The organism is Opitutaceae bacterium TAV5, assembly GCA_000242935.3.
Taxonomy (GTDB): domain Bacteria; phylum Verrucomicrobiota; class Verrucomicrobiia; order Opitutales; family Opitutaceae; genus Geminisphaera.
In genome coordinates this window covers 2,212,672-2,443,357 of record CP007053.1, presented here as the reverse complement: position 1 = coordinate 2,443,357, position 230,686 = coordinate 2,212,672, and the positions used below count along the sequence as shown (strand labels likewise).

Here is a 230,686-nt window from a genome sequence, read left to right as displayed (position 1 = left end):
CGACCAGCCATGAAAACCTTCAGCAACAGCATCCGGTTTGCGACATTCTTTTTGTTGTGGTGCGCCCTGGCCGGCAACGGGTGGGCGGCGGCGGCCCCGGCCTTCCTCAAGGCGCAGGAAGTATCGGGCACGGTGATCTGGACACGCGCCGACAGGAAGACCGTGACCCTCGCGAAAGGCATGTCGTTCCCGGCGGAAGGCTCGATCGTCACCGGCGCGCGGTCGCGGGTGCTGCTCGTGTTGCCCAACGACGCGCTCGTCTCGCTCGGCGAAAATTCCGAGGCCGAGCTTCTCACTTTCAGACAGGAGACCACCCCGGCGGACGAGGACGAGGCGCCGGTGGCCTCCGATACGGAAATCCGTATCCGCCGCGGCGCGCTCACCACGCATGTGCGCAAGCTCAGGACCGGCTCGAATTACAAGGTGGAAACGCCGCTCGGCATCGCCGGCGTGCGCGGCACGACGTTCCGTGTCCAGGTGAGGGAAACCCTGCAGGGCTCGGTTGCCGGCGTCTATGGCATCGTTGCGGAAAGCCGGGTGCAGGTCGTATCCGTGGCCGCGACCGAAGGCGCGGTGGGCTTTGCCGCCGGATCGGGCGAGGAGGCCACCGTCACCGCCGGTTCCCTGCTCGCAGTGGGCGAGCCCGCTCACCAGAGGGAGGATGGCAAGCCCGGCTTCCGCAGCCGCCTGCTGACCCGGCGCGAAATCGCGGAGATCAACCGCGAGGTGAACATCGTCCCGCCGAAACCGGTCCAGCGCGGCGGCGGCGGTCCGCGTTCGCCCTACCATCTGCCGCCGACCGACGAGCGGCGGTAAATGCGCAAGGAAAGCACCACAACTCTTTTGGATTTTACACAAAGATCGCAAAAAATTGTTTTTCAGGAACTTAGCGCTCTTTGCGATCTTTATGTAAAATCAGGATCAGCAGGGACACCGGTATTACTCCGACCTAATACCGGAACTCGATCTTGCCGGGTGGCGGAGGGGCGGGGGCATTTTCGTTATCCTGATCTTTCTCGTCGGCCCCTGACGTCACCGGCGCCGGCCGCAGGCCGGCCGGAGGCGGCGCGGTCGGGGCCGGCACAGGCGATGGCGAGAACGGGACGGGCGCCGTCACCGGCAGCACGCCCTCCCCTCCCCCGGTCGCCGCGAGATGCGCGAGGTCGGCCAGCACCGGCTCGAAGCTGCGAAGGCTGCGATAGGTCCGCGAAAATGCTTCGCGCCCGGGCTGCGTCGCCGTCGCCGGCATCGAGGCGACGACCAGCAAAAACTCGTCGATGCGCACCGGCGGGAGCGTGGCGGCGAACGCGGTGAAATTGTCGCGCCCGTCGGCATCGCGGGCGAATTCCGCCGTATCGAGCTCCAGCCGCATTTTCCGGAAAACCAGCGGGCCGCCGTCGTCCGTGCCTCCGCCCGGCAGCAGGCCGGCGGCCGAACCGCCGCTCGCCTCCAGGCTGCGTCCGCGCAGGAACACCCGCGACGAAAACCCGGCGGGGTTGCGGATCACAAATTCGCCGGCGCGCACCGTGCCGCCAAACGGGTTGGCCACCAGCGTGGTGACCTCGCAGCCGAAGCCCGTGCGCACCTGCAGGCGGCGCGCCAGCACGCCGGGAGCGAGCAGCATCCAGACGAGCACGGCGCCGGCCAGAGCCATGACGACGAGAAGCAGCAGGTAGATGGCGATGCCGCCGCGGACGGTGTCGCGGCAGCAGGGACGCCGCCACTCCGCTGCGGACCGGATGCCCGGCCCGTGGCACGGGCTTCCAGCCCGTGATTCCGGCTGCGTGGCACGGGCACCCTTGCCCGTGTCCGGGACGGCGTTTGCGACGCCTGGCGCTGTCCACGGGCCGGCCGCCCGTGCAACTTCCGGCATGCCGGCCGCCCGGCCTGCGCCGGGGTCAAAGACCGGTTCTGAAAATCCGGGGAACACCCGCCTCCTCACCCCTCGAATTTCTCCGTGAGCAACACGAGCGACGCGTCCTCGGCCCGGAAGGTGAAAGCGCCCGCCCACGGCAGCACGGCGTTCTCGCCGCGCTCCAGCGCTTCGGCGCCGGCGCTGCCGCCGCCGGATGTCGGCGCGAGCTTGCCCGTCACTACGCTGAGGATGCGCGCATGCTCCTTGGCCGGGATGGTCAGCGTCTCCCCGCGGTCGAGGACCACGCGGCGGATGCGGAACTCGTCGCACTCGGCGATCACCCCGGAAGTCGGGGCGGCGCGCACGGGCGCCGGTTCGAAGTCGTCCCACCGGATCGAGGCCAGCGATTCCTCGATGTGGAGCTGGCGCGGCTTGCCGTCGAGCCCGGTGCGCCCCCAGTCGTAAACGCGGTAGGTGGTGTCGGAGTTTTGCTGGATTTCGAGGATGAGGTTGCCCGCGTCGATGGCATGGACCTCGCCGCTGTGCACGAGGATCGAGTCGCCCTCGGCGACGCGGAAACGGTGGACGCAGGTTTCGAGGGTGTTGTCGGCGATGGCCTTCTCGAACTGCTCGCGGGTCACGCCCTTTTTCAGGCCCACGATCAGGCTGGCGCCGGGCTCGGTGTCGGCGATGAACCAGGTTTCCGTTTTCGGCTCGCCCTTGAGCGAGGCGGCGATCTCCGCGGGCGGATGGACCTGGAGGCTGAGGCGTTCGCGGCAATCCAGCCACTTGACGAGGATCGGGAAGGGTTTGTCCTTGTCCCAGCCGGGGCCCATCACGTCGGCGGCGTGTTTCGCGATCACGTCGCGCAGCTTCTGGCCCTTGAACTTGCCGGAGGCCACCACGGACTGCGCCTCGGGGCGGTCGACGATTTCCCAGCTCTCGCCGATGGGCTTGCCTCCGGCGGGAAGACGGCGCCCGAGCGAGGTTTCGAGGGCGCGGCCGCCCCAGACGCGTTCCTGGTAGAGAGGTTGGAATCGAAGGAGTTCATTCATGGCAGGAAAACAGGTTTGGAAAGGGTGGAGACGAGGATGACGGAAGGCAATCAGGAGGAAGACGAAACGGGCGGCGGCAGCGTCGCCCGGGAGAAATGCGTTTGACCGTGTGCGGTGGCGAAGCGTGTGGTATCAGCTCACATTGATTTTCAGCGCCGCCAAACCACATGCCCAAGCCCGCAAACTCAAACCCAAATAACAGACCCGTCTTCCCTGCCCAGGGACGCGGCCCTCGCTGGCTGCTCGCGGTGATCTGCTTGCTGGCGGGCGTGTTGATGGCGGTGGCGCTCGGGGATTATTCGCCCGCGCAGGTCAATTCCACCAGCCCGATCGGCAGCAATGTCGTCGGCCGCGTCGGGGCGAATTTCTCATTCGCCGCCCTGCGGGCCGCCGGCGCGCTGGCGTTTCTCGTGCCGGCGATGCTCTTCTGGGTGGCCTGGGTGGCGATGCGCAACCTGCACCGCTTCGGCTGGCCGCGCGTCGCGGCGATCTTCGTCTCCCTTGTCAGCGGCTGCGGGCTCGCCACCATGCTCGACGCCAACGGCAGCATCGACAGCGGCAGCCAGTACTTCTCGGCCGGCTGGGGCGGCATCACCGGCCAGCTCGTCTATAACCGCTTTTCCTTCATCTACCTGGGCACGTTCGGCTCGGCCGTCATCCTCGGCCTCATCTACTTCGTCGCCCTGATGACCGTCCTCACGCCCAATCCGCGGGCCGAGCTCGACAAACTTTTCGCCGCCCTGCACCGCTGGCGCGAGGAACGCGCCCGGCTCCGCGCCATCGCCGCCGAGGCCCGCCGCATCCGCAAGGAACAGGAGGCCAGGGCCCGCGCCGATGCCGCCGCAGAGGAAGCTCGCGCCGTGCTCGCCGCCGCGAAAAAAGCCCCGCGTGCCGCCAGCGTCACCGCCGGCACGGGGGACCGCAACGGCTCCGCCGCCGGCAGCGCCGACGCTGGCGACAATCCGCCGCCGGTCCCGCCTCCCGGCCCCGCGCGCATCGTCCGCAGCACCGCGCCCGTCGATCCGGCCTCCGCGACGGCCACGCCGGCCGGAGCCGGCGGCATCGCCATCGTCAAACCCGAGGAAACAAAAAAGGCCAAATCGCCCGTCGTCCCCGCCTCCGACGAAAATTACCAGTTCCCGCCCGTCACCCTGCTGAAGGAGCAGACCCGCCCCGAAGGTGCCGACGACGATGCCGAATACGCCCGCAACATGGACGACCTCGTGCGCATCCTCGGCGAGTTCAACGTCGCCGTGTCGCCCGGCGAGATCCACGTCGGCCCGGTCATCACCTGTTACGAAGTCGTGCCCGCGCCCGGCGTGCGCGTCGAGAAAATCGCCAGCCTCGACAAGAACATCGCCCTCGGCATGCGCGCCCAGTCCGTGCGCATTCTCGCCCCCATCCCCGGAAAAGCCGCCGTCGGCATCGAAATGCCCAACCGCACGCCCTCTCCCGTCGGCATGCGCGACATCCTCGAATCCGAAGACTGGGCCGCCGCCAAGGCCGAGATTCCCATCGCCCTCGGCAAGGACGTTTCCGGCAAACCCCTCATCAGCGACCTCTCCAAGATGCCCCACCTGCTCATCGCCGGCGCCACCGGCTCGGGCAAGTCCGTGTGCATCAACTCGATCATCGCCTCCATCGTTTACCGCAAGGCGCCCAAGGACCTGCGCCTCATCATGGTCGACCCCAAGGTCGTCGAGCTGAAGGTGTTCAACTCCCTGCCCCACATGCTCATCCCCGTCGTCACCGAGCCGAAGAAAGTGCCCTCCGCGCTCAAGTGGCTGCTCGGCGAGATGGAGCAGCGCTACCAGATCTTCGCCAAGGTCGGCGTCCGCAACATCAGCGGCTTCAACCACCGCAAGAAGAACGCCAAACCCGACTTCCCCGTCGCCGGCAGCGGCGCCACCACCGACCTCCACGCGCCCGGCGAACAGCAGACGCTCGAAGGTGTCGATCCCTTCGAGGACGACGACGGCATCGAGATCCCCGACCGCCTGCCCTACATCGTGGCGATCATCGACGAACTCGCCGACCTCATGATGGTGGCCCCCGCCGAGATCGAGACGAGCATCGCCCGCCTCGCGCAGCTTGCCCGTGCCGCCGGCATCCACCTGATCATCGCCACCCAGCGCCCGTCGGTGAACGTCATCACCGGCGTCATCAAGGCCAACCTGCCCTCCCGCATCGCCTTCCAGGTCGCCTCGCAGGTGGACTCCCGCACCATTCTCGACGGCAAGGGCGCCGACACGCTCATCGGCCGCGGCGACATGCTCTTTTCGCCTCCCGGCAGTTCGCGGCTCGTGCGCGCGCAGGGCGCCTTCGTTTCCGACGAGGAAGTGCAGGAGTTTGTCGAATTCCTCAAACGCAACGGCCCCCCGCAGTACGCCGCCGCCGTGCAACAACAGATCGACCGCGGCGCCGACGACGAGGACGGCGACGAGGACGAGGACCTCGGCGACGACAGCGAACTCTACGAGCAGGTGCTCGACGTGCTCCGCAGCACCAAACGCGCCTCCACCTCGATGATCCAGCGCCGCCTGAAAATCGGTTACAACCGCGCCGCCCGCGTCATGGACCTGCTCGAAAAGCGGGGTATCATCGGCCCCGAAAACGGCTCCAGCCCCCGCGAGATCCTCGTCGACCTCGATTCGCTGTAAAACCGGCCGCCGGGTGTAGTCCGAAGCGAGGTCAGGGACGGCGTGCTATGTGGCACGGCCATCCTGGCCGTGGACGGCGCGCAGCGCCGCCTCTGCACGGTGCGAAACATGGGCAGGAAACCGGTGTCACGTCGGCATCATGGGCAGGATGCCCATGCCACATTCCCCTCCCCTGCAAATGTTCTCACCGCCACCATCCGCGTTATCGGCTGGAACCTGCGGGAAAATGCTGTACCTATGGTCCCTCTCTCCGCCTGTTCCGGCACGGCGCGCATCCCGCGCCCCTGCAACCGGACCGGCCAGCCCTCCCTTAACCTCAATCATTGCAACAGACACCCATGAAAACAAAACTCGCCCTCCTCTCCCTTGTCACCGGCCTCGCCATGGCCCTTGTCGCGCCGCTCGCCCCGGCCCAGACGTCCGACGGTGCCAAGCCCAAAAAACCCGCCGCCTCTTCCACCAGGGCCGATCCCGTCCAGAAGCGTCTCGACCAGTTCGTCAGCACCTATCAACCCGACGCCGCCCAGCAGGCCAAGGTGAAAACCATCCTCACCGACGAGGCCGCCGCCATCAAGGCCCTCGACGCCGACCTCGACAAGGCCGAGCGGAAAAAACAGGTCGATGCCCTCCGCAAGGAGACCAACGCAAAGATCGTGGCGCTCCTTACCCCCGCCCAGCTCGAAATCCGCGAACAGCGGCGCGTGGCCGATGACAACAAAAAGCGTCTCGTACAATTCACCAAAGACTACCAGCTCGACACCGCCCAGCAGGCCAAGGTGAAAGCCATCCTCGACGAACAGGCCGCCGCCCGGAAAACCATCGACGCCGACGACTCGCTCGACAAGGCCGCCCGCACCAAAAAAGTCCGCGCCCTCAACAACGAGGCCAACAAGAAAATCACCGCCCTGCTCACCCCCGAACAGCTCGAAATCCAGAAAAAACTCCGCGAAGAGGCCGCTGCCCGGAACAAGAAATAAGCGTGGCGCGGGCGTCCCGCCCGCATTCAGCCAGCCCGTGCCCGGTAGCTGCGAACGCAAGTTCGCAGGCTCCGGAAGGGGGCAATTACCTGCAAAACAGGGCCCCGAGCTTGTCGAGGGGCCACAGGCCTTCGTGCCTGTGGTGACGCCGCCCCGCGCCGCCCTCCACCGCCGCCCGCCTCTCCCGAGGCGCTGGTGGTTTTTTGCGCCCCAATCTTTACTCCGGACATGGACGCACTACGTTTTTTTCTCGCACCATCATGAGCACATCCACGCAGGCCGCCGCCACGCCCCCCCCTCCCCCCTCCGCCAGCCCTGCGCAGCCTGATCTGGAAAAAGCCACGGCCGGGGAACGCGTGCAATGGGCGGCCAACACCTTTGGCGACGGCCTGGTGCTCACGACGAGCTTCGGTATCCAGGCCGCCGTCATGCTCCACCTGGTCACGCGCATCGTGCCCGACATCCCCGTCATCTTCATCGATACCGGCTACCTCTTTCCCGAAACCTACCGGTTTGCCGACCAGCTCGCGGAGCGGCTGAAACTCAACCTCAAGGTTTACCGGCCGCTGCAAACCGCCGCATACCAGGAAGCCCGCCACGGCAAACGCTGGGAACAGGGCCTGGAGGGACTGAAGGCCTACAACTTCGAAAACAAGGTCGAGCCGATGGACCGCGCCGTGCGCGAACTCGGCGCCACCGCCTGGCTGGCCGGCCTGCGCCGCTCGCAATCCGGCACGCGCGAGGCGCTCGGCGTGGTGCAACGCCAGAACACCCTCACCAAAATCCACCCGATCATCGATTGGGACAACCGCACCGTCCACCGTTACCTGACGGAAAACGACCTGCCCTACCACCCGCTCTGGGACGAAGGGTATGTTTCGGTCGGCGACTGGCACAGCACCTCGAAACTGGAGCCCGGCATGACCGAGGAACAGACCCGCTTCGGCGGCCTGAAACGCGAATGCGGCCTCCACGAACTCAGCGGCCGCGGCGATTTCCGGATATAGCCGGGGGCATGTCAGCCCGGGTGGCAGCAGCATCCCTGCGCAGGCAAGATTCCGTTTGCGCGCATTTGCCGGCTCGTCTGGCCTGATTTCATGCAGGACGACGAGGCCCGCCATTCTGACGAACGCTTCATCCGCATCCGGCGGGTCAAGCGCCTCCTGCGCTTCATGCCGCGGCGGGCGCGACTTCACAAATACCCCTTCATCGGCCGCTTTGCCGCCAGCGCCCGCAAGCGCGGCTACCTGTGGTCGTTCAAATCCGCGCAGGTGCGCCCCGCCCTCTACCTGGGCTGCGTCGTCAACTTTCTCCCCATTCTCGGCGCCCAGATCCCGATTGCCCTGATCCTCGCGATCGTGTTCCGGCTCAATTTCATGGTGATGGGCGGGCTGCAAATCATCACCAACCCCCTTACGGCCGTGCCTTCCTACTCGCTGACCTACCTGGTGGGGATGGCGGTGATCGATGCCACCGGTTCCGGCCACAACACGTCCGTCGTGGAGAACGTCGATCTGCCCGCCCCGATCCGGGTGGCGGACGAGATTGCGCTGGACAGGGAGCGGAAATCCGGACCGGAAGACACGACAAGGGGGAGGCCGACGCTCGGCACCCGCATCGCTGCGCTGGTCATCGGAGGCGTCCTTGTCGGCGCCGCCACCGGCGGCCTGCTCGACCTTGCCTGGCGCTTCGGCTCCCGCCAGGCCGCCCGCCACCGCCGCAGCAAACCCCGCCCGCAACCGCCAACGCCCGACACTCCTCCCTTGCCCTGACCCTTCCGGCTAGAGCATTTTCAATTTGATTAGCCGTATAATTGGCATGGGCGAAGAGGTTTTTGCACAGTTTGGCCGAGAAGCTGCGCACGAAGGAGGCCGCGGCATGGATCAACGGTTCGTATTGGCGGGCGCAAGCGCAGCGCACATCGCTTTTGAGTTTGGAAAAGGCCTGTTCGATGGGGTTGAGGTCAGGGCTGTAAGCGGGCAGGTGGCGTAGCTGGCAACGGTGTTCTTCGAGCAGTTTTCTGACAGCGGGGTTCTTGTGCGCCGAAAGGTTGTCGCAGATGACGATGTCACCGGGGGCCAGTTCGGGCAGGAGTTGTTTTTCGACGCAGGCGAGGAACATTTCGCCGGTCATCGCCCCATCGATGACGAAGGGCGCACACAACCGGTCGTGGCGCAAGGCGGCGATGGCCGTGCAGGTTTTGTAGTGGCGCGTGCGGCACGCGCCCCACACAGCGCCGGCCACGGGCACAACGTCCACGCAGGCGGGTCATCTTCGTGTTCAGCCCCGTCTCATCGATGAACACCAGCTTTTCGGTCGGCAAGGACGTCAGGCTTTCCCGCCAGCGTTGCCGGGAGTCGGCGATGGCACAGCACCTCGAAACTGGAGCCCGGCATGACCGAGGAACAAACCCGCTTCGGTGGCCTGAAACGCGAATGCGGCCTCCACGAACTCAGTGGCCGCAGCGATTTCCGGATATAGCTCCACTGTCTCCGGTTCCCGGCGGCGGGCAGGCAACTTCGTTTCGTATCCTTGGTTAGCCTCTTTCGGACCGACCCTGCCTATTGCCGGTGGAAACCAGGAAAGAGTGAACGCAGGACGATAATTTCAGGAGGAAACCGGCCGGCAATTGGGGTTGATCCAGCACCGAAACCGTTCCTTTATAAGTGCCCCATCAACGAACATGCGTGCACCCTCTCGTCTTTTGAAACCCGTGGGCATAATCGGCCTTTTCCTGTCATTAGCACTGCCCGTAAATGCTGCCCTGGAGTTTTCCGAGACCAAGGTCCGCTACGAAGCAAAGCCGACGGACGAGAAGATGGAAGCCACCTTCCGCTTTAAAAACACAGGGGATACTCCGGTACTGATTACCAAGCTTGGCAGCAGCTGCGGTTGCACGGTTCCACAATTGAAAAAGAATCGGTACATGCCTGGTGAATCCGGCGAGATTACCGCCGTCTTTACGTTTGGAGACAGAATCGGGGATCAAGTGAAGGAAGTCATGGTGACCACATCCGATTCGGCCACGCCAATCGTACTTGCGATGGAAACGACCATTCCGGAGCTACTTTCTGTCTCCCCTCGCTCGTTGTTCTTCCATCCGCAAGATGCGCAACCGGCAAAATCAATCCTCATCGAGTCGAAATCATCTCAGCAGCCCATTACTGCTGTAAGCCTCCAGTCGAACGATCCCGAATGCAAACCGTTCCTGAACAAGACTGAAGACGGACGCTGGCTGGTAACGGTTCTCAAACCTGAGGCGAGCCAGAACAAACGGTTCACCATAACGATAAAAACCTCATTCGGAGGCGAGCAAGCCCGGCAAACCAACGTGTGGGTAATAACGCCGACTTCTCCAAACCCCTCCGGGCAGGATAACTCGAAGACTGTTGGCAGATGATATTTGTCACGAGCCTGTCGGCATCTTCTTCGCTATAGCTCGTAGGTGAGTATGAATGGTTAACAGGGACAAGCGCCACGTGGCGGAAGGCGTTGAGGTGTTCAGTTTGATGTAGGCAATCTTTGATCCGGGAAACAGGAAAGGTTCGTAGCCGACGGAGTGCGCAGCACGGAGATGGCGTTGTGTAGCGGAGCGAAACAGCCCCGAGCGACAGCGAGCGGGTGAACGCAGTGAACAAAAGTTGTCCAAGTGCCATTTTCCCCAAATAGCATAAGGCCAACAAAATTGTTGGCATATCAACAGCTATTGGTTGGCTCGTAGGTTTATTTTTACAAGATTGTAGCATTATACCAATTGGGGGTGCTTTATTCGAGTCCCGAATATTTATATATTCCGGGATACCCAGTTCTCTCATGAGGAATCGTTTCCAATTCGTACGCTAACGCATCGGGAAGACCATTTATAATATAACCCCATCCAGGTCCAATTCCCCCGGTGGAAATTGTAACTGTGATGAACGAACGGAATTTCCAGACGAAAACGGGGTGCAATTTCTTGATTGATTCGGGCCATAATGTTTCGGGAATCATAGATTCATTTGGTGCTTGAAAATAAAGAAGCATACAGTCGTTGACAAGCTGTTCCTCATTATCAATAGTCGGCCAAGCATAACCAAATTCTGAACTTACGAATAAAACATAAAATAGCCACCCACCGGATAATATACCAAACAGCAAAATAACCAATAATATACGAGGGGCTATTATACGCAGGTATTTCCGTTTGTTTTTTTTCACGGCAAGGAAACTGCAGCTACATGTTTCAATAGGATTAGTAAAGAAGAGAGCCCAGAAGGAGTCAAACCTGAATGGCGCTAAGTTAAGGCGTTTTTCCGTCTACCTGATGGGGAATTCCCAATACATGAATTGACTCGATTATGGCTTGGGTTCCAGAGGAGTTCCTCCTCCCAAAAGGTCGGATAATCCCCACGTTTCTCATGCGACTGGAAGTTACTGGTTTTCAACGAAGAGGTGGCCTAACTTAGCGCCATTCAGGTCAAACCTTAATAATTGATATTTTAGGCTCGAAAAATGGGCGAAAAGCGAGGGAAAATGTAAAGAAAGCGAGCTTCGCCCCGTCACGTCCCCGCTCGGCAACAAAGATTTGACCCTTTATGGATTGGCTAATTGCTATTGATTGGCTCGGAGGTTCATTTGTTGGCCTGTAGGTTCATGTTTAGCTTAGCTTATCTATGGCTATTTGTCAAGTTGTACAGCTCATGGGGAGCATCCTTCAGTCCGACGGCCACCGGTACATTTTTTATGCTGTCGAATGGCTCACCGAGACCACTAAATAATATCAAGATACTACCTCGTCTGTTAAATACCTGAAAGGCACCAACAGGCGCTGCCTGTGTCGCGCGCATCAGAAAGTATCTATTCTCTGATAAAGCCCTACTTCCAGTCCATTGCGTATATTGCTCAGCAGTAATTTCCACAAAAGGTATATCCCGCAAAAGTCTCCTAGCTAGTTTGTCGTACTTGTCTCCAATATTGTAAGCAATCACCTTACTATCCGCTTCTCTGATGATTGAAAAAGTAGTGGCGACATCATCTGGAGGATGGAGCCAACTAATTTCATGTGGCATTTTATGCCCACATCCTGTGCTAAAAAGGACCAGTGTAATAAAAATCAAGAGCAACCAATTTCTTTTGATAAACATCAATACCTTCCTGTTTGTTATGATTTACCTCGGTGCGGGAAAGCGGACGGGGTCAGGCGGGAAAGCGGACGGGGTCAGGCCGAACATTGTGACATTTGGATGTGGACAGGGGAGGGATCGGCGGTTTCATGTGTCAATTCATGGCGCGAAAATTGCGAATCCAGTTTGGCGGTGCCCGGTACCATGTGATCAACCGGGGCAACTATCGCAAAGACCTGTTTGGGACGGCCGGAGCAGCGAAAGCGTTCGAGGAGTGCCTTGGTGAAGCATGCGAGCTCAACGGCTGGATCCTGCATGCGTGGACCATCATGCGCAATCACTTTCACCTGGCGCTTGAAACGCCCGGTCCGAATCTGGTCGAAGGCATGCACTGGCTCCAAAGCACCTTTGCTACCCGTTTCAACCGCTTCAGAAACGAGCGCGGTCATCTTTTCCAGGGCCGTTACCAGGCGCTCCTGATCGAGAACGATGATTCCCTGGGCCGCGTCGTTGACTACATCCATCTCAATCCCGTCAGGGCCGGTATCGTTGCCCTCGAGCATCTGGCCGGGTTTCGCTGGAGCAGCCTTCGCCGTTTCCTGCGTGGCACCGCCCCCGCTCATCTGGTGGCCGACAGCTTCATGGGCCGTCCCGGCTTGCCCCTGAATCAACAGGGCTGGTCAAACTATCTGCTTCACTTGCAGGAACTGGCGGCGAACCCGGCCGAGCAGGAGCGCTTGGGTTTTGCCACCTTTTCCCGGGGGTGGGCGATCGGCACCGAGGCATGGAAAAAAGCTCTCGCCCGCGAATTCTCCCGTACGACCCTTGCTCCCGGTCTCCAGCAGTCCGAAATAGCCGAATTCAGGGAACAGCATTACCGCCAGGCACTCTCCCTTGCCCTCGTCCGGATCGGAAAAACAGAAACGGAGCTTGCAACCGCTTCCCCCGATGCGCCGTGGACACTCGACCTTGCCCTCCTTCTCAGGAAAAACGGCGTTCCCCATCCGTATATCGCCTCAATCATCCATCTCCCATCGCCCGACGTCCTTCGTGCCCGTCTCTCCAGAAAAAAGCGTTCCCTTCCCCCTTCGTCACAACATTCGGCCTCACCCCGTCCGTCTTCCTAGCCTGACGTGCCGGGGCGCTCGATGCGCCCCGCTCCTACGCGCGATTCCTCGCGCGTGGGCCGCCGCCGACGGGGCGTACTCCACCGGACCGGAGCGAAGCGGAGGGAGGAAGCAGGGCTCGTGACAGGCCGGAGGCTCGGCGCAGGACTGGCGCGAGACGTGCCGCTTGGATCAGTTTCAGAACCCAAACAGCTTCACGACTTAGTATTCAAAATCCTATGCGCCTCATGCCTCAGCGATTGTGGTATTCGCTTATCCTTTGATGACGCTAAATCACTCAACGTATTTTTAATTTTCATCTGAACCGGGGTCGACCCACTCCAAGCCAAAGCTAGGCGTATCCAATGCTCAGACTCTGAGCGTAATCCTGTTATTATCAGATCCGCTTCTGGAAACGTTGTTATGAGCTCGACAGGCAAGCCCGCTGCCGTAAGGCCATCAGCAAGCCGCCTCATAAACTCCGAGCGGGGAAGTTCTAGGCTTGGGAGCAATGGCAGGAGATAATCACCCGGACGTAACAAACAAACATCCTCAGCTCCTGGCCGGACCCAAAAACCATTAGATGAGAGCCCAAGGACAAGCCGAAGATCTTTAAATTCAGCGGCCTTAATCCACCGAACGAGTAAGTCTCGATCACGGTGCTCAGGCGACGAAACGAAGTCGAGTGAGCCGCATTTACTGAGGACGCTAGAGATAATATCTTCGGACTTCATTTGATCACCACGTTGCGGAGTGTGCTGAACCAACTCCCATTTCATCCATGAAGGATTGGAACTGTGCGCGCGTTGAGTCCGTCCATTGATGGCCAAAATGCCCGCTGTGCTCATTTGTTATTAGCTTTCCGTCCTGCCGGAAGATTCGTCCCCCAACAATTCGAGCTTCTTGCGCCTCACCCACGCCCATGACGCGAGCAATGCCAGTGTGGCCTAATTCATTATTGCCCATAACAAATCGCTTGGTGGTTGGGTCAAAAACGAAGTCGGTGCCCTTGCCTTGGAAATTCTTCACCGCCTTAACAGAAGAATAGGATTCACTTACCTCGATAAATCCGCGGGCAGGTCCGCTGCCTACACTCTTTGCGGCTTGGCGTGTGGCTACAATCCCGATTCGCTTAACAACTTGCCCTATTATAGTTCCTGCCAGTTTTCCCCCATAATAGGCAGCCACGTTTTCAGCGACAATACCAGACATGATAAGCGTACGGCTGTCTGCATACAATGCGCTATCGTCATCCAAAAACTGCTCAACTTTAGATACATCAATCCTACTGACTAATGATATCACCTTAGCGGATTCTTCTATTCTCCTGATTTCTTCCTGTGCTTCTTTTATTTGAGCACTTGCCTCAGTCCATGCCTCGCTTACTTTCCCGAATAGATCATACTGTTTGCTTTCCTTTTCGGAAAGCGTTTTATGTTCTTTAATATAATTGGATTGTTTTAATTCAGCAGTCCTGTATGCACGCCTAATATCTGCTTCGTAGTCTTTCTTCTTTTTGAGTCCTTCTGGATCAAATTTCGTCCACGGATTCTGGACGACGTAAGCATACAGGTTCGGTCCATCCACAAACCCGAGCGGGTCGCGGGAAAGGAAGCTGCCGGTTTCCAGATCGCGGAAGCGGAAGCCCTCGTTCACGTAGCCGGGGACATCCCAATCCTTGGTGTTGGACCGCTGGCGATCCGGGTTGCTGCCCACTTGCGCCCTGATGTCGCCGAAGGCCTCGTATTGCGCCGCAAAGGTGAACGTGCTGCTGTCGTTCGTCTTCGCGATCACGTCGCCCCGGCTGTTGTAGTGGTTGTAGCCAGGGGTGCTGTTGCGCAGCGTGTACAGCAGGCCCCCTACGCCGCCCCCCCAGTCGCTCCCCCGGATGTTTTCCACCACGAGAACCCCGCTGGGCAGACTGGAATCGCGTTCCTGCACACCGGTTCCTCCCGAAAACACAAACCGCGTAAATCCCCCGCTCGTCCCCGGCGCTCCCGCCTGCACCCGCCGCGTCCGGTAGTCGTACACAAACGTGTACTCTCCGGCTCCCTCTCCTGTCTCCTTCGTGAATGATACCAGCCGGTTCTCGTAGTCCCAAGTCAGCGTATCCGAGCCTGTCCCGTCGCTCCGGCTTACCCGGTTCCCGTCCAGATCGTAGGCGTAGCTGATGACCGCCGCTCCCGTCGTGGCCGTCAGCACCTGATTCAGCGTGTTGTACGTGCAGGTCGTCACCGTGGTGGTCGTCGTCCCCCCAACCGTCACCGCGACTGTCTTCTCCAGCCGGTTGTGCGCGTCGTCGTAATCGTACGTCGTCACCGTTACCTTCCCGGTGCTTTCCTCCACCGTCTCGCCCGTCAGCCGGTTGGCATCATCGTAGCTGTTGGTCACCGTCCGCGTGCTCAGCCCCGTGCCTGGCATCGTCTCCGTCAGCACGCACAGATTGCCCACTGCGTCATAGGCCTGCGTCAGGTCCACCAGCACCGTCGATCCTCCCCACCGCGTCGTCTGCGACGCCACCTGCCGGTTCAAGGCATCAAACTGCGTTACCGTCGTGTCCCCGTTGGGCAGCACCAGTCTTGCCCGGTTCCCGTTCAGGTCGTATCCGTAGGCTGTCAGCCGTCCTCCCTCCGTCAGCGTCGCCAGCCGGTTCAGTGTATCGTAGGTCGAATTCAGCACCGTGCCCGTGCCCCCGTAGATCACCTTCGTCCGGTTCCCCGCAAGGTCGTACGTGTACAGGTGCGTCAACCCGTGCGATTTCTCCGAAAGGATCCGCCCGAGCGTATCATAGGTATAAACCACGTCGGCGATACCGCCCTTGCCCGGCTCGGTCACCGTCAGGATGCGGCTCATCTTGTCGTACGTGTAGCTCCGGTTGTCCTGCGTGCGGCCTACATAATTGACCCCGGTCAGCCGGTGCCGGGTATCGTAGGTGTATTCGGTCCGGCGTCCCTGGGCATCCACCCGGGCGGTCTTGTTCATTGCGTCGTAGGACAACGTGACGACATGGCCGGCCGGATCCTTCGTCGTGGTGTTGCGGCTCAGCCCGTCGTAACCGAACTCCGTGCGCTGGCTCTTGCCGTCGATCACCGCCGTGCGGTTGCCCGCCGCGTCGTATTCGTTGGTCACCGTGATGCCTTCCGCGTCGGTGGTGGTCAGCAGCCGGTTGAGCGCGTCGTACGTATTGGTCGTGGTATGACCGTTCGGGTCGGTCAGCGTCAGGATGTTGCCGTTTTTGTCGTACGTGGTGACGGTGGTCGGGGTCACCGTGCCACCGCCCGGGGCGGTCACGGCGGGTGCAATCACCCGGGTCGGTCGCCGGGCAGCGTCGTAGTCGGTCGTGGTGGTGGCGCCCCGCGCATCCTTCACCGCAACAACGTTGCCGACCGGATCGTAGGTCGTGATCCGGGTGGGCCTCGAGGCGGTCCCGGTCGTCGTATCGGTGACCGATGGCAGGATCTCGTGTGTGCGGCGGTTGCGGACATCCCAGGTGTAGTCGGTGGTGTGGCCGAGCGGATCGGTGACGGTGGACACATTGCTCGCCGCGTCGTAGGCCGTCAGCGTCACCGGGCGTCCTCCGGTCACTGCCGGGCCGGTTACCTTGACCGGCCGGCCGGCGGCGTCGTAGTCGGTGAGGGTTTCACCGTCCAGCGGATCGACTGTCCGGTAGTCCAGGCCGGTGCTGGTGTAGCTCTTCGTGGTGGTGGCGGCCAGCGCGGGGACGTTGGCGGCTTCCGTAACGGTCAGCGGCCGGCGGAGCGCGTCGTACGTGGTGGTGGCGACCATGCCGAGCGGGTCGGTCACGGAAGTGAGGTTGCCCACGGCATCGTAGGTTTTGGTGGTGGTGGCAAAGACGCCGGTCTGGTACTCGGCCTTTTCCTGCACCGGCCGGTAGAGCTTGTCGTAGGCGACTTCGGTGCGGAAGCCGCGGGGATCGGTCGCGAGGGTGGGTTTCCAGCCCGAGGTGTCGAACACGGTGCCCCCGGCATTGGCGCCATATGCGTAAGCCGTGACGCCGCCCAGCGGATCGGTCTTCGTGATCAGGCGCTGGAGCGCGTCGTAGGCCAAGGCGGTGGTATGGCCCTCCGGGTCGGTCTCGGACGTGCGGGAGTTGAGGGCGTTGTAGGTGAAGGTGCGGACGAGGTTGGGGGTGGTCCCTCCCATGACCAGCGTCTGTGTCGTCACGCGGTTGAGCGCATCATAGGCATACAGGGTGGTCACGCCGTTCTCGTCGGTCTCCGAGGTCTTGTTGCCGCGGGCGTCGTAGGTGAGGGTTTTTGTCGGGCCGCCCGGATAGGTGACCTTTTTCAGGCGGTTGCGGTCATCGTACTCGAAAGCGGTCGTGTTGCCGCGGGGATCGGTCGCGGTCAGCTTGTTGCCGTTGGCATCGTAGGTGTAGAGGGTCGTGAGCGCCAGGTTGGCCGGATCGACAATCTCCTTCCAGAGGCGTCCGGTGGCATCGGGAACATACTGCACCACCAGATCGGTAACCCAGGAGGCGGTGTCGGACAGTTTTTTGACGGTTTTCCGGGTGACAAATCCCCGGAAGGTCGCGGATTCGTAGGCAAAAGCGGTTTCCTGGACAGGAGTGGTATTGCCGACAGGAATGACCTGCTCCTTCAGGCGGCGTCCCATCGCATCCACCTCGTAGAGAGTCCTGACGCCGTTCTCGTCGGTTATGCCCGTCATGATACGGTGCGGGCCGTAGGTGAATCGCTTCACACCCCCGAACGCGTCGGTCTGGGTGGTGGGGTCGGCATAGTACCCCGAAGTCATTACAGTTCCCGATACATTATAACTGCCGCCTGCATAATATATAAAAGGGTCATCGTAAGTGAATGCCGTCCGGTTGCCGCTAAAGTCGGTCGCTTCCGCCAGCGCCATGCCTGCGGACGGGGCAAAACGATAGGTTTCCTCCCCAATCAGGCTGCTTCCGGAATAACTCCTGATTTGTGACTGACGGTAAAAAATCATGCGAGGCGCTTCAAAACCGGGATCGGAAATCCATTCGCGAACGGCTTCGCTTTGCGGATCGGAGAATTCATAAACCCGTTTATTCCCGTCCGCATCAATGACCGTCGTGGTTCGGGTGGCAGCGATATCATTCCAGTCTTGCTGAAATGACCGGTTCGCCACGGTAGAAAACCGGGTGGTGTTGCCGTCGGGCAGGGTGATTCCGGTTACAAGGAGTGGCAAACCGGTCACCGTGACGTATCCGTCGTCGGAATGCCACCAGGTATTGGTATGATTCTGGGTATATGCGAAGGTAAAGGCCTGCCCGAGAGGATCGGAGATGGACCCCAGCTCCAGCTGAAGACCGGCCCGGGAAAGATCCCATGGATGCTGGGCATCCCTGTCTCCGAAGAAGCTGTAGGTATAATGGCTCATGCCGCCATCGGCAGCAGTGACGGAAACAAGTTGATGATGGGTATAGACGGCGGGTTCAAACGGATTGGTATAGTTAAAAGTCTCGTAACCGTAGGTCACTGTCTTGCCCCGCGGGTCGGTGACCGACTCCACATACCCATGGCTGTTCATGGAGATCAGGATCGCCGGACCCCTGTTGATGGGGATTGGCAACGAGCCGCCGATAACATGTGTCGGCCAGCTCTCATCCACTTGAACAAACTGGATTTTGGAGGGGATCAGATCAGTAGCTGCAGCATAAGTATATTCGAGGGCATTTCCGTATCTGTCCACCACCGACTCGAGTCGTGCATAGGCATAGGTTTTCCCGGCTTCCTCACGTCCCGAAGGGACCGACTGACTGACGGCCTGTTTGTAAACAAGCAATGAACCGAATTTTCTCTTGAAGTGGTAAACCCCGTCCGGTTGCTGGATCAGCGAATACAAGGCCGTCTGCCGATCGTCCGTTGTCGCCATCAGAGGAATAAACATGCGGGTAACGGTTTTTCCCTGCACCTCTGTCGGCGCAGGTTCGGTATGTGTCGCCTTGCGGTCCGTAGAGCCCGGTTCACCGGTTTCCCATACATAGGCCTGCAAAAAAGTAAATTCACGTCCGTTGTCGTCGGTTACATACACATACTCGTGATCGCCGTCCCGGTTGAAGCGAATGGATGCCGACAGGTTGGATGCCCAGTTGGGGCCGAACGGTTTGCCGAGAAACTCGGATGGGCGGAGATCTTTCGACGGACGCCACGTTTCGGGACGAACGCTGCGTTTTACCCCCAAGTAGAGTTCCGTGGCCGGGAGCGGGATATAAATATCGGTCGTGTCATGGTGAAGGCTCAGGTTGATCGGATCGATAAAGGTTTCTTCGTCCGCCTCGTCCGATTCTTCTTTGTATTGGGGCTTTTTATCCGGCAGCGGAAGTCCGTTCAATGCAATTTTCCGATATTCAGGCCCCCCGGATTCCCGGAAAGATATTGCCGAAGGAATCGTGCAATCCGATCCCGGAACCCGTTCAAATTCTTCCTCTGTGGTGTATGGCTCCGGTTCGAATTGCGGCTCTCCCTCCGGGATTTCCTTATATACCGGGCATGTCTGAATCCTTATTTTCTGTTCCCCTCTTGTCACAGCGTAAACAACGCGGTCCAGACACGTTCCATCCCAAGCAACAGATACACTGGGGAAACGATTGATTTCCTCCCTCTTGGTAACCTTGTCAAAGCGGATATCGAAATCCTTGATAGTAAAGGTAACCTCTGTTTTCCCTTCAGGAAGCTGAAGGCCCACATTGCCATTGCAACCCGTGTAAGTCCCGAGAGCAGTCGGTGATTTCACTGTAAAGGTTCCTCCCGGCTCACAAGGGACAAATCCGCCTGCGTCTTTGGCGGGCGGGCTCAACAAGGTTCCGTCTATGGTGACAGGTTCTTCTTCGGTTTCACAATTTCCGTCTCTGGTGATTTTCTCTCCAGGCTCTATATAATAATTGAATGTCCGGGTGACTGTCGTACCGGGAACAACTTCCCCTCCTTCCGGGGTTGAGACCTTCAGCACCGGAGCCTTGGTGACCTCGCAGCCCTCTTTTTCTTCCGTGCAGGGGTTCTGGTCGTTGGCGGCAAACGACAGGTGCCAGAAGAGGGAGACCAGCAGGAAATGGCGAAGATGGCGTTTCATGATGAGGGATTTCCGGAAGAGGATGCAGAGAGAGAGGAGATGAAGGCCCCGGCCGCGCGGCGGGCGACCTCGGGGACAGAGGGATCGGCAATCCACTGGCGGGCCATGTCGGCAAGGCGCGGATCGACGACGCCGGTCTGGCGACAGAGAGCCAGGGCCGTGAGGCGCGAGCGGATATCGCAGCGTTCGTCCAGCGCCATGCGCCGGGCTTCGGAGGCGGTGTCGAAGGAGCCTGCGAGCAGGCCCGCGCCGGACAGATCGTGAAGCCCGAGCAGGGCGGTGCCGGCGTGGGCGGCTTCTTTTGTCGCGAGGGTTTTTCTGAGGGTTTGTTCCGCCACCTGGCGCTCGTCGGCGGGCAGGTCCGGCACCCAGGAGGCCAGATGCTGGACGGCGTAGGTGCGCAGCCCCTCGTCCTGGGCAGGGTCGCCCGCCTGGGCGGCAAGAACGGGCACCAGGATTCCCGCCGTTTCGGCCGTACGGCTGCGCAGGGCGTTGAGCAGGTCGTTGCGCAGCGCGCGTTCACGGTCCTCCGGACCGGCTCCGGGAGGCACCGGCGAGCACAGGAATGCAGCGCACAGGACGACCTCTTCCGGGGTGACCGGCGATTGCAGCCATTGCGCGACCGTTTCCAGACGCCGGGGAAGCCGCTGCGACGGGTCGACGATCACAGCCAGGGCGGGGTGCGCGGCCGCTTTCACGCGCCAGTCCGCCGGCAGTGACACCGCTTCCTGCACGGCCAGGACCGGCCGCGTCGTTCCCGCCTCGCGGGCAGACGAGGCTGCCGCCGGTGCGGGAGCGGTCGTGCCCCCTGCCGGGACCTGTTTTCCAAAATGCCACCAGGCCAGCATGCCCGCACCGCCTGCCACGATGAGGCCCAGAAGGAGAGCCGTTCTTTTCATCCTCATGGCTATTTTGCGCTGATGACTGCTCCCTGCCAGGTGAGCTGGGTGCGGTGACAGACGGACGTGGTGGCGGTCGGGGGCTTGAGCAGGCGAACTTTGGCCTGGCCCAGTTCATCGAAGTCATCCGCGTTGAGGAGCAGCGTCCGGCTGCCGTCGCCAAACACCACGCCGGCCACGGTGACATCCAGGCGGACGCCGTGATCGGGACGGACCGGGCTGAGGATGACCAGAACCTCGACCTCCCGGGTGCCGTCCTCGTATTTTTCCACCAGCCGGGTGTAGGTGTCGATCGTGGTATAAATCGCGCTTCCGGGAGCGTCGGTGGCGGCGAGAACCGGTCCGTCCTCGCTGCCGCGAGCCACGATCCGGTGGATGATGTTGTCCTCTGCCTGCCAGGCGATCTGCTTGCTGTCCGTCGGCAGGGTGACCAGGCCCAGGCGGGGATCGGCTTCCAGCACCACTCCGGAAGCCAGGGTGGGCCGGGTCATGACCCGCTCGCGGAGAACGAGCCCGGGCATGACCGGCAATCCGGCGTCATAAACCCTGACCGTGGTGGTCGCCTCTGCGGCCTGGCCGGAGACCGGGAGCACCCGGCCTGCGAGCACGAAGGTGCCGGCGGAGGAAAATTCCAGTTCGGCGGTTCCGGCCGCATCCAGGGCAACGGGAGCACCGTCGCGGGTCAGGGAGGGCACATCACCTGCCTGCGGATCGGCCGGAGTGACGGCCACAAGCAGCCTGGACCCGGCGCGCAGGTGCACCGTGCCGCCGGCCAGCACATTGCGGGGCGTCCAGCGCACGACCAGCTGTCCGGCAACGCCTCCGTTTTCTCCGGAATAGTCGAGGACGGTAGCGATGTTGCGGTCCAGAGGCGCTTCCGAGAACCAGCGGTAGCCGGCGCCGGCAGAGACGGCGAGGTTTTCCCCGCCAGCGGTCAGGGTGACCGCCTCCGGCCAGCGGGCGCGGCCCTCGAGCGGCGCGGGTGAGACGGGGGATTCGATCACGGTCGCGTCGTCCGCTCCGGCATCGATGCCGTTGTAAATCCGCAGGCGGCGGTCGATCCAGTCGGCAACGCCGTTGCCATCCTCGTCCGCTCCGCCGATGGCGTGCAGGGCAAGGCCATTGACGCGGAGGCGAGGTCCCGTGCGGGAACCGTCCCAGACCAGGCGCACCGTGTGCGTGCCCGACCCGAGCCAGGGAGTGAACCAGAGAGCCGACGCGGTAACGCCTCCGGTGGCACCGGTGACGGTCCGGGTTCCGATGTACCGGCCATCGACAAAGAGTTTCAGCGGGAAGATCGAGGAGGTGGCCTTTTCTGCCCGGGCCTCCCGGACGGAAAGATCGAGCAGGAGCAGCCCGCTGCCGGCAAGATCGACTTGCCAGGAAAGTTCGCCACGACGGTCTTCCGCCTCGATCGCTCCACTTCCGTCCGTTGACGCATGCCAGGGGCCGACTTTCCCGGATACAGATGCACCCGAAACCTGCGCGGCCACCGCATGCGGCACTCCGGTCGCCAGCAACTCCGCCAGCGTCGGAACGTGGGTCGATGTCCCGGATGTGGCCGGATCGGCCAGACCGTCCCATTCGTGCATCCACCGGACCGAATCGAAGGTGGTCAGTCCGGCATCGGCAGGCATGCCGTCCGACGAGGTCTCCTGCTCCACGGTTCCGGGCGTGAATCCGAGGATGCCGGGCGATGCCGTCGAGGATCCCCAGGCGACGTAACCCACCAGCGCCTGCTCGCTGTCGAAGCTGACCGGGCAATCGGCGACCCGGCGCATTTCTCCGCCGCGTGTCCGGGCATAGAGAGAAACAACCGTTCCCAGCCGGCGAACCGCGAAGTGCGTGTAGTCGAGCGAAGTGCCGCCGCCGGTTACGGCGCTGGTCACCCGGCCGGCTTTGGCGACACGGTAGCGGATGAGCCATCCGGAGGAGCGGTTGCGGGTGAGAGCCACGTAGGGCGCATCCTTGTCCAGCGAGGCGCGGACCATGATGCCGCCTTCCAGATCGGTGCGGGTGGTGTCGGCAAAATGCACCGCCCCGTCACACGAAAAGTTGCCCGTGACGGTTTGGTAAAGGATGCCGCCGGCGTCCGACTTGCCGCTGAAGGTGCCCGCATTGGTCCACAGGAACACGCGCCCCTCCGACTGCGCGACATGCTGGAACGCCTTGCCGCCGATGCTGCCCTCCAGCCAAGGCGCCGGCGCACCGAGCGTCACCGCCGAGTCCGCATCGAGCGGATCGGTGCCAAACTCCAGTTCGGCGTAATCGGAAACACCGTCGCCATCCGTATCCACTTTTCCGGGGTGCAGTCCGAGCCGGTATTCTCCAAAATTGGACAGGCCGTCCTTGTCCTTGTCGCCATAGGCCCCGTTGATCCCGCTGCCACTGGTGGTGCTCAGCCCGTGCGCGCTCTCCCAGGTGTCGGACAGGCCGTCCTCGTCCTGGTCATCCGCAAAACGCGGGAAGGCCTCAAGGTATTCGCCGGTAATGACCGCTTTCGTCGTTGTACCCGGAATCTGCCAGGCCACCGAGACGTGATCCGAGCCGGTTCCCTGTTTTTGCAGGATTTCGACAAAATAGCGCTGACCGGCCTGAAGCGGAATCGCGACCGACTGCTGCGAGGCCCGCGTGGTCCAGGAACGGTAACCGGTGCTGCCCTGGTTGAACGCGATGCGGCGACGGGCGAAGGGCGTTTCGTCCGTGGACAATAACAATTCGCACTCGTCGTCACCGGCGATCCAGAACGTGTAGTCGCCCGTCGCCGGCGGCAGCAGCCAGGCGCGGATACGCGTGCCGTAGTTGGTGCCCCGGGTCGGGGTGTTGGGGAGCTCCAGCCTGTCGATCAGCGTGCGCAGGTCGGGTGAATCGACAAACCGGCTGTCGGCGGTCAGCAGATTGACGGTGCTGCCGGTGATGCCGTTCCACTGTGCCAGGTGCGCGTAACCGGGAAGCGCGCCGTCCGCCACCTGCGGATCGAGCCCGAACCGGTACTCGACAAGGTTATAAAAACCGTCGCCGTCGGTATCCAGTTGAGCGTCTTTCGGGTCGAGCGGGTTGAGGCCGTGAATCACTTCCCAGCCGTCGGGCATGCCGTCGCCGTCGGTATCGGCGTTGAAGGGATCGGTGCCGAGCAGGCGTTCTTCCTCGTTGGTCAGGTCGTCGCCGTCGAAGTCGAGGCCGGCCGGTTCGGTGTTGCTGACAACAATGTCGTCGAAGCGGGCCTCGTGTGGCGTCTCGCGGTCGCTGCCTTCCTGCATCATCCGGATGCGCGCGATCGTCGTCAGGCCGATGTCGCGGAATCCGATGTCGCGCGCCACGAGGCGGCCGTTGACTGCCAGCAGCCAGCGGTGTTCGCGATAGTCGAGGTACAGTGTGTAGTCGTTCCACTCCCCGGCGGCGGTCACGAGATTTTTTACATCGTGCTCCACCCACTTGCCGGTGGCCGCATCATAGATCGACATAAAACCCTCGCGGGAGTAGCCGAAGAGGCTGGAGACTTTTCCGGTGATCGACGCCGGATCCGGCAGGCGACCCGCTTCGAGTTTTGCCCGGAAGGAGAGCCAGACGCGGTCGATGCCGCCGGCCCCGATCACGTGTTCGAGCGTGGCGGGTGTGTCCGCATCGGGCGCGTGCAGGACGGCTTCCTCGCCGGTGACGGTAGCCGCTCCGGTCGCCTGCCAGCCAAGCTGGCCGTCGAGCGGGCCCGTTTCGTAACCTTCGGCAGTGGAGAACTGCGTGCGCCAGGCCCAGGTGCCGTTGCCTTCATCCACGAGTTTGGCGATCATGCCTTCCGGCGAGAGTGGATCGAGGCCGAGGGCGATTTCCATGTTGTCACGGATGCCGTCGCCATCGGTGTCGGGATTGTCCGGATCGGTACCGAGGGCGCGTTCCTGCGCGTTGGTCAGGCCGTCGCCGTCGTTGTCCAGGTCGGCCGGTTCATCGGCTACGGTTGCGCCAATCGTCACCCGGAAGTCATCGAGCGCGGCGGGATTCGCAGGGCGTTCGCTGTGTTGCACGGCAAAGCCGGAGAAGAACGGAACGGAACGGGCAAAGCCGAGGTTTTGTCCGTAGCGGACGCCGTCGAGCCAGAGTGACCAGCGTTGCGAGGTGTAGTCGAGCCGCAACGTGATCCGGTGCCAGTTACCCGCAGTGACGGGGACCAGGCCGTGCCAGACGCCGCCGCCAGCTCCGTCGCCGTCGAGCGCCATCAGGTAACCTTCCTCGGAGACATAAAAGACTGCGGCCACATCGGCGGGGATGGCGGGGGCCTCGCGGCGCGGAGCGGCCTGGAGCCGGAAGTCGAGCCACACGGATTGGTCGTTGTTTCCGGAAGCGGGGTCGGGAGCGAAGCTGCGTTCCACGCGGATGCCGCTGCCGGCAAGGTTGAGGTAGCGGCTGCCGCCGTCGGCCAGCGGGGTCGGCGAGGAGAGAACCTCGACCGCGGCGTTTTCTCCGGTGGCGGTCACCTGCCAGAGCCGGGTGCCGTCGGCAAAGGCGTCGGGCGCGTCAGCTTCAAAACTGTCGGCAAACGGGACCGCGCCGAGCGGATGCGTTTCGACGGTCTTCGGATCGGTGCCGCGGGCCACCTCACGGCCATCGTACACGCCGTCGTTGTCGGTGTCGGCTTTCGTCGGATCGGTGCCGAGCAGGTATTCCTGCAGGTTGCTCAGGCCATCGCGGTCCGGATCGAGGTCGCGCTGGTTGATCGCGGTACTCAGTCCGTGGGCGATCAGCCAGGAGTCGGGAATGCCGTCGCCCGAGGTATCGGCATAGAGCGGGTTGTCGCCGCCCACATAAAAATAGTCGAGAAACGCGGCGGTTTCCTCGTCACCGCGCAGGGAGAACTGCGAAAAGCCGGTCTGCGTGTTGTCGGGGAAGGCGAGGTTCGGCAGCACAAGCTGCCCGTCGACGAACAGGTCCCAGCGTTTTAACGGGTAGTCGAGACGGTATGACACGCGCAGCCAGTTGGCCGAACGGTTGCTGTCGTCGGTCGCCAGCGACACGCGGTGGCCGGTGGCGATCCATTCCCCACCACCCTCGCCGTCGCCGTTGACGACGTAGATTTCTCCGGAGGTTTCCACCGTCACGAAGCCGGTCGCCGCGGCGCGTTTGAGGTTTTTCAGCTTCGGCAGCGCCTCGACCGGCGAAAACACCGGACGGGTGTAGAAGTCGATCCAGGTGACCGGGTACTGCCCGGGGTTTTCCGGCGTAAAATCAAGCCAGCCCTTGCCGAGCAGCGACAGCGCCTGCTCGCCGGAAAATCCGCCCGTGACAATCTCCGCCGACAGCGGCGCGGCAAACGTCCAGGGATGCTCACCTCCCTCGCCGGACAGTGGCCCGGCCGTGTAGCCGCCCGCCGTCTCGAAATCGTCGATGAACGGCACCGTGGCTGCTGTTGCCGAAACGGCGAGGCCGAGTGCGGCCAGAATGGACGTGACAAGTCCGGTTGCCCGGGGCAACCTGCTGCGAATTCCCGTCCTGTTCATCGTCAGGTCCCCTTCGCAGTTCAGGATTTCTTATCGGGCTTGGCGGTATCCGTTGCGCTTGCGGCTTCCCGGTGGCGTTTCCGGATCATGAAAACCGAAGAAAACACAACCCATATTCCGATCGAGCTTACCATAACTACCGTGCCGCGGGACGGTTCGTCGGCCAGAAGGGTGGAGGGAAGCAGGCACGCCGACAGCACGGCGTAGAGGGACAAATTTCGCATGGGAGTGGCAGTTGAGGCTGAAGGTTGTAAGAGAAAACCAGCTACGGAGGATTCGCAGATGGCTGGCAGAACGAGACTATATCTATCCGGATGGCTCATGAGCCGTCAATTGAAATTGCAGATCTCGCAGAAAGTTCCATTGATTTGCATTATTTCACCACCGCCGGATTTCACCACGAGCGATCCGACCCGGCTTCGCTGCTACCTGAGAAAATTGCCGCGAAAGGGCGCAAAAGAACAAGCCGCGCATCAAACCCTCCATCGCATCTATAGATGCGCGGGAGACTCCCGGCGGGCAGGAGGATTTCTGCGCCCCTTCGCGGCCAGCCGGTTCGGAAGCGGGGATCGGGCAACAGCGCGAAGGCGCTTGCCTCCGGAATCCCTTTCCGAAAAAAGCGCTTCATGGGCAGATCGGGCATCGTTACTCTCTGTGTCGTCAACGCCGTGGCCAGCGGCGTAGCTCTTTTTTTCGTTTTCAGGCCGTATTTCATGGCAAGGGAACAGCCCGCCCAGCCGGTGGCCGAGGAGGTGCTGACGCCGCCGGCCTCTGCTCCCGAAAACCATCCTCCTCCCGAAGAGGTCTGGCAGAAATTCCTCAAAAGCCGGACCGCCAACGAAGCGGCGTCCTGCCTTGCCCTGCTCCCGCAAGCACCGGAGACCGGAGCGCGGCTCGGGCAGTACGTGCGGGGCCGGCTGGCCCCGTTTCCGCAAGTGACGTGGGGACGCAGCTACATCGACCGGATCGCGGCCGCGATTGGCGCATGGGAACCGTGGCTCGATTACGGGAGCGACGACACCGGCTTCCTCGAACAGGCCGTGGCGAACCATGCCATGCCGGTGCTGATCCGTGACAGCGCGCTGCGCGTCGTCGTCGGCGCCGCCCATCGCAAGAAAGGGCAGGCTGCAGACGCGGACGCCGCCGCCGCCCTGTCGGCGGACTGGCAGACGCATCTGGAAAAATTCCTGACGGAAACCGCATTCGGAGACGAAACGAGCATCGGCGGGCTGGCCCTGCAGGCGGCCCTGTTCGCCAGCAACGAAAAGATCGCCCCGATCGACCCGGCCTTTTTCGACCGGCGCATCCGTGCCGTCATCGATGACCGGGAAAACGTCAACGAATTCACCCTCGCCGCCTCCCTCGATGTGGCCGCGCAACGGGATATGCCGCCGGATGTGGCCGGCGCGATCCGGGAGATTGTCGGGAAACCGCAGTCGGAAGCCGTGCAACTGGCCGGTTTGCGAGCGCTCGCCCGGAACGGCAGCCGTGAGGATGTCGCCTGGCTGGAAACCGTCCCGGCCCGCACGCCGGTGGCGCACCGGGCGCTGCTGGATGCGCAGAGAGTGTTGCAGGAAAAACCGGAGAATTGAGGCCGGGATCACCGGCGGGATGCCACCGCTCCGGTGTTCCGGCTTCCGTCCGGCGGGATTTTCGCCCTTGATGGGAGGTTCCATGCCATTCGATTACGCAGCTTTTGCCCAGGCGTTCCCCTGGTTTTTCCCGGTCTGCGCCGCGGTGTTCGGGGCCGTGGTCGGCAGTTTTCTCAACGTCGTCATCTACCGCGTGCCGGCCGGCAAGTCGGTCGTCACGCCGGGATCGCATTGTTCCTGCGGCAAACCCATCGCGTGGTACGACAACATCCCGGTGTTGAGCTGGTTCATCCTGCGCGGGCGGGCGCGGTGCTGCGGGGCGAGGTTTTCGTTTCGCTACCCGTTTGTCGAACTGCTGACGGCGGGGCTGTTTGCCGTGTGCTGGCTGAAATTCCCTCCGGCGGTGGCCGCCTGCGGGATGCTGCTGATGGCGTGCATCGTCTGCGCAACGTTCATCGACCTCGATCACATGATCATCCCCGACGTTTTCACGATCGGGCTGGGCGTGGCGGGCGTGGCGCTCTCGGCGCTGGTGCCGGCGCTGCACGGCGTGCACGACGAGTTTTTCCTCACGGCCGGCATCCGGTCGGTGGTGAGTTCGTTGCAGGGGCTGTTCATCGGCTCCGGCCTCGTGCTCTGGATCGCGCTGGTGGCGGAAACCCTGCTGCGCAAGGAGGCGATGGGGTTTGGTGACGTGAAGTTTGTGGGCGCGCTGGGCGCGTTTGCCGGCTGGCAGGGCGCGGTGTTCAGCGTGTTTGGCGGGGCCATCGTCGGCATGGTCTGGATCGGGCTGGCGCTCGCATGGCGACTGGTTTCGGGGAAAAAATCGCCCATCGCCCCGAAGGCGGAGACCGCGGAAGGCGAGGCCACGGAAAAACTCTCGTTCGGGGTGGCGATCCCTTTCGGCCCGATGCTGGCGGTGGCCGGCGCGATCTATTTTCTCGCCGCCAAACCGTGGTTCGACGGCTACCTCGCGCAGTTCGCAGCGCTGTTCTGAAAGCCGGGAAATAATTTTGCCGTCCCGGAATTTTTGCCGAAGGTTCGCCGTCCATGCCCAACCGCTTCGGCAAACTTTTCACCATCACCACCTGGGGCGAAAGCCACGGCCCCGCCATCGGGGTCGTCGTTGACGGTTGCCCGCCGCTCCTGCCGATCACCGCCGCCGAGGTGCAGGCCGAGCTCGACCGCCGCCGCCCCGGCCAGAGCGACATCACCACCCCGCGCAAGGAAGCCGACACGGTCGAAATCCTCTCCGGCATCTACGAGGGCAAGACCACCGGCACCCCGATCTCGATGCTGGTGCGCAACACCGACCAGCGCCCGGCCGCCTACTCCGAAATGAAGGCCGCCTTTCGCCCCTCCCACGCCGATTTCACTTACCAGTCCAAGTACGGCATCCGTGATCCGCATGGCGGCGGCCGCTCCTCGGCCCGCGAAACCATCGCGCGCGTCGCCGGCGGCGCGCTCGCCCGCAAGATTCTTGCCTTGGCGGGCGGCGTCGAAATCCGCGCCTTCGTCCGGCAGATCCACGACATCGCCATGCCGGCCGACGTCTTCCCCTCCGACGCGGCCGCCGGCAGCCCGCTGCCCACGCTGGCCGAGGTCGAGGCGACCGCCGTGCGGTGCCCGCATCCCGCCACGGCCGCCGCCATGATCGGGCGGATCAAGGCCGTGCGCAGCGAGGGCGACTCGGTCGGCGGCGTCATCGAGTGCCGTGTGCGCGGCCTGCCCGTCGGGCTGGGCGCACCCGTGTTCGACCGCCTCGAGGCCGACCTCGCCAAGGCCATGCTTTCACTGCCTGCGACCAAGGGGTTCGAAGTCGGCAGCGGTTTCGCCGGCGCCGCGCGGCGCGGTTCGGAGCACAACGACCTGTTCGAAAACCGCGGCGGCGCCATCCGCACCGCCACGAACCGCTCCGGCGGCGTGCAGGGCGGCATCAGCAACGGCGAGGACCTCGTGTTCCGCGTCGCCTTCAAGCCCACCGCCACGATCCTGCGGACGCAGGCCACCGTCGACCTCGCCGGACAACCGGCCGAACTCATGGGCAAAGGCCGGCACGATCCGTGTGTGGTGCCGCGCGCCGTGGTCATCGTCGAGGCGATGGCCGCGCTCGTCCTGGTCGATCACTGGATGCGGCAAAGCGCGCAAAACCGGACCTTCCGGTTCGGGCAGGAATAGCCCCGAACCGGCGGGAACCGCTAAAGAACGCTGAAGACCGCTAAAAGAAAGACGCATCCGGCTATCCGGTTCTTTAGCGTTCTTTAGCGGTTTCACCCATGCTTTTTCGGGTGTCGGCGTGGAGGACTCCCGCCCGGTGAAAGATTCCGGGTTTTGCGGCCATTTTTCGAAAATTTCGGGTTTTTCTGGCGATTTTCGGGCGAGAAACCCTGTTTTTGGCCCAAAAACCGCACTCCATCTGGCCTGCGGTTTCGCCTTCGCAGCTCATCCTGACAAATCATTTTTTCGCGGTTTCGGCCCGCTTTCAGGTGAATTTCCGGCAAAAAATCAGGGATTGCGTTCAAAATGGCATTACTTTTGAACGCATCGCCTCAAACGCCGACCAACACATCCGTTCTCCTGTTTCTCCGTTTCGGCTCAATTCAACCAGGACCTGCCTTGGACCTTAAACAAATCAAACAACTCATTGACCTGATGAAACGCTCCGACCTCACCGAATTCTCGGTCGAGGAAGAAGATTTCAAGATCAAGATCTGCCGCGCCGCCGGCACAGCCGCTTCCGGCAACACCGCAAACCCCTTCCCTGTCTTTTCCGCGCCTGCCCCGCAGGCCGCCCCCGCAGCGCCTGTGGCCGCCCCGGAGACCTCCGCCACGTCCGCCGCCGCAGCCGGCGGTGGCGAGGAGGCCGGCGTCACCTGGATCAAGTCCCCCATGGTTGGCACCTTTTACCGGGCTTCCTCCCCGGAAAGCAAACCGTTCGCCGAACCGGGCACCAAAGTCGTCGAAAATTCCGTGGTCTGCATCATCGAGGCCATGAAGATCATGAACGAGATTCAGGCCGAACTCAAGGGCACCATCGTCGAGGCGCTCGTCGAAAATGGCCAGCCCGTCGAGTACGGCCAGCGCCTGTTCAAGGTGAAGCAGGGCTGATTTCTGGCCCGGAACCGGAATCACCGCGGATTTCTGACCACGAATGGACACGGATGGACACTAATATCAGGCATCGGGCAGATCGTTGATCTGCGCTGATTTTTCCGACAATCGGCAGCGAAACCGGCGATGCCTTTCCTGGATTTTATTAGTGTCCATCCGTGTCCATTAGTGGTCAGAAAACGTGTTTTTGCCCGATTTTCCCTCATTTTTCGCCATTTTTTCCCATTTTTGACCGATTTCCGGTCCTGCAGCCATGATTCAAAAAATCCTGATCGCCAACCGCGGTGAAATTGCCCTGCGCATCGTGCGCGCCTGCCGCGAACTCGGCATCAAGACGCTGGCCGTGTACTCCGAGGCCGATGTCCAGTCGCTCCATGTCCAGCTCGCCGACGAGGCCATCTGCATCGGCGGCCCGCGCAGCGCCGACAGCTACCTGCGTGCCGACCGCATCATCGCCGCCGCCGAAATCGCCAACGTGGACGCCATCCACCCCGGCTACGGGTTTCTGTCCGAAAACCCCAAGTTCGCCGAACAGTGCGAATCGTGTAACATCAAGTTCATCGGCCCGAAGTCCAAAACCATCCAGATGATGGGGGACAAGGCCGTGGCCAAGGAAACCGTGCGCAAGGCCAAGGTGCCGATCGTCATGGGGTCCGACGGTCCCATCGACAGCGAGGCCGAGGCGATCAAGATCGCGCGCAAGATCGGCTACCCCGTCATCATCAAGGCGGTGGCCGGCGGCGGCGGGCGCGGCATGCGCGTCGCCCACAACGACGTCTCGCTCGGCAAGGAGTACAACGTGGCGCGCGGCGAGGCCGAAAAGGCGTTCGGCAACGGCTCGGTCTACATCGAAAAGTACATCGAGAAACCCCGTCACATCGAGTTCCAGATTCTCGCCGACAGCCACGGCAAGGTGATCCACCTCGGCGAGCGCGACTGCTCCGTGCAGCGCCGCCACCAGAAGCTGATCGAGGAGTCGCCGTCGCCCTTCCTCACGCCCTCGCTGCGCAAGGAAATGGGCCGCCACGCCGTGCGCGCCGCCGAGGCCGCCGGCTACGAGAACGCCGGCACGATCGAGTTTCTGGTCGATGCGAAGGGCAAATATTACTTCATCGAGATGAACACCCGCATCCAGGTGGAGCATCCGGTGACGGAAGAGGTCACGGGCATCGACCTGATCAAGGAACAGATCAAGGTGGCGATGGGTGAAAAACTGTCGTTCGACCAGAGCGACGTGACGTTCACCAAACACGCCATCGAGTGCCGCATCAACGCCGAGGACCCGGCGCGCAACTTCGCGCCCTCGCCCGGTACGATCGGCCTGTATTATGCGCCGGGCGGCCACGGCGTGCGCGTGGACAGCCATGTTTACAGCGGCTACGTGATCCCACCCTACTACGATTCGATGATCGGCAAGCTCATCGGCTACGGCTCGAGCCGCAAGATCGCCATCGAGCGCACCTATCGCGCGCTCAGCGAGTACCTGATCCGCGGCATCCGCACGACCATCCCGCTGCACAAGGCGATCATGAGCGACCCGACCTTCATCGAGGGCAAGGCCACGACCGCGTACATGGAAGAGTTCTTCGCCCGCACGCCGACGGATCTGTTCATGTAAAAAGCACGCCAGGGCAAAATCGTGTTGTACCCGGGAGGGACACGTTCGCGCCGGAGCGGCGGCATGGCAAGCTGTCGGCCTTCGGCCTCGGTACCTGCCGCTGCATTTGCCGACGAATGATCCGGTTTACGAAAAACCCATGCGCGGGGCGGTGACGCTGCGATCTGGCGAGGTTTTCCCGGCATACGGGGCGAGGCGCGTTGCGCCTCGTCGCAGCGGCAGGAATGCCGCCGCTCCGGCAGGCCATTCAGCCGTGGTCGATCCGTTCGCGGATCGCGCGCAGCAGGTCGGCGTACTCGTCGAAGGCCGGGAATTGCGGGAACTGCTCGCGGACGTTGGCCGGGGCGTGGAAGAGGAAACCAGCGTCGGCGGCGGCGAGCATGGTGGTGTCGTTGAACGAATCACCGCCCGCGATCACCCGGTAGTTCATGGCGCGGAAGGCTTCCACGGCCTTGCGCTTCTGGTCGGGAATGCGGAGCCGGTAGCCGGTGATGCGGTCGTCGTCCCCGATCACGAGATGGTGACAGAACAGCGTGGGCCAGTTGAGCTGGCGCATGAGCGGCTGCGCAAACTGCTCGAAGGTGTCGGAAAGGATGATGAGCTGCGTGAACGAGCGCAGTTCATCGAGAAACGCCCGTGCGCCGGGCAGCGGGCAAAGCGTGCCGATGACGGCCTGGATGTCGGCGAGCTTGAGGCCGTGGCGGTCGAGTATGGCGAGCCGGCCCTGCATGAGCTTGTCGTAATCGGGCTCGTCGCGCGTGGTGCGCCGCAGTTCGTCGATGCCGGTTTTTTCGGCCACGGCGATCCATATCTCGGGGACGAGCACGCCTTCCATGTCGAGGGTGACTATCGCTTGTTTCACGCGGCGGGAGTGTTCGGAGTTTTTTCCCGCTGTCGAGCGCGGCGGGAGGAACCGCTAAAGAACGCTAACGGACGCTAAAACCGAACCCATGCCATCCGGCCTCCCTCCCCCTCTCAAACCATGAATTCTGCCCACGAAACACACGAGAAAACACGAAAAGAAGAAACCTGTTTCATTGTTTTCTTTTCGTATGTTTCGTGGGCAATTCTTCGGTTCTGGCACAGCCAATCCGTGCCTCTCCCTGTTACAAACTGATGTTACGCAGACGGCCTTGAAGTGGCGCGGGCGTCTCGCGCGAAGTGCCGCCCGGAAATGCGGGCGAGACGCCCGCGCCACGACGCTTCGCGTAACATCCGTTACAAAACTGAAAACAGCGCTCTGCTAGCCCCCGATCTGCGTGCGCGCGGCGCTGCCGCCGAAAAGTTCGCGCAGCGAAGACCAGGCGCGGAGCAGCCCGGCCTCCTGCACGCCGCCCTCGAAGGCGTAAATCTCCGCAATCGCCTCCTCGTGTCCGCGGTAACGCGGAGGAAGGATGAGCGCGGTGTCGCGGCCGTTGCTGATCGTCGAGAAAAACAGGCCGCGCGCCACCGCCGGGTTGTCCACGCGCACCTCCACCCGGCGCAACGGCATCACCAGCCAGGGACGCCACGCGAAGACGATGCGGCCGTTTTCGGGTTCGTTAAAAAGCCGTCCGTAACTGCGCATCGGCACGCCGACACGTTTCAGCAGCGCACTCGAAAACATCCGGTTAGCCAGCGGCTGCGGATAGAAACGGAGCCGGCGCAACGTGAAAAAATCCCACGAAAACAGCGTGCCGAACACCGTGAGCCGGAACGACCAGCCCGCGACCAGCCACGCGACAAAAATCACCCCCAGCGACAGAATGAGGCCGGCCCACGGATTGATCGCCGGCACCAGCACGACCGCGCCGAGCAGCGTCGTCCGCGCCGTCTTGAGTCCGGCGTCGATCGCTCCCCAGGGGCTGAGCAGGATGAGCACGTTGATCGCGTGCGAGGCCATCCACACCACGACAAACGCCGCAATGCCGAGCGGCAGGACGGCCATGTGCAGCAGCCAGGAACCGTCGAAGGCTGCGGTCACGCCCGGCAGCGTCGCCAGTCCGTGCGCGGCCAGCGTGGCGTGGCTCGCCACGGCCGAAGTCGCCGCCGCAGCGGTTCCGGCCGCATCCGGCGCGGAGGTGGCCAGCAGGGCGGAGAGGCCGCTGACGAGCATCGGGATGACCGCGCCGGCGGCGACGAGTCCGCTGATCTTGTTTTCGATGGTCTCGAGAACGTCGGCCGGTTTCTTGAGCCCCGGCGGCAACGCGGCGCCGGCGGCATCCTTGGCCGCGCAGGCCGCCGCGACAAGAAGCGCCGGCAGCCAGAACCACGGGCTGGCGTACCAGGGAAGCGCGGCTTTTTGCGCGGGTGTTTTCGCCTGCCACCAGTGATACGCGCCGTACGCGCCGGTGCCGAGGAGCGGCGAGATGGCGATGCCGGTGATGGCCGCGATTTGCGTGGCCACGGGACCGATCAGCGCCTGCGGATTGGATGGCGCGACGGCATTGCCGGATAAAGGAGGGGATGCGGACGGGGCCGGACCGGCCGCCGATGTCGTTGCCTGCGCAACGAACGGCGCGGCGAGCAGGGCCGCCAGAACGAGACACGCGACGAACGGCAGAAGGCGTTGCATGTTGCGGAGCTAACGCCCTGCCGGAGACGCCGGCAAGCCCGGCGTTTCGACGCGGGCGTGCCGCCCGCTAATGAAGAATGAAGAATGAAGAATGCAGAGGATGCTTCATTCGCCGGGTCCGGACATTTCACCGGGTCCGGACATTCTCCATTCTACATTCTTCATTAGCCCGCGCCAGGGCGTGGGCGTCAAAACCCCGCCGACGCGAGTTGCTTGCCGAGCACCTCGTATGCGGCCGCGGCCTCGGTTCGCAGGTCGCCGACCCAGTGGCACTCCAGCGACAACGCGCCGGTGTAACCGGCCCGCCGCAGCGCGCGCAGGAACGGGCCGAAATCATCACCCTTGACGCCGGGCGCGCTGCGCACCTCGGCCTCCGCCACGTGCGCATGCGCGATCCAGGGGCCGGCCTTCACGATGTCATCCGGTGATTCGCCGTTGCGCAGCATGTGAAAAATATCGACCAGCAGGCGAACACCCGGACGATCCACGCGGGCCACGGCCACCGCGCCTTCGAGGACGGTGTTGACGAGGTTGCACTCGCCGCGATTGAGCGGCTCCACGACCAGCACCACGCCATGCCGCTCCGCCAGCGGAGCGCAGATGCGCAGCGCTTCGACATACTGTTCAAAACCTTCGGCCGGCGACCAGCCCTCCGGCACCTGACGGGCGCCGCCGGAACCGAAAACGATGTGACGGATTCCCGTCGACGCCGCCCGCCGGAACGCCGTTTCCGCGTAGCGCGCCAGCCGCTCGTGATCGACCGCCGGTCCCGTGACTTTCAGGTTGCCCGGCAGGAAACAGTTCGCCGCCGTCGCCGGCCGCGGCAATGCGCGCAGGGTTTCGGCCTCGGCGGCGAACGCCGCGTCATCCGCCTCGGGTTTCAACTGCGCCTGCACATTGACTTCCACGTAGCCGAACGGGAGATCCGGCCACGAGGCGACCTGGCCGGGAGAGGCGCATAAACCGAGTTTCATGGTGTCCGCAGGATACCGCCTCCCCGCCCGCTCCGCCATGACCCGCCCGGGCCACTCCATGACACTTTCGCTCATTCCCGTGCCTCGACGAGAAACACCGCCCAGCCATGCGGCGGCAGTTCGAGCCGGTCATTGCCCACGTCGGTCCAGGGCAACTCCGCCCCCGTCGCCGGATCGAGGCGGCGCCCGGCGATGGGCACTTTCCGGGAAACAGGCGCTTCGCCCTCGTTGAACAACACGACCACCTCCACCCCCGCCGCGTTGCGCAACCGCCGGGCTCGCACGCCGGATGCGGGTGGATCAAAATCGACCACAGAGCGGGCCAGGCGACGCAACTCCCCCGCCCCGCCCGGTCCGCGTCCGCGCGCGTGTTCGCGTTCGCACTCGTCCCACCACAACACCCGCGCGCCATCCGGCACCGCGCGCGCCTCCCTCTCGTAACCGGCCTCCGCCACAACGACGGAATAACGGCCCGGCTCCATATGCAGAAACCCGCCATCGCCCACCCGCGCATCCGCCAAGTCCCGCGGTTCCACGTAGTGAAAATCGATCCGGTTTTCAAAACAGGCCTTCGCCGCCCGCCATGGCAACTCCGTTGCCCGTCCCAAAATCGCCACTTCGCACACCGGCTCGAACGTCGCGTTGAGCCAGCACAACCGGCGCGTCAACGCCTCCCATTCTGCGTATCCGTTGTTCCACCACGCGCTGTTCGGTCCCACGTCCGGCGGACGCTCGCCGCAACGCGGCCCGCGCATCGAATAATAAAACGCGTGCGGCACCAGCAAGTCGCAGCCGCGGATCAGCAACCACGACGCCAGCCAGCGCAGTTCGCGAAACGTCAGCGATTCGCCATACGCGCCCGCGAATTCGTTGAGGTTTCGTTCGCGGCGGAGGTGATATTTTACGGATGCGGCCGCCTTCGCCATCGTGGACGGCGCGCCCTCCAGCGCGCTCGCCGTGCCCGGCAAAATCTGACGCCACACGATGTCCTGCCCGGGGATGTGCAGATGCCGCAGATGACCGATCTCGTCCGGCTCCGCCGGGTGCCCGGTCAAGGCAATGCCGTGCGCCTCGCACCAGCGCGACAGCGGTGCGTAGTAGGTTTCGTCCATCCGCGCGGCGATAGCCCTGCGGTAGTCGCGCCGCCAGCATTCCGCCTCCGGCTCGTCGTCAAACCACAACGCCGGCAAACGCGGCGTGAAATCGTAGCCCAGCCACGCGCTCACCCACGACACGATCCCGCGCGTCCCCGGCATGACGCCGGTCTCGCGCAGACGCGAAAGCGGATTCGGTTCGTCGGTAAAAATCCCCTTCACTGTGCTGCCAAAAAAGGTTCCCAGCTCGCGATAAAACCGCTCGTAAACCAGTTCGATGAAACACTGCACGGCATCCGGATTGAGCAGGTCGGCGGCAACCGGTTCTTCTTCGCCCGGATGGTTGTTTTCGTCGCCGACATAATGCAGCCCGCGCACCACGGCATCGACGGGTCTGTCATGGATGACGACCTCGCGTCCGTCGATCCGCCGCACACGCACGCCCGGCGTGGCACAGGCATCCCGCCCGTGATGTGGCGTGGGCGTCCCGCCCGCTTCCTCGCACACCAGTCCCCGCACCTGCAACTCCGGATTACGCTCCACGACCAGCCCGCTCGCCGACCCGCTCGGATACATCCCCTCGTCGTAGAGCAACACCCACATCCCGCGTCGCCGCGCCTCGGACAGCGCCACGCGCATGAACCGGAACAACTTCGCGCTCAACCACCCGATTGTCTTTGGAAGTCCGATACGCGGGTGGATGACAAACGCCTCCACCCCGCGCTTCTGAAACTCCCCGATCTGCCGCACGATCTCCGCTTCATCCAACGCATCATTCCAAAACCAGAACGGACACTGCGAATACGCCGCCGCCGGACGCCGCCACACCCGCCAGTCGAATGAAGGCCGGCGCTTGTGCTTGATGGAGCGGGCGCCGGCAGTACGGGATTTTGCAACAGAAGTTAACAATTCGGTTGGCATAACACAGGGGGAAAAAGTGCGGCCAGAGCGTCGCCCACCAAACGGGCGATGGCACGGGCGCCTTCAGCCGTGAAATGAGTGCGGTCCGTCCGTCCGGGCTTGTCAGGATTTTCGGATACATTGACGGTGAAGTCGCCTGTCTGCGATTCGCCGAGTCGGGAAAACAAGGCGCCGCTTGACGCATGCAGGTCGACAAGGGGCGCGGACAGTTTGCGTGCGACTTCACGCATCGCATCGGCATACGGAGCGAGTTCGTTGGTGGGCCGTCCGTCCGCATCGAAAAGACGCCGGCGCACAGGCGTCACCAGGACAGGTTGCACACCGGCGTCACGTGCCTCGCGCACGAAGCGGCGCAAGTTGTCCCTGTAGTCCGTGGCGGCGTCGGTCGATTCTGGATTTCCCTGCGCGTGGGAATCATTGTGCCCAAACTGGATCAGCACGAGATCGGGGCGGGCTTCGAGCACCGAAGCCCACAGCTCGCCCGGATAAATCCGTGTGCTCATCCCGCAGCGGGCGGCGTTGTGAATCACCACCCGCGAATCAAACAGCTCCGGCAACATCTGGCCCCAGCCGCGCAGTCGCGATGCTTGCGGGTAATCGCAAACCGTCGAGTCGCCCACCAGAGCAATTTTTGTGATTTTTCCCATACTCGCATTCGATGGCCGCGCGGTGTGACGGATACAGTACGAAACATCAGAGGCGCCTGCCGACGATACGGCGCGCGCTCCAGACTCCCGCCAGCACCAGTCCGCTGACGAACAGCGCATACGTCGCAGGCTCCGGAACAGACGCCAGCGTAGCGTCGAGCGTGATGCTGGAAATGCTGATGTAGGGATCAGCGAGCGCATCCCCTTGGGCCGACGTGATGACCATGCCCTTCGCCGCTGCCAGAGGCGCTCGTGTGTTGATTGTTCCCGAATTGAACACAACGCCATCGCCGGCCGTGGCATCGAGATCGATCAGCTTGAACGACCATGTGTTTTGCGTCGCGTTCGTGTATTCTGCCGCGAATTCGAATTTGTAGTTCACGCCTGTCAGCAACGGGGCGACGGCGATCTTGAGAGTGCCGCCATCCAGATAGCAAAACTGATTGTCATTAGTAATGCGCACTTGCACAGATGCAGTGGTGCCGGATGCCCCGAATGTGGAGCCATCGGTAATTGCAAAGTTGAGCGAATCGTGTCGCACGGAGGTGAGCACCTTGAACGAAACCGAGCCGCTCAGTTGCGTGACGGCCGGTCCGTTCCCGAAATACTTTTCCACGCCGCCGGGGCTTGGGTTGGCCGCCACGGTCTGGGTGAACTGCATCGTGCCTCCTGTCGTTTTCACGCTGAAACCGCTGGCCGGCACCTTGACGGTGAGTTGCGTGGTGGCGCTTCCGCCCGCGCCGATCACCTCGTTGTTGGCATAGGTGGCATCGACGACCGAACCGAAGTCGGTGTTGAGCACGACAACGGCGCGGGTCGGCGTGGCGGCAACGGCAAGCAGGGAGCCGAGAAACGCGATGGCACGGGCGGCCATGACGCTGGATGTTTTTATTTGTATCCGATTTTTCATGATATTGGTGTGTCTTGATGTGTGTTTGCTGGTGGATTTGCGGGCAAAAAGCTCGCATTCGCGGCAACCGGGGAGAGCGCCTGCCGCCGCGGTCTATTTCCCGATCAGATACAGGTCGCTGATCTCGACGCTGATCTCGTCCACCTGCGAATTGAGGCCGATGGAGAGTTTGTCGATTTGCTGCCCGGGCGAACCGCCCGCGCCGAAACCGAGATAACCGGAAAAGGGGATATAGGCGACGTGCCACTCGCCGTCGGCGGGCAGGATCGGGAACTTGGTAAAACTCATGTCGCCCGACGCGCCCCACGACATGAGGCGCACGGTGGCGGATTTGCTCACGCGGGCGCGGACGAGCACGCCGGTGATCCTGTCGCGGTCCGCCTCCTGCGGCACCGAAAAGCGCGGGAAGGCCCAGCGGTCCACGTTGGGCGGGAAACGCACGTCGATGCGAAAAGGCTCCGTCGAGCTGCGCGTGAACGTCACGCCTCCCGATGCGTTTTTATCCCAGCGGTGGGTTTCATTGATCGGCAACGCGAAGTGATATGCGCTTGCCTTCAGGTGTTCTTCAACGCCTTTGCCGTCCGAAACCATCAGCGAAAGCGCGGCGGGAGCGATGCGGGCAATGCCCGTCGCGCTGGCCGTGATCGCGAGTTGCGAGATGCCGCCCGCGCTGACCGGCAGGACGCGGGCATCGATGTCGAGCGTGACGGCCTGACGCGAGTTTTTCGCGACCGTGACGGTCTGCGCCGGAGCGGCGCCATTGTTTTCCAGAGTGATGGTATGAGTGGCGTCCGAAAGGTTGTTGATCCATATCGTGACGGGAAGGCGGGTCAGGCCGGCGGGGAGCAGATAACCACGCGAAATCGCCGTCACCTTTGCGATGTCGATCTGCGGCTGAAGTACGATGGGCGACACCGGGGCGACGGAGTCCGTCGTCGCCGGGCGGGCGAGGCGGAGCAGGCGCGCCGCCTCGGTGTCCGTTTTCAGAAACGCAGAGAGCCTTGACCGCGGAGCCCGCAACCAGGCGATGCCGTCGGTTACAGAAACGACGCGGCCGTTTTCGGCGATTGCCAGCGCGCGTCCGTCGATCCCGAACGCGGCGCGCGCGGCAAACGGCAGCCGCACCGTCGCAGCGGCGGCGGCCGTGGCGTCACTCGCGACCTCGCCTGTATAAATCGCGATAATCGCATCGCCCGGATCGGCCGGTGTCTCGAAAACCCGGATACGCCTGGCGCCGGGAACGCCGTTGATGACGATGTCGCCGATGCAGGTCGCGCCTGTCAGCAGACGGGCGGTTTGCGCGTAGGCGGCGAACGGACGCAACGGCGAACCGGTCCGGTCGAGCATCCCGTAGTTGCGCACAGGGTAGTTGCGGTTGCCCTCGTTGTAATCGACGTAAACGAACGGATAGTGCGCCGCGACGCCGCAGGCGCGCGATTCTACGGCCTGCATGGCAAATGCCAAGGCCGTCACTGCCTGCGTTTTCACATCCGCGCGCAAGACAGGCTTGCCGTGCCACGGTTGGCCAACCTCCGTCAGCCAGAGCGGTTTCGATTCGTGCCCGCAGGCGCGTAACCAAGCGCGGTATTCGGAGACGTGACGCTCCAGTCCGAGCGGATCGCCGTAGTAGTGGAAGGAAATGAAATCGCACTCGTCGAGCAGTCCGTTGCGCGACGAGAGGTCGAGATAGTCGGGATTGAGCGAGGCATACGCGCCGCCGCCGATTGGCGTGTTGATGCCGGCTGCGCGCATCGTGTGGCGAATGGTTTTGACGAGCGGCAGATACTGGTCGGCGGGCTGGTAGGCGCCAAAGCCGATGTCGGGTTCGTTCCATACCTCAAGTGCCGCCCAGTAACCGTGCCAGCGGGTGGCGACCTCGCACCACGAACGCGCGGCGGCGATCAGGTCGTCGGGGAAATTTCCGTTTTGCGAACGTCCCATCCAGCGTGGCGCATCGTGAAACATTTCGAGTATCCTGACACCCGCCTCCGCGTAGAGGCGGCGGGTGTTGTCATAATCCTTGTCCGCCGCCCAATTCCAGCGACCCTCCGCGGGGGTGATCGCAGCCCACGAAAAACGTTCGCGCGCGAGACCGCGCGGTTCGATGACATGGCGCAGGTTGCCGATCAGCGCCGGGCGTTTTTCGGGCGGCGTCAGCCAGGACAGGGCGGTGTCGATGGAAAAAAAACCCTCACCGGCGCCTGGGTCTTTTCCTTCGGCAGGCTGTCCCATGCTCATTACGCCCACCGGCGCGGCGCCCTCGCCCGCTGCCGGAAACGAAACTTCATAAAAACCGGCGGGCAAGACAACCGGGACAGCCACACGTCCCGAACCGTCCACGGCGGTCTCGCCCGTTGCAACCGTTCGTCCGGTGTAATCGTTCACGACAAAGGAGAGCGGCTTCCCGTGCAGGTTTGCCGCGTCCGTGCGCAACCGGAGCGAGGCGGGAATGCCGGGGGATGTAAAAACCGTCTCCGGATTCTCCGGAACAAACGCCGGAAACAACGGTGTCGCCACAAAACCGGATACGATGAGCGACCGGATGTATTTGGAAATGTTATACAATGTGAGGTGGAGAGACATGGGCCGGGTTGAGTCAGATTGAACTAGCGTTTGCGGGATCGGGCAGGAGAAGCGGACTCGAGGCCCCGTCAGAGCGATATCTTGCCGGGAACGTCGTTCTTGATGTCATCCCGTTTCAGTTTGCCGACGTGGCCGTCGGCCCAGAGCACGTTGGCCTTGCCGCCGTGAGGCTCGCCGATGCGCTCGTACCCGGCCGTGGCATGAAACCCGGGCCCGCCCCAGCCGGCGGCGCTGTTATTGCTGTCCGTCATAAGAACCTTGGAAGAGGGGCTGGTGACGGCGGAGAGGTTTGTCGGTGTCACCCCGTTTGGCATCAGGATGTAATTCACCACATACGGATAACCGTAGGCCTGGGCCCCGCTCGATGTGGTATTCAGCGTGTCGCTTGCATTGAGCGGACACGTGGTGATGCGGTTCAGCGTCCGGATGTCTTTTGTGCTGATGTATCCGGCCAGCGGAGATAATCCCGTGGCCTCGCTGTTGTAAAAGGAACCATACCACCACCACGTGTAGCTGGCGTCGATCGAGCCGCCATATGAGGGGATGATCATGCCCTTGTGGTCCTCCGCATAGAGGTTCATTGCCATGAACGTCTGCCGCAGGTTGTTGATGCACGTCGCACCCTTCGCGCTCTCGCGCACCCTCCCCACCGTAGGAATGATGATGGCGGCGAGAATACCGATGATGGCGATGACCGTGAGCAGCTCGATCAGCGTAAACCCGCCCGTGGAAGACTGGCGGAGGCGGGTGTTGCGGTCACAAGCACGGCGGGGGCGAGAGGTAAATGGCAAGTGCATGGACGGGGTGTAGCAGAAGACGACCGTTGACCAAGCCATGCGCCGCGCATACCGATGCGTAACCATCATGCACGCCGCCCCCAGAGTCACCATGCAGGACATCGCCCGCGCGGCGGGCGTCCACCAGACGACGATTTCCCGAGCGCTCCGCCACGATCGCAGCATTCCGGAGGAAACGCGCAGGGAAATCGAACGCGTCGCCACCGGACTCGGCTATCGCCCCCACCCGTTGCTCTCGGCTCTCGGTGCGGCCCGCCGGGCCCGTCAGGCCCCGGCCGCCGCCAACGGCACCACGCTCGGGTACATCCTCCGGGCGGACCGGAAATCCGACATTCGCGCCGAACATGTCCGCGGCGCCCGGCAGGCCGCCGAAACACACGGATACCGGCTCGAAACCTTTGTTGTCGGGCTGTCCGGGCTGAGCCCGGCGCGGCTCAACACCGTGCTGCTCACGCGCAACATCCATGGCCTGATCATCGGCCCGCTGCCCGAAGCGCATGGGCACTTCGAACTCGACTGGCCGCGTTTCTGCACCGTCGTCATCGAATACACGTTTACGCAACCGGCCTTCGATCGCGTGGTGCACGACAGTTATGGAGGCATGCGCCTCGCCATCGCGAAATGCCGCGAACGCGGCTTGCGTCGCATCGGCCTGATGCTGACCACCACCGGACACGAACGCACCGAGCAGATCATCGGCGCCGCCTACTGGATCGAACAAAAAACCCCGCCTGTCCGCTCCGGCGGCGCCGCACATCCGGCGGATCTCGCCGCCATCCCGCCGCTCTATCTGGACCCGTGGGACGAGGATGCATTTGCCCGCTGGTTCGAGCGGCAGCGCCCCGAGGCGATCATCACTTCGACGCCCGGCCTGCACGGCGTCACCCGCTGGGCGCGCGAACACCGGCTCGCGATGCCGGCCGATTTTTCCCTTCTGAACATCAACACCCAGCACGACGAGCACACCGGAGGCATCGACCAGGACAACGTCTCCCTCGGCGCCACCGCCGCGCGCATGGTGATCGACAAGCTCAACCGCAACGACCGCGGCGTGCCTGCCGTGCGGCAGACGGTGCTCATCCCGGGCAAGTGGGTCGAAGGCCACACGCTGCGTTCCCCGGCGGCGGCATGAGCGATCAGCGGGCCGGCGCGACCGCTTCCCTCAATGACGCGCCGTCGCGCCAGCGGCCGCCGACAAGGATGGTCTGCGGCAGGTCCGGAACCCCCTCCTGTCCGCGCTCGACCCGGCCGGCGAGCAGCTCCACCACGGCGCGCGCCTCGACATCGGTGTCGCGCACCATCCCGCCCTCCCTGCTGTTGTCGTGGCAATCGAGGCATGCCAGCGACACATCCGCCGGCATCCGGAACCGGGCTTTCTCCAGCGCGGTGCGGAGCGCAACGCACTCCGCCTGCGTGGGCGTGATCACCACGTCGGGCCGTTTTCCCCGCACCCAGGCCGCCAACGCTCCGGGCCTCCATGCCGGAGCCACCAGCGGCGCCGGAAACCGGCGCGGCTCCAGGCAACGTTCGGCGAGAAACGCTCCCAGCGAGAGGTGCGCGACGCGGTCGCTGGTATTCCGCGTCGTGACAAAGCCGATACGCCGGAAACCCCGCTCGCGCAGGCGGCGTATGGCCTCCTTGAGCACCGCGCAATAATCGTACGAAACGTGATCCAGCGCCGGTTCGCGCAACGTGTAGCCCAGAGACACCGCCGCGAATCCCGAAAAGTCGAACGCCAGCGTGTGCAGCCCGGCCGGCAACGGGCATACGACGATCCCGCGAATGCCGCGCGCGGTCAGGATCCGGCGGAGCCGGGCCGGGGTCATCCCCGGCTCTCCCAACCAGAATTCCTCCAGCGCGTAGCCGCGCCTCCGCGCATGGCGCTGCATCGCATCGAAAACCGCGGCATACAGACGCGAACCCCGCCATTGCCCCCGCGTTTTCCAGGCCGTGAGGAAGGCGAGCACACAGCCGGGCTCCCCGTCGCCGCCCTGATCGCCGTCGGACACGCCTGTCCGACTGCGCCGGCGCCGGCCGGCGACGAGAGCCGCGACCAGCGGATTCGGCCGGTAGTCGAGCGCCTCCGCCGCCTGCCGGATGCGCCGGCGCGTGGCCTCGGGAATCCGCCGGTCGTTGCGCAGCGCGCGCGAGACGGTGGAGGGATGCACGCCCGCGCTCCGGGCAACATCGCCCATGGTGGCGGGAAGGCCGGAAGGGTTTCGGGTCATTTGCGCAATGATGTGCGCAATGCCGTCGTTTCCAACCTTTCTCTTCGTCCTCAGGGTGGCGTTTCATGAAAACCGACCCTGCCAGATCCGGCTCCGCCGCGTCACCGTTTCCCGTGCATGAACCTGCGCGCGATCTCCCCGTCGAGGCGGAGCGCCTCGCCGATGTCATCGTCTGCGGCGGAGGGCCGGCGGGCGTGGCCGCGGCGCTGGCGGCCGCCCGCACCGGCGCGCGAACCGTCCTGCTCGAAGCGCACGGCTGCCTCGGCGGCATCTGGACCTCGGGTCTGCTGGGCTGGGTGATCGACGGGGCGGACAAGCCGGGCATCATGCGCGAGATCATCGCGGAGCTGGACCGGCGCGGCGCCCGCAGGCTGCGCGTCGCAGGCGGGCGCAGCTTCGCCTGCGACGTCGAGCAGATGAAGCTCCTGCTGGAAGAAATGGTCCTCGCCGCCGGCATCCGCGTGCAGTTGCACACGCGCGTCGCGGCCGCCCTTCGCGACCCGCAGGCGCCGGGACGCGTGGCGGCCCTCCTCACGGAATCGAAGAGCGGACGCCAGGCGTGGGCTGCGCGGTGTTTTGTCGATGCCACCGGCGACGGCGACCTCGCCGCGCAGGCCGGGTGCGGTTTCGATTTCGGGCGCCCCGGCTCCCCGGGCGAAACCCAGCCGATGAGCCTGATCGCGCTCGTCACGGGCGTGCGCATGCAGGAGATCGAGCCGTTCGTCGGCGGCGGCCTGAACGAGCCGAAGAAGCGCCTGCTGGCCGAGCTCCGGCGCGCCAGCCTCACTCCGTCCTATGCGGCCCCGACGCTTTTCCCGATGCGCGACGATCTTTTCGCCTTCATGGCGAATCACGAATACGGCGCGTCCGGCCTCGACGCCGCGCAGGTGACGCTGGCGACGCTCCGCGCCCGCGCCGAGGTCCACCGGCTGGTCGCCGGGCTGCGTTCTCTCGGCAGCCCGTGGAGCGGCCTGCGCATCGTGGCCACCGCGGAGCAGATCGGCGTGCGCGAGGGCCGGCGTATCCGTGCACTTTATACCGTCAACCGCGACGATCTCGTCAACGGCGTGCGCCACGAGGACGCCGTGTGCCGGTCGACCTTCGGCATCGACGTGCATTCGACCACCGCGGCCGCGCGCGAACGGCCCTGCGACCCCGCCAACACCACCCGCACGCAGCCCTACGATATCCCGCTGCGGGCGCTCATCGCGGCGGATGCGGACAACCTGCTCCTCGCCGGCCGTTGCATCGGCGGCGATTTCGAGGCGCATTCGAGTTATCGCGTGACGGGCAACGCCGTCGCGCTCGGGCAGGGCGCCGGCGTGGCCGCCGCGCTCGCCGCCCGCTCCGGCCAGTCGCCACGCGCACTCGCCTGGCCTGCGGTGCGCGCGGCGCTCGAGGCCCTCGACCGGCCCGCTCCGGTTTCCTGACCGGAGGGGAGGCGGGGCAGAAAACGTATGCGATGCGGAACGTCGTCCACGGGCAAGGAAGCGCGTGCTACGTTACCCCGCCTGTACATTTTCAGTTACCAGTTGTCGCTGCGGAAGGGGACGGCGGGGAGGCCCTCGCGGTTGAAGAGGCCGGCGGCGGGCGCGTTGCGCCAGGCGTAACGCACCGCGACGGGCTCGGCGACCCGGGCGGAGGTGACGACCACCGTGTCGCCCTCGATCCGCGCCTCGGCCGGATAAAAGACCTGGTCTGCGCCCGCGAGTTCGAAGCCGGGAGGTTGCACACCGAGCGGACTGATGAGCGGGCTCTTGAGGGACTCGAAGGTCACCACCATCGACGCGCCATTGCGGGTGGCGGCGGCGAAAACCGGGCCGCTGTCGATCAGGTCGGCTTTGCCGTAATCGCGGGCGAGGGCAACGAGGGCGAGGCGGCGGCCCACATCCAGTTTGTTGCGCGGATGGATATCGGTGACGTTGCCGATATCAATGATGACCGCCTGGCCGGTGTTCGGAAGCGAGAGGGTTTCGGTCTGCGCGCCGCGGAGGAAGGCGTATTCGGTGTTGTCCGGCCCCGAGGCGCGGTAGTTGGCGAGCTGCACCCAATAAAAAGGAAAATCACCCTGCGCGAACAACGAACGCCAGCCGGTGATCATGGCGGAGAAGAGTTCGCGGTATTCGTTGGCGCGGCCGGCATTGCTCTCGCCCTGATACCAGATGGTGCCACGCAGGGCGTAAGGGACGAGCGGGGCGATCATGCCGTTGTAGAGACCGCTCGGGGTGGCGGGATGACCGGGACCCCAAGGCGCGCCGGGAGGACGTTTGGTAAACGGCTGGCCGGCTTCTTTGGCGGCATCGCGTTCGGCAGTCCAGGTCTTGTAGCTGGCGTCGTACTTTTCTTTCGCCGCGGGGTAGTCCGCCAGCGCTTTGGCCCAACGCTCGTGAATCGCAGCGAAAACCGGGCCTTTTTTCACATCGGCGGCGGCAGGGTCCATCCACGCTTCGACCCGCGTGCCGCCCCAGGAGCTGTTGATGATACCGACAGGCACGCCGAGTGCACGGTACAGATCGACGGCAAAATAATAGCCGACCGCCGTGAATTCCCCGACGGCCGCAGGTGTAGCTGCGGCCCATGCGCCTTCAACGGCGGCCGCTGGCGTATCGGAGACCGTGCGCTTTGCCTTGTAGTGGCGGATGAGGGGCCAGTTGGCTGCAATTGCCTCGTATCCGCCGCTGTTGGTGTTTTTCACCACCCATTCCATGTTGGACTGGCCGGAGGCGAGCCAGACTTCGCCGACGACCACGTCGTTGACGGTGAGCACATCTTTCTGGCCGGTGACCGTGAGCGTACGCGCCTCGCCGGAAGCGGCGAGAGCGGGCAGGTCCACGCGCCACTTGCCATCCGTGCCGGCGGCGGCGGATGCGGATTTGTCGGCAAAAGTCACGGTGACTTTCTCACCGGGATCGGCGACTCCCCAGACGGGGACCGGTTTTTCGCGCTGGAGCACGGCTCCGTCGCGGAACAGGGGCGCCAGCACGACTTCGGCATGCAGGGCGCAACTCAGGAGAAGTGAGGAAACACAGAAGAGGGGTGTTCTCATGATGAAGGGTGCAAGCAAGAAGGCATCGGATGCTCCGGCGCAAGCCCGCGTATCGGGTAGAAGGGGGTGGGGAATCGCCGCCGCGCTGTCCCGCTTGCATCGCGCGGTCCGGACAGCTAAGCCCTGCACAATCATGTTTCAGGTGACGTTTTCCGAACAGGCGCTGGGCGAGCTCAAGAAGCTCGATCCTTTCGTGCAGCTCGAAGCCATCGAGCCGCTGGCCAATCTCAAGACCGAGGAACTGGCCCACCCGCGTGAACCGCTGGGCCGCTTCGTGCGCGGCGGCAAGACACTTTACCGGCTGCGTTCCGGCGGACATCGCCTGTATTTCGAGATCCGCGACGAAACCTTTCTCCACGTCAGCTACATCCTCCACAAAAACTCGCTCGAGGATTTCCTTCTCCGCAACAAGCTGCCCGTCTCCGAAGAACAACTGGTGGAACAACACTCCAAATTCTGGAAATATCTCGAAACGCTGACGAAGTGACGCCACCTTCGACCGCCCCCGCCTCTTTCCAGCTTTTCCCTTTTCCCTTTCATGACTCCCCCGGACAACCTTCCCCAATTCGACGAAGATTCCCCTTACCACGTCTCGCATGCCAGCCGGATCTATTTCCTGCCCAACCTGATGACGGCGGGTAACATCTTTTGCGGTTTCGGCGCCGTCATCCGCTGCATCCAGGCCAACTTCGCCGCCCGGATCAGCGAAGTGTCCCCGCTCCCGCCGGAAGCGATCGACTACTACAAACAGGCCGTGTGGCTGATTTTCGGAGCGATGGCCTTCGATGCGCTCGATGGCCGCCTCGCACGCATGGGCGGCCGGGAATCGCTCTTCGGCGCGGAGTTCGACTCGCTGGCGGACGTCGTCTCCTTCGGTCTCGCGCCGTGCCTGATGATGTTTTTCCTCATCATGTCGCCCTCCCAGGGTTATCCGATTTTCCAGGATATCGGCTGGCTGCTCGGCTTCGTTTACCTGCTCTGCGCGGCGATCCGGCTGGCGCGGTTCAACGTGATTACCCACCCGCTCCTCCAGCGCAACGAAGCCTACAGCAACAAGGATTTCGTCGGCCTGCCCGTGCCGGCTGCCGCCGGCACCGTGGGCGCGCTCGTGCTCTTCCTGCTCCACCTCGCCTCGCAGGACAAGACCCTCCACCGCTGGGCCGCACTCAGCCTGCCGTTTCTCCTGCTCCTGATCGCCATCCTCATGGTCAGCACCGTGCGTTATCCGAGCGGCAAGCAGATCGACCTGCAAACGCGCACGCCGCTCGTCACCTTCCTGCTCCTCGGCATCGTGCTGGCTACTGTCATCATGTTCAAGGAGTTCGGCATGCTCGCCTGCTGCCTCGGCTACATTTTCTTCGGACTCGGCCGCCACTTCCACCGCGCACGCAAAGTCCGCCGCCTGCGACGCAAGACGGCATAGCCGGCGCACTTGTTTCGGAACGGCAAGGCGCCTATATTCATCACAAATGACCACCACCGAACTTTCCCGATCCGCCATGGAGCTGACTGCAGAGGAACGCCTTCAGCTCGCACGTGAACTGATCGAAAGCGTTGCTGCGCCTGCCGCCCTTTCGGAAGCGGTTCGCGAAGGCGTCCGCCGTCTCGAAGACATCGCAACAGGCAAGGTTGCAGCCCTTGACGAGGAACAGTTTCGCGCCGCGCTGCTGTAATGCGAATCCTCTATCACCCCGAATTCCCCGGCGACATCCGGCGCGAGGCCGCCCGGTACGCGGAAATCTCACCCGGTCTGGAAACCAGATTTCGAACCGAAATCGATGAAGCCATCGAAACAATAAAACAAATCCCCGGTGCCGCCGGCCATTTCCTGAACACGGGTTCGCTCATTATCCCTGAAATCCGGCGTCGCAACCTGAAAGCTTTCCCCTTCTTCATCCTCTATGGGTTGCAAAACGAAACCCTGATCTTTTCCGCTCTCATTGCCAGTCGCTCCGATCCGCTCCACTGGCTGATCCGCTGGCCCGATGTTTCCCCGCGCATCCGAAACTGAAGCCGTCACATCCTCTCCCCGCCCTTCCCTCCCGGCGACCACCTGCGAAAAACCCTGCGAACAACTGACCAATAACCGACCCACAACTTTGACCCTGCGAACAACCCGCCACTTTCCCCTCCCCTTCCCGACAGTTGCTCACCGTCTTCGGGGTCCCCTTCCGCGAGTGAAAACGGGCCGGTTATTCCGGTTCTTCGCAGCCCATAATAAGACGATGTATTTTCTTTTATTGAAAGAAGTCTCTATTCTCCTTTGTTGGCATCTTCCTTTTCTCGACTCTCGACAGAGCCCCCGCTCTTCCCTCTCCTAGTCGTTTTTCCAAAACAGGCCTCATGAAATTCAAGATCAACCGCGATCACTTCAGCAACGGACTCGCCCAGGTCCTCAACGTTGTCGGCTCCAAGGCCACCATGCCCATCCTCAGCAACGTGCTGATCGAGGCCGAGAAAGATCACATCTCTCTCACCACCACCAACCTCGATCTCGGCATCCGCTGCCGGATCAAGGCGGAGATCAAGGAGCCCGGCGCCGTCACCCTGCCCGTCAAACGCCTCGCCACCATCGTCCGCGAGCTCCCTTCCGTGGAGGTCTCGTTCGACGGATCCGCCAACCACCAGGTGAAACTCGCCTCGGGCGGCTCCACCTTCAAGATCATGGGCATCGGCAAGGACGAGTTCCCGCCACTGCCGGAATTCGGCGACGACAAGAGCTTTACCCTCAGCCAGGAGGAGCTTACGGGCATGCTCAAGAGCGTCGCCTATGCGCAGTCCACCGACGAGACGCGCTACATCCTCAACGGCGTGTACTTCAATTTCCGCGACGCCAAGCTCGCTCTCGTCGCCACCGACGGCCGCCGCCTCGCGCTGATCTCGAAAGAGATGGAAATCCCCGAGGAATCCGCCGGCTCCATCATCCTCCCCGCCAAAACCGTGGGCGAACTCCTCCGCATGCTCGGCAAGGGTGAGAAAATCAAGATCGCCTTCAACGACCGCCGCGCCTCTTTCGAAATCAGCACCGAGGGGGAAGACACCGGACTGGTCGATTCCATCTACCTGTACTCGAAGGTGGTGGAGGGAAATTATCCCAATTACCAACAGGTTATTCCCAAGGAGACGCACCAGCGCATCAAACTGGAGCGCGAACTCCTCGCCGAGTGCGTGCACCGCGCCGCGCTTGTCTGTTCCGACAAGTCCAACCAAGTCAAAATCAAGATCAGCACCAACCTCCTCGAGATCACGGCGCAGAGTCCCGATTTCGGCGAGGCGCACGAGTCGATGGCGATCGCCTACAGCGGCCCCGATCTGCAGGTGGCCTTCAACCCGGCGTTCGTGATGGACCCGCTCCGCGCCCTGACCAAGGACGAGGTGTTTTTCGAGCTGAAAGACGAGGTGAGCCCCGGTGTGTTCAAGACGCTGGAAAACTTCATCTGCGTGATCATGCCCGTCCGCCTGAGCTGAAGGTAAAGACGGCTGCTTCCCGGGAGCGGCGGCATTCCTGCCGCTGCCTTGCCGGGCAGAGAGCCGGAATACAGGAATCCCGTCGAGGCACGAAGCGACTTCAACCGGACTACGGCAGGTACCGAAGCCAAAGGCCGGCCGCTGGCCATGTCGTCGCTCCATCCTGAATCCATGGACCCGCTCTACTACGTTTACGCTGCGATGATCGCCTCGCTGGTTGTGATGCAGATCAACCAGCGCCGTGCCTCGCCGGTGCTGGCGATTGCCAATCGCTGGCTGAGGCTGGTGATTTTTTCGCTCGGCGGCGCGCTGGTGGTCCGGGGTCTGGAATGGAGTGACCGTCCGCTGCCGGCGCTGACGCTGGCCTTTTTTCTCGTCTGGTTTCTCGGAGATACGGTTTACAACTGGCTGGCAATCAAGGCGCTCAGCGTGAGTCCGTTGCCGCTTTTTCCGCGGTTTTCAGTCAATGCCGGCGGCGAGGAATGGCCGACGGATATCCGCTTTCTGCGCGTGCGCGACTGGCTGCGGCGGGAGGGTTTCAAGCAGGTGCAGTCGCTGCATTCCGACATTGCGCCCGGCATCCGGTTGCGGATGTCGGTCTATCACGATGCCGAGGCGAAGATCCGGCTTCAGGTGACGTTCTTCCCGCAACCTGCCGGAGCAGTGGCCATGTGCCTGCATCTGGCAACCAATACGACCGGCGGGCACCGGATCGTCACGGACAATATCTTCATGCCCTTCGCCGGTTTTTATCCGGAGAACTGGCTGGTGCGGAGGTATCCGCTTTGTCGTTCACCGCGCAAGCTGCTCGCCCGCCACCGCCGGCGCTTGGCGGAAGCGGGCGAAACACCGTGTCCCTGGACGAGCGAACCGCTCAACGACATCAACGGCCAGCAGGTGGAGCTCGAGCAGATCAACACCGAGCTCGGTTTCCTTTTCCCGCACCGCGAGCGCGAGGAGCACGGCAAGATCACCTACGAAGGCCGCTACCGCGTGTGGAAAGAATGCTGGCTGCTCAACTACTTCGGCCGCGCCGGGCGGTACGAGTGACGAGCGGCAAGGAGAAGGGCAAAACGGCAGCAGGCTTCGCGGAACGGCTCCCTCCCGCCAGACAGTTCGCGCGTTATTCCCGCGTCTTCTCTCCTGCCTCCGTCACTGCGCTCTCCGGTCGTGCTTTCGGCAGCACCAGGTTGAGCACGATGCCGAGGATGCCGGCCAGACCGATGCCCTCCAGCGCGAAAGATTGTTTGTCACCGATGACCATGCCGCCGATGCCGCAGACGAGGACCAGCGCCACGATCGTCATGTTGCGCGGCTCCAGCAGGTCCTCGCGCGAACGCGCCAGCGTTTGCATGCCCACGACCGCGATGGCTCCGAACAGCAGCGTCATGATGCCGCCCATCACCGGACCCGGAATCGTGGCCAGCACCGCGCCGACCTTGCCGACAAATGCCAGCAGGATCGCGGTGATCGCCGCCCAGGTCATGATCGCCGGGTTGAACGCCCGCGTCAGCGCCACCGCGCCGATCACCTCGCTGTAAGTCGTGCACGGGGGACCACCGAGCATGCCCGCCACCGAAGTCGCCACGCCGTCGCCGAACAGGCAGCGGTCGATGCCGGGGTTTTTGACGTAGTCGCGTCCGGTGATCTGGCCGATCGCCTGGATCGCCCCATAATGCTCGATGATCGGCGCCAGCGCGACGGGCGCGATGAAGAGGATCGCCGAGAGATTCCACGTCGGCGTCACAAACGCCGGCATCGCAATCCAGGGTGCGGCGATGACTTTCTCGAAATTGACAAACCCCATCGCCAGCGAAGCGACATAGCCGGCCGCGATGCCGCACAGGATCGGCAGCAACCGCAGCATCCCGCGCCCGAGCAGCGACACCAGCACCATGGCCAGCAGGGAAATGCCGGCGATGACCAGCGCCTGCCATTGCGGGATCGCCCCGCCGCTCGTCCTGCCCATCGCCATGTCCGCCGCCACCGGCGCCAGCAGCAGCCCGATCACCATCACCACAGGCCCGACAACCACGGCCGGGATGATTTTCCGGATGAACCCGATGCCGCGCCAGCGTATCAGCATGCTCACGACAAAATAAATGAACCCGGCGCCCACCAGCCCGCACAGCGTGGCCGGCAGTCCCCATCCGTCCTTGCCCAGACCGTACTGGATCGGCGCGATGAACGCGAAACTCGACGCGACGAACACCGGCACCTTGCCTTTCGTGATGAGCTGGTAAATGAGAGTGCCGAGGCCGGCGGTGAACAGGGCGACGTTGGGATTGAGGCCGGTAAGAATCGGCACGAGCACGAGCGCGCCGAAGGCGACGAAGAGCATTTGCGCCCCGACGAGCGCATCGCCGAAGCGAAACGTGTAGTCGGTCGCGGAGGGAGCAGGAGAGGAGGAAGCGGCGGCACGAGGTTTCATGATGAAGCGGGAGAACCGGTATCGGAAAACGCAACACGGCCCGCGCCTCCGCGTCACGTGCGGAACCCGGCCTGTTTTTGCCAAAAGCTCCGCTTCTCTGGGATGGCGGCCGTAAAAATACCGACATCAGTGAATGAAAGTATCTGATTTTTAATAGATTACGTTTCCGGTTCGGGTTCGTATGGATTGTTCCGGGTTTTGTCAGCGGGCTCCGGCGTCTCCGGTCGCCAGGGGTGGCACGCGGGTCAGGTGGAGGGCGACGAACAGGGCTGCCAGCAGGAGACCGGCGATAAAAAGGCCCACGCCCGTCCAGCCGGCGCGATGCCAGAAAAACCCGCCGCAGGTGCCGGCGACGCTCGAACCCAGATAGTAACTCAGCAGGTAGAGCGACGATGCCTGGCCGCGCGCCCGTCGCGCCCGGCGGCCGATCCAGCTGCTCGCCACCGAATGCGCGCCGAAAAAGCCGAAAGTGAAAATCAGCATGCCGGCCAGCACCAGCCAGAGCGGGTCGAGGAGTGTCACGAGCACGCCGGCGAGCATCACGCCGATCACCGCCCAGAGCACGCGCCGCCGCCCGAGCCTGTCGGCGAGCGCGCCGACGCGGGCCGAGCTGTAGATGCCGGTCAGGTAGACGGCGGAGACAAACCCCACGATCGCCTGACTCAGGTTATAAGGCGCGGCGAGCAGCCGGTAAGTGATGTAGTTGAAAAGCGTGACAAATCCGCCCATCAGCAAAAATCCCTCGACGAACAGCCACGGAAGCGCGGCGTCGGCGAGGTGGAGCCGGAACCCGTCCACCAGCGAGCGCATCCGCAGCGGCGCAGGGCGGAAATGCCGCGACTCCGGGACGAGCCGCCGGAAAACCATCGCCGCCGCCAGCGCCAGCCCGCCCATCAGGGCCACGGCCACACGCCACGAGACGAAATCGACGACCACACCGGTGATCAGCCGCCCGCCCATGCCGCCGATGGCGTTCCCCGCGATATAGAGCCCCATGGCGAAACCGAGCACCTGCGGCTGGATCTCCTCGCTCAGGTAGGTCATGGCCACCGCCACCAGGCCGCTCAGGAAAACGCCGACCAGCACGCGCATCGCCAGCACGCCGTGCCAGCCCGGCATGACCGAGGCGGCGAGTGTGCAGAGCGCGGCGCCGAAGAGAGCGGCCACCATGATCGGCTTGCGTCCGATCGCATCGGAGAGCGGGCCGGTCAATACCAGCCCGAACGCAAGCGTGGCGGTGGAGACGGAGAGAACGAGGCTGCTGGCGGCGGCGGTGAGCCCGAACTCCCGGGCGAGCACCGGCATGAGCGGCTGTACGCAGTAAAGCAGCGCGAAGGTGGCGAAGCCTGCGGCAAACAGCGCCGCGACGGTGCGCCGGAATGCCGGGGTGCCTTTTTCGATAAAGGTCGCTGCTTGCACAGGCAGGACCGGCGGGGTGGGCGTGCCGCCGCCGCTTTCCGCTGCCGCGAGGGCTGCAGCCGGGTTGAGAATTTGTCCTTCGGCGGTCGGGCTTTCCTTGTCGCCGGCCGGAGGGTGGAAATGACTCCCGCCATCGTCGCCTGTGCTCATGTCAAAGGGAGCCAGCCTGCCGGTAGCATCCTGGCCGGGCAATGCTTCCTTTCCGGGAGCGCCCGAGGAGGAGGTGTTCCCCGGGATTTGCCCCCGGTCGGTGTCCCCGGAATCTCCGACTTTTACACAAAGATCGCAAAGAACGCGAAGTGTCGGAACACCAATTCCTTGCGTCCTTTGCGATCTTTGTGTAAAAAATCCGAAGGCTTTGGGACGCCGGGATTATCCCTGCCTTCTGCCGGTCGGCAGGCCGGCAATCCGGCCGATGACCAGAACCGCAATCCCCGCCAGCACGAAAAAGACGGTTGCCGGCTCGGGGACCGACGCCTGCCAGGCCAGCGCATACTCGATGTCGCCTTCGGAAAGCAGGCTCACCTGGATGAGATATTCGCCGGCAGCCAGACCGTTGACGCGGATGAATTCGAGGTTCTCTTCCGTGGAAAGACTTTGCTGGACCAGGCTCAGCGAACCGTCCACGCCGACCTCGTAAAGCCAGAGGTCGAGATTGGCGAGCGACAGCGTGAGGTCGTCGTAATTGCTGCCGGACCAGATCGCGTTCCACGTCAGCGCCACGGTCATGTTTTTTTGGGCGTCGAGGTTGAACCGGTAGGAGATCGTCTCGCCGGACGAGATACCGGCGTAATCCCAGCCGGTGGACGCAACCGCTGCTCCTTCGGGAAGGGTTGCTCCCGACTGTTGGCCGGCGGCCAGGATGTGGTAGCTGTTGAAGATATTGAGCTGGCCGGCGCCCTGGACCGGATCGAGCGGTGAGGTTTCCGACTGCCGGCTCCAGCCGGGGAGCGTGGTGGCGCCGGCGAGGAGCAGGGCCTTGACGGTTTCGGATTTGTCGCCATCGGCAAAACCCGCGCCCGCATCGCGCGCCGCCCCGATGAGGAGCGCCGCGGCGGCACTGACGACAGCCGTGGCATCGCTGGTGGTTCCCACCGGCACCACGATGTGCGGCCGCTGCACCCCGTCGGCGGTGGGCGTGGAGCTGTGAGCGCCATCGCTTCGTCCGACGCTGATGACGTTGTAGGCTGCGGAGAGGAGAGGCCTGTCGTTGTTTTTGCCATTGTTGACGCCGACAACGGCCACGAAGTCGTCGCGCTGGATGGCGTAGTCGAGCCGGCTGAGGACGGCGCGAGCCTCTTCTGCTGTGGTTTCAGGGCCGGAGACCCAGCTGTGATTTTGCACGTCCCGCGTTTCGATTGCCGGGGCGGTGGTGATGCCATCGGTATTCAGAAAACCGTTACCGATCCAGTGATCGGCCAGATAGGTATCCACTTCCGTGATACCGAAGCCCATGCCGTTGTTTCCGTAAATAAGGCCGCCGGTGGTGGTGGCGTGGCCGGAGGTTCCAGTCGGCGGATTGGCGCTGGCGCTTTTGTTGGTAAAGGTGACGCCGGAAAACCGGGCGTCCGCGGTGTTGGGGGTGTAGGTATAAACGTCTTCCCTTCCGCTCGTGCTTGCCTCCACATGGGCGATGGTGACGCCGGAGCCGTCGGGTGTCGCTGCACCGAGCTCGGCTGCCAGGGCGGTGTAGCCGATATCATCCTTGTAGTCGGCGGCGAGGTTTTGTGCGAGCAGCGGAACCGCGAGGCAGAACGCGGCGTGGCGAATCAGAGGTGGTAGTGTCATCGGAGTATTCTCTGGCGGATCATGAACTGATTTTCCGGAAAGGTCGCGTGAAAAAACCGTTCGCGGAAACGGATACGGGTCTGCTTCGGGATTTTGAATGATTCGGGACCGTTGGCTTCAGTCGGCAGCCGGAGCGCTGGCCGGATGTGATTCTCCCCTCCCCTGCCCTGCGGCGATCACGACCATGAGGATGCTGATGTCGGCCGGATTGACGCCGCTGATCCGGCTGGCCTGGCCGAGCGTCCAGGGTCGGGCGGCGGCGAGTTTCTGGGCGCTTTCATGGCGCAGCCCGCGGATCCGGGCATAATCGAGGGCCGGCGGGATTTTGATCTTTTCGATTTGCGAGAGTTTTTCGATCTGCCGCTGCTCGCGTTCCAGATAGCCCTTGTAGGCGACGCGATAGAAAATTTCCTGCCGCAGGGATGCAGGGAGGTCGGTAAAGCCGGACGGCGTGAGGGCCTGGACGGCGGCCGTGTCACCGGAGTGGTTGCTGCGGCGGATGCAGTCGGCCCAGGTCCCCTGCCCTGCCCCGTCGCTGCCGGCGGGAGGACGGGTGGTTTCGAGACGGACGATCCACTCCTCGATTTGGCGTTTCTTTTCTTCGATCCGGGAGAGACGCGCCGGGGAAACCAGATGATGGGCGCGAGCGTGGTGCAGGAGGCGGAGCTCGGCGCTGCCGTGGTTGAAGAGCAGGCGGTACTCGGCGCGGCTGGTAAACATCCGGTAAGGTTCGGTCGTGCCTTTGGTGACGAGATCGTCGATGAGCACGCCGATGTAGCCTTCGTGGCGTCCGATGATGAGCGGAGCCTCGTTGCGAACCTTGTGGACGGCATTGACGCCGGCAACGAGGCCCTGGCAGGCGGCTTCCTCGTAGCCGGAGGTGCCGTTGATCTGGCCGGCAAAAAAGAGGTTTCCCACTTTTTTCGATTCGAGCGAGGGAAAGAGCTGGGTGGGCGGGGCGAAGTCGTATTCGACGGCGTAGGCGGGGCGCAGCAGGATGGCGTTTTCGAGACCGGGCACACTATGGACAAGCTGCTGCTGCACGTCGAACGGGAGCGAGGTGGAGAGGCCGTTGACGTAATATTCGTTGGTGGAGCGCCCCTCGGGTTCGAGAAAAAGGAGGTGGCGGGGCTTGTCGGCGAAACGGACAACCTTGTCCTCGAAGCTCGGGCAATAGCGGGCGCCGGTGCCGGTGATGTTGCCCGAGTACATGGCCGAGCGGGTGAGATTCTCACGTGTGACGCGGGCCGTCTCGTCCGTGGTGTAGGTCATCCAGCAGGCAACCTGGTCGGAGCCGGGCGTCCAGCCGAGGCGGCGTTCGCCGGTTTGTTCCACGTGGAACGGATCGGCTTCCGGGTCGCGGGTGTCGTGGAAAGCAAAGAAGGTCGGGTTCGCGTCGCCGTGTTGCGGCTCCATCTTGCTGAAGTCGAGCGAGCGGCCGAGGAGCCGCGGCGGCGTGCCGGTCTTGAGGCGCTGGAGCTCGATGCCGGCTTCGAGAAAACTGCCGGAGAGCGTTTTTGCCGAAAAATCCCCTGCCCTGCCTCCTTCGTTCTGGTTGGCGCCGATGTGCATGAGGCCGCGCAGAAACGTGCCGGTGGTGACGACGACGGTGCGGCCGAGGAATTCGATAGCGAGGTTGGTGCGGACGCCGGTGACTGTACGTCCGGTTTTTGTCGTTTCGTAAATGAGACCGGTGACCGTAGCCTGGAAGAGTTGCAGGCCGGGTTGCAGTTCGAGGGTGTGTTTGAGGCGGTACTGGTAGGCTTTCTTGTCGCACTGGGCGCGGGGCGACTGGACGGCCGGGCCTTTCGATTCATTGAGGAGGCGAAACTGGATGCCGGTGTGATCGGTGTTGATCGCCATTTCGCCGCCGAGCGCATCGATTTCGCGGACGATCTGGCCCTTGGCCTGGCCACCGATGGCCGGGTTGCAGCTCATCTGAGCGATGGTGTCGAGATTGCCGGTGAGGAGGAGCGTGTGCGAGCCCATGCGCGCGGCGGCGAGCGCGGCCTCGCAACCGGCATGGCCGGCGCCGCAGACGATGACATCAAAAGGTTTCTGGTCGTTGTAGATCACGGAGGAAAACAGGGAGGATTTTTAACCACTCATGCACACTAATGGACACTAATAGGACTGGAGAGCGAGAGGAGATCAGTGAACGAGGCGCTTCCATTCGAGACGCGGGAACGGGCAAAAATTGACGAGATAACCGACATGTTTGTGGGTTGCTTTCAGGTAGTTGATGAGCTGGGCGTCGTGTTCGGGCAGGAGCTTTTTGACGGCTTTGAGTTCCACCAGAATTTCGCCGATGAATGATCAGGTCAGCCTCGTAGTATTTTTTGAGTGGACGGTCTTTGTCGTAAAGCTGGAGCCGGGGTTTGGACACGAAGGGAATACCTCGGTCAGTGAGCTCCATTTCCAGGCTTTCCTGATAAACTTCTTCAAGGAAACCACTCCCAACGTGTTGTGAACCTCAAAGCATGCTGCCATGAAGTTATAGCCTTCTTGCTGATATAGCTCTGATTCCTGATGATCAGTGTCCATTAGTGTGCATGAGTGGTTAAAATTTTGCTTTGGTGCCCGCCTACTTCCCGATGCAGAAGGTGGCGAAAAGGTGATCGAGCATGCGTTCGTTGTCGATCTTGCCGGAAATCTCGCCGAGGGCATCGAGGGCGCCGCGAAGATCGCTGGCGAGGAGTTCTGTGGGACCCTCGATCGCAAGTTTGTGGCGAGCTTCACCCAGGCAATCGAGGGCGCGGCGAAGGGCATCGGCATGGCGGGCGTTGACGGCGATGAGTTCATCGCCGGCGTCGGGCGCGAGGGAGTCGGCAAGGCCGGCAATGCTTGCGCTGAGCTCGTCGAGGCCGGCGCCGGTAAGGGCGGATACGGGAAGGGTAAGGAAAGCAGGGGAGGGGGGGGGCGGGAGGGAGAGGGGAAGATCGGATTTGTTGCGGAGGACGAGGGTGTTTCCGGAGGTGAGGCGGGCGGCAATTCCGGACGGCAGGGCGGGGGGGGGGAGGGTGGCATCCTGCACCCAGAGGAAAAGGTCGGCTTCGGCGGCGCGTTCGAGGGTTTTTTCGATACCGAGCTTTTCGAGAGCGGCCGGAGACGGGTTGAGGCCGGCGGTATCGATCAGGCGCAGGCAATGGGGGCCGACGAGAATACGCTCCTCGATGAAATCACGCGTGGTGCCGGGTTCGGAGGAAACCAGGGCACGGTCGCTGCCGACAAGCCGGTTCAGAAGGGAGCTTTTGCCGGCGTTGGGTTCACCGATGATGACCGTCTTGATGCCTTCGCGGAGGATTTCCCCATACCGGTGAGTGGCGAGGAGACGGTTTGTTCCACGTAGAACAGTTTCGATTTCGGTGGCGACGATGGCGCGGTCTTCGGCCGGCAGGTCTTCATCGGGAAAATCGATGTAGGCTTCGATCCGGGCGAGGGCGAGGAGAAGGGCTTCGGTGAGGGTGGCGAGGTGGCGGCCGAGGCTGCCGCGGAGCTGGCGGTTGGCCGCGGCGAGGGCGCGTTCGCTGCGGGCGTGGATGAGGTCCATGACGGCTTCGGCCTGGGCGAGGTCGAGGCGACCGTTGAGGAACGCGCGGCGGGTAAATTCGCCGGGGTGAGCCGCCCGGCAGCCGCGGCGGAGGAGGTCGTCGAGAATGAGCCGGGCGATGAGGGGATTGCCATGGCAGGAAATTTCGAGGCTGTCTTCGCCGGTATAGGAACGGGGAGCGGGGAAGCGGGTGACGAGGACGTCGTCGAGCGTCTGGCCGGAGAGATCGCGGCAGTCGGCGTGGGTGGCGAGGCGAGGGGAGGGGAGTTTGCCGAAGAGGGCGACGGCGAGGTCGGCGCAAGCGGGTCCGCTGATGCGGATGAGGGCAATGGCGGCGGTGCCGGCCGGCGTGGCGAGGGCGGCGATGGTGTCGGCAGAGGCTGCGGTGATGATCGGATCGGGCATGGCCATGGTGTTTGTCGATAGTGGCTGCGGCGTGGCGGATGGTCCGCCAACGCAGGGCAGGGGAGGGGGCGGCGGCGGGAGCGGCAATTTTAAATTTCAGCTACCGGATTCGAGCGCCCCGGGAATCAGACGGTCACCGTAATCGCGTCTCGGCTCGGGTTGCATTTTTTATCGGAGGAGCTTCTGAAGAACCGAACCGGTTTTAACCGCGAATGAGCCTGGGGCGGCTCAGCCGCAACCGAAGAATCCAAACCGTAACCGCATACCGAGCGCAGCAACAGTCTGACATGGACGCGAATGAAGACAGCGAAAGAATGGCCACGAAAAACACGAAAAAACACACCGCGCATGAAATCCTCCATCGCGCTTATAAGCGCGCGGGAGATTCTCGTCGGACAGAAAGAAATTTTGTGTTTTTTGTGGCCATCCCGGTTTGAATCCGGAACGCATCCGCACCGAGGGAAATCATGCGCTGCCGCGCACGATTTTTCAGGGTAGCTTTGCGAATAAACACGAATGAAAGGGATTCCGGGGTATTTTCCTAACTCGCGTTTATTTGCTCCCGTTCGCGGTTGGTTTTTAACGTTTTTGTATAAGATATTTTTATTCAACGATATCCGATATCTGATCGAATGGAAGCCGTTCTGCATCGTGCACACAAACGATTGTCGGCGAACGCGAGAGGTGACGACGGGTGTTCAAGGCCGGGCAGGGAAGTTCACAGCAGGGAGGGAGAAGCGGTCGTAAACGTGACGGTAATTTTCTTCATTCCGCGGCGCGATGGCGCGAGGATTTCTTTGCCCATTCCGGCTGTTTGCTCTTTTGTCACTTAATAAGCGTGTGTTATAGTCGTCATCCAACTTTTTCACCTGCCAATGCAAATCGAGAATTTTAAAATCTTCGCGGACCTCGTCGAGACGAAGAGCTTTTCCAAGGCGGCAAAAATAAACAACATCACCCAGTCCGCTGTCAGCCAGCAGGCCCGTGCGATGGAGCGGCATTTCAAAGCGTTGCTTATCGACCGCAGTCAAAAGCAGTTCCAGCTGACGCGCGAAGGGCAGTGTGTTTACGAGTCCGCCAAGGAGTTGCTCTACGCCTACGACCGGCTCTCCTCCGATTTGCAGGAGCTCAAGCGCGTCATCAGCGGCACGATCCGCATCTCCACCATCTACTCGATCGGCTTGCACGAGTTGCCGCCGTTCATCAAGCGGTTCCTCCACGATTATCCGGCGGTCAACATCCGCGTGGAATACCGGCGCTCCAATCTCGTTTACGACGACATCCTGCACAACTCGGTCGATTTCGGGCTGGTCGCCTTTCCGCAGCGGCAGCGCGCGATCGAGATCATCCCGTTCCGCAACGACCGGCTTGTGCTCATCACGCATCCCAACCACCCCCTGGCCCATGCCGGCGAGGTTTCCGTGCGCGAACTGGCGGAGCAGAAATTCATCGGATTCGATCCGGATATCCCGACGCGCAAGGCCATCGACACGATCTTCCGCGAACACCGGCTGGAAATCGATCCGGTGATGGAATTCGACAACATCGAAACGGTGAAACGCGCGGTCGAGATCGATCACGGCGTGGCCATCGTGCCGTTTGCCACTGTCACACAGGAAGCCCGGCAGGGAACGCTTTCGGTGCTCAACCTCAAGGGGAAGGATTTTTCCCGTCCGCTCGCGATCCTGCACCGCAAGGGACGCGTGCTGACGCCTGCTATGAAAAAATTTATCGAAACACTCGGGATGGATCTCGCTCTTACCCAGGAGCCGGGTTGATGTCCTGACGCGCAAAGGCGTCGCATTATCCCTGTTTTCCGATGGTAAAACCGCATAACTACCACACATACATCCCCCCAATGTTCACGCACCGACACCACAGATACCGCACCTGCGATTCCCGTGCCGCTGCACTGTCAGCATGAAATCTTTTTTTATCGTCATCTACGCCTGCACACTGGGAGGCCTGCTCTTTTTTGCCCTGCATCGTCTGAAAATGCTCTGGCTGTACGCGCGTTACAGCCACCGCAAGCCGGTGCCGCCGCCGCTGTCCGGTCCGCTGCCGCGCGTATGCATCCAGCTTCCGCTTTACAATGAACCGCTTGTCGTCGAGGCGCTGCTGGAGAAGGTGTCCGCGATCCGCTGGGGCGCTGCCGGTGACAACGCGGGCAGCAGGGCAGGGGAGAACGGAAATCCGGCCGGAAAGGGGCGAGACGATTCCGGCAAGCTCGTGATCCAGATTCTCGACGATTCCACCGACGAGACGTCCGGCATCATCGAACGCTGGCTGGCTGCGCATCCGGAGCAGGCCGCCCGCATGCAGCATATCCGCCGGGTTGACCGGCACGGCTACAAGGCCGGTGCGCTCACGCATGGCATGGCGCTGACCGATGCGGCGTTTTTCGCCATTTTCGACGCCGACTTCCGCCCGGAGCCCGATTTTCTGGAGCAACTCATGCCGCATTTCATGGACCGCAAGATCGGCGTCGTCCAGGCGCGCTGGGAATTTGCCAACCGCAAGTCCAGCCTCCTCACCCGCTTCCAGGGCGTGTTTCTCGATGCGCACTTCGTGGTCGAACAGGAGGCGCGTTTCGCGGCCGGGTTGTTTTTCAATTTCAACGGCACCGCGGGCATCTGGCGCCGGCGCGCGCTCGAGGAGGCGGGCGGCTGGTCCGACGACACGGTCACCGAGGACCTCGACGTCAGCTACCGCGCGCAGCTTCGCGGCTGGAAGTTTATCTACCGTGCCGACTACGCCGTGCCCTCCGAGCTCCCCGAGAGCATGACGGCATTCAAGTCGCAGCAACGCCGCTGGACCAAGGGCGGCATGCAGGTGATGCGCAAGCAGCTCGCCACCATCATGCGCAGCGACGCGCCCTCGCGCAGCAAGCAGGAAGCGACGCTCCACCTGCTGGTCGGCTTCGTGCATCCGCTGCTCGTGATGTTCGCCCTCTGTTTCGTGCCTTACCTGATCCTCGCCGGACAACATCCGACGGGCCTGTGGGAGTTTTTCAATCCGGTGATCGCGCTCGTGATCGGCGCCGGCAGCGTCGCCTTTTATATCACCGCGCAGTACTTCCGGCAGCGCGAATGGAAGGAGGGCGTGCTCTGGTTCCTGACCTCGCCGATTTTCATGGCGTTTGGTCTGGCGATGAGCGTGACCGGCACCGTGGCGGTGATCGAAGGGCTGTGCCAGCGCGGCGGTGAATTCGTGCGCACGCCCAAGGGCGGCCGCGCCGTCAATATCGGCAGCATCATGGGAAAAATGCGCACCCGCACCCTGTTCCTCGCGATCACCCTGGTGGAGCTGGCGCTCGGTTCGCTGATGGCTTTTGGCGCGCTGTATTTCGAGACCGTCGACCAGGACATGCTGGCCGTGCTGCTTTGCGTGAAGGCGACCGGATTTTTCGGACTCGCGGCCTTCAGTGCCGGCGATGTGCTGCCGCGCTGGTTCCCGGCGCTGGCCCGCGGGTAGGCCAAGCCGCTGGATTGTAATTAAAAAACGGATACGTAGGAAACTGCCGAGCGGGAGCGCGACGGCTACCGCTGCCCGCCTGTAAAAAAGTCCCGCACGGTAGCGGCCAGTTGTTCGCGCGGTACGTCATGTTCGCTGCGGTCGCCGAGGTCGCGAATCTTGACCACGCCCTTCGCGACCTCGTCGCCGCCGAAAATCAGCGCGAGCTTCGCCCCCGATTCGGCGGCGGCCTTGAACTGTTTGCCGAAGGCCACTTCTTTCAAGGGATACTCCACCCGGTAGCCGGCCGCGCGCAGTTCGCCGATCGCGCCAAACGCCGTCCGCCGTTCCGCCTCGCCGCCGATCACCACGTAGACATCGGTCGCCTGCACCCAGGCGGGGGTGAGGCCGCGCTGCTCGAGCAACAGCGCCATCGTCACGTCGCCGATGGCGAAACCCGCGGCCGGCAGGTCACCGTAGCCGAGCTTGCCGACGAGGTCGTTGTAACGCCCGCCGCCCGCGATGGCGCGCAACTCGCCCTTGCGGTCGAACGCCTCGAACACGAAGCCCGTGTAGTAGGCCAGGCCGCGCACGACGCCGAAATCCACCTCGATGAATTCGCCCAGCTCCATCGCCTCGAGCCCTCCGAGCAGCTTGCGCCAGTCGGCCAGACGCGCCGTGAGTTTCTCGCCGGCGGCGGCGTTGGCGGCGATGTGCGGCGCGAGGATTTTTTCGAGCGCCGGCAGGCTTTTCACGCCGAGAAATTCGAGGACCTTTTCCTTCAGCGCCGGATCGAGCGCGCCGTGAGCCTCGGCATACGGTTTGAAGGCGTCGTCCCCGATTTTTTCGTATTTGTCGATCGCGCCGAGCAGGCTGCGTGTCTGCGCGTCGGAGAAGCCGAGCGCTTCCAGGTAGTAGAACCACAGATTGCGATCGCTGAGCCGCACATAAAAATCCGCCGCGGTGAGCCCGAACTGGCGGATGCATTGCACGAGCAACCCGATGAGTTCGATCTCGGCCTCCGGGCCGGGTTCGCCGAACAGGTCGCAATTGAGCTGGAAAAACGCCCGCTCGCGTCCCTTCTGGGCGCGCTCGTAGCGGTAAAATTCGCCAATGCTGAACCATTTTATTGGACGCTTCAGCGCGTTGGCTTTCGCGCCGACGAGGCGGCAGACCGTGGGCGTCATTTCCGGCCGGAGCGCGACTTCGCGGCCGCCCTTGTCGGTGAAACTGAAAAGCTGCGCCTCGATCTCGTCGCCGGACTTGGCCTTGTAAAGATCGAGCGATTCGAGGACCGGAGCGTCGTATTCCTGAAACCCGAACGCATGCGCCGCCTGCCGCCACCTGCGGAAGATGTGATTCCGGCGCATGAAAGCGTCGGGATAAAATTCGCGAAAACCGGGCAGTGACTGGAACTGGGCCATTGATGGAAAAGACTGAAGGCTGAAAAACGAAAGGCCGAAAAATGCAGGAAATCGAAGCAGGAAAACCGGCAACGTTGCAAAACCTCCTCCGGCGCGGCGATGCAAAAAATGATGTGATGCCCGGAGGATCGCCGCCTTCACCCCTCCCGCCGGTTCCCGCCAAGGGGCAGGAACAACGCCACCAGTCCCAACACTCCCAGGCCGCCGCCGGCCAGACAAACGCCGGTCCAGCCGCCCTGTTGCAGCGCCCATGAACCGGCGGCCGAGCCGAGCGCGCCGCCGATGAAGTAGCCTACCATGTAGATCGCGTTGATCCGGTTGCGCAGCGCGGGCGACAGCGCGTAGATGCGGCTCTGGTTGGAGATCTGGCTGCCCTGCGCGCCGGCATCCATCAAAAACACGCCCGCCACCAGCCACGCCAGCGAACGGTCCGCGAGCGCCATCATCGCAAACGACACCACCATGACGACCAGCGCGACCCCGTTGACCGCCCGTGCGGAAAACCGGTCCGACAACCGCCCCGACACTGGCGCCACCAGCGCGCCCGCCACGCCGATCAGCCCGAACAATCCCGCCACCTCGCTGCCGTAGTGCTCGGGACGCGCCGCGAGGTAAAACGACAGCGTGGTCCAGAACACGCTGAACGCGCCGAATCCCGCCGCTCCGATCAGCAAGTGGCGTTGCAGCACCGGCTCCCGCTTCAGGATCGGCCAGAGCGAGGTCAGCAACTCGCGCAGCCGCACCGGTTCGTGCGGATGTTGCGGCGGCAGTTTCCAGCGCAGCCCGACCGCGAGCGCCACCATCGCGCCCGCGCCGATGAAGTACATGCCCTGCCAGCCGAGATGCGCGCCGACGATCCCGCTCACCGAGCGCGACACGAGGATGCCCACGAGCAGCCCGCCCATGACCGTGCCCACCACACGTCCGCGCCGCTCCGGCGCCGCAAACGTGGCCGCATACGGCACGATCAGTTGTGGCGACACGCATGCCAGCCCGAGCAGGTAACTGAGCGCGACGAGCACGTGCAGCGTCGGTGAAAACGCCGCCGCCAGCAACGCCCCGGCCGTGGCGAGGATCGACGAGACGATCAGCCGCCGCCGCTCGAAGGTGTCGCCCAGCGGCACGATGAGGAGCAGTCCGCTCGCGTAGCCGAGTTGCGTGGCCACGGTGATGACGCCGGTGGCCGCCACGCTCGTGCCGAACGCTCCGGCGATCTCGTTGAGCAGCGGCTGGCTGTAATAGATGTTGGCGACAGTAGCGCCCGCCGCGAAGGCGAGGAGAAACACCAGCGAGGCCGGAATGCCGGCGCCCTCGCGGAGCGGTTGCCTGGAAATGGTCATGGATTGAAAACGAAAAAGGGACAAAATTTTCCCGCCTGCCCTCCGTTCGCAAGCGCGATGATGCCTGGTCTCCGGTCAGGGTGTAGCACCGGCAGCCCGCGGTTTCTGTAGTTTACGGCGGATTACACCGGTCGAAACGGGTGGGAATTATACCAAAGCCCCGAAGCTTCCGGATTTTTGCACAAAGGCCGCAAAGCGCGCAAAGGGTTGCCGGTTATTTCCTTCGCGTCCTTGGCGATCTTTGCGCAAGATCGACACACTCCGTGCAATCCGCAGTCAGGCCGTTCGCGGTTGGTCCCGCGCACCGGTCAGGACCGTTGGTAAAGTCGCTGCACGGAGGGCCGGTTGAGCACAATGATCGTAAAAACGCCGAGAACGGTGCCGAACGGCGTGAAAAGACAGAGTACGCAAGCCAGCACGAAGCTGAACAGGCGTTTTTTCCGCCGGGCGATCAGCCATCCGGAAATGATCGTGCAGATGGCGACTGCCCAGCCAGCCAGCACGAAGAGCGCGCCCATGCCGGCAAAGAGATAGCCGAGAAAGGCAGGCGGCGGCGCGTGTTGTCCTCCGTCCGAAAACGTGCCCGGGGCCACGATCATCATGACGCCCAGCCCCACGTGAATCAGCGGGAGGCATGCGCACAGGAAACCGATCGCGCCGACGACGTAGTGAAACACGCTCAGCAGTTGCAGGTGGCTGATATCCTGTTGCGTGACGGGATCGGGCGGCGGGGACGGGATTCCGGTGGTCGTGTCCATGATTTTTTATCGAGGGTGAGGCGCGGAGAATCATCAGGCGGCGGGAGCGGGTCCGGCAGATCGGGCGGCGCGGAAGTAGCAGACGAGGGAAATCACCAGCACGACCACCCCCACGGGGAAAAGTGCGAGGCCGACGGCGGCCGGATAGAGGCTCATGCTGATGCCGTTGGCAAGCGCGGCGGGATCCGTGGCGCCGGGCGCGCCGAGTTCGTCAAACGTGCGGATCATGCCGAGCACCGTGCCCAGCATCCCGAAGGCCGGGGCGAGGGTGAGCAGGGCTCCCGCGATGATGCCGGTGAAGAAAAGGAGGCGGGAGTTTTTCATGGATTCGGAAAGGTGAACGGGAAGGCGCGGGAAGGGCGAAAGGGGAGGGGGCCGGAGGCGATGGCGGCGATTCGCCCTTTCTGGAGACAACAGGCGGGGTTGGACAGCGTTTTCGCCAGTCACTTCGGCGGCATCCTGTTTTTGGCGGTTGAGCCGCGAAGGCCTGCGGATTGTCTTTTTCCCCATGACTCCTCCCATGGCTCCCGGCATCACCCGGGCCCGGGTCACGACCCGCGACATCGCCGCCCGCGTCGGGGTGCATTACTCGACGGTCAGCCTGGCCCTGCGCAACAGCCCGCGGCTGAGACCCGAACTCGCTGCCCGCATCCGGGCCGTGGCCGAGGAACTCGGCTATTCGCCCGACCCGGTCCTCTCCGCGCTCAACGTTTACCGCAAGGGGCGCCAGTCCACCCGTTACCAGTCCACGATCGCGTGGATCAACAACTGGCCGGTACGCGACGAGATGCGCCGCACGGTCTCGGCCTTCGATCGCTACTTTCTGGGCGCCTCCGAACGGGCGCGGCAGCTCGGTTACCAGCTCGACGATTTCTGGCTCCACGAGCCGGGCATGACGCCGGCCTCCGCCCGCTCGATCCTCCGGGCGCGCGGCGTCACCGGCCTGGTCATCGCGCCGCAGCCGCATGCCCGCACCACGCTCGACCTCGATCTCTCGGATTTCTCCGTGCTGGCGCTCGGCTACAGCCTGCAGCCGGCGCGGTTTCACGTGGTCACCAATCACCAGTACCAGGCGACGCAGCTTCTGGTGAGCGAACTCCAGGCGCTCGGCTACCGGCGCATCGGCCTGTGCCTCAAGGAGGATTGGGACGAGAAGGTGAACAACAACTTCCTGAGCGTGTTCCTGCTCGCCCTCCACCGGATGCCCGCCCGCCAGCGCGTGCCGCCGCTGATCACCCGGGAGAGCGATCACGGGGAATTTGTCCGCTGGTTCGGCAAGCACCGGCCCGATGCCGTCATCGCCATCGACCGCCTGGTGAAAAAGTGGATACTCGGCTTGGGCCTGCGGATTCCGGAGGATGTGGGGCTGGCCAACCTCAATGCCGACCCGGCCGATCCTTGGTGGGCGGGCGTGCACCAGAACGACTGGCTCATCGGCGCGACGGCGGCCGATTTCCTCGCCGGCATGCTCCAGCGCAACGAACGCGGCATCCCGCCCGTGCCGATCCGCACGCTGGTGGAGAGCGTCTGGCACCCGGGCGAAAGCGTGCGACAGCAGGCGTGAAGAGAAACGCCTGCCCTGCCCGATGGCAGGCTATCAGGCGGCGCCCGCAAGTGTGGCGCCCTGCCGGTTGCGAAGGCATGCCTGCATGTCGGCCAGCACCTCGGTATCGCGCACGCAGGAAGCCAGCCGGTGTGGACTCCCGGCCAGATCGCCGCGCCGCAGGTGGTCGACAAACCGGCCGAATGCAGGCGCGTAGCCCATCCGGTCGAGCGCGTCGCCCTCGCGAGGTGACATGACGTCTCGTTCCACCGTGTCGCCGCGGCGTTCCACCAGCCGCACCTCCGCCGCCGATGCCGGATCGGGATCGGGAAAATGCAGCTCCCGCACGCTGCCGTCCCTGTATTCAAGAATGAGATGCTCCTCCAGGCGCGGCCCTGCCGGGATGAAGTCGAGCTCGCAAGAGGCGCCGCATTCCAGCCGCCCGGAAAGGCGCCAGCGGGCTGTGCCGTTGCGTTCGCAGTGGATCATCCAATCCACCAGCCCGCTCCGGGCGAAATACTGCGCCGAATCCACCAGATGGATACCGGTGAACAGAAACGTGTCGAAAGCGCGATCCGTCCGGGCCAGCACCCCGCGCACCCTCGCGAGGAGGGATGCCGGCCGGTCGATATCCCGGAACAATGGCACATGCCGCCGGTTGAACGCCGCATAAACGAGACCCTCGCCGCGCTTTTCAGCCTCTGTCATGGAGGCCAGTTCCTGCAAATCCTGCGCTGGCGGTTTTTCCAGATAGACGGCCACGCCCGCCGCCTGGACGAGGCGCGCCGTCGCCGTGTTTTGTGTTTCGGAAGTAAGCACAAGTGCGGCATCGAGGGATTCCCGACGCAGCATCTCGCGAGCGTCCGGATAGATTCGAGCGTCCGGAAACCCTGACCCTCCGGCGGCGAGCGCCCCGGCAGCCTCGCGGCGCACGTCGCAAAGGGCTGCCACTGTCACCTCGCCGTGGCAGACATGGTTGAGCAGAATCGGGAGATAGACCAGGCGCGCAATATGCCCGCAACCGATTATGGCGATCCGCAAAGGCCGTGCGGCGGCGCATGGAGAGGGGAGGGGACTGGCGGCGGAAGATGCGTCGTGTGTGGCGATCATGGCGGGCGTGGGACGGGAAAAGGAAAGACGACCGCTTTCCCGATGCAGGCCATTGACCGGCCCCGAAGGCATTGACGCAACGAACCGCGCACGCCAACTGTAGCGTGGAATGGAACCGAGACGCGTCACTGTGCGGGACATCGCCCGGGAATCGGGTTTTCACTACACGACGGTGGCCCGGGCATTGCGCCGCCATTCCAGCATCCCGGCCGCGACCTGCGACCGCATCTGCCGGATCGCGGAAAAAATGGGCTACGCGCCCGATCCCATGGTGGCCGCCCTCAACGCCTACCGCGTGCGCATCGGCACACCGAAATACCGCGGCAACATCGTCTGGCTGACCAACGCGGCCACGCGCGACGGCTGGAATACCTGCAAGACCTTCGACCTCTACCGGCGCGGGGCCGAAAAGCGCGCGAACGAACTCGGCTACGCACTCGAGGATTTCTGGCTGCGCGAACCCGGCATGACGGAAAGGCGGGCCGGCGAGATTCTCGTGGCACGCAACGTCCGCGGCCTCCTCCTCGCGCCCCAGCCCAGGCCCCGTGTGCGCATCGACATCGGATGGCCCCGTTTCGCCGCCGTGGCGTTCGGCTACACGCTGGCCTGGCCGCTCCTGCATACGATCACCAACAACACGTATTACTCCATGCAGATGGCGATCCGCCATGCGCGCCGGCTGGGCTACCGGCGTCCCGGCCTGGTCATCTCCCCGGTCTCCGATGAGCGGGTCAATCATTCGTGGGGGGCCGCATTTCTCGAACGCCAGCAACACTGGCCCGCGGAGGAACGGCTGCCGGTTTGCCGATACGACGAGCCGGGACCGGGCATCCTGTCGTGGATAAAACGATACAAGCCCGACGTGATCATCTGCCATGAGCCGCGGGTCCTTTCACTGCTGGAAAAGGAGGGTTGCCGGATTCCTGACGATTTCGGGTTTCTCACCCAGTCGTTGTGCGACTTCCCGGAGCACGTGGCTGCGGTGGACGAAAACGCGACGGAATGCGGCCGGGCCGCGGTGGATTTTCTCGTCGGCATGATCCATCGCGGCGAGCGAGGCGTTCCGCGCTTTCCCCAGCGCCTGTTGACGGAGGGTTTCTGGAAACCCGGCAAGACGCTGCCCCGGAAACGCGCGGCTGCCGGACGGTGACAGGAAGATTGGGCTCCCCCGTCCCTCTTCCTCCTCCGGCTGGCCGGTTCTGCCTCCCCCTTTCTCTACGCTACAGTGGGCGCATTGCAGACGTTGCGCCCCCGGTGTCTCCGGGAGCAAGGATAGGGCCGCAACGATTCCCCTGCCCGCCATTGCCTCTCCATACCTGACCCATATTTCCCGCTCCAAGTCCCTGCACAAAAATTTCCCTGTCAACCCACCATGAAAATCATGACACCCCGCCGTCCAGCCTGCTTCCTTACTACCCGCGGTTTCACCCTCATCGAGCTGCTCACTGTCATCGCCATCATCGGCATCCTTGCCGCCATCATCATTCCCACCGTGAGCAAAGTCCGCGAATCCGCCCGCTCCGCGCAATGCATCTCCAACCTCCGGCAGATCAATACCGCGATCAATCTCCACGTGAACGACAACCGCGACTCCCTTCCCGGCCCTCTCTGGTTGACTCAGGAATACAAATACAACCAGTACACCCGGGGACAACTTTCCAGAATCCTGAGTTCGTATATCCCGGCGATTGACAAGGGGGGCGGCAACTTCACCAGCGAATTTTTCCGCTGCCCGGCCTGGGCCGCCACCGGTGCGACTGGCAACGGTTCCCTGGTGGTAAACATTGGTGCCTGGGGCATCAAGCCCTTCGGCCAGGCAACAAATCCGGAAAGCGCTTCGCTGCCGGTGAAAAAATTCTCGTCGATTGCCGGCCAACCTCTCTCCCGCACGTGGATGCTCACCGATCAGGACGACCCCGTGATGGCCGATCTGGGTCAATCTGCCAATCCCGCACGTCCGCAAAAAACCGTCCACGGCTCCTCGCGCAACATCCTGTTTTACGACGGCCACGTGCAGAAAGTTTCAGACAAAACGAAACTCTCCACCCTGTCTCCGTGATCTCCTCCCCCCCACGGCCCATCCACGCAACCGTTTTTCGACATCGAATCCAGCTCCATCATGAAAACCACACAGCACCCTGCCATCGTACCACTGGCAACACTACGCACCACTTGCCCCGCTCTGCTGCTCGCCCTGGCCTGCGCCACCTCACTCTCCGCCGCATCCCTGTATTGGGCCCCCGACAACGACGCCAACGGCGGCAACGGAACCTGGGACACCGCCAGCTCCCTGTGGAGCGCCGCTGCTGATGGCAGCGGCACTCTGCAAACATGGAACAACGTCGCGACTCCTTACAACGATGCCTTTTTCGCAAGAGGCAAAACCGGCACCGTGGCGGTCAGCGGCGAAGTTAACGTAGGCTGGCTTGACTTCGGAGGCACCACAGCCGACGCCAGCACCAGTTACACTCTGAACGGCGGCACGATCATCCTTGGTGGTCACAGTGCAGGCTGGGAATCCACTCGTACAATTCAGAGCACCGGCAACGTCACAATTAACAGCACCATTCGCATGTTCGAGGACGTGGCGGCAGCAGGCCACCGTCGTTTTGGCAACCAGGGAGGCACACTTACCATTAACGATATTGCGAATGCCTCAACCGGCGGCACCCAAAACCTTTCACTGGAAAGCTGGGGCACTGGAACCATCAAAATTGATGGCAACATTACCAACACCTTCGGCGCCCCTCGCACATCGCTGATTATCGGAGGCTCCGATTTAAACACCGTCGCAGGCAGCGGCTCGAATTACCACCTCGGGGGCAACAACACCGGCGTATCGAACACATCACTTCTTCGCGGCACCCTTCACCTCAACCACTCCAATGCCCTCGGCTCTGGCGGATTGACTGTTCGCAATGTCACCAACTCCGACACCATCAATATCCTCATCGGCACCGCCGGAGTCACCATCGGCAACGCCATCACATTCGACTCCTTCACCAATACGAGCTGGACGCGCACCATCGGCGGCGAACACACATCCGGCACCGCCACCTTTTCCGGCACCATCACCCTCGGCGCCTTCGCCGCCTCCGGAAACGGCGACCGCCTCAATGTGACTTCCGCTGCTGGCGGCACCACCATCTTCAGCGGCAACATCACCGATGGCGCCAACACCTCGCGAGTTGTCAAAACAGGCGCCGGCATCGTGAAATTCAACCGCACCGACGGCATGGACTATGACGGCGCCACCATCGTTACCGCCGGCACACTTATCGTGAACAATACCACCGGCAGCGGCACTGGACGCGGCGCTGTAGCCGTCCGCAATGGCGCGACCCTCGGCGGCGCAGCCCGCGTGGCAGGCAACATCACACTTGATGCCGGTGCCCGCTTCTCCACCGGCGACATGGACGAAAGCGGCGTTTCCTCCGCAGGCACATTGGCGACTGCCGGCTCGTTCACCTGGAACTCCAACAACACCGCAGCCAGCCTCTTCTTTGATCTCGGCGCGGACCAAGCCTCCTCCGATCAATTGAACATTGCCGGAGCCTTCACCAAGGGCAACGGCACGTCCTTCATTTTCGACTTCACCGGCTCCGCGTTGCCCGCCTCGTTTACCTACACCCTCGTCACCTTCAATTCGACCAATTTCACCGACGCCGGCATCTTCAGTGCCAACATTGACGGCACATTCGCCATCAACGACAACTCGCTCACCTTCACTACTGCCGCCATTCCCGAACCCGCCGCCTTCGTCCTGCTGTCCGCGCTCGGCATCGGCTTTCTCGCGGCGGCCCTCCGTTTCCGCAAAACACAAGTGTGACCCTCGCTGGCAAACCAACGGCAGGGATGCCGTTGCTCCATCCCCGCATTCTTCTCATGAGACATCCCCTCCTGCATCCACTATTCTGCCTCCTCGCTCTCTGCGCCGTCCTGCCTGTTCCCACCAGAGCGCTCCAGCTTTCGCTCACCGGAAAAGGCGTGCTCATCGACGCCGCCGAGCTCGGCAAAATCACCCTGCCCGCGCCTGTCCTGACAATGCACAAGGACGACTACACCGGCCAGAAACCTGCCCTCACCCTTGAAGGCACCGGCACCCTGCTGGCGAGCTACCCCACCGGAGGCCAGTTGCGTATTTCTCTCAAGGAAAACGAAATCCGCTACGCCCTTGCCGACATGCCGCCGGAAGCCCTGACCCTCCGCTTCGTCACACTTCTCCCCATCAATCTCAGTCAGGGCGGACGCTATGTCCTCGGAGACAAGACCGGCGAATTTCCTGCCACCCTGGCCGGTCAAAACGTCGCCGACGCCACGACAACCCGCCTCGACATCATTCACACCCTCGGCCAAGGCGTCCGCATCACCATCCCGAATACGTATCAGCAGATTCAGGACAACCGGAAATGGAACTGGAACGTTTTTGCCTGGATACACCCCCACAACCTTTCTCCCAAAAAACGCTCCTCCGAATTTTCCTTCAAAATAACACCCCTTGCCGCAGCCGACGACGACACCGCCAACGCCGCCGGCTCCTCCACCGATCGCAGACACCGCTTTCTCGTGGACCGCTTCGGCCAGTCCGTGCGCACCGACTATCCCGGCAAGGTGAGCAGCGAGGACGAACTGCGGGCTGACATCGTGAAACAGAAGGCCGCCCTCGGTCCCCGCCAAGGTCCCGCGCTCGACCGCTTCGGCGGCCTCGCCGGCAGCGGACAAAAACTCGGCCTGAAAAAAACCGGTTTCTTCCACACCGCCCTTGCCGCCCCCGGCCGCCATGTGCTCGTCACACCCGAAGGCAACGCCTTCTTCCAGCTCGCCGTCTGCGGCATCGCCAACACCAACGACTACACCGTCGTAAAAGGCCGCGAACGAATCTACGAATGGGTTCCTTCCACCAGCGATCCCGACTGGGCCGCCTGCTGGTTTCAAAACCGGCCCGACTGGGGATTTTTCTCCTTCCAGATCGCCAACTGGATTCGCAAATACCAAAAACCCTACTCCGTCGATGCCTGGACCGGCCAGGCCGTCGAACGTCTCCGTGCCTGGGGATTCAACAGCGGCGGCGCGTTTTCCACATGGACGCAGGCCATGCGCGACCTCGACTTTCCCGTCGTGCTGCACCTCCCCGATGGCCGCAAACACGGCGTCGTGTATCTCCCCGACAAACTGGGCGCGGGCCATATGATGGACCCGTTTGCCCCGGATGCCGAACAAAAACTAGACCGCGCCTTTGCCGAATCCGTGGCGCCCGTGGCCGGCGACCCGCGCATCATCGGCTATTTTTTGGGCAACGAACAACACTTCGAAAACCTCCCCCGCGTCCTCCTCGGTTACCAAGCCGGCAAGGTCGCCGCCAGGGCACGGCTCGCCGCGTCGTTGCGAGAGAAATACGGAGACATCGCAAGCTTCAACGCCGCCTGGAACCCCCTCACTCCCCTTGCCAGCCTCGACGAGCTCGACGACGCCACCCTCTTCATCCGTACCGCCGCCGCCGCGGAGGACATGCGTGCCTTTCTTCTCCTGTATCTTGAAAATTACTACGGAATGATCCGCCGTGTGTTCAAAAAATACGACAGCAATCACCTCCTCGTCGGCAGCCGCCTGACACCTCACACCGCCAACAACGAGGACGTCGTGCGCATCGGCGGCAAGTACCTCGATGTCGTCAGCGTCAACTACTACACCTACGGCATCGATGCAGGATTCCTGCGCAAGGTCCACGAGTGGAGCGGGGGCCGGCCGCTCATCCTGAGCGAATGGTATTTCAGCTCCACGGAGCAGGGACTCGGGGCGTTTCGCGAGGTGAAAAACCAGACCGAACGGGGCCTCGGCTATCGCAACTACGTGGAGCAGGCCGCCGCCCTCGGTTTTGTCGTCGGCTCGCAATGGTATGTTTACACCGACCAGTCCATCACCGGACGCTATTTCGAAGGCTACAACGGCGAGGGCAACAACACCGGTCTCGTCGATGTGGTTGACCGTCCCTACGAACCGCTCGTCTCCGCCGCCCGCCTCACCCATGCGCGCATCTACGATGTCATTTTTGACAAGGGAAAGGCGTTTGCCTGGGACGATCCGCGTTTCACGGGCCGGGGTTCCGGAGTCGCCCGCACCGTGGCCATCCCGCGCGCGTTGCCCGGCCTGCAACTCGACGGCTCCACCGTGAACTGGCCGGGCCGCCCCGCCGAGCTGATCGGCCCCGAACGGCTCGCACTCGGCACCCCGAATCCGAAACTCGGCGGTGCCTTCCGTCTCTGCTGGGACAATGAGGCCCTGCACTTTCTCATCCAGGTCAAGGACCCCGTGCCCGGCCAGAACACCCATGCGCCGGGCCGCTACTGGTCCGCCGACGGCATCGAGCTGTTCATCGCTTCGCGCAATCTCGACAAAAGCGGCGGACTGCAATTTGGCGACCGGCAGATTCTCCTCGGCGCGGGCGCGACGCCGGGCGTGTTTGTCGTCGATCACCCGGACGCCGGACGCGAGTGCCGCGTGATCGTGCTGAAAGACGTGGACGGCAACGGCTACACTTTGCAGGCGCGGATTCCCTGGACGGCTCTCGGTTTCCGTCCCGAGGCCGGGCAGGAATTGCTGTTCGACGTGGCCATCGACAACAGCGACGACGGCGCGACGCGCCTGCAGCAACTCGTCTGGAGCGGCACCGACAAAAACTCCGGCGACCGCGGCTCATGGGGACGCGCCCGCCTCGTCACCAACTGACCGGATTACCGCAATCTATATCCAGAAAATGAATACAGAAGTCGAACCCGAAAAAATCGGAAAATCGTCCGGCCTTGGCGGATTCACCCGATCCGGGGAAACCCTCCTGTGGCGCGGAACCCTGGACGAGGGCCTTTACGAAATCGCCTACCGCTTTGCGGCTCCGGGATTCGACATCGGTTCCCTGTATTTCGACTGGATGAACCACCGCACCGGTCCCTGGGACTACGCGCCGCCTTTCGCCCCGAACCGCGGGCAATGCCTGCTCCCGCATGTCTCGCTCGCCGTGGACCCGGACGGTATCCGTACGAAAGCCCGCGTCTTTATCCCGCGCACGCCGGAACTGGAGGCCCGTGTCTTTACCGGCCGCATCGGCTTCCACGTGGACTCGCCGCGCGAGGTTTCCGTGCAACTCGCAACCGACCTCGAAGACGTTGACTGGCAAGGCTGCGAGCTCACCCGGTTCGACGGTTTCCTCGCGGACTACACGAAGGACGATTTCAGGACCGGCCAGCGTTTCTGGCTTTCTCCCGGTATGCCCGACACGCTCGCCCGCACCTGGGGCCGCTCCCCCTGGTCGTGCTGGCTCGATGCCATCCTCAACGATTGCGCCGGTGTCCGCGCCGCTCCCCCGCGCACACCCGAAGAGGCCCGCAACATCTGCACGACGCTCGGAACAAAACACGTTTACGAGGACAGCGTGATCTTCCCCGGCAACTACCTCGCCTCGCTCTCCCTGAGGCTCCTCGTCGGCAACCGTCCGGAAGACGCAGAGCAACTGATCCGCTGGGTTGATGGTCTCGTCGATCTTCCCTACTGGGGCTTCACCGCCGATCCCATCGGCGCCGATCACAACAACGACCTCACCGCCGACTTCAACATGCTCGGCCTCGCGATTGCCCTGAACTGGCACGAAACCCGTCTCGGCCCGGAACGCACCGCGCGCGTTGTCGACAAGATCGCGTTCCAGGCGGAGGCCATGCTCGGGTGGATCGTGCATGCACGCAGCTCCTGGCCCGGCACGGTTTCGCAAAATCACACGTTCTTCGGCCACCAGACGCTGGTCCTTGCCGGCCTTGCGTTGCTCGGCCGTCACGACCGAGCCCTCCACTGGCTCAACGTCGCCATCCCCGCCTTCCGCCGCTTCACGGCCGCTCTGCCGCCGGACGGCTCCTACCACGAAGGCATCGGCTACATCGGTTTCGGCCTGCTCGGCCTGATGCCCTCGCTCATGCTTTTGCAGCAATACACGGGTGAACCGTTCATCCCCGAGGCATGGCTGGAAAAACACTGGGAAGTCGCCGAAAAACTCCTGCCGGAAGATTCCTCCGAAGGCTTTTTCACGGACGACGCCGATGGCGCCCTGCCTTTCCTGCTCCCGCTCGCCCTTTGGGAGTTTGCCCGCCGTCCCGGGTCCTCGCGAACCCGGATGCGCGTCGAGGGCATTCTGGGGCGGTTCTGCCAATGCAACGCCCGGCGGCAGCCGGCCCACCGTCTGGCCGGCAATTTCTGGACCTGCGTGTGGGCGCCGCACCTGGAGACGACGGATTTCCGCATCACACCGGCGCCGCCACGCACCTGCGAGTATCTCGACGACTGCGGCTGGCTGATCCTCAACCTCGGCCCGAAAACCAAGGCGTATTTCCTGACCGGTCCCGCGCACGGCTACAACCTCTTCGGCAAGGAACAGCACACCTACTGCTACGGCCACCATCACCCCGACGTCGGCAACGTCCTGTTCAACCACGACGGCAAATGGCTGCTGGCCGATTCCGGCTACACCTGGGCCAAGCTCGGCTCCGAGCACAACCTGCTTCTCGTCAACGGGCACGGCCAGCACAACGACGGCCACGTCTGGCTGGCGCCACCTCCCTTCGATTTCGCCCCCGCGCGCCTGAAGCTCACGGAAAACGAAAACACGGTGCGCGGCGAGATCGACCTGGAGTGCTATTATCCGCGCTCGCTGAATCTCGAGAAGTGGAGACGCATCGTGATCGGCGTCCCCGGAAAAGGGATGGCCGTCATCGACGACGTGCGCCTTTCTGAAGACGCGGAGCTTGTTCTGTCATGGGGTTCCGACTACCCGTGGCGCGAGGAATCCGCGGGCGTCCATGTCACCACGGCTCCGGGCGATGCATGCCGGCTCGCCCTTCATGGCCACGGCGAAACCCGCTTTCCCGAAACTGTCATTCCGGCGCGGAAGTATGTGGAGATCGTGCAGGACGGCCGCCCCTGGCACGCGATCCGCGTGCGACCGGCGGCGCCGGTCCGCTCGCATCGCTTCATCACGATTTTTCGCCTGCCCGGCATCGACGATTCCTTCGACCGGGAGATCCTCGCCGGGCTGGCTGACGCGTAGCCGTCTGCCGACTTCGCTTTTCGTATCCGGAAACTGACCGCATCCGATTCGTCCACCCATGAATATCAAACAAAACTCCACCTGCCTTCTCCTCGCCTCCCTTTTGTGCATTCCCTTGCATGCCGAGCCGCTTCCCGGCCTTTCCGCCTCGCCGGATGGCGTGAACATCAGGACGACGGATGCGGGAGAGTTCACGCTGCCCGCTCCCGTCCTGATGCTGCGACCGGACGACTACGACGGACAAAAACCTGCCGTCACGGTCGAGGATGCGGCCACCCTGCTGGCGAAATACCCGTCTGGCGCCGAACTGCGAATCGGCATCGCGCAGAACGCGGTGAATTACACCTGGTCGGGTCTGCCTGACGGAGCATTTGCGTTCCGCTTCGTCACGCTGTTGCCGATTTCGCTCGCGGACGGAGGGACGTTTATGCTGGGCAACAACAACCCGGCCCCTTTTCCGGCCACGAAAGAAAAGCAGACCGTCGCCAAGGGATGGGCCCGGAGTTTCCGGTTGCAAAACGCGGCAGGCGCGGGCTTCGCGCTCGCGACGCCGGGCGCGTTCCAGGAAGTGCAGGACAACCGCGTCTTCAACTGGGAGGTCTTTGCCTATATCCTCAATTACCGTTTCGACGAAAACTCCGGCGCGACAGGGTTCGCTCTCACGGTCACTGCCGTCAGCGCGGACAAGTAAGGCGGGAAGGCCAACCTGGGCTTTCCCGCGCCGGTTATTGCCGCCCGCCGCCCGTGCGCCGGGCGAGCTGGTCGAGGTACAGCGAACGCGGCTCCAGCGTGTCGCCGCGGCCTTGACCCTCGACGAGCACGCGGTTTTCCCGGTTCGCCGGCCAGGCCGACACCTTGTTTGCCGGGCCGCGCGTGCCGATGATGGTGATGTCGCATAGTTGCTTGACCAGCACGAGCACCTGCTTGCGCGTCCACGGTTTCTCCTTCGCATCAGGTCCGACGCCGAGCGTGACTTCGGCGGGCGGATAACGCAGGCCGTTGAGATTCCAGAACACCGACTGCGCAGTGCTCACGCCGTGCATCGGCGTGCCGCCCCACGGGCGGAACGTCGCCTCGAACGCGTCGCCGTCGCAGGTGACGTTGTCGATGAGGTTGGCGGCGGAGAGAAACATGTGGAAATCGGAAAAGAGCAGTCCGTCCTTCGCCACGCTGTCGTGGATCACGTTGCCGCTGCTCGTCATCGTGCCGAAATCGTAGTTGTGCCGCCCGCCCTCGGCGTGGCAGCGGACGACGAGATTCTCGCTGCCGTGCAGGGTGAACAGATAGCCGTTGCCGCCGCCGCCGCGATATTGCGGAAACCGGAAATCGCACGCCTCGACGGTGACGTGCCGGCCGCGTCCGATACGCACGCCGTTGGAGAGCAGGTGCACGCGCGGGTCATTGCCTTCCGGGGCATACGAATGCACGCGCCGCAGCCAGCCGTTTTCCACGGAGCCGAAGGCGACCGCGTGGGACTGGTGCACGTCCCAGGCCGGCGTGCCGGTTTTGCCGAAGTCGTTTTCCTCCCACCCGCGCTCGTCGCTCGTGCCGGGATGCTGCCGCATGCCGATGGCGAGATCCTCGACGCCGACCTCTTCGATCACTCCGGCCGGGGCCTTCTGCACGCGGGCGTTGTCGGCCACGAGCAGCGGCAGGCGCGTGGGCGCGTCGAGCACCAGCTCGTCGCCTTCCACCGCGACGACCTTGCGGATGTAGAGCAGCGTGAGCCAGTGGCTCTTGCCTTTGGGAACCTTGCCGCCATCGGTCGCGCCCGCGATGTCCCATTTGCCCGTCATGCCGAGCGATGCGATGAAGCGCGGAGTAGGATCAATGCGCAGGACGATGCGCTCGCCGGGCGCGAATTTTTGCGGATCGCGCACCGGCACGCGCCGCGACGGTCCGGCCAGGTCGCGCACGAGCGGGCTGGACGAGCCCGACGGCGCCTCGCCGAACCACCAGATATCTTTCGGCGGGCTGATCCGCACCACGTGCTTGTCGCGCATCTGCCAGGTGTCGTTGCACAAAAACGTCCGCTCCGGTCCGGCGCCGCGCAGCACGGTATTGGAATACCGGATATGGAGGGCGGCTCCGGCGCCTTCCGGCGGAGCCACGCGATAGGTGCCGGCGGGGAGAAAAACCACGCCGCCGCCCGCCTCGCCCGCGGCGTCGAGCGCGGACTGGATGGCCGCGGTGGAATCCCGCGCGCCGGTCGGATCGGCCCCGTAGGGCGGTTTCGTGGCATCGATCAGGCGGCCGGTTTTGGCCGCCTGATCGGGAATGGGCTCCTCGCCTCGGCGATAACCGGCATACGAGAAATCATGGAGAAACCGCCCGTCGCTGTCGGCGAAACCCGGCGTCCAGTTTTCCGGATACAGCGAGGAGCGCCATGCCGGCGCGGCGGACGCAGGTGATGCGAGCGCGGGGAACAACGCGGCGGCGAGGAGCCATGCGATCGAGAAGGTTTTCATGAAAACGGTTCGGAGAGGATCGGGAGCGTGAGCGGTCATGCGGGGCAAACGAACACCGCCCTGTCTGGCGAACCTTTTCCGGCAACCCAAGCCGGTACTGCTTCAAACTGTTGATTCACAGGGAGGCGGGAGGATGGCGTTGGTGTGGTTTCAACAGTTTGACAAGCCTCGCACTTTCGCGCCGACGACCGGTGTGGCAAGGTAGTGGCATGACTCCCCGATTTCCCCATCACGTATCTCTCCGCTCCCGGCCCGTCACCGGCCGGCGGGCGTTCACGCTCGTGGAGCTGCTGGCAGTGATTGCGATCATCGGCGTGCTTGCCGCGATCCTCATCCCGGTAGTCAGCCGCGTACGACAGAGCGCACGCAGCGCGGTGTGCATCAAGAATCTCCAGAGCATCGGCGTGGCCTTCCAGCTCTATGCTGCAGATAATCGCGGTCTCTTCCCGGCGGCGAAGTACGACGAAGCAGTTTCCAATCCCAATCCCTCGAAAAAAACCTGGCAGGTCGAAATCAGTCCTTATCTGGGCCGTGAGGTGCAATACTTCAGCACGCTCAAGGCGGAGATCGATGGCTACGCATTTTGCCCCGAGTACATTTCCAAGTTCCGCAATCATCCCGACTGGACGACGTATACGACGGCAGGCTACGGCATGAGCAACAAGCTGCATGTGGGCGCGGGGATCAATCCTTATACCACCCGCTTTCCGCATACCAATATCGACGTGCCGAGCCGCCGGTTTCTTGTCGGGGACAGCAACAATTTTCACATTCTCATCGATGGCAGTACGTGGACCGCCGGCGCCACTGCCGGCACAATCGGAAGCAGTGGAGACCCGAAGCGCCACAACGGCAGGGCCAACTATCTCTTCGCCGATGGCCATGTCGCTTCGCTCACGCCGGAAAAAGCCCTGGAATCCTACAAGGCTCCCTGAACCCACCGGTCACGTCCGTTCAGCCTCTCGTCCCTCTTTTTTCACATGTGCATCCCCGTGCAACGCCTGTTCCACTTCGCTTTTCCGCTGCTCGCTCTTCCCGGCGCAGGGCACCTGGCCCCGGCCGCTCCCGAAGGCGCGCCGGACGCCGCGCCCGTCATGATCGTTCTCAAGCTCGACGATCTGCAGACCAACCAGAGCGGCTGGCTCTCTGATCGCTGGAGGCGGGTCTCGGCTTTCGCGCAAGAGCGGGGGATCAGGTATTCTCTGGGCGTCATCGTCAACTCGTTCGAAAGTCCCAAACCCGCCTACCAGAAGTGGCTCGACGAAGTGAAGGCGAGCGGACTCGCCGAATTCTGGTTCCACGCTTGGGACCACAAAACCTGGACCGATGCCGAGGGTGTGGAACGTCCGGAATTTTTCGGACGTGACTACTCCGAACAGACAAAGCGTTTTGCCGATGCCCAGGCCCAGGCCGTGGCCCGGCTCGGTGTGCCTTTCTCCGTGTTCGGTCCACCCGGCGGCGGCAAGCCGCCTTCGCTCGACGCTACCACGCTGCGCGTTCTTTCCGAAGACCCGCACATGCGCGGCATCCTTTATCCGACCCCTCTCGACGACGCCGGGCGCGCGCTCGAAGCCGCTGGCAAGATCACCGTGCTGGACCGTGTCTGGAAGGTGAACATCGAACAGCCGCTTTTCCGCCCCAACGCGCAAAAATTCATCGAAGGCTATCGCCAGTATGCGCCGAAGCGTCGTTACTTCATCATTCAGGGCCATCCCAACAAGTGGGACGACGCCCGCTGGGAGGAGTTCGTCAAGATCGTCGATTTCCTGACCGCCGAAAAGGCCGTCTTCGTCACGCCGGGTGAGCTGATCGCCGCCCTGGAAAAAAAATGAACCTGTAATCAGACAGCAACTACAAACCCTGCACTGCCATGAAAACCCGATCCCTGTCCGCTCGTTCACTCCTCGCCATGTCTGCCGGCCTGCTCGGCTTCGCTTTTGGCGCGCATGCCCAGACGCTGTTTCTCGATTTCGGTCCCACCGCCGCCTCCGGCGAGTGGTTGACCAACAGCCCGTATCATACCGCGAATCCGGGCGCTACCGCCTCGGCCTGGAACACGGTCGGGAATACCGATACCGGCACGCTCGTTCTGGCGGACGGTTCGGCGGCCACAGGGGTTTCCCTCAACATCGGCTCCACACGGACCGCGGCGGGCGCAACGCTGAATCTGGACACCTCACCGAGCAGCTCCAGCGCCTTGGGCGGCCAGATCAACTCTGGCAATATTTACGGTGGTTCGTCGGTCGGGAAAGATGCCATCTTTGACGCAGCCGCCAATGCCACGACCTGGACGGCAACGGGATTCCAGCTTACCGGTCTGGAGGCCGGCACCTATGACATCTACGTGACCGCGCGTAACACGAGCGGCGCGAGCAGCAACGCCTACACCCAGACGATCTATGCCGGGGCCGGAGCCGAGGTGGGGGATTTTGCCCTCTCCCCTCTCCAGCAGCAGACTCTTTCCTATGCCACGGGGCATCCGTATACCAGCGCATGGGTCGAGGGGGAAAACTACGTGAAACTGACCGTGGTGCTGAGCGCGGGTGAAGTCCTGAACCTGGCGGTGGCCGGGTCCAGCGCCACGGAGTACAGCCCCGAGCGCCGCGGTTTTCTGAACTCGGTACAGATCGTCCAGACTTCCGCCATTCCCGAACCTTCAACGGTCGCCCTGCTCGTTGGCGGAGCGGCGATCCTGTTTGTGGCGGCGATGCGATTCCGCCGGCATCGCCATTGACGGCGCCTACGGCATCGCCGCTCTGCTAACGAGAACATCACCGACAAGCTCAACGCTGCCCATGCCGGCAGGCATCCGCGTGCACGACGGCACGCTCTTTTCAGGCCGCGTTTAATAAGTTCAACGGCAGGAAAGTTGCCTTGCTGCTTTTTCGGGTAGAATCTGGTCTCCCCTTCTTCAGGCAAAAATCCTCGCCGGCAGCATCGGCGGGAGATTGCAAGAGAGCGACGATCCCCCCGGCAATCCACTCATATGAAAACAAGCGGCATGCGCACTCTTGTGTGCTGATGCACCTGTGCCGGCGCGGCGGCGTCCTCGCCACCGGACGCGCGCCCCGGAGCACGATAGCGCGCAGACAAGGCAGCAAGCAAACGGGTGCCCTCCGCTCCGGGCTGCCGAGGGAGCAACATGCCTGTTCCAGGCAATTCAGGCGGGACTTCATCCCGTCCGGCGGCGAGGACGTCGCCGCTCCGTACGTGGCACGGGCATCTTGCCCGTGTGCGTTGCCTCTCCGCGTTTCCCTGGTATCAGGCGAGCCGGCGGCGCAGACAGGCGAAGCTGGCCGCCAGGATGCCCACCGCAAGCGCACAGGCGAAGGGTTCGGGGACAGCGGCAATGGTGATCATGCCGGTTCCGGTGAAATATTCGGCGCCAAAAAAGGCATTGAGAACGGCTGCGGTAGCAGCCCCCTGTGTAGTCCATGTTTGGGTACCATCGGTGATACTGGAAAACACCAGACTGTGGGTGTCGAGGTTGAGCGAGAGATCGGTCCCGATCAGCGTCAATGTGCCGGTGGTCGTGATGTCGCTCTGAAACGTGACGTTCACTCCTTCAACCGTGAAGTCATTGGTGAGTTCCTGATCCACTATGGAGAGGAGTATCGTGCTGCGTTCGCCACCGCTCAGGCCGCCGGTAAGCCTGAATTTTCCTGATCCGCTTACATTTGTTATCTGGTAAGTCATGTTTCGCGCGCCTGACTGGGTGCCCGAGCCTCCCTGATTGTGAAACCTGATGTCTCCTGCCAGATTGAGGTTCGTGACGACAAATTTCGATACCACACTAGCGCTCTGGTTGTATCCGTCGTACGCAAGTATGCCTGTGGTTGCAGCAGCAGCTTCGAGGTTGGTGATGGTCACGGTCCGGGTGCCTCTTATTGCGATCCTGTTTCCATTGAGCAGGAGAAGCCCTGTGGGAAAGTTTCCGTTTATGAGCATATTGTTGCCATTGTTGGTATCATATATGTCGCCAGCACTGAAGACTGCTCCGGCAGCTGACATGGTTTGTCCCGTTCCACTTGTTGGCGTTGAATTCCAGTAGGCAGTATTGGTGGGTGAATTGTCAGCCGGCCCGATCCAATACCAAGTGGCGGCCTGCGCCATCGACAGAATGACCGGGAAGCCGAAAATTGCAGAAAGGAGAAACAGGCGGCCGGTTTTGAGACAGGTAGTTTTCATGATTTTTGCGGGTTTGTTTGTAGTTACGGATTGAGGACAGGGATGGAGGTATGCTGTCGCAGGCTGCCAGGAAAGGTGCGGGGTTCAACGGATGCGTTGGTGAACTTATAAAGCACGTGGCCGCACTTGCGGTTACGGAAACCGGCCGGAGTTACGGGCCGGAGGGTGGCAGGTTCCGCTCGAGGATTCTTTTGATATAGCCGGGAATGATGGTCCAAGCTCCGTAGCGTACGGTGCTGTGGTTGAGGCCGCCCATTTCGTAAAACTCGACCTGCGTATGGCCGAGATTACGGAGACTGGTGGCGAAGAGATCGTTTTCCTCGATCCGGTTTTTGTACTCGATACGCCGGTCGCCGACGATCAGGCAGATCGGCGGGAGATTTTTTTGCGAGGCGTGATAAAGCGGGGCATATTCATCAACAATGACACGATACTCGGGACCGGTGTCGCCGCGGACTTTTTTGACCTGGAAGTGGGTGCTCACCTGCGCACTGACCGGGATGAGCCCGGCAAGATCGGCGGGCTTGAGTCCGTGCGGGGCGAGCCACCGGGGGTCCATGCCCACTACAGCGGCGAGGTAGCCGCCGGCGGAATGGCCGGAGAGGAAGATTTTTTTCGGATCTCCGCCACGTTCGGAGATGTGTTTGACAGTCCATGCGACGACAGCGGCGGCATCCTCGAAAATCTCTTCGGGAGTGGCCTCGGGCGAAAAGCGATAGCCGGGGGAGACGAGGCCGAGTTCTTTTTCCCTGAGAGGAGCCGGGATGCCGGGGCGTCCGCCGGTGAGGCCGCCCCCGTGCAGCCAGATGAGGGTCGGGTAGCCGGGGCGGTTGGCCGGGTAATAGAGGTCGAGCCGGCATCGGGTGCACTGGTAGTCGCCGGCTTTGGCGAGAGTGTCTGCTTCGTAGTAGGGCAGGCCGCTTTCGGTTTTGTAGATGGCCGCATGAGCCGGAGCCGGGGCCGGGGCGCCGGATGTTTGTGCGTGGACCGTGGATACGGAGAGGCTGGCGGCAACGATTGCAACCGTCAGGAGGGCGATGAGCGGGGGGCGGGCCATGTCTGGAGGGAGCCATGTCTGGAGGAGATGTGCGCGCCGGGGGAAGCGCCGCCGGTCAGGGGGCGACGGTGAGCGTGCCCGCGGAGCCTTCGGTGATGATGGCGGAGTGGGTTTGTTTGAGCTGGTCGGCAGTCCAGGTGCCGGCGGCGAGGGGGGCACCCGCAAGGGTGGCGGCAGGGACCGTGATGGCTTTGTTGAGGGTCAGATAAGCGTTGGCGGAAACTTCCAGGGGACCGGTCCATGTCTGGTCGTTGGCAAAGGTGAGGGTGGAGCCGGACTGGACGACGATCTTGCCGGTGTAGTTGTCGAATTTGAGGACGCCGAGGCTGACGGTGGTGTTGCGGGCGGCGTTGCCGCTGCCGATGAGGAGATCGGAGGCGCCGGTGAGGATGCCGATGGTGAGGTCGATGCCGCGCATGCCGTTGCTGGTGTGAAGAACGGTCAGGGGGGCGGTGAGGATGAGCTTGCCCTTGACGGTGAAAACGTAGCTGGCGTTGTCGCGTACGCCTTGGTGGAGGATGGACCTGGCACCGGTCACCTCCCAGTCGCCCGCGACGGTCTGGCTGGCGCGTTTCATGTCGATGCGTCCGCCATCCTGGAGGAGTTTGCCGGCGGTGAAAACGTCGGCGGTGCGGACGAGTTTGCCGTTGGTGTTGTAGGTGTCGGCAGGAGAAATGGCGGTGGGGGCGGGGCCGGAGCCATCGGGCGTGCTGCTCCAGACGGAGAGGCTGCGCCAGGAGGCTTCCTTGGGCATGTTTTCTTTCAGATACCAGGTCGTCTGCGCGTGTGCGGTGGCGGTGACAAGGGCGAGGGCGGCAAGCGTGGCGAGACTGCGGACTGCGAGGCGGGCAAGGGTGAGGGTTTTCATTGGGCGGATGGATTTACGGGTTGGGTGACGGTTGATTCAGGTTTGAAACGAGCGGATGGAGGGGGCCGGTTTCCGATGGAGAATACCGGAGTGCAGCGTTCACACACCGGTGCCCCAAAGGCTCAGGATAGCGGGGTCGGTCGTGCTGCTTGTCTTGTGGATTTTCTCACGAGGCAGCCACCGGGTATGGCCATCGAAAAACACGATGCAGGCTCCGTTCCGGTGCCGGTAGGAATTTGTGGTGCTGGTTCTTGTTTCCTTTTCCCAGTTATAGGTGCTGCCGGGGCACTGGTAGAAATAGAAATCCAGGGCGTCGGAAAATGCCATGATGCGCGAGGGGGCCGGAACCTTGCTCTGGTTCAGGACCGTAAAACCGGACTCTGTGGCCGAAGTGCCATAATTCCGGTAGCCATAGCCGCCGAAGGCTTCCCTTTCCGCAACGTTGGCAATGTTCGGTATGAAGGTGGCCATGGCGGTGGGGCACTTTAACTGGTCGGGCATGTTCTCTTTTCCTCCGGAGGTCAGCTTGTTGGCGTTCAGGTATTCGATGAACACGGCTTGCGTAAGCCACCACCGGCTGTCGTCCTTGACCCTGATGTAGTCTCCTTTGTTTTCGGTGGCGTGCGCTATATTTGCCATCTGGATCTGACGGAGGTTGGAGAGGCAGGTGGCCCGCCGTGCCGATTCGCGGACGCGGCCCAGCACCGGGATGATGATGGCGGCAAGAATGCCGATGATCACGATGACGGTGAGCAACTCGATCAGCGTGAAGCCGCACCGACGGCCGCACCGGACAGGATGACCGGTGCCGGCGAGCCGAAGACAGAGGCGATTGCAAGGGGAAATGGGTCGGGTGTGGGTCGTGTTCATGTCTGGAGCGGAGGGGGCTTATGGTATGTTTCTGGTCGGCAGTTTCGGGCATTGATGCAGAGCGGCTGATGCAGGGGCTGCCGAGGTGGGATGAAACGTGCGCAAACACGGGAGGCACCTCAACCCGTTCGTTGGTGAACTTATAAAGCAGATCGTTCCAGAGGACGGCTCCCGTTTAATAGCTTCACGACACGCAGGATTTACCCGGGCGGCGACCCGGGCAAAGTCCGGTCCCCATGAACCCCCTCCCGATATCCGCCCGACACGTCAAGAATACCGGTATCGCATCCCGGTTGCTTTGCGACAGCCTTGCCGGTCTGCTCGCATTTGGCTGCGTTCTGTCTTCGCTCGGCGCCGCCGATTTTTATGTGCTGCCGCAAGCCAAAGGCAGCGGTGACGGAGCCTCCTGGGAAAACGCCGCCGCCGCGCCCGTGGCCGACGCCTGGACGGCCCGCATCGCACAACTTGCTGCCGGCGATACCCTGCACATTGGCAGCGGCACCTATGCCGGTATCCGTTTTTCCATTGCAAAAGGCGGGACCGGGGACTTGCCGGTGACCCTTCTCGGCGAGGACACCGGCGCGGGCCTGCCGATCTTCCGTGGCTCATGGACCAAGGAAAAACCGGCCTCCGGCGAAATCCTCTGCTCCTTTGGACCGGGTGCGAGTTTTGTGACGCTCAAAAACCTGCGCGTGCAAAACCACCTGGCCGCTGTCGTCACCTCGGGCGGCAACGACGGCCTCGTCATCTCCGGGCTCGACATCCGCGCCGTGCGCATGGGCGCGGTTTTCAAGGGCAACGCGCGCGCCGACAATCCCGCCACCTGGACGCGCAACGTGCTCGTGGAAAACTGCACCTTTACCGGCTTCACCAAATCGGCCCTCCGCTGGGAAGGCGGCAACCGCGATTTCCGCATCGTCAACTGTCACGGCGACGCCGGCGGCAAACCGTATTTCACCGAACCCTTTCACATGATCTACGACATCCGCGGCGATGGCCGGAAAGACCTCCCCGAAATCATCGAACGTGTCCACGACCGGAATCTGACCTTCGAAAATTGCACCGCCCGCAACGCTTACCACCAGCCCCCCTCCGGCAAAAACTACTGGAACGGCGACGGCTTTGTGGCCGAGCGGGGTGTCAAAAACCTCACCTTCGTCAACTGCGCTGCCTTCGATTGCACCGATGGCGGCTGGGATCTGAAAGCGGACAACGTGACGTTCAAAAACTGCGTCTCCTTCCGTAACAAGCGCAACTTTCGCATCTGGGGCACGGCCACGTTCGAGAACTGCATTGCCGGCTTCCCGCAAAAACGCGGCGGCAGCGGCGGCGCCGCCAACCTCGGCATCTACTCGAAGGAGGCGATCACGCTCGACCACTGCACGCTCGTCACCGACGGCTCCTGGTTCAACATCGAGAGCAAGGACGCCAAACCCGACGATATCCTCATCCGCCTCAAAAACAGCCTCCTCGTTTCGATTGACAAGGACGTTTCCGCCGCCGACCTCGGCAAGCAGGTCGCGCTTACCAACACCGCCCTGATCAACCTTGCCCGGCCCGCCAAAGGCCCCGTCTTCAGGACTCCCCCCGCTGCCGAATGGGATGGCAAAGGCGCGGCCTTCGATCCACAGCCCGCCTATGCTGGCCAGGGCTACCGCAGCGCGGGCGACGGCAAATAGCCGGGCCAAAATACACACGAGAGGAAAGACCGGGGAGAGGGGTAACCGCATCCATGTCGCGATCATGCTTCCCGGGCGGCGACACCGCGCCATCATGCTTGCACTCCACGCCGGGAACTCCGACTTTCCGGCCCACCCGTTTTCCCCGTGGGACGCAGAATCACACTCAAGGACATCGCCGCACAGTGCGGCGTCAGCGTGGCCGCTGTATCGTATGCGATGCGCGACAACCCCCGTATTCCGGCGAAAACCCGCGACGCCATTCGTCGCGTCGCCGAGGAACTCGGCTACCGTCCCGACCCCTTCCTCTCCGCGCTCGTTTCCTATCGGCCCGACGTCAAGGCGCAGAGGCTTCTTGGCGAAGTCGCCGTCATCCACCCCTGCGCGAAAGACTCTTCCCACACCCGTCTCTTCCGCTTTCACCGTGAAAGTTTCGGCTGCAGCATGGCCGCCTACGGCTATTCCGTTTCCGACTTCTACCTCGACACCCTCGGTTATTCCTCCCGCCGCCTCCGCCAGATCCTGCTCGCGCGCAATATCCGCGGCCTCGTCCTCGGCTGGGGTTTCCAGCCCGATAGCCTCGCCGGGTTCCCCTGGCAGGAGTTTGTCGTCGTTTCCACCGAACGGGTGATCGTCCATCCGTCAATCGACCGGATCAGCATGAACCACTTCCGCTCGGTTCGCGTTGTGATGGAACGGATACGCGCCAAAGGCCACCGCCGTATCGGACTTATCTACCACGATGACGCTCCTCTCGTGGTGAAAAAGAACCTCCTCGGCAGTTATCTCGCCGAAATGGAAATGGCCGGCCAGCTCGACGCCCGCCTTCACGCTTTCGAGTACACGCGCGGCGAGTCGACCGCGCGCTTCCGGAAGTGGCTCCGGGCCAGCCACCCCGATGCGCTTCTCAGCCATCGCAGCATCGACCCCGCGTTTTTCGAAAAAGCGGGCCTCGCCTTCCCGCAGGATTGCGGCTACGCCGTGGCCGAGATCGACGATGCCGAACCCGGCCACGACGCCGGCGTTTACGTCGTCGAAGCCATGGGCCAGACGCTGGCCAGCATGCTCGTCCGCAAGATCGTGACCTACGACAACGTCAACATGGCGGTCGAGGGCCAGATCGTGCTCGTCAACGGTGTCTGGCACGACGGCGTCACGCTCTGACAACGACGCAACACGGCGCGGTGCAGTGCGGAGCTTCAGTCCGGACTGCGTCCCCCGCTTAATAAATTCACAATCGCCGTCCTTCCCCCTGTGTTTCCCTCCGGCAACGGTGGCCGGGTCAACCCGTCCCGACCTTTCCTCCAGCCACTCATTGTCATGAGAACCGGATACGCTCTCTTCCTCCCGCACGCCAACATCCAGTACAGCCAGCTTCCACCCGGTCGCCGGCTCTGGGTGATCGAAAATTCCTACGAAAAACTCTTCGATCTCGTGGCCGAGGGCGGCTACCGGATCGGTTTCGAAGCATCGGGCGAGACGCTTCGGGCCATGCACGAACTCGCCCCGTCCGTGCTCGCCAAACTGAAACGGCTCGTCGCCGCCGGGCAGGTGGAAGGCGTCGGCTCGCCCTACACCCACATCATGCTGGCCAACCTGCCGCCGGAGGTCGGCCTCAAGTCGCTGAAAGACGGCATGGCTGCCTGGGAAGACCATGTCGGCGTCCGCCCCCGCGTCGGCTGGAACCCGGAATGCAGCTGGGCCGACTTCATTCCCGACATCTACAAGGCTGCCGGCTACGAAGCCCTTGTCATGGACGGCGACTCGCTCCTGCTTTCGTTTGACGAGATCCGCCAGGCGACCGGCCTGAGTTTCGACGTACGCGGGCACAGCAACAAAAACAAACTCTTCCGCATCGAGGACTGCATCGCCGACAAGGACCAGTACCTGCGTTACCTGACGAACTGCTCCACCGCCTCCAATGGCCTGAAGTTGATTTTCCGCTCCGATTTCATGGGCAACCCCATGCTCTGGTACCTCATGGGCGCCACCGAAGGCTGCCGCCGGTCTCCCGTGAGTCCCGGGGAGATCGACGCCCTGTTCAAACGCTGGCGCGACCGCGTCGCGCGCACCGGCAACTTTATCCTGCCCTACGCCGAGGATGCCGAGTACATCGGCACCAGCGCCTATTTTTATGTGAAACAATTCGGCCAGGCGCGTTTTTTCGAACCCGAGCCCGACAGTGTGGCCCGCTTCCGCGAGATGCTCGAGTGTGCATTGAAAAACGGATACACACTCGCCACGCCCGGCGAGGTGCTCGACCTCCCGCAGGCGCCGCTGGCCAACGATCAGGTGGCCTCGATCGAGAACGGCATCGCCTGGCACGGCGGCACGGCGAAGGCATGGCTCAACACCGGCTACTCGCGCGTGCTCGATCCCGTCTGCCAGATGATCCTCGACGGCCTCAAAAACATATGCGCCCACCTCGGCAAGGATTTCGCGACGGCCAACGGCAACATCGACGCCGCTTTCCGCCGCATCATCTCGGCCTATGTCTCCGACTGCCGCTGGCCGCCGGCGCCGACTTCGCCGGGCCGCTTCAACGTGCGCGAATGCCTCGACGACCTGCGCGCTGCCAACGACCTGCTCGCCCGGATCATGGCCGACAACCACATCGCGACGCGGCGTTCGTTGTATTCGCCCGAGCTGATGAAATCGCAGATCGATGCCGTCGAGGAGGAACTGATGGCGCTTCCCTACTTCGGAGAGAAATCCGTCCAGCCTGCGGTCGCACCGGAACCCGAACTGACAACCCCCTGACACGACGCAGCCCGCCGGGTTGGCCCGAACCGCACGACATGCGACGGTTGAAACGCTTGCGGCGCGGGCGGACGCTCCGCACCCGGTCGAAAGCTCCGTTTTCGCGGTTGCCCTGCAAGTATCGGCGGGTTGCATCGGCAGGATGTCCGGAAAAGAAGCCTGGAGTTCGCGCTTCGGCGTCATCCTCGCCGTGGCGAGCAGCGCCGTGGGGCTGGGGAATTTTCTCCGGTTCCCGGGCCTGGCCGCCCAGTACGGCGGCGGCGCGTTCATGATCGCCTATTTCGTTTCGCTTCTGGTCATCGGCATACCGGTGAGCTGGGCCGAGTGGACCGTGGGCCGGCATGGAGGGCATTTCGGCTATCATTCGTCTCCCGGCATTTTCCATGCCCTGTTGCGGCGACCGTGGGCCAAATACCTCGGGGCGCTCGGTTTCATGGTGCCGCTCATGGTCTGCATGTATTACGTTTACATCGAGGCGTGGTGCCTGGGCTACGCCCTCAACGCGCTGGCCGGAAACCTGGGCGAGCCGGGCATGGATTACCGGGAGTTTTTTGCCGTCTACACGGGTTCGGGCTCGAACGGGGTGGCGATCCGGTTCGGGCTGACGGACGTGGGGTTGTTCGTGGTGCTGGTGATCGTCGTCAACCTGTTCTTTCTCTACCGCGGCCTGTCGCGGGGCATCGAACTGGCCTGCCGCTGGGGCATGCCGGTGCTGCTCGTCATCGCCGTCGTCATCATGGTGCGGGTGCTCACGCTGGGCACGCCCGACGCGGCGAGACCCGAACTGAACGTGCTCTCCGCCCTGGGTTTCATGTGGAACCCCGGAGACATTCTCCAGAGCCTGAAAAATCCGCAGCTCTGGCTGGCGGCGGGTTCGCAGATTTTCTTCTCACTCTCGATCGGGCTGGGCGTGATCATCACCTACGCGAGCTATCTGCGCAAAACCGACGACATCACGCTGAGCAGCCTGACGGCGGTGGGGGCGAACGAGTTTTGCGAGGTGGTGCTGGGCGGGCTCACGACGGTGCCGGCGGCGTTCATGTTTCTCGGCGCCGCGGGCGTGGCCGGCCAGGGGACGTTCGCGCTCGGCTTTATCGTGCTTCCGGAAGTGTTCTCGCACATGACGGGTGGCCCGGTGTTCGCCGCCCTGTTTTTCGTGCTCCTGTTCCTGGCGGCGATCACGAGTTCGCTGTCCATCCTGCAACCGACCATCGCCTTTCTCGAAGAGGCGTTCCGGATGCGGCGGGTGGTGTCGATCACCTGGCTGGCGGCGTTGCTGACGATCGGCACCGGTTTCGTCTGGTTTTTCTCCAGGGACCTGAAGGCGCTCGACACGATCGATTTCTGGGTGGGCACCGTGGGCGTCTATCTTCAGGGTCTGCTGATTGTGATCCTTTTCGCCTGGGTGATCGGCATCGACAAGAGCTGGCGCGAGATGCACCGGGGGGCGTTGCTGCGCGTGCCCCGTTTTTTCCGCCGGGTGCTGTGTTACGTGACGCCGCTCTATCTCGCCGGGATATTCGGAATCTTTGTCCTCAGTTCCATCGTGGGGTGGAACTTCAGCTTTGCGTCGCCGCAATTTGCGCCGACCGGCTATGTGCGCGATCTGGTGGGCGAGGCAGCCGATCCGGTGGCGCGGACCACGGCGGGTTTCATCCTGGCGACGGGGTTGCTGGCAGTCGGCCTCGTGGCGCTCGCGGGGCGGCGCTGGCGTTACAAGCCGACCGCGCAAACCTACCGGAAATGACAACCCTCGCGGAGCTTTTCAGATGATGGCCACCATAACGACGACTTCTCTTACGCCGGGAGGCTGGATCAACCTGATCCTGTCCGTGAGTTTCGTGACGGCGCTCTTTGTCTGGTGCCTCGTGCGTGTGTTGCGCGGCGACAAGGACCGGCGTCCGCCACGCAAGTAAAGCGCGGTGGACGTGGCTAGCGTGGCGCGGGCGTCCCCGCGCTCAACTGCCGGCTTTCAGGTCGGTGACGAGTTCGTCGATCAGCGTGCCGGTGCCGCCGATGTCGCGGAAGGTGTCGAGCTTCATGTCCGAGGGCGGATAGCTGGCCGGGTTGGCGAGTTCCTCCGGGGTGAGCAGCTTGCGGGCCTCGCCATTGGGATTGGTATAGGGGAAGGCTTCCGAAATCTGTTTCGAGACTTCGGGACGCAGGATGTAGTTGATGAAGGCGTGCGCCGCTTCCGGATTCTTCGCCGTGCGCGGGATGCAGATGAGGTCCACGAACATGTGCGCGCCCTCCTCGGGGAGGACGTAGACGAACTTCTTGTTTTCGTTCCAGAGGATCGCGGCCTCGCCGCCCCACACGTAGCCGAGGTCGACGTCGCCGTTGAGCAGCGCGGTCTTGGGGCTGTCGGAATCGTACAGTTTGACGAGCGGCAGCCATTGCTGGAGGACCGGGCGCGCGGCGGCGATCGTTTCAGGAGTGATGTCGTTGATGGAGTGTCCAAGGGAATAAAGCGCGGCCACGACGAGTTCGCGCGAGTCGTCGAGGACCACGATGCGGCCCTTGTTTTCCGGCGCGAAGAGGTCCTTCAGGCCCTTGACCGGGCGGGTGACTTTTTCCGTGTTCACGACAATGCCCACGGTGCCGACCATCCAGGGCACGGTGTACTCCTCGGACGGGTCGTGCGGCATGCCGCGGTATTCGGGCAGGATGTTGGCGAGGAGCGGCAGCTTTGCCTTGTCGAGCGGGAGCAGGAGCTGGTTTTTGATCATCGCCTCGGCGATGTAGTCGGGCGGCTGGATGAGGTCGTAGGCCACGCCGCCGGCGAGTACCTTGGCGAGCATCTCCTCGCCGCTGGCGTAGGTCTCGTAGTTGACCTTGATGCCGGTCTCTTTCGTGAAGCCGTCGATGACGGATTCCGGCACGTATTCGGACCAGCCGAAGAGATTGAGTTCTCCGGCGGAGTTTTTCGGCTTGCAGCCGGCGAAGGCGAACAACGCGGCGGCGGCGGCCGTCGCGGCGAGGAGGAACAGGGATCTGGTTGTTTTCATGGCGGTTGGTTGAGCGGACGGGATGGAGGTGCGGACAGGAGGAGGGGGCAGCAGGACCCGGGCCGGTTTCAGCGGTGGCTGGCCAGGCGGCGAAGGTATTCGGAAAAAAGTACAAACGCCGCCGTGGTGACGACGAAGATCGCGGAGAGGGCGTTGAGCATCGGGTTGAGGCCCACCTTGGCCATGCCGAAAACCAGCAGCGGCAGGGTGCGTGAATCCGGGCCGACGGTGAAAAAACTCACGATCAGCTCGTCCATCGAGAGCGTGAAGGCCATCAGTCCGCCCGAGAGGATGGCCGGCCGCAGGCACGGCACGATGACGAGCCGGAAGGCGCGCAGCGGGGTGGCGCCGAGGTCGAGCGCGGCCTCCTCCAGCGCCGGATCGAGCCCCTGCAGCCGCGCCTGCACGGCCACGAGCACGAACGGGAAACAGAACGTCACGTGCGCGATGCTCACCGTGAGGTACCCGAGCGGCAGGCTGAGCGTGGTGAAAAAGATGAGCAGGCTGATGCCCATGACGATCTCGGGCATGATCATCGGCACGCAGATGAGCGTCTGGATGGAGCGCGAGAAACGGAACCGGTAACGGTGCAGCAGCCACGCGCCGGACGTGCCGATGACGACCGCCGCCACCGTGGTGATCGCGGCCACGATGAGGCTGTTGGTCAGCGCGCTCATGATGGGGCGGTTGCGCACGAGTTCGCCATACCAGCGGAACGTGAAACCTTCCCACAGGATGTTGAGCCGCGAGGTGTTGAAGGAATAAGCCACCAGCACGACGATGGGCGCGTAGAGGAAGACGAAGACGATGGCCGTCCACGCGCCGAGCCCCCATTCCAGCAGCTTGAGGCCGGACGGGAGGCGCGGACGTTTGGCAGGAGTGGCGGCGGTTGTGGCGCCCGGGAGTGCGGACATCGGAGGAGAAGGGAGGCGCGGGCGGGCCGCGCGAAGGTGCGACAGATGTCACCAGAAAACGCGAGGCTCCTCCCGCGCAAGACTGAAAGGAACGACGGCCCCTCGGGAACGCCCTGGCAGAAGCCTGGCGTCTCGCCGGGCCGTTATTGAAAATAAATGGCCTTATCATAAAAATTATTACGTCTCGCTAATCCGGGACTTGCCCGGGCGGGCGATCATGGACAGCATGGCAGGCCTAAACCCCGTCCCCCCTATGATGCTCCACTCGTTTTCCACGCTGGGTTGTGCCGAACTCGATCTTGATGCCGTGATTTCGCTGGGTGCGCGTCACGGGTTTCACGCGCTCGAATTGCGCGCCCTTTCCGGCACCACCGACCTGCCGACGCTGTTTGCCGACACCTGGGGGACGCCGGCGCGTCTCGCGGACCACCTGCACCGGCGCAACATGCGGGTCTGCGCGCTCAACACCTCTTTTTCCCTGGTGGGCAACAAGCCGGAAGATCGCGAGGAACTGCTCAAATTTGCCGACTGGGCCGACGGCATCGATGCGCTCTGGCTGCGTGTCTTTGACGGCGAGCGGCAGGGGGCGAGCGCGGAGGACCTGGTCGCCGAGGCGGTGGAGACGCTGGCCTGGTGGCAGGCCGAGCGCCGCCAGTCCTTTCGCGCCGTCGATCTGATGGTCGAGACGCATGGCACCTTTGTGACGACCCCGCTGATCCAGGCCCTGTTCAAGGCCGCTCCCGAGGTGCGGCTGCTCTGGGATTCCCATCACACCTGGCGCAAGGGCGGGGAGAATCCGCTCGCCACCTGGGAGACCGTGCGTCCGCGCACCGTGCACCTGCACGTGAAGGACAGCATCAGCAAGCCCACCGAAGACGGCAAACATCCGTATTCGTACGTGCTTCCGGGCGATGGCGAATTTCCCATGAAAGCGCTGCGCGAGCAGCTCCGCGCTGACCGTTTCGACGGCGTGGTCAGCCTCGAATGGGAACGCCTCTGGCACCCGCACCTGCCCGAGCTGGACAAGGCGCTCCACACCGCCGCCCGCCGCCAGTGGTGGTGACCGGTTGCCGGTTCACGCGTCCGGAGATGGTCTTCCGATATTTTCGGTGGCTGATCAGGAAGGAGCGGCGGCATTCCTGCCGCTGCAGACGACGCTTGGCGTCGCCGGTCAGGACGGTCAGCCGGACGTACGGCGAGGCACCGGGCGAGGCGCTGACGCACCTCGTCGCAGCGGCAGGAATGCCGCCGCTCCTTCCCTTTTCGTCCCTTCTGTCCCTTCCACCGCTTCCAATCGCAATTACACCCGGTTTTTGCGGCCGGAGATTTGATCAATTGACTTGCTGGCAGCCACTTGCTTCCAAAAAATGCTCCTGGCTGGCATGAGCGGGGCCATTGACGCGCCCTTGACCTCGGGCGGACAGAACAGCAAACCGGTCTTTTCAGATGGAAACATTTCTTATCGACGTGCCAATCCCCTCAATGGGCGCAACCGTCAGCGAGCTGACTGTGATCGACATCAAGGTCGCTGCCGGCTCCTCCGTGAAGAAAGGGGAAAAGGCGGCAGAGCTGGAGAGCGACAAGTCGGTCTTCGAATGGGAAGCCCCCTGCGACGGCACCGTGCGCGAGATTTTTTGCCGCGCGGGCGACATCGTCCCTTCCGGCTCGCCGTTCATGCGCATCGAGACCGCGGACGCCTCCCAGGCGCATCTGAAAGTGAACGGGGAATCATCCGCCGCTGCCAGGGCGAAACCGGCCGCTGCTCCCGCTCCCGCGGTGAAGCCCGTCGCCCCTCCCCTTGCGCCCGTTCCGGCGGCAAAGCCCGCTGCCTCTGCCGCGGCTCCGGCAGCTTCCGGCTCCGCGATCCTGTGGACGCCCCGCGCGGTCAAGCTCGCCCGCGAGGCCGGTTTTGACCCTGCGACGATCACCGGCATCGCCGCCACCGGTCCCGGCGGGCGCGTTTCCGGCGACGACGTCGCCGCCTGGCTCGCCCGGCAGACTCCGGTTGCTCCGGCGGCGGGTTCCGTTCCCGCCGTCGCGCCCGCTCCGGTTCCGGCCGCCGCTGCGGCCGACGAAACCGTTTGCATTGCCGGCGTCGGCTACGCCGTGCCGAAAAACGTCCGCCCCACCAGCGAAATCCTGAAATCCTTCCCCGGCCGTACCGAGGCCGAGATGATCAAGCTCACCGGCATCAAGGAGCGTCGTTATGCCGACGCCAACGAAACGGCCACCAGCCTCGCCGCCCGCGCCGTCCGCCACGCCCTCGACCAGGCCGGCATGGACGTGCAACAGATCGATGGCATCGTGCTCGCCACCATCATCCCCGACCAGCCCGTGCCCTCGATGGCCAGCGCCCTGGCCCGGCTGCTCGGCATCCCCGGCGCGCTTGCCTTCGACATCAACGCCGCCTGCTCCGGCTGGCTCTACGCGCTCGAGATCGGCCGCGCCTTCATTCGCAGCGGCACCGCGAAAAACCTCATCGTCGTCACTGCCGAGCTGCTCTCGCGCATCACCAATCCCAACGACCACGAGACCGCCTTCCTTTTTGGCGACGGCGCCGGCGCGGCCATCCTCACGGCGGCGGGCGGCGGCCATCGCCTGCACCGCATGGCGCTTTCGGGCAACGCCAACCTCTTCGAGGCGATCCAGCGGCCCGGCGGCGGCGCCACGCGGCCGGTCCCCAACGCCACCGGCAGCGACCGCAACGATTTTTACCTCCAGATGGATGGCGCCGCCGTGTTCAAGAACGCGGTGGTCGCCTTTGCCGACCAGATCGAGCAGACGCTGGCGCGCCACCGGCTCACGCCGGCCGACATCGAATGGATCGTGCCGCACCAGGCCAACGAGCGCATTCTGAAAGCCGTCGGCAAACGCGTGGGCATCCCCTTCGAGCGTTTTGTCGTGACGATCGGCAAGTACGGCAACACCTCCGGCGCGAGCGTGTCGATGGCGCTCGGCTGGGCGGCGGAAGAAGGCATTTTCAAGTCCGGCGACCGGATCATCTTCTGCTCCGTCGGCGCCGGCCTCACCTACGCGGGCGGCTTGATGGTGTGGTGACCGGCAGAGACCCGGAAAACCGGAATCGCCGGAGGGGCCGGAGGGGCCGGAGCATCTGCGCCGGCTTGTCGGAGCGGCGGCGTCCTCGCCGCCGCTCCAATACTTCGGGGCTTGCCCCGAGGTTCCTCATTCCCCGATCACCCACTTCAGCCCGAAGCCCATCCACAGCGGGATCAGGAAAATGCCGACCGCGCTCGTGGCGAACACCACCTGCACGGCCACCAGCGGGCGCCCGCCGTAATGCCGGGCAATGACGATCGGCAGGATCGCCGCCGGCATGGCCGCCTGCACCACGAGCACGCGTTTCAGATCGATCGAGCACGGCAGCCACCTCGCGCAGACGAGCATCAGCAGCGGCAGCGCTCCCAGTCGCAACAGGATCGAGCCGAGCCCCGTCTTCACGTCGAACAGCTCGCGCGGCTTTTGCAGGAACTCGACCAGCGTCGCCCCGATCAGGACCAGGCCGAGCGGGATCGCGCACGCGGCGCTCATGCGGATGGTTTCCCGGACCACGCCCGGCACGAGATGCGAGAGGTGGAGGGTGTTGATCAGCAACGCCGCGACCAGCGCGCACACCGGCGGGTTGATCAGTTTCCGCCAGCCTTCGCGCGGCGAGAGCCCCGACAGCATGAGGATGCCCACCGTCCACAGCGCGGCCTCGCAGCCCGCGTTGTGCACCAGCAGCAGCCCGAGGCTTTCCTTGCCGAACAGCGATTCCATCAGCGGCACCGGGATGTAGCCGTAGTTGTAGATCCCCGCCGCGAAGGCGAACGTGCGCAGCCCGCCGCCGATGGTCAGGCCCATGGCCTTGCCGGCGTAAAACGCGATGACGATGCCCCCGGCCGTGGCGACGAATCCGGTCAGCGGGGCGAGCACGAGGTTGGCCGGATCGCGCAGCGCGGCGTTGCCCATGACGCTGTCGAAGATCAGGCACGGGTAGAAGTAGCCGACCACGATTTTGAGCAGGCTGTTGTCCGCCTCCGCGCCGAGCCATCCCGCCCGGCGCAGCCCCGCCCCGATCGCGATCACCGCGAAGACGGGCAGGATCAGTTGCAGCAGGTGCCAGTAGGTGCTCATGGTGTGTGGACCGGAACAGGGCCGGAATCAAAAGACGCCGAGCCTGAATCCGGAACCCTGCCGGCGCAAAGCGGAAAGAGACGTGCCCGGAGCGGCGGCATTCCTGCCGCTGCTTTTGCCGGACGGAGCTCCGGTCCCGGAAGACATTCCGCGGGTGCTCACGGGAGTCCGGCCGAGTCACGGCAGCGGCAGGAATGCCGCCGCTCCCTCATTCCGCGGCGGGTGCCTTCGCGAATTCCAGACGCGCAAAAATTTCGTAGGGCGCGACGTCATCGGTAGCGCTGCGCACCTCGAGCCCCTCGCGTCCCGATGACCACACGCTGAAAAATTCGCGCGAATAACGCAGCGGCTCGCCGTCAACATAATCGCGCGGCACGGCCGGCAGCCACTCGGGCACGAGCGCATCGAGCGTGGCCGGCAGCGCGCCGTGCCGGTTGTGGTAGAGGCGGAGGGCCACCACCGCCTCCGTGAGCGAGAGCTGGCTTTGTTCGCAGAGGCGGTTGGTCAGCAGCGAAGGCCAGGGCGGCGTCACGACCGCGAGCAATCCGATGCCCACGGTATTTTCCGGATTGAGGCGATGGCGTTGTCCGAGCCGGGGATCGTGGTGCGGATGAATCGGCGCGCCGGTGCGCGAGGAAACGGGGGCGTCGATGAGCCGGAGCGAATGGTCGAGGTAGGCGACGAAGAGGTTTTCTGTCTGCCGGGGTTTGAAAAAGAGCGGGAGGTTGCTGACCCCGGCGGAGATGCTTTGCCAGAGCGAAGCCCTGGCCGGGGCGGCGCGGTTTTGGCCGGCGGCTTCGACGTGCCTGGCGAAGGCGGCGTATTCGCAGCGCATGGCGAGGGCGAGCGTGGCGGGATCGGTGCGCAGCGAGGGGAGGGCGGCGAGCGCGCGGCGGAGCGCCTCGTCCGACGGCGCATGGCGGGAGGCGATGAGATCGACGATGCGCGTGCCCGCATCGAGGAAGGCGTTGCCGGTGGACCAGAACACGGTGTTGCCGCGACTTTCCTCCAGCCGGCGTCCGGCTTCGGCGAGCAGCAGCGCGAGATCGAGCCCCCGGTCGGCGCGGCCGCTGCGGGCGAGGGCGAGCGCCTGCACCTGGAGCGCTTTTTCGAGACGACGCAGCGACTGGATGTCGCCGAGCGTGTCGGGCGTGATGGTCTGCGGCGCCTGGCTGGCGGGGCGCTCCAGCGCGAGCTTCAGCAGCAATGCCGCAGGGCGACCGGCGGCGGAAAGGCGAGCCTCCAGCTCCTCGTCGCGGACGAGGTCGAGCGCCATGAGTTCGATTTTTTTCGGGTTCGAATCCACGAGATCCGCCGGGATCATGCGGGAGGCATTGAGCATCTGGACAAATGCGTTTTCAGCCGGCTCCGGCGTGAGAGGCGCGACGGCCAGTTCGGGATGGTTGCCCGAAACCTCGTCGCGAGACCAGAACAGCACGGCGAGCGCGCAGATCAGGGCAATGCCGGCGGCGGGACCGACGGTGCGGAGCAGGCTGCTGCGGGGATGTCGGGGGAGGGTTTCGATGGCGTTCATGTGTGGCGGATTGCGGATGGCGTCAAAAGACGGAAAGGGTACCAGACCGGCGCCGGCCTGTGCAGTCAGGTGAAGCCCTGATGCCGGCGCGGTTTTCCCTCGCGCTGTTTTCAGCTTTCAGCCCGCGGCGTTTCAGGTTCTCTTTGCCTGCGTCCCCTCATTCTGTCTGTCATGTCATTTCATTCACTTTCGCCGAATTCACCGCCACTTCCCGGGGTCAAGGGAGGCTGGTGGCAATGGCTGCGGGAGGCGATCAACGAGCACGCCATCATGGCGGTGACCGATGCCGATGGCGTCATCCATTATGCCAATGATCACTTTTGCCAGATTTCCGGGTACTCGCGCGCCGAGCTCGTCGGGCAGACCCACCGCATCGTCAAATCGGGAGAGCACCCGCCCGAGTTTTACGCCGGGCTCTGGAAGACCATCACCGCAGGCGACATCTGGCGCGGCACGATCTGCAACCGCGCGAAGGATGGCCATCTCTACTGGGTGCAGTCCACCATCCTGCCCCTGCCGGGCGAGGGCGAGGGTGGGCGGCCCGCCGGCTATCTTGCGCTCCGCACGGATGTGACCCGGCTGGTCGGCGCCGAGCAGGAACTCGCCGCCAGGACCCAGGAGCTGCACCTCCTGTTCAGCAACTCGCCGATGGGCATGAGCTGGCGCTCGTTCAACCCCGACGGCACGCCCGGCCTCAACCACGTCAACCGGCGTTTCTGCGAAATCATCGGCCTGAGCGAGAGCGAGGCCCTCGATCTCGACAACGTCCGTCGCATCAGCCACCCCGACGACTGGGCCCGGCAGATGGAGCTCACCGACGAGATCTATGCCGGCAAGCGCGACCGGTTTTCATTCGAAAAACGGTATTTCCATCCTGACGGGCGCACCGTATGGACGATTCTCACGGTGGTGGTGCTGCGCTCCGCCGAGGGCCGCGTCACCCACCATTTCGCCATGCTCGAGGACATCACGGCCCGGCGCCTCGCCGAACAGGAACTTCGCAGTACCGAAGCCCGCTGGCGCACCTATCTGCAGACAGCCAGCGAGATCCTTTACGCGCTCACGCCCGAAGGGCGCGTCAAGTTCGTCTCCCAGGCCCTCACGTCCAAACTCGGCTACAAGGTCGAGGAGGCTCTGGGCCATCGCTTCACCGAGGTCATCCATCCCGATGACCGCGCGCGCTGCATGGCGTTTTTCAGGGAGACGATCCGCGACGGCTCCAGCCACGGCTCCATCGAGTACCGCGCCATTCACAAGGATGGCACCTGGCGCTGGCATGCCAGCACCGGCTCCGCCTATTCGGACCGCGACGGCCGCCGCGCCTATTTCGGCGTCGCGCGCGACGTCAGCATCCGCCGCAAGGCCCAGGAGGAGTTGCGCGCCGCGCTCGGTCGCCTCGAGGAAATGGCGCGGATCATCGACCGCTCGCCTTCCGTCGTCGTCCTGTGGAGGGCCGACCCGGGCTGGCCGGTGGAATTCGTTTCGCAGAGCGTGCGCCAGTTCGGCTACGAGCCGGAGGATTTTACCGTCCGCAAGCTGACCTTCCGCGACATCACCCATGACGATGATCGCGAGCGCGTCATCGCCGAGCTGGAAGCCCACGCCGCGTCCGGCCACCGCGAATACACTCAGGAGTACCGCGTCCAGTGTCGCGACGGCTCGATCCGCTGGGTGGACGACCACACCATCGTCCGCGTGGATGCACAAGGCAACGTCACCCACCACGAAGGTGTCATCACCGACATCACCGCGCGCAAGGACGCCGAGGACCGCGAGCGCGCCGCCCGCGAACGCGAGCTCACGCTCGCCCGCGACGTGCAGCAGCACCTGCTGCCCAGCGTGTTCCCCGCCTTCGCCCGCATCGAGGTCAACGCCCTCTCGCAACCCTCGCGCCACCTCGGCGGCGATTATTACGACGTGATCGCGGTGGACGACCGCCACTGCGGCATCGTCATCGCGGACGTTTCCGGCAAGGGCGCGCCGGCCGCGCTCATGATGGCGGCCTGCCGCGCCAGCCTGCGCCAGTGCGCGCAGGGGGAAGTGTCGCCGGGAGCGGTCCTGCGCCGCGTCAACCGCGCGCTCCAGCCCGACATGCCGCCGCGCATGTTCATCACGCTCTTCTACGGTATCGTTGATCTGGATACGCTGGAGCTGCGTTATTCGCGGGCCGGCCACGAGCCGGCGCTCCTGCTGCGCGCGGATGCGGGCGAGGAGAATGCGGATCCCGAACTGTTGTCGGAAGGCGGCCTCGCGCTCGGCATGGCGCCGGCGGATATTTTTGACGCGACGCTGGGCGAGGCGTCGGTGCACCTGGGACCGGGCGATCTGGTCGCGCTCTACACCGATGGCGTGAACGAGGCCTGCAACGTCTCCGGCGAGGAATTCGGCCGCGAGCGCCTTGCCGGCGTTCTCGCCCGCTGCGCGGAGCTGCCGCTCGACGAAATCCTCAAGCGCATCGACCGCCACCTGCGCCAGTTCTGCACGCTCGCCCCCCGCGACGACGACCGCGCGCTGCTGCTCGTGCGGGCGAAGAAGACGGAGCGCGGGAAATAGCCTCCTCCGTACCGGACGAAGCGGCCGCCCGGCCTGCCGCCGTTCCATCAATACCGCTGCCCTTCGGTCGTGAGCGGGAAATCATCGGTGCGGAAGGGCGAGGCGGGGAGGCCGGCGGCGTTGCCGAGATTGCACGTCGGATTGTGCGCCCACGCATACCGGACGGCCGTCGGACGCGGCATGTCGTCGCGCCAGACGATGACCGTGTCGCCGTCGTCGCCTTCCGGCGCAGTCCTTTTTTCAATGCGCGCATCCGCCCATCTCCACTTGCGGTCTTCGCCGCAGATCGCGAAACCCTCGAGCTGGCTGCCGGGGCGGTTGCGGACGAGCGGCACTGTGACGGGCGAGGTGCTCACCGGCCGGTAGTGCTCCGGCAACGGGAGCGCCGTGAGGCCGCCGTATTGTTTCTTGAAGTACAGGCGAATGCGTGCCGGCGCGGCGGCTGCGTCCGCGTGGTCCCCGGTTTCCCCGATCTCCATGCGGTTGAAGACCGGGCCGGAGTCGGGAACCGGTTTGCCGTAGTCGCGGGCGAGAGCCAGGCGGGCGAGGCGGGCGCCAGCTTCGCGCTTGTCGCGTGGATGCACGTCGCCTTCCTCGCCGAGGTCGATGAGGACGGCCTGGCCGGTGCGGGGCAGCGCCGCGAGCACGGCGGACTGCGATTCGCGCATCTCGGCCCAGTCGCTTTCGCCCGGCTCGGCGAGCTTCGGCATGAAATTGGGAAGCTGGCAGAAATAGAATGGCAGGTCGGCGCGTCCCGTGCGGGCACGCCAGTCGCGGATGAGCAGCGGAAAGGTGGTGCGGTGTTGCCAGGCGCGGCCGGCGTTGGTTTCTCCCTGGTACCAGATGACGCCGCGGAGGGCGTAGGGGAGGAGCGGGTGAATCATGGCGTTGTAGAGGCAGGAGGCGGCGACGGAAAGCGCGGGCGGACACTGCGGCGGACGCGGCACCGAGGCCGCCGCATAGCCGTCGAGCGCGGGCAGCGCGCATCCGGCGACGAGCAACCACTCGCCGGCCAGCGATTCGGCGGCGGCGGTGAAGTTTTCCGGCACTACGTTGATGGCCGGTGGATCTGCCGGGGCGAAGATGCGCAGGACGAGGGTGTTTTTGCCGGGGCGCAGCAAGGTCGGCGGCACGTAATGGTAGAAACTGCGGGTGAAGCCGGCGCCGGGATGGCGGTCGGGAGTGACGTGGCCGATGCGGTGGCCGTTCCAGTAAACCGTCTCGTAGCCGGTGATTTCGCCAAGTTCGACGCGCAGCGACTCGATGCGCGAGGGAGGGTCGGGGAGCGTGACTTCGCGACGGAGCCAGAAAACGCCTTGCGCGGGCAGGCCGGGCGCGGTGACCGGACCGGGGAGTTGCACACGTTTCCACCCGCTCGTGTCGGCATCGGGCGCGGCGTGAGGATCGGTTTCGCCGGGAGTGGCGAGGTCGGCGCGGCCGGTGCGGGCGAGCCACGCGGAGAAGGCTTCGGCATGGCGGCGGCGTTCGGTTTCGTAACCCCGGATCGAGGCGATCATCGGGGCGGCGGTCGCGTGCAGCGCAGGGTCGCTCGCGAGCGCCTCCGCGCTCATCCACGCTTCGGCCGAAGAGCCGCCCCAGGCGGAAAACAGGATGCCGACGGGCGCGCGCAGCTCCTTGTGCAGGGCCTTGCTGAAATAATACGCGACGGCGCTGAAGTTGCCGGCGGTCTCCGGCGTGGCGGGGAACCATGCGCCGCCGCAGTCGTCGCGCGGAGCGCCGGCGGCGGATTTGTCCACGCGAAACTGGCGCAAGGGCGGGTTGTCCGCGAGGGCGGCAAGCTCCTCGCGGGCGCCGATCGTGTTGCGCAGCGCCCACTCCATGTTGGACTGGCCGGAAGCGAGCCAGACCTCGCCGACGAGCACATCGCGAATGACGCGAACCACGCGCCGGTTGCCATCATCGCAGGCGACGACGAGTTCGTACGGCCCCGGGCCGATGCCGGCGGCGGCGAGATCGAGCTTCGCCTGCCAGCGTCCCTGGTTATCGGTGACGGCGGAAGCGGCGACCGTCACCGATACGGCGGCGACAGGCGCGGAGCCCGGGGCGGGGGCGGACGAGGTCGTCAGGGTCACCTCCACGCGCTGCCCGGCCGGGGCGCGGCCCCACACGGGCACGCGGTCGGATTTTTGCAGCACCATGTGATCGGAGAACACGGAGGGAAGCCGGAGCGCGGTATCGGCAGTGGAGGACGCCGGAGACAAGGGAGCGTGGCGGACGGGAGCGGAAGCCATGCTGCATTACCATGTCCGCCGCGCCGCATGACGAAAGCGCGGGCGAGGCGATCCCGTTCGGATCGCGAAGCCGTGGCCTCTATGCGACAGGCGTCCGCGGTCCGCGTTCGTCCACGCTCGGCCCCGGTTGCCAGGTGCTCTCGACCAGCAACCGCTGCGGCACGGCAGGGATGCCGCGTTCGTTGCGGTGCAGCATGCCCACCAGAAAATCCACCGCCGCCGCTCCGATAAGCCGCTCGTTCTGGTGCATGCCGGCATGTTCCCGGTCGCTGGCGGCGACTCCGCGCAGCGCCAGCGCCACGTCGCGCCCCGCCTTGAGCCCGAGCGAGGCGAGCCCGGCGTGAATCGGCGCGATGTAGTCCTCGGCGATGATCGCATCCGGACGGTAACGCGTGAACCACTCGCAAAACATCTCCGCCGTCAGCGGCAGGTCGACCTCGTGAAACACCAGCGGCGGGATCCGGCGGCGCGGCGGCAGCAGGTGGTAATCTTCCCACACGATCGCCGACCAGCCGTGATCCACACGGCTGTTGTTTTCCGCATTGATCGCCGTGCCGACGCGGCGGTATCCGAAACCGCGCAGTTTTGCCAACGCGCCGCGCATGGTGCGGTAGTGATGATTGTTGATCAGGTGCAGTCGCGGGGAAACGAGTGCGTAGTCGATCGTCACGGCAGAAAACTGCGGCCAGTCCAGGTCGAGTGTGCAACCCGAAGTCGGCTGCGGCCCGAGAAGCAGGCCGGTGATGCCCCGTGCGCGCAGGATGCGGGCCAGCCGATCGGGGCTCATGCCCGGCGCGTGCAGCCAGAACTCTTCCAGCCTGAAACCGCTGTTTTCGGCCTGCTCGCGCGCGCCCAGAAAATACTCGTTGAAAATGGGGATGGAGCGCAGTCCGTCCTTCGTCGGGTGGTTGTCGATCCACGCGAGCGTGGCCTCGTAGCGCGGTCCGCGGGCGTTGCGCACATGCGCCATGTGGATGCCGATAAGCGGATTCTGCCGGTAACCGAGTTTTTCCGCGGTGCGCCGGACCTTCTCGCGCAATTTTCCGGAAGTGCCGGGAAGCCCGCGCAGCGCGACCGACACCGTGGATTTGCTCAACCCGAGCCGGGCGGCGATTTCTTTGACAGTGACAGGACGGGCCATCGGTTTGCGAAGTTTTACCGGCCTGTTTACCGAACGGGATCGGTCTTGTCGATCTCGCGCTGGCGCGCCGTCCCGGCAACGTTGCCATTCACCCGAATCGAACCCTGCTTTTATCCGTGCCATGAATCCTCCCGCTTATCGTCTTCTGCCACTGGTGGCCCTGATCCCGCTTTCGCTGGCCGGCGGCCTGTCGCGGAGCGCCGCCGCGGCGCTGGACGCGTCCGTTTCCGACCCGGTCGAGGCGAACGACGGGTGGGAGGTCGTCACGCAGGGCAAGTTCATCGGCGGGACCGCCGGCCTCGCGCCGGAAAAAGGCGCGGCGTTTTTCGACGGCCGCAACACGCTCGACACCAGGCCGCCGGCGACCAACCGCGGCGCGGCCCGGTTTTTCAAGGGCGTGACGGTCGAGCCCGGCCTCTGGGAAATAACGCTTTCGGTCGGCAAGTTTCCCGATCTCGATTTCATCACCAACCTTTCCGTCACCTTGCTGGCCGACACGGACGGCGCCGGCGTTTACAAGTGGAGCCAGCGCATCCCTCGCGCGCCGCAAAAGGAAGAGCGCCCCCTGCCGCCCGACGGTGGCTGGGCGAGGTGGACTTGTGTTTTCCGCATCGAACCCGGCGCGCAGACCGGCGGTGGCAAGCCCGCCATCGGCGCTCCGCTCGGTTTGCTGATTCTCTCCAACACCAGAAAAGACACCGGCTTCGCTTTCGACAACGTGGAGATCCGCCGCGTCGCCGACTGAACACCGAAGGCCTTCCGCCCTCCCTGCGTCCGTGCAATGACTCTCCGAAAAACAAGTTCAGCCATGGTTGCCGCGCTCGCCATTTCCGTTTCTCCCGCGTCCGCCGCCGTGCCGGCCGAGACATGGTCCTGGGAGGCCGCCGGCATCGGGGGCGGCGGGCGCTTCATGAGCCCGGGCCTCTCGCCGCACGATCCCGGACTGCTCTTCAGCGCGAGCGACATGGGCGGCGTATACCGCAGCGCCGATGGCGGCGCATCGTGGCACATGCCTCCGCAGGCGGCGTTGCGCAAGCTGCACTACCAGCCGCATCACCTGTGGACCTTTCACCCGGCCGATCCGCAACTCGTCTTCGTCGGCGCAGCCGCCGGCTTTTATCGCAGCGACGACACCGGCCGCACCTGGACGTTGCAAACCGGGCCGTGGGATGAAACCGGTGCAAACGGCGCGGCACTCCACCGCGGTCCCCGTGTCACGACCTTCGATCCGCGCGCGCCCGCCACCGGCGCGGCTTTTTTCAATGCGACCCCGCAGCACCGGCGCGCCCGGGTTTTCCTCTCGGCCGATTCCGGCCGCACCTGGCGCGAAGCGGCCGCCCTGCCTGCCGCCGCGGGCGCGGTTATCAATGCGCTCTGGCTCCCGTCCGCCGTCGGTCCGGCACTCGTCGTCGCCACACAGACCGGCGTATGGCGCAGTGACGACGCCGGCTCCACCTGGACCGCTGCGTCCGCCGGCCTGCCTGCGCCGGGCAAGGATGGCGCGCCCGCCCTTCTCGATTTCGCCGGCGGGGCGGGGGAGGACGACGCTACCTTCCTCTACGCCGTCGCCACGACCGACACCACGGCCACCCGTGCCGGCAAAAAAGACGGACGCCGCTGGCTCTGGCTTTCCACCGACGCCAGCCGCACCTGGCGCGCCGCGCCGCGCAACGGCCTCCTCGCCGGATCCCGCGCCGCCGACGCTTCCTTCGGCCTGCTCGCCGCCAGCCCGGCGTATCCGAAAATCATCTACGCATCCATCGAGGGCGGCGATCCCCGCCATCGCGAATCTCCCGGCGAGGCTCCGCGGGCGCTCTATCGCAGCGACGACGCCGGGGAAAACTGGCGCTGCGTCTGGCGTCACGACGCCGATGCGCCTGGCTACAACATCGCCAACAGCTCCTGGCTGCGCGGCCAGTGGGGCTGGACGTTCGCCCCCGCCGGCATGGAGGTCAATCCGCGCGACCCCGACCATGTATTCGCCACCACGATCACCAGCGCCCTCGTTACCCGCGACGGCGGCAATACCTGGCGGCAGGTCCATGCTCCTGATGGCGAGAAAAACCGGCAACCCGCCGGCGGCATGATGGTGACCAGCGCCTGGCGCTACTATTTTCACCCTGTGTATCCGGAGCGTCGTTACGTAGCTCTCACCGATTTCGGCGGCTGGCGCAGCGCGGACAGCGGCGCAACCTGGCGTTATCGCCCCGACGGCAATCCTTGGCACAACAACACCTACGCGCTCGCTTTCGACCCTGACCGGCCTGACCGAGTGTGGGGCGCCAGTTCCGTCACGCACGACATCCCCATGTGGGGCTACCAGACCGGCTTCGGCCAGGATATCGGCGGAGTCGTGGTTTCCACCGATGCCGGGGAAAACTGGGCGCCCGTCGCTGGCATGGCCTCCGGCAGCTCCGCGGCGAAGGGCGAACTCCCGCGCAAGGCCGTGACGGACATCTGGCTCGATCCCTCCTCGCCCGCTTCCGCCCGCCGGCTCTGGGCTGCGGTGCCCGGCTTCGGCGCTTATGTCAGCGAGGATGCCGGCAAAACCTGGCAATTGCGCAACACCGGGTTCGCCTTCGACAACCTCAACGTCCTGCGCATCACCGGCGACGCCCGCGGCCGGCGCCTCTACGCGCTCACCACCGTCCGCCATGTCGGCGGCGGTCGTGTCCTCCCCGGCGCCCTCTATGCCAGCGACGATCAGGGCCGCCACTGGCAAAAACTGTTTTCCGATCCTGCCAACCCGTTTCTCACCCAAGTGACGCCGCCCGACGCGGGTCGCCCTGACACGCTCTATGTGAGCGCGTTGCACATGAAGGATGTTTTCGACGAGCCGGCGACCGGCGGCGGCGCCTGGAAAAGCGATGATGCCGGCGGGACCTGGACGCGCATTCGCGACCATTCGACCTACGCCGTGGCCGCCGATCCGCGTGATCCGCAACGCCTCTATGCCTCCTCCTGGCAAGACCGCGGCGACGGACTCCACACCAGCCGCAACGGCGGAGCCACGTGGACGCGGATCGGGAATTATCCCTTCTGGCGTCCGCTCACGATGACTTTCGATCCACGCGATCCGCACACCATCTATGTGACCAATTTCGGCGCCGGCGTGTGGCGCGGCACGCGTTCGGAAAAGGTGTCCGTCGCTCCCGCAGTCGTCACCACCGCCACCGCACTTTCTTCCCCATGAAAACAAAAAACACCCGGGCGTTTACGCTCATCGAGTTGCTGACCGTCATCGCCATCATCGGCATCCTGGCGGCGATTATCATCCCTGTCGTCGGCAAGGTCCGCCAGAGTGCCCGCCGGGCTTCCTGCCTGAGCAATATCCGCCAGATCGGAACAGCAATCTTCCTCTACGCTGATGACAACAAGGGGTATGGTCCCAAGGTCAGCGGCAGGAAAATGACCCTTGTCCAGGAAGGGGGGGCGTACCTCCAGTTCGGGCTGCTCCTGCCTTACCTTGGCGTCAATGCGCCGGCCAATCCTGCCAATCTCAAAAAAACTCCCGATATCCTGATTTGTCCCGATACGGACCCTTCCCGTCGCGACCTTATCGCCAATCGTGATGCCGGCGTTCTCTGCACCTACTGGATGAATCCGGACGACATCAATGCCAGCACCCGGCTCGATGCTCTGGCTGCCGAAACCCCCATGCGGGCGGTTGTGTCGGACTTCTGCGCATGGTGGACACCCACTCCGTGGACCTCCGGTACGGAACCTCTGCCCAACCACGCCGGCAGTGGCCTGCACGTCTTCCGTCTCAACGGCAGCGCCAGCTGGCTGCCTGTCGCAAAAACCTCCGCGGTTATCACTCCCGGCAATTCCTATAAGTGGGATAAACTCGACGAGATATCCTCCAGATAAACACCTCCATCCGTTTTCGGAAGGGGCGCGTTTCCCGTTCGGGAAACGGTCTCCGCCTGCTTTTGTCATCAGCCGGGTTCCGTCCGCATCAATCTTTCATCCCCGTGCATCCGCATAAAAATCAGGTGTGTAATATAAAAATGAATACGAAATCAACGCATGCTTCGAAGAGCCTGCTCCGGGCCGCTTCCCTGATCCTCGCCGCGCTGTCCGGTGCGACGGTTGTCCACGCCGTCACGCCTGTCACCACCGGCTGGACGCTTGTCAATTCGGGTGACGGCGGCTGGACGCTGACCGACGCCGTCGAGAGCAGCCAAGGCTGGGATCTCTCCTACTATGGAGGAACCGATCCCTACGCGAACAACAACAGGATTGATTCCGCCACAACGCAGGGCGTCAGCGTCACCGCCGGAAACTATTACTTTCGCGGCCTCAATCTCAGCGGTGCGACGGCCTACCGTGGTACCGGCAAGTTTTTCGAAGGTGTCACCCTGCAATCCGGCACCTACACGGTGACATTCGATGTGGGCACATTTTCTGCCAGCTACGCGCTGACCAGCACCGCTGTGATCGGGGTCAATCTCCTGGCGACCTCGACGGGAGACGGAAACCTGTGGAATGATCGTATCACAACTGGCATTACCGCCACCCTCGCCCCGTTGCCGGGCGTGGGTGCAACCTCCTGGATATACACCTTTATGATTGACGACACGACGACCACCGCTGGCGGTGCCTCCGTCATCGGATCGACGGCAGGTTTCGTAATCCGGGCCAATCTGCCCAACAACCAGAGTTTCACATTTGATAACCTTACCCTCACCTACACCCCGGCGGCCATTCCCGAACCGGCAACCACGGCGATGCTCGGCGGGCTGGGCGTGTTGCTGCTTGTGGCCGGCATGCGTTTCGCGCGTTGTCGCAGGTGATGTTTCGATGGCGTTCATTTCCCGCCTTTGCCGGGTTTGCGGCGATCGCTCTCGCCGGCGGCTTGCTCTGTGGGCGCCGATCGCCATCGGCCCGGGACGCCCCGCCGACGGCGCGGGTTCTGTTCGTACCCGATAAGGTGATACATATCGACGCCCGCCTTTCCGAACCGGTCTGGACGCACGCGGCGCGGCTGACGTTGTGCGATTTCTGGAACCAGAAGTCGCATCCGCCAGAGTCGACCGAAGTTCTCCTCCTCGACACCGGCCGGTCGCTCGTCGTGGCGTTTTTGTGTGAAGACCGCTACATCCGCGCCGACCCGACCCGCCAGCACGACGGCGACACGTACGCGGACGATTGTGTGGAGCTGTTTTTTGCCCGGCCGGAAGACGATATCGGCGAAGGAATCGGTCTTGAAATCAACGCGCGCGGAGTGCTCACCGACTTGCGCGTGTGGAATCCCGAAAAACTCGACTTCACCTGGGAGGCCGGCCCGAAAGTTCGCATTGCGACGAAGCGGGTGGATTCGCTGCGTCCCTGGAGCAAGGTGGCGACCGGCGCGGGCTGGATCGCGGAAGTCGAAATACCGTGGCGTTTTCTTCGTCGGGAGTTGGCCATGCCGGGGGAAATTGGCCGGAGACCGGAGTCCGTCCGCGCCAATTTCGGACGCTGGAATCACGCGGAAAGAGGGTGGGGGATTTTTACCCTCTGGTCGGATTCACGGCTTCCTGTCCCCAAACCCCATACCCCGGCGCAGTACGGTTGGCTGAAGCTGCAACCGGCCGCTGATTCCGGGCGTTGATGATGAACGGCGGCGCGGGTTATTACGATTCCCGCACTACCAGCCGCGGCTTGAGCAATACGTGCTGCGCGCGTCCGCTGCCGGCGGCGGTTGCGGGTGTGGCCGGCGTGAGCGCGCGGGGTAATCCCTCGATCCGGTCGATCAGGATCGCGGCCGCTTCGCGACCGATGTCCTCGGCCGGCTGGTCGATGCTCGTCAGCCGCAGGCCGGCGGCCTGGAAAAGCTCGCGGTCGAGATTGTCGTAGCCGACCAGCGACACGTCCGCGGGCACCGAAAGCCCGGCGTCGCGCAGGGCGAGAAACGCGCCGTAGGCCATGTTGTCCTGCATGCACGCGATGCCGTCGAAGCGCGGGCGCGCCGCACCGGCTGTCGCACTGTTTCCGTCGAGAACCCCGTCGGCGGCCAGGCCGCCGGTTTCCTGCCGCGCCTGTGCGGCGTCGGCCGCCAGCCACGCGGCCACCGCTTCGCGGGCGGTGTCTTCATGGCCGCGCGTGCCCAACGCCGCCTCATGCACCGGTTGCGGAGGCAGGCCGTAGTCCTGGAGCGCCTGAAAAAATCCTTTGCGCCGTTCGCGATCCGTCACGCCGCCTTCCTCGCCAAAGGTGAGCAGCGCCAGCCGGCGGTGTCCGCTCAGGATCAGGTGCTCGGTGGCGGCGTACATGCCCGCCACGTTGTCCGACATCACGCCCGGCGCCTCCACGCCCGGCACGTAGCGGTCGATCATCACGAGCGGGATCGAACGCGCGCTGAACCGGCGGATCAGTTCGTGAAATTCCGCCCGCACCACGTTCCCGGTATCCGGAAAGACCGCCACGCCTCCCACGCCGCCCTCCAGCATGCGACGCAATTGTTTCAACTGGTAATCCATGTCGCCGTGATCATGCGCCAGCGCCACATGGAATCCCCGCTCCGCGGCCAGCGCCTCCGCCCCGCGCACGATGCGCGAGATAAGCGAATTCTCCACTGTGGGCACCACCAGCCCGATCAGCCGATGCACCGTCAGCCCGGTCCTGCGGGGCGGTGCCACCGCGCGCGCCAGCCGTGTGCCGCCGCCACGCCGTGTCTGCAAAAAACCCTCGCGATGCAGCGATTCCATCGCCTTGCGCAGAGTCACCCGGCTCACCCCCAGCTCTTCGCAAAACTGGCGTTCCGGCGGCAACCGGTCGCCGACCTTCATATTGGCCAGCCGGGCCTGCACCTCGCGAGCCACCCGGGCATACGCCGGCAGATGCGTTTCGACGGCAGGAGAGGAGGCGATGTGATCGGGCGAGATGGAAGACATTTTGTATGCCTTGTTTGTATTGTCGGGCATACCAGAAAGGTCAAGAAGGCCCGAAAATCGGGTTCCACAGGCTGAACCGGAATCGCCTCCACATAATCAACCGACTCGATAACCTCCTTTTGTTAAATGAAATAGTATGTGATTCAAAAGGAAATTAATTTGGTATTTACAATGATACAAAACCCTCCATCATCGCCTGCCATGCCCAGTGCCTCCCCCCTGCTCGACACCCCGTTGCCTGCCGCGAAAGCGCGGCCGGTCCCGTCCGGAGTGAATTCCGCGGCCACCGTCACCACCACGCTGCACCTGATCGGCAGCGCGCACCTCGACCCCGTGTGGCTCTGGGACTGGCGCGAGGGCATGAACGAAGGCATCGCGACCTGCCGCGCCATGTCGGCGATGCTGCGCGAGTTTCCCGAATTCCGTTTCATCCGCGGCGAGGCGGCCATCTACGACACCATCGAGCGCCACGCACCTGACCTTTTTGCCGAAATCCGCGAGCACGTTGCGGCCGGTCGCTGGGACATTGTCGGCGGCAACTGGATTCAGCCCGACACCAACCTGCCGTCCACCGAAGCCCTCCTGCGCCAGTTCGTGCGCGGCAAACGCTACTTCCGGGAAAAATTCGGCGTCGAGGTCACCGCAGCCTGGGCGGCGGATTCCTTCGGCCACTCCGCCGGCCTGCCCGACATCCTCGCCGCCGCCGGCATGGAGAGCTTCGCCTTCACGCGTCCGCAGCAAAAAATCCTGCCCCTGCGCCAGCAGGCATTCTGGTGGCGGGGTCGCAGCGGCGCCCGCATCCTCGCTTATCGCCCGCATGACGGCTGGTATGCCAGCGAACGCGCCAACCTCGGCCAGCGTCTCGACGCCTGCCTGGCCCGCGCCGAAACCGAAGGGTTGCAAACCGTCGCCCTGTTCTACGGGCTCGGCAACCACGGCGGCGGTCCCTCCCGCGCCCACCTCCGCGAGATCCGCGCCTGGGCCGACGCTCACCCCGAGGTCTGCGTAAAACATTCCGGCCTGCACGCTCTCTTTGCCGACCTCCGTGCCGAGCTTGCCTGGCGGGGCGACGATTTCATCGACACGCACGAGGGCGAACTCAATTTCTGCCTGCGCGGCTGCTCCGCCTCCGTAGCGCGTTTCAAATACACGTACCGCCGCGCCGAGGCCGCCCTTCTCCGCGCCGAGCGCACGGCGGCGGCGCTGGCGGCAGGTGGCAGGTGGCACGGGCTCCTGCCCGTGAAGTGTCATGGGCTTCCAGCCCATGATTCCGGGCAACATGGCCAGGATGGCCATGCCACGAAAACCCACGGGCAGGATGCCTGTGCCACGCTCACCCCCGCCTGGGACACGCTGCTGTTCAACGCCTTTCACGACATCCTCCCCGGCTCCGCCATCGAACGCGCCTACGACGACCAGCTCGCCCAGCTCGGCTCCGTCCTCACCGGGGCGCAGCGCGCCGAGACCGCCGCGCTCACCGCGCTCGCTTCGCGCATCGACACCCGCGCCGGCGCCTGGCCCGTGCCGGACGATCATCCGTTGCCGCAACCGGTCCTGATCTGGAACCCGCATCCTTGGCCTCTGCAAAAACATGTCGAGGTCGAGGTGTCGCTCGATTACCGCCCGATCTGGACGTATCCGGGAGCACACGACAAGGCGCCGGTCGCCGTCACCGAAGCCGCTACCGGGAAGCCGCTGCCCTTCCAGCTCATCCCCGAGGAAAATGACAGCATGGTCGATCTGCTCTGGCGTCGCCGCGCCGTGGTTCCGGTCGAGGTTCCGCCCATGGGCTGGACGCTGCTGCAGATGGGGCTCGACCCGCTCGGAAGTGGCGCGGGCGTCCCGCCCGCCGACGACGCGCAGCGTCGCCCCATTGAGCGTTCAGTGTTAAATGTTCAGCGTTCAGTGTTTGTTTGTTCCGCAGCCATCGGCTCTCCTGCCGTACACTTCACCCGAAACGCGCCCGACGGCACCGCCACTCCCTGGCTCCCCGCCGGCCTGCAGGTCCGCCTCTACGCCGACACCTGGGGCGCGTGGGGCGGCATGCGCGAAGAGCCCGATTCCTGGTTTCTCACCAACGAACTCGAACGTCTCACGATTGCCGATACCGCCGTTCTCGAAACCGGTCCCCTGCGTCACGCCACCTGGGTCCGCTTCGCCGGCCAAAACCATCGCAGCACCCTCGAACTCACGCTCTATACGACTTCCAACGGCGAACACATCGAGCTTCGCGCCCGCGCCTTCCTCGCCGACCGCGGCGTGCGCATGAAGCTTGTCATCCCGGCAACCGGTGCGAACGGCGAAGCCGAGTTTGCCGTCCCCGGCGGCACCGTCCGCCGCGCGCCCTGCGGCGAGGTTCCCGGAGGCCGCTGGGTGCGCGCCGGTGTCGAAGGCACTCCTTCCGCCGTCGGTTTTGCGAGCAACGCCCTTTACGGCTTCGACACCACGCAGGACGAACTCCGCGCCACCATCGCCCGCACCTCGCGCTACGGCAGCGACGTCAACCGCGCCCCGTCCGAACGCCCCTGGCAACCCTGCGCCGACCTCGGCGAGCACGTCTTCCGCGCCCTCCTTACGCCCGACCTCGCCGCGCTCCCCCGCCTCGCCGACGAACTGGAAGAACCGCCCGTCATTCTCACCGTCCCCTCGCATTCGCCTGTTCAGGGTTCTCGACTTCCATCTCATGGCTTTTTTCTGGAAATCGACAACCCCGCCCTTCGCCTTCTCGCGCTCACATCGACCGACTCCACCACACTCATCCATTCATCCTCCAATTCTGTTGCGCCGACGCTCGAGCTCCGTCTGCAAAACACTTCCGATCTGCCGATCCCTACCGCAACCGTCCGCTTCTTGAATCAGCAGACGCTTCTCAATCTCGGCAGCATCGCGCCCGGTGAAATCACCACTCGGCGCCTCGTTCCGGCGACCGATCGCCGGGAGGCCATCCACTGCGCAACAGGGTGATGGCTTCCCTCTGATCTTCTCAAACCTGTCTCCCCCTTTTCCTCCAACCCAACAATCAACACACACATCCGTCATGAAAATTCCCGGCAAATTGTCCTCAATCACCCTCTGCATGCGACCGCTCAAAACGGTTTTCCTTCTGTCCAGTCTGGCACTAATTCCGTTCCCGGCGGTTTCGCAGACAGTCATCACCACCGTGGTAGAAGACCACTTCTCCGGCCGCACTAGCGGAACGATTCTCGGCAACACCCTCCCCGACACCGCCGGCGCGAATCAATGGATTTCCGGCAGCGTGTTTACGGATACTGAAAGCATTACGATTCCTTCACAGGGAACCTCTTCCGGAGGGCGCATTATCATTGCGGCACCCACTGAAAAAATACGAGTGCAGGCCGATGTAATTGTGGGTTCCGCCGAGTGGGTGGGCGTTGGTTTCCAGACGGGGGATAATGACTTCTTTGTGCCCACCAACCCCGTCATGGTTTATCTCAGAAGCAACGGCACCTGGTATCTATGCCAAAACGGCCCTACCGAAATAACACACGGCACAATCGCAGATTTTTCCGCCACTGCCTCTTACACTCTGGGTCTGGAATACGATACCATCGCCAGGACGGCCACCGTTTACATCAATGGCGCACCGGTTGCGTCGGTGGTGGCCCTCACCTTGACCAACCCCGCGGTCGGCGCGGCCGCCTTCAGAATTAATGCGCAAGCCTCGACGGAGGTGGGCGCATCGACCGTGGACAACTTTATTGTTCAGTCCATCACCACCGCCATTCCCGAACCCGCCACCGCTGTAGTCGCCATGGGAGGACTGATCGGCTTGTTCATCATTATGCAAAAAATCCGTTCCCGTCAGTTGCGGGAATAGTTTTCCCTCCGCTTCGCATCCACTCGGGTAACCGCCTTGCCTCCACTCCACTTTCCGACTGCCCGCTGACCATTCATTGTTTGCACGGGCATCGAAATCATGATGCCCGTGCCATGCCCCCGCCGCCCCCCCCTGTTCCCCTGGCCAGCATTTGTTCTTCCGGAAAATCAGGCATCAAACAAAATGACAAAGATAACACTCCCCAAACCCTCGAAGCGCTCCGTTTACGTTCCCCCTCATACGACATCCGGTGCCAGCGTCCGCGATGGATTCACCCTGATCGAATTGCTCACGGTCATTGCGATCATCGGCATTCTGGCCGCGATTATCGTGCCCACGGTCGGGGCGGTTCGGAAGACGGCGCGAGCGGCAGCGTGTGTGAGCAACCTGCGACAAATCGGCGTGGCAATGCGCCTCCACGCCGAAGAGTACAAGGGCCTGCTGCCCGCCGCAAAACCCAGTGAGGAGTGGCCGAAAAACATGTGGCAATACTACCTCAACCCCTATCTCGAAAACCGGAAAGGCGGCGACACCGACGCCAACAAACGACTCGTTGCGCTCGGGGTTTTCCTGTGTCCGGGCAAACCCGATTTCGACCTCGCGTCCGCCAATCCGTATTCCTACACGATGAACTCGTTTGGCAGCAACACCGTCGGCCGCGCGCTGTCGGCATTCGACAAACCGAGCATCACCGCGCTCGTGATGGACAGCGGTTCGGGCGACCCTTCGGTGCGCTTCAGCACCACCCTTTACCAGGATTCCCCCGCCCTGTGGCATAAGGGCAAAGACAACGTGCTGTTTGTTGACGGACACGTTGAGGCGGTCGCCAAAAACGGCCTGAATTACTATCTGGTAAAAACGACCGACCCCGAAGTGCAGCCATGAAATACACTTCCATGATGTCATTAAAAAGCATTACAACCTCAAGAAAACTTCCCGTCACCGCTTTGCTTGTCGCCTCGTTCACGACGCTTGCCGTCCTCCCGGCCGCGAACGCGCTGCAACCCTCCGATCTCACGGATTTTTTCCCATCATCCCAGGCCGGCGCCGACCTCCCGCTGCGATTCCACGACGCCCCGTCCGCCACGGTTGTTTCCTGCACGATAAGGGACTACACCGGCGCGACACTCCGCACCGAACAAATCAAGACCGGCGACGACGGGCGCTTTGCCGTCTCCACCCAAAACCTTGCCGCGGGTTTTTATGAGTTGGACGCAACCCTCTCCCCCTCTCCCGCCGCCGCAACAGAGGGGAACGCGTCATCGACCAAACCCCGGAGTCACTCGTTCACCTTTCTGCGCCTGCCGCCGAAACCGGCGGATGCGACGGATAAAAACACGCCGTATTTCTTTTCCGCTGACACAGCGTTTTCGTGGCTCGTGCCGCGGCAGGACAATCGCCCCGCGCGCATCAACACCCTCGCACAAGCACTGCCCGGCGGACTCGCCCGCGAACGCCTTTCGTGGGCCGGGCTGCATCCGGCGCCGGGGCGGTTTGATTGGGAAACCGACCGCGCCTACGAAACCACGCGCCGCGCCTACGAGACGGCGGGCGTGAAAATTCTGGAAATGTTTCACGACGCCCCCGCATGGCTCGGACGCGGACAAAACAAAAAATTCCCGCAAGACCTTGTAGAAAGCGCGCGCTCGTGGTCGGTCATCGGCAAACGCTGGGAACGTTATTGGGGCGCGATTGAAATCTGGAACGAACCCAACCTCTCCTTCGGCGACTTGCAGCCCGGCGACCAATACACGCCGCTTGTCAAGGCCGTCCGTTACGCGCTGCGAACCGCGAATGTGAGCACGCCCATCGGCGGCGGCGTATTCGCGTATCTGACTCCCGACTACCTCTCGCAGTGCGCCCGCAACGGTCTGCTGGACGAAAGTGACTTCATCAGCTTTCACCATTACGGCGACGCCCTTGGCATTGAGAAAAAGATCACGGAAGTGCGTGACTGGCTGCGCGAATACGGCCACGAAAGCAAACCGGTGTGGCTGACGGAAATCGGCCAGCCGTGGAATGGCAGCAATGGTGATGCGGCGGCGCGTTCGCAGCAGCAGGAAAACGCCTGTGTGTTTGCGATGCAGGGTGTGGAAAGCCGCGCCTGCGGCGTCGCAGGCTGGTTCCCGTTCGTGTATCCGGCCTATAATGAACACGGCTATAATAATTTTGGCATGACGGACGAACGGGGTTTGCCGTTGCGTTCCACCGCGGCGGCAGCGGCGGCCTCGCGCCTCCTCGCGCAAACTTCCTATGCGGGCGACCTCGCCCTTCCTGATATTCCCGGAAACAAAAACGTCCGCAAAATCCGGGTTTTTGACAAAACTCCGGCAATTGCGGACGAGGTGCTTGTGATCGTTTATACGGGCGACGTTGCGGAGGGTGCGGCAGTCACGCTGCCCTTTGCCGTGAAGTCTGCCCTGGGCGTGGATGGCCGCGCGCTTCTCCCCGTTTCTTCAGGCCGGGGGCAGGTGGAGGTTCCGGTTCCCGATGGACTTGTTTACGTGATCGCCGGAAAAAGCGCCATCGCGCCGTATCTGGATACACGGACGGAGGCGATGCGTTTGACGAAAATCGCAAACTCTCCCCCCCCTCCCTTGCCGGATGTTTCGCCAATCGTGTTGCAACCCTCGCTTGATCTGGACGCGAGCAAGATCACGGCGGTTGTGCGCGGCTACATATTGCCGCCGGAGGCGGAAGAAGGCGCGGGCCTGGCAATTCCCGTAACTGTGCGCGTCAACAATTTGTCCGGCAAGCCGCACGAAGTCTCCCTTTCACACAACGCGCTCCACGATGGCGCCGCGGGCGAGGCGGTGGTGATCGAGCCGCATTCGTTCAAGGATGCGGTGTTCAACATAGACCCGCTAAAGCTGCCCGCGCGTTCGGATGGCGTGCATTCGTTTGTGGTCAAGGCAACGCATGATGGCGACGGCGGACGTGTCGCGCCGGTCGCGGTGGACTTCATTCCTTCGCTCGGTCTCGAACAGTATCTGGCGCAAAACCCGTATCAATTCACTCTCCCGATTGCGGAAACTCATCGCTGGCAGGCCAACGCCAACGGGCGGATAATCTGGGGTAAAATATCGCCCGAGGCGAAGTGGGGATACAGGGTAAAATTCTCGAAGGGTGACCGCTGGGCGTATCCGAGATTTTCCATTCCGCAGGAGGTGGAGCTTGACCGTGTGACGGGCGTGTTGTTGCGCGCCCGGTGCGAGCAGGCGGCGGAAGTGCGTTTGATGTCGTGGGACCAGGAGGGAGCGCAGAATTTTACGACGTCCAGACTCATCCCCGCTGACGGCAAGTGGCATGTGGCCTGCGTGCCTTTGTCCGCGTGGTTGAAACCCGACGCGGACAATGCGCCGCTTGGTCGCCAGTTGCACAAGCTGTCACTGGGCATGAACGGCAAAACCGACGAAAACGCCATTGAGGTCAGCGACTTTTATCTCATTGGCCAATAGACCGCAGGAACCCGGATCACTCCGATGGAATCATCCCTTCGCCCCCTGTTCGTCCTTTCGGGGCCCTTCGCTTGTCATCCCTCCTGCGATACCAGTTCTCGCCTCCATCGCCTGCACGTCCATGGTTGCACACTTGCATGACCATCGATTCTTCCGGTTACTTTCGTGACGCCGCAGGCGCCCGTTTCATCCCCGTCGGGGCCAACTACTGGCCTGCCTCCTGCGGCGTGGAGATGTGGCAGGCATGGCCGGAGGATGAGATCTTTTCCGATCTCGATCTCATGGCCTCACTCGGTTTCAACACCGTGCGTTTCTTTGTTCGCTGGCCGGACTTTGAACCGCGCCCCGGCGAATACGATGCCACCATGCTCTCGCGCTTGCTGCGCCTCCTGGACGCATGCGGGGAACGCGGCCTGCGCCCCCAGCCCAGCCTGTTCGTCGGCTGGATGAGCGGCGGCATTTTCTGGCCTCCCTGGAAATCGGATACACAGAATCTTTTCTCTGATCCTGTGATGATCGAGCGTGGCGCCGCCTATGCACGCACCATCACCACTCACCTGAAGCCGTTTGCGACACATCTTTGCGGCATCGATCTGGGCAACGAGCTGGATGCGCTCCCGGACTGCTCCGCCGCAACTCCGGCCCAAGTGCATGAATGGTGCCGGCGCATGACAGGAGCCATCCGCGAGGTGTTGCCCGAAGCGTTGATTCTTTCCGGCTGCGATCACCAGCAGGTAATCGCGGATACGGGCTGGCGTTTGGGCGGAAGCAGCCCGTGCTACTCTGCGGGTGGGACACCCGCGCCACGAATGGTTCCCAATCCGGCCCAGCCCGGCATTGATGTGCTCACCATGCACGGCTACCCGGTGCCCAACTGGCATCCGGTGCAAGGCAGCGGGCTGGCCGATCCACTCACCCGGTCATTGCTGCCGTTTTATGTGAAATGCGCCCGGGCCTTTGGTCCGGTCCTGTTACAGGAATTTGGCACCATTCTCACGTCACGCGCTGCGGCTCCCCATACAGATGCGTACCTGCGCGCCATTCTGCCCGCATGCCGTGAGGCCGGAGCCAATGGTTATTTGTGGTGGTGTTTCAAGGACATTCCCGCACCGTTGCATCCCTACATCAAAAACAATTTCGAAAGTGAGCTCGGACTCGTGGACATCGAAGGCCGGGTGAAGAAAGGGCTGGAATACTTTGTCGAATTTGCCCGAGCTGAAACTCAGCGCGCCCTCAAGGTCCTCACCGCATGCGAACAGCTCGACCACTCAGCCGAGGATGCCCCCACGGTGCATCTGTATTGGCCGCGCCATTACTATCATCGCAATAACCACCGAAATCCCGGTAATGAGCCGCGCGAGACCTCACGTCGTCTGATCCTGGCCCACCATCTCCTGCAATCGGCAGAGGAACACGTCGGCATTGTACGTGGCGACCAGCCTCTTCCGTCTCCATCCGAAGTCGAACGTATCATCATTACGGGAGTTTTTACCGGTTTGGATGAAATCAAGGAGCTCCATAGTTGGGTGGAGCAAGGCGGGCAGCTTCTCTGGCACGCCCCTGATCCGGTCAATTGGGCACAAGCCATGAGCCGGCTTGTCGGCGCAGAGATTGCCGATTACCGCGCAGCAACGCCTGCGATCACCGCAACAGATGAAGGCCCATACGAGTTTACATGTTTCCTCCGGGGCATGCGTGTGCGCATCGAGCCTCGTGGCGCCCAAATCCTGATGACAGATAACGAAGGATCTCCCTTGGTGCTTCGCCATAGAGTGGGAGCCGGTTGCGTCACCAGCGTTCTGGCAGATGTGGAAGCCTCCTTTTTGTCCCAATGGCCGGACAGGCAGACGCAGGAAGCGTCATGGAGTGCCTGGTACGCCGCCCTGCTCACCAAAGATCAATCCGAAGGGGTCGCGCGTTAACTTTTGATATTTTTCCCACGCGCCTGCGAACAGGTTGCTGCCATCGGGGATCTGATGGCAAACAAGTTAACGCTGTCTCACTTTCAGGACCGGCGGGGATGCCGAAATCGATGGCAACACGAGATTAAAGGAACTAAAAGGGACAGGTAAATCAAAGTTCTATCCTGTTTCCCCTGTCGCTAAAAAAGAAGAATCTCCACATCGTTTTTGCCATGAGCACGGTTCTCGAAATTGAACAGCCTTGGGGGGGGCGCAGTAGAGGACAGGTTAAATCTCTTTGCTGGACTTGCACCTCCTCGCGCTCACGTTGCAGGAAAACAACACGCTGGAGCTTCGTTTGCAGAATGTTTCGACGATGCCCATGGAGCCCATCTGCCTTTGCGGCCAACTGGTCACGCTGCCGGTCGAGGCGTCGCTTGTGCCCGGTGAAATCAGGACAGGGCGCCTTGCTTCCGGCTCTCATCTTCCCGTGATACAGATTCCGGTAACTGCGTCGTGAGCGTCTTCCGTTATGGTGATCGCCTGCCTGGCTGCCGTCGCACGGTCGGTCCGTCCATCCACGTCCCCTCCATGTGGGTCAGGGTCGGGGTCTTCGGCAGCGAGGTTTCGTTGCGGTAAATCTGCCCTGCCAGCAAATCCATCGCCACTGCTCCGATGCGTTCGTTGTCCTGCCAGATGCCGGCGAGCTGGCCCAGTTGCGCTCTCATGATGTCGAGGCTGGCAAACCCCAACCGTTCCGGAATCCTCACTTGCAACTCCTGCAACATGGGATGAACCCACGTCCCGATGACCGCATCCGGTTTTTCACGCTTCAACCAGCTCCGGACAGGTTCGGACTCCTCGTAACTCCCCGTGAAAAAAATCTCCAGGCGGTCGCCGCCATGCACCTGCTGTGCCGCCAGATAACCGGCGCGCCACAGATGATGGATGCGGGAATCGTCGGACAGGTGACTTACGAAGCCGATTCTTTTATAACCAAACTGCCGCAAGTGCGCATAACACGTCTGCATCCCCGTGGTCTGGTGATGCGTGATCCGGTGAACCGGCACCTGCCGGAATCCGGCGCCGATGGCCACCACCGCAAGATGATCCCAGTCGAGGCGAAACGGATGATAGTCCGCGAGCACGGGCCCGATGATCGCACCCCGAATCCCGCGCGCCCGCAACACCCGTCCGACCCGGGCGGAATCCACGCCTCCCGTTCCCAGCCAGAACGGTTCCAGTTGAAACCCCAGCTCCTCGGCCCGTGTGTGAGCTCCCCTGTAGTGCTCGCTCAATGACGGATGTGTCCGCCACCGGTCCTCGCGGGTGTAGCTGGTGAGAAACCCGATCACTTCTCCGCTTGACTCCAGTTTTCCGCGTCGGCGAACCCGGTTCATCAGCGCGCTCACCAGGGGATTCATCCGGTAGCCGGCCTCTTCGGCGGCCTTGAGTATCCGGTTTTTGGTGGCGAGCGCGATTTCCGGATCATTGCGCAGCGCCCGCGCCACCGTGTTGTGACTCACGCCCAGCGCGGCAGCCAGCTCGCGAGTGGTCGGCGGCATCGCCGGCTTTTGAATGGCGGAGGAGGAGGTGATTTTCATCGGGGGAATTTTGGTTTCGTTACGTGTAACGATCCACCGGCATTGCTGCAATCCTGCACTTATCCTTGAAGGGAAAGACACCCAGTTACTCCGGCTCCCCGGAGACCGCACCCAACCCGTAGAACCCATCCAAACATGAAATCCTCCATCCTGAACCGCCATGTCATCAGCACCCTGCTGGCATCGGTGTTTGCTTCGTCTGCCATCGCCCAGACCTCCGTAAACCTGCTCGGGCTCGATGAAGTCCGCTCGACAGGGACTTACACCTATTATGCCCGAGGCAACAGCCGGGTCACTACGGATGCCAACTATCAGACGGTGACACCGTTCACCATCGCCTTTAATCCGGGAGCACCGCATTTCAGCGGTACCGGGACGCCTTCGGACAACGCTCGTGAAAACGGCAATTCGGGTCCTGTCGACGCGGTGAGGGAGGTTACCGATCCGCTCTTCCAGTCCGCCAGTGCATTCAGCATCGGCAGCGGTGACTTGACCGACAGGTACAATTATACCGGCAAGGATACGGGCGGAAATTACGTGGGGTATTTCGTCGGAGTCACCGAAACTACGGCTACCAGCGGCAACGCCGCTTCCGGCTCGTTCGACATCGTTTTCGATCTGGGTGCGAGCTACACCATCACCGGGGTCGAAGTCGTCTACACGGACGGAACATCCCACCGGATCGACAAGATGGCCGGCGCACAACAGGTTTACTTCGCAAACTCCCTTGGCAATGGCTCTTCGCTTCAGACCTCCGATCTGGATGCCGCTTCCTGGGCCACCACCGCCAATACCGATGCGACAGGGTTGCTGCAGTTCAGCGGAGATTCGATCGTGGCCCAGTACGTCGATCTGCGTCTTTCCGTCAACGTATCCACACTGGCAAACGCCAACGAAGCTTCCCAGGGCCCCATGATCTACGAAGTGCGCATCTACGGTTCCAGTCTCATTCCGGAACCCTCCACCTGGGCAATCATCGGCGGAGCCTTGGCCCTCGCCGTCATCATCCTCCGCCGCCTGCGTTTTCGTGCCCGCTGAATCACATGGAATTCACCGGACGTTTTTACCAACGGTGGCGCACTCATGATCGAATCCCGCAAACAGCAATTCCTGGCCGCACTCATCGGCAACCGGGATCAGACGTTCGATCCCGTTTCCGGTCTGCTCGACCCGGAGTCATGCGGGGTGCGTGAGTCGCTCTTTTACGCGCTGCTCTTGCTCGAACAGGGCGAACATTCGCGGCTCGGGAGGGCGGAGGCGATCATCCGCCGTCTGCTCGAAGACAACAAGCCTGCCTGCCAGGATGTGTGGGCGGATTTCGCGCTGTTCTGGATATGGTCGCGCCAGCGGCGACGTCTGGGCAGGAGTTTGCTCCGGAAAATCCCGGCCGAGCTCCAGAAGATCACCGCGACTCTTCGCCTGCGGGAAACCGGCGGCCCCCTGAACCGGCGGCTTGATCCGGAAAAGCTCCTCCGCCAACTCCTCTTTCTGGCCTGCGCCGAGACCATGGATCCGGCGGAGAAAAATGGACAGGCGACACTGCCCGAATTCGTTGCGGCCACGGAATTCCAACCCGGGGATGTCCCAAGCCTGATCGTTGTTTCCTGCATGTTCGATCTGGTCAGGAATTCCGGAGCCAGGCAGCGGGCGCGCAGGCTGGCCCGCCATTGCTGGTCCCGGCTGGTCGATCAGATCGAAGCACGAGGTCAGCACGCCCACGCTCCTGACAGGTCATCGCCTGATGGATTTTCGGATACGATCGCCCTTCTTCTGGAAAAAGGAAGTTGCGGGCGCATGCAAACGGCCCGGCTCCCCGGCAATGGCGCATCTGTCCCTGGCGAATACCTGTTCGCGCTCGTCGGCGATATCGAAGCGCCGCCGGCAATCGTCGGCCGCCTGGCAAGGATCGCGGAAACGGCCCATCTCCACCCCGGCAATACCCTCACGGACTTTCTGCTTCACAGCCAGCCCCTGCCGGGGCCGCTTGCCTCCTGGTAGCCCCTTCCCGTCCGTCCCTCAAGGTCCGACCTGCCCTACGCACACTCACCCATATACGCCATGACAAAACTCACTATCACCGCCTCGCTTCTGCTCTCCCTCTGCGCTGCCTGTCTTTCGCCGGCCGCAGAGTATGTTTTCGATGCCCAAACCGAAAACTGGTTTTCTCCCGCAAACGGTGTTCCCGAATGGAAAAAAGCCGGCAACAACGAGCTCTTTTTCGTCCAGTCCGCAGAGACAAACCAGATTCGCATCTCCAACAAGAACGCCAACTGGAAAGTTCCCGTCTCCACCTTTGCCGGAGCCACCTGGAGCGCGCCGCAAGGCGAAGTCATTGTCGGCGTCAGCCTTACCTTTGATGGCGTTTACGGCGTGAACGGCGCGCCCCAACTCGCTCTCTTCGGCGGAACGAACACCCCCTCGCTCCAACTGTTCGCGACGGAGCTCCAAAAAGATGTTCGTAACAAGGCGCAAACCGGCAGCGTGACTTGCGATGCCTCCGAAAACATCCGCGTCATCGAACTTCGCAACTGGCATTGCGCCACCCCCGCCATCGCGCAGCCAAGCTGGTTCTCGCGCGTGACCAGGGTCGTCATTACCACCGAATCTGTTTCCGGATAACACCTGTCGCCCATTCCATTTCCCTCTCCGATGAATTTACACATCCCCGGCTGCATTGCCTCATGCCTGCCCTCCGCGCTGGCAATGGCATTCCTCCCCGTCATCGCCGCCGCCTCTTCCCCGGCGAACGACGGCAAGGAATTCCTCGTCAATCGCTTCGTCTTTGCCCACGGCGCGCCCTACAAGCTGCCGGGATGGGAAAAACAGGAAAAGTGGTATGAGTTTCGCGTGGACACGCGTATCGAAAAACCAGCGACGAATGCCGCCCTTGATTTTCGTGAGGACGTGGTGGCGGTCACAGTGCCCGATCCCGGCCAGACATGGAAGGCCGGTTACATCATCGGTCCGCGCAAGATTTACGAAGGTGACCGCATTGAAATCACGGTGGAGGACTCCGGGCTCGCCGCCGGCGACCTGAGCTTCGAACTGGTTTTCCGCGAAGGCGTGCCGCACGGCTGGAAGAAAAACCACATCGTCACCGTTCCCGCCGCGGAGCTGCGCATGCCGACGGGCGTCCCCGGTTCGGCCGACGGACAACGTTACCGTGCCGTTGCCTATTCCATCGGCGAAGCCCAGCGCGGATTTTATCTCAACGAATTGCGCATCCTGTTTTCCCCGTCCTCCGCCGCCGGGAATACGCTCAGGCTCCACGGCCTGTCGATCTGGCGGCAGCCCGTTGACAATCGCCTCGACGCCGACGCGATTCTCGAAAATCCGCCCGTGAACGAAGCCTGCGTCGCCCTGCACAACGGGGTGATGAACGTCCTGCTCAACGGCGAGCCGATCAATTTCATGGCCTATGAGTCGATGCTGCCGCAGCAGTTTGGAAACTATGATGCGCAGCTCAACCAGGGCGGTTTCGGCATCACGCGATTCGGCATCGTCCTCGGCGAGGACGTTTACCTGCGCTTTCATCCACCCACCTGGGTTGGACCCCGACAATACGATTTTACCTGGCTTGACCAGAAACTCGGCGAGTTGCTCGCCCTCAAGCCTGACAACAAGGTTGTCCTTGCCGTCATCTTTGACGGGGCCGACTGGTGGACCAACCTCCATCCCGACTCCGCCGGCGTCCACGCCCACACCGCCCACGCCACGGGAAAATACGGGGCTGTCGCCGAAGGCGACCGCAACTCCGCCGCCGGCTACTCCTACCCCGGCATCCCCGACTATCTCTCCGAAGAGTGGAAGCGCGATGCCCGTGAAGCCGTCCGCCAGATGGTCGCGCACATCCAGAGCAGCGCCTGGGGTCAGGCGGTCATCGGTTATGAACTTTTCGGAGGGCTCACCATGGACTGCAATTTCGAGGTCAATGACAGCACGCCGAAGGCCCTCGAACGTTTCCGCGCCATGCTGCGCGAAAACTACCGCACCGACGCCGCCCTGCGCCAGGCCTGGGGACGCTCCGACGTGACCTTCGTCACAGCGGTTCCCGAGCACCTCGTCACCGGACGCAATCCGTTGCCCACGCTCAAGACTCCGCTTGTTCCCGATCTCGCCGGACGCCAGGCCTACCTCGACAGCAAGCGCTTTCGGGAAATCGTCTTTCAGGAAATCATCCTCAACTTTGGCCGCTGGATCAAGGAGGCCACTCATGGCCGCGCCCTCGTCGGCGCCCGCACCGGCAACTTCATGGGGCATCTCTGGTCCTGGGGAGAAAAACAGGAAATGCGCGAGAATCGCAACAACCCCATCGACCTGCTCAGCAAGAGCCCCGACTTCGACTTTTTCGACGTGCAGGAGCCCTACGTCGGCCGCCACAACCTCGGTTTTCAGGGCACCGGTTTTCCTGTATCCGCCATCCAGGGACTCGCCGCCGACGGCAAGCTCCTCGTCATCCAGGACGACGTGCCCCACGAAGTTTCCCCGAGGACGCTTCGCAACGACGAACGTTACCTGACCGGCATCAAGCGACGCGTTTTCATCAACTGCCTCGTCAGCGGCTCCATCCCTTACCAGTGGGAAATGGGTCACTACCAGTTTGCCCATCGTTACCTTCTGAAGGAATTTCGCCAGCAACAGGCGGTGATGGACCGGGCAGTCCGGCTGCCCCGTCACTCCGAGGCCGAGGTGGCCTTCGTGTTTGATCGCGGTTGGCAAAAGTACCTCGGCCTCGACGACCTCCAGGACCGGCCCACCCGTATGATCGCTTTCATGGATCTGGCCAAGTGGACCTGGAACCGCGCCGGCGTTCCCGTTGACACGATTTTTATCGACCAGCTTCCCGCTGCGCGCCCCTACAAGCTCTACGTATTTTTCAACACCTTCGGCATCACGCCGGAACAGGCGGATATCATCCGTGAGACCGTGCAGCGGGATAACCGCGTGGCGCTCTTCACCTGGGCCGATGGCTACTCGACTGCGCGCGGCCATGACGCCGCCTGGATGTCACAAGTCACCGGCATGAAAATCACCGCTTCCGACGCCAGCCGCGCCTGGAGGATGTCCCCCGCTCCCGCGCTTGCCGGGAAGGTCACCGTATCGGACGATTTTCCCCTCGGCGTGCTCACCCGCACCGCTCCCGGAGAAACCACGGCGGCCGACTGGACTTACACCCCCTCTTTCACGGTTACGGATCCGCTGGCAACTCCCCTCGCCACGTATTCAAACAGCAAGGACGTCGGCGCCGCCATCAGGAAACAGGGTGACTGGACCTCCCTCTATACCGCCTCTCCCATCCTGTCGCCGGCGCTTCTGCGCTACGCGGCAAAAGAGGCCGGAGTCCATTCCTGGACCACCACCGAGGATGCGCTCTATGTGAACCGTTCCTTCGTCGGTCTGCATGCCAAAGACACCGGCCGCATTGCGCTCACTCTCCCGACGCCATCGCCTCTGTTCGAGGTTTTCGATCAGACGGAGCACCCGGCCGCGGCCACGCACACCATTGAGGTGGAAGCCGGACGCAGTTACCTGTTTTTCCGCGGCACAAAAGCCGGTTGGGAAAATGTGCGCACACGATAAACAACCCACTCAGTCCTCCCCAAAATGAACATTCGTCAACAACCGGAATACCAGTTGCAACTACGCTGTCCCGGTCACGGTTTCACCCTGATCGAGTTACTGACCGTCATCGCCATCATCGGCATCCTCGCGTCGCTCGTTCTGGTCAGTGTCGGCCAGGTGCGCCGCAAGGCTCGCGCCATCAAATGCACCTCCAACCTTCGCCAGATCGGCATCGCCGCCGCGGCATATTCGGCGGAAAACAAAGGCCGCATTGTTCCCTGCTTTTATCCTGGAGATGGCGATGCCGACGATCTCCGACACTGGACTGGCATTCTCGCTCCTTACATGGGTTGGAAAGGTGACAACTCGCCCGGTCAAAAGTGGGAGTCCTTTAACGTGATGCCTGTCTATCAGTGTCCTGAAAACGAGGGCATGTTTGGCTACAGCCACAACTACAGCGAACTCTCATGGATTCAGGCGAATCAGAGCATCAACCAATGGGTTACCTACGAACAAGTGGAGATCCCCAGCAAAACCGTGTTCATGGCTGATAGCTACGATCCCGGCAACCCGACCTCATGGAAGGGCATTCTGCGCAAACCATCCGACAGCAACAAACGCAGCACCGTCCATTTTCGCCACTCCGACGCAGCCAATGTGCTATGGGTTGATGGCCATGTCTCCTCCATGAAACAGTCCTCCGACCTGATGCGCACCGACAATTATTATTTCAAGAAGCAGAAATAGAGCAGGATCGTCGAAAAACAGGCAAAGGCCGGCTGGGGCGATTCCGTGTGGTCGAGCGGCTGGCACGTGACCTGCGGGCGGCGTTCCCGCAAATGTCGGGATTCTCCAACCAGAATGTATGGCGTATGAAACAGTTCTACCTCGCCTGCACGTCGAAAGAATTTCTCTCATACGCTGTGAGAGAATTAGTGGCATCCGTGCCTTGGAGTGCGATCCGACGGGGTCGTGCCTTTACTTTTGATAATCCTCCCCCCGTCAACGCGTCTGCAAACAGGCTGCCGCCATCAGGAACCCGATGGCGAACAAGTTAACACGGTCTCATTTTCAGGACCGGCGTGAATGCCGAAACCGGTGGCGGCACAAGATTACGGAGAATCCCCGGGATGAAGAATCGGGACAGGTTTGTTGCGAAGACGGCGATAAATGGTGAAATGCGCAGTATCTGTGGTGAGCACCTTGGCGTGCGGAAACATCTCCGAAAGCCGGACAACGGCAGCGTCGCAAAAATTCATTTGAGGATATTTGGCCGAGAGTGCCCGGATATGGGCAATGTGCTCGGGGAAAAGCGGCACGATCCTGAGAGCCCCTGCTTCAACCATGCCGTAAAGCTGATCGACAGCCTCCTGCGAATTGCCGAGTTGCCAGACGGCTTCGGCGATAACGGCTTCACAGGTGATTAACGGGGGTTCCAGCAGTTGCATGACCGCCACGCTCCACGAATGCCACTGGTCGCGGCGATTGATCCAGCCGACGAGCGGGCCGGTGTCAGCGATATAGCCAGGCATGGCGGTGCGTGGGGGGGGCCGGATCAGTTGCCGAAACCTTCGCGGGACGAGAGATCCTGCGGGCCGGAATAAACCCCTTTGGCGGAAGCGGCCAATTCGCCAAAAGTTTGCGCGGGTCTTGCGGTCAAGAGGAAGGTTTCACCCGTCTTGCTATCACGGATTTCGATGGTTTGCCCCTTGCGGGCGGCTGCCTTGATTTTTGGAAATTCGCGGACCAGTGATCGGGTTGTGACCTTCATGTCTGACATGATGTCAGACATGAAAGCCTGGTCAAGGGCGTGAAAGGAATGGGGCACCGAAGACGCGCTTTGCTTGCCTGTTCCTGTTACGATAATCCATGCTCTCCGTCATGGAACCCGACTACGATACGGAGAAAGTGGACGAGGCCGTGCTGGCGTTGTTGTGGCTGACGAGGTTTTCCGAGGGCAAGGATTTTGACGGGAACCCCTGTTACCGCGCCTGGAAGGGGCATGACTGGGGGGCGATGGAGCGGCTTCATGCCGCCGGCTATATTGGCGATCCCGTGGGCAAGGCGAAGTCAATGGTGCTTACCGATGAAGGCGCGAAACGATCGGAGGCGTTGTTCGGAAAGCTGTTCGGCAAACAGGGCTGACACTGCGCGGGAATCCCCGGATTTTCAGGATATGCACAGGGCGATGATTCTCATTCTGGCGATCGCCGCAATGTCGACATGCGTGCTGGCGACGGGCGGTTGCCGTTCGTTCCAGGCTTCCGGCACCGGCAACAGCGGCGGTGGATATTCGGGTGCGGCTTCGATTTCGGTGCCGTTCGGAAAAGGCGGCGATCGTAAGTGACAGGCGCTTACCGGGGACTCTGCAGCGCGCGGGTGGCTGGCGGCGGGACGGGAAACGCCGGGGCTTGGCGCGAGGCGAGAAAACTGTCGGCCGTGTAGAGGACCAGGCCGGCCCAGATGCAGGCGAAGGCCCACAATCGGACGGGCTCCAGCGTCTCGTGCCAGTCCGAAGGCGATCCACGGGATGTGCCCGAGCCGCCGCCGCAGGATCGCCACACCGATGTCGGCGAGGACAATGGCGCTCCATTGCAGGCGGCGCAGACGCTCGCGCAGGAAGGCGCAGCCGAGCGCCACGTTGCACAACGGGGTCAGGAAATAGCCGAGGCTGCACTCGACGACGGAGGCCGAGCGATGGGATCGCTTCTTTACTTTTGATATTCCCCCGACGCGGCTGTGGGCAGTTCGTCTCTATCGGGAATCAGACAGGGGCAGGTTAACGCTGTCTCACATCAGGACCGGAAACGTCGCGGAGAAACCGGGATTGCCCCTGCGGATAGATTCGGCAAATGGTGCGGCGATCTTTCTCGCGCATGCCCAAACTCATTTCCAGGCGATCCACCAAGGCAAAACCGCAGCCGGCTCCCGCTGCTCTTCTTTCCCCTGTTCCGACCTCGCGGTCCTTGCTCAAGGATGTGCGCGAACTCATCCAGCTGGCGCGCACGCAAACCGCCCGTGTCGTCAACGCCGGCCTCGTCCTGCTCTACTGGCAGATCGGGCAGCGTATTCACAAAGACGTGCTCCGGGAGAAGCGGGCCGACTACGGGAAGAAGATTTTCTACGCACTGAGTAGAAAATTGGTCGCGGAGTTCGGAAGCGGATTTACCGAACGCAACCTCGCAAACATGACACGCTTTGCCGAGGTGTTTCCCGATCCAGACATTTTGCACGCACTGAGTGCAAAATTGGGTTGGACGCATTTTCGGCAGATCATCTACCTCGACGATCCGCTCCAGCGCGATTTTTACGCGGAGATGTGCCGTATCGAAAACTGGAGCACGCGCACGCTTCAAAAGAAAATCCAGTCGATGCTTTTCGAGCGGACCGCCATTTCGCGCAAGCCGGCCACACTCGCGGCGAAGGAACTCAAGGCCCTCCGCAAGGAGGACCAGCTTACTCCCGACCTCGTGCTGCGCGATCCCTACGTCCTCGATTTTCTGGGCTTGAAAGACACCTGGTCCGAAAAAGACATGGAGGCCGCGATTCTTCGGGAAATGGAGTCCTTCATTCTGGAACTCGGCTCCGGGTTTGCATTCATCGCCCGGCAGAAACGGATGCAGGTGGACGACCGCGATTATTACCTCGATCTCCTCTTTTATCATAGAGGACTGCGCCGGCTTGTCGCCATCGATCTCAAAATCGGCCAGTTCGAGACCGCCGACAAAGCGCAGATGGAAATCTACCTCAACTGGCTTCGCCGCCACGAACAACAGCCGGGTGAAGACACTCCCATCGGCATCATCCTGTGCGCCGGCAAACGCAGCCAGCACATCGAGCTTCTCGAACTGGAAAAGAGTGGAATCCACGTCGCCAGTTACCTGACCAGACTGCTGCCCAAGCGCGCTCTCGAACGGCGTTTCCTCAAGGCCATCCGCCATGCCCGCGCCCGCCTGGGGGAGGGAGGAAAGGGCATGTGACGCGAGGGGTGCCGACAGGCGAATTGCCGGATGCCCGCTTCGCGGACGGCAGCGGTGGGCAAGTCTTCAGGTTGCTGACGTTCCAGCAGTGCGTGCAGGGTGATTCAGGCGCCACTCACTCGGAAAACTTCAACCGGGCGTTGGTGCAGCTGGCAATGCGTAGTGAGCAGATGCAATTAACCGGCTGAACGGTCGAAACAGCGGACTCCGGGGCATTCACGCTTCGCTTGTGCTCCTGCATCCTGATGATCCATCCTCTCTCTCATGGAACCCGACTACGATACGGAGAAAGTGGACGAGGCCGTGCTGGCGTTGTTGTGGCTGACGAGGTTTTCCGGGGGCAAGGATTTTGACGGGAACCCCTGTTACCGCGCCTGGAAGGGGCATGACTGGGGGGCGATGGAGCGGCTTCATGCCGCCGGCTATATTGGCGATCCCGTGGGCAAGGCGAAGTCGGTGGTGCTTACCGATGAAGGCGCGAAACGATCGGAGGCGTTGTTCGGAAAGCTGTTCGGCAAGCAGGGCTGACATGCTCCCCTTCCTGCGTTCAGAGGGCTGAACTGCCCGCTCGATTCGCTCCGGCCAAACATTGTTTCCCGGAAAACGGTGCGTTCGAATGCGGGCATCATGTTTCCCCGCTGTCGCCTTTTCTTCGCGTTTCCTGCACTCTGCACCGCTACAGTCACCATCGGCGCCCCGACGCCGGTCGCCTTGGCCCCGTTCTATCCTGAATCCGCCATTATCAGCGTACACGCGGCTGAAAACAAGGCGCTTCCGCTTCAGGGCGTCCGGCCATCGGCCTCTGTCTCGTACCAGATAAATGACTACTCGGGAACCGTTGTCGCTCGTGGCCGGATCACCGCCGGTCCGGACGGGCGCCTCGCGGTTCCTGCCGCATTGCCATCCGGCTATTACGAGCTCCTTCTCGTCGCTCCTGCGGATGCCTCCGGCGTTGCGGCCACTCTCCCCTTCCTCCGCCTTCCGCCCGTCACCAGTTTTGCCGGCGCCGATCCGTTCTTTTCTTTCGACACCGCCCTCTCCTGGCTTCTCCCGCCGGAGGTCCGCGCCGAGCGCATTGCACAACTCCCGCAGGTCATCGGCACCGCCGGTCTTGCCCGCGAACGCCTTTCGTGGAACGCCATTCACCCTGCGCCGGATCACCGCGATTGGGAAACTGTCCGCCAATACGAAACCACCCGGCGCGACTATGCGGCGAACGGCATAAAAATCCTGGAAATGTTTCACGACTCCCCCGCCTGGCTGGGCAAGGCACAAGGCGGCAAGTTTCCGCTCGATCTTTCCGGCTCCGCCCGTTCCTTCACCGATATCGCTCTCCGCTGGCAGAGCTATTGGGGAGCCCTCGAAGTCTGGAATGAGCCCAACATCGGCTTCGGCGGCAATCAACCTGCCGACCAGTACCTCCCCATCGTCAAAACCATCCGGCACACGCTTCGCTCCGCCGGCGTGGACACTCCGATCGGCGGCGGCGTCTTTGCCTATCTGAACCCCGACTACCTTTCACTCGCCGCCCGTAACGGCCTGCTCGACGAATCGGACTTCATCAGTTTCCACTATTACAGCGATCCCCGGCGCCTCGAAAAACACATCGGCGACATGCGCGCCTGGCTTCGTGCCAATGACCGCGAATCAAAACCGATCTGGATCACGGAAATCGGCCGACGCTGGCGCGGTGATCCGAAAACAATTCCCACGCTGGCCCAGCAGCGTGAAGTCGCCCGCTACGTCGCCATGCAGGCCATCGAAGCCAGAGCCTGTGGCATCTCGGCCTGGTTTCCTTTTGTCTATCCTCCCTACAACGAGCGCGAACTCAGCAATTTCGGCTTTACCGACAGCCATGGACTTCCGCTTCGCCCGCTTGCCGCCATCGCCCAGGTCACACGCGCCCTCTCGGGCTCCACGTACGCCGGCGATCTCGCTCTTCCCTCCGGCACATCATCTCCCGATCCGGCCGGACGCATCCGGATATTTGATACGCAGGATCCGGAAAAGAAGCTCGTGGTCATCTGCACGGACGAGGATCCTGCCGACACCACGATGGTTCTCCCTTTCCTTGTCGAGTCGGCATGCGGCGTCGACGGACGTGCGCTCGCCACGACATCCACCGCATCCTCCACGATTGTGCCGGTGCCCGATGGCGTGGCTTATGTTGTGGCCAGCCGCGCGGCCGTCACTCCCTTCATCCAGACCGCGACCGAAGCCATGCGCCTGAGTCGCATCGCCCGTCAGGAGCCGCCCCCTCTCCCCCCGGCTTCACCTGTCATCTTGCAACCGTTGATCGATCTGAAAGCGACGGGCATCACAGCCGTCACACGCGGCTATCATCTCCCTGCCGGCGACGATGTGCGCATCCCGCTGAAACTGCGTATCAACAATCTCTCCGGCCAGCCGCGCACCGTCTCCGTCACTTACACCACTCAGGATGCCGCCTCTTCCGCGCCGCAATCCGCCGAAGTCGCTCCGGGCGCGTTCGCCGAGCTCCGTTTCGACATCCCGGCCAGTGCGCTTCCGCGCAACGACGACGGAACCTTTTCCCTCACATTCTCCGCCAGTGCACCCGATCTGCGCATTGCGCCGGCTTCGCTCGTTTTTATTCCCTCGCTCGGGCTCGAGGAATACCTCGCCGAATATCCCTGGCAGTTCGCGCTGCCGGTCAACGAGCCTCAGCGCTGGCGCTCCAATGCCAACGGAAAACTCACTTTCGCGCATGACTCGCCGGGCGCCATCTGGGGATTTCGCGTCACCTTCGGGAAAGGAGATCGCTGGGCGTATCCGCGTTTTACGCTCCCGCAGGAAGTCGCGCTCGATCGCCTCACGGGAGTCCTGCTGCGCGCGCGTTGCGCCAGGCCCGCCACCGTTCGCCTCATGTCGTGGGACGCCGACAACAACATGAGCGTCACCTCCTCCGCCGTGGTCCCGGACAACGGCCAATGGCATGTCGTTTACGTACCGCTCTCCTCCTGGCTCAAGCCTGCGGCCGACGGCGACGCGCCTCTCGGACGCCAGATCAGCGACCTGTCGCTTGGCCTCAACAGCCTCGCCGACGACAACGCCATCGAGGTATCCGATTTTTACCTCCTCGGACGATGAGCGCGCGCACGCCATCCGGCGCAGTCTCCACCCGGCGCGCACAGCTTCTCGCGCGCCTGCTCCGGTACGGGGAGGATCACTACGATCACGATCCGTCGTCCGGAGGTCTTTTGCTGCTCCCCATCACGCCTTACCGCAACAAACACGTCGAACATCTGCCCAAGGACGCGCTCCGCCATCCCGTTCGCGAATCGCTTTACTACGCGCTGATTCTCCTCGCCAGTGGCGATCCCCCGAACATCGAACGCGCCGGGAAAATCCTGCTCAGGATCATCGCCGCGCAGGAGCAATCCGATCCCGCCTCTCCGCGTCACGGGCAGTGGGCTTACTTTACCGAGGAGCCTGTCTCCGCGCTGCGTACCATCGACATCAACTGGGCCGACTTTATCGGCATGGGCCTGTGCGTGGCACAGGCCCGTTTCGGACACGTGCTGTCGCGTTCCGTGGCCGACGCCGTGAGACAGGCGATCGCCCGGGCGGCGAGGGCCATTCGCCGGCGCAACGTCGATCTCAACTACACCAACATCGCAATCAAGGGCACATTCGTGACCCTGGCCGCGGCCGAGCTGACCGGTGACACCGGCCTGCTGGCCTATGCGTGCGACCGGCTCTCGCGGTTGCGCGCCCTGATCGAGGGGCAGCAGGTATTGACCGAATACAACAGCCCCGCCTATGCGGGCGTGAACCTCGTCGGGCTGCATGCGATGGAGTCCATCGTGCGTCATCCGGCGGCGCGCGACGACGCGGCCGCCCTGTTGCGACGCCTGTGGCTCGAAGTCGCCGACCGGTTCCATTCGCCGACAGGCGAACTTGCGGGACCGCACGCCCGCGCCTACAGCGCGAGCCTGAGCCGGCTGCCCGGCTGGCTGGGTCCGCTGATCGGGCACGTGACGTCGGAAAAATTTCACTACGAAACCGACGACGCCAATCTGTTCGACTCCATCTGGCCGCTGGTGCTGGAGATAAACGCGCCGCAGGAAGCGGTGGATGCGTTGCTGACGGAGACCGTTGCGCCGCGTCAGGTCACCGCCGCGACCACGCCTTGGCCGGGTGAGGCGGCGCGGGTGCTGACGACATGGGCGGAGCCGGCGTTTTGCCTCGGGACGGTCGCGTTTCAGGATGGCTGGGAACAGCACCACAACCTGATCGCCTACTGGCGGGCAGCGGCGGGAGCAACGGCGTATTTGCGCCACCGTTACCTGCGTGACGGACGGCCGTGTTGCAGCGGCTATTTTTCCGCCATGCAACGGCGGGGCGAAGTGGCGGCGGGGGCGTTCCTGGGAGCGTTTGCCGACGATCACGTGATGACTCCGGTCGAGGGTGTCGTGACGAGCTTTCTCGGTGCGGTTCTGGACGTGGATGCCGCCGGCGAGACCGTGCGGGCCTTTCTGGATGGTGAACCGTTGCGGCGGGAGGAAGGAAGCGTTCCCCTCGCTGTCGGCAGCGTGCTGCGGGTGGAGCTGGCGGCGGTTGTATTCGAGATCGAACTGACCCATCACGAAACCGCCCCCGATCCGGCGCCGCCGGCCCGGGTGGAAAGCCTGTCCGGCGACCGGTTGCGGGTCGTGCTGCCGCATTACGAAGGCGGGCGGCGGTTCGTGCGCTGGCTGGATTTCATGCGGGCTGCCTCGGCTTACCGGTTGCGCATGGCGGCAGCCGGAAAACCGTTGTCACGCGACCTGTTGCCGGACGCGATGTTTCCTCCCCGGGTGTTGCCGCGCATGGAGCTGGAGGCGTGGGCGACCCACTGGCTGGCGCATCGGCAGGCAGGGTAGGGGGCTCTATTCCGCAGATCCATGCAAGGCGGAGGGTGGCGCGCTCCTTCGTTGGCGGGATGCGCTCATCCCGGTGAAATCAGTCGGCCGGGGCACGGTAAACATTGTCACGAAGGGTGACGGCATGGTTGAGCCCGGAGTCGAAAATCCTGGCAGGAAAAACCTGTGCATCTGAACGGATTTCGGGATTCACGATGACGTTGTCCGCAATGAGCAGGTTGCGGTTGGGGACGGGGGCCTGCGGCGCGAACAGGATGTTGCCGAGGCTGTCGATGGTGTTGTTGCGGATCGTGATGTTGTTGGCTTTCCAGGCTTCCAGCGAGTGAGTGCCGAGGATGATAAAGTTGCCGGGATTATGGCGGTTGAGAAAGTGGTTGCCCGCGACGAGCGCGTTGGCGGAGCGGAGGATGAGGCGGTAACCGTAAACGAGTTCGTTATCCGTCACGACCGCGCCGGGGCCGGTGACGTCGAGGTTGAGGAGGCGGTCGGGACGGCCTTTGTCGCCAGCGGCGGCGAGGGATTTGCGGCTGCGGATGGCGCCGGGAATCGGGTCTTCCATCTCGACTTCCATCATGAGCACACCGTTTGTTTTCCGGACGGTAGTTTTCCGGATGATACTCGCGTATTTGCGCTGCCAGCTTGCGGTCTCAACGACAATGAGACGCTGGCCGGGCAGGAAGTGGGAGTGTCCGTTGACGCGGGCGATGAAGGTGCGGCCGGCGTAGTCGTCGATCGTCATCGCGTTGGCATGCGTGTTGATGAAATCGTCGCCGTTGAGGGTCATGAGGGTGTCGTGAATATACGGGCTGAGGTAATTGCTCTGGCCGAAAACGCCGTCGGCGTTGGTGGAACAGATGCGCGTGGTGCCGGGTTTGGGGATGATCTTGCAGGCGTCGAGTTCGACGAGCCCGCTCCGCTTGACGAGCACGCCGGCGGAGAAGGACGAATGGATGCTGACGTTGGCGAGGGCGCAGTTTTGGACGGCGTCGAACTTGATGAGCGGGCGCTCGTTGCTCACGCGGCCGTAGAGGACGAAGAGGGCGTTGCCGGGCAGTTCGTCGGCGCGGGCGGCGCTGCTGGCGTGCACGCCGCTGGAGCCGATGGTGAAGCGATATGTCGCGGGCCTTTCGTCGCCGGGGAGCTTTTGGATGTCTGAAAGCGTGAAGTAGCTGGGCGCGGAGGGAGCGGGAAGCGGAACGATGCCTTCCGCGGTCTTGACGAAATTCCGCGTCACCATGCCGAAGCGGGCATTGCGGATATGGGGATCGAGCGGCGAGGGATAACCGTCATCGACGGTCACATCACAGGTTTTGTTGTCGATGACGTTGACGACTTTTCCTTGAGTGAAGGGGAGTTTTTCATAATCGAGGGCGAGGTCGCGGAGGGTGACGTTTCGGGAGTTCTGGATGTCGATGCCGGTTTCCCACGCGGTGCCGATCAGGAGGAGCGTCTTGTCGGGACCGTCGCCGGAAATGACGAGGTTGGCCGCCCGGCTGATAAACAGATGCGGCGAACCGTTGATCGAGCCAAGATCGGCGGGGGTGACACCGGGAGCGCGTTCGCAGCCGTCGAAATACGGACTCGGGACATTGCGGATGGCGTGGTCGAGATCGGCGAGCCGGTAAACTCCGGCGGAAAGATGGACACGGGAATTCGGATACGCGACGGCATCGGCGATGGCCTTGCGGACGGCCGGGGCATCGTTGGCAACGCCGTCGCCGGCCGCGCCATAGTCGCGGACGTCGAAGGTCTTTTGCGGATGGGCCTGGAGGGTGGCGATGTGCTCGCGCCGGAGGGCGATGGCCTCGCGGACGCTGCGGAGCAGGTTTTGTTCTTCGCGGGAGATCTCGGCCGCGTCGGTTTCGGCGATCGTGCTGGCGGAGGCGAGACGGTCGTCGAGCGAGCGGGTGAGAATTTCCTGTTGATACGTGATCCACCTGGCGAAGGCGGGGGCGCTGTCCGTGAAGCCGGCGGCATCGTTGCCGAGCGAGGCGATTTGTGCCCGAAGGCTTCCCGCGTCTGCCGTCGCCTGCGCCGGAAAGGCGGGACCGGCGAGGAGAATGGAGCAAATGGCGAGGATCGGGAGCAAAGGGAGCGGCGGGCGTGTTATCATTTCAGGAGGAGGGTTGCGGGTGTGGGCAGAAATGGAAACCGCGCACGATTCCTCCCGGGGTCAACCGCCATGCCGGGGAAGGTTCCGGACGGGTTCAGCCCACTGGACAGCCGGCAAGCGGCGGCCCGGGGCCTCGGCGAAAAGCGCGGCCTCGGCCGCCTACTGCCGCACGCAGGGTGATCGACAAACTCAATCGCAATGACCGCGGCATCCCCGTCGTGCGCCAGACCGTGCTCATCCCCGGCAGGTGGATGGAGGAGGCCACGTTGCGGGGCCGTCCAGCGGGCTGAACCGGCCGGGCGGTCATGTGGTTTTGCTACCTTGTTTTCCGGGACGGGGTCAGTCCAGCATGGGGATCATGCACCCCGAGCCTCTCGTCACCTCTCCGATGACCGCATCCTGCATTGTCCGCCGTCCGGCGTCCGCAACGTCTGGCGGCTTCACGCTCATCGAACTGCTTACCGTCATCGCCATCATCGGCATCCTCTCGGCGATCATCATCCCGACCGTCGGCAAGGTGCGGGAGACCGCGCGTCTGGCGCAATGCAAGTCCAACCTGCGGACGTTGCAGCAGGGAGTCATTCTTTATGCCAACGACAACAAGGGAAACTACCCCTACGGGGACAGTGCGATTCCCGGGATGGCAGTCAGTTCCAACATTCATTGGCAGCGGAAGATTTCGCCCTACGTGAGTGGACCCTCACCCGTGGACTGGTACACCAGTCTGCCGATTCCCGGTGTTTATCTGTGTCCGTCGGATACGAGGCCATATCCCAACAAGGTGAGCCCTCCCGACTCACGAGGTGGAATGAGTTACGGCGTCAATCACAAGCTGGCTCCCGGCATGAATGCCAATGCCATCACGAACATCAACACGTTGATCAATAATCCCGTTTCCCTTTTTGACGCCATTGCTCCGACTGGAAGTGGCAATAACCATCTGATTAATATCCCGGACAGCACGGAGAAAGATGCCTTCGAAAGGCGTCACAACGGAAAATACAACTACGCCAGAATGGATGGTTCCCTGCAAACATTTCAGGGGGAAATCCCATCCGACTCGAGCCGGCCTGACCTGTGGCTGGTCAACAAGTAGCCGGATATTCCCTGCGATTTCCCAGGATAGTTGCTACCCGTGATCACCGACTTTCCTTGAAGTGTCCCGGGAGCGCCGGAGGTTGGGCGCGGATCGGTTGCCCAACGCGTCCAGCGGGCTGAACCGGACTGGCCGGCGAGATCGTATACCGGTTGCCGGATACGGCCGGCACAGCCGTTTAATCCTGCTGCACGGAGAACACGTTTGTTGTCCGCCAACCTTCCCAACCTGTCAAAAACACCATGAAAAGACTCCTTCCCCTCCTGATTGCCTGTTTCCTTCCGGTTTTGGCTGCCCGGGCACAGACCACTCTCTTCCAGACCGACTTCACCGGCGAAAACGGCACCACGCCAGCGAGTTTCGTCCTGAAGAACGGGACCGTCGCGAACCTGTTTATTCAAAACAACGAATATCGGGCTGTATCCGGAACAGCCAATTTGCTTTCCGTCTACGAACCGGACGCCGGCGCCTATGAGCTGACCGATTACACGGTCAGCGCCCACTTCCGTATCGGAGACTACAGAGCCGGTGCCTATGCCGGACTGGTCGCCCGCTTCACGAGCACCGTCAATTTTTATCAGGCGCGGCTCTTCATCAGCGATACGAGCGGGAACTCGACGCTCCAGATCTACAAGACAGTCGGCGGGGCAACCACGCTTCTCGCGGAATCCGGCTCCTTCGTCTATGACAAGGCTACGACATGGGAGCTGGTTTTCACGGTGGATGGAGACTCGCTTTCCGCCACTCTCCACAATCAGTCGGACTCTGTCGTGACGTCTCTTCTCGCGACGGACACGTCCTTGACGCAGGGCACGGCCGGCGTGCGCACCACTCCCCCGAGTGGCAGCGCGGTGGTCTACGAAGATTTTGCTATCACGACAGCCGCCATTCCCGAACCTGCCAGCGTTGCGGTCGCCATCGGCGCGCTGGGGCTTGTCGCGGCATTCGCGCTTCGTCGTCGCCAGGCAGCGGGACGTGCGTAAGCGCAGCGAGCTCACTCCTCCACCTTCGTTAAAGAAATCCCCGATTTCCTCCATGAACCCGCATTCCACTTCCCTGTCCTCCCTCCTTCGTCTGACGTCCGCCGCATTGCTGTCAGCCTGTCTGCTGGCGGCATCGGCCGTCGCCGGGACGCTGTTCTCCGCCGACTTCAAGAGCGCGGAGGAGGGCAAGCGGCCGCCCGGATTCCGGCTGGTCAATGGCGGGGATGCCGAAATGGGCGTATCCAAGGGGGAAGTACGCTTCACGAAATCGTCCAGACACCTGCTGGCCGTTTCCGAGGAGCCCTCGCTGGCCGCGGCAGCGGATTACACGGTGACAACACGGCTTCGTTTCGGGAGCGGAAACGATATCTGGGGCGGCGTGGTTGCCCGGTTGAGAAATGACGGATCCTTTTATCATGCCCGCATTTACACGCTCAAGGATGGCAAGGCGGAGTTGCAACTCTACCGGGTCGGCGGCCCCGGCACTCTCCTGCTCGGCAAGGACGAATTCGACATCCGTACCGGAGTCGTCATGACCCTTGCGCTCACGGTCAAGGGTTCCACGCAGCAGGCCGTCCTGACGGATCGCAGCGGGAACCGGATTGCGACGATCAGTGCCAGCGATGCGGCTTACATCAATGGTCCGGCCGGAATGCGCGCGATGCCCAAGGGCAGCGTGGTGGTCTTCGAGAGCTTCACGGTGACCACGGAGGACTGAGCCGGCGGCCCTGCGGAAATGAGTCAGTTCCTGGCGGTTGTTGCGATCGCCCCGGAGACCTGCCGGGCCAGCGCCATGACCTCGCCGGCCAGCGTTTCGCGGTCATGTACCGGCAACTCCTGGTAACGCACGAGGAGGGCCACCGCCATGCGCGGATACGGGAGCAGCAGCTCGTTGACCGGAGCGGCAACGGAAGCGTGATAGACGGTTGTCTCGCGCATGTTCCACGCCACGCCGTTCTCGCGGGCGGCGCGCAGCTCCTTGTAAAAACGCTCCGGGTCCAGACTCGTGTGTTCGGTGATCGTCGGATCGCCGGGATGCGGCGCGTAGTCGGGCCACTCGGATTCGGGACGCCGGGCGACGAGGATTTTCCCGGCCGAGCTCGCATACACCGGCCCGTGCGTGCCGAGCTGGGTGGTGTTGCCTTCGTCTCCGGCGGCGCAAACGACGTAGGTGTCGCGGCCGCCCAGCATGCTCAGGTAAACGCTGCACCGGAGACGTGAGGCGGCGGCGCGGAGCAGCGGATCGACGCGTGTATTGGGACCAAACTGCGAGGCGAATTCATGAATGAATCCGAAGATCCCCGGATGCAGCGAATAGCGCAACGTGGCGGGATTTTGTTGCACGAAACCGAGCTTGCCGAGGATCTGCAGGAGACGGTGCGCGGACGATTTGTAGATGCCGAGCGCCTGCCCCACCTGGGTCACGCCGAGCGGCGTGCCGCTGCGCACGAGCACGCGCACAACGTCGAGGCCCTGGCTCAGGGTTGTTTTCTGGTCGGGTTCGGAGGAGCGGTCGGCGGGCATGGGCATCGGGTGATCGGGAGGGCATGGCAAACGGACAGGCGAGGGAGAGATGTCGCAATCCTGAAAAGTGGCGCGGGCTGCCTGAAGCCCGCGCCACGCGGAGGGGCAACGCCCATGGGCAGGATGCCCATGCCACGTTCACGGCAGTTCACTCCGCTGAACCGGGTCTCTCCCGGACCGCGCTTTGCGCTGCACTTTCCGGGCCGGGCCGCCGCAACACTGGCGGGATGAATTTCGAAACCCGGGAAATACGCGCGACATGTGTGGTGGTGGGCGGCGGTTCGGCCGGTTACGGAGCGGCGATGGCCGCGGCGCGCGATGGCTGCGATGTGCTCCTCGTGGAGCGTCACGGTTACCTCGGCGGCATGGGCACCGCCGCCGGACTCGGTTCCTGGATCAACTACCGCCATCAGGAGCGGGACCTCTCCGAGTCGATGTACCGGGAACTTAAATACGTCCTGTTCGAAGCCGGTCACGGGTATCCGGGTGATGGCGGCCACGTGGATATTTTTGAAGTCGAGGCGTGCAAGCACCTCATGGAGCAAACCCTGCTCCGGCACGGCGGACGGGTCCTCTACCACGCCCTTCTGCGCAATGTCGCACGCGCCGGCAACGACTGGCGGCTGGAGTTTGCCTGCAAGGGCGCCACGGTGGCCGTGCGCGCCCGCTTCGTGATCGACGCCACCGGCGACGCGGACACCTGCGCGCTGGCCGGGGCGACGATGACCCACGGACGCCGCAGCGACGGCAAGGCCCAGCCCATGTCGATGATCGTGCAACTCGGCGGCTTCGACCCTCGCGCCTGGGCCTCGCAAACGGGTGGACGTCTCCTGCGCAACCGCTATGCCGCAGGAGGCGACTGTTTTGCCAGCGAAGTGGCGCGAGCCAGGGCCGCGGGCGAATGGTCAATCCCGCGCGAGAACATTGCCATGTGGTGGTCGATGCCGGACGATCCTGCGCGCGTTGGCGTCAACGGCACGCGTCTGCTCGGTTACAATGCCTGCAATCCGTTCGACGTAACGGCTGCCGAGATCGAAGGGCGCAGGCAGGCGCAGGAGCTGGCGCGGTTTTTCCGAAAGTACATTCCCGGTTTCGGACACAGCTATCTTCTGCAAACCGGCCCCCAGGTCGGCGTGCGCGAATCACGCCGGATCGTGGGGCGCTCCACGCTGGAGGAGGCCGACATCCTCGCCTGCCGCGAGCCGGAAGATCTGGTGGTGCGCTGCGCGTATCCCATCGACATCCACGCCCCCGACAGCGCCACCACCAGCTTCGACCGTGTATCGCGGGAATTTCTTTACGGTGTCCCGTATGGTTGCCTGTTGCCTGCCGGTTTGGAAAACATCGCTGCGGCCGGCCGCTGTATCAGCGCCACCCATGAAGCGGCGGGCAGCTTCCGTGTCATGCCCACTTGCATGGCGCTGGGCGAGGCGGCAGGCGCGGCGGTCGCGCTGGCGGTTCGTCATGACTGCCTGTTGGGGGACGTAAGCGCGCGAGCCGTGCGGGCGCGGCTGGATGAAGCGCTGGAAAATACGACCTTGTCCTCACCTGCGCTGGCCGTGGCCTGAAACCGGATACGCGGGACAGGCGTACGCGTTGGCATCATCATCGATCCTGTCGTATCCGGGCAAGGGGCGCGATCAGCGGGCCCGGTGTGGAGATCCGGATACCTGTCGTGAGGCGAGAAAACTGTCGGCCGTGTAGACGATCAGGCCGGCCCAGATGCAGGCGAAGGCCCACAGTTGCGGCGTCTCCAGCGTCTCGTGATAGACGAAGAGGCCGATCAGGAATTGCAGGGTGGGGTTGATATAGAGCAGCAGGCCCATCGTGGTCAGGCGCAGGCGCCGGGCTCCCCAGCCGAAGAGGAGCAGCGGCACGGCCGTCACCAGACCGACGCTGAGAAGCCAGCCGTGTTGCGCGAGGTTGACGTGGCCGAGTGCGCCGTCGCCTCGCAGCGCCAGCCAGACAAGCCAGCCGGCGGCGAGCGGAAACAGGAGCAGCGTTTCCACCGTAAGGCTGGCGAGCGCGCCGAGTGCGGACTGTTTTTTGAGGATGCCGTAAAGCGACCACGAGCCCGCCAGCCCGAAGGCGATCCACGGGATGTGCCCGAGCCGCAGCAGCAGGATCGCCACGCCGATGCCGGCAAGAACGATGGCGCTCCATTGCAGGCGGCTCAGGCGCTCGCGCAGGAAGGCGCAGCCGAGCGCCACGTTGCACAACGGGGTCAGGAAATAGCCGAGGCTGCACTCGACGACGTGATTGTTGTTTACGCCCCACACGAAGATCAGCCAGTTGCAGGCGAGCAGCACGCTGCTCAGGGCGTTGAGCGCGACGAGTCGTGTGTTGGCGAATACGGCAAACGTCCCGCGCAGCGTTCCCTGCCAGGCCAGCACGGCGAACAGGAAAAGCAGTGACCACACGATCCGGTGGCAGATGAGCTCCGTCGCCGGGATGCCCTGCATCTGTTTCCAGAAAACCGGAAACAGCCCCCACAGCACGAAACAACCGCCGGCCGCGAGCGCGCCGCGGGTGGCGGACGAGGGGCCGGCGGAAACCGGTGCGGAGGAAAAAGGAGGACTGGCGACCGACGCTGTCCCGGATGCGGATGTGGCGGGAGTGCTCACGAAAAGGCCCCATCACAGGTAGAGCATCGGCGCCAGTCAACCGGGCGAAGCGAGGGCGTTGACCGAAATCCGGCGGGACATCAAACCGGTCCGGATGATTTGCCCCAAGGCGGAGGTTTGACATAAGTCCGGTTCAGGATTGGATTTTGTCCCATACCACCGCCCATGCTCGACCGAATTACAGACCGAATCCTGAATCCTTTTCGCAGGTGGCGTCCCAATGCCGAGGCGGATGCGATCAAGCGTGAGTTTCGCGAATCGGTGGCCCGTCATGCCGCCAACGGCGAGGCTCGCAAGGCGCTCGCCGAAAACCTGAGTCTGATGGGCATCGATATCGCAAGCAAGGAACGGCCCCGGCTTGTCGGGATCAGGGGGAAGCGGTTTGCGGGAAGATAGAACGTACCCGCATGACTACCGCATGCTTTTTGAGCATGAGGTGAAGCCGATCGTCGTTGGCGGTCAGGCGGTCAACCTTTGGGCAATCGCTTATCTGGAAGATGGGGATCCGTTGATCGCTGCGACCAAATACGGGAGCGGTGATATGGATGTGCTTCAGGAAAACAGGGTGATCGAAATGCTACGCAATCTTCCGGGCTGGCAGTATGAGAAGACCCCGATATGGAGTCTCTCGCTCAGGAGAGGACAAGTCCATGGAAGGTCTCCCGATGGGCGGCGTCTGCTGGTCGAAGTTTTGACAAAAGTGAACGGTCTGGAAAAGACCGATATCGAATGTGCAACCGTTGAGCATGCAGGGGTCGTTTATCAACTGTTGGACCCGATTGCCTTGCTCAAGGCCAAGGCCGCCAATGTGCGTACGCTCCGGCAGGACGACGATCCGCCGCGTCATGATCGCGAACATCTTCGGCTGGTTGCGCGATGTTTTCCGCTCTACTTGCGTGACATGGTGGCAGGTGCTGTGGGTGGAGATCAGGAAGATGTGCGAAATGCCAAGGTCACTATCAGCCGCGCGTTTGCCGTCTTGCAGGATTCGAAAACCGCCAGGGTGTTGCTTGCCGAGGGAATTTCTCCGGCCAGTCTCATGCCGCCGGAACTGGCGGATTGTCCCATCGAGCCGATCCGGCGTGCGTATCAGCACCAGATGCCGCGTTTGTTGCAGGCCGGGTAAATAGACGGGGAGCATCCGCATTCAGGCTTTGCTCAGGGGCGCCCGCCGGGGCGTGCGGTTTTGCGTCTCTTCTTTTTCTGCGGCACGACGCCGATCCGCGGGTCGCGGCGGCGGACGAGGCTGACGAGGCGTTCGGCGACGGATTCGAAACGGTTGTCCGATTCCCGCAGGTAGAGCCACTTGGGCAGGACGGGGTGCGGGGCGAGTTCGGGAAACTCGGCCATGAGCGCGGCGTGGTGCTCGTGCGAGGTGGCCACACAGACGCCGCGCCAGTCCTCGTCGGTGCTCGTGGTGAAGTAGAGCATCAGCTTGCCGTCGAGGTACGCGGCGCGTCCGCCGAACATGGGGCGCAGCAGAAACGTCGGGTCCGCCTCGAGCGGCTCCCAGAGCCACGCATGCGGATGGATTTTTCGGATTTTGCCGGAAGGCAGGTCGCGCATGCCGACACTCATAACCTTCCCGGCCGCCGGCGTCTATCCCGGGTGCGGGCTGCCAGGGAAGACACCCGGCTGGCTGAAACCGGTCATGCGGCGCATTAGCCGGCGTGCTGGCGTGGGCGTTTTGATGCAACCGGCATGCGGCTGGCTTCGGCCCTTTCCGACTCAATGAAAAATCGGGAAACCATCCTTTCAAAACGCCTCGTGCGCGGGCTGCCGGAGCCGGACGATTATTTTATCGGCTTGCGGCGGTTGCCGGAGGAGTTGCCCGACAACGTGTTGCTCTTCGCCCGCCGCTTGATCGCCGACCTGCACCGGCCGGCGGACATCACCTCGACGTTTCACCAGCGCTGGGTGCTGGTCGTGGCCATGACCGGCGGGGGCACCATCGTGCTCGACCAGCAGCCGCATCGTCTCACGCCCGGCCATGTGCTGCTGGTGCCGCCGCTGCATCTGCACGCCTACGAAAACGTCGATCCGCAACTGCTCTGGCTTTACGTGACGTTCGAGTGGCCGGGGCACACCGCGCTTTCGGAAGCATGGCGCGGCGGGCCGCGGCGCCTTTCCGGAGCGGCGTCGCGCCGGCTGGGAGCGTTGTTCACGGCCTGGCGCGGCCCGGAAGCGGACGGTCTCGTGGCCGCAGCCCATCTGCTCGCGCTGCTGCGTAGCCTGTTTCCGAATACGGAAACGGAGACGAAGGGCTCCGAACCGGAGGGGTTGATCGCCGCGATCCAGGCGGGAGCCGCCGCCGATCCGGGAGGAACGCTGGTCGCACTCGCGCGGCGCGTGGGGTTGAGCGAGAGCCATCTGCGCGCGCGTTTCCGGCGCGAGGTGGGCATCAGCCTGGGGCGCTATCTGCGCGAGGCGCGGCTGCGGCAGGCGGCGGTCTGGATCGGCGAAGGGGGGATGAGCGTGAAGGAGGCGGCGAGCCGGGCGGGTTATCCCGACATGCACACCTTCAGCCGCGCGTTCAGCCGCGTGCTGGGGCAGCCGCCTTCGTCGATGCGCGGGTTGTCCGGACCGGCGCGGGGGCAAGAGGATACCAGGAAGGCAGGAGGCGGGGGCTGAAAGAAAGCCGGGCGGCTCCACGAGATGGCCGCCCGGCCCGGGCACCGGTCATACCGTCATGGATACGACCGGAAAAGGTCCCGGCGGGGTGACCCCGTCCGGGTTGGATGTAACGAAGAAAAATGACGGGTGGCGCGGGGAGCACAGCACGGGCTGGAAGCCCGTGCTGCTTCATGGGCAGGATGCCCATGCCACGTCGGTCGATGGCGGCCTACCACCAGGATTCGGCCTGGACGCCGAAGACCCAGGTGCCGTTGGCCCCGGCCTTGGAGCCGTTCATGTACTCGGTGTGGTCGTTGCCGCCCCAGTAGTAGTAGCCGGCATAGGCGCGCAATTCCGGCCGCGACATGACGCCGCCGCCTCCCGGCTTGACCACCCCGGAGATCAGGAATTTGGCCATCGCCGTGTCGGTGTCTTTCGCCGTGTACCGGTCATCGGTGGCCCAGTCCACGGCGAACTCCCCGGCAAGGCCCAGTTTCGACGTGAACATGTACACCGGCCGGATAGCCGTGGTCACGAACACCCGGTCGGCCGAGGAGCCCCCGGCCGGCGTGTAGCCGAGATCGTCCCACTGCGCCATCACCGCCCAGTTGAACGAGAACCGGTCCGAAACCTGCCACACGAGGTCGTTGGTGAACAGCAGCGTCTGCGCGTCCTCCATCCAGTCCTTCGCCGGCGGCGTGCCGTCGTTGATGATCGGCACTGCCGCGGTCAGCCCGTAGGCTCCGCCGAACCCGTATTGCAGCGAGGCCGTGTTGGCTCCCTTGGCGAATTCGTTCTTCTGCACCCAGCCGAAAGCCAGGCCGGGGGTGGACTCGGGCGCCCAGGCATCCGAGATTCCGTCGGTGCCCTTGACGGCTTGGGGCGAGACCCAGAGCATGCCCGAGCCGCCGAAGACGGGCAGGTCGCTCCAGCGGATGTCCAGGGTGTGCTTGGTCACGTAGTAGCGGTTGTCCACCAGCAGGCGGTCGTCCTCCTTGTCGCCGATATAGTAGGCCACATGCAGTTTGCCGACCTTCAGGGGGATGTTCTCGATGCCGCCGCCGTGGCCGAGGGTGTTCAGGTACTTGTAGTCGAACATGTGGACGTCGCGGCGGTCGTACCAGCGCTTGCCGGCCCACAGCTGGATTTCGGGACTGGTCCGGAAGACATTGCTGGCGGTGACGTAAAGCTCGCTCAGGTAGATGTCGGCATTGTCGTCGGCGCCGTCGACGTCATAGGCGGTGAACCAGGCGGACATGGTGGCGTGCATGCCCCACTTGATCGAGTCCTCGGTGGCCTGGGGCAGCGTGTAGTGGAAAAACAGGTCCAGGTAGGTGTCGTCCTCGTTGCCGAGGCGGCCGAGGCGGGAGCCGCCGATGCCGTCGCCGGCGGAGATCTTGCCCTGGCTGCCGCCGTGCTCGTTGATGCCGCCGCCGGCGCGCAGGTAGCCGTTGATGGAGAGATTCCGGGTGATGGACAGGTCCTCGGACAGGAGTTTTTCGTAGAACGAAGGCGAGCGGACTTCCTCGAGGGACTGGCTGGTGGCCTGCTGGCCCTGCTCGAGGGCGGCGGTCTGCGCGCCGAGCGTGGCCAGCTTCTTTTCCAGCTCGGCGATGCGGGCCTCGGCTGCCTGCTGCGCCTGGAGGGCGGCCTTCGCGGCGGCTTCCTGGGCTTCTCGCGAAGCCCTGATTTCGGAGCGGAGGGCTTCGAGGTCCTCCGCCGACTGGGCAAACGCGGGCGTCGAGCCGATGCTCGTGCCCACGGCAACGAGCGCAGCCATGAGGAGGGTGCGCCCGGGGTGGTGATTTCTTGATAGGTGCATGGTGGTTTGCATTCGGGTTGTCAGGGTAGAGAGGAAATCCGGAGTGCAGCGTCGGGTGCCGGGGAAATGGAAGGGAGGGCGGAGCGAGGCAGGATTCGGGCAAGGCAGCAGCCTTGCCCGTGCGGACACGGGTGGCGGAGGCGGCGCGGCGGGCGTTCAGGGTTTCGCGCGGGGCGCCGGACGGAGGTCAGAGGTCAAGTGGAAACGAAAAAGGAAAATCAGTGCGGGGCGGCTGCGGCGGAGCGGGTGGCCTTGTCGAGGACGAGTACCTTGCGGGCGGTCTGTTCGTCGGTAATGAGGATGTCGATACAGCCGGTGCGGAGGGCGCCGAGGATGGCGGCGACCTTGTCGGTGCCGCCGGCGGGCGCGATGACGGGGTTGATGTTGCGCATGTCGTCGAAGGTGAGGCTGACGATGCGGCGGTCGAATTCGGTCTCGACGGGCTTGCCGTTGATGTCGAAGTAGCGGCAGGAGATGTCGCCGACGGCGCCCTTGGCGCGGAGTTCGTCGATCATGATGGGATCGAAGAAGCCGGCGGAGACGGCGGTGGCGTCGTGCGCGACGCGGCCGATGCCGATCATGGCGCGGGAGGCGGAGCGGGCCATGTCGAGGCAGGCGCGGATGCTGCGGTCGGCGAGGAGGATTTCCTTCACCTGGATGGAGCTGACGATGGCGGGGAGGGGCAGGTGGTAGACGCGGGCCCCGAGTTTCTCGCCCATGACGCTGGCGAGGCGGATGGGGTTGATGGACTCGCCGCTGTTGAGGCAGCCGATGGCCTGGGCGAGGACGGCGCCCTCGATTTTTTTGCCGGAAAGGGCGTTGGCGACTTCGAGCGCGGTGGCGCCCCAGGCGGTGGCGAGGACTTCGCCGGGCTGCATGGTGCTTTCGAGCAGGAGGGCGGTGGCCTTGCCGATGGCTTGCCGGATCTCGACGTTGGTGGCGTTGGGCGGGGTGGGGACGATGTAGGCGTTGGTGAGCGAGAAGTGCTGGCGGATTTCGTCGGCCAGGGTGAGACGGCTGAGGAGATCGGGGCGCAGCGAGATGGTGACGAGGCCTTCGTCGCGGGCACGGGAGAGGAGATTGGCCACGGCGGGGCGGGAGATGTCGAACTGGGCGGCGATCTCGGCCTGGGTGAGGTTGTGGTGGTAATACAGCCAGGCCGCGGTGATCGTGGCATCGATATCGGTGCCGAAGGATCGCGTGTCGTCGCCGGAGCCGGTGATTGCTGGAGATTGGGCCATAACCAAATCCAATGCACGCGCGGGGGCCGGGGGGGAATGCTGAAGTTCCGGCATTATATGAGTTGCGTCGATCATTGGAGGGGTGGCTATGGCAGGCCGTTGATGGATGGAAGGTTGCGCAGGAAAGCCGTCGGCGGGTCAGGGGGCGCGGCGCGGGGTTTTGCGGGAGAGTTCGGCGGCGGCCACGAGGCAACCGACGACTTCGCGTGACGAAAGGCCCGGGGCGAGCGATTCGTAGTACGCTTCTTCGGCGGGCGTGAGCGAGGCCGGAGGCGGCGGACGGTGGCCGGCAGCCGGGGTCGGGGAAGACGGGGCATCTCCGGCAACGGGGCGCCGGCTCCGGAGGGCGTCGGCGAGTTCGCGGGTGGGCGGGAGGCTGCGGATGGCGGTCATGGCGGGTGGCGAGGGTGGATGGGTTGCGGTGCGGCAAGCGACGCCCCTACGGGTTGGCGCCGAAGGCCCGGGCGAGGGTTTTGAGAATGAGGGCGCAGGAGGTGGCGCCGGCGTCGAGAACGCCGCGGGAGCGTTCGCCGAGGCGGGCGGCGCGGCCGAGTTTGGCGACGAGGTCTTTTGTCGAATCGCGTCCGCGGTCGGCGGCTTCGGTCATGCGGGCGAGAGCGTCGGGGATCGTGGCGCCGGCGGCGATGGCCTCGCGGTACGCGGCTTCGGCGGGAGCGAGGGTGTCGATGATGGTCTTGTCGCCGACCTTGGCGTCACCGAGTCCGGAGACGCCGGTCATGGCGCCGGCGAGCATGGCGGCGAGGGTCTGCGGATCGGCGAGGTCCTTGTCGCGCGAGGCGAGGCTCATCTGGATGAAGAAGGTGCCGTAGATCGGACCCATGGAGCCGCCGATGTCGGTAAGGAGCGTCTTGCCGATGAGGGCGAGGGCTTCGGGCACGGTGGGCTCGCGGTCGCCGAGGCGGGTTTTTACGAGCTGGAAACCTTTGGCCATGTTGACGCCGTGGTCGCCGTCGCCGATGGCGCCGTCGACTTCGCTGAGGTAGGCCTTGTTGGTTTCGATGGTGTCGACGAGCGCGAGAATCAGGTCGCGGCCGGCGGGAAGGGTCAGGGTGGTGGTCATGTCAGTTCAGGGTTCAGAGTTTGGAGTTCAGGGTTTGGAGTCGGGGCGAGGCGCTTCCGCGCCTCGTCGGCAGCGGCTGGAAAGCCGCCGCTCCTTTTCAGTGTTGGGTGAGGCCGAGGCTGTCGCAGTCGAGGTCGATCAGCTTTTCGAGTTCCCCGTCGAGTTTCATGAGGGTGAAGGTGATGCCGCGCATTTCGAGCGACGTGAAATAGTTGCCGAGGTACGCGCGGTGCACGGTGATGCCGGCGGCGGCGAGGAGGTCGGCAACCTTGTTGTGGGCGATGGCCAGCTCCATCACGGGCGTGGCGCCGAGGCCGGAGATGAGGACGACGACCTTGTCGCCCTTCACGAAGGGTTTGTCGGGCAGGATGAGGTCGAGCGCGAGTTGCGCGATCTCGTCGGCGGTGCCGAGGTCGCGGACCTCGACGCCGGGTTCGCCGTGGTGGCCGATGCCGACCTCCATCTTGCCGTCGGCAATGGTGAAGTTCTCCTTGCCGACCGCCGGGAGGACACAGGAGCTGAGGCCGACGCCGACGCTGCGGGTATTGTCGATGGCTTTTTGCGCGGCGGCGACGACTTCGTCGAGCGTGCCACCGAGCGCGGCGCGGGCGCATCCGACCTTCCACATGAGGACTTCGCCGGCGACGCCGCGGCGTTTGCCGGGCTGGTCTTTCGGCGCTGAGGCGACGTCGTCGTTGGCGACCACGGTCTTGACGGTGATGCCTTCGAGCTCGGCGAGCTGGCGGGCCATCCTGACGTTCATGTTGTCGCCGGCGTAGTTGCCGTAGAGGCACGCGACACCCTGGCCGGAGTCGGCGGCCTTGAAGGCGTCGAAGAACGCTTTCGCGGTGGGTGACGAGAAAAGTTCGCCGATGGCGACAGCGTCGAGGAGGTTGCGGCCGACGTAGCCGAGGAAGGCAGGTTCGTGTCCCGAACCGCCGCCGGTGACGACGCCGACCTTGCCGGCGACGGGCGCGGCGGGGCGGCGGAGGGCACGCGGGTTTTCCGTGGTGGCGAAGTACTGCGGGTACGCCTTGAGGTAACCGGAGACGGCGTCCTCGACGACGAGAGAGGGATCGTTGATGATGCGTTGCATGGGTGGCTTCAGGTTTGGAGTTTCGGAGTTTGGAGTTTGGCGTCTGGAGTTGAGCGCGGCACAGGGGGGCAGGCGCTCAGCAGGCGTGGAGCTGGCGTTCGATGGCGGAGATGCGGTCAACCTTGGGGCCGGAGCGGGCGCTTTCGAATTCGGAGCCGAGCCAGATGTCGACGAGGCTCTTGGCGAGCTCCTCGCCGACGACGCGGGAGCCGAGCGTCATGATCTGGCAGTCGTTGCTCTTGCGGGCGCGTTCGGCGGAGTAGGCGTCGTGACAGACGGCGGCGCGGATGCCGGGCACCTTGTTCGCCGTAATGCAGACGCCGATACCGGTGCCGCAGATGAGGATGCCGCGGTCGTGTTTGCCCTCGGCGACGGCCTGCGCGACGACGAGCGCGATGTCGGGATAGAGGCTCGGGTCCTTGTTGAAGACGCCGTAGTCTTTTGTCTCGTAGCCTCGCGCGGCGAGGTGCTTGCCGATGACGGCCTTGAGGTCGAAGCCGGCTTCGTCGGCCCCGAGCGCGATGGACTTGCGGGAGGGAGTGCTGATGGCAGGAGTGCTCATGTTACTGAATGGTATAGCCGCCGTCGATGACGAGGTTGGCGCCGGTGATCATGGCGGCGGCATCGCTGGCGAGAAAAAGGGCGCAGGCGGCGATCTCTTCGGGATACGCGAAACGGCCGGCGGGAAGTTTTTTCCTGAACGCCTCGCCGACTTCGCCGGCCCAGGCCTTGCGCCCGAGATCGGTGAGGACGACGGTGGGCGAGATGGCGTTGCTCTGGATATTGTGCGGAGTCCATTCGAGGGCGAGGACCTTGGTGACGCCGATGATGGCCGCCTTGCTGGCCATGTAGGCGACGTGGCGGTCGAGCGCGACGATGCCGGCCTGGGAGGCGAGGTTGATGATGCGGCCGCCGCCCTGCCGGATCATGTGGCGGGCCACGGCCTGGCTGAGGAAAAAGAGGGCCTTGAGGTTGAGATCGAGCGTGAGATCCCAGCGCTCCTCGGTGACGTCGATGGCGGGATCGAGGAGGCCGACGCCGGCGCAGTTGACGAGGATGTCGATGCGACCGAAGCGCCCGATGGCGGCGGCCACGGCGGCGTTGCGCGTGGCGGTGTCGGTGACATCACCGCTGATGGCGAGGACGCGGGAGGCATCGGGCGCGATTTGTGGCGCGAGGGCGGATACGTCCTTGTTGAGGTCGAAAAGGACGAGCGTGGCGCCCTTCTCGTAATAGAGCTCGGCGATGGCGCGGCCGATGCCGGCAGCGGCGCCGGTGATGAACGCGACGCGATCCTGGAGAGAGAAGTTTTTGTCGTAAGGTTTGAAGTCCATGGCGAAAGGGCGGAAGAGGGGGAGGCGGGTGCCGGCCGGGAGACCGGCGTTCCCGGCGGTTATTTGCTGATGGTGGTGCGGCGGCGGAGTTCGGCGGCGTTTTCCTTGCTGATCACGGTCCAGGGGACGTTGTAGTATTTGTCGGTGCCGTTGTTCCAGGGCATCTTGTCGCCGTAGAAGGCCCAGATGTCGGACTGCGGCTTGTAGGACGGGCCCTTGACGGCGCGGAGGGCGACATCGAGCGCGCCCTGGGCCTGGGTCTTGGCGTCCTGGAGGATGCTGACCATCTCGCCGCGTTCGGCGGCGGTGATGGCGTCGGCCACGCCGTCGATGCCGGCAGTGGGGAAGTCGGCGATGTCGAGGCCGGCGATCTTGATCGCCTGGATGGCGCCGAGGGCCATCTCGTCGTTCTCGCCGACGACGCCGTGAATCTTGCCCGGGTAGGCGGTGAGCCAGTTTTCCATCAGGGAAATGGCCTCGGCGCGCGACCAGTTGGCGGTCTTCCAGTCGAGGACCTTGATGTCGGGATATTTTGCAAGGGCTTTTTCGATACCCTTGCGGCGCTCGACCTGGCCGGACTGGCCGATGGGGCCTTCGAGGACGACGATGTTGCCCTTGCCGCCCATGCGTTCGAAGACGGAGACGGCTTCCATCTCGCCGCCGATGATGTCGTCGCTGCCGACGTAGCTGGTGAGGAGTGGCGACTCGACGCGGCCGTTGGAGCCGATGACGGGGATACCGGCGGCATGGGCCTTGGCGACGGCGCCGGCTCCGCCCTGGAGGTCGATGGGGACAAAGAGGATGGCGTCGAATTGCTGGACGATCATGGTGTCGAACTGGTCGTTCTGGACGTTGAGATCGTAGCGGCCGTCGAAGATGGTGAGTTTGACCTCGCCGCTTTTCACGGCCGGGTGCTGCTGGAGCCAGAGCGTCCAGACTTTCATGAACTCACCCTTGAGACCGTAGACGGCGGCGCCGATTTTTACGGGTTTGTCGGGCTTGGCGGCCAGGAGGGTCGTCGGGGAAAAGGCGGCGGGGAGAAGGGCGGCGAGCCCGAGAAGAAGGAGGTGGCGGATGGTTTTCATGGCGTGCGGAAAGAGAAGACGGGCGAAGAAAGGGAATGAGGGCGGGGGTGGACGGGAGAGGCAGAGGCTACCCTGAAACTTCCATCTCCCCCGGCCGGCAGCCCGGAGTGGGTGCGCGGCCCCCGCCCTCACAAGTGTCGGCAGGCGTTCGTGTGTAGTTGTTTTACGGTTACTTGAGGACCTGCCTGGCGAGTGAATCGGCGTTTTGGGCGGTGATGAGCGTCCAGGGAATGTCGTAGTGTTTTTCGTTGCCGCCGTTCCAGGGCATCCGGTCGCCGTAGAATTCCCAGATGTCGGACTGCGGTTTGTACTCGGGGCCGATGATGTGGCGGAGGAGGACGTCGAGCGCGCCCTGGCCCTGGGCCTTGGAGTCCTGGAGCACGCTGACAATTTCGCCGGCCCTGGCGGCGGCGAAGGCGTCCTTGATGCCGTCCACGCCGACGACGGCGAAGTCGGAGACCTTGAGGCCGGCGGCCTTGATGGCCTGGATGGCGCCGAGGCCGAGGTCGTCGTTCTGGCCGATGACGCCGTTGATCTTGCCCGGGTAGGCGGTGAGCCAGTTTTCCATGAGCGAGAGGGCGAGGGCGCGGTCCCAGTTGCCGGGCTTCATGTCGAGGACCTTGATGTCGGGATATTTTTGCAGGACGTTGAGGTTGCCCTTGCGCCGTTCGATCTGGGCGGACTGGCCGATGGGGCCTTCGATGATGACGACGTTGCCCTTGCCGCCGATGCGGTCGACGACGGACTGTGCCTCCATCTCGCCGGCCCTGACGTCGTTGTTGCCGACGTAGGCGGCGAGCAGGTCGATCTTGCTGATGCGGGTGTTGGAGCCGACGACGGGAATGCCTTCGGCGACGGCTTTTTCGACGGAGCGGGAGCCGGCCTCATAGTCGATGGGCACGAAGATGATGCCGTCGAACTGCTGGACGATCATGGAATCGAACTGGTCGTTCTGGACGTTGGGGTCGTAGCGGCCGTCGAAGACGGTGATCCGGACGTCGCCGTTTTTCACGGCCGGGTGATCCTGCACCCAGTTGGTCAGCATTTTCATGAACTCGCCGCGGAGTCCGTAGACGGCGAGGCCGATCTTGAGCGGTCTTTTGGGGGCGGCGAGGGCGGGCGAGACAGCGAGGAGGGAGAGGCCGGCGATACAGAGACCTGCGAGGAGGTATCGAAGCGTTTTCATTGATTTTTGTGGTTTTTGTTTGGATACGGGTAGCCGGAAATCGGGAGGCGGATCAGTCGCGGGTGCGGCGGGCGGGATCGAGGAGGACGGCGCAGACGATGATGCAGCCCTTGACGACCTGCTGGTAGAAGGAGGAGACGCCCATGAGATCGAGGCCGTTGTTGATGACGCCGATGATGAGCGCGCCGAAGAGCGTGCCACGCACGGTGCCGACGCCGCCGTTGAGGCTGGTGCCGCCGATGACGACGGCGGCGATAGCGTCGAGTTCGTAGGACATGCCCGCCTGCGGGAGGCCGGCGGTGGTGCGGGCGGTGAGGACGAGGCCGCTGAGGCCGGCGAGGAGGCCGGCGAGCGCGTAGACGGAGACAATGATCTTGCGGGTGCCGATGCCGGCGGTGCGGGCGCTCTTCTCGTTGCCGCCGACGGCGTAGATGTAGCGGCCGAAGGTGGTCTTGTTGAGCAGCACCCAGAGGCAGACGAAGACGAGGGCGAAGATGTAGACAGGGACGGGGACGCCGAAGATGCGTTCCTGGCCGAGCGCGAGGAAGGGGCTGGACAGGTTGCCGATGGGCATGCCGTCGCTGTAGATGTAGGTGAGGCCGCGGGCGACGCTGAGCATGCCGAGCGTGGCGACGAAGGGAGGCACGGCGAGGCGCGCGACGACGAGGCCGTTGACGAGTCCGCAGGCGAGGCCGACGCCGATGCCGGCGCTGACGGCGACGAGCGCGGGCTGCGGGTTGTCGCCGGTGGAGAGGCTGGCGGCGACGATGCCGGCGAGGGCGAGCACGGAGCCGACGGAGAGGTCGATGCCCTTGGTGAGCACGACGAGCGTCATGCCCATGGCGAGGATGCCGTTGATGGAGGTCTGCCGGAGAACGTTGAGGATGTTCTTGGTCGTCAGGAAATACTCGCTCGTGAACGTGAGGATGATGCAGAGGAGAAAGAACGCGATGATGATGCCGTATTGCTGGAGGAAGGACGCGAGCATGCGGCGCTTCGACCCCGGGCTGGCGCTGGCGGAGGCGGACGAGGGGGAGGCGGCGGTCGAGGCAGTGGTGGTGGAATTCATGGGGAGAACGGATATCGGTGGACGGGCGGAGAGCGCGGAGAGGGCGCAGACGAAGGGGGAGACGGAAGAGCGGATCAGGTGCGGGATTTGTGGTGTGACCGGAGCGGCGGAGAGGCTCCCCTTAACGTCCCCCCCGCCGCCAGTCACATGGACATCTTCAGGGTTCCAGAGTCACTTTGACCGAGGTGAGCCCGTTGATGACCATGTCTATCCCCTTTTGGTAATCAGCCAGGGGAAGCCGGTGCGTGACGATCTCGTCCATGGGCAGCAGACCCGCGCCGATGATCTCGATCGCCTTCGGGTAGGTGTAGGGACTGAGGTGCGCGCCGTGGATGTTGAGCTCCTTGCCATCGCCGATGATGGTCCAGTCCACGGTGACTTTTTCGCGCATCACGCTGAATTCGACAAACGTGCCGAGCTTGCGGATCATCTGGAGACCCTGCTCGACAGCGGAAGGATGGCCGGTGGCCTCGATGTAGACGTCGCAACCGTAGCCGTCGGTGAGGTCGCGGACTTTTTGTACGGCGTCTTCCTTGCTGATGTTGATGACCACATCGGCGCCGGTTTTTTTGGCGACGGCGAGGCGGTCGTCCTTCAGGTCGAGGGCGACGACACAGCCGGCGCCCTTCTGTTTCGCGCCGATGACCATGCCGAGGCCGAGCGGACCGCAGCCGGCGACGACGACGGTGTCGCGGAACTTGATATCGCCGCGTTCGACGGCATGCAGCGAGCAGGCGAGCGGCTCGGCGAAGACGGCGTGGTGCCACGGAATCTGCGGCGGCACCTTGAAGTTGAGCGCGCCTTTCGGGAAGAGACAGTACTCAGCCCAGGAGCCCTGCGTCTTTTTCCGGAAGCCGTAGATGTTGTGCTCGACGTCCATCCAGTAGTGGCCTTCGCGGCTGTACTTGCAGCCGCCGGAGGGGACGATCTGCTCGCTGGTGGCGTGGTCGCCGATGGCGAGCTTGTACTGCTCGCCGGCGCCCTCGCCGAGGGCGACGACTTCACCGACGAATTCGTGGCCGGGGATGACCGGCGCCTGCACCCAGGCGGGGCGGGTCTCGTCGCCCCAGAAGTGCGCGGCGCCGCCGTAGCACTTGATGTCGCTGGCGCAGATGCCGGTGCTTTTCACGCGGATGACAACTTCTCCGGGGCCGGGAACCGGCACGGGGCGTTCTTCGAGACGGTAGTCGCCGGGCGCATAGGCGACGACGGCCTTCATCGTTTTCGGGAGGGCGGGTCCTTCGTATGTTTGGCTCATGATGATGAGGTGGTGTTGAGTGTTTGAGATTTTGGAACGGACAGGGAAAAGGGGGGGGCGGCGGCAGGTGACGGGGTTACTTTTCCTTCTTCATGTTGCTGGCGTAGACGGCCAGGAGGATGATGGCGCCCTTGAGGACTTTTTGCGTGTAGGGCGACACGCCCATGAGGTTGAGGCCGTTGTTGAGGACGCCGAGGGTGAGCGCGCCGATGAGCGTGCCCACGATGTGGCCGCGGCCGCCGGCGATGCTGGTGCCGCCGAGGACGACGGCGGCGATGGCGTCGAGCTCGAAACCGATGCCGGCATTGGGCTGGCCGGACATGAGGCGCGAGGAGAGCACGACGGCGGCGATGCCGGCGGTGAGTCCGCTGAAGGCGTAGACGAGGAACTTGTAACGCCGCACGGGCACCCCGGAGAGGCGCACGGCATCCTCGTTGCCGCCGATGCCGTAGATGTAGCGGCCGATCGGGAAATACGTGAGGATGATCCAGGCGACGGCGAAGACGCCGAGCATGATGAGGACGGGCACGGGAATGCCGGCGATGGAGCCGCGGCCCCAGAAGGCGAACGACTCGGGCAGGCCGGAGAACGGATACCCCTTCGTATAGAGAAGACCGATACCGCGCGAGATCTCCATCGCGCCGAGCGTGACGATGATCGACGGGAGGCGGCCGTAGGAGACGACAAAGCCGTTGAAGCAGCCGAACGCGAAGCCGGTGAGAACGCCGAGCCCGATGCCGACCGGCGGCGGCACGCCCGCGAGCATGGAGCCGGCGATGACCGTCATGGAGAGCGCCATGACCGCGCCGACGGAGAGATCGATGCCGCCGGTGAGGATGACGAACGTCATGCCGACGGCGAGTACCGCGTTGGTGGATACCTGGAGCGCGACGTTGCTCAGATTCTGCGGCGTGAGGAACTGTCGCGAGACGCAGATCATGATGATGCACAGCAGCACGAGGCCGAGCAGCGGGAAGATGATCTGGTTGCGCGCGATCCAGCCGCGGAAGTGGCGGGAGCGGACGGGCGGGGCGGTGTTTGTCCCGGAAGCGCCTGTCGGGAGACTGGCGTTGCCGGACGTGGAAGCGGCGCTGGTCAGGGTATCAGACATGGTGGCCTCCTGTGGCGTAGAGCATGATGGACTGTTCACTGATGTCGGCGGGCGACTCGAAGATGTGCTCGATGCGCTGGTTGCGCATGACGATGACGCGGTCGCTCATGCCGACGACTTCGGGCAGCTCGGAGGAGATCATGATGATCGACACCCCGCGGTCGGAGAGCTGGCGCATGAGCTTGTAGATTTCCGACTTGCCGCCGACGTCGATGCCGCGCGTGGGCTCGTCGAAGATCATGACGTTGCAACCGGCGTTGAGCCACTTGGCGATGACGACTTTTTGCTGGTTGCCGCCGCTGAGCTCGCGGGCGAGCTGATGGGGCGAGCTGGTCTTTATCCTGACGGTTTCGATGAAGGACAGGGCGATGTCGCGGCACTTCGTGGCGCTGAGCCAGCGGAACATGCCGATGGCGGCGTTGCGAAGGTTGGCGAGCGTGATGTTGTAGATGAGCGAATTGGAAAGAATGAGGCCCTGGTGCTTGCGATCCTCGGGCAGGAGGCTGATGCCGGCGCGGCGCGCGTCGTAGGGCCGGCGGGTGCGGAGCGGGCGGCCTTCGAAAACGACGTCGTGCGCGTGGGCGAGGTCGGCGCCGATGAGGGCGCGGGCCATCTCGGTGCGGCCGGAGCCGACCAGGCCGGCCACGCCGAGAATCTCTCCCCTGCGGAGCGTGAAGCGGAGTTCCGGAGCGCCGGCCTTGAGCTGGAGCTTGCGCACGTCGAGGATGACGTCGCCGGGCCGGTGGTCGGCGGGACGGACGGGAAAGGCATGGGTGACATCGCGGCCGACGATGAGGTTGACGAGGTCCTTCACCGTCGCGCCGTCGGCGGTGCGTTCGCCGACGGATTTGCCGTCGCGCAGGCAGGCGATGCGGTCGGCGATCTCGAAGATCTCGTCGAGGTGGTGCGAGATGAAGATCATGGCGACGCCGGCGGCCTTGAGGTCGCGCATGACGGCGAAGAGTTTTTTCGCTTCCTGCGGGGTGAGCGTGGCGGTGGGCTCGTCGAGGATGAGGATGCGCGTCTCGCGGAGGAGCGCCTTGGCGATTTCGACGAACTGTTGCTCGGCCACGCTGAGGCGGGCGACGGGCGTCTTCAGGTCGATGTCCACGCCGAGGCGGTCGAGGATGGCGCGCGCCTTCGCCTGCATGGAGGCCGTATCGCAACGTCCGATACGGGTCTTTTCCTCGCGGCCGAGGAAGAGGTTTTCGACGACGTTGAGCCAGGGGACGAGGCTGAATTCCTGGTAGATGATGCTGATGCCGCGGCTCTGCGCATCCCGAGGCCCGGAGAATTCGACGGGCTGGCCGTCGAAGGTGATCGTGCCGGCGTCCTTGGGATAAACGCCCGAGAGGATCTTCATGAGCGTGGACTTGCCCGCGCCGTTCTCGCCGAGCAGCGCGAGGATCTCGCCCTGGTGGAGGGTGAGGTCCACGCGGTCGAGGGCCGTAACGCCGGAAAAGCGTTTGGTGATGCCCTCGAGGCGGAGAAAGCAGGTGCTTGTGCTCATGGCGGTGCAGGTCGGTTGGCGGAGCGGTGACGGGGGCGGCGCGGAGGCCGGACAGGAGTCCGGCGCGACCGGAGATTACCAGGAGAAACCTTCGGCGTTTTCCCGGGTGATGAGTTTGATGTCCACGGGGATTTCGGCGGGAACGTTGGCGCCCCAGTATTTCGCAAGGGCGATGCCGAGCGCGATGCGGATCTGGTCGCGCGGGAACTGGGCGGAGGTGGACTTGAAGGCTCCGCCTTTCTTGATGTGGTCCACGGCTTCGGAGAAACCGTCGACGCTGACGAGGGCGATGTTCTTGCGGGAGGCCTCGATGGCGGAGAGCGCGCCGAGCGAACCGGTGTCGTTGACACTGAACAGGCCGGCGAGGCCGGGATGCGCCTGGATGATGTTTTCGGTCACGGTGAGCGCGGTGTCGCGTTCCTGTTTTCCGTTCTGTGTCGTGACAATCTTGATACCGGGGTGCTTGGCGATCGCGTCCTTGAAGCCGCGGACCCTTTCGAGAATCGGCACGACGGGGATGCCGTCGAGGATGGCGACGTCGCCCTTGTCGCCGAGGACCTTGGCGAGGTGTTCGCCGGCCTGGAAACCGGCGTCGTAGTTTTTGGAGCCGACGAAGGAATCGAGCGGGCCCTTGGCCTGGGCGTCGACGGCGACAACGATGATGCCGGCTTTCTTCGCCTCGACGACCGCGCCTTCGACGCCGACGGAATCCGTCGGGTTGAGGATGAGGATGTCGACGTTTCTCTGGATAAGGTCCTGCACGTCGTTGATCTGCTTGGTGACGTCGTGGCGGGCGTCGGTGGCAAAGACCTGCGCGCCGAGGGTGGCGGCGGCTTCGTCGATCGCCTGCTTCATGACGACGAAGTAGGGATTTTCCATTTCCTGGAACGAGATGCCGATCTTGAGCGGCTTCGCGGGGGCGGGGCCGGAGGAGCCGGTGGACGCGCCTTGCTGCGGGTTGCAGCCGGCGGCGCCGACGAGGAGAAGGGCGCCGGCGGCAAGCGGAGCGACGAGGCGGAGGAGACAGGAGCGGAGGGTGCGGGTTTTCATCGGGTTTTTGCGGGTGCGGGTTGTTGGTCGGTGCAGGGGAGGGGAGCCGGGGCGGCGGCGGAACGGGCGTGGAAAAAATCAGGGCGAGGCCATGTGCATGAGGTCTTCCTTGGCGGATTCGCCGAAGCCGGATTCGCAGGCCGCGGCGGGCAGGCCGCGGCGGAAAACGAAGATGCGGTCGGCCATGCCGAGGACTTCGTCCACCTCGGAGGAGACCATGATGATGGCGCCGCCGGCCTGGGTGAACTCGGTCATGAACTGGTAGATTTCGTGCTTGGCGCCTTCGTCGATGCCGCGCGTGGGTTCGTCGAGGAGGAGAATTTGCGGCTGCGTGCGGAACCAGCGTCCGAGGACGACTTTTTGCTGGTTGCCGCCGCTCATGCTGCGCACGGTCATGTTGATCGAGGCGGCCTTGATGCGGAAGCGCTCCACCATCTCGCGGGCGCCGCGCAGTTCCTCGCGTTTATTGACGAATCCGCCGGAGGAAACGCGACCGAGCGAGGAGAGCGAGAGGTTGTCGCGCACGGAGAGCGGAAGGACGAGGCCGGAGGCCTTGCGATCTTCGGTGACGAGAGCCATGCGGTGGCGCATGGCGTCTTTCGGGTGGCGGATCAGGAGGGGCCGGCCGGCGGCGCGCAGTTCGCCGCGCACGCCTTTTTCCAGGCCGAAGAGGGCTTGCAGGAACTCGCTGCGGCCGGAGCCGAGCAGCCCGTAAAGGCCGACGATCTCGCCGGCGCGGAGTTGCAGGTCGATCGCACCGAAGCGGCCGGGACATTCGAAGTGGCGGACTTCGAGGAGCGGGGTATCGGTGGCGGTGTCGCCGTTGGCAGAGGCCGGGAAGGGCGAGCGCGAGGCGCGGAAGGGGCTGGCGGAGGAAGGGGAACCGGCAGACCCCGGGGCGGAAGCGGTTCGTGAGCGAAATTGCGAACTCAGGTCGCGCCCGATGATCTGCCGGATAAGGTGGCGGCGGTCGATGTCCCGGATGCGGCCTTCCTCGATGAATGCGCCGTCGCGCAGCACGGTGTAGTCGTCGGCGAGTTCGAAGATCTCCGTCATGCGGTGGGTCACGTAGATGATCGACTTGCCGATCCGGGTGAGGTGGCGGATGGCGGCAAAGAGCAGGTCGGTCTCGTGCTGGCCGATGGCGGAGGTGGGCTCGTCCATGATGACGATGCGCGAGTCGCGCGAGAGGGCCTTGGCGATCTCGACGAGCTGGGTTTCGGCGAGACTGAGCCCGGTCATGCGGCGGGTGGCGCCGATCCTGAAGCCGAGGCGGTCGAGAAGGGCGGCGGCCTGGCGGTTGAGCGTGCGGTAATCGACGAGGCAGCCGAGGCGGTGGGGCTCGCGGCCGAGGTAGATGTTTTCCGCCACGGTCATGCCGGGCACGGGGCTGAGCTCCTGGGTGACGATGGCGATGCCGGCTTCGAGCGCGTCGCCGGGTTTTTCGAAATCGACCTCCTCGCCGCCGATCCGCACGGAGCCGGAGTCGCGCCGGAGCAATCCCATGAGAATGCCGAGCAAGGTGGACTTGCCCGCGCCGTTGCCGCCGCAGAGGGCGTGGACGGTGCCGGTACGCAGGTTGAGGCGGCCGTCACGCAGGGCGGGAACGCCGGAAAACGCCTTCGTCACGCCGCGCGCCTGCAAACAGATTTCCAGGGAGGGAGACGGGTCTGCGGAGTCGGGAGTGAAGGAGAGTTCGTCCGGGGCGATCATGGCGGGGGGGGGCGGGAACGAGGCTGTAAAAGCAGGGTGAACGGATCGGGAAACGGTAAACGGTGGGAAAAGGTCAGGTCCGGGTCGGCAGGAGAGGGTGACAGGCGGCTAAGTGTTATGACAATAGAAAGCGTCAACTGACAAATGCAAGATAAAATATCTGGAAAATAGATCCGGTAATTCATTTAAATTAAAAAAATATAATTTAAGATGTTTATTATAATAAAATAATGAAAATAGAACAAAAGAGCAATTGAGGGGCATTTGCTCTATGGGACTCGAATGCGAAAGCATTTCACCTACTTAATGACCTAATGTCAGGAGCGCGGAGCAAATGAAGGCACCGACGGGAACAGGCGAAACGTCGTCCGGCAGCGCTCGCTGCCGGCAGGGTACCTCGAAGGTCATTTTAGCCTGACGGAGCGGGAGCGCCGCCCTGAGACAAGGCGGAGAGGCGCCTCCAGCAGATGCGGGCGAGACGCCCGTGCCACTTCAAGGCCGTCTGCGTAACATCAGTTTGGGGAAAAATCCGAAGGCTTTGCCGCGTGGGGCATTACACGGACGCCGCACGAGGGGGGGGGCCGGCGGCGGTCGGGGTTACCGGGGTTGTTTTGCGAGAGCGTCGATCCGCTCGCGCACGCCGGCGAGGGTGAGGCCGGTGATCTGCACGCGTTTCTGGCGGGATTTTTCACCGCTGGCCACGGTGACGGCGCGGTGGGGCAGGCCGAGCGTGCCGGCAAGAAATTCGCAGAGTTCCCCGTTGGCGCGACCTTCGAGCGCGGGGGCGCGCACCTTGACCTTGAGGGCATCGCCGAGCCAGCCGGCGACCAGCGTGCGCGATGCGTTGGGAATCGCCTTGATGGCGAGGCTGCAGGAGGGGAGTGAGGGCGCGGGCTGGCTCATGGCGGATATGCGGGAGCCGCCGAGGCTATGCAGGGACAGGTCCGCTCCGCAAGACGACAGGAAAAAGGCCGGCGGCACGCTCCTGGTGCTTTGCCGGCCTGCCCGGTTTGCCAACAATGAACGCCGGGGGAGCGGGTGGTCAGTTCCCTCGCCGGTCTGCGTTGGCCGGAGCGATGCGCACGTCGCGGATGCGGGAACGGAGGTTACCGGCTTCGGTCATGACGCGCATGGCGACACGCACCCCGAGCTGGCGTTGCATCATGCCGGCCAGCGCCACGGGCGCGGCAAAAAGCATGGCGGCCAGCGCGACATCGAGCCGCGAGATTTTCATGAGCAGCCCGAGGCCAAGAATGGAGGCCGCCCCGGTGATGTGGAACGCGTAGATGTTGCGCATCGCGATCGCCGTGGCCAGCGCGACGATGACGGATACTCCCGCGTTGAACGTCGGCAACAGCGCCAGCGTCACGCCGATCGTGTAGGCCACCGGAGCGGGCATCACGTCGTCGTCTTCGCGGGTGAAGAAATGTTGCAGCAACAGCCCGACCGTCGTGACAAGCCCGGTCATGAGGAAGGGCAGCTTGCTTCCGCCTCCTCCCGTCAGCTGGAAGGACTGAATGATCAGCATCGTGCCCAGCCAGCCCCGGGCCAGATCGGCGAAGGCGACGGGATTGACGACGCGGAGCCTGAGTTTTTCGGTGTCGAGGATGTGCGAGAACGCGGCTAGTCTATACTTGCCCCGGACGATAAAGGCCGCGGGAACTGCCAGCAGCAGCACCCCGGCAAGATACATAGCGATTTCCATTGTCTTGTCTCCTGTGTGGTAGCGGAGTCCAAGAAAGCCGTCGGCCAGGCAGCGCGGTGCCGCCGCAAGCGGTACCGGGAGGAGTGACAGGATAAGCGATGGCCGAACGCATGTGGTAGATGAGTCAGCCGTTCAGAAAGCAGATTCCGGGCCGTCCGGCAATCTTCGCTTCGTTCCCGGCCGCAGGTTCCAGCAAACATGATCGTTCGGGCCGCGAAGGGTTAGCGCGTGAAATGCAACTTCATGTCGGGAAAATACCCTTATCCCTTGAAAGAAACCGGGTTGATGCCAGTTGCGCGGCCGGCGCGGCAAATCCCGGTTTTTCCGGGGAATTCACCGGCGAAGGCGGAACGTGTTCCGGTAATCGCGCGGGGCCTGGCCCTGTTCATGGTGAAAACGGCGCGAGAAATAGAATTCGTCCTCGAAGCCCACGGCCGACGCCACCTCGTGGACAGGGAGCGCCGTCTCGACGAGCAGGCGGCAGGCTTCGCGCATGCGCAGGCCCTGCAGGTAACGCGCGGGCGGCATCCCCATCGTGGCCTGCCAGCGCCGGCGAAAGGTCGTGGGGGAAAACCCGTGCTCGCCGGCCAGCGCATCGAAATCCACCGGTTCGCCCGGGCGCCGGCGCAGCTCCGCGGCGATCGCGCGGATGGCGTTGTCGGCGGTGCTGTCGGGGTTGGGCGCGAGCCAGGTTTCCAGCACGAGGCGCTCGCACACGCGGTCCACGCGATCGACGACGGATTCGGGTTCCGGGTGCCGCGCGAGCCGGGTCAGCTCCTCCACCTGGGCCTCGACGGCGGCCGGATCGGCGATGGGCCAGACGGGCCGCTTCAGGTCGATCAGCTGCGCTTCCTGGAGCGGGCGGAAAAAGGAGCGGTCGTAGACGATGTAAAGCTCGTCCCACGTGAAGTGCGGCAGGTCGGGGCCGTAGTCGAGGCGTTCGCCCGGCCATTGGGTGATGACGCACGGCGCCTGCACCGGCCACACCTGGCCGAACCGGCGAAACTCGCCGCGCCCGCGCAGGATCAGCGAAAAGTTGCAGGTATCGAAGGCCGTGTGCACCCACGCATTCTTGCGCCAGGCGTGCGCGGCGGTGGCCACCGGAAACGCCGACGGGAAACGCCGGCGGTAGGGTGCCCAGTGTTTGGTCAGAAAATCCAGTTTTTTGGCGGACGCTTCCATTGTGCCGGAGCGGAAAATATGGCACGATGCCCGGCCTTGTTTCCGTTGCCCATGAAAAAAGCGCTCTTCCTCGCCGGCGGCTGGCCGGGTCACCAGCCTGAAAAAATCGTCCAGCTTCTGGCCGGTGAACTCAACCGCCACGAAATCTCCAGCGACATCGAGAGCTCGCTCGACGTGCTGGCCGACGAGGCGACGCTGCGGCGCTACGACCTCATCTCGCCGTGCTGGACGATGGGGCAGCTCACGAAGGAGCAGGCCGGCGGGTTGCAGGCGGCGGTGCGGGCCGGTGTCGGCCTGGCGGGCATCCACGGCGGCATGGGCGACGCGTTTCGCGGCAATCTCGATTACGAGTGGATGGTCGGCGGCCTTTTTGTCGGCCACCCGCACGTGGGCGACTACACGGTGCGCGTGCGCGACATCGCGAGTCCGATCACGGCGGGGCTGCCGGCGTCGTTCCGTTACCGGTCCGAGCAGTATTACATGCTCATTGATCCGGCCGTGCAGGTGCTGGCGGACACCGATTACGTCCACGACGGCCGCATGTGCACGATGCCGGTGGCGTGGGTGAAACGCTGGGGCCGCGGCCGCGTTTTCTACTGCGCGCTCGGCCACGCGCCGGAGGAGTTTTCGGAATTTCCCGACGCTCTCGCCCTCACCGTCCGCGGCCTGCTCTGGGCCGGCGGAGCGCTGTGAAATTTCCGGGAAGTTCTGAAAATTCATTTCCGAACAGAAGGAAACAAAGGGAACGAAGGTAAAACAAAGAAGACTTTGAACAAGAAGTTGTTTAATTCAAGGTATTTAAGTATAAGTGAATGACAAGCATTCCTGGTTGTTCTTCGTTCTCTTCGTTGCCTTCTGTTCAATTTTTAGAAGTTCCCGTAAATCTTTCCTCCTATGAAAAAGTCCCCCTCCAGTCCCGCAGGCATCAAGGTCGGCGTCGTCGGTTACGGCGGCGCGTTCAACATGGGTCGCCAGCACCTGAAAGAGATGCAGGCCGCCGGCATGACGCCCGTCGCCGTCGCCGAGGTCGATCCGGCGCGGCTCGAAGTCGCCCGCCAGGATTTTCCCGGCATCGGCGTGTACGGGTCGGTCGCCGACATGCTGGCGGAGTCCGATGTCGGCCTCGTGACGGTGATCACGCCGCACAACACCCACGCCGACCTCGGCCTGCAGATTGTCAGCGCCGGTCGCCACTGCGTCCTCGAGAAGCCGATGGCGATCACCACGGCCGAGTGCGACGCCATGATCGCCGCTGCGAAAAAGCAGGGGGTCATCGTGAGCACCTACCACAATCGCCACTGGGACGGCTGGATCCTGAAGGCGCTCGAGGTCGTCGATTCCGGCGTGCTCGGCGACATCGTGCGCGTGGACCTGCGCATGGGCGCGCACGGCCGCCCGCGCGACTGGTGGCGCAGCAGCCGCGCGATCTCCGGCGGCATCCTCTATGACTGGGGCGTCCACCTGCTCGAATACGCGCTCCAGATCGTGAAAGGCGACCTCACCGAGGTCAGTGGCTACGCCTGGGAAAACTTCTGGGCGGAGGAGCCCGGCGCGGCCTATGCCGCCGCCGCGATGAACGAGGACGAGGCGCAGCTCGTCGCACGTTTCTCGACCGGCCGGCGCATCAACCTGACGATCACGCAACTCGATGCCGCTCCCGAGCGCGGCAAGATCAAGATCGTGGGCACGCGCGGCACCCATCTCATCGACTGGCCCGATTACGAGACGACCGTCGCGCTGGCGACCGGCGAATTCCAGGTGACGAAGGGCAAGTGTCCGCCTTCGCAGGGTGAAAAATTTTACCAGAACATCGCCGCGCACCTGACGGCCGGGGAACCGCTCGTCATCACCGGCGAATGGGCCCGCCGCCCGATCCACATCCTCGACCTCGCCGTGCAGAGCGCGAAACAGGGCCGCGCCTTGCCCGCCGTCTATCCGTAACCCCGGGCCGTGGGAGCGGCGGCATTCCTGCCGCTGCAGACGACGCAACGCGTCGCCGGTTCGCATGGTGAGGCACCGGGCGAGGCGCGGACGCGCCTCGTCGCAGCGGCAGGAATGCCGCCGCTCCGTCACACGCCATCGACCGGGCGCTCAACAGTTACCGGCCAGGATGGCCGTGCCACGGGAAAAATTGGAAGTTGCTCTATCCGTCGTCATGCACGACTGTTGCACTTCTGTTGCCCGTGCCTTGGCGCTTCGCGCCCTCCCGCCGGGCAATCCGTTCGCGCCGCTCCCGCACCCTGTGGTGAGCGCGCATCCAACACCGAAACAACAAGTAACATGTCAGAAGATAACACGTCCGGCCTCACGCCTTCCGAGGTGCCCGCCGCGACTGCCAGCGCGCCTGCCGCCGCAGCGCCCGCCGAAGTGCCCGCTACGTTTGGCACCGGTCGGGGCGCCGGTCTCGCCCGCGGCAAACGCGCCACCAGGCCCGCTGCCGGACCTGCCACGTCGGCCTCCGCCGACTACACACCCACCGCCGTGCAAATCGTGGTGGCCGAAACCGAGTACCAGAACCCCTTCGAGCCCGCCCCTGCGGCTGCTCCGGAGGTTTTTGTGAAAAACACCCCCGCCCCCGCTCCGACCCCGGTCGCCAGCGTCCCGGCACCCGCGGCAGACTCCGTTTCTGCCGCCGCCACCGAAAGCGCCTCTCCTGCTCCTGCCGCCGTCGCCCTTGCGGACGCGGCCCCGGCGCAGGCAGAAGGCGCCGCTCCCGTCGAGCTCAACATCCTGCCTCCGGCCGCGCGCCAGCCAGCCGTGAACTGGGAAGCCAGCAGCGGGCCTTCCGCAGCCGCCGCGGGTGAAACCCGCCGCGGTGACCGTCCCGTCTTCCGGCCCGACCGCCGGGGGGATAACCGCGAGCCGCGCGAAGGCCGCGAGGGTCGCGAGGGCCGTCCTTATGACCAGCGCCGCAGCCGTGCCGAGCGTTCTCCCGACCGTCCGGATCGTCCCGCGCGCCCCGACCGGCCTGCCGCCCGTCCGCAGGAAACCGCCGCCCGCCCGGCATTTCCGGAGACTGCGGCGAAAAAGGAGGAAAAGAAATCCGGCGGATTCCTCGACTGGGTCAAAAGCCTATTTGGCGGTCCTGCCGAGGCTCCCGCCGCCGCTCCCCGGTCCGAACCGGATTCCGGCGAGCAGCGCGACGGACAACGCCGCCGTCGCGGCGGTCGCGGTCGTGGCGGCCAGGGTGGCCGCGGCGGTTATGACCAGCGCCCGCAAGAAGAGCGCGGCGGTTCGCGCCGCGAAGGCGGCGAGCGCGGCGAATTCCGTAACGATGGCGGACGTCGCCGTCGCCGCGGAGGCCGCGGCCGCAATGGCGGCGGCGGTGGTGGTGGCGAAGGCTACCGCAACAACGGCGGCCCGGCCGCCTGATCCGCCTCCTGCCTTGCGCAGTTCCATCAACGGTCGCCCTCTCCGGGCGGCCGTTTTTTGTAAAGGGAACTCCTGAAAATCCTTTTTTACCGCGAAGGGTGCGAAGGTCGCCACGCAATCAGGATCCGGATTCTGTTTTTCTGATCTTTGCATCCCTGGCGTCCTTCGCGGTCAATTTTCAGAACCTCCCTGCCGCCGTTTCCCCATTTTCAGCTTTCAGCCTTCGGCCTTCCGCCTTCAGCCTTTCGCCTCCATGGCCGATCTCATCGTCAACGGCGGCAAGCCTCTCTCCGGCGTCATCACTCCGTCGGGCAACAAGAACTCCATCCTCCCGATTTTTTGCGCCACGCTGCTCACCGACGAGCCCGTGACGCTGAAAAACGTGCCCGACATCACCGACCTCAACAAGCTGGTTGCCTTTTTCGAGGCCCAGGGCTCGCGCGTCGCCTGGGACCGCGCACGGGGTGAAATGCAGGTCGATCACGTCGGGTTTCGCCCAGTCCTGGCCGGCGACGAACTCCCGCAGGACATGCGCTCCACCGTCCTGCTTTACCCCGCGCTCCTGCACCGCCTGCGCACGATCACCATCCACTCCAACACCAAGGGCTGTTCGCTCGGCGTGCGCGAGATCGACCCGCATCTCGACATTCTTTCCGCCCTCGGCGCCGACGTGGACAGCGGCGACCCGCTCGTCATCACGCTGCCCGCCGGCGGTTTCCGCGGCGCCCGCCACTGGTGCGACTACATGTCGGTGACCGTCACGGAAAATTTCGTCATGGCCGCGGTTCTCGCCGACGGCCAGTCCACGCTCGTCAATGCCGCCAGCGAGCCGCACGTGCAGGACCTCTGCGCCGCGCTCGTCGCCATGGGGGCGCAGATCGACGGCACGGGCACCTCGATGCTCCGGATCACCGGCGTGAAAAAACTCCGCGGCGCCACCTTTGCCGTGAGCAGCGATTATCACGAGATCGTCACGTTCCTCGCGCTCGGCGCGATCACCGGCGGCGAAGTCCGCGTGGAGCGGGCGTTGCCGCAACACTTCGACCTCATCACCCGCGCGTTTCACAAGCTCGGCGTGGAAATCGCGCATGAGACGGCTCCCGACGGCGCGGCCGCCGCGCTCGTGCGCCGCGGCCAGCGGCTTGTCATTGAAACGCCTTACACGACCAACCTGCTGCCGAAGATCGAGGCCGCGCCCTGGCCGTACTTTTCGGTGGACCTGCTGCCGCTGATGATCGCGCTGAGCACGCGGGCCGAAGGCGTCATCCATTTCTGGAACAAGGTCTACGAAAACGGTTTTTCCTGGATCCCGGAGCTGGCGAAATTCGGCGCGCACGCGCTCGTGAGCGATCCGCACCGCATCGTGGTTTTCGGCAACCGGCCGCTGCACCCGGCGGTGGTGGATTCGCCCTACATCATCCGCGCCGCCGTGGCACTGACCATGGTGGCGGCGTCGATTCCCGGCCGTTCGGTGGTGCGCAACGCCGAGATCATCAAGCGCGCCCACCCGCGTTTTGTCGAAAACCTCCGCAGCCTCGGCGCCGACCTCGAATGGCGGTAGGCCGCCGCCTCCGGGGTTTTCCGTTATCCTCGTGCCGAGGTCCCGGATTTTTTACCACGGATTTCACGGATAAAAAACCGGATAAAGGCAGGGATGTCAGAAGGTACCTTCCCATCCGTGGAATCGCTGAAGATCCGTGCAATCCGTGGTTAAAATGGAAGCAGGACCGTTTACCGCGTTACCGGGAGGAATCGTATGTAAAAAACGATCTCCCGGCATCGGACCACCAGGATTGCCTGGAATGCGACGTTCACATCAGCAAGCCTTTGCGCTCTTCGCGAGCTTTGTGTAAAAATCCGGAAACTACGGGAATGCAGGTATTACTGGATCACGCCGTCTGTGCGCGGCGGGCAGCCGGCGACGGCGCCGCGGCGGGCGCGGAGGAGTTCGCGGCGCAGCCAGTCGAGCGCCATCGTCACGGCGCGCGTGCGCACCACGGAACGCTCGCCGGGATAGCTCAGCTTTTTCGACCACACGCCGTGCGGCGTGCAGAGCGCGAGGTGGATCGTGCCGACCGGATATTCGTTGCTGCCGTTTTGCCCGGCGCAGGGGCCGCCGTAGCCGGTGAGCGCGAGGCCGTAGTCGGCGCCGAGCCGCTCGGCCACGCCGACCGCCATCGCCACCGCGCCTTCGTCGCTGGCCGCGCCGTGCTGCATGAGGATGTCCTCGGGCACGTCGGCGAGCTGCATTTTCGATTCGTGCGAGCAGCACACGCAGCCGCCGGCCAGAAATTTCGACCGCCCGCAGAAATCGGCAAACGCCGAAACGAGCGCGCCGCCGGTCGCCGTCTCGGCCACCGCCAGCAACTGTTCCTGCGAGCGCAGCAGCTCGGCCACGACTTTCGCCAGCGGGTCCTGCCCGTAGCACACAAAATCCTCGCCGAGCAGCCGCGCGCAGTCGGCGGCGATGGCGTCGAGCTCGGCCGGCCGGAGCGCGCCGGAGGGCGAACTCAGCCGGCAATCGACGCGGCCCAGATGCGCGCAGAACGCCACGCCGAGCGCATCGCCATAGCGGTCGAAAACCGGCTGCAGCAACACCTCCAGCGCCGATTCGCCGATGCCGGCGGTGCGGAGCTGGATGTACGATTCGCGCTCCGCGAGCAGCCCGCGCGCCGCCAGACGCGGCACCACCTGGTCGGTGAACATCGGTTGCAGCTCGTTGGGCGGGCCGGGCAGCATGACGAGCACGCGGCCGGCCTGCTCGATCCAGAGGCCGGGCGCCGTGCCGTTGGGATTGGGCAGCACCTCGCCGTCCGCGAACCGGTACGCCTGCTTGAGGTTGTTCTCCGTCATCCTGCGGCCGAGGCGGGAAAAACGCTCCTCGATCGCACTGACGATTTTTGGTTCGAAAACGAGTTTCTGCCCGAGCACGGCGGCCACGGCCTCGCGCGTGCGGTCGTCGCAGGTGGGGCCGAGCCCGCCGGTGGTGATGACGACGTCGGCACGCCCCCAGCTTTCGCGGAACTGGGCGGCGATCACGTCGGCTTCGTCGGTGATGGTGACATTGCGTTGCAGAAGCACGCCGCGCCGGCCAAGTTGTTCACCGATAAAGGTGAGGTGGCTGTTGGCCGTGAGGCCGAGGAGGAGTTCGTCGCCGAGCGTGAGCAGTTCGTAACGGAGTGCGGTCACGGGGCGCGCCGGGGAGGCGCCGGGCTGGCTGGCTTCGGAAGTGGAGGACGGGTGCGGATGGCTGGGTGGATTCATTCTGTCGGCAGGCGACGATGCAAGGAGAACGACTTCGGAAAAAAATCCGGCGGCATCAAGACTGACATTCGTGGGCGGGTGCGCATCCGGCGGGGCGAGGGGGGTTAAAAACCGGTCTGGCGGGCGTGTAGGATTGGCGGATTCGGTGCGGGAGGTGCGGCGGTGGTGGAAATACAGGATGGACCAAGGCCAACTCTGTCCAACCTCGTGAAAAATGCCAGCGGGCGGGCCGGTTTGGTGCGGAGGCGGACGGGAAGGGATGGCCGGGCGGGGCCGTCCCCGCGAAAGGGAAGGGCGGAAACCTTTTCCGTTCGCGCGGCGTCCTGTTGCGGATACATTGCCGCCCGTCCGTCTGCTCCGTCCCATGCGCATCCGTCCCATTCTCTTGTCCGCCATCGCCGTCCTCGGGCTGCTCGTCGGCGCGTGGTGGTGGCAGCGGGCGGCGGACGGGCGGGAGGCGCGGCTGCCGCGAAGCCTCGGCGGCGTGCGGGCGGATGCCGACGCGCCGGTCGCGTCACGGGCCGGCTCCGATTCCGGCGCGGACCTGGCGGCGGAGGCGGACCAGGCCAGACTCGCCGCGCGGCTGGCGCAGCTTTTCCGGCGGTCCGGCGTGCGGCCGGACGAAGGCGTGCTGACGTTTGCGACCGAGGCCGCATACCGCGAATTTCTTGCCCGGGCGGGCGATGCCGGCGTGGCCGTGCTGGCCCGGATCGAAGGGCTGCGCGCCGTGCGCGTGCGCGTGGACGACTACGACGCGTTTGCCGGAGCGTTGCGCGGGCGCGGAGGCGATTTCGAGGCGATCGGAGCCAACCCCGTCATGCAACCGCCCGCGCCGCCGCCGGCGGAGGAGCGCTCTTCGTCGGGCCAGACGCCGGTCCTCGGCGGGCTGCTGTCCGCGCTCGGCTTCGAGGCGGCGGACAACTCCGCCTGGGGCCAAGGCGTGCTGATCGCGATTCTCGACAGCGGCGTGCTCGGCGACGCGACGTTCGGTGACAACCGGGTGAAGACGCTCGACGTGGGCCAGGGTTTTACGGAAGCGGATTCCGCGCACGGCACCGCCGTCGCGGCCATCGCCGCCGGAGGCGACGCGAGCGCGCGCGGGGTGGCGCCGGCGGCGGACATCCTGAGTATCCGGGTGACAGATACGAACGGGCAGTCCGATCTCTTTACGGTGGCGCAGGCGATCATGGCGGCGGCCGAGGCCGGGGCCGAGGTGATCAACGTCAGCCTGGGCGGCTACGCGACGGCGCGGCTGCTGGAGCAGGCGATCGACCAGGCGCAGGCGGCCGGCGCGGTGGTGGTGGCGTCGGCGGGCAACGACCAGGCCGGGCAACTGGCCTGGCCTGCGGCGTACTCGCAGGTGATTTCGGTGGGGGCGACGGATGCGGCGGGCTGGCAGATGGCATTTTCCAATTCGGGCGAACAGCTCCGGCTGACAGCTCCGGGCTACGCGATCACGACGGCGGCGGGCGGGGGCGACCGCATTTATTTCAGCGGCACGTCGGCGAGTGCGCCGGTGGTGTCGGGCGCGATCGCGGCGCTGCTTTCGACGAACCCGTCGCTGACCGCGGCCGAAGCCGCGCAGGTGTTGCAGACGCATGCGAACGACGGCGGCACGGCGGGACCCGACGCCAGCTACGGCAACGGCGTGGTCAACCTCGCGTGGGCGATGGATCGCGACAACGCCTCGCGGGTGGATGGCGCGGTCTCGGCTTGGGTTTTTGATGCGAAGGCGGGCACGGTGGAAGTGGTGGTGCAGAATCGCGGCGCGCAGCCGCTTTCGGGCGCCTCGCTCGCTGTCACGGTGGACGGCGCGCCGCTGCTGTATCCGCTGCTGCCGCTGGAGCCGGGCGCGAGCACGTCGGTGAAGGTGCCGGTGGTGTCGGAGCGGCTGGAGGTCAACGGCAAGATCGTTTTCCGGGCCGAGCTGGCGATGCCGCCGGGCACGCTCGACCAGGTGCCGAAAAACAACCGGGCGGCGGCCGAGCTGGCGAAGTGAGGGCGGCGGCGGGATTTTCCGGGCAGTCCGCAAAAGCGGCCGGAGCGTCGCATCACTGCGGCGCGAGCGGATTCAGCGGGAGGGTGACGATGAAGGTGGTGCCGGTGGTCCCGCCGGAGGTGAAGCGGATGCGGCCGTGCAGGTAGCGTTCGACCAGCAGCCTCGCGCTGTAGGTGCCCAGCCCGCGGCCGGGCGACTTGGTGGAGAACGACCGGTTGAAGATTTGCAGGCAGACCTTGCGCGGCATGATGGAAGCGTTTTGTATCCGGAAATTGACGACATCATCCTCGCTGTCGCAGCCGAGCGTGATGGCTTCCCCGGGTTGCGCGGCTTCGAGTGCATTGCGAAGCAGGTTCCCCAGCACGCGCTGGAGCAGCCCGCGATCGGACAAAAAGGCGGGGTTGGCCGAAGCCGGATCGATCCGCAGCCAGCATCCGGCTCCGAGGACGTGGAGGGCGAAGTGCCTCGCCAGGGTTTTGATAAAATCGCGGGCGCGCAGGGTTGCAAAAACCGGGATCAGCCGGTCGTTTTCCGCGGCGGCCAGATCGCAGCGGGCGAGGACTTTCTCCGAGAGTTCCCCGATCATCTGCATCATATCGTCCACTTCGTCCCGCAGTTGGCCGTCGGGCAACTGGCTGCGCACCAGCATCGCCTGGCCTTCGATGCAGCCCGTCTGGTCGGAGAGGTCGCGGAGGAAGGTGTCCTCGAGAGCCCGGCGGCGTTTTTCGTGGCTGATGTCGGCAACCGACAGGATTGTATACTGCTCGCCCTCGTGCATGAACGGCGTGCTCCTGACGCGCAGGTCGAGGGATTCCCGCCGCCCGCCGACGATGCGGGTGATGCGGCACTCCTGCGTGGCGCCTTTTCCGCTCAGGCCGGACAGGATCGCATGGACGGCGCCGCACTCGCAGCAGGCGGCGGCCGTGCCGCAACCGCCCGGTCCGGTTGAGGCCTGGATGCAGGCGAGGGCCTCGCCGGGACGTTTGCCCAGCGCGGCCGAAAGGTCGCCGGAAGGCAGCAGGGAAAGGGTGTTCTCGCTGGCAAAGACGATCTGGCGCCGGGCGTTGAGGATCAGCGCCACATCGAGCATCGAATTGAGCAGCGTGGAGACCAGCGGACTGGCGGCGACCGCGGCGGCCTGCCTCCGGATCTGCCCGGCGTCGACACGCTCTGCCGGAGCGAAAAACGTGGGCAGGAGAGAGGGTGTCGGCGGGTTTGACATGGCCGCACACAAATCAGCCATACTCATGAAAAAGTGTCCAGTATCGGAACTGTGCATCTTTTGCCATTCGTACGCTCGCATTGGCTGCTTCCGGACATGTTTCCGGATCCGGGAATGCACTTGCCCGGCGAGGGGGGGCGGAATCCGTGGGGCGCCTCCGGTATCCGTTCGCAGCTACAGGGCGCGGGGTCGCTAAACAGATACCGCCTCCGCGAGGCGCCGGGGGCCTGTTTTATGCCTGCCGTTGCAGTTGCCGGAAGGCGCCGGGAGACACTTCGCGGAGGCGGCGGAAGGTTTTGGTGAAGTGATAGCGGTCGCAGAAGCCTGTCAGCGCGGCGATATCGTCGATCGGCCGGTCCGAGTGGTGGAGCAGGTCGCAGGCAAGGGCGACGCGGCGGGCGCGCAGGCTGGCCATCGGGGTGACGCCGGTTTCGTGGCGAAAAAGCCGGATCAGCGCGCGGGCGTGCATGCCGGCGACGTGGGCGAGTTCTTCCAGCGTGTGCGGGCCGGCGATGTCGCGTTCGATGTGCTCCAGCACGCGCAGCACCCGCGCATCCAGCCGGCGCTCGCGCAGTGTGCCCGGCGGCAGGCCACCGAGCGCGAGGAGCACGAGCGCATTCCAGGCGATGACCGACTCCTCCGGAGAAGGGGGAACCGCAGTCGCGGACGCGGCACCGGAGCCGGGCGCCGCGCGCGCGTGCAGCATCCGCATGACGGGCGTGAGCCTGACCGGATACACGCCCGGGCCGGAGGCGAAGGCCGGCGTGAGCGTGAAGTGGACGTAGCACTGCGTGAGCGGTTTTTCCAGGGTGGCGCCGAAATCCGTATCGGGGCCGATCAGCCAGGCGTGGCGCGGATCGAGCGGCGTGGTGCGGCCCCGCCAGCGCACGGCCGCGCCCTTGCCGGAAAGCAGGTAAAGCCGCCAGTAGGGTGCGGAGAGGTTGTCATGCTCCCACCGGTTGAGCCGCGCCGTCACACACTGCAACAACCGCAGTTGCAGGTCGCCCGGATTGTGGTGATGCAGGTGCATGGGCGCCGTCGCGGCGGCGGCGGGCGCGGGAGGCGCCGGTGACTTTTGCACACATTCGGGCGATTTCGGCGCATTGGCAGGAGAGGGCGGCACGGGTTATTATGGACATTCGCCCGGGCATCCTGCTCAAGCGCAAAACCATCGTTGTCTCTCCATCGTTTCTCCCTGTCTTTTTCTTTTTTTCCTCCAAACCACCATGCATCCTCTCCCGTTTCGCCAGGTTCATCTTGATTTTCACACCAACGGCTCGATCCCCGGCGTCGGGGCGAAGTTCGACAAGAAGGCGTTTCAGGCCGTGCTGCAGGAAGCGCGGGTCAACTCGATCACCTGTTTTTCGAAATGCCACCACGGCTGGAGCTATCACGACACGAAGGTCGGCCGGCGCCATCCGCACATGAAAGGAGAGTTGCTCGCGAAGCAGATCGAGGCGTGCCGCGAGATCGGCGTGCGCGTGCCGATCTACCTGAGCGCGGGGCTCGACGAACTCGCGCTTTCGGAGCATCCCGAATGGCGCACGATCAACAAAAAGGGCGTGGGCGTGGAGCCGTTTCACGCGGGCTGGCGCGGCGTGCTGCGCTGGAACTCGCCCTACCTCGACTACCTGTGCCGCCAGATCGAGGAAGTCGTCACGCGCTGGCGCGATGCCGACGGCATTTTTCTGGATATCATCGGGCCGCGTCTCGATTACTCCGACGAGAGCCTGGCCGCGATGAAGGCGCTCGGCTACAACCCGGAGAACGAGGCCGAGGTGGCCGCCTGGGCGCACGAGGTCCTGCTCGACTACTACAAAAAGACGACCGCCGCCGCGCGTATTCACAATGCGGATATGCCGGTGTTTCACAACGGCGGCCACGTCCACATCGGGGCGACGGAGGAGCTGCGGTACAATTCGCATCTGGAACTGGAATCGCTGCCGACGGGCGGCTGGGGTTACGACCACTTCCCGCTGTCGGCGCGCTACGCGATCACGACGGGGCACGATTTTCTCGGCATGACGGGCAAGTTCCACACGACGTGGGGCGAGTTTGGCGGGTTCAAGCGACCCGAGGCGCTGCGCTACGAGTGCGAGGCGATGATCGCCTACGGAGCGAAGTGCAGCATCGGCGACCAGCTCCACCCGAGTGGCGAGATCAACCGCGACACCTGGGCGCTGATCGGCGAGGCCTACCGCGCCGTCGAGGCGAAGGAGGCGTGGTGCGCCGGTGTGAAACCGGTGGCGCGCATCGGCCTGGTGAGCGCGGCAAAACCGGGAGTGCGCCAGACGCTGGCCGACGAAGGCGCGTCGCGCATGCTGCTGGAACTCCACCAGCCGTTTCTCGTGCTCGACGCGAAGGCGGCATGGACGCCGTTTGACCTGGTTATCCTGCCCGATTCGATCGTATTCACGAGTGAATTACAGAAAAAGGCGCGCCGTTACCTCGCGCAGGGCGGCAGGATTCTCGCCAGCGGCACGAGCCTGCTCGACGAGGCGGGCAAGGCGATCGCGCTGCCGGAGGCGGGCATCCGCTACGTCGGCCAGAGCGCGTCCGATCCGGATTATCTGGTGGCGACGGCGCTCTCTGCGGCCGACGTGCCGGTGAAGTCGCCGGTGGTGATTCACGGCGGTGCGCTGGAGGTGAAGCCGCTGGCGAAAACGCGGGTGCTGGCGGAGCGGGCCGTGCCGTATTTCAACCGCACCTGGGAACATTTCTGTTCGCACCAGCACGCGCCGGACGAACCCGGATCGGAAGAAAAAACCGGCCCGGCGGCGACGTTGTCGGCGGAGGGCAACGTGGCGTACTTCGCGCACCGGATTTTTACCCGTTATCGCCTCTACGGCCAGCCGCTCTATCGCGACTTCGTGCGGGCGGCGATCAAGGCGCTGTCCGGTGGTGGCGACGCGCTGCCGGTGGTGACGGAAAACCTGCCGTCCACGGGCCGCGTCAATGTGACGGAGCAGCGTGCGCACAGGCGTTTTGTGGTGCACGTGCTGCACGCCGTGCCGACATTGCGCGGCGGGGCGAAGCATGAAGGGCCGCATGCCCAGCCGGTCGAGGTGATCGAGGATGTGACTCCGGTGAGCGATGTGCGCTGCGCGGTGCGCCTGCCGCGCAAGGTGAAGTCGGCGCGTCTCGTGCCGGACGGCGCGGCGCTGGAGTTCACGCAGCGCGACGGCGTGGTGACATTCACGGTGCCGCGCGTGCTCAGCCACCAGATGGTGGAGCTGGCGTGGTGAGGCCCATGCCGGCGCGGGCCGGTTGACGCCATTGGCAGGCCGGCTCCGGTTCTTTCAAAACTGGCCCGGGAGGGGCATCGTCACTGCGTGATGGCACGGAGGCCGGTTTGCGGGGCCTCCACATCGCCGATGGCGAGGGTCTGTTTCGGATAACCGGCGTCATTGTCGATCAGGAGGAGGTTGACCCGGAAGGGCATTCCTCCGACGAGCGGTTTCGGAATCGCGAGGTGGTAGAGCGTGGCGGCGTCGGCGGCCGCGGTTTTCTCCTGGCGGAGGGCATGGAAGGCGACTCCGTCCGGCGCGCCTGCGAGGACGGGGCCGGAACCGGTGAGGGCTCCGGTCACATCGAGCAGGGTGCGTCCGGCCTCGGCGGAGAGCCGGACGCGGAAACTGTCGCCGGCAGCCAGCGCCCCGGCGGCGGAGCCGGAGGGGGCAACGTGGCGGTCGTCCGTCGCGACGAGGAAAAGATGGAGGCGGTTGCCGGCCGGATCGTCCCGCAGCCAGACGGCGGCGGAGAGGTCGGCCTCGCCTTTGTACCAGCGCGAGGCGTCGGGGTCCTTTTCCCATTCGTTGGTGATGGACTCGCGGCCGGCGACGGCGAAGGGCTCGAGCGGAAGCCAGGTGTCGGCGTGTGCGAGGTCGGGAGTGGCGTCGCCGAGCGGAGGGACGGGAGGCTGCAAACGAAGAGGCGCCTTGTGGCTGGCGAGGAGTTGCCCGCTGGAGGAATCGGTGAGGGTGAGGGCAAGGCTGTCGGGATCGTCATCCGTGGCGCGGGCGATCTGCAACTCCTTCGGGCCGCCGTACAGGACTTCCCAGCCGCCGCGTCCGCTGGTGACGAGAACGGCGAGCACATTGCGGCCCGGCCGGAGCGCGAGGCGGAAGGGGTGCAGCGAGATGGGGCCATGCTGGCCGTTGCCGGTTTCGAGGGTGTCCATGACGGGCTGGCCGTTGAGATACCAGGCCATCCACCAGTCGCCGCTGGCGCCGCAGTCGAGGGTGACGGCGCTCGGGGTGTCGATGATGGCGTAGGCGAGGCCGGTGCGGTTTTCGCCGAAACCGCCGGCCAGGCGACCGAAGTTGAGGCGGCCTCCGTCAGCCAGCGCGGGCCGGCCGACGACAGGCGCGCCGCCGGTTCTGGCGGGAAGCGTGGCCGGGATGCGGGCGCGGAGCGCGGGGGTGATCCTGGCCGGATCGATGTCGGTGAAAACCGTCCACCAGCGCGGGAGCGCGAGAGGCTGGCGGGCGGGCTCCAGGCCGAGCGAAAGAGGAAGCGTGACGGCCTCGCCGACGGGGAGGGTGACGGAGTGCCGGGCGGGTTCGATGCGGGCGGCGACGCGCGCGCGGGCTTCGGCGGAGAGTGTGACGGAGAGCGGTTTGTCGGGATGGGGATTGCGCACGGTGACGGTCAGCGGATTGTCGGCGCCGGCGAGAAGCGGCGCGGTGGTATCGACCGAGAGGAGCGAAGGCATGACGCGCACGGCTGCCGTGTCGGCCGCGGCAGCGGGAGAAATCCAGGTGAGGTAAACGGGATCGATGCCCACGCCGAAGGTGACCACACCGGAAGCGACGGCGGCGGAAAGCGGCAGGGTGTTGCCGTAAAGATCGAAGAATTGCGGAGAGGAGGACTGCGTCGCGTCGCCGAGGGCGAGGCGCAATTCGTGACGGACCGGTTTTTCGCAGAAGGCGACGAGTGTCTTGCGACCGGCAGGACGGGCAGCGGCGTCGATCTCCTCGAACAGGAATGCCGTGATCCCGTCCGCGCCGGCTTCCCCGGCAAAATCGGGTTGGCGAACGTAACGATGATGGCGGAGACGCTCGACCATGTGGCGGTAGGCGAGAATCGAGGGACGGGGTTCGACGAAATTTTCGGCCATGGTGTAGCCGCCTTCGATACCGGCTCCGGCGCCCTCCATGAAGAGACGGAAGTAGAGGAAGAAGGGCATGCCTTTCGACTGCGCGTAGGTCATCTTTTCGACGACGGTGCGGGCCTGCTCCGCGATGCCTATAGGGTCCACGCCGGAAAATCCGGATTCGGTTTCGATGAAGGGGAGACGGGCCTTTTCCGGACTGCTGGCGGCGGCGACCGTGTGAAGGCGTTCCCAGGCGGTGCGCTCGGCGGCGATGCCGGGACCGTGTCCGTGATAGGCGATGGCATCGAGCCGGGAGGCGTCGACCCGGGCGACAAATTCGGCGGCGCGCCGCGAGCTTTCCTGACCGGCAAAGGCAAGGCCGCCGTTCATGACGACGGTATCGGCGTCGCCGCGGCCGGCGCCGCGGGCGCCGCGTTTCACGGCGTCGTACATGGCGTGATAACTTTCCACGTAGGTGTCGATGGGCGCGGGGTAGAAATGGGGGAGGTCCGGTTCGTTGCCCATTTCGTAGTAGCGGAGTTTGCCGGCTGCGGGATCACCGGGCGCCGGGGTGAAAAGGCGGGCGGTTTCCTCGAGAAAGGCGATCTTGCTTTCGAGCTGGCCGGCGCGTTTGCCGGCATCGGGGTCTTTGGGCGGATCGACCATGATGGAAGTCTGCACGTCCTCTGCGGCGAGGGCATCGAGGGCGGTTTTCAGATCGGCGGCGTTCTCCTGCATGCCCTTGTTCCAGGGGTTGCGGAGAATATCCACTCCCATGATACGGTACCAGGCAAAGGCGGCGGGGGTGAGGATGGGGAAGATGGTGTTATTGGCGGCGTCGAGCCCGTAGAGAAATTCGCCGGGTCGGGCCTTGGCAAGTGTCGTGGAGCTGATGATACCGATGCGGAAGGTGCGGGTGTAAACGGGATGAGCGGGATCGTCGTCGAGGAAGAGTTCGAGCCGGCCGTCGCAGGGGCCGAGTGGCCAGCCGGCGGGGTCGAAGGCGAGGGAAACGTCGGCGGTGGAAGACGGCGCGAGGAGGAGCGAGGATTCGGCGCGGTGGAGGATTTTGTCGTCGTGGCCGGAGACCTGGAAGCGATAGCGGAGAGGGCGGGGGACGCGGGCGAGGTTTTGCAGACGGGCGGTGATCTGCGCGCCGGATTGTCGTGTGAATGCGAATACGCCTCCGGGAGTGGAAGGAGAGGCGAGATCGGATGTCTTGATCATGCGGGGCCAGTGGACATCCTTGTCGGGGTCGTAGCCGACGAGGCGGACGCGGCGCAGGTAGAGAGGGCCGTTGACGCCGTCGATACGGAGGTCGAATCCGTTGACGCTCGGGGCTGTGTCGGCGGGGTCGGTGCGGGCACCGAAGAAAGCGTCGTCGAGGGGGATGCGGAGCGTTTTCCACTCTTTGGTGTTGCCCCAGACGGAGCCGATCAGGCGGGCGCCGGCGGCGGTGTCGGCCTTGACGCGGACGCTGCCGAAGCCGGGGCTGTGAAAGGTGATTTCGAGGTCGACGGCGGGGCGACCACCCTGGCGGAAGCGCGGATCGGTGACGGTGAAGCGGAAGGAGCGCGTCCAGCGCATGGCGGGCTCGATGCTTTCCTCACAAACCCAGGCATCGACGGGACGACCGTCTTTCAGCGTGAGGGAGGCCGGCTTGACGCCGGTGCGGTCGAAGGCGAGGCCGCGTTCGACCGGAGTCCGGTCGAAAACCGTCTCGATGACATCGACGCCGGGGGGGAGCGCGGCGGGTTGCGCCGTGGCGCTGCCTTCGGGGCCAAAGGGAGCGGCAAGGGCAGTGCCGAGAGACTGGAGGCCGAGGGCCGAAAGGAGCAGGAGATGGCGCATGGGGAAAACGGGACGGATGACGGGAGGGGAAACGGAAGGGCGGATCAGTTGTATTCGATCAGGAAGGGCATGTCGGCGGTGGGAAAACGGGAGCCGTCGATCCGGTCGGGCGCGCGGGAGACCGTGACGGCGTTGGCTCCGGTCTGCCAGTTGAGGTCGTTGAGGTTGGGAGAGCCGATGCCCCAGTTGGGGGCGCGCATGAAGAGGAAGTCCTTTTCGCCGGCAGAAACCTCGTCGGAAAGGCCAAGGACGAGCACGTAGTCGGTGCCGTCCTGAAGCGTGGCGTCGCCGGTGACGGGGAGAGTGACGGGTTCGAAGCGGGCGGCATCGGCCAGCGTCACGGTCTGCCCGGCGGAAACGAGAGGGCGGAGCGAGGGATCTTCGAGAATGCGGGCGAAGACCTTTACCGGTTTGTTCACAAGACCGCCCTGGGGGCGAAGGGAAATACGGATGGCCGTGACCGAGGCTTTCCCGCCGGCCTCGCCGGTGAGGAACCGGAAATTTTGCATGGGGTATTCCTTGCCGGCGGGACCGTTCCGGAGCCGGAGGTCGAGGGTGCCGGTGTAGGCCCAGCCCTGCGTGCGATCGCTGATCGTGACGCGATGCGCGGCGATCGTCTGCGGACGGGCGCTCCAGGTGGCGCCGGCATCCGTGGACACCAGCACGCCGGCCGCCGGGTCACGTGTGGTCATGTCGAGAGACTGCACGGGGACGACGCCCTGGGGGAGCCGGGAGCTTTCGATGCTGAGATAGCGGGCGGCGTCGGCGGCGGGTGCGGCGATGACGGCATGGAGAACCGTGCCGGCCTTGATGGCGACTCCGCTGAAGGCGGCGGCGCGAAGGCGGGCGCCGGTGGCGTTGAAGGTGGTCCGGTCGGCGGTGGCGAGCCGTTCTCCGGGCCGGCCTCCGGTGTCGGCGTGAAGGGTGACGGTGAAGGCGTCGGGCTGGTTGGCGGCGTAGCCGGAGCCGTGACCGGAGGCAAAGGCGACTTCGGTGAGTTCGCCGTCGGTTGCGGCGGTGAAACGGATGGCGAGTCGGGTTTCGGGGGTGTCGAGCCGGATGATGTCGTTGCCGGCCGCGGTGAGACCGGCCTGGCCGGTGCCGAAGGTGGCGGCGGGCAACGATGCGCAGAGAAGTTGGAAACCGGATACGGAAACGAGCAGGAGGCGGCGGGTGATCATGGTTCGGGAACGGAAGGAGACGGGCGGTCAGAGAAAGGTGAGGGCAAGGTCGAGGTCGACGGGGAAGAGCAGCCCGAGGTGGAGAGCGGCGCAGGTCTGCGGGATGGACGAGGGAATTGCGGGAGGGAAGAGAACCGGCTGTGTGTGTGCGGCGGCGGGCAGGCCGGTGATCCCGATAGCGGCGCCGTCGGCACTTTCGAGGCGAAGGGGTGAGCCGCCGGCGAGAGCGACGACATCGCCGGCGCAGAGCGTGCGGCCGGGGTCGCCGGACTGGAGCAGAAGGGCGCCGGGGCGGACCCACCACACGAGCGAGGCCATGAGCGAATGGGGACTGGCGCTGGCCAGGGTGAGGTGCGCCGTGTCGCCGGAGCGCCGGAACGCGACGGACGTTTCCCAGTCCCACCGGACGTGGACGCGCGGGGAACCGGGGCTGAAATGCAGGGTGTGCTCCCAGCCGGGCTGGCGGGCGGAGAGTTCATAATGACCGGCGGCAAGGCGCCGGAGCGTTTCCGGCTGGAGGTTTTGCATGCCGGCGCCGGCGAGGTGTAGTGTTTCAATGACTACGCCGCCGTGATGGATGTGGAGCCAGTCGTCGCTGCGGCGGGCGCCGCCCCACTGGTCGCGGACGGTATCGTAGTAGTGTCCGCCGGGATCGGCGGACAGGCTGACCAGCGTGCGCGGCGTGCGGAGGCGCGCCTGGGGGACGGAGGCGTAAAAGACTTCGTAACGGTCGGGCAGCGGACGAGGCGCGGGGAGCGGGCCGGGATGCGCGTCGAGCTGGAGCAGGAGGGGCACGAGCTCGGCTTCGGGCGCGGAGGCGGAGGGCCGGCCGGCATCGCAAAGGGAGGTGTAGCGGCCGTCGCCGGTGAGAAGCGCGAGACGGCGGGCGATGCCGCAGGTGACGGCAATGCGGTCGGGGAGGGCGCGGTCCTGGCGATGGCTGAGGGTGGAGTCGAATTCGCCGCCGGGCTGAATGCCGTGCAGGAGAAATTCTCCGTGACGTGTCAGCGGCGTCAGGAGTTCGGGACGTCCGAGCGCATCGGCCAGGGCGAGGAGTCCCTGGCTGGCGACGTTGTTGTAGTTGGGGCTGCGTTCTTCGTGCCAGCAGCCGTCGGCGTCGATGTCGATGCCTTCGGCGAGCAGCGACTCGATGCGGGCGAGGTAGCGGGGATCGGGCCAGAGGTGATGAAGGGCGGCGAGGGGGGCGGCGACGGCGGACCAGCGGTGGTTGGCGGTCATGGGCGAGCCGGCGAGGATCGCTTCGGCGCCGCGGCGGAGGAACGTCGCCAGATCGGCGATGAAGCCGGGCGCGGGAGAGAGGCCGAGGTCGCGAAAGCGGGCCCAGGCGAGGGCGAGGCCGGTGACCGGAAAACCGATCTCGTTGGCTGCATACATGCCGTTGAGATCGAGCCGGCCATCCGGCGACTGCCGGCGGCGAAGAAAGGCCAGCGCCCGGACACATGCGGAGTCGAGCGCGGCTGCGGAGACACAGGGGATGTCGGAAAGGGTCGGGGAGGGATACAGTTCGTCGAGCCAGAGGCGGGCGGCCATGAGGCGGGCGAGGGTGTAGGCGGTGTGGCGCCCGCAGTACCAGCCGGTGTCGTCTTCGGCGAAAGCGCCGTCGTTTTCGGAGCCGTCGCAGCACTGGCGGGCAAGGATGCCGGGAAGCCAGCGGGCCCAGAGCGCGGCAATGCGGACGCGCTCGGAGGCAATGACGGGCGGCACGCAGGTGGCGGCGGGCGTGGCGGTGGCTTCTGACGACGTGGACGGGAGTCCGGCAGTGGCGGGAGGGATCATGCGGACGACGGTGATTGGCAAGTGAGAGGACGGTGCGGATACGTGAACGAGCCGGTGCGTGAGCTAGAAACCTTTCCAGAGGTTGGGATTGGCGGAATCTCCATCGGGATCTCCGCCGGCGGTATAGGTGTCCTCAGGTTTCATGGAAGCGACATGGCCATCAAAGAAGAGAAAGTTGGCGCGGCCTCCGTGGCTGAGGCGGAGAGAGTCGGGTTTTCCGGCAGATGTGTCCTTGTCGGCATCCACCATCGGGTCTGTGCCGTCCCACGGCGGGGCGCAGCGCCAGCCCCAGTCGCGGCCGCCACTGCCGGTTTGCCCCCAGCGTTCGCCAAGCATGATGGTGCGCGAGGGGGTGGTGATTTGGGTGACGTCAATTCCTTCGGCGAGTTTGGGAACGCGCAGGGTTACTTTCACGCCATTCCATCCGTAGCTTACGCCAATGCCTTTTACATCGTAGCTTTTTTCGAATTGAGGGGCGAGCGGGCAGCCGACGGGTTTGTTGATTCTGGTGCCTTCCATCTGGGCCACGGTGGCATCTGCGGCATATTGCGCGCCGAGGTAGGGCGCAACCTGGACAAACCAGTGTCCGTTTTTGGAGACTCCGTTATCGGCGATGGGAAGGCGTCCTCGATTGTCATTGGTGAAGAGCTGGATGGCTGCGCCTGCCGAACGCAGGCCGGCGGAGCAGCGGGTGGACTGGGCGGTTTTGCGGACCTTGCCGACGGTGGGGATGATGATGGCGGCGAGGATGCCGATGATGGCAATCACGGTGAGGAGTTCGATGAGCGTGAACCCTCCTCGTACCGCGCAGGCGTAGTTGGTTTTTGACTTCATGGGGATGATGATTTGGCGGGAGCGGGTTGGAGCGGGATCGGCGATCAACGCGTGTGACGCCGGCGGACGAATGCAAGCATCAGAAGGCTGGCTCCGGTGACCAGGGCCCAGGTGGCGGGTTCGGGGACGGCGGTGGCGGTGAGCAGGCCGTCGGTCCACGTGAAGGAGAAACCGTCGATGCCGGCGCCGGTGACGGTGAAGTTTTGCAGGGTGTCGAGGCCGGTGCCGCTGACGCTGGCGAGGGCGAAGGAATCGCCGTCCCTCAGCGTGTAGCCGTCGAGAAAGTTGAGGACGAGAGTGGCGCCGGCTTCGACGGCAAGGTCGCCGGTGACGGTGATGCTATCGAAGGCACCACCGGCAGCGCCGATGTCGATGAGGAGGCTGGAGCCTGCCTCGAAACGCACCGAGCCGGTGAAGCCGAGGGTGTCGGCCCGGAAATAGCCGGAGGCATCGCCGGGAGAAACCGTGCCGCCGGCGCCGATGGTGGTCCAGCCGGCGGCGCTTCCTGAGACATTGCCGATGTCGAGGCGAGCGGTGGCGTTGTTGAGTTTCACGAGGCCGTTGCCGGCCAGGGTGGCGGCGCTGGCGGCGATGTTGTTGTTGATCTGGAGGGTGGCGTTTTTGTCCACGCGGACGTCGGAGGTGGAGGGCAGGGCGGTGGCGGCGTCGATGATGACGAGACCGGTGTTGATGACCGTGGGGCCGGCGTAGCTGTTGACGCCGGAAAGCGTGAGCCGCTCGGCAGGGGCATAGACGACGCCGGCGTTGCCGGTGATGTTGGCGGAGATGGCGGAGGATCTGTCGCTGCGGCCGGACGTGATGTAGCCGGTGGCGTCACCGAAGTTGAGGGTGCCGTTGCGGATAATGAAGCTCTTGCCGCCGCTGTTGTTGTTGGCGGCGAGCGCGCCGCTGGTCACATCGAGCGTGGCTCCGCCGAGATCGACCGCGAGATCGGACGCGGCGTCGTAGTCGAGGTAGAGGGAGTTGACGGTCTTGTTGCCGGAGAGTGTTTCGGAGGCGGTGAGGCGGACATTGCCGTCGGAGGCGGCTTCGGCGAGGGAGGCGTGGTACTCCGTGGCTTTGTCGAGGGCGCGGAAGCCGCCGTCGTGCGTGTAGGTGACAAAACCCTGGAGCGGGGTGTAGTAGTCGCCGTTGGGCTGGTTATCGAGGATGCTCGAGTTGGCGGTGGAGGCGGTGGCCCAGGGGAGAATGCTGATGTTTTTCGTGCCGGCCGCGCCGCCGCCGCCACGGAGATCGGCCAGAAGGGAGGCGTCGTTGGCGACCTTGATGGCGATGTTGCCCCGTCCGGCGGGGTTGGCGGCGGTGGCAAGGAGCGAGAGGGTGGCGTAGCCGGAGCGTTCGAGGTGGTTGATGGTGAGCGTGCCGCTCGCGCCGCCTGTGGGGGTCACGGCGAGGGCGGAGCGGGAGCCGTCGAGGGAGAGCGTGTCGAGGGTGCGATCGATGGCGGAGGAGGACTGGAAGCCGAGGGTGCCGCCGTTGAGCGAGACGGGGAGGGCGGCGTCGAGGCCGGCGTTGTTCATCACGACGAAGCGGCCGAGGGTGCCGGCGATGACGAGCCGCTCCGCGCTGAAAGAGGCTTCCTGGTAGCCGGCGGAGGGGTGAGTGTAGCCGCGGAGAAAAGTGGTGCCGCCGGTCTGGACGTAGCTGCCGGAGAGCGTCGTGGCGGCGTAAAGGTTGAGGCTGCCGCCGCCGGTCTTGAGGAGGTTGTGGCCGGTGACCGCGCCGTAGAGGCTGAGGGTGTCGCGTCCGTTGCTGGAAGTGACGAGCGACGGGTTGACGGTGATCGTGCGCGTGCCGGTTGACCCGAAATCGATGGTGAGAGGACGCGAGGAGACGCCGATGGCGACTTCCTGCGAGGCGCTGTCGCCGGCAATGTCCACGGAGACGTCGCCGAGGGAAAGCGTGGTGCCGGCGGTCGAGGAGCCGGCGGGCGGGAGGATCCTCAGATAGTAGTTGTCGGCATGGCTGATCGAGAGCCGGTCGATGGCGTAGCTGCCGGAAGGGAACAGGACTTCGGTATTGGCCCCGAGGCTGGAGGAGAAGATGCCGTCGATGACACCGTCGCGCCAGTTGGCGGGGTTGGTGTAGTCGTTGTCGACGGTGCCCGTCCATTTGGCGCGGGCCAGCGGGGCGGAGGCAGGCAGGGCGAGGACGGCAAGCACGAGAGCGAGGCCGGTGGTGGCGGACCGGGGCGAGCGGACGGATTGGCGGGTGGTGGTGGTTTTCATGGGAGGCGGGACGGGATGGAGCGGGTTGGCAAGAGGTGACGGGAGAGGGACGGGCAAAGCAGCAGCTGGCGGCATCGACCGGAAGGGGGGGCGTTGCCGGATGGCGGAAGGAAGGGCGGGAGCGGACCGGGTAGCGGCGACGGGATACGGAGAGTGTTCGGGTGCGGGTTGTTGCGGCAGTCGGGTGTGGATCAGGCGTGGAGGGGGGCGGTGCTTTCGCGGAGAACGAGAGACGGGGCGAAGGTTTCCTGACGGGGAGAGGAAGCCCGGTCGCCACCGGCGCCGGGCTCATCGGACCAGAGGATTTCGAGGATGCGGCGCGCGTAGGCGTGCCCGTCGGTGTGGATGGCGGTGAGAGCCGGGAAAAGCAGGTCGGACCCGGGGAGGTCGTCGAAGGCGAGCACCGAAAAATCCCGCGGCACGCTCAGGCCCGCCCTGCCGGCATGCCGGAGCGCCGCCCAGGCGCCGATGCCGGAAATCGGCACGATGGCCGTGGGCCGGGCCTGCGGGTCGCCGCCGAGAAGGGCAGGCAAGGCCGCGAGAACCGGCTCGAAGGAATTGCCGCCCATCGGCGGGGAGCAATCGACGAACACGGTTTCCTCCTGCATGCCGTGGGCGGCCACGTAGTCGCGCAGGTAACCGAGGCGCATCTTCACGTTGGCCAGGGCCACGGGTTCGTTGACGAGGATGGCGATGCGCCGGTGGCCGAGCGCGCGCAGGTGGTCGAGCGCCAGGGTGACGCCGTGGCCCACGTCGATGCTCACACAGTCGCCCGGATAGCCCCCGGCGAACGGCAGCGCGCTCACCGTGCGGAAGCCGCGATGGTCGAGTTCGTCGAAGAGCGTCCACGCCGCCTCCTGCGAATGCCCGAGAAACACCATGCGCTCCTCATGCGGGTTGGCCGGGAGGGCGCGGGCCACATCGCGCAGCCGGCCGGCCGGATCGGCGGGGTCGCTGCCGGGCCGGATGTGATGCACGCGCAGGTTGCAGTCGAATTCGTCGCACAGCTCCGCGAAGCAGTTGAGCTGCTGCATCAGCACCGGCGAATGCGAGTGCGGCATGATGACCCCGAGCAGACGCGTGCGTTTGTGCTTCTGCACAAATGTCCCCCGGCCGACGTGCCGGTGGAGCAGGCGACGGTCGACCAGCTCCTGCAACGCCCGCCGCACCGTCGGTTGCGACACGCCGAGCCGCGCCACCAGCTCGCGCTCCGTGAAAAAACGCTCGTCGTGCCCGAAGTCGTTTTCGATGCGCTGCTCCAGCCACTGCATGACCTGCTCGTACAGCGGAGCGACGGATTCGGGAGAACGGGTAAAGGGGGTGGACATGGCGGTGAAAGGACGGGAAACGGGCTTCTTGATTGCTTCTAAGCAAATTGCTGCTAAGCATTCTGGCAAGTTCTTTTTTCTCAAAATTCCCGGAAGGCACGGGATGCACATTAACGCATGCACTGCATATTGAGCATCGGCTTTTCCGGCGGTATAACTTGCGGGTCCGACACGAGTTCCGCACCCGATCCTCTCCCCGTTTTCCTCATGTCACCAAAAAACCATCCTTGCCGGTCCTTTGCCGGCGCCCCTGGTCCCGGTTCCTTTTCCGCTCCCGGCCGGGGCGGATTTACGCTGGTCGAGCTGCTGGCCGTCATCGCGATCATCGGCGTCCTCGCCGCCATCATCATTCCTGTCACCGGCAAGGTCCGCCAGAACGCCCGCAGCGCCCGCGACCTGTCCAACCTCCGGCAACTGGCGCTCGCCCTCAACCAGCTCGCCAACGAAGCGCGCGACGGCCGATACCCCCGCGTCCAGAAATCTCCCGAGGCCGACGGCTGGCATGTCGAGGTGGCCGCCCGCATCTATACGGCGGAAAACTCCGCTCCGTGGGACCGCGTCTTCACGCGCGACTCCGTCTTTCAGGCTCCGGGCCGTCCGTGGAAGGATTTCCCCTCGCAGACCGACAACTGGAAAAACGGTTACAGCTACGGCATCAATTCCTTCTACGCCAACATCAACTGGGGGCGTCGTCTCTCCGCCGTGCCGACGCCCTCCCGCATCATTCTCGTCGGCGACAAACTCCCCAAAATCGAGGCCAACGACGTCGATCACATCGGCACCAGCGACAATCTCCAGCAGGATCCCAACAACGGGACCGCCGCACCGGGCCCGAGCTGGTCGCGCCTCGAATACCGCCACGCCGGCGGCAGCAAGGCGCACATGGCGTTTTGCGACGGCCACATCGAATCCCTCACGGCCGAAGCCCTCCGGCTCGATCCTCCCGGCGGCGGCAGCCGTTACCGCTGGTGGGAATAACCCCCTAACCCCCCGTTCCCCTCCCGCTCCTGCAATCCCCTTTCCGCCACCTCCGTCACTTCCTCCCGATGCCCGGTCACCGCCTTCTTCTTCTCCTCGTCCCCGGCCTGTTGCTCCCCGGCGTTCCGCTCGCCGTCGCCGGTAGCGGGTCCGCCATGTCGCCTCCCGCGGTTTCCGGCTCCGTTTCCGGTCCGGTTGCCGGAGCAGCCCGCAAACCTGCGCCGGCCGGTTCGCATCGCCTTTACGGTCGCTGGTATTCCAGCCGCATCGGCGGCGGCGGTTACCTGCAACAGGTCGTGTTCGCTCCCGCTTCCGCCCGCGTGCCGCAACGCCTCTACCTGTCGTCCGACGTCGGCGGCCTCTTTCGCAGCGACGACGGCGGCGCCACCTGGCGGATGCTCCACGACGCTCTCCCCGCCGACGGCGACAACTATTCCGTGCGCGGCCTCATCGTGGACCCGCGCGATCCCGACCGCGTCCTTATCGCCACCGACAACGGCATCTGGTGCTCCGCCGACGCCGGCCGCACCTGGCAAAAGCGCCTCGACGCACGCTTTGCCGGCAACGGTCCCCACCGCGCCGACGGACGCATTCTCGTTGCGGACCCGGCCAACCCCGACCGCATTCTGGCCGCCCCGCTCGGTGCCGCCGCCATCGGCACCGTCGTGCACATCTCCACCGACGGCGGCGCCACCTGGGCCGCCACCGCGCCCGTCGCGGCATCCCCGGCTGCCTCGCCCCTGCCCGTTCTCGCTCCGGTCGATCTCCTCGTGGATCCGGCCGATCCGCAGCGTTTCTGGCTCAGCGCCCGCCGCTCCCGCATCTGGATCAGTCCCCGCGAACACACTTTCGACGGCGGCCTCTGGCGCACCGACGACGCCGGAGCCACTTGGCAAAAACTCTCCTCCATCGGCATGAAGGAGATCATCCGGCATCCCGCTCCGCCCGCGTCTTCCGGAGCTTCCGGGCTGCTCATCGCGCTCACGCCCGCCACCGATCGCGTCGTCCGCTCCACCGATCTCGGCCGGACCTGGCAGCCTCTCGATGCCGGCCTCGCTCCTTACTCCACCCACTATCGCACCGACGGATCCTACGGCGCCCTCGCCACCGATCCCTCCGGCGGCCTCGTGCTTCTCGGCGGCAACGGCGCCAGCATCTACCGCCTTTCCCCGGATGCCACCCGCTGGGAAAAAATTCCCTGGCAGAAGGAAAACATCCACGAAGGCGACTGGTGGGGCGCGCTCTCCCGCCACGGCTATCCCCATTTCGGCAGCGCTCTCGGCCATCTCGCCATCGATCCTGCCGACCCCCGTCACTGGACGCTCACCGACTGGTATGCCTTCTACCAGACCCGCGATGCCGGCCGTAGCTGGAAACTGGATATCGAGGGCATCGAGATGACCGTCGTCCACACGCTGGCCCAGGACCCCGCCGATCCCGCCCGCATCCATGCCGGCCTCGCCGATATCGGCTACCTCCGCTCCACCGACGCGGCCGACACCTTCGTGCCTGTCCACAACGCCGGCATCAGCAACAACATCAAATCGCTCGCCGTTTCTCCCGCCCGCCCGGGCCGCATCTACGCGGTCGGCCCCCGCGAGGCCGACTGGTTTGCGAACCAGGTGTTTGTCACCGACGACGCCGGGGCCACCTGGCATCGTTCTCCCATGCGCGGGCTTCCTCGCATGGAAGGCGGACAACACCGCTGCCACAGCATCGCCCTCCACCCGCACCATCCCGACGAAGCCTGGCTCGCTGTCAGCGGTCCGGTCGGCCCCTCTGCCGGCGGCATCTACCGGACCGCCGACGCCGGAGAGACCTGGACGCAGGCCGGCGAAGGTCTCCCCACCGGCGTTCCGCTCTTCCGTTCCGAAATCTGGGTCGCCGGTCCCGAAATCGCCGTGTCGTCCGACGGCTCCGTGCTCGCCGCCAGCGACGACCGGGCCCGTGTCTTCCGCCTCGAAACCGCGCCCTCTTCCCCGTCGCCGGCGGTCTGGCGCGAGGTTCCCGCTGCCGCCTTTGCCTCGCCCGACGGCGCCCCGTCCGGCGGCGTCAACGCCCTTTTCGCCGATCCGTCCACCCCCGGCCGCTTTTATCTCTGCCGCAAGGAAGGCGGACTCTGGCGCACCGATGACGCCGGCCTCGCCTGGAATCGTATCTCGTCCATGAATACATGGACCCTCGCCATCGATGCGGGCAACCCCGCCCGCCTCGCGCTCAACGGCGCGGACGGCATCCGGTTCAGCACCGATGGCGGCGTCACCTGGACGCGCCTCGATGCCGGCCTCCCTTACCGCCACCCCCGCAACGTCCTCGCCTTTGCCGGTTCCCGGCTCGTCGTCGGCACCGGCGGCAACGGCATCTTCCGGACCGATCTTCTTTCTCCGGAATAACCTCTCCCCCCCCCCCATTTTTTTCATGAATCCGTCATCCTCCATCCTCCTCAGCCGATATTCTGCTGCCGTCGTTGCGCTCGTTTCTCTTGCCGCCGTCGCCGCTGCCGTCCGCCTCCCCGCGCAGGAGGAGCCATCTTCAGCCGGCCAGCCCGCTGTCCTTATCCGCAACGGCGACATGACCCTCGCCACCGCGGCAGGCACGCCTTCCGGGTGGACGCTCGGGAGTCACAGAGCCGGTAACGTCACCCTCGCCCGCGACACCGGTGATTTTGTCTCCGCCCCCGCGTCCCTGCTTCTCTCGCTCGAAGCCGTTGCGCCCGCCGCCGAAGCCGAAGGCTTCGCGCAACAACCCCTGCTCGCCCTTCCCGCCACCGGCGCTCTCCATGTCCGCGGCATGATTCGCGCCGAGGGGAATTTTTCTTTCGGCCAGATCGTCCTCCAGGCGTTCGACGCCGACTGGAAGCAGCTCGACTGGAAAATCATCGACTTCGTGAAGCCCGCCGACGACTGGCAAGGCTTCGGCGGCGTCGCCAAAATTCCCGCGGGCGCCGTCCACGTCGTCTTTGGTGTCGTTGCCAAGGGCACCGGCAAGATCCGGCTCGACGACATCCGCATCGTCGAAACCGCCGCTCCCTGAAAACCGCCCCGCCGATGCGCGCATCCCCCGCCATTGCCTGCTTCACCCTCCTGCTCGCATCCGCTGTCGCCGGTGAGCCGCTCCGCCGTGCCGGCCCCGTTCTCACGCTCGACAACGGCTGCATCACTCTCGAGGTCGCTCCCGATGCCGGTCGCGTCACCCGGTTTGCCCGACACGGCGAACCCGACCGGATCGCGTTCGACGACCGCGCCGTGCCTTCCGGCACCGACTGGAAACCCTGGGGAGGCGACCGCATCTGGCCGATGTTTCTGCAACTCTCTCCGCAAATCTACGGGGCGCACAACTTCGACCCGGCCTTCGACGACCAGCCCTGGGCCGTCATGGAACATAACCCGGCCGCCACCCTCGCCTCTCCCGCCCGCCTCACCCTGCGCAGCCGCGACAGCCGGCATCTCGCCCTGCGTATCATACGCACCATTACGCTGGAAGCCGGGCGGGCGGAGGTGCTCCACACCGTTCGTTTCGAGTGTCTGGCCGATTCTCCGTACCCCGTCCACGTCTGGGCTGTCACGGCGGTTCGTGCGGGCGATTACGTGCTCATGGAACACGACCGGCGTGTGCGTCCCGCGGCCGAAGGCGAATCCTTCAAATGGTGGCCCGCGCTCTCGCCGGTCCGCCCCGCCGCATTTCCGCTTCCCGGGGCCGCCGCCCCACGGGCGCTTCACGTCCCCTGGCCCGCCGCGGCCTCCGCTGCCGCGCCTCTGAAGGTCGGCACCTGGGGACGCTGGATCGCGCTCGTCTCCGGCGGTTCCGCCTTTGTGCAAACCGTCCGCTACGACCCGGCCGCGCTCTACCTCGACGAAAGCAACCTCCAGACCTGGCTCGAACCCGGTCGCGCAATTTACGAAATCGAGACGCTCGGGCCCACCTGGTTTCTCCGCGCCGGCGAATCGCGCGAGTGGACTGTCCGCTGGCGGCTGGTCGATTTCCCTCCCTCCCTCCATACCCCGGCCGAGCGCGCCGGCTGGCTCGCGGAAACACTCACGCCATGACCCCCGACATTCTCCAGGCCCGCCCGCCCGGCGAACGCTGGGACGGGCCTCATTTCCGCCCGCTGCTCTTCGGCCTCACCCGATTCACCGGCCCGCTGCGCCAGCACCCGCTCGCCTTCGATGCCATCGAACCCGAGGCCGTCTGGATCATGACGCTTCGCGGCCACGCCTTTTACGAAACGGCGCAACAGCGCATCCGTCTCGAACCCGGCCGCGTGCTGGTGGCGCTCAAGCCCAACCGCAACCGTCTCCTCATGCCTCCGGCCGGCTGGCCCTGGGTTCACCTGTATGTCCACATGACGGGCGAGTGCGCGCTTTCCGCCTTCCGTTACATGATCGATCGCTTTGGCACGGTGCAGACCTTGCCGCCGGACTCCGGTATCGTTCGCAAGACCCGCGCGCTCGTCCGCCTGGCGACCTCGCCTGCCGGAGCCGCGCTCGACGAACATGCCTGGTCGGCCCGCGCCTATGACTGGTTCCAGACCTGGTGGTCGTGCGCCGAGCGCCACGGCGTGCCGCTCGGCAAAATCGTCACCGAGCCTCCGGGACATTCGCGCCTGATCGGCCTTCAGGCGACGACCGTGAAGGGTTTTGCCGGCGAGCTCGGCTACTCGCCCTCGCACCTCTCGCGGCGGCTCAACCGGTTCTGGGGCAACGCGCCCGGCCGGGCGTTGCGCCAGGCACGGCTCGAGGAAGCCGCCCGCCTGCTCCGCACCACGCGCCTCCCGGTCGAGGAAATCGCCGCGCGCGTCGGCTATCGTTCGCCCAGCTCCTTCATCCGCGCCTTCCGCCTCGCTCGCGGCCACACCCCGCTTTTCCACCGGCACGCGGGCAAGTAAATCCGGAAAAATCACTCTTCCTTGCGTTTGCCCGTCCACCTTTCCCGTTCGCAAAACCATCATGAAAACCACCCGTCATATCACCCTCGCCGCCGCGGTCCTTGTGGCCGCCTTGCTTTCCGCCGATGCCCGTGCGTCGCTGATTCTCCACTACACGTTTGACGATCAGGCGGCAACCAATGCCGCCGCTGGCGCCACGGCCGGCGACGCTGCGCTCCACAACGCGGACGGCACTGCCGGCTACGTGGCCGGCAACACGCCATCCGGCGCCGGTTATGCTTTTTCCACCGGCGACGGGGGCGGCAACTATCTCGCCACCACGGGCGCGGACGGCGTGGCGCTGCTCGCCGACCGGACGCAGCTCACGATCACGCTCTGGGTGAACCTCCAGGCCGCGCCCCTGCAATACGACCGGCTCCTGAGCTGGCAGAGCACCGCCAGCGGTCTCGGCTCCGGCTTCACGCTCGATGTTCCGAACACCGGCGGAACGGCCGACAATTTCGGCCTCGCCTTTTCCGTGACCGGAAGCAGCGCCGGCACGGTCAACATCACCGAAGGCGGAATCGGGCAATGGCTCTTCATCGCCGTGACGTTCGACGGTGCGCAGGCGAAGGCGGACCGCGTTTCGTATTACGTGGCCACGACAGAAAGCGACGACCTTACGGCCAAGGTCGCCTCCGGCGCCGGTACCGATGCCGGTTCGCTGGGCAACGGCATTTCCTCGTCGCTGGTGTCCTCCGAATTCCGGATCGCCGGCACGCAAGCCAGTTCGTTTGACCGCAGTCCGTCCGCGCTTTTCGACGACATTCGCATCTACGACACGGCGCTGACATCGGCCGAGTTGGCCCTGATCTGGCGCGAAGGCATGACGGCGGTGCCCGAGCCGGCGGCGGTCGCCATCCTGTGTGCCGCGGCAGCCCTCGCCGCCGGTGCCTTCCGGTTGCGCGGTCGCGGCCGGTGAAGCCTCTCAACCGCCGGCTCTGCCGCGAGCCTGTGGCCGCAGCACGCTGCGGTCGACGTGCGACACGCTCGGGCGGCCGGTGAGGGCGAGGGCGATTTCCAGCTCGGCCTGCAGGATGCGCAGGGCGTGGGCCACGCCGGGCGCGCCGGCGGCGGCGAGGGCGTGCAGGACGGGGCGCCCCACCAGCACGGCTCGGGCGCCGAGAGCGAGCGCCTTGACGATATCCGTGCCGCGGCGCACGCCGCCGTCGAGCAGGAGCGGTATCCGTCCGCCAATGACATCAGCGACGGCGGGAAGGGCGTCGATCGTCGCCGGCAGGGTATCCAGCGTGCGGCCGCCGTGGTTGGAAACGATGAGGCCGTCCGCGCCGCGCGCGAGGGCTTCGGCGGCGTCCTCGGGATCGGTGATGCCTTTCAGGATGACCGGCAGGCGGGTGTCGCCGCGCAGGCGGTCGATGTCGGCCCATGTCGGCGCGACGCCCATGAGGCCGCCGCAGAGCGGGCTGCGGGGGAGGGGAGGGAGGGATGCGGAGGGCGCGGGAGCGCCGCGCAGGTTGACCGCCTCGACGCCGGGCGGCGGGCGAAACTGCGCGCGGCGTTCGCGGTTGCGCACGCCCTCGACGGGCGCGTCGACCGTGACGACGAGCGCGCGGTACCCGGCGGCTTCGGCGCGTTGCACGAGAGCGCGGGTGACGCCGCGATCGGGGTGCAGGTAAAGCTGGAACCAGAGCGGGCTGTCCGCAACAGATGCGGCCCCGGCCGGCGTGTCGGGCTGCGCCCGGGCACGCGCCTGCGCGGCGACGGCGGCGATTTCCTCGAGGCTGACGCTGGCCTGCGTGCTCACGACCATGCCGGCGCCGGCGGCGAGGGCGCCGAGCACGGTGGCGCGTTCGCCTTCCGGGTGGACGACGCGGTGGAGCGCCATCGGGGCGACCAGCACGGGCAACGCCAGCGTGGTGCCGCCGGGCAGCGTCACGCGCGTGGGATGGGCGATGGCGTCAGCCGCGTCGGCATTCGCGGCGGACGCGGGCGGCGGCGCATTGAAGTCGGCGAGCACGCGGCCGCGCAGTTGCAGGCGATCGAAGGCGGCGCGGTTTTCGCGGAGCGTGATGCCGTCGGCCGAGCCGCCTTCGAGCCATTCCCGTGCGTCGGGCGCGATGCGTTCGCGGGCGAGTCGTTCGTAGTCGGCGAGCGCGACGACGTCGGGCGGAATGCGGGTCAGCGGCGGAAGCATGGGGGGATGGAAGTTTGAATTTTGAATTTTGAAGTTGGGAATTTGAAGTTGGGGATGGGTCTTCGGCAGAGTTGTCGACTGGTGAATTGTCACTGACTTCCAACTACAAATTTCCAATTTCCAACTACAAATTTCAAACTTCTCCGGCGCCGGAAGGCGCCGGTGGCGCCAGCCGTTCTTCCACATCGTGGAGCGACTGGAGGAGGTCGAGCGCATCCTGGAGGGCGTCGCCGGACATGCCGGCAAAACCGTTCTGGACGAGTTTTTGCCGCGCCGCGGTCACGGCATGGGCGGCGATCCGGCGGCGGGGTTCGTCGTTGTCGCCGAGAAATTCCAGCAAAAACTCGGCGAGAAAGCGCGGCTGTTGCGTGCGGTAGAGCCACGCGCCGAATTCGTAGAGGCGGGTGGCCGCGGGTTGCAGCCAGTCGCCGCGCGCGGCCCAGGTGCGCGCGAGAGCGAGCCCCTCGTCGGCGAAGTCGCCGGCTTCCGCGACGAGGGCGGCGCGTTCCTCGCCGCCGGGGCGGGATTGCGCGATCTGCGCGGCGAAAATCACGCAGGCGGCGTGGCGGGCGCGCAGGCCGGTGTCGGCCGCGCGCAGGTCATCGGCTTCGCGGGAGGCGACGAGTTGCAGGACTTCACGCAATTCCGCCAGCGCCGCCGGTGTCTGCGCGGAGGCCCAGCGCGCCTGGCCGAGATTGAGCAGGGCTCCGGCCAGTTCGATGCGGATGCCGGGGGCGTCGGCGGTGGCGAGCGGACGCAGCGTGGCCACGGCCCGCTCGTGAAGGGCGATGGCGTCGGCGATTCCCGCCGCGTCGCCCCGGGCCATGAGGACGAGGCCGCGGTTACCGCAGACGGAGGCGAGGTTGCGGCAGGCGGCGGGTTCGCCGCGCGCGGCGAGCGGTTCGAGCAGGGCGAGGGCGTCGTCGAAGGAGCGCAGCGCTTCCGGCAGGCGTTCCTCGCCGCCGAGCTGGAGGAGGGCGTTGCCGCGGTTCATCCACGCGGCGCCGGCGGCGTTGCGCGGCATCGAGGGGTCGTCGTCGGGCACGTTTTTCCAGAGGGCGAGGGCCTGGTCGTAGTTGCGGATCGCTTCCTCGAAGGCTTCGGGCGTGCCGAAACGGAGGAGGGCGTTGGCGCGGTTCATCCATGCGCCGGCCAGCGGGGCGGTGAGGCGGGGCGGAGCGGCGCCGGTCGCTGCGCCCGGGCCGCCGGGGGGCTGGCGACGGAGGGTGGCGATGGCGTTTTCATAACAACGCAGCGCTTCGAGCACCTGCTGCGGGTCGGGTTGCGTTTCGAGGAGGTGCCCGCGCACGAGCCACACGGCGGCAACGAGGGCGGCATCGAGCCCGTCGGCGGCGGTGGCGGTTTTCAGACGTTCCAGCATCTGTGAACTGGCGGCGAATGCGGACTGGCGGCGCGCCGCATCGCCCGAGAGCCAGGCCTCGTTGGCGAAAGCGAGAAAACGCTCGATGTCCGCGCGCAGCGGTCCCGGCGAAGAGGTCGGATCAGGCGAAAAAGGCGGCGGCGTGTCGGAATCCGGCATGGAAACCGCCGGGATTAGCCGCCGCGCCGACGATTGGGAAGACCGGATTTGCCCGGCGCGGAGCCCGAGCGACATTTTTGCGAAGGGCGGCCGGCCGCGACAGGCGCTGTCCCGCCAGCGAGACCGGGATGGCCGCAAGGCCACAAGAAAAGGGCAACAATCGCAAAAGCCGGATGGTTCCGGTTTATCCCGGAGCCGATCCGGTCAACCGGCTTCGGTCATGAGTTGAAAAGAATGATAACGGGTGCAAATAAAATGCGAATAACAGAGTTAACTGACGATTATCCTGAATGTTGAATCGATTTTAATGAAATCAAAAATGAACAGTTATTCATCTTGCATCCGAGACCCAATCTCAATTTTAACCCTTTCTTCATATTCCCATGTCATCAGCTAACCAGACTCCCGACTCGTCCTCGTCAACATGCGGCGCTACCACCACCACCGCTGCCGCTCCGCTGTCCGCCTCTTCCCAGGCGTTCCGGGCTTTCGCGCTCCTCTCGCCGCTCGTCATGGCCGGTTCGCTCGGCGCGCAGGTCGCGGCTGATCCCGCCGCCACTGCCCCGGCCGGCACGCCGCCCGCCGATCCGGCGGCCGACGGCGCCGACAAGGTCGAGTTGCCTGCCCTCGATATCGCCGGTTCTCGCGAAAAGCAGCTCAGTTCCCCCAAATTCACCGAGCCCGTTCTCGATACTCCGCAGACGATCGTGATCATCCCGCAGGAAGTGTTCAACCAGCAGGGCGCGGCCAACCTCAGCGACGTGCTCCGCAACACCCCGGGCATCACCTTCACTGCCGGCGAGACCGGCAATCCCGGCGGCGGCGACGCCTTCACCATGCGCGGCTTCGACACCTCGGGCAGCATCTTCGTCGATGGCGTCCGCGACACCGGCACCTACAAGCGCGACATCTACAACATCGAGCAGGTCGAGATCGCCAAGGGCCCCGCCGGCGCCGACAACGGCCGCGGCGGCAGCTCCGGCTACGTCAACCTCTCCACCAAGACCCCGCAGCTCGGCACCTTCGTCAACGGCACCGCCAGCTACGGCATCTCCGAACACGGCGGCGAGGACCAGCGCCGGATCACGGCCGACTACAACCAGGACCTCGGCGCGGCCGGCGCCGCCTTCCGCCTCAATCTCATGGGCCAGGACAGCGGCCTCCCCGGACGCGATTTCGCCGAAGACACCGGCTGGGGCATCTCGCCCTCGGTCGCCTTTGGCCTCGGCACCCCCACCCGCCTCGTCATCGCCGGTTCCTGGGACGAGCAGCACAACATCCCCGACTCCGGCATTCCGGTCGGCGCGCTCCCCGGCCAGACGCCCGGCCTCGCGCCCGTTGACCAGACCAATTTCTACGGCCTCGCCACCGACTACGACGATGTCGTCCACCGGTCGATCATGGCCCGTGTCGAGCACGACCTCTCGCCCGACACCACTATCCGCAACCAGACCGTCTTCACCAAGACCGAACGCGACGCCGTCACCACCTATCCGGGCAGCTCCAACACCGCCACCTTCGACCCCGTCACCGGCCTCGTCACGCCGCGCACCGTCCGCAGCGAGCAGGACAACGACATCCTCTCCAACCAGACCAACCTCACCACCCGTTTCGACACCGGCAGCCTGCGGCACGACTTCAGCGCCGGCTTCGATCTCACCCGCGAAAACCAGTACGTGCCCACCTGGAGCAACATCACAACCGGCACGCCGACGGACGTCCACAATCCCGACCCGCACCGCCCCAGCCCGCAGCCGACGCGCGCCGCCAACGGGGCCTACGCCCGGTCCACGATCGACACCGCCGCGCTCTACGCCTTCGACACGATCCACATCACCGACAAGCTCCTCGTCAACCTGAGCGGCCGTTGGGAAAAATACTGGACCAACTACAAGGCCCTTGCGACCGACGACACCTTCAGCCGCATCAAGGCCAGCGACGACCTCTTCAGCTGGAAGGCCGGCGTCGCCTACAAGCCCGTCAAGGAAGGCACGCTCTACGCCGCCTACGGCAACTCGATGATCCCGCCCGGCAGCACCTTCACCCTCTCCGCCGCCGCCGGCAACGCCAACAACCCCAACACCGATCCGCAGGAAGCCCGCAACTACGAGACCGGCGTGAAGTGGGAATTCTTCGAGAGCCGCCTCCTCGCCACCCTGGCGTACTTCTATTCGGAAAACACCAACGTCCCCGTCTCCACCGGCGACCCGCTCGTCCCCTTCCGGTACGACTCCTCGCAGGTTGTCCAGGGCATCGAACTCGGCCTCTCCGGCAAGATCACCGACAACTGGCTCGTTTTCGCCGGCTTCGCCTGGATGGACAGCGAGAACAAGACGCCCTCCGCCGCACCCGGCACCACCACCGACGGCGCCGACCTCCGCTTCACGCCCAAGCTCTCCGGCAACCTCTGGACGACCTACCGCTTCCCCTTCGGCCTCACGATCGGCGGCGGTGTCCAGTATGTGGATACGGTGAGCCGCGCCACCAACACCGCCACCACGCCCACCGCCACCTCGCTGGCCGACGTGCCGGATTACTGGCTCTTCAACGGCCTGGCCTCGTACGAGGTCAACCGCCACCTCACCCTCCGTCTCAATGTGAACAACATCTTCGACGAAGACTACTACCGCCTGAACAACAACGGCGGCCGTTATTATCCCGGCGCTTCCCGCACCTTCGTGCTCAGCGCCGATGTGTCGTTCTGAACGCGTCCGTCCGCTTCCGGACGTCCCGCCGCTTCCCGTGCCGCCCGGCAGGCTCCCGCGAGCCCCGGGCGGCTTTCCGCTTCCACCGCTCCCGCACCACCACGCCCGCCGCCCATGATTCTCGACATTCCCGACGTCCTCCCGCCCGACCAGCTCGCCCGCGCCCGCCAGCTCCTTGAAACCGCCGAGTGGATCGACGGCAAGGCCACCGCCGGCCACCAGGCCGCGCGCGTGAAAGACAACCAGCAGCTCGCCACCGACAACCCCGCCGCCCGCGAAGTCGGTGACATGATCCTGCGCGCCCTTGGCCAGAATCCGCTCTTCATGTCGGCCGCGCTCCCGCTGCGCATTCTCCCGCCGATGTTCAACCGCTACACCGGCGGCCAGACCTATGGCACGCACGTCGACGCCTCCATCCGCCAGATCCCCGGCACCGGCCAGCGCCTGCGCACCGACCTCTCCTGCACCCTCTTCTTCGCCGGGCCCGAGGAATACGACGGCGGCGAACTCGTCATCGAGGACACCTACGGAGCGAAGAGCGTCAAGCTCCCCGCCGGCCACATGATCCTCTATCCCGGCACCAGCCTGCACCGCGTCACCCCGGTGACGCGCGGCGCCCGCCTCTGTTCCTTCTTCTGGGTGCAGAGTCTCGTCCGCGACGATGCCCGCCGCGGTCTTCTCTTCGAAACCGACGTCGCCATCCAGCGTCTCTCTGCCGATCATCCCGGCCATGCATCCGCCGTCCAGCTCACCGGCGTCTATCACAACCTCCTCCGCCAGTGGGCCGAGGTGTGAGCGGCCCGCGCCTGCACCGGTATCCGGTTTCCGACGACTCACGACCAACGACCTGACCCGATGACCATCAGCACCGCTTTCCGCCCGTTCGTGGCGGCCTTGCCATGAATCTCCGCAAAACCGTTTTCTGGCTCCACCTCGCCGCCGGCCTCACGGCCGGCATGGTTATCGCCATCATGTCGTTCACCGGCGCGGCGCTCGCGTTCGAAAACGAAATCGTGGCCTGGGCCGAGCGCGATGCCCGCCGCATCGGGCCGCCGCCCGCCGCTCCCGATGGCGCGGCGCCCGCCCGCCTTTCGCTGGATGATCTGGTGGCCCGGGTCCGGGCCGACCAGGAGATCGAAGCCCGCCCCACGGCCGTCACCGTGAGCGCCGGTCCGGCCGATGCCGTCACGCTCGCTTTCGGGCGCGACGCCACCTGGTACGCCAACCCGTATACCGGCGTGGCCCGCCAGCCCGCCTCGACCCGCGTCCACGATTTCATGCACCTGATGGAGGACTGGCACCGCCGGCTCGCCATGGCGGGCGACAACCGTGCCACCGGCCGCGCCATCACCGGCGCGTGCAACGCCGCCTTTTTTGTGCTCGCTGTCACCGGCCTGTACCTCTGGTGGCCGCGCCGCTGGACGTGGCGCGCGCTCCGTCCGTCCGTCCGGTTCATGAAACTGCGCGGCCGCGCCCGCGACTGGAACTGGCACAACGTGGTCGGTTTCTGGTCGCTTCCCGTGCTCATTGTGCTCACCGCGACCGGCATGGTCATCTCGTACCGCTGGGCCAGCAATCTCGTCTGGCGCGTGGCCGGCGAGGAGCCGCCCGCGCAAGGCGCCGGCCCCGGCGGCGCCGCGGCCTCCGGCAGCGACCTGAAAATCGACCGGCCCGAAGGCGCACGCCGCATCGGTTACGCCGGCGCGTTCGAACACATCGCCGCCGCGATCCCCGACTGGTCGCAGATCACGCTGCGCGAAGGGCTCGGCGGCCGCCGCGGCGCGCCTCCTCCGGCCGCCGCCACCGGCGACAGTTCCGCTCCGGCCGAGGCTGCCGGGCAACGCCCCGCCGCCGAATCCCTCGCCGGCAACGCAACCGGGCGCGGCGAGCGCAGCGGCGGCGAACGCGCTGCGCGTGGCGAACGCGGCGAGCGAGGCCAGGGTGCCGAACGGCGTTCCGGCCAGGGCGAGCAGCGGGCCGGCGGCGGCGGTCGCGCTCCGCAGCCTTACAGCGCCACCGTGCGCCAGGATGCCGTCTGGCCTCCCTTCGCCTCCACCCAGCTCGTGCTCAACCCCTGGACAGGGGAAACCCTTTCACGCAGCGGTTACGCCGACCAGACTCCGGGCCGCAAACTCCGCGGCTGGATGCGCCAGCTCCACACCGGGGCCGCGCTCGGCTGGCCGGGCCAGCTCCTCGCCGGCCTCGCCTCGCTCGGCGGCGTGGTTCTCGTCTACACCGGTTTTGCCTTGAGCTGGCGGCGTTTTTTCCAGCGGCGCAAGGTCGCGGCTCCGGTTGTGTCCCCGGCGGCGGAACCGGCGCGCCAGCGCCCGTAACGCGCGGCTGCTCCCGGGGGGGAATGGCCGGCGGCGGACCCGCTTTCAGCCGCTGCCGGGGCATGCTGTGCGTCTTCGCCTGCAAAACCGGCTTGCGATAACGGCATTTTTACGAGGAGTTTTCCCGTCTGTTATTCACTCCCGACCTTAACTCCCTGTTCCCTCCATGCCCAGAACCGTCACGCTCTTCACCGGCCAGTGGGCCGATCTCCCGCTCGAAAAACTCGCGCCTCTCGCGAAACAGATGGGCTACGATGGCCTCGAACTCGCCTGCTGGGGCGACCACTTCGACGTCGATGCCGCCATCAACAGCAAGAAGTACGTTCACCAGAAATGGGAATTGCTGCGCGACCACGGGCTGACCTGCCTCGCCATTTCCAACCACCTCGTCGGCCAGGCGGTGTGCGATCTCATCGACGAGCGTCACAAGTCGATCCTCCCGCCCGATGTCTGGGGTGACGGCGATCCCGAAAGCGTCCGCCGCCGCGCCGCCCGCAAGATGATCACCACCGCCAAGGCCGCCCGCACCTTTTTCGACGCGCGCCCCGGCCTCAAGTCGAAGGAGACCTTCCCGGCGGTCGTCAACGGCTTCACCGGCTCCTCCGTCTGGCACTCCCTTTACGCCTTCCCGCCGACCACGCAGGCGTTCTGGCAGCGCGGTTTCGACGACTTCGGCCGCCGCTGGCTCCCGATCCTCGAAGCCTTCGACAAGGCCAACGTCAACTTTGCTCTCGAGGTCCATCCCACCGAGATCGCCTTCGACATCGCCAGCGCCCGCCGCGCTCTCGCTGCGGTGAAAAATCACAAACGGTTCGGCTTCAACTACGACCCCTCGCACCTCGGCTACCAGGGGGTGGACTACGTGAAATTCATCCGTGAATTCGCCGACCGCATCTACCATGCGCACATCAAGGATGCCTGGTGGGGACACGGCACCGGCGAGGCCGGCGTTTTCGGCGGCCACACCGATTTCGGCGACCACCGCCGCTACTGGGATTTCCGCTCGCCCGGCCACGGCGACATCAACTTCGAGGAAATCATCGTCGCCCTCAACGACATCCGCTACGCCGGCCCGCTCTCCGTGGAGTGGGAAGACATCCGCATGGACCGCGTCCACGGCGGCACCGAAGCCGCGGCCTTTGTGCGCAAGCTCGACTTTCCGCCCAGCACCGTGGCCTTTGACGCCGCCTTCGATAAAAAGAACCAGTAAAGGAACCCGAAAAGCTGAAACGCGGAAAACCGAACCGCTGAAATGAAGACCTGCTCCCTGGCAGACTTCGTTCCTCCCGCCGTTTTCTGATTTCAGCGTTTCAGCTTTCAGTTTTCAGCTTTTTCCAAAAATGAGCAAACCCACCAGAATCGCCATCATCGGCGCGGGCGGCATGGTCCGCTACCACGCCGCCGGATTCCGCGCCGCCGGCGCGGAGATCGTCGCCATCGCCGACGTCAACCACACCGCCGCCGAAAAGACCGCCGCCCGGGAGGGCATCGCCCGCTCCTACGGCGACGTGGCGCGCATGCTGAAAGAGATTCCCGAAATCGACGGCGTCTCGGTCATCGTGCCCAACAAGTTTCACGCCCCGCTCGCGCTCCAGGCGCTGAAGGCCGGCAAGCACGTTTTCTGCGAAAAGCCTCCCGCGATGAACGCCCGCGAGGCCCGCGCCATGGCCGCCGCCGCCGCGAAGGCGAAGCGCACGCTGATGTTCAACTTCAACAACCGCGCCCGCCCCGAATCCGTCGCCATGATGGACTACATCGCCGGCGGCCAGGCCGGCCAGGTTGGCAGAATAAATTCCGCGCAGGCCAGATGGATTCGCCGCACCGGCATCCCCGGCTTCGGCGGCTGGTTCACCAACAAGGCCCTTTCCGGAGGCGGACCGCTCATCGATCTGCTCCACATGCTCGATCTCTCGCTTTACTTCATGGGTTACCCGGAACCCGAGTGGGCGCTCGCGCAGACGTTTTCCGATTTCATCACCGACAAGGGCTTCAAGGGCCCGTGGGGCATCCCCGATGTGGCCAAGGGCGTGACCGATGTGGAAAACGCCTGCCACGGTTTTGTGAAATTCAAGACCGGTCAGGTGATCTCGCTGCAAATCTCCTGGGCCGAGCTCGTCGCGCGCGAGGAGGTGTCCGTGACGTTCCAGGGCACGAAGGCCGGCGGCCTCGTCCGCCGCCTCTTCGGCGTGGACGGCCTCGACGACACCGCGATCGACACCTGCGAACTCTACGCGCAGGAGCACGGCCGCTCGGTCAACAAAAGCATCCTTGTGCCGCCTGATCCGACGATGGGCCGCGAGGCCTCCGCCGCGAATTTCGTGGAGACGATTTCCGGCCGCGCCAGGCCGCTCAACACGCCCGACCAGGCCGTGTCGCTGATGCGGATCATCGACGCGATCTACGCCAGCGCGAAAACCGGCAAGCCGGCGAAGTGCTGAAAAAAAGTGGCGCGGGCGTCCCGCCCGCCTCCGACGTGGCACGGGCATCCTTGCCCGTGAGCGTTGCCTCTCCATGTGTCGCGGGCGTCCCGCCCGCTCCGCCATCAGCCCTGCCGTTCGCCGAACGCGATGACGTGTCCGTCGGGGTCTTCCGCGCAGAACTCGCGCATGCCGTACCAGCTGGTTTCGGGCTCTGTCCGGAGGGCCGTGGCGGCGCGGGTTTTTACCTGCTCGTAGAACGCGGCGAGGCCCTCGACCTCGAAATAAAGGTTTCCCGAAAACCCCGCCGGCCTCTTCCCGAGAAAAGGCAGATCCTCGCGCAGGCTTTCAGCCCGCTGAAGCATGAGGTCGACACCGTCGCGGCTGACAATCGCGAACAGATACTGCGCATGCTCGCGCAGCGCGGAGTCGGTGGCGCGAGCGGCGTCCACGGCCATGACGAGCGAGAAGCCGAGCGTGTCCCGATAAAAGACGACCGAGCGCCCCACGTCGGAAACCATGAGATTGGAGGTGATTTTTTTGAGTTTCATGTCGGGCCTCATTCTAGCGGGCGGCTGCGGGGCTGGTATTGAAGAAAACGGCCATTTTCCAGCCCGGCCCTGAAGGCGGCCGGCGTCCATCCGGTCAGCGCCCGGCATTCGCGGACGAGATGCGCCTGATCGGCAAAACCGTGGGCGGCGGCGAGGCCGGCCCAGTCCGGAGTGGCGAACCGTCGCCGCGTCAGCGTCTTCAGCAACGCCTGCATGCGCATGACTCTGGCGAAGGCTTTCGGCGCAAGGCCCACGTCGGAGGCAAACACCCGCCGCAGGGTGCGCACGCTCATTCCCGTGTGCGCCGCGATTTGCGCCACCGTCATGTCCTCGTGCCGGGCGGCAAGGAGGCCGGCGGCGCGGACGACACGCGTTTTGTCCGGCTCCTCCTGTACCCCTGCGAGGCGATGCCAGGGGCGCAATAGCTGCTCCGCCTGTACGATCAGGGCTGTGGCCGGGGCGCCGGCGGCGAAGGCGGAGGTCAGCCGGGTGCTGCCCGCCAGCGGCAACACCGCGGGATCGACGGTGGCGTCGAGCATTTCATCCAGCGGCTGGCGGGCGACCCGGCCGAGCGCGCCGGGCCGGAAGCGCAATCCGAAACACCGTTCACCCGGCTGCAAAAGCACCGTTGCCGCTTTCGACATCGGGCCGACAAAAATCGACGCCACCTTGCCGTCTCTGGCGCTGACGATCCAGTCGGCGCATCCGTCGGGCAGCACGTCATGCCGGAACCCTCCTGCTCCGGCATCGCCCTCCGTCCACCAGATCGCCTCGACCCAGTCTGCGATCGACGCCGGCGGCCGCGCCTCGTGGTAGCGGAGCGAGGGATCCGACGGAGTGATGTTCATGAGGCCGAAGCGTGGCGGAAAATCGCCGACGGTAAAGCCGCCCGGCATCGATGGCCCCGGTCGGCCGCACGAGCGGCGCTGGCCTCTCCCTTGCCTTCCCTTGTCGTCCAGGGCTCCGCGTTATCGCTCAACAACCGTTGCCGAAGTCACTTCCGTCTTTCGCGGTGCACCGGCCGAAACCTGCCGCCTGCCGGATGCGTCCCTGGAGATTGTCTCTGCCTGAACCGGCAGGAGGCACATTCACCGAATCCATCATGAAAACGCTACGTCTGTTGACCGGATGTTTGTCGATTGCTGTCGGCGCCGCTTCCCTGGGCGCCCAGCCGCACGATGCCATGCGCAGGAGTCCGTCGAGGCCTTCGCCTTCGGGGAGCAGCCTGGGTATCAGCCTGGGCGTCGGCACGCCCGGCGGTTTCCTTCAGGTGTCTTATGGCAAGGACAATTATTACTACCGCCGCGGCACGTTTTACCAGCCCGGGCCGCAGGGCTACCGGATCGTTCGCCCGCCGCGCGGCTGCATCGTGCCGGTCCTCCCGCCCAGCTATGCGCGGGTCTATGTTGGCGGCGTGTTTTATTATCGTTACGACAACATTTACTACCGGCAGGTGGACAGCGGCTACATGGTCGTCGATGCACCCGTGGTCGTGACGACAACGACGACCACCACCAGGGCGCCGGGGGTCGTCACGCCGGCGACGCCCGCGCCAGCCGTGGTGACGACCACCGACGGCACCCAGTCCGTATGGGTGGGCGACGTGGAGTACCTGTTCCGCGACGGCCAGTTCTTCCGCCGGACGGCGGACGGCCTCGTGTGGTCCGAAGCCCCGCTCGGCGCGGTCACCCGCACCCTGCCAAAGGATGCCACCAGCGTCTGGTATCAGGACGTGGAGTACTTCGAGTGCGACGGCATCTACTTCCGCAAGACGCCCGATGGCTACAAGGTCATCCCCGCCCCCTGGAAAACACCGGCGTAGAAGCCGGCTGTGACCGCGGCCTGTTCGCCTGACGCTTGCACCGCATCGCGGCTCGCCCAGGATGCGGGCAGCTTTTCCATGGCGAACGATTCATCCAAAGGTCTCGATTACATCACCGGCACGCTGGCCTCGCCCGTTTCTCCGGTCGAGGCCGCGTTGCGGCCGCTCTCGTTTGCCGACTTTACCGGCCAGGCCCGGACTGTCGAACGCCTCCAGGTCATGGTCGGCGCCGCCCGCCGCCGCAGCGAGCCGCTCAACCACATCCTCATCAGCGGCCCGCCCGGCCTCGGCAAGACCACCCTCTGCTTCATCCTCGGCCACGAGATGGGCAAGAACGTGCGCGTCACCAGCGGCCCCGTCGTCGAAAAAGCCGGCGACCTCGCCGGTCTCCTTACCAACCTGGAGGAGGGCGATATCCTCTTCATCGACGAGATCCACCGCATCCCCAAGACCGTCGAGGAATACCTGTACTCGGCGATGGAGGACTTCCGGCTCGACATCATGATCGACCAGGGCCCCAACGCCCGCAGCGTGCGCCTCTCCATCCCGCGGTTCACGCTCGTCGGCGCCACCACCCGCGCGGGCCTGCTCACCGCGCCGCTCCGCTCGCGCTTCACGCTGCAAACCCGGCTCGACTACTATGACGTGCCCACGCTCATGGGCATCATCCGGCGCAGTTGCGGGCTGCTGAAAGTGGAGATCGACGAACCCGGTGCGCGCGAACTCGCCACCCGTTCGCGCGGCACGCCCCGCATCGCCAACAACCTCATCAACTTCGTCCGCGACTTCGCGCAGGAACGCGCCGACGGACGCATCACGCGCCCCGTGGCCGCCGCCGCGCTCGAACTGCTCGAAATCGACGCCGCCGGGCTCGACGAGATGGACAAGCGCATGCTCCGCGTCATGGCGGAAAACTACCGCGGCGGTCCCGTTGGCCTCGGCACGATCGCCGTCGCCGTCGGGGAGGAGACGGAGACGCTGGAGGAGGTCCACGAGCCGTTCCTGATTCAGGAAGGTTATCTGCAACGCACGCCCCAGGGCCGCGTGCTCACGCCCAAGGGTTACCACGCCATCGGCCTCAAGTCCGCGGCCGGCGGTGCGCAAGGAGCGTTGCTGTAAAGGAAAACGTGGCACGGGCTTCCAGCCCGTGTTCTGGAACCGCGGCCCTCCCTCTACCGCTCCCCCGATTTTTGCGCTTTCGCCCCGCCCCTTCCGCGGGTAACCTGCGCGTTTTCGAGGCATGCAAACGCCGGTCAACATCCAGATCATCGGAAACGAGGTCGCCATCGCGTGGGACGACGGCGCGGAGACGTATTTCCGCTCCGAAGACCTGCGCGCCGCTTCGCCCAGCGCCGAAAACGTCGGCGAGCGCGACATCCTCGGGCAGCGCCACGGCGGCGACGACCGCACGCGTTTCCCCGGCGTCACCGTGACCGGATGGGAACGCGTGGGCGGCTACGCCCTCCGTTTCGATTTCAGCGACGGCCACCGCACCGGCATCTACTCCTTCGAGTACCTCCGCCAGCTCGCCGCCCGTCTCCGCGCGTAATCCGTTTCGAATTACCAACTCCAAACTACCAACTTCCAACTCCAACCTACTAACTACCAACTTCCAACCCATTATGTTCCCTGCCCGCACCACCACCGCCGACATCGAGCACGGCTCCACGCTCCAGGTAAAATTTGGCTCCGACGGCCTCATCCCCTGCATCACGCAGGACATCGAGACCGGCCAGGTGCTGATGTTCGCGTTCATGAACGCCGAGTCCCTCGCCCACACGCTGAAGACCAAAAAGGCCACCTACTGGAGCCGTTCGCGCAACAAGCTCTGGTGCAAGGGCGAGGAGTCGGGCAACGTGCAATGGGTGAAAGAGCTCTACACCGATTGCGACCAGGACGTGATCCTGCTCAAGGTCGAGCAGCGGGGCGCGGCCAACGCGTCATGCCACAACGGATACAAGTCCTGTTTCTACCGCAAACTCGCCGACCTCGATGCCGCGGCGGAGGGCAAGAGCTTCCAACTCGATTTCGTCTCGAAGCCGCTCTTCGACCCGGCGGTCGTCTACAAGAAAAAGTAGGCGGGACACCGATGCGCAGCCCCGCATGATCAGGGCTGCCCGGTTCCTGTTTTTTCGCGCTCTGCTTTCCACTTGGCATGCTGAACCTTGCGCTCGGCCAATTCCTCCCTGGCAGACTTCAGTTTCCGAAGTGCATTTCTGAGTCGTTGGGAATCGACAGGAGTTGTTCGCTGGTTCTGGCGAAGTTGTTCGGCACGCTCTTCGCTTTTTTGCAGACTATCCGAGAGTTCCTGCGCTTTGGCTTGGCGGGAATCATCAAAGACATAACTTGAGTAACTCACTATACTTGAGGATGTTGTCTCTATATACTTGGCCAGGTTGTCCACGGCGAGATCATGCTCCGCCTGTTTTCGGGCGTCATATTGTTGCCAGCTCATGAGTGCGCCTCCGCCAATGAGGACAGCGAGAAGGGTAGCGATGAACGTCGAGGCAAAAGCTTTCATTCCTTGATCCTGGGAATGTCCGTATGTGGACGCAAACCAAACCCCTTATGGTTCTTCCGCGCCGATGCTCTCCGCCTCCGGGCAGGAAGGAAAATAGCAGGGCCGCGTACGAATTTTTACACGAAGGCCGCAAAGAGCGCAAAGTGGATTACTTGTCAGGTCCTTCGCAAAGCTACCCTGAAAAATCGTGCGCGGAAGCGCGTGATTTCCCTCGATGCGGATGCGTTCCGGATTCAAACCGGGATGGCCACAAAAAGCACAAAATTCCCGTCCACCAAACGGGAATCTCCCGCGCGCTTATAAGCGCGATGGAGGATTTCATGCGCGGTATGTTTTTTCGTGTTTTTCGTGGCTATTCTTTCTTTCCCTTCGGTTGCGGCAGAGCCGCTCCAGGTTCTTCGCGATCTTTGTGTGAAATCAAAAACATCCGGGGCACCGGTATTATTTCTTTGGGTCCGCCGGTTTCGTGTGCGTCTGCCCGGCCGCTTCCAGCGCGGGCTGCGCCCACCGCCAGGTGTACGGCATGTTGGCGCGTACTTCGGGGTTGAAGGCCTGTGATTGCACGAGCCCGGCCAGCAGCACGATGCCGGCAACCAGGCCGGCGATAACGCCGGCCGCCGCCTCCGCCGCGCGCGGCAACGGCGCATGTTTGCCGGGTTGCAGCACGAGCACGAGCGCCACCACCGGCACGAGCGGCCCGAGAAACAGCAGCACCCAGGTCAGCGAGACCGTATCCGCTGATTCAATACCGGGAGCAAATCTGTGCAGCTCGGCCACGCCCGGTTTCCAGATGGCATCGGCCAGCCGGAATGTCAGGCACACGGCTCCGGCCAGCCAGATCGCGGCGAACGAGCCGAGCCGGCGGCCGACGACCGCCCCGCCGAAGACGAGCCCGAAAGCGAGGCCGAGCGTTACCCAGTCGTTGAGAAATTTCATGAGATTTGACTCCGTTGTGTGGCAGAGGTGACGGAAGAGCCGGCGCGGGCGGGTTCAGGTTTCGTTCATGCCGAGAGCGCGGATCGCATCCTCGATCCAGATACGGCCCTCGATGATTTTTTGCCGGGCGTCGTCGCGCATGAAAACGAAGTCGCCGGCGGCGAGATCGGCGCGGAGTTTCCCTTCGGGTTCGCCCGAGACCAGCCAGGCACGGACGCGGTTGTCCACGCGCAGGATTTCGAAAATGCCGGTGCGGCCGACAAAACCCTGGTGGCATTTCGGGCAACCCCGGGCGGACGGTCCGGCGATCTGCTCCGGCAGCGCGTGGCGGAGTGCGTCCGCAGTGTCCGCGGCGTCGCTGCCGGGAGCGGTGCGGGCGCCGGCGGCGTTGTTTTCGAAAAACCCTGCTGCGTCGGCATCGGGCGGAGCCCATTCGCGGCAATCGGGACAGAGTTCCCGGACGAGACGCTGCGAGACGACCATCCGCAGGGCGGCGGAAAGCACCTGACGGTCGAGTTCGAGATTTCGCAGCGCCGTGAGCGCGCTCACCGTGTCCCGCGCGTGCATGGTGCTGATGACGAGGTGTCCGCTCATGGCGGCGCGCAGGCCGATGCGGAATGATTCGGGGTCGCGCATTTCGCCGACGAAAATCACGTTGGGATCCTGCCGGAGCACGGTGCGCAGGCCGGATTCGAACGTGACTCCCATCTTCGGGTTGATGCCGATCTGCGTGGCGTGCGGCAGCGCGTACTCCACGGGATCCTCGATCGTCACGGTGTTGACCGCCGGCCCGGACACTTCCTGGAGCAGGGCGTAGGAGGTGCACGTCTTGCCCGAGCCGGTGGGGCCGGCGACGAGGACGAGCCCTTCGGGCTGGCGAAGGTGACGGCGGATGGCGTCGCACCGGGCGGGCGACATGCCGAGTTTGTCGAGCCGCAGGAGCGAGGCGGGGCGGTTGAGGAGGCGCAGGGCGATCTTTTCGCCGGTGAGCGCGGGGGACGTGGCGATGCGCACGTCGAGCACGTGGCCGGAGCCGGGGGCGGTCCAGCGGAAACGGCCGTCCTGCATGTGCGCGCGATCGGCGGTGTTGAGTTCGGCCAGCACCTTGTAAACGGCGGCCACGCCTTCGCCGGCGGCCTGGCTGAGGCGGCGGTTTTCGCGCAACAGGCCGAACATCCGGAAGCGCACCACGTAACCGCCTTCCTGCGGCTCGATGTGGACATCGCTCGCGCCCTGGTCGAGCGCGGCGGAGAGGATGGCGAACGCGATGCCGCCATGGCCGGAGGCGCCGGTGCGGCCGGAGCGCCGCCCGGAGCTTTCGCCGGAGAGCCAGGGCACGGCATGCGAGAGCAGGTGCGCCGTCCAGCCGACCGGGCCGGCAACGAGGCTGAGGAGGTTGATCCAGGGCATCAGTTCCGGACGCATCCGGCTGAAGCGTGCGCTGATGACGCCGCCCGTCATCCACACGCAAAGGACCACGTAAGCCGTGGCGAGGGAAGTGGTCTGCCGGGTGATGAGTTCCTGCCAGTTCATGCGGTGTTGCGGGATGGGTGCGGGAGGAGCGGGTGCCGGATGACCGGAGGACGTTGGCGGGAGCAAGGTTGTTACTGTCGATCTCCGGCCGGGGTGTCAAATGGGGCGTGAAGTTCTTCGGTTCCGGCCGGTTGCGGCGGATGTGCGGGCGGGTTTTGGACGGTGTAAAAAACCGCTTGCTTCTGCGCGTGCCATCAGGCTTGCTCTCACCCCTTTCGGAATTTCGGGCTGTAGCGTAGCCTGGTAGCGCGCTTGCATGGGGTGCAAGAGGTCGTGAGTTCGAATCTCACCAGCCCGACCATTCGAAATCCGGATGAAAATTCGCTGCCTCGCCTTTTTTGCCTGAGCGTGGCGAGTTGCCTTGGTGAGGGATCGCGGTTCCTGTTTATCGGCACACAAAAACGATGGGACGGATATTCGATCACGTTGATTTGCGGGTTGGCGACCTCGCGGCAAGCAGCCCGTTCTATCGCAGCTTTCTGCCGCACCTGGGATTCACGATCCGGGTAGACATCCCCGGATGGCTCCAGTTCGAGGCGGCCGGCTCCGGAGCGACGGAATTTTTCGGCGTCACCGAAGATCGCGATCATACACCCAATCGGACCCGCATCGCCTTTTGGGCGGAATCGAGACACCAGGTGGATGTCCTCGCCGCCGGCCTTGCGCACATGGGAGCCCGCAATATTGAAGGGCCCGGCTATGAGTCCGAAACGTATTATGCCGTTTATTTCGACGACCCGTCCGGAAACGCCCTGGAAATCTGTTATCGGTCAGAGCGGTTCAACGCCGACCAGCCACCGGTATAGCTTTGCATTCCACTACCTCCGGCCTTCGGGTTCGTTCCGGACATAACGGATCGCGCAGCTATCTCGTTACCTCAATTGCAGAAGCACCCGCGAACCCTGGCCTTCGGTCGCCGAGGTGACGACGAAGAGCCGGTCCGCCCCCACCGCTCCGCCTTCGAGGAGCGCGGCGCGCACATGCTCGGCGCGGCGGGTGGCGAGTTCACGCAGGTCGTCGTCTGTGACTTCGATCGTCGAGGTGAGGGCGGCACGCATCTGTTCCGGAGTCAGTTCGCCGGCTGCCACCTCCTCGCCACCCGGTGTCGCGGTCGCGGCGGCAGCACGTCGCGGGAGAGATGCGGAGCCGCTGGGCCCGGACCGGCCGGACACGGAAGAATCCGCCTTGCCTGCAACGACCGGCGCCCACGGGTCGCGGGCAAACTGGCCCCGGTTGGTCAGGTACGGATCAGACTGGCGTTCCTTCCGGATAACGCCGGCGGAAGACGGAGCGGCTACGGAAGCGGGAGGAGAGGCGCCGCCGGAGGTAGCAGCGATATCGGCATTGGCCGGGCCGTCTCCGGTTTTTCCTTCGGCTGCGGGCGATGCGGACGGGGACGGAAGGCCGTCGGGAAAACGTGCGGCAAAGAGGGTGGACACGATGCGGGCTTCATCCTCGGGCGCGACAGTGATCTGTTCCGGCGGCGGCGTATCGGCATCCCGGGCGCGCAACTCTTCCCAGCGTGCGGCGCGGATTTCCCGGGCGAGCCGGAGGCGGCGCAGGGCCTCGGTATCGGCTTCGGCATCGAAACTTCCGGTGATGTCAAGGTTGAGCGCGGGGCGGGCCTGCAGGGCCTTGCGGAGGGTTTCGATTTTTTTGATCTCGCTCTCGAGCGGGTCGGCGGCGCCGGGCTCGAATTCCTGCCAGGCGAGTTCCTCTCCGCCGCCGCCGAACATCGAGCCGATGAGCGAGAAGGGCGAGGTGGCGGCCTTGGTCACGAGGTTGAGAATCACGCGCCAGACGACGCGGCCGATGCGGAATTCGGGGTCGTCGAGATCGCCCTGCACGGGCACGTCGATGACGATGTTGCCCGACGTGTCCTTCAGCAACGCGACGGCGAGCCGCACGGGGAGTTTGGTCGCGTCGGGATGGTTGGTCGGGTTGCCGAAGGTGAACTGGTTGAGCGTAATAACATTGTCACTACGCACCTTCCGGCTCTCCAGCCGGGTGCCGACGTCGAGGGCGAGATTGGCGCGGGCCAGTTCGTAGCCCGCATAACGTCCCGCGTAGGGCGAGGCGGGCGTGAGATCCACGCCACGCAGGCCGATCTTTATCTCGGTGGCAGCGCCCGGTTCGTGCGTGAGCGCACGCGGGTCGAGCTTCCCGGCGATCTCGAGGATGCCGGTGCCGCCGATCTTGCCGGAGAGCTGCAGGTCGGCTCGCGCAGGGTTGTCGGAGGACAGGCCGGTGACGGTGCCGGAGAACGCATCGAGCCCGGCGCGCACTGCCGGTTTCTGCGAACGGTCGGCAAACGCGAAGCTGCCGTTGGCGAGCTCGATTTTTCCGACCGACCAGTCAACCGCTGGTGATGCCGCCGGTCCGGTGGTGACCGCGGATTCGGGAGCAGGAGCCCCCGCCGCGCCGGATGCGGCGGGAGCGGCGGAAGAAGCCGGCGCTTCGCCGCTGCGCAGGATGTTGGAAAAATTGGTGGTGCCGTCCGCGTTGACGGCAAAGCGCGCCGAAGGATCGACGAGCCGGATCGCATCGACGCGGGCGGTGACGCGGGGCTCGGGTAAGGTAGTGCTTGCGTCGATACCGGTGATCCCGAGCGAGGAAAATTTCACAAAATCCTCGGCGAGCACGCCATCGACGGTGCTGAAGCGGTTGACGGCAAGGTCCCCCTTGAACCCGGCCTCGCCGTTTCCGTAACGGGCCTCGCCCTTCACCCCGACGTTTCCGCCGGCGATGCGCAGGTTGAGAAAGGGTTCGAGGTAGGGTGTGATGCCCGCAAGCGGCAGCGCCTGCACGTCGATGGCGAGGGTGGCGGCGGCGGTCGCCGGCGTGACCGGACCGTCGATGCGGAGCCGGCCGCCGGGCGGGAATTGCGCTTCCAGGGTCAGCGCCACGGGCGTGGCGGGTTCGGAAAGCGAGATATTTTTGAGAGTGAATCCGATGCCCTCGACGATGTTGCGCGCAGGCGTCGGCGTGGCGAGGTCGTCGACAACGACCGCCAGATCGTTGATCGCGAACTCGGCAATTTTCACATCGGGCAGGGCGGGAAAGGCGCTGGCCCGGGACGCAGGCGGCGGGGTCGTCGGCGCGGCGGCGGCGGCTTTTTCATCCTCATCGTCATCATCGGCGGCCGGGAGCAAACCGAGGAGATTGAGGGAGCCGTTGGCCTCGCGTTGCAGGTGGATGTGGCCGTGGGTCGAGGAGATCCGCCGGATGGTGGCGGTGGGTTTGAGGGCGTCGGCATCAATGCCTTCCACATCGAGCGCAGGCAGGTCGATGACGGGTGTGTTGTCGCCGGCCGGGGCGATCTGGAGGCCGGTGATGTGGAGGGATCCGTCCGATACGGTCAGCAGGCGGGTGGTCTCGCCGAGGTTGAACGCGTAGCGGGCGGCGATGTCGAGCGTGCCGCCGAGGATGTCGCCGCGGAAATACGGCGCATAGTAGGGCGCGTATTTTTTGAGCGCGATGCCGCCGAGACGGAATTCCCCGGCGGAGCTCGCTGGCTGGCTGTTGACGGTACCGCTCCAGGAAAAATGTTCGCCGGATTCGGTGACGGCCCGGAAGGTGTAGGGCGCATGGGCTTCGGTGGCGACGGTGCGGAAGTTTTCCAGGACAAAACTCACCGGGCCGACCGTCGTGGCGAAGGGCCGGGAGCGGGTCTCGTCCGTGAAATCGAGGCGGGCGTCGGTGACGGCGAGTTTGCCGATGCGCAGCGGCCAGGCATTTTTTTTGTCTTCGGCCGGCGGAGCGGTCTGGGCGGAGGGCGGCGGGATCAGATCGGAAAAATTGAACGTGCCGTCACGTTGCAACACGACGCGGCCGGCGAAGCCGTCGAGAAACACTTCGCTGAAACCGATCTCGCCGGTGACGAGCCGCCAGAAATCGAAATCGACGTAGAGCCGTCGCCAGCTGACGAGATTGCGACCGTCATGGTCGGTGATGGCGAGCCCGTCGATGGTGGCGGAAAACGTCAGCGGATTGAGCCGCAGGCGTTCGATGGCAACGGGCCGGTCGAGTTCGGCGGACAGGCGTTTGACGGCCTGCGCCCTGACGATGGGCGGCAACCCCAGAAAGGCGAATGCGACAAGCACAACGAGGATCGTCGCGATGATGATCAGCAGGCGGCGGCGACGGCGAAAAAAGCCGGCGCGGGCTGAAGGTTGGTCAGGCATGATATGTGAAGTGGCAGTTGTTTCCAGTGAATGCGGCATCCCCGTTTTTGCAAAACCGGAAGCGATGGAGCCGAAGTGATATGTGGAAAAAGATGCCGTACTGTGCTGTTCCCGGGATTTGCAATCGCCGCCCGAACGGCGTTAGTGATGACGGTTCACGCGTCATGTCCGATCTCACCGATCTTTACCAGACGGTCATTCTCGACCACAACAAGCGCCCCCGCAATCGCGGCAAGCCGCCTGCTGCCAATCGCGTCGCCACCGGCGACAACCCGACTTGCGGTGACAGTTGTACGGTTTATCTGCAACTGGATGGCGATCGTATTGCGGACATCGGTTTCGAGGGTTCCGGCTGCGCCATTTCGCAGGCCAGCGCCTCGCTCATGACGACCCGGCTCAAGGGCAAGACCGCCGCCGAGGCCGCCGCCGATTACGAGCAGTTTCGCCACATCGTCACGACTGGCGAGCAGCCGGAGGAGTTTGACGAACTCGCCGCCTTCGCCGGCGTCCACGCCTACCCGGCCCGCATCAAGTGCGCCACGCTTTCCTGGCACGCCGCGCTCGAGGCGCTCCGCAACGGCCGGCCGTCGTCCGCCGTGTAATGTCGCAACCAGCTCCCGCGTTCTGTCCGCTTTTCCAATCATGTCCGCCCTCTCGCCCAATCTTCGCATCGACTTTCCCGCGCTCGACCAGCACGTCGGCGGCAAGCCGCTCGTCTATCTCGACAACGCCGCCACCACGCACAAGCCGCGCGCCGTGATCGACGCTCTCGCCCGCTACTACGAACGCGACAACTCCAACGTCCACCGCGGCCTGCACGCCCTCTCCATGCGCGCCACCGACGGCTACGAGGCCGCCCGCGCCCGCGCCGCGAAGTTCATCAACGCCGCCGAGCCGGCCGAGATTGTCTTCACCTCCGGCGCCACGGCCGGCCTCAACCTCGTCGCGCAGACCTGGGCCATCGCCAACCTGAAGCCCGGCGACGTGGTCCTCACCACCGAGATGGAGCATCACTCCAACCTCGTGCCCTGGCAGATCGTCGCGCAGCGCACCGGCGCCACCCTCCGCTACGTGCCCGTCGCCGGCGACGACGCCGAACACGGACTCGACCTCGACGCCCTCGACCGCCTGCTTACGCCGCAGGTCAAGCTCTTCGCCTTCACCCACCTCTCCAACACCCTCGGCACACTCAATCCGATCGCCGACCTTTGCGCAAAAGCACGGGCCGTCGGCGCGATCACCGTGATCGATGCCGCCCAGTCCGTCGGCCACGAACCCATCGATGTGCAAGCGCTCGGCTGCGATTTTCTCGCCTTCAGCGGACACAAGATGGCCGGCCCCACCGGCATCGGCGTGCTCTACGGCAGACGCGAACTCCTCGACACGATGCCGCCCTGGCAGACCGGCGGCGGCATGGTGGTATCGGTCGATTTCGACGGCGCGAAGTGGAAACCTTCGCCCGAGCGGTTCGAGGCCGGCACGCCCAATGTCGCCGATGCCATCGCGCTCCACGCCGCCTTCGATTATCTCGACGCCATCGGCCGCCCGGCGATCAGCGCGCATGATCACGCGCTCGGCCAGCGCGCCGCCGCCGCCCTCGCCGAAATCCCCGGCATCCGCCTCCTCGGTCCCCGCTCCGGCCAGCCGCGCGGCGGCCTCGTGAGCTTTGCCCTCAAGGATGCGCACGCGCATGATGTCGTGACCTTCGCCGACCAGGACGGCATCGCCCTGCGCGGCGGGCACCACTGCAACCAGCCGCTCATGAAAAAACTCGGCCTGCCGAGCAGCGCCCGCGCCAGCTTCTATCTCTACAATACCGAAGAGGAAGTGAGCCTGCTGGTCGCTTCGCTGCACCGGATCATCCGGTTTTTCGGCAACGCCTGATCCGCCCTGGACCGGAACCCGGGGCGTGGATCTTGTCCACATACCGTACCAGGGGCAGCCGGAATGCGATAAGCTCGTCTTAATACCCTCATTTTCAGCACCATTTAAATCCAGGTGAATACCTGATTTTCTTGGCTCATGAAAAGAGGGCCTTAATGACATTGATATGCGAATTTCGTCCAGCTTTTCGCCTGTCATCCGGTTACTGTCTGTTTTTGTCTTTTTTCAGATATGTCTCGTGCAGGCGGCGATCGACAACCGCCCTGTCGACACCGACCGGTATCGCAAGCCTGTCCGTGTGGTATGCGCGGGTGACGGCCTCACGTCCGGGATCGGCACCGTCCACGGGCAGACGTATCCGGAACAACTGGAGCGCATGCTCGGGCACGGCTGGCATGTGATGACCTACGGAAGCACCGGCACCACGTTGCTCCGCAAGGGCGAGCGCTCCTGGTGGCGGTCATTCCAGTACCACTACGCGCTCCAGGCCAAACCCGACATCGTGATCATCATGCTCGGGAGCAACGACAGCCGGCCGCAAAACTGGCAGCAACGGGCGGCCTTCGAAAAAGACTCCCGTGAGCTGATCGCCTCGTTCAGGAATTTGCCGACTCGCCCCCGCATTTTTATCTGCCTGCCGCCCTATGTCCCCGGGCCCAATGACAAGGAAGTGAGCGAGGAGCGGCTCCGGGTATTGCGCGCCCGTCTGCAAACCGTGGCGGAGGAAGAGAACGTCGGTCTCATCGACAATTACGCCGTTACCAGGCCGTTTCCCGGCGATATCTCGCGCAACCTGTATCCGAACCATCGCGGCTACGCCCGGATCGCGGGCAACATTTACCGCGTGCTCACCGGCAAGATGCCGGACGAAAGATTTGGCGTCGGCGCCGACCTCGGGCCGCTCGTCGCCGGACCGGATGGCGGCGGCAGCGACGCCGCGGGACGGAACTGACAGGAGCGGCGGCATGGCAAGCTGTCGGCCTTCGGCCTCGGTACCTGCCGCTGCGACGAGGCGCAACGCGCCTCGCCCCCCGTAAGCAGTACAGAGATCATGGCTGTGGCGGCACCGCGTTGGCCTGACGTTCTCCGCAGTCCGGATATCCGTCCGGCAAATGCAGCGGCAGGAATGCCGCCGCTCCTTTTTTTCAATAATCCGTGCGGTCGGCCCAGTCGCCGAATTTTTCCATGACAAAATCGATGTCCTTGTCGCCGCGTCCGCTGAGGTTGACGAGGATCGACTCGTCGGGGCGCTCCTTCGCGAGCCGCAGCGCGTAGGCCACGGCGTGCGCGCTCTCGAGCGCGGGGATGATACCCTCGCGACGCGACAGGCGGAAAAACGCCTCGATCGCCTCGTCGTCGCTCGCCGTGCCGGCGATCGTGCGACCGGTCGTGAACAGGTGCGCATGTTCCGGCCCGACGGACGGATAATCCAGGCCGCTCGCCACCGAGTACACGGGGCCGGGCTCGCCCTTCGCGTCCTTGAGCATGATCGAGTTGAACCCGTGCATCGTGCCTTCCTCGCCGTAGTTGAGGCTGGCGGCGTGGTCGCCGAGCTTCGCGCCGCGACCGAGCGGCTCCACGCCGTGAAGGCGCACCGGATCGTCGAGGAAGCCCGAGAAAATGCCCATCGCGTTGGAACCGCCGCCGACGCAGGCCACGACGTTGTCGGGCAGTTCGCCGGTCATTTCCAGAAACTGCTCGCGCGACTCGATGCCGACAATGCGCTGGAATTCGCGCACCATGAGCGGGAACGGATGCGGCCCGACGACGGAGCCGATGCAGTAGATGCTGTTGACCGGATCGGCGAGGTACGCCTCGAACGCGGAATCGACGGCCTCCTTCAGCGTCTTCGCGCCGCGCGACACGGGGACGACCTTTGCGCCGAGTATCCGCATGCGGACTACATTGGGATGCTCCTTCGCGATGTCGACCTCGCCCATGTGGATTTCGACCGGGATGCCGAAGTACGCGCCGGCCGTGGCGAGGGCCACGCCGTGCTGGCCGGCGCCGGTCTCGGCGATGAGCTTTTTCTTGCCCATGAACTTCGCCAGCAGCGCCTCGCCCATGCAGTGGTTGAGCTTGTGCGCGCCGGTGTGGTTGAGGTCCTCGCGCTTCAGGTAAATGCGCGCGCCGTCGAGCGCGTCGCTGAGGTTCTTGCAATAATAGACGGGCGTGGGGCGGCCCTGGAAGTGTTTGCGGATCGAGCGCAGTTCGCGGATGAAATCGTGGCTGCGGCAGATGCGGTGGTAGGCGTGGTTGATCTCGTCCATCTGCTGCTGGAGCTGCGGCGGGATGAACGAGCCGCCGAATTTGCCGAAAAACCCTTTGGCATCGGGCTGCGCGCGGTGCGTGGGGAGCGAGGAACGATCGGAGGAGGGAGGGACAGGAGTGCTCATGGTGTGTGAGGATCAGGTCGGAAAGACTGCCCACGAAACACACGAAAAGACACGAAAGAAAAACCGGAAATCAGGGATCGGGTGAAGGAGCGGCGGCATTCCTGCCGCTGCTGACGACGCGAAGCGTCGCCGGATCGGAGAGATCCGCAGCGCAGACCGAGGGGGAGAGGCGAGGCGCGGTGCGCCTCGTCGCAGCGGCAGGTACCGAGGCCGAAGGCCGACAGCTTGCCATGCCGCCGCTCCTTCACCCGCGGGCGAGCGTGGCCATGATGGCTTTTTGCGTGTGCAGGCGGTTTTCGGCTTGGTCGAAGATGATCGAACGCGGGTTGTCCAGGACCTCCTGCGTCACTTCCTTGCCGACGTAGGCGGGCAGGCAGTGCATGAACCAGGCATCGGGTTTGGCGGCGGCGAAAAGTCTGGCGTCCACGCTGTACGGGCTCATCTGCGCGATGCGTTCCTTCGCCTCGTCTTCCTTGCCCATGCTCACCCACACGTCCGTGTAAACGACGTCGGCGCCCTTCACGGCTTCGTAAGGATCGTGCGTGAAATGATACCGTCCGCTGCCGGGGCCGCGGCCGTCGCCGAAATCCTCCTTCGCGAGCAGGGCGTTGAATTCGGCGGAAGGTTCGAAGCCTTTCGGGCCGGCGAGCGCGATTTCCATGCCGAAGAGGTTGGCGCCGAGAATCCAGGAGTTGGCCATGTTGCAGGCGGTGTCGCCGAGGAAGGCGATCTTGCGGCCCTTGAGCGAGGCGAAGAGATCGCCGCCGGGCGCGGCCCAGCGTTCGGCCAGCGTAAAGGCATCGGTGTAGATCTGGCAGGGGTGCAGGAAATCCGTGAGGGCGTTGATGACCGGGATGGAGCCGGCGGCGGCGAGGCGCTCGACTTCGGAGTGATCGAAGGTGCGCACGATCAGGCCGTGGACGAAGCGGGAGAGCACGCGGGCGGTGTCCTCGACGGATTCGCCGCGGCCGAGCTGGATGTCGTTCTTGTTGAGAAAGAGCGGATTGCCGCCCAGCTCGTGGATACCGACCTCGAAGGAGACGCGCGTGCGGGTGGAGGATTTGGAGAAGATGAGCGCCCACGTCTGGTACCGGAGGATATCCGGAGTGGCGGGGGTGCCGCGCTTCTGCTTGAGGTCCCGGGCCAGCGCGAAGACTTCAGCCACCTCGCGTGGCGAGAAATCCGTCTCTTTGAGGAAGTGCTTCATAAAAGGAAGCAGTCATGCGTAAGGCTTTCGCAAGCCACCGACGAGAGTAAAATGGACGGGGGTGCACGATCGGGTGCGGCTCAACAGTTGTGTCAGAGCAGGCGTGTCCGGTGGCACGGCCATCCTGGCCGTGGACGGCGCAGAGCGCCGCAAGGTGGCATGGGCTTCCAGCCCATGATTCCGGGGAGGCACGGGCATCCCTGCTGCCTGTGTCCCTTCCGCGGAGAAGCAATGTTCACGGGCTGGAAGCCCGTGCCACGCGGAGAGGCAACGCTCATGGGCAAGATGCCCATGCCACTTCTGCTCCTGCCCGTCACTCTGTCAGCCGTTGGCCGGAACGTGAACCGGTTCGCCCTCCAGCCTGTCTTCAAATTCGGAAACCAGCCTGCCCGCCGAATCGAAAATGAAGC

187 protein-coding genes, 1 tRNA gene and 1 pseudogene (1 of these 189 cut by a window edge) are annotated in these 230,686 nt (G+C 64.3%); 103 read left to right on the top strand and 86 right to left on the bottom strand.

The genetic code is table 11. The annotated features are described in order from the left end of the window. Positions 1 to 9: 9 nt before the first annotated feature. Positions 10 to 816 (top strand): hypothetical protein, encoded by an 807-nt coding sequence (locus OPIT5_10700; GenBank protein ID AHF90599.1) that lies wholly within the window; start codon positions 10 to 12, stop codon positions 814 to 816. A 133-nt stretch (positions 817 to 949) separates the two neighbouring features. Here the strand turns inward: OPIT5_10700 and OPIT5_10695 are convergent, their stop codons facing one another. Further along, on the bottom strand, positions 950 to 1,873 hold the full coding sequence (locus OPIT5_10695; protein ID AHF90598.1) for a hypothetical protein: 924 nt from the start codon (positions 1,871 to 1,873) through the stop codon (positions 950 to 952). 65 nt (positions 1,874 to 1,938) lie between these two features. After that, positions 1,939 to 2,910: a mannose-6-phosphate isomerase gene (locus tag OPIT5_10690; GenBank protein AHF90597.1), complete on the bottom strand. Its 972-nt coding sequence runs from the start codon at positions 2,908 to 2,910 to the stop codon at positions 1,939 to 1,941. A 167-nt stretch (positions 2,911 to 3,077) separates the two neighbouring features. On the opposite strand from OPIT5_10690, the gene OPIT5_10685 reads away from it, so the two are divergent. Then, positions 3,078 to 5,570 carry a cell division protein FtsK gene (locus OPIT5_10685; GenBank protein AHF90596.1) on the top strand — a complete coding sequence of 831 codons (2,493 nt, stop codon included), beginning with the start codon at positions 3,078 to 3,080 and terminating at the stop codon, positions 5,568 to 5,570. Between the two features lie 126 nt (positions 5,571 to 5,696). On the opposite strand, the gene OPIT5_10680 is transcribed toward OPIT5_10685, so the two are convergent. Further along, entirely contained in the window at positions 5,697 to 5,894 is a 198-nt protein-coding gene (locus tag OPIT5_10680; protein AHF94288.1) for a hypothetical protein, read from the bottom strand. A 14-nt stretch (positions 5,895 to 5,908) separates the two neighbouring features. Between OPIT5_10680 and OPIT5_10675 the strand changes: the two genes are divergently transcribed. The 6 genes from OPIT5_10675 (at position 5,909) to OPIT5_10645 (ending at position 12,776) form a co-directional block, all read left to right on the top strand. Further along, positions 5,909 to 6,547 carry a hypothetical protein gene (locus OPIT5_10675; GenBank protein ID AHF90595.1) on the top strand — a complete coding sequence of 213 codons (639 nt, stop codon included), beginning with the start codon at positions 5,909 to 5,911 and terminating at the stop codon, positions 6,545 to 6,547. 260 nt (positions 6,548 to 6,807) lie between these two features. Beyond that, positions 6,808 to 7,554 (top strand): phosphoadenosine phosphosulfate reductase, encoded by a 747-nt coding sequence (locus OPIT5_10670; GenBank protein ID AHF90594.1) that lies wholly within the window; start codon positions 6,808 to 6,810, stop codon positions 7,552 to 7,554. A gap of 90 nt (positions 7,555 to 7,644) precedes the next feature. Further along, positions 7,645 to 8,319: a hypothetical protein gene (locus OPIT5_10665; protein AHF94287.1), complete on the top strand. Its 675-nt coding sequence runs from the start codon at positions 7,645 to 7,647 to the stop codon at positions 8,317 to 8,319. Between the two features lie 46 nt (positions 8,320 to 8,365). Continuing rightward, the gene (locus tag OPIT5_10660; GenBank protein AHF94286.1) at positions 8,366 to 8,539 is read left to right on the top strand and encodes a hypothetical protein; all 174 of its coding nucleotides are present in this window, start codon (positions 8,366 to 8,368) and stop codon (positions 8,537 to 8,539) included. 691 nt (positions 8,540 to 9,230) lie between these two features. Next, positions 9,231 to 9,947: a hypothetical protein gene (locus OPIT5_10650; GenBank protein ID AHF90593.1), complete on the top strand. Its 717-nt coding sequence runs from the start codon at positions 9,231 to 9,233 to the stop codon at positions 9,945 to 9,947. Between the two features lie 1,863 nt (positions 9,948 to 11,810). Further along, complete coding sequence (locus OPIT5_10645) at positions 11,811 to 12,776, top strand: hypothetical protein (GenBank protein AHF90592.1); 966 nt, start codon at positions 11,811 to 11,813, stop codon at positions 12,774 to 12,776. Positions 12,777 to 13,493: 717 nt separating this feature from the next. On the opposite strand, the gene OPIT5_10640 is transcribed toward OPIT5_10645, so the two are convergent. From OPIT5_10640 to OPIT5_10625, 4 genes are read right to left on the bottom strand one after another with little or no spacing between them, the layout of a single operon-like run. After that, complete coding sequence (locus OPIT5_10640; GenBank protein ID AHF90591.1) at positions 13,494 to 19,835, bottom strand: type IV secretion protein Rhs; 6,342 nt, start codon at positions 19,833 to 19,835, stop codon at positions 13,494 to 13,496. Continuing rightward, positions 19,832 to 20,740 (bottom strand): hypothetical protein, encoded by a 909-nt coding sequence (locus OPIT5_10635; GenBank protein ID AHF90590.1) that lies wholly within the window; start codon positions 20,738 to 20,740, stop codon positions 19,832 to 19,834. Before OPIT5_10635 ends, OPIT5_10640 begins: the two co-directional genes overlap by 4 nt. A gap of 2 nt (positions 20,741 to 20,742) precedes the next feature. Next, positions 20,743 to 26,223 carry a beta-glucosidase gene (locus OPIT5_10630; GenBank protein AHF90589.1) on the bottom strand — a complete coding sequence of 1,827 codons (5,481 nt, stop codon included), beginning with the start codon at positions 26,221 to 26,223 and terminating at the stop codon, positions 20,743 to 20,745. A gap of 20 nt (positions 26,224 to 26,243) precedes the next feature. Beyond that, positions 26,244 to 26,447: a hypothetical protein gene (locus OPIT5_10625; protein ID AHF90588.1), complete on the bottom strand. Its 204-nt coding sequence runs from the start codon at positions 26,445 to 26,447 to the stop codon at positions 26,244 to 26,246. Between the two features lie 402 nt (positions 26,448 to 26,849). Here OPIT5_10625 and OPIT5_10620 point away from each other — a divergent pair, with 402 nt between their 5' ends. The 5 genes from OPIT5_10620 to OPIT5_10600 all read left to right on the top strand — a co-directional run bounded on the left by OPIT5_10620 (position 26,850) and on the right by OPIT5_10600 (position 30,923). After that, positions 26,850 to 27,815, top strand: a complete 966-nt coding sequence (locus OPIT5_10620; protein AHF90587.1) for a hypothetical protein — start codon at positions 26,850 to 26,852, stop codon at positions 27,813 to 27,815. An 82-nt stretch (positions 27,816 to 27,897) separates the two neighbouring features. Beyond that, the gene (locus tag OPIT5_10615) at positions 27,898 to 28,812 is read left to right on the top strand and encodes a peptidase A24 (protein AHF90586.1); all 915 of its coding nucleotides are present in this window, start codon (positions 27,898 to 27,900) and stop codon (positions 28,810 to 28,812) included. Between the two features lie 53 nt (positions 28,813 to 28,865). Continuing rightward, positions 28,866 to 29,993 carry a chorismate synthase gene (locus tag OPIT5_10610; protein AHF90585.1) on the top strand — a complete coding sequence of 376 codons (1,128 nt, stop codon included), beginning with the start codon at positions 28,866 to 28,868 and terminating at the stop codon, positions 29,991 to 29,993. 215 nt (positions 29,994 to 30,208) lie between these two features. After that, positions 30,209 to 30,442, top strand: a complete 234-nt coding sequence (locus OPIT5_10605) for a hypothetical protein (GenBank protein ID AHF94285.1) — start codon at positions 30,209 to 30,211, stop codon at positions 30,440 to 30,442. Beyond that, positions 30,432 to 30,923, top strand: a complete 492-nt coding sequence (locus tag OPIT5_10600; protein AHF90584.1) for an acetyl-CoA carboxylase — start codon at positions 30,432 to 30,434, stop codon at positions 30,921 to 30,923. The genes OPIT5_10605 and OPIT5_10600 overlap by 11 nt, the downstream gene beginning before the upstream one ends. 168 nt (positions 30,924 to 31,091) lie before the next feature. Here OPIT5_10600 and OPIT5_10595 read toward each other — a convergent pair whose 3' ends face one another. After that, positions 31,092 to 31,181 (bottom strand): hypothetical protein, encoded by a 90-nt coding sequence (locus tag OPIT5_10595; protein AHF94284.1) that lies wholly within the window; start codon positions 31,179 to 31,181, stop codon positions 31,092 to 31,094. Between OPIT5_10595 and OPIT5_10590 the strand changes: the two genes are divergently transcribed. Beyond that, a complete protein-coding gene (locus OPIT5_10590; protein AHF90583.1) occupies positions 31,180 to 32,544 on the top strand; it encodes an acetyl-CoA carboxylase subunit alpha in 1,365 nt (454 codons plus the stop codon). The genes OPIT5_10595 and OPIT5_10590 overlap by 2 nt on opposite strands. Before the next feature lie 247 nt (positions 32,545 to 32,791). On the opposite strand, the gene thrH is transcribed toward OPIT5_10590, so the two are convergent. The 8 genes from thrH to OPIT5_10550 form a co-directional block, all read right to left on the bottom strand. After that, positions 32,792 to 33,379 (bottom strand): phosphoserine phosphatase, encoded by a 588-nt coding sequence (gene thrH, locus OPIT5_10585; protein AHF90582.1) that lies wholly within the window; start codon positions 33,377 to 33,379, stop codon positions 32,792 to 32,794. 408 nt (positions 33,380 to 33,787) lie between these two features. Next, on the bottom strand, positions 33,788 to 35,098 hold the full coding sequence (locus OPIT5_10580) for a hypothetical protein (protein ID AHF90581.1): 1,311 nt from the start codon (positions 35,096 to 35,098) through the stop codon (positions 33,788 to 33,790). Positions 35,099 to 35,286: 188 nt separating this feature from the next. Then, positions 35,287 to 36,147 carry a xylose isomerase gene (locus tag OPIT5_10575; GenBank protein ID AHF90580.1) on the bottom strand — a complete coding sequence of 287 codons (861 nt, stop codon included), beginning with the start codon at positions 36,145 to 36,147 and terminating at the stop codon, positions 35,287 to 35,289. Beyond that, positions 36,144 to 38,087 carry a hypothetical protein gene (locus OPIT5_10570; protein AHF90579.1) on the bottom strand — a complete coding sequence of 648 codons (1,944 nt, stop codon included), beginning with the start codon at positions 38,085 to 38,087 and terminating at the stop codon, positions 36,144 to 36,146. The genes OPIT5_10575 and OPIT5_10570 overlap by 4 nt, the downstream gene beginning before the upstream one ends. After that, positions 38,069 to 38,854, bottom strand: a complete 786-nt coding sequence (locus OPIT5_10565; GenBank protein AHF90578.1) for a pectinesterase — start codon at positions 38,852 to 38,854, stop codon at positions 38,069 to 38,071. The genes OPIT5_10570 and OPIT5_10565 overlap by 19 nt, the downstream gene beginning before the upstream one ends. Next, a complete protein-coding gene (locus tag OPIT5_10560; protein ID AHF90577.1) occupies positions 38,781 to 39,608 on the bottom strand; it encodes an anchor protein in 828 nt (275 codons plus the stop codon). The genes OPIT5_10565 and OPIT5_10560 overlap by 74 nt, the downstream gene beginning before the upstream one ends. Positions 39,609 to 39,737: 129 nt before the next feature. After that, on the bottom strand, positions 39,738 to 42,227 hold the full coding sequence (locus OPIT5_10555; GenBank protein AHF90576.1) for a glycosyhydrolase: 2,490 nt from the start codon (positions 42,225 to 42,227) through the stop codon (positions 39,738 to 39,740). 68 nt (positions 42,228 to 42,295) lie between these two features. Continuing rightward, entirely contained in the window at positions 42,296 to 43,024 is a 729-nt protein-coding gene (locus tag OPIT5_10550; GenBank protein AHF90575.1) for an N-terminal cleavage protein, read from the bottom strand. 67 nt (positions 43,025 to 43,091) lie between these two features. On the opposite strand from OPIT5_10550, the gene OPIT5_10545 reads away from it, so the two are divergent. Beyond that, complete coding sequence (locus OPIT5_10545; GenBank protein AHF90574.1) at positions 43,092 to 44,156, top strand: LacI family transcriptional regulator; 1,065 nt, start codon at positions 43,092 to 43,094, stop codon at positions 44,154 to 44,156. A 4-nt stretch (positions 44,157 to 44,160) separates the two neighbouring features. Here the strand turns inward: OPIT5_10545 and OPIT5_10540 are convergent, their stop codons facing one another. Further along, positions 44,161 to 45,252, bottom strand: coding sequence for a LacI family transcriptional regulator (locus OPIT5_10540; GenBank protein AHF90573.1), 1,092 nt, complete (start codon positions 45,250 to 45,252; stop codon positions 44,161 to 44,163). Between the two features lie 65 nt (positions 45,253 to 45,317). On the opposite strand from OPIT5_10540, the gene OPIT5_10535 reads away from it, so the two are divergent. After that, positions 45,318 to 46,682 (top strand): glucose-inhibited division protein A, encoded by a 1,365-nt coding sequence (locus OPIT5_10535; GenBank protein ID AHF90572.1) that lies wholly within the window; start codon positions 45,318 to 45,320, stop codon positions 46,680 to 46,682. 95 nt (positions 46,683 to 46,777) lie between these two features. On the opposite strand, the gene OPIT5_10530 is transcribed toward OPIT5_10535, so the two are convergent. After that, positions 46,778 to 48,298 carry a sialate O-acetylesterase gene (locus OPIT5_10530; protein AHF90571.1) on the bottom strand — a complete coding sequence of 507 codons (1,521 nt, stop codon included), beginning with the start codon at positions 48,296 to 48,298 and terminating at the stop codon, positions 46,778 to 46,780. A gap of 133 nt (positions 48,299 to 48,431) precedes the next feature. Here OPIT5_10530 and OPIT5_10525 point away from each other — a divergent pair, with 133 nt between their 5' ends. From OPIT5_10525 to OPIT5_10500, 6 genes are all read left to right on the top strand, one after another. Then, entirely contained in the window at positions 48,432 to 48,785 is a 354-nt protein-coding gene (locus OPIT5_10525) for a cytotoxic translational repressor of toxin-antitoxin stability system (GenBank protein AHF90570.1), read from the top strand. Between the two features lie 51 nt (positions 48,786 to 48,836). Then, positions 48,837 to 49,721: a CDP-diacylglycerol--serine O-phosphatidyltransferase gene (locus OPIT5_10520; GenBank protein ID AHF90569.1), complete on the top strand. Its 885-nt coding sequence runs from the start codon at positions 48,837 to 48,839 to the stop codon at positions 49,719 to 49,721. A gap of 46 nt (positions 49,722 to 49,767) precedes the next feature. Beyond that, a complete protein-coding gene (locus OPIT5_10515) occupies positions 49,768 to 49,971 on the top strand; it encodes an addiction module antitoxin RelB (protein AHF90568.1) in 204 nt (67 codons plus the stop codon). Further along, positions 49,971 to 50,309: a hypothetical protein gene (locus tag OPIT5_10510; GenBank protein ID AHF90567.1), complete on the top strand. Its 339-nt coding sequence runs from the start codon at positions 49,971 to 49,973 to the stop codon at positions 50,307 to 50,309. Before OPIT5_10515 ends, OPIT5_10510 begins: the two co-directional genes overlap by 1 nt. Positions 50,310 to 50,641: 332 nt before the next feature. Continuing rightward, positions 50,642 to 51,766, top strand: a complete 1,125-nt coding sequence (locus OPIT5_10505; GenBank protein ID AHF90566.1) for a DNA polymerase III subunit beta — start codon at positions 50,642 to 50,644, stop codon at positions 51,764 to 51,766. Between the two features lie 171 nt (positions 51,767 to 51,937). Next, complete coding sequence (locus OPIT5_10500) at positions 51,938 to 52,816, top strand: hypothetical protein (protein ID AHF90565.1); 879 nt, start codon at positions 51,938 to 51,940, stop codon at positions 52,814 to 52,816. A gap of 73 nt (positions 52,817 to 52,889) precedes the next feature. Here OPIT5_10500 and OPIT5_10495 read toward each other — a convergent pair whose 3' ends face one another. The 6 genes and pseudogenes from OPIT5_10495 to OPIT5_10470 form a co-directional block, all read right to left on the bottom strand. Beyond that, complete coding sequence (locus tag OPIT5_10495; protein AHF90564.1) at positions 52,890 to 54,197, bottom strand: uracil permease; 1,308 nt, start codon at positions 54,195 to 54,197, stop codon at positions 52,890 to 52,892. Positions 54,198 to 54,398: 201 nt separating this feature from the next. After that, positions 54,399 to 55,766 (bottom strand): MFS transporter, encoded by a 1,368-nt coding sequence (locus OPIT5_10490; protein AHF90563.1) that lies wholly within the window; start codon positions 55,764 to 55,766, stop codon positions 54,399 to 54,401. Between the two features lie 222 nt (positions 55,767 to 55,988). Further along, complete coding sequence (locus tag OPIT5_10485) at positions 55,989 to 57,404, bottom strand: fibronectin (GenBank protein AHF90562.1); 1,416 nt, start codon at positions 57,402 to 57,404, stop codon at positions 55,989 to 55,991. Between the two features lie 117 nt (positions 57,405 to 57,521). After that, positions 57,522 to 59,477: a tRNA uridine 5-carboxymethylaminomethyl modification protein gene (gidA, locus tag OPIT5_10480; GenBank protein ID AHF90561.1), complete on the bottom strand. Its 1,956-nt coding sequence runs from the start codon at positions 59,475 to 59,477 to the stop codon at positions 57,522 to 57,524. A 78-nt stretch (positions 59,478 to 59,555) separates the two neighbouring features. Next, positions 59,556 to 59,948 (bottom strand): annotated as a pseudogene (locus OPIT5_10475) (hypothetical protein). 40 nt (positions 59,949 to 59,988) lie between these two features. After that, a complete protein-coding gene (locus OPIT5_10470; protein ID AHF90560.1) occupies positions 59,989 to 61,344 on the bottom strand; it encodes a transposase in 1,356 nt (451 codons plus the stop codon). A 302-nt stretch (positions 61,345 to 61,646) separates the two neighbouring features. Between OPIT5_10470 and OPIT5_10465 the strand changes: the two genes are divergently transcribed. From OPIT5_10465 to OPIT5_10450, 3 genes are all read left to right on the top strand, one after another. Continuing rightward, positions 61,647 to 61,796, top strand: coding sequence for a hypothetical protein (locus OPIT5_10465; GenBank protein ID AHF90559.1), 150 nt, complete (start codon positions 61,647 to 61,649; stop codon positions 61,794 to 61,796). Positions 61,797 to 62,234: 438 nt separating this feature from the next. Beyond that, positions 62,235 to 63,137: a LysR family transcriptional regulator gene (locus OPIT5_10455; protein ID AHF90558.1), complete on the top strand. Its 903-nt coding sequence runs from the start codon at positions 62,235 to 62,237 to the stop codon at positions 63,135 to 63,137. Between the two features lie 142 nt (positions 63,138 to 63,279). Continuing rightward, the gene (locus OPIT5_10450) at positions 63,280 to 64,833 is read left to right on the top strand and encodes a glycosyl transferase family 2 (GenBank protein AHF90557.1); all 1,554 of its coding nucleotides are present in this window, start codon (positions 63,280 to 63,282) and stop codon (positions 64,831 to 64,833) included. A gap of 65 nt (positions 64,834 to 64,898) precedes the next feature. Here OPIT5_10450 and OPIT5_10445 read toward each other — a convergent pair whose 3' ends face one another. The 4 genes from OPIT5_10445 to OPIT5_10430 all read right to left on the bottom strand — a co-directional run bounded on the left by OPIT5_10445 (position 64,899) and on the right by OPIT5_10430 (position 68,658). Further along, complete coding sequence (locus OPIT5_10445; GenBank protein AHF90556.1) at positions 64,899 to 66,236, bottom strand: histidyl-tRNA synthetase; 1,338 nt, start codon at positions 66,234 to 66,236, stop codon at positions 64,899 to 64,901. 137 nt (positions 66,237 to 66,373) lie between these two features. Next, complete coding sequence (locus OPIT5_10440) at positions 66,374 to 67,525, bottom strand: MFS transporter (protein ID AHF90555.1); 1,152 nt, start codon at positions 67,523 to 67,525, stop codon at positions 66,374 to 66,376. A 359-nt stretch (positions 67,526 to 67,884) separates the two neighbouring features. Beyond that, a complete protein-coding gene (locus OPIT5_10435) occupies positions 67,885 to 68,334 on the bottom strand; it encodes a signal peptide protein (GenBank protein ID AHF90554.1) in 450 nt (149 codons plus the stop codon). A 33-nt stretch (positions 68,335 to 68,367) separates the two neighbouring features. Next, positions 68,368 to 68,658: a hypothetical protein gene (locus OPIT5_10430; protein AHF94283.1), complete on the bottom strand. Its 291-nt coding sequence runs from the start codon at positions 68,656 to 68,658 to the stop codon at positions 68,368 to 68,370. Between the two features lie 208 nt (positions 68,659 to 68,866). Here OPIT5_10430 and OPIT5_10425 point away from each other — a divergent pair, with 208 nt between their 5' ends. Continuing rightward, positions 68,867 to 69,898 carry a LacI family transcriptional regulator gene (locus OPIT5_10425; protein AHF90553.1) on the top strand — a complete coding sequence of 344 codons (1,032 nt, stop codon included), beginning with the start codon at positions 68,867 to 68,869 and terminating at the stop codon, positions 69,896 to 69,898. Positions 69,899 to 69,931: 33 nt separating this feature from the next. Here OPIT5_10425 and OPIT5_10420 read toward each other — a convergent pair whose 3' ends face one another. Then, positions 69,932 to 70,987: a hypothetical protein gene (locus OPIT5_10420; GenBank protein AHF94282.1), complete on the bottom strand. Its 1,056-nt coding sequence runs from the start codon at positions 70,985 to 70,987 to the stop codon at positions 69,932 to 69,934. A gap of 109 nt (positions 70,988 to 71,096) precedes the next feature. Between OPIT5_10420 and OPIT5_10415 the strand changes: the two genes are divergently transcribed. The 6 genes from OPIT5_10415 (at position 71,097) to OPIT5_10390 (ending at position 80,763) form a co-directional block, all read left to right on the top strand. Next, positions 71,097 to 72,137: a LacI family transcriptional regulator gene (locus OPIT5_10415; GenBank protein ID AHF90552.1), complete on the top strand. Its 1,041-nt coding sequence runs from the start codon at positions 71,097 to 71,099 to the stop codon at positions 72,135 to 72,137. A 222-nt stretch (positions 72,138 to 72,359) separates the two neighbouring features. Then, positions 72,360 to 73,046 carry a hypothetical protein gene (locus OPIT5_10410; GenBank protein AHF90551.1) on the top strand — a complete coding sequence of 229 codons (687 nt, stop codon included), beginning with the start codon at positions 72,360 to 72,362 and terminating at the stop codon, positions 73,044 to 73,046. 60 nt (positions 73,047 to 73,106) lie between these two features. Beyond that, complete coding sequence (locus OPIT5_10405) at positions 73,107 to 74,816, top strand: hypothetical protein (protein AHF94281.1); 1,710 nt, start codon at positions 73,107 to 73,109, stop codon at positions 74,814 to 74,816. Positions 74,817 to 75,553: 737 nt separating this feature from the next. After that, positions 75,554 to 77,713: a hypothetical protein gene (locus OPIT5_10400; GenBank protein AHF90550.1), complete on the top strand. Its 2,160-nt coding sequence runs from the start codon at positions 75,554 to 75,556 to the stop codon at positions 77,711 to 77,713. 28 nt (positions 77,714 to 77,741) lie between these two features. After that, a complete protein-coding gene (locus OPIT5_10395; GenBank protein AHF94280.1) occupies positions 77,742 to 80,072 on the top strand; it encodes a hypothetical protein in 2,331 nt (776 codons plus the stop codon). Positions 80,073 to 80,130: 58 nt separating this feature from the next. Further along, the gene (locus OPIT5_10390; protein ID AHF94279.1) at positions 80,131 to 80,763 is read left to right on the top strand and encodes a hypothetical protein; all 633 of its coding nucleotides are present in this window, start codon (positions 80,131 to 80,133) and stop codon (positions 80,761 to 80,763) included. Between the two features lie 34 nt (positions 80,764 to 80,797). Here the strand turns inward: OPIT5_10390 and OPIT5_10385 are convergent, their stop codons facing one another. After that, positions 80,798 to 82,540, bottom strand: a complete 1,743-nt coding sequence (locus tag OPIT5_10385; protein ID AHF90549.1) for a hypothetical protein — start codon at positions 82,538 to 82,540, stop codon at positions 80,798 to 80,800. A gap of 209 nt (positions 82,541 to 82,749) precedes the next feature. Here OPIT5_10385 and OPIT5_10380 point away from each other — a divergent pair, with 209 nt between their 5' ends. Genes OPIT5_10380 through OPIT5_10370 form a run of 3 tightly spaced genes read left to right on the top strand, consistent with a single transcriptional unit; the run spans position 82,750 to position 85,274 of the window. Beyond that, positions 82,750 to 83,475 (top strand): type II secretory pathway, pseudopilin PulG, encoded by a 726-nt coding sequence (locus OPIT5_10380; GenBank protein AHF90548.1) that lies wholly within the window; start codon positions 82,750 to 82,752, stop codon positions 83,473 to 83,475. 45 nt (positions 83,476 to 83,520) lie between these two features. Then, positions 83,521 to 84,372, top strand: coding sequence for a polysaccharide deacetylase (locus OPIT5_10375; GenBank protein ID AHF90547.1), 852 nt, complete (start codon positions 83,521 to 83,523; stop codon positions 84,370 to 84,372). A 38-nt stretch (positions 84,373 to 84,410) separates the two neighbouring features. After that, positions 84,411 to 85,274: a glycosyltransferase family 1 gene (locus OPIT5_10370; protein AHF90546.1), complete on the top strand. Its 864-nt coding sequence runs from the start codon at positions 84,411 to 84,413 to the stop codon at positions 85,272 to 85,274. 527 nt (positions 85,275 to 85,801) lie between these two features. Here the strand turns inward: OPIT5_10370 and OPIT5_10365 are convergent. The 4 genes from OPIT5_10365 to OPIT5_10350 all read right to left on the bottom strand — a co-directional run bounded on the left by OPIT5_10365 (position 85,802) and on the right by OPIT5_10350 (position 89,523). Next, entirely contained in the window at positions 85,802 to 86,728 is a 927-nt protein-coding gene (locus OPIT5_10365) for a hypothetical protein (protein ID AHF90545.1), read from the bottom strand. Positions 86,729 to 86,879: 151 nt separating this feature from the next. Beyond that, positions 86,880 to 87,785, bottom strand: coding sequence for a lipase (locus OPIT5_10360; GenBank protein AHF90544.1), 906 nt, complete (start codon positions 87,783 to 87,785; stop codon positions 86,880 to 86,882). Positions 87,786 to 87,840: 55 nt separating this feature from the next. Continuing rightward, positions 87,841 to 88,653, bottom strand: coding sequence for a hypothetical protein (locus tag OPIT5_10355; protein AHF90543.1), 813 nt, complete (start codon positions 88,651 to 88,653; stop codon positions 87,841 to 87,843). A gap of 99 nt (positions 88,654 to 88,752) precedes the next feature. Then, on the bottom strand, positions 88,753 to 89,523 hold the full coding sequence (locus tag OPIT5_10350; protein AHF90542.1) for an N-terminal cleavage protein: 771 nt from the start codon (positions 89,521 to 89,523) through the stop codon (positions 88,753 to 88,755). Positions 89,524 to 89,759: 236 nt separating this feature from the next. On the opposite strand from OPIT5_10350, the gene OPIT5_10345 reads away from it, so the two are divergent. From OPIT5_10345 to OPIT5_10325, 5 genes are all read left to right on the top strand, one after another. After that, positions 89,760 to 91,202, top strand: coding sequence for a hypothetical protein (locus OPIT5_10345; GenBank protein AHF90541.1), 1,443 nt, complete (start codon positions 89,760 to 89,762; stop codon positions 91,200 to 91,202). 147 nt (positions 91,203 to 91,349) lie between these two features. Continuing rightward, complete coding sequence (locus OPIT5_10340; GenBank protein AHF90540.1) at positions 91,350 to 92,366, top strand: LacI family transcriptional regulator; 1,017 nt, start codon at positions 91,350 to 91,352, stop codon at positions 92,364 to 92,366. 156 nt (positions 92,367 to 92,522) lie between these two features. Beyond that, complete coding sequence (locus tag OPIT5_10335) at positions 92,523 to 93,962, top strand: glycoside hydrolase family 57 (protein ID AHF90539.1); 1,440 nt, start codon at positions 92,523 to 92,525, stop codon at positions 93,960 to 93,962. 142 nt (positions 93,963 to 94,104) lie between these two features. Continuing rightward, positions 94,105 to 95,709, top strand: a complete 1,605-nt coding sequence (locus OPIT5_10330) for a sodium:calcium symporter (protein ID AHF90538.1) — start codon at positions 94,105 to 94,107, stop codon at positions 95,707 to 95,709. Between the two features lie 22 nt (positions 95,710 to 95,731). Further along, complete coding sequence (locus OPIT5_10325) at positions 95,732 to 95,878, top strand: hypothetical protein (GenBank protein AHF90537.1); 147 nt, start codon at positions 95,732 to 95,734, stop codon at positions 95,876 to 95,878. Between the two features lie 42 nt (positions 95,879 to 95,920). Here OPIT5_10325 and OPIT5_10320 read toward each other — a convergent pair whose 3' ends face one another. Next, a complete protein-coding gene (locus tag OPIT5_10320; protein AHF90536.1) occupies positions 95,921 to 96,970 on the bottom strand; it encodes a spermidine/putrescine ABC transporter substrate-binding protein in 1,050 nt (349 codons plus the stop codon). Between the two features lie 68 nt (positions 96,971 to 97,038). Continuing rightward, positions 97,039 to 97,884 (bottom strand): spermidine/putrescine ABC transporter permease, encoded by an 846-nt coding sequence (locus tag OPIT5_10315; protein ID AHF90535.1) that lies wholly within the window; start codon positions 97,882 to 97,884, stop codon positions 97,039 to 97,041. 253 nt (positions 97,885 to 98,137) lie between these two features. Here OPIT5_10315 and OPIT5_10310 point away from each other — a divergent pair, with 253 nt between their 5' ends. Next, entirely contained in the window at positions 98,138 to 98,947 is an 810-nt protein-coding gene (locus tag OPIT5_10310) for a sugar phosphate isomerase (protein ID AHF90534.1), read from the top strand. Between the two features lie 1,022 nt (positions 98,948 to 99,969). Continuing rightward, complete coding sequence (locus OPIT5_10305) at positions 99,970 to 100,941, top strand: 3-oxoacyl-ACP synthase (GenBank protein AHF90533.1); 972 nt, start codon at positions 99,970 to 99,972, stop codon at positions 100,939 to 100,941. A 126-nt stretch (positions 100,942 to 101,067) separates the two neighbouring features. On the opposite strand, the gene OPIT5_10300 is transcribed toward OPIT5_10305, so the two are convergent. Both OPIT5_10300 and OPIT5_10295 read right to left on the bottom strand, forming a co-directional pair. Then, complete coding sequence (locus tag OPIT5_10300) at positions 101,068 to 102,018, bottom strand: transporter (protein ID AHF90532.1); 951 nt, start codon at positions 102,016 to 102,018, stop codon at positions 101,068 to 101,070. Positions 102,019 to 102,226: 208 nt separating this feature from the next. Then, entirely contained in the window at positions 102,227 to 103,552 is a 1,326-nt protein-coding gene (locus tag OPIT5_10295) for a hypothetical protein (GenBank protein AHF90531.1), read from the bottom strand. 171 nt (positions 103,553 to 103,723) lie between these two features. On the opposite strand from OPIT5_10295, the gene OPIT5_10290 reads away from it, so the two are divergent. Next, a complete protein-coding gene (locus OPIT5_10290) occupies positions 103,724 to 106,105 on the top strand; it encodes a serine phosphatase (protein AHF90530.1) in 2,382 nt (793 codons plus the stop codon). 47 nt (positions 106,106 to 106,152) lie between these two features. Here the strand turns inward: OPIT5_10290 and OPIT5_10285 are convergent, their stop codons facing one another. Both OPIT5_10285 and OPIT5_10280 read right to left on the bottom strand, forming a co-directional pair. Then, entirely contained in the window at positions 106,153 to 108,357 is a 2,205-nt protein-coding gene (locus OPIT5_10285; protein AHF90529.1) for a 9-O-acetylesterase, read from the bottom strand. A 79-nt stretch (positions 108,358 to 108,436) separates the two neighbouring features. Beyond that, positions 108,437 to 109,498, bottom strand: coding sequence for a LacI family transcriptional regulator (locus tag OPIT5_10280; protein AHF90528.1), 1,062 nt, complete (start codon positions 109,496 to 109,498; stop codon positions 108,437 to 108,439). Positions 109,499 to 109,619: 121 nt separating this feature from the next. Between OPIT5_10280 and OPIT5_10275 the strand changes: the two genes are divergently transcribed. The 5 genes from OPIT5_10275 (at position 109,620) to OPIT5_10255 (ending at position 115,094) form a co-directional block, all read left to right on the top strand. Then, a complete protein-coding gene (locus tag OPIT5_10275; GenBank protein AHF90527.1) occupies positions 109,620 to 110,243 on the top strand; it encodes a hypothetical protein in 624 nt (207 codons plus the stop codon). Positions 110,244 to 110,306: 63 nt separating this feature from the next. Beyond that, on the top strand, positions 110,307 to 112,691 hold the full coding sequence (locus OPIT5_10270) for a hypothetical protein (protein ID AHF90526.1): 2,385 nt from the start codon (positions 110,307 to 110,309) through the stop codon (positions 112,689 to 112,691). Next, a complete protein-coding gene (locus OPIT5_10265) occupies positions 112,688 to 113,368 on the top strand; it encodes an N-terminal cleavage protein (protein AHF90525.1) in 681 nt (226 codons plus the stop codon). Before OPIT5_10270 ends, OPIT5_10265 begins: the two co-directional genes overlap by 4 nt. A gap of 140 nt (positions 113,369 to 113,508) precedes the next feature. Then, a complete protein-coding gene (locus OPIT5_10260; protein ID AHF94278.1) occupies positions 113,509 to 114,294 on the top strand; it encodes a hypothetical protein in 786 nt (261 codons plus the stop codon). Beyond that, the gene (locus OPIT5_10255) at positions 114,294 to 115,094 is read left to right on the top strand and encodes a hypothetical protein (protein ID AHF90524.1); all 801 of its coding nucleotides are present in this window, start codon (positions 114,294 to 114,296) and stop codon (positions 115,092 to 115,094) included. The genes OPIT5_10260 and OPIT5_10255 overlap by 1 nt, the downstream gene beginning before the upstream one ends. 22 nt (positions 115,095 to 115,116) lie before the next feature. Here the strand turns inward: OPIT5_10255 and OPIT5_10250 are convergent, their stop codons facing one another. After that, on the bottom strand, positions 115,117 to 116,406 hold the full coding sequence (locus tag OPIT5_10250) for a transcriptional regulator (protein ID AHF90523.1): 1,290 nt from the start codon (positions 116,404 to 116,406) through the stop codon (positions 115,117 to 115,119). A 171-nt stretch (positions 116,407 to 116,577) separates the two neighbouring features. Here OPIT5_10250 and OPIT5_10245 point away from each other — a divergent pair, with 171 nt between their 5' ends. The 6 genes from OPIT5_10245 (at position 116,578) to OPIT5_10220 (ending at position 126,093) form a co-directional block, all read left to right on the top strand. Next, positions 116,578 to 119,340, top strand: coding sequence for a glycoside hydrolase family 38 (locus OPIT5_10245; GenBank protein ID AHF90522.1), 2,763 nt, complete (start codon positions 116,578 to 116,580; stop codon positions 119,338 to 119,340). 73 nt (positions 119,341 to 119,413) lie between these two features. Continuing rightward, positions 119,414 to 120,214 (top strand): hypothetical protein, encoded by an 801-nt coding sequence (locus OPIT5_10240; GenBank protein ID AHF94277.1) that lies wholly within the window; start codon positions 119,414 to 119,416, stop codon positions 120,212 to 120,214. Positions 120,215 to 120,397: 183 nt separating this feature from the next. Next, on the top strand, positions 120,398 to 121,099 hold the full coding sequence (locus tag OPIT5_10235; GenBank protein AHF90521.1) for a hypothetical protein: 702 nt from the start codon (positions 120,398 to 120,400) through the stop codon (positions 121,097 to 121,099). A gap of 62 nt (positions 121,100 to 121,161) precedes the next feature. Beyond that, on the top strand, positions 121,162 to 123,672 hold the full coding sequence (locus tag OPIT5_10230) for a glycosyhydrolase (GenBank protein ID AHF90520.1): 2,511 nt from the start codon (positions 121,162 to 121,164) through the stop codon (positions 123,670 to 123,672). Positions 123,673 to 123,809: 137 nt separating this feature from the next. Continuing rightward, positions 123,810 to 125,594: an endo-beta-mannanase gene (locus OPIT5_10225; protein ID AHF90519.1), complete on the top strand. Its 1,785-nt coding sequence runs from the start codon at positions 123,810 to 123,812 to the stop codon at positions 125,592 to 125,594. 277 nt (positions 125,595 to 125,871) lie between these two features. Next, a complete protein-coding gene (locus OPIT5_10220; GenBank protein AHF94276.1) occupies positions 125,872 to 126,093 on the top strand; it encodes a hypothetical protein in 222 nt (73 codons plus the stop codon). 10 nt (positions 126,094 to 126,103) lie between these two features. Here OPIT5_10220 and OPIT5_10215 read toward each other — a convergent pair whose 3' ends face one another. Further along, positions 126,104 to 127,177 (bottom strand): LacI family transcriptional regulator, encoded by a 1,074-nt coding sequence (locus OPIT5_10215; protein AHF90518.1) that lies wholly within the window; start codon positions 127,175 to 127,177, stop codon positions 126,104 to 126,106. A 135-nt stretch (positions 127,178 to 127,312) separates the two neighbouring features. Here OPIT5_10215 and OPIT5_10210 point away from each other — a divergent pair, with 135 nt between their 5' ends. The 5 genes from OPIT5_10210 to OPIT5_10190 are packed head-to-tail and all read left to right on the top strand — an operon-like array spanning position 127,313 to position 133,486. Next, entirely contained in the window at positions 127,313 to 128,215 is a 903-nt protein-coding gene (locus tag OPIT5_10210; protein AHF94275.1) for a hypothetical protein, read from the top strand. A 45-nt stretch (positions 128,216 to 128,260) separates the two neighbouring features. Beyond that, a complete protein-coding gene (locus tag OPIT5_10205) occupies positions 128,261 to 129,175 on the top strand; it encodes a hypothetical protein (protein ID AHF94274.1) in 915 nt (304 codons plus the stop codon). A 60-nt stretch (positions 129,176 to 129,235) separates the two neighbouring features. Further along, positions 129,236 to 129,796, top strand: a complete 561-nt coding sequence (locus OPIT5_10200) for a hypothetical protein (protein AHF94273.1) — start codon at positions 129,236 to 129,238, stop codon at positions 129,794 to 129,796. A gap of 30 nt (positions 129,797 to 129,826) precedes the next feature. Continuing rightward, positions 129,827 to 132,757, top strand: coding sequence for a hypothetical protein (locus tag OPIT5_10195; protein AHF94272.1), 2,931 nt, complete (start codon positions 129,827 to 129,829; stop codon positions 132,755 to 132,757). A 24-nt stretch (positions 132,758 to 132,781) separates the two neighbouring features. After that, positions 132,782 to 133,486 carry an N-terminal cleavage protein gene (locus tag OPIT5_10190; protein ID AHF90517.1) on the top strand — a complete coding sequence of 235 codons (705 nt, stop codon included), beginning with the start codon at positions 132,782 to 132,784 and terminating at the stop codon, positions 133,484 to 133,486. A 365-nt stretch (positions 133,487 to 133,851) separates the two neighbouring features. Here OPIT5_10190 and OPIT5_10185 read toward each other — a convergent pair whose 3' ends face one another. Then, a complete protein-coding gene (locus tag OPIT5_10185; GenBank protein ID AHF90516.1) occupies positions 133,852 to 134,271 on the bottom strand; it encodes a DNA-binding protein in 420 nt (139 codons plus the stop codon). A 23-nt stretch (positions 134,272 to 134,294) separates the two neighbouring features. Beyond that, complete coding sequence (locus tag OPIT5_10180) at positions 134,295 to 134,531, bottom strand: hypothetical protein (protein ID AHF90515.1); 237 nt, start codon at positions 134,529 to 134,531, stop codon at positions 134,295 to 134,297. A gap of 89 nt (positions 134,532 to 134,620) precedes the next feature. Between OPIT5_10180 and OPIT5_10175 the strand changes: the two genes are divergently transcribed. Together OPIT5_10175 and OPIT5_10170 are read left to right on the top strand one after the other, a co-directional pair. Beyond that, positions 134,621 to 134,884, top strand: a complete 264-nt coding sequence (locus OPIT5_10175; protein AHF90514.1) for a hypothetical protein — start codon at positions 134,621 to 134,623, stop codon at positions 134,882 to 134,884. A 43-nt stretch (positions 134,885 to 134,927) separates the two neighbouring features. Next, entirely contained in the window at positions 134,928 to 135,086 is a 159-nt protein-coding gene (locus OPIT5_10170) for a hypothetical protein (protein ID AHF94271.1), read from the top strand. Between the two features lie 7 nt (positions 135,087 to 135,093). Here the strand turns inward: OPIT5_10170 and OPIT5_10165 are convergent, their stop codons facing one another. After that, the gene (locus OPIT5_10165) at positions 135,094 to 135,222 is read right to left on the bottom strand and encodes a hypothetical protein (GenBank protein AHF94270.1); all 129 of its coding nucleotides are present in this window, start codon (positions 135,220 to 135,222) and stop codon (positions 135,094 to 135,096) included. Here OPIT5_10165 and OPIT5_10160 point away from each other — a divergent pair. The 6 genes from OPIT5_10160 to OPIT5_10135 all read left to right on the top strand — a co-directional run bounded on the left by OPIT5_10160 (position 135,203) and on the right by OPIT5_10135 (position 141,602). Then, positions 135,203 to 135,460: a hypothetical protein gene (locus OPIT5_10160; protein ID AHF94269.1), complete on the top strand. Its 258-nt coding sequence runs from the start codon at positions 135,203 to 135,205 to the stop codon at positions 135,458 to 135,460. The two genes, OPIT5_10165 and OPIT5_10160, sit on opposite strands and share 20 nt — an antisense overlap. A 155-nt stretch (positions 135,461 to 135,615) precedes the next feature. Beyond that, complete coding sequence (locus OPIT5_10155; GenBank protein AHF90513.1) at positions 135,616 to 136,719, top strand: hypothetical protein; 1,104 nt, start codon at positions 135,616 to 135,618, stop codon at positions 136,717 to 136,719. Further along, positions 136,716 to 136,907 (top strand): hypothetical protein, encoded by a 192-nt coding sequence (locus OPIT5_10150; protein AHF94268.1) that lies wholly within the window; start codon positions 136,716 to 136,718, stop codon positions 136,905 to 136,907. Before OPIT5_10155 ends, OPIT5_10150 begins: the two co-directional genes overlap by 4 nt. A gap of 76 nt (positions 136,908 to 136,983) precedes the next feature. Beyond that, complete coding sequence (locus OPIT5_10145; GenBank protein ID AHF90512.1) at positions 136,984 to 137,247, top strand: hypothetical protein; 264 nt, start codon at positions 136,984 to 136,986, stop codon at positions 137,245 to 137,247. A 99-nt stretch (positions 137,248 to 137,346) separates the two neighbouring features. Next, complete coding sequence (locus tag OPIT5_10140) at positions 137,347 to 139,827, top strand: glycosyhydrolase (protein AHF90511.1); 2,481 nt, start codon at positions 137,347 to 137,349, stop codon at positions 139,825 to 139,827. Then, positions 139,824 to 141,602, top strand: coding sequence for a hypothetical protein (locus OPIT5_10135; protein AHF90510.1), 1,779 nt, complete (start codon positions 139,824 to 139,826; stop codon positions 141,600 to 141,602). Before OPIT5_10140 ends, OPIT5_10135 begins: the two co-directional genes overlap by 4 nt. A 79-nt stretch (positions 141,603 to 141,681) precedes the next feature. Here the strand turns inward: OPIT5_10135 and OPIT5_10130 are convergent, their stop codons facing one another. Next, positions 141,682 to 143,715 (bottom strand): hypothetical protein, encoded by a 2,034-nt coding sequence (locus OPIT5_10130; protein AHF90509.1) that lies wholly within the window; start codon positions 143,713 to 143,715, stop codon positions 141,682 to 141,684. A gap of 69 nt (positions 143,716 to 143,784) precedes the next feature. Here OPIT5_10130 and OPIT5_10125 point away from each other — a divergent pair, with 69 nt between their 5' ends. The 5 genes from OPIT5_10125 to OPIT5_10105 all read left to right on the top strand — a co-directional run bounded on the left by OPIT5_10125 (position 143,785) and on the right by OPIT5_10105 (position 146,512). Next, positions 143,785 to 143,895 (top strand): hypothetical protein, encoded by a 111-nt coding sequence (locus tag OPIT5_10125; protein AHF94267.1) that lies wholly within the window; start codon positions 143,785 to 143,787, stop codon positions 143,893 to 143,895. Next, positions 143,892 to 144,005: a hypothetical protein gene (locus OPIT5_10120; GenBank protein AHF94266.1), complete on the top strand. Its 114-nt coding sequence runs from the start codon at positions 143,892 to 143,894 to the stop codon at positions 144,003 to 144,005. The genes OPIT5_10125 and OPIT5_10120 overlap by 4 nt, the downstream gene beginning before the upstream one ends. Before the next feature lie 68 nt (positions 144,006 to 144,073). After that, entirely contained in the window at positions 144,074 to 144,811 is a 738-nt protein-coding gene (locus tag OPIT5_10115) for an N-terminal cleavage protein (protein ID AHF90508.1), read from the top strand. Positions 144,812 to 145,053: 242 nt separating this feature from the next. Further along, a complete protein-coding gene (locus tag OPIT5_10110) occupies positions 145,054 to 145,794 on the top strand; it encodes an anchor protein (protein ID AHF90507.1) in 741 nt (246 codons plus the stop codon). Positions 145,795 to 145,846: 52 nt separating this feature from the next. After that, positions 145,847 to 146,512 carry a hypothetical protein gene (locus tag OPIT5_10105; GenBank protein ID AHF90506.1) on the top strand — a complete coding sequence of 222 codons (666 nt, stop codon included), beginning with the start codon at positions 145,847 to 145,849 and terminating at the stop codon, positions 146,510 to 146,512. 23 nt (positions 146,513 to 146,535) lie between these two features. Here the strand turns inward: OPIT5_10105 and OPIT5_10100 are convergent, their stop codons facing one another. Then, entirely contained in the window at positions 146,536 to 147,318 is a 783-nt protein-coding gene (locus OPIT5_10100) for a transcriptional regulator (protein AHF90505.1), read from the bottom strand. Positions 147,319 to 147,545: 227 nt separating this feature from the next. On the opposite strand from OPIT5_10100, the gene OPIT5_10095 reads away from it, so the two are divergent. Next, entirely contained in the window at positions 147,546 to 148,886 is a 1,341-nt protein-coding gene (locus OPIT5_10095) for an FAD-dependent pyridine nucleotide-disulfide oxidoreductase (protein ID AHF90504.1), read from the top strand. 72 nt (positions 148,887 to 148,958) lie between these two features. Here the strand turns inward: OPIT5_10095 and OPIT5_10090 are convergent, their stop codons facing one another. After that, on the bottom strand, positions 148,959 to 149,942 hold the full coding sequence (locus OPIT5_10090) for a membrane protein (protein AHF90503.1): 984 nt from the start codon (positions 149,940 to 149,942) through the stop codon (positions 148,959 to 148,961). Between the two features lie 165 nt (positions 149,943 to 150,107). Here OPIT5_10090 and OPIT5_10085 point away from each other — a divergent pair, with 165 nt between their 5' ends. Further along, on the top strand, positions 150,108 to 150,338 hold the full coding sequence (locus OPIT5_10085; protein AHF90502.1) for a hypothetical protein: 231 nt from the start codon (positions 150,108 to 150,110) through the stop codon (positions 150,336 to 150,338). Between the two features lie 22 nt (positions 150,339 to 150,360). Then, a complete protein-coding gene (locus OPIT5_10080) occupies positions 150,361 to 151,068 on the top strand; it encodes a hypothetical protein (GenBank protein ID AHF90501.1) in 708 nt (235 codons plus the stop codon). 32 nt (positions 151,069 to 151,100) lie between these two features. Here OPIT5_10080 and OPIT5_10075 read toward each other — a convergent pair whose 3' ends face one another. Beyond that, positions 151,101 to 151,520 carry a hypothetical protein gene (locus OPIT5_10075; protein AHF90500.1) on the bottom strand — a complete coding sequence of 140 codons (420 nt, stop codon included), beginning with the start codon at positions 151,518 to 151,520 and terminating at the stop codon, positions 151,101 to 151,103. Positions 151,521 to 151,673: 153 nt separating this feature from the next. On the opposite strand from OPIT5_10075, the gene OPIT5_10070 reads away from it, so the two are divergent. Next, the gene (locus tag OPIT5_10070) at positions 151,674 to 152,573 is read left to right on the top strand and encodes an AraC family transcriptional regulator (GenBank protein AHF90499.1); all 900 of its coding nucleotides are present in this window, start codon (positions 151,674 to 151,676) and stop codon (positions 152,571 to 152,573) included. Positions 152,574 to 152,784: 211 nt separating this feature from the next. On the opposite strand, the gene OPIT5_10065 is transcribed toward OPIT5_10070, so the two are convergent. From OPIT5_10065 to OPIT5_09980, 18 genes are all read right to left on the bottom strand, one after another. Further along, positions 152,785 to 154,389: a porin gene (locus OPIT5_10065; GenBank protein ID AHF90498.1), complete on the bottom strand. Its 1,605-nt coding sequence runs from the start codon at positions 154,387 to 154,389 to the stop codon at positions 152,785 to 152,787. Positions 154,390 to 154,595: 206 nt separating this feature from the next. After that, positions 154,596 to 155,693: a transcriptional regulator gene (locus OPIT5_10060; protein AHF90497.1), complete on the bottom strand. Its 1,098-nt coding sequence runs from the start codon at positions 155,691 to 155,693 to the stop codon at positions 154,596 to 154,598. A 63-nt stretch (positions 155,694 to 155,756) separates the two neighbouring features. Next, positions 155,757 to 156,011, bottom strand: a complete 255-nt coding sequence (locus OPIT5_10055) for a hypothetical protein (GenBank protein AHF90496.1) — start codon at positions 156,009 to 156,011, stop codon at positions 155,757 to 155,759. Positions 156,012 to 156,057: 46 nt separating this feature from the next. Continuing rightward, positions 156,058 to 156,699: a dihydroxyacetone kinase gene (locus OPIT5_10050; GenBank protein ID AHF90495.1), complete on the bottom strand. Its 642-nt coding sequence runs from the start codon at positions 156,697 to 156,699 to the stop codon at positions 156,058 to 156,060. Positions 156,700 to 156,796: 97 nt separating this feature from the next. Beyond that, the gene (locus OPIT5_10045; protein ID AHF90494.1) at positions 156,797 to 157,795 is read right to left on the bottom strand and encodes a dihydroxyacetone kinase subunit K; all 999 of its coding nucleotides are present in this window, start codon (positions 157,793 to 157,795) and stop codon (positions 156,797 to 156,799) included. Positions 157,796 to 157,871: 76 nt separating this feature from the next. Then, entirely contained in the window at positions 157,872 to 158,318 is a 447-nt protein-coding gene (locus OPIT5_10040; protein ID AHF90493.1) for a ribose 5-phosphate isomerase, read from the bottom strand. Positions 158,319 to 158,358: 40 nt separating this feature from the next. Next, positions 158,359 to 159,129, bottom strand: coding sequence for a short-chain dehydrogenase (locus OPIT5_10035; protein ID AHF90492.1), 771 nt, complete (start codon positions 159,127 to 159,129; stop codon positions 158,359 to 158,361). Positions 159,130 to 159,188: 59 nt separating this feature from the next. Next, complete coding sequence (locus OPIT5_10030) at positions 159,189 to 160,214, bottom strand: sugar ABC transporter substrate-binding protein (GenBank protein ID AHF90491.1); 1,026 nt, start codon at positions 160,212 to 160,214, stop codon at positions 159,189 to 159,191. Between the two features lie 169 nt (positions 160,215 to 160,383). After that, positions 160,384 to 161,400 carry a sugar ABC transporter substrate-binding protein gene (locus tag OPIT5_10025; GenBank protein AHF90490.1) on the bottom strand — a complete coding sequence of 339 codons (1,017 nt, stop codon included), beginning with the start codon at positions 161,398 to 161,400 and terminating at the stop codon, positions 160,384 to 160,386. A 52-nt stretch (positions 161,401 to 161,452) separates the two neighbouring features. Beyond that, entirely contained in the window at positions 161,453 to 162,469 is a 1,017-nt protein-coding gene (locus tag OPIT5_10020) for a sugar ABC transporter permease (GenBank protein ID AHF90489.1), read from the bottom strand. Positions 162,470 to 162,626: 157 nt separating this feature from the next. Further along, positions 162,627 to 163,733, bottom strand: a complete 1,107-nt coding sequence (locus OPIT5_10015) for an iditol 2-dehydrogenase (protein AHF90488.1) — start codon at positions 163,731 to 163,733, stop codon at positions 162,627 to 162,629. A 70-nt stretch (positions 163,734 to 163,803) separates the two neighbouring features. Next, entirely contained in the window at positions 163,804 to 164,724 is a 921-nt protein-coding gene (locus OPIT5_10010; GenBank protein AHF90487.1) for a sugar ABC transporter permease, read from the bottom strand. A gap of 106 nt (positions 164,725 to 164,830) precedes the next feature. After that, positions 164,831 to 166,348: a ribonucleotide-diphosphate reductase subunit alpha gene (locus OPIT5_10005; GenBank protein ID AHF90486.1), complete on the bottom strand. Its 1,518-nt coding sequence runs from the start codon at positions 166,346 to 166,348 to the stop codon at positions 164,831 to 164,833. A gap of 75 nt (positions 166,349 to 166,423) precedes the next feature. After that, positions 166,424 to 167,398 carry a LacI family transcriptional regulator gene (locus OPIT5_10000; protein ID AHF90485.1) on the bottom strand — a complete coding sequence of 325 codons (975 nt, stop codon included), beginning with the start codon at positions 167,396 to 167,398 and terminating at the stop codon, positions 166,424 to 166,426. Positions 167,399 to 167,476: 78 nt separating this feature from the next. Beyond that, positions 167,477 to 169,111, bottom strand: a complete 1,635-nt coding sequence (locus OPIT5_09995; protein AHF90484.1) for an enolase — start codon at positions 169,109 to 169,111, stop codon at positions 167,477 to 167,479. Between the two features lie 597 nt (positions 169,112 to 169,708). Continuing rightward, positions 169,709 to 170,014, bottom strand: a complete 306-nt coding sequence (locus OPIT5_09990; protein ID AHF90483.1) for a hypothetical protein — start codon at positions 170,012 to 170,014, stop codon at positions 169,709 to 169,711. Positions 170,015 to 170,153: 139 nt separating this feature from the next. Next, positions 170,154 to 170,816, bottom strand: a complete 663-nt coding sequence (locus tag OPIT5_09985; protein ID AHF90482.1) for a hypothetical protein — start codon at positions 170,814 to 170,816, stop codon at positions 170,154 to 170,156. Between the two features lie 333 nt (positions 170,817 to 171,149). Further along, on the bottom strand, positions 171,150 to 171,998 hold the full coding sequence (locus OPIT5_09980; GenBank protein AHF90481.1) for an AraC family transcriptional regulator: 849 nt from the start codon (positions 171,996 to 171,998) through the stop codon (positions 171,150 to 171,152). A gap of 51 nt (positions 171,999 to 172,049) precedes the next feature. On the opposite strand from OPIT5_09980, the gene OPIT5_09975 reads away from it, so the two are divergent. From OPIT5_09975 to OPIT5_09960, 4 genes are all read left to right on the top strand, one after another. Next, positions 172,050 to 172,691: a hypothetical protein gene (locus tag OPIT5_09975; GenBank protein AHF90480.1), complete on the top strand. Its 642-nt coding sequence runs from the start codon at positions 172,050 to 172,052 to the stop codon at positions 172,689 to 172,691. Between the two features lie 201 nt (positions 172,692 to 172,892). Further along, positions 172,893 to 173,939: a dehydrogenase gene (locus OPIT5_09970; protein AHF90479.1), complete on the top strand. Its 1,047-nt coding sequence runs from the start codon at positions 172,893 to 172,895 to the stop codon at positions 173,937 to 173,939. A 339-nt stretch (positions 173,940 to 174,278) separates the two neighbouring features. Continuing rightward, on the top strand, positions 174,279 to 175,370 hold the full coding sequence (locus OPIT5_09965; GenBank protein AHF90478.1) for a translation initiation factor IF-2: 1,092 nt from the start codon (positions 174,279 to 174,281) through the stop codon (positions 175,368 to 175,370). Positions 175,371 to 175,623: 253 nt separating this feature from the next. Beyond that, positions 175,624 to 176,931, top strand: coding sequence for a UDP-N-acetylglucosamine 1-carboxyvinyltransferase (locus OPIT5_09960; protein ID AHF90477.1), 1,308 nt, complete (start codon positions 175,624 to 175,626; stop codon positions 176,929 to 176,931). Positions 176,932 to 177,251: 320 nt separating this feature from the next. On the opposite strand, the gene OPIT5_09955 is transcribed toward OPIT5_09960, so the two are convergent. After that, positions 177,252 to 178,634 carry a competence protein CinA gene (locus OPIT5_09955; GenBank protein AHF90476.1) on the bottom strand — a complete coding sequence of 461 codons (1,383 nt, stop codon included), beginning with the start codon at positions 178,632 to 178,634 and terminating at the stop codon, positions 177,252 to 177,254. Positions 178,635 to 178,998: 364 nt separating this feature from the next. Between OPIT5_09955 and OPIT5_09950 the strand changes: the two genes are divergently transcribed. Further along, positions 178,999 to 180,633: a peptidase S8 gene (locus OPIT5_09950; protein AHF90475.1), complete on the top strand. Its 1,635-nt coding sequence runs from the start codon at positions 178,999 to 179,001 to the stop codon at positions 180,631 to 180,633. Positions 180,634 to 180,685: 52 nt separating this feature from the next. Here OPIT5_09950 and OPIT5_09945 read toward each other — a convergent pair whose 3' ends face one another. Then, complete coding sequence (locus tag OPIT5_09945; GenBank protein ID AHF90474.1) at positions 180,686 to 181,855, bottom strand: histidine kinase; 1,170 nt, start codon at positions 181,853 to 181,855, stop codon at positions 180,686 to 180,688. A 232-nt stretch (positions 181,856 to 182,087) separates the two neighbouring features. Beyond that, positions 182,088 to 182,885: an AraC family transcriptional regulator gene (locus OPIT5_09940; protein ID AHF90473.1), complete on the bottom strand. Its 798-nt coding sequence runs from the start codon at positions 182,883 to 182,885 to the stop codon at positions 182,088 to 182,090. 196 nt (positions 182,886 to 183,081) lie between these two features. Between OPIT5_09940 and OPIT5_09935 the strand changes: the two genes are divergently transcribed. Next, a complete protein-coding gene (locus OPIT5_09935; GenBank protein ID AHF90472.1) occupies positions 183,082 to 185,100 on the top strand; it encodes an alpha-amylase in 2,019 nt (672 codons plus the stop codon). 80 nt (positions 185,101 to 185,180) lie between these two features. Here the strand turns inward: OPIT5_09935 and OPIT5_09930 are convergent, their stop codons facing one another. From OPIT5_09930 to OPIT5_09905, 6 genes are all read right to left on the bottom strand, one after another. Next, positions 185,181 to 188,801 carry a hypothetical protein gene (locus OPIT5_09930; GenBank protein AHF90471.1) on the bottom strand — a complete coding sequence of 1,207 codons (3,621 nt, stop codon included), beginning with the start codon at positions 188,799 to 188,801 and terminating at the stop codon, positions 185,181 to 185,183. A 44-nt stretch (positions 188,802 to 188,845) separates the two neighbouring features. Then, positions 188,846 to 189,982 carry a hypothetical protein gene (locus OPIT5_09925; GenBank protein AHF90470.1) on the bottom strand — a complete coding sequence of 379 codons (1,137 nt, stop codon included), beginning with the start codon at positions 189,980 to 189,982 and terminating at the stop codon, positions 188,846 to 188,848. A gap of 27 nt (positions 189,983 to 190,009) precedes the next feature. After that, the gene (locus OPIT5_09920) at positions 190,010 to 191,779 is read right to left on the bottom strand and encodes a hypothetical protein (GenBank protein ID AHF90469.1); all 1,770 of its coding nucleotides are present in this window, start codon (positions 191,777 to 191,779) and stop codon (positions 190,010 to 190,012) included. A gap of 63 nt (positions 191,780 to 191,842) precedes the next feature. Continuing rightward, positions 191,843 to 192,613 (bottom strand): N-terminal cleavage protein, encoded by a 771-nt coding sequence (locus OPIT5_09915; GenBank protein ID AHF90468.1) that lies wholly within the window; start codon positions 192,611 to 192,613, stop codon positions 191,843 to 191,845. A 44-nt stretch (positions 192,614 to 192,657) separates the two neighbouring features. Further along, positions 192,658 to 194,862 (bottom strand): PEP-CTERM motif protein, encoded by a 2,205-nt coding sequence (locus OPIT5_09910; GenBank protein AHF90467.1) that lies wholly within the window; start codon positions 194,860 to 194,862, stop codon positions 192,658 to 192,660. 191 nt (positions 194,863 to 195,053) lie between these two features. Continuing rightward, a complete protein-coding gene (locus OPIT5_09905) occupies positions 195,054 to 196,190 on the bottom strand; it encodes a GntR family transcriptional regulator (GenBank protein ID AHF90466.1) in 1,137 nt (378 codons plus the stop codon). A 207-nt stretch (positions 196,191 to 196,397) separates the two neighbouring features. Here OPIT5_09905 and OPIT5_09900 point away from each other — a divergent pair, with 207 nt between their 5' ends. From OPIT5_09900 to OPIT5_09875, 6 genes are all read left to right on the top strand, one after another. Further along, entirely contained in the window at positions 196,398 to 197,168 is a 771-nt protein-coding gene (locus tag OPIT5_09900) for an N-terminal cleavage protein (protein AHF90465.1), read from the top strand. 68 nt (positions 197,169 to 197,236) lie between these two features. Beyond that, complete coding sequence (locus OPIT5_09895) at positions 197,237 to 199,561, top strand: hypothetical protein (protein ID AHF90464.1); 2,325 nt, start codon at positions 197,237 to 197,239, stop codon at positions 199,559 to 199,561. Between the two features lie 25 nt (positions 199,562 to 199,586). Next, the gene (locus OPIT5_09890) at positions 199,587 to 200,201 is read left to right on the top strand and encodes a hypothetical protein (GenBank protein AHF90463.1); all 615 of its coding nucleotides are present in this window, start codon (positions 199,587 to 199,589) and stop codon (positions 200,199 to 200,201) included. A 14-nt stretch (positions 200,202 to 200,215) separates the two neighbouring features. Then, a complete protein-coding gene (locus OPIT5_09885; protein AHF90462.1) occupies positions 200,216 to 201,214 on the top strand; it encodes a hypothetical protein in 999 nt (332 codons plus the stop codon). After that, positions 201,211 to 202,053 (top strand): AraC family transcriptional regulator, encoded by an 843-nt coding sequence (locus tag OPIT5_09880; GenBank protein ID AHF90461.1) that lies wholly within the window; start codon positions 201,211 to 201,213, stop codon positions 202,051 to 202,053. Before OPIT5_09885 ends, OPIT5_09880 begins: the two co-directional genes overlap by 4 nt. A gap of 61 nt (positions 202,054 to 202,114) precedes the next feature. Next, a complete protein-coding gene (locus OPIT5_09875; GenBank protein AHF90460.1) occupies positions 202,115 to 203,014 on the top strand; it encodes an anchor protein in 900 nt (299 codons plus the stop codon). Between the two features lie 6 nt (positions 203,015 to 203,020). On the opposite strand, the gene OPIT5_09870 is transcribed toward OPIT5_09875, so the two are convergent. Further along, on the bottom strand, positions 203,021 to 204,247 hold the full coding sequence (locus OPIT5_09870; protein AHF90459.1) for a 2-hydroxy-acid oxidase: 1,227 nt from the start codon (positions 204,245 to 204,247) through the stop codon (positions 203,021 to 203,023). A 133-nt stretch (positions 204,248 to 204,380) separates the two neighbouring features. Then, positions 204,381 to 205,787 carry a hypothetical protein gene (locus OPIT5_09865; GenBank protein ID AHF90458.1) on the bottom strand — a complete coding sequence of 469 codons (1,407 nt, stop codon included), beginning with the start codon at positions 205,785 to 205,787 and terminating at the stop codon, positions 204,381 to 204,383. A gap of 512 nt (positions 205,788 to 206,299) precedes the next feature. Between OPIT5_09865 and OPIT5_09860 the strand changes: the two genes are divergently transcribed. The 5 genes from OPIT5_09860 (at position 206,300) to OPIT5_09840 (ending at position 213,263) form a co-directional block, all read left to right on the top strand. Continuing rightward, the gene (locus tag OPIT5_09860) at positions 206,300 to 208,492 is read left to right on the top strand and encodes a catecholate siderophore receptor Fiu (GenBank protein ID AHF90457.1); all 2,193 of its coding nucleotides are present in this window, start codon (positions 206,300 to 206,302) and stop codon (positions 208,490 to 208,492) included. A 114-nt stretch (positions 208,493 to 208,606) separates the two neighbouring features. Beyond that, the gene (locus tag OPIT5_09855) at positions 208,607 to 209,287 is read left to right on the top strand and encodes a Fe(II)-dependent oxygenase (protein ID AHF90456.1); all 681 of its coding nucleotides are present in this window, start codon (positions 208,607 to 208,609) and stop codon (positions 209,285 to 209,287) included. A 104-nt stretch (positions 209,288 to 209,391) separates the two neighbouring features. After that, positions 209,392 to 210,825, top strand: a complete 1,434-nt coding sequence (locus OPIT5_09850) for a peptidase (GenBank protein AHF90455.1) — start codon at positions 209,392 to 209,394, stop codon at positions 210,823 to 210,825. A 166-nt stretch (positions 210,826 to 210,991) separates the two neighbouring features. Next, on the top strand, positions 210,992 to 212,035 hold the full coding sequence (locus tag OPIT5_09845; protein AHF90454.1) for an AP endonuclease: 1,044 nt from the start codon (positions 210,992 to 210,994) through the stop codon (positions 212,033 to 212,035). 130 nt (positions 212,036 to 212,165) lie between these two features. Beyond that, positions 212,166 to 213,263 (top strand): oxidoreductase, encoded by a 1,098-nt coding sequence (locus tag OPIT5_09840; protein AHF90453.1) that lies wholly within the window; start codon positions 212,166 to 212,168, stop codon positions 213,261 to 213,263. Positions 213,264 to 213,367: 104 nt separating this feature from the next. Here OPIT5_09840 and OPIT5_09835 read toward each other — a convergent pair whose 3' ends face one another. Further along, a complete protein-coding gene (locus OPIT5_09835; protein AHF90452.1) occupies positions 213,368 to 213,793 on the bottom strand; it encodes a glyoxalase in 426 nt (141 codons plus the stop codon). 8 nt (positions 213,794 to 213,801) lie between these two features. Next, entirely contained in the window at positions 213,802 to 214,641 is an 840-nt protein-coding gene (locus OPIT5_09830; GenBank protein AHF90451.1) for an AraC family transcriptional regulator, read from the bottom strand. A 254-nt stretch (positions 214,642 to 214,895) separates the two neighbouring features. On the opposite strand from OPIT5_09830, the gene OPIT5_09825 reads away from it, so the two are divergent. From OPIT5_09825 to OPIT5_09805, 5 genes are all read left to right on the top strand, one after another. Next, positions 214,896 to 215,615 carry a hypothetical protein gene (locus OPIT5_09825; protein AHF90450.1) on the top strand — a complete coding sequence of 240 codons (720 nt, stop codon included), beginning with the start codon at positions 214,896 to 214,898 and terminating at the stop codon, positions 215,613 to 215,615. 78 nt (positions 215,616 to 215,693) lie between these two features. Continuing rightward, complete coding sequence (gene ruvB, locus OPIT5_09820) at positions 215,694 to 216,734, top strand: Holliday junction DNA helicase RuvB (GenBank protein AHF90449.1); 1,041 nt, start codon at positions 215,694 to 215,696, stop codon at positions 216,732 to 216,734. Positions 216,735 to 216,855: 121 nt separating this feature from the next. After that, positions 216,856 to 217,164 (top strand): hypothetical protein, encoded by a 309-nt coding sequence (locus tag OPIT5_09815; protein AHF90448.1) that lies wholly within the window; start codon positions 216,856 to 216,858, stop codon positions 217,162 to 217,164. Between the two features lie 73 nt (positions 217,165 to 217,237). Then, on the top strand, positions 217,238 to 217,693 hold the full coding sequence (locus OPIT5_09810; protein AHF90447.1) for a phosphoribosyl-AMP cyclohydrolase: 456 nt from the start codon (positions 217,238 to 217,240) through the stop codon (positions 217,691 to 217,693). A gap of 77 nt (positions 217,694 to 217,770) precedes the next feature. Next, positions 217,771 to 217,965 (top strand): hypothetical protein, encoded by a 195-nt coding sequence (locus OPIT5_09805; GenBank protein AHF94265.1) that lies wholly within the window; start codon positions 217,771 to 217,773, stop codon positions 217,963 to 217,965. A 612-nt stretch (positions 217,966 to 218,577) separates the two neighbouring features. On the opposite strand, the gene OPIT5_09800 is transcribed toward OPIT5_09805, so the two are convergent. Together OPIT5_09800 and OPIT5_09795 are read right to left on the bottom strand one after the other, a co-directional pair. Next, on the bottom strand, positions 218,578 to 219,072 hold the full coding sequence (locus tag OPIT5_09800; protein ID AHF90446.1) for a hypothetical protein: 495 nt from the start codon (positions 219,070 to 219,072) through the stop codon (positions 218,578 to 218,580). A 54-nt stretch (positions 219,073 to 219,126) separates the two neighbouring features. Beyond that, positions 219,127 to 220,605: a protein transporter HofB gene (locus OPIT5_09795; GenBank protein AHF90445.1), complete on the bottom strand. Its 1,479-nt coding sequence runs from the start codon at positions 220,603 to 220,605 to the stop codon at positions 219,127 to 219,129. A 224-nt stretch (positions 220,606 to 220,829) separates the two neighbouring features. On the opposite strand from OPIT5_09795, the gene OPIT5_09790 reads away from it, so the two are divergent. Beyond that, positions 220,830 to 220,906 (top strand) — tRNA-Pro (locus OPIT5_09790). Between the two features lie 103 nt (positions 220,907 to 221,009). Then, a complete protein-coding gene (locus tag OPIT5_09785) occupies positions 221,010 to 221,411 on the top strand; it encodes a glyoxalase (GenBank protein ID AHF90444.1) in 402 nt (133 codons plus the stop codon). 66 nt (positions 221,412 to 221,477) lie between these two features. Here OPIT5_09785 and OPIT5_09780 read toward each other — a convergent pair whose 3' ends face one another. Beyond that, a complete protein-coding gene (locus OPIT5_09780; GenBank protein AHF90443.1) occupies positions 221,478 to 224,789 on the bottom strand; it encodes a hypothetical protein in 3,312 nt (1,103 codons plus the stop codon). 164 nt (positions 224,790 to 224,953) lie between these two features. On the opposite strand from OPIT5_09780, the gene OPIT5_09775 reads away from it, so the two are divergent. From OPIT5_09775 to OPIT5_09765, 3 genes are all read left to right on the top strand, one after another. After that, positions 224,954 to 225,391: a nitrogen fixation protein NifU gene (locus OPIT5_09775; GenBank protein ID AHF90442.1), complete on the top strand. Its 438-nt coding sequence runs from the start codon at positions 224,954 to 224,956 to the stop codon at positions 225,389 to 225,391. Positions 225,392 to 225,431: 40 nt separating this feature from the next. Beyond that, entirely contained in the window at positions 225,432 to 226,673 is a 1,242-nt protein-coding gene (locus OPIT5_09770; protein AHF90441.1) for a cysteine desulfurase, read from the top strand. A gap of 166 nt (positions 226,674 to 226,839) precedes the next feature. After that, on the top strand, positions 226,840 to 227,625 hold the full coding sequence (locus OPIT5_09765) for a hydrolase GDSL (GenBank protein AHF90440.1): 786 nt from the start codon (positions 226,840 to 226,842) through the stop codon (positions 227,623 to 227,625). A gap of 193 nt (positions 227,626 to 227,818) precedes the next feature. On the opposite strand, the gene OPIT5_09760 is transcribed toward OPIT5_09765, so the two are convergent. The 3 genes from OPIT5_09760 to OPIT5_09750 all read right to left on the bottom strand — a co-directional run. Then, positions 227,819 to 229,069 (bottom strand): tryptophan synthase subunit alpha, encoded by a 1,251-nt coding sequence (locus OPIT5_09760; protein ID AHF90439.1) that lies wholly within the window; start codon positions 229,067 to 229,069, stop codon positions 227,819 to 227,821. Positions 229,070 to 229,313: 244 nt separating this feature from the next. Then, positions 229,314 to 230,276, bottom strand: a complete 963-nt coding sequence (locus OPIT5_09755; GenBank protein AHF90438.1) for an ornithine carbamoyltransferase — start codon at positions 230,274 to 230,276, stop codon at positions 229,314 to 229,316. Positions 230,277 to 230,597: 321 nt separating this feature from the next. Then, positions 230,598 to 230,686: the 3' portion of a hypothetical protein gene (locus OPIT5_09750; protein AHF90437.1), read on the bottom strand. 166 nt of this gene lie beyond the right edge of the window; 89 of the gene's 255 nt are visible here — the last part of the coding sequence; its start codon lies beyond the right edge, outside the window — the gene reads right to left on this strand; its stop codon occupies positions 230,598 to 230,600.

Bases quoted from the DNA above. Each gene is read 5' to 3' on its own strand.
- OPIT5_10485 (AHF90562.1), bottom strand. From the start codon at position 57,404: ATGACACTACCACCTCTGATTCGCCACGCCGCGTTCTGCCTCGCGGTT.
- OPIT5_10185 (AHF90516.1), bottom strand. From the start codon at position 134,271: ATGCCTGGCTATATCGCTGACACCGGCCCGCTCGTCGGCTGGATCAAT.
- OPIT5_10265 (AHF90525.1), top strand. From the start codon at position 112,688: ATGAAAACAAAAAACACCCGGGCGTTTACGCTCATCGAGTTGCTGACC.
- OPIT5_10235 (AHF90521.1), top strand. From the start codon at position 120,398: ATGACAAAGATAACACTCCCCAAACCCTCGAAGCGCTCCGTTTACGTT.
- OPIT5_10405 (AHF94281.1), top strand. From the start codon at position 73,107: ATGAAAACCACACAGCACCCTGCCATCGTACCACTGGCAACACTACGC.
- thrH (AHF90582.1), bottom strand. From the start codon at position 33,379: ATGGAAGGCGTGCTCGTCCCCGAGATATGGATCGCCGTGGCCGAAAAA.
- OPIT5_09760 (AHF90439.1), bottom strand. From the start codon at position 229,069: ATGAGCACTCCTGTCCCTCCCTCCTCCGATCGTTCCTCGCTCCCCACG.
- OPIT5_10660 (AHF94286.1), top strand. From the start codon at position 8,366: ATGGGCGAAGAGGTTTTTGCACAGTTTGGCCGAGAAGCTGCGCACGAA.
- OPIT5_10510 (AHF90567.1), top strand. From the start codon at position 49,971: ATGCGAATCCTCTATCACCCCGAATTCCCCGGCGACATCCGGCGCGAG.
- OPIT5_10620 (AHF90587.1), top strand. From the start codon at position 26,850: ATGGGCAGATCGGGCATCGTTACTCTCTGTGTCGTCAACGCCGTGGCC.
- OPIT5_10310 (AHF90534.1), top strand. From the start codon at position 98,138: ATGATGCTCCACTCGTTTTCCACGCTGGGTTGTGCCGAACTCGATCTT.
- OPIT5_09945 (AHF90474.1), bottom strand. From the start codon at position 181,855: ATGTCAAACCCGCCGACACCCTCTCTCCTGCCCACGTTTTTCGCTCCG.
- OPIT5_09795 (AHF90445.1), bottom strand. From the start codon at position 220,605: ATGAACTGGCAGGAACTCATCACCCGGCAGACCACTTCCCTCGCCACG.
- OPIT5_10030 (AHF90491.1), bottom strand. From the start codon at position 160,214: ATGAAAACCATCCGCCACCTCCTTCTTCTCGGGCTCGCCGCCCTTCTC.
- OPIT5_09830 (AHF90451.1), bottom strand. From the start codon at position 214,641: ATGAACATCACTCCGTCGGATCCCTCGCTCCGCTACCACGAGGCGCGG.
- OPIT5_10575 (AHF90580.1), bottom strand. From the start codon at position 36,147: ATGAGCGAAAGTGTCATGGAGTGGCCCGGGCGGGTCATGGCGGAGCGG.
- OPIT5_10530 (AHF90571.1), bottom strand. From the start codon at position 48,298: ATGAGAACACCCCTCTTCTGTGTTTCCTCACTTCTCCTGAGTTGCGCC.
- OPIT5_10590 (AHF90583.1), top strand. From the start codon at position 31,180: ATGATTCAAAAAATCCTGATCGCCAACCGCGGTGAAATTGCCCTGCGC.
- OPIT5_10385 (AHF90549.1), bottom strand. From the start codon at position 82,540: ATGAAAACCTTCTCGATCGCATGGCTCCTCGCCGCCGCGTTGTTCCCC.
- OPIT5_09905 (AHF90466.1), bottom strand. From the start codon at position 196,190: ATGTCCACCCCCTTTACCCGTTCTCCCGAATCCGTCGCTCCGCTGTAC.
- OPIT5_10375 (AHF90547.1), top strand. From the start codon at position 83,521: ATGTGCATCCCCGTGCAACGCCTGTTCCACTTCGCTTTTCCGCTGCTC.
- OPIT5_10645 (AHF90592.1), top strand. From the start codon at position 11,811: ATGGCGCGAAAATTGCGAATCCAGTTTGGCGGTGCCCGGTACCATGTG.
- OPIT5_09930 (AHF90471.1), bottom strand. From the start codon at position 188,801: ATGCGCCATCTCCTGCTCCTTTCGGCCCTCGGCCTCCAGTCTCTCGGC.
- OPIT5_10415 (AHF90552.1), top strand. From the start codon at position 71,097: ATGGAACCGAGACGCGTCACTGTGCGGGACATCGCCCGGGAATCGGGT.
- OPIT5_10315 (AHF90535.1), bottom strand. From the start codon at position 97,884: ATGTCCGCACTCCCGGGCGCCACAACCGCCGCCACTCCTGCCAAACGT.
- OPIT5_09860 (AHF90457.1), top strand. From the start codon at position 206,300: ATGGCCGGTTCGCTCGGCGCGCAGGTCGCGGCTGATCCCGCCGCCACT.
- OPIT5_10335 (AHF90539.1), top strand. From the start codon at position 92,523: ATGAGAACCGGATACGCTCTCTTCCTCCCGCACGCCAACATCCAGTAC.
- OPIT5_10255 (AHF90524.1), top strand. From the start codon at position 114,294: ATGTTTCGATGGCGTTCATTTCCCGCCTTTGCCGGGTTTGCGGCGATC.
- OPIT5_10515 (AHF90568.1), top strand. From the start codon at position 49,768: ATGACCACCACCGAACTTTCCCGATCCGCCATGGAGCTGACTGCAGAG.
- OPIT5_10210 (AHF94275.1), top strand. From the start codon at position 127,313: ATGAAATCCTCCATCCTGAACCGCCATGTCATCAGCACCCTGCTGGCA.
- OPIT5_10200 (AHF94273.1), top strand. From the start codon at position 129,236: ATGACAAAACTCACTATCACCGCCTCGCTTCTGCTCTCCCTCTGCGCT.
- OPIT5_10260 (AHF94278.1), top strand. From the start codon at position 113,509: ATGAATACGAAATCAACGCATGCTTCGAAGAGCCTGCTCCGGGCCGCT.
- OPIT5_10685 (AHF90596.1), top strand. From the start codon at position 3,078: ATGCCCAAGCCCGCAAACTCAAACCCAAATAACAGACCCGTCTTCCCT.
- OPIT5_10065 (AHF90498.1), bottom strand. From the start codon at position 154,389: ATGCAAACCACCATGCACCTATCAAGAAATCACCACCCCGGGCGCACC.
- OPIT5_09755 (AHF90438.1), bottom strand. From the start codon at position 230,276: ATGAAGCACTTCCTCAAAGAGACGGATTTCTCGCCACGCGAGGTGGCT.
- OPIT5_10170 (AHF94271.1), top strand. From the start codon at position 134,928: ATGATTCTCATTCTGGCGATCGCCGCAATGTCGACATGCGTGCTGGCG.
- OPIT5_10225 (AHF90519.1), top strand. From the start codon at position 123,810: ATGACCATCGATTCTTCCGGTTACTTTCGTGACGCCGCAGGCGCCCGT.
- OPIT5_09885 (AHF90462.1), top strand. From the start codon at position 200,216: ATGCGCGCATCCCCCGCCATTGCCTGCTTCACCCTCCTGCTCGCATCC.
- OPIT5_10630 (AHF90589.1), bottom strand. From the start codon at position 26,223: ATGAACAGGACGGGAATTCGCAGCAGGTTGCCCCGGGCAACCGGACTT.
- OPIT5_09840 (AHF90453.1), top strand. From the start codon at position 212,166: ATGAGCAAACCCACCAGAATCGCCATCATCGGCGCGGGCGGCATGGTC.
- OPIT5_10240 (AHF94277.1), top strand. From the start codon at position 119,414: ATGAAAATTCCCGGCAAATTGTCCTCAATCACCCTCTGCATGCGACCG.
- OPIT5_10085 (AHF90502.1), top strand. From the start codon at position 150,108: ATGCTCGACCGAATTACAGACCGAATCCTGAATCCTTTTCGCAGGTGG.
- OPIT5_10055 (AHF90496.1), bottom strand. From the start codon at position 156,011: ATGACCGCCATCCGCAGCCTCCCGCCCACCCGCGAACTCGCCGACGCC.
- OPIT5_10350 (AHF90542.1), bottom strand. From the start codon at position 89,523: ATGAACACGACCCACACCCGACCCATTTCCCCTTGCAATCGCCTCTGT.
- OPIT5_10495 (AHF90564.1), bottom strand. From the start codon at position 54,197: ATGAAACCTCGTGCCGCCGCTTCCTCCTCTCCTGCTCCCTCCGCGACC.
- OPIT5_10570 (AHF90579.1), bottom strand. From the start codon at position 38,087: ATGCCAACCGAATTGTTAACTTCTGTTGCAAAATCCCGTACTGCCGGC.
- OPIT5_10640 (AHF90591.1), bottom strand. From the start codon at position 19,835: ATGAAACGCCATCTTCGCCATTTCCTGCTGGTCTCCCTCTTCTGGCAC.
- OPIT5_10695 (AHF90598.1), bottom strand. From the start codon at position 1,873: ATGCCGGAAGTTGCACGGGCGGCCGGCCCGTGGACAGCGCCAGGCGTC.
- OPIT5_10635 (AHF90590.1), bottom strand. From the start codon at position 20,740: ATGAGGATGAAAAGAACGGCTCTCCTTCTGGGCCTCATCGTGGCAGGC.
- OPIT5_10595 (AHF94284.1), bottom strand. From the start codon at position 31,181: ATGGCTGCAGGACCGGAAATCGGTCAAAAATGGGAAAAAATGGCGAAA.
- OPIT5_10245 (AHF90522.1), top strand. From the start codon at position 116,578: ATGCCCAGTGCCTCCCCCCTGCTCGACACCCCGTTGCCTGCCGCGAAA.
- OPIT5_09835 (AHF90452.1), bottom strand. From the start codon at position 213,793: ATGAAACTCAAAAAAATCACCTCCAATCTCATGGTTTCCGACGTGGGG.
- OPIT5_10555 (AHF90576.1), bottom strand. From the start codon at position 42,227: ATGTCTCTCCACCTCACATTGTATAACATTTCCAAATACATCCGGTCG.
- OPIT5_09900 (AHF90465.1), top strand. From the start codon at position 196,398: ATGTCACCAAAAAACCATCCTTGCCGGTCCTTTGCCGGCGCCCCTGGT.
- OPIT5_09925 (AHF90470.1), bottom strand. From the start codon at position 189,982: ATGATCACCCGCCGCCTCCTGCTCGTTTCCGTATCCGGTTTCCAACTT.
- OPIT5_10320 (AHF90536.1), bottom strand. From the start codon at position 96,970: ATGAAAACAACCAGATCCCTGTTCCTCCTCGCCGCGACGGCCGCCGCC.
- OPIT5_10445 (AHF90556.1), bottom strand. From the start codon at position 66,236: ATGGCCCAGTTCCAGTCACTGCCCGGTTTTCGCGAATTTTATCCCGAC.
- OPIT5_09935 (AHF90472.1), top strand. From the start codon at position 183,082: ATGCATCCTCTCCCGTTTCGCCAGGTTCATCTTGATTTTCACACCAAC.
- OPIT5_10125 (AHF94267.1), top strand. From the start codon at position 143,785: ATGCCGGGGAAGGTTCCGGACGGGTTCAGCCCACTGGACAGCCGGCAA.
- OPIT5_09800 (AHF90446.1), bottom strand. From the start codon at position 219,072: ATGAAATTTCTCAACGACTGGGTAACGCTCGGCCTCGCTTTCGGGCTC.
- OPIT5_09845 (AHF90454.1), top strand. From the start codon at position 210,992: ATGCCCAGAACCGTCACGCTCTTCACCGGCCAGTGGGCCGATCTCCCG.
- OPIT5_10670 (AHF90594.1), top strand. From the start codon at position 6,808: ATGAGCACATCCACGCAGGCCGCCGCCACGCCCCCCCCTCCCCCCTCC.
- OPIT5_09770 (AHF90441.1), top strand. From the start codon at position 225,432: ATGTCCGCCCTCTCGCCCAATCTTCGCATCGACTTTCCCGCGCTCGAC.
- OPIT5_09880 (AHF90461.1), top strand. From the start codon at position 201,211: ATGACCCCCGACATTCTCCAGGCCCGCCCGCCCGGCGAACGCTGGGAC.
- OPIT5_10195 (AHF94272.1), top strand. From the start codon at position 129,827: ATGAATTTACACATCCCCGGCTGCATTGCCTCATGCCTGCCCTCCGCG.
- OPIT5_09920 (AHF90469.1), bottom strand. From the start codon at position 191,779: ATGATCCCTCCCGCCACTGCCGGACTCCCGTCCACGTCGTCAGAAGCC.
- OPIT5_10160 (AHF94269.1), top strand. From the start codon at position 135,203: ATGCAGGCGAAGGCCCACAATCGGACGGGCTCCAGCGTCTCGTGCCAG.
- OPIT5_10300 (AHF90532.1), bottom strand. From the start codon at position 102,018: ATGAGCACCTACTGGCACCTGCTGCAACTGATCCTGCCCGTCTTCGCG.
- OPIT5_10355 (AHF90543.1), bottom strand. From the start codon at position 88,653: ATGAAAACCCTCACCCTTGCCCGCCTCGCAGTCCGCAGTCTCGCCACG.
- OPIT5_10285 (AHF90529.1), bottom strand. From the start codon at position 108,357: ATGGCTTCCGCTCCCGTCCGCCACGCTCCCTTGTCTCCGGCGTCCTCC.
- OPIT5_10395 (AHF94280.1), top strand. From the start codon at position 77,742: ATGAATACAGAAGTCGAACCCGAAAAAATCGGAAAATCGTCCGGCCTT.
- OPIT5_10215 (AHF90518.1), bottom strand. From the start codon at position 127,177: ATGAAAATCACCTCCTCCTCCGCCATTCAAAAGCCGGCGATGCCGCCG.
- OPIT5_10275 (AHF90527.1), top strand. From the start codon at position 109,620: ATGAATCCTCCCGCTTATCGTCTTCTGCCACTGGTGGCCCTGATCCCG.
- OPIT5_09825 (AHF90450.1), top strand. From the start codon at position 214,896: ATGAAAACGCTACGTCTGTTGACCGGATGTTTGTCGATTGCTGTCGGC.
- OPIT5_10560 (AHF90577.1), bottom strand. From the start codon at position 39,608: ATGGCCGCCCGTGCCATCGCGTTTCTCGGCTCCCTGCTTGCCGTTGCC.
- OPIT5_09995 (AHF90484.1), bottom strand. From the start codon at position 169,111: ATGATCGCCCCGGACGAACTCTCCTTCACTCCCGACTCCGCAGACCCG.
- OPIT5_10345 (AHF90541.1), top strand. From the start codon at position 89,760: ATGAACCCCCTCCCGATATCCGCCCGACACGTCAAGAATACCGGTATC.
- OPIT5_09815 (AHF90448.1), top strand. From the start codon at position 216,856: ATGCAAACGCCGGTCAACATCCAGATCATCGGAAACGAGGTCGCCATC.
- OPIT5_09950 (AHF90475.1), top strand. From the start codon at position 178,999: ATGCGCATCCGTCCCATTCTCTTGTCCGCCATCGCCGTCCTCGGGCTG.
- OPIT5_10360 (AHF90544.1), bottom strand. From the start codon at position 87,785: ATGGCCCGCCCCCCGCTCATCGCCCTCCTGACGGTTGCAATCGTTGCC.
- OPIT5_09865 (AHF90458.1), bottom strand. From the start codon at position 205,787: ATGCCGGATTCCGACACGCCGCCGCCTTTTTCGCCTGATCCGACCTCT.
- OPIT5_10325 (AHF90537.1), top strand. From the start codon at position 95,732: ATGATGGCCACCATAACGACGACTTCTCTTACGCCGGGAGGCTGGATC.
- OPIT5_10565 (AHF90578.1), bottom strand. From the start codon at position 38,854: ATGCGCTGTTCGTCAGCGGACTGGTGCTGGCGGGAGTCTGGAGCGCGC.
- OPIT5_10330 (AHF90538.1), top strand. From the start codon at position 94,105: ATGTCCGGAAAAGAAGCCTGGAGTTCGCGCTTCGGCGTCATCCTCGCC.
- OPIT5_10060 (AHF90497.1), bottom strand. From the start codon at position 155,693: ATGATCGACGCAACTCATATAATGCCGGAACTTCAGCATTCCCCCCCG.
- OPIT5_10095 (AHF90504.1), top strand. From the start codon at position 147,546: ATGAATTTCGAAACCCGGGAAATACGCGCGACATGTGTGGTGGTGGGC.
- OPIT5_09775 (AHF90442.1), top strand. From the start codon at position 224,954: ATGTCCGATCTCACCGATCTTTACCAGACGGTCATTCTCGACCACAAC.
- OPIT5_10500 (AHF90565.1), top strand. From the start codon at position 51,938: ATGGACCCGCTCTACTACGTTTACGCTGCGATGATCGCCTCGCTGGTT.
- OPIT5_10080 (AHF90501.1), top strand. From the start codon at position 150,361: ATGCTTTTTGAGCATGAGGTGAAGCCGATCGTCGTTGGCGGTCAGGCG.
- OPIT5_10465 (AHF90559.1), top strand. From the start codon at position 61,647: ATGGACGCGAATGAAGACAGCGAAAGAATGGCCACGAAAAACACGAAA.
- OPIT5_09890 (AHF90463.1), top strand. From the start codon at position 199,587: ATGAATCCGTCATCCTCCATCCTCCTCAGCCGATATTCTGCTGCCGTC.
- OPIT5_10580 (AHF90581.1), bottom strand. From the start codon at position 35,098: ATGCAACGCCTTCTGCCGTTCGTCGCGTGTCTCGTTCTGGCGGCCCTG.
- OPIT5_10145 (AHF90512.1), top strand. From the start codon at position 136,984: ATGGAACCCGACTACGATACGGAGAAAGTGGACGAGGCCGTGCTGGCG.
- OPIT5_09810 (AHF90447.1), top strand. From the start codon at position 217,238: ATGTTCCCTGCCCGCACCACCACCGCCGACATCGAGCACGGCTCCACG.
- OPIT5_09985 (AHF90482.1), bottom strand. From the start codon at position 170,816: ATGGAAATCGCTATGTATCTTGCCGGGGTGCTGCTGCTGGCAGTTCCC.
- OPIT5_10190 (AHF90517.1), top strand. From the start codon at position 132,782: ATGAACATTCGTCAACAACCGGAATACCAGTTGCAACTACGCTGTCCC.
- OPIT5_09870 (AHF90459.1), bottom strand. From the start codon at position 204,247: ATGCTTCCGCCGCTGACCCGCATTCCGCCCGACGTCGTCGCGCTCGCC.
- OPIT5_09960 (AHF90477.1), top strand. From the start codon at position 175,624: ATGGCCGATCTCATCGTCAACGGCGGCAAGCCTCTCTCCGGCGTCATC.
- OPIT5_10155 (AHF90513.1), top strand. From the start codon at position 135,616: ATGCCCAAACTCATTTCCAGGCGATCCACCAAGGCAAAACCGCAGCCG.
- OPIT5_10140 (AHF90511.1), top strand. From the start codon at position 137,347: ATGTTTCCCCGCTGTCGCCTTTTCTTCGCGTTTCCTGCACTCTGCACC.
- OPIT5_10390 (AHF94279.1), top strand. From the start codon at position 80,131: ATGAATATCAAACAAAACTCCACCTGCCTTCTCCTCGCCTCCCTTTTG.
- OPIT5_10680 (AHF94288.1), bottom strand. From the start codon at position 5,894: ATGATTGAGGTTAAGGGAGGGCTGGCCGGTCCGGTTGCAGGGGCGCGG.
- OPIT5_10000 (AHF90485.1), bottom strand. From the start codon at position 167,398: ATGAAAACCCGCACCCTCCGCTCCTGTCTCCTCCGCCTCGTCGCTCCG.
- OPIT5_10045 (AHF90494.1), bottom strand. From the start codon at position 157,795: ATGCAACGCATCATCAACGATCCCTCTCTCGTCGTCGAGGACGCCGTC.
- OPIT5_10020 (AHF90489.1), bottom strand. From the start codon at position 162,469: ATGAATTCCACCACCACTGCCTCGACCGCCGCCTCCCCCTCGTCCGCC.
- OPIT5_10250 (AHF90523.1), bottom strand. From the start codon at position 116,406: ATGCCCGACAATACAAACAAGGCATACAAAATGTCTTCCATCTCGCCC.
- OPIT5_09850 (AHF90455.1), top strand. From the start codon at position 209,392: ATGAATCTCCGCAAAACCGTTTTCTGGCTCCACCTCGCCGCCGGCCTC.
- OPIT5_09780 (AHF90443.1), bottom strand. From the start codon at position 224,789: ATGCCTGACCAACCTTCAGCCCGCGCCGGCTTTTTTCGCCGTCGCCGC.
- OPIT5_10490 (AHF90563.1), bottom strand. From the start codon at position 55,766: ATGAGCACAGGCGACGATGGCGGGAGTCATTTCCACCCTCCGGCCGGC.
- OPIT5_10540 (AHF90573.1), bottom strand. From the start codon at position 45,252: ATGACCCGAAACCCTTCCGGCCTTCCCGCCACCATGGGCGATGTTGCC.
- OPIT5_10455 (AHF90558.1), top strand. From the start codon at position 62,235: ATGCAAATCGAGAATTTTAAAATCTTCGCGGACCTCGTCGAGACGAAG.
- OPIT5_10035 (AHF90492.1), bottom strand. From the start codon at position 159,129: ATGGACTTCAAACCTTACGACAAAAACTTCTCTCTCCAGGATCGCGTC.
- OPIT5_09975 (AHF90480.1), top strand. From the start codon at position 172,050: ATGAAAAAAGCGCTCTTCCTCGCCGGCGGCTGGCCGGGTCACCAGCCT.
- OPIT5_10365 (AHF90545.1), bottom strand. From the start codon at position 86,728: ATGAAAACTACCTGTCTCAAAACCGGCCGCCTGTTTCTCCTTTCTGCA.
- OPIT5_09970 (AHF90479.1), top strand. From the start codon at position 172,893: ATGAAAAAGTCCCCCTCCAGTCCCGCAGGCATCAAGGTCGGCGTCGTC.
- OPIT5_10520 (AHF90569.1), top strand. From the start codon at position 48,837: ATGACTCCCCCGGACAACCTTCCCCAATTCGACGAAGATTCCCCTTAC.
- OPIT5_10005 (AHF90486.1), bottom strand. From the start codon at position 166,348: ATGAGCACAAGCACCTGCTTTCTCCGCCTCGAGGGCATCACCAAACGC.
- OPIT5_10450 (AHF90557.1), top strand. From the start codon at position 63,280: ATGAAATCTTTTTTTATCGTCATCTACGCCTGCACACTGGGAGGCCTG.
- ruvB (AHF90449.1), top strand. From the start codon at position 215,694: ATGGCGAACGATTCATCCAAAGGTCTCGATTACATCACCGGCACGCTG.
- OPIT5_09910 (AHF90467.1), bottom strand. From the start codon at position 194,862: ATGAAAACCACCACCACCCGCCAATCCGTCCGCTCGCCCCGGTCCGCC.
- OPIT5_10535 (AHF90572.1), top strand. From the start codon at position 45,318: ATGAAAACCGACCCTGCCAGATCCGGCTCCGCCGCGTCACCGTTTCCC.
- OPIT5_10270 (AHF90526.1), top strand. From the start codon at position 110,307: ATGGTTGCCGCGCTCGCCATTTCCGTTTCTCCCGCGTCCGCCGCCGTG.
- OPIT5_10280 (AHF90528.1), bottom strand. From the start codon at position 109,498: ATGGCCCGTCCTGTCACTGTCAAAGAAATCGCCGCCCGGCTCGGGTTG.
- OPIT5_09855 (AHF90456.1), top strand. From the start codon at position 208,607: ATGATTCTCGACATTCCCGACGTCCTCCCGCCCGACCAGCTCGCCCGC.
- OPIT5_10175 (AHF90514.1), top strand. From the start codon at position 134,621: ATGGAACCCGACTACGATACGGAGAAAGTGGACGAGGCCGTGCTGGCG.
- OPIT5_10100 (AHF90505.1), bottom strand. From the start codon at position 147,318: ATGCCCGCCGACCGCTCCTCCGAACCCGACCAGAAAACAACCCTGAGC.
- OPIT5_10650 (AHF90593.1), top strand. From the start codon at position 9,231: ATGCGTGCACCCTCTCGTCTTTTGAAACCCGTGGGCATAATCGGCCTT.
- OPIT5_10665 (AHF94287.1), top strand. From the start codon at position 7,645: ATGCAGGACGACGAGGCCCGCCATTCTGACGAACGCTTCATCCGCATC.
- OPIT5_10430 (AHF94283.1), bottom strand. From the start codon at position 68,658: ATGAAAAACTCCCGCCTCCTTTTCTTCACCGGCATCATCGCGGGAGCC.
- OPIT5_10545 (AHF90574.1), top strand. From the start codon at position 43,092: ATGCACGCCGCCCCCAGAGTCACCATGCAGGACATCGCCCGCGCGGCG.
- OPIT5_10130 (AHF90509.1), bottom strand. From the start codon at position 143,715: ATGATAACACGCCCGCCGCTCCCTTTGCTCCCGATCCTCGCCATTTGC.
- OPIT5_10295 (AHF90531.1), bottom strand. From the start codon at position 103,552: ATGAACGCCATCGAAACCCTCCCCCGACATCCCCGCAGCAGCCTGCTC.
- OPIT5_10410 (AHF90551.1), top strand. From the start codon at position 72,360: ATGAAAATCATGACACCCCGCCGTCCAGCCTGCTTCCTTACTACCCGC.
- OPIT5_10505 (AHF90566.1), top strand. From the start codon at position 50,642: ATGAAATTCAAGATCAACCGCGATCACTTCAGCAACGGACTCGCCCAG.
- OPIT5_10025 (AHF90490.1), bottom strand. From the start codon at position 161,400: ATGAAAACGCTTCGATACCTCCTCGCAGGTCTCTGTATCGCCGGCCTC.
- OPIT5_10420 (AHF94282.1), bottom strand. From the start codon at position 70,987: ATGATCGCCACACACGACGCATCTTCCGCCGCCAGTCCCCTCCCCTCT.
- OPIT5_09990 (AHF90483.1), bottom strand. From the start codon at position 170,014: ATGAGCCAGCCCGCGCCCTCACTCCCCTCCTGCAGCCTCGCCATCAAG.
- OPIT5_09875 (AHF90460.1), top strand. From the start codon at position 202,115: ATGAAAACCACCCGTCATATCACCCTCGCCGCCGCGGTCCTTGTGGCC.
- OPIT5_10290 (AHF90530.1), top strand. From the start codon at position 103,724: ATGTCATTTCATTCACTTTCGCCGAATTCACCGCCACTTCCCGGGGTC.
- OPIT5_10675 (AHF90595.1), top strand. From the start codon at position 5,909: ATGAAAACAAAACTCGCCCTCCTCTCCCTTGTCACCGGCCTCGCCATG.
- OPIT5_10205 (AHF94274.1), top strand. From the start codon at position 128,261: ATGATCGAATCCCGCAAACAGCAATTCCTGGCCGCACTCATCGGCAAC.
- OPIT5_10550 (AHF90575.1), bottom strand. From the start codon at position 43,024: ATGCACTTGCCATTTACCTCTCGCCCCCGCCGTGCTTGTGACCGCAAC.
- OPIT5_09955 (AHF90476.1), bottom strand. From the start codon at position 178,634: ATGAATCCACCCAGCCATCCGCACCCGTCCTCCACTTCCGAAGCCAGC.
- OPIT5_10625 (AHF90588.1), bottom strand. From the start codon at position 26,447: ATGCGAAATTTGTCCCTCTACGCCGTGCTGTCGGCGTGCCTGCTTCCC.
- OPIT5_09940 (AHF90473.1), bottom strand. From the start codon at position 182,885: ATGCACCTGCATCACCACAATCCGGGCGACCTGCAACTGCGGTTGTTG.
- OPIT5_10380 (AHF90548.1), top strand. From the start codon at position 82,750: ATGACTCCCCGATTTCCCCATCACGTATCTCTCCGCTCCCGGCCCGTC.
- OPIT5_09915 (AHF90468.1), bottom strand. From the start codon at position 192,613: ATGAAGTCAAAAACCAACTACGCCTGCGCGGTACGAGGAGGGTTCACG.
- OPIT5_10525 (AHF90570.1), top strand. From the start codon at position 48,432: ATGTTTCAGGTGACGTTTTCCGAACAGGCGCTGGGCGAGCTCAAGAAG.
- OPIT5_10370 (AHF90546.1), top strand. From the start codon at position 84,411: ATGAAAACCCGATCCCTGTCCGCTCGTTCACTCCTCGCCATGTCTGCC.
- OPIT5_10615 (AHF90586.1), top strand. From the start codon at position 27,898: ATGCCATTCGATTACGCAGCTTTTGCCCAGGCGTTCCCCTGGTTTTTC.
- OPIT5_09765 (AHF90440.1), top strand. From the start codon at position 226,840: ATGCGAATTTCGTCCAGCTTTTCGCCTGTCATCCGGTTACTGTCTGTT.
- OPIT5_10700 (AHF90599.1), top strand. From the start codon at position 10: ATGAAAACCTTCAGCAACAGCATCCGGTTTGCGACATTCTTTTTGTTG.
- OPIT5_10105 (AHF90506.1), top strand. From the start codon at position 145,847: ATGAACCCGCATTCCACTTCCCTGTCCTCCCTCCTTCGTCTGACGTCC.
- OPIT5_10075 (AHF90500.1), bottom strand. From the start codon at position 151,520: ATGAGTGTCGGCATGCGCGACCTGCCTTCCGGCAAAATCCGAAAAATC.
- OPIT5_10115 (AHF90508.1), top strand. From the start codon at position 144,074: ATGCACCCCGAGCCTCTCGTCACCTCTCCGATGACCGCATCCTGCATT.
- OPIT5_09980 (AHF90481.1), bottom strand. From the start codon at position 171,998: ATGGAAGCGTCCGCCAAAAAACTGGATTTTCTGACCAAACACTGGGCA.
- OPIT5_10135 (AHF90510.1), top strand. From the start codon at position 139,824: ATGAGCGCGCGCACGCCATCCGGCGCAGTCTCCACCCGGCGCGCACAG.
- OPIT5_10050 (AHF90495.1), bottom strand. From the start codon at position 156,699: ATGACCACCACCCTGACCCTTCCCGCCGGCCGCGACCTGATTCTCGCG.
- OPIT5_10610 (AHF90585.1), top strand. From the start codon at position 28,866: ATGCCCAACCGCTTCGGCAAACTTTTCACCATCACCACCTGGGGCGAA.
- OPIT5_09805 (AHF94265.1), top strand. From the start codon at position 217,771: ATGCTGAACCTTGCGCTCGGCCAATTCCTCCCTGGCAGACTTCAGTTT.
- OPIT5_09965 (AHF90478.1), top strand. From the start codon at position 174,279: ATGTCAGAAGATAACACGTCCGGCCTCACGCCTTCCGAGGTGCCCGCC.
- OPIT5_10435 (AHF90554.1), bottom strand. From the start codon at position 68,334: ATGGACACGACCACCGGAATCCCGTCCCCGCCGCCCGATCCCGTCACG.
- OPIT5_10690 (AHF90597.1), bottom strand. From the start codon at position 2,910: ATGAATGAACTCCTTCGATTCCAACCTCTCTACCAGGAACGCGTCTGG.
- OPIT5_10070 (AHF90499.1), top strand. From the start codon at position 151,674: ATGAAAAATCGGGAAACCATCCTTTCAAAACGCCTCGTGCGCGGGCTG.
- OPIT5_09785 (AHF90444.1), top strand. From the start codon at position 221,010: ATGGGACGGATATTCGATCACGTTGATTTGCGGGTTGGCGACCTCGCG.
- OPIT5_10180 (AHF90515.1), bottom strand. From the start codon at position 134,531: ATGTCTGACATCATGTCAGACATGAAGGTCACAACCCGATCACTGGTC.
- OPIT5_09895 (AHF90464.1), top strand. From the start codon at position 197,237: ATGCCCGGTCACCGCCTTCTTCTTCTCCTCGTCCCCGGCCTGTTGCTC.
- OPIT5_10110 (AHF90507.1), top strand. From the start codon at position 145,054: ATGAAAAGACTCCTTCCCCTCCTGATTGCCTGTTTCCTTCCGGTTTTG.